Here is a 230,686-nt window from a genome sequence, read left to right as displayed (position 1 = left end):
CGCGGCCTGCGACTCGCCGCCGCCGGCCGCACCGAGCAGCGCCGCGAACCGGGCGAAGGCCTGCGCGTCGGACCGCGGGTCGGCCCCTTCGGGCAGGTCGGCCAGGCCGCCCCACGACTGCGGTACCTCGAGGGCGGCGACCTGCCCCAGCCCCCACACCTGGGCCTGCGCGGGCGCGCTCACCCGGTCGTCGCCGGTCGCCTGCACGGCGCCCCGGGTCAGCGTCCACACCGGCGCCTCGAACGGCGCCCCGGCGAGCGCCTGGAGCAGCAGCGCCGTGGCGGCCAGCCCGGGAGCGGTGGCCGCGACCGGCCGCCCCGCCCCACCCGCGGAGCCGTCCGCGGCACCGCCCGCAAGGCCGGCCGCGACACCGTCCGCGGAGCCGTCCGCGGCGCCACCCACGGGTCCGGCCGTGAACGTGCTCGGGACCGCCTGCCGGTCCGCCTGCCGGTCCGTCGGGCCGTCCAGCGCGAGCAGCGACACGATTCCGGCGACCGGCCGTCCGTCGGCCGCCGTGCCCAGCAGGTGGGCCAGTTCGGCGCGGCCCGCCGACCGGTCCACGGCCACGGCCAGCGGCTCGCCGCCCGCCTGCCGGACCGCGGTGCCCAGCGCCGCGGCCTCCGCGTCCGCGCTGCCGTCCGCCGGCCGCAGGAGCAGCCAGCGGCCGGACAGGACGGCCGGGGCGGGCTCGGCGACCGGCCGCCACTCCACGCGGTAGCGCCACGCGTCGACGGCGCCGATCTCCTTGCTGTCGCGCCGCCACGAGGCCAGCGACGGCAGCAGCTCGGCGAGCGCGGCCGTGTCCGTCAGCCGCAGCGAGGCCGCGAGCCCGGGCAGGTCGGCCCGCTCGACCGCGTCCCAGAACGCGCCGTCCAGCGCGCCGGGAGCGTCCGCAGCGGCCGCCGCGCCCCGGGTGTCCGTCGGGTCCACCCAGTAGCGGCGGCGCTGGAACGCGTACGTCGGCAGCTCGACCGCCGTGCGGCCCGGCCCGAACACGGCCTGCCAGTCGGCCGCGCGACCGGCCGCGTACGCCCCCGCCAGCGAGGTCAGGAACTGCCGCGGGCCCCCGTTGCCGCGCCGCAGGGTGCCGGTGACCAGCACGTCCGCACCCGCGTCCTCGGCGGTCTCCTCCACACCGAGCACCAGCACCGGGTGCGCGCTCGACTCGACGAACACGTCGAAGCCGTCGGCGAGCAGCTTGCGGACCACCGGCTCGAAGCTGACCGGGCGCCGGCAGTTCTCGAACCAGTAGGCGGCGGTGAGTTCCGGCCCCTCCAGGACCTCGCCCGTCACCGTCGAGTACAGCGGGATCCGTCCCTTGCGGGGCGTCACGAACTCCAGGAGTTCCGCGATGCGTTCGCGCAGCGGATCGACCTGAGCGCAGTGCGAGGCCACGGTCGCCGGCACCACCCGGGCCCGGATCCGGCGCGCCGCGAGCGACGCCACCAGCTCCTCCAGGGCCTGCGGCTCACCGGCCACGGTCACCAGCCGCGGGCTGTTGACCCCGGCGATGGCCAGCCGGTCCCCGTACGGCGCGAGGAGCTGCTCCATCTCGTGGCGGGGCAGGGCGATGGACGCGACCGCGCCCCGGCCCATCAGTTCGTCGGCGAACAGCTGCGAACGCAGCACCACGATCCGGGCCGCGTCCTCCAGCGTCAGCGCGCCGGACACGCAGGCCGCCGCGATCTCGCCCTGCGAGTGCCCGACGACCGCGTCCGGTTCGACGCCGTGCCGGCGCCACAGCTCGGCCAGCGACACCATCACCGAGAACAGCACCGGCTGCACGACCTCGATGAGGTCCAACGAGGGCGCCCCCGCGCGCTGCCGCAGCACGTCCTCCACCGACCAGTCGACGTGCGCGCCGACCGCCGCGTCACACGCGCGCAGCCGCTCCGCGAACACGGGGGCGCTGTCGAGGAGTTCCAGTGCCATACCGGCCCACTGCGAGCCCTGCCCGGGGAACACGAACACGGTGCGGCCGCGCTCCGCCGCCACGCCCGTCACCACGTGCGGGGACGCCTCGCCCAGCGACAGCGCTTCCAGGCCGCGCGCGGCCTCGTCCGGATCGCCGGCCAGCACCACCGCCCGGTGGTCGAGCGCCGACCGGGTCACGGCGAGGGAATGCCCCACGTCGGCTGGCGGCAGCCCGGGCCGGGCCTGCAGGTGTGCCCGCAGCCGTGCGGCCTGCTCCCGCAGCGCGGGCTCGCTCCGCGCCGACAGCAGATACGGCACCACCGGCGGCCCGGCCTCGCCGGACCGCCCGGACTGTTCGGCCGGGGCGGCCGTGACGGCCGGGGCGTCGAGCCCGGCCGGTGTGGAGGGCGCGCCCGGTGTGGAGAGGTCGGCCGCCAACGGGCCCTGCTCCAGGACCACATGGGCGTTGGTCCCGCTCATTCCGAACGCGGAGACGCCTGCCCGACGGGCCCGGCCCGTCTCCGGCCAGGCCTGCTCCTCGGTCAGCAACTCGACGTCACCGGCCGCCCAGTCCACGAACGGCGACGCCTCGTCCGCGTGCAGCGTGCGCGGCAGCACTCCGTGGCGCATCGCCTCTACCATCTTGATCACGCCCACCACCCCGGCGGCGGCCAGCGTGTGCCCGATGTTGGACTTCACCGACCCCAGCCACAGAGGCTGCCCGGCCGCACGCTGCTCCCCGTACGTGGCGACGAGGGCCTGCGCCTCGATCGGGTCGCCGAGCCGGGTCCCGGTGCCGTGCGCCTCCACGGCGTCGACGTCGGCCGGGCCGAGACCGGCCGCGTCGAGCGCGGCGCGGATGACCCGCTGCTGGGACGGCCCGTTGGGGGCGGTCAGGCCGTTGCTGGCGCCGTCCTGGTTGACGGCGCTGCCGCGGACGACCGCGAGGACGTCGTGCCCGTTGGCGAGCGCGTCGGACAGCCGCTCCACCACCAGTACGCCCACGCCCTCGGCGAATCCCGTACCGTCCGCGCCCGCCCCGAACGCCTTGCAGCGGCCGTCCGGGGCGAAGCCGCGCTGCCGGCTGAAGTCCACGAACCCGGTCGGCGTGGCCATCACCGTCACACCGCCGACCAGCGCCAGCGAGCACTCCTCACGACGCAGCGCCTGCGCGGCCAGGTGCAGCGCCACCAGCGAGGACGAGCACGCCGAGTCGATCGTGACCGCCGGGCCCTCCAGGCCGTACAGGTACGAGACGCGGCCCGAGAGCACGCTCGTCGCCGAACCCGTCATCCGGTACGCCTCGATCTCCTCGGGCGCCGACGTGAGGAGCACCTGGTAGTCGGAGGTGACGCAGCCCGCGTACACGCCGGTGCTGCTGCCCCGCAGGGTGGCCGGATCGATGCCGGACCGCTCCAGCGCCTCCCAGGACGCCTCCAGGAACAGCCGCTGCTGCGGGTCCATGGCGAGCGCCTCACGGGGCGAGATGCCGAAGAACTCGGCGTCGAAGTCGGCCGCGTCGTAAAGGAATCCGCCGTGCCGGGTGTACGACTTGCCCGGCTGGTCGGGCTCCGGGTCGTAGAGCCCTTCGACGTCCCAGCCGCGGTCGGCCGGGAATCCGGAGATGGCGTCCGTGCCGGACTGCACGAGCTTCCACAGGTCCTCGGGGGAGCGCACGCCGCCGGGCAGCCGGCAGCTCATCCCGACGATCGCGACCGGCTCGGTCCGCGCGTACTCGGCCTCCTCGAACTTCAGCCGGGTTTCGCGCAGTTCGACCGTGACCCGCTTGAGGTAGTCCCGCAACTTCGTTTCGTCAGACATGCTCTTCCTTGCTGGTGTGCAGGCAGTGGGGGGTGTTCGTCCGGGTCAGGACGAGCCGAGTTCGGAGTCGATGAGGTCGAACAGGTCGTCGTCGTCCGCGTCGTGGAGCAGACCGGCCAGCTCGCCGGCCGACCCTTCGGCCGCGGCCGCAGGGGCGCCGAGTCCGGCCAGCAGCTCCTGGAGCCGGGCCGCGGCCCGCTCCCGCGCCTCGCCGTCGGCCGCCGTCAGCACGTCGCCGAGCCGGTCCAGCTCGTCGTCCACGGAACCCGGGGGCGACGACAGCGGCCCCGCGGCCGCCGAGGGCACTTCCGGAGCGAGCGCCGCCGCGACGTACACGGCCAGGGCCACCGGCGTCGGGTGGTCGTAGACGAGGGTCGCGGGCAGTGCCAGACCGGTCGCGGCGTTGAGCCGGTTCCGCAGCGCCACCGCGGCCAAGGAGTCGAAGCCGAGCTCCTTCAGCGACCGCCGCGGCTCCACCGCCTCCTTGCCCGGGTACTGGAGCGCCGCCGCGATCTCCGTCCGTACGAGATCCAGTACGCGGCGCTCCCGCTCCGGGGCGGACGCGCCGGCCAGCTCGCGGGCCAGGGCCGCGGCCGGATCGGTGGCGGCAGGTGCGGCGGCCCCGTCCTCGTGCCGCGACGTTGTGGTCCCGGCCGGTGCGCCGGAGGCATCCGCCGCGGCTTCGCCGGCGGACCGGCGGCGCCAGGAGGACAGGACGGACAGCGCGTCGCCGAGCGCGGCGGCCTCCGGGCCGAGCTGCGCGGCGAGGGCCTCCAGGTCCTCGCGCTCCACCGCGTCCCAGAACCGGGCCTCCACCGATCCCACGGCCGGTGCGCCCGCCGTGGTGGCGAGGGCCTTCGGGTCCGGGTCGGCCTCCATCCAGAACCGTCGCCGCTGGAAGGGATACGTGGGCAGTTCCACCCGGCTCGCACCCGAACCGGCGTACACGGCACGCCAGTCGACGTCGGCGCCGCGGACGAAGGCCTCGGCGGCCGCGGCCGCGAAGGTGACCGCCTCCGGCCGGCCCCGGCGCAGCGCGGGCGCCGCCGAGACGGCCGGGCCCGGACCGGCGGGGCCGTCCAGGGCGGACTGGGCGAGCGCGGTGAGCACGGCATCGGGGCCCAGCTCGACGAACGTGGTCACGCCCGCCTCGACGAGCGAGGTCAGACCGTCGTGGAAGCGGACGGCCTCGCGGACGTGCCGCACCCAGTAGTCGGGCGAGGTGAGTTCCTCGGCGGTGGCGGCGCGGCCGGTCAGGTTCGAGGTGACCGGGATCTGCGGCTCCTGGAACGACAGCCCCGCGACCACGTCCCGGAACTCCGCGAGCATCGGGTCCATGTGGGGGGAGTGGAAGGCGTGGCTGACCCGCAGTCGACGGGTCTTGAACCCGGCCTCGCCGAACAGCGCGTCCAGCTCGGCGACGACCTCCGCGTCGCCCGAAATCACGGTGGACGCCGGCCCGTTGACGGCCGCGACCGACACCTGCGCTTCGCGCCCGGCCAGCGCCGCCGTGACCTGGTCCTCCGTGGCGAGCACGGAGAGCATGGCACCACCGGACGGCAGTGCCTGCATGAGCCGGCCGCGGGCGGCGACCAGCGTGCAGGCGTCGGCGAGCGACAGCACTCCGGAGACGTGGGCGGCGGCCAGCTCTCCGATGGAGTGACCCATCAGCGCGTCGGGCCGCAGGCCCCACGACTCGGCCAGCCGGAACAGGGCCACCTCGACCGCGAACAACGCGGCCTGCGTGTACGCCGTCTCGTTGAGCAGCGCCGCCTCCGGCGAGCCCTCCGCCGCGAACACCAGGTCCAGCAGCGGCCGGTCGAGGTGGCGGTCGAAGGTCGCCGCGACGGCGTCCAGCGCCTCGGCGAACACCGGCTGGGATGCGTACAGTTCGCGGCCCATGCCGGGTCGCTGGCTGCCCTGGCCGGTGAACAGGAACGCCAGTTTCGAAACGCTCCCGTCCGCGGCCAGCGGTCCGCGCACCAGCGTCGGCGCGGAGCCGCCGGATGCGAGTGCGGCGAGCCCTGCCCGCACCCCGTCGTCGTCGGCCGCGACCACGACCGCCCGCCGGTCCAGCGCCGCACGCGTGGTGGCCAGCGAGAAACCGAGGTCGGGCGCGCCGGCGGACAGCCGCGCGAGGAGCCGCTCTCCCTGCCCGGCGAGAGCACCCTCGGAGCGGGCGGACAGGGGCAGCACGGTGACGGGAAGCGGCTGCGGGTTCTCGTCGCCTTCGGGGGCCGGTTCGGTGGCCGCTTCGGTGGTGGGTTCGGTGTCGGGGGCTTGTTCGAGGATGACGTGGGCGTTGGTGCCGCTGATGCCGAAGGAGGAGACGGCGGTGCGGCGGGGGCGTCCGGTGTCGGGCCAGGTCTGTTCTTCGTTGAGGAGGGCGACGGTGCCGTCTTCCCAGTCGATGAAGGGGGAGGGTTCGTCGGAGTGGAGGGTGCGGGGGAGGATCCCGTGTTCCATTGCCTTGATCATTTTGATGACGCCGCCGACGCCGGCGGCGGCTTGTGTGTGTCCGATGTTGGACTTCAGGGAGCCGAGCCACAGTGGCCGGCTGCTTTCGCGGCCCTTGCCGTAGGTGTTGATGAGGGCGGTGGCTTCGATGGGGTCGCCGAGGCGGGTGCCGGTGCCGTGTGCCTCGACGGCGTCGATGTCGGAAGCGGCGAGTCCGGCGTTGGCGAGTGCGGCGTGGATGACGCGTTGTTGGGAGGGTCCGTTGGGTGCGGTGAGTCCGTTGCTGGCGCCGTCTTGGTTGATGGCGCTGCCTCGGACGACGGCGTGGATGTGGTGGCCGTTGCGTCGGGCGTCGGAGAGGCGTTCGAGTACGAGGACGCCGACGCCTTCTGACCAGCCGGTGCCGTCGGCTTGGGCGGAGAAGGGTTTGCAGCGGCCGTCGGGTGCGAGTCCTCGTTGGCGGCTGAATTCGATGAAGGTGGAGGGGGAGGACATGACGGTGACGCCGCCTGCGAGGGCGAGGGAGACTTCGCCCTGGCGGAGGGCTTGTGCTGCCATGTGGAGGGCGACGAGGGAGGACGAGCAGGCGGTGTCGACCGTGACCGCAGGACCTTCCAGGCCGAAGGTGTAGGAGATCCGGCCGGTGCTGACGCTGCCGGTGTTTCCGGTCCCCACATACCCTTCGAGGTCGCCGGGCACGGCCGTCAGACGGCTCGCGTAGTCGTGGTACATGACACCCGCGTACACGCCGGTGTCGGATCCCCGCAGGGTGGTGGGGTCGATGCCGGCCCGTTCGAAGGCTTCCCAGGAGGCCTCCAGCAGCAGCCGCTGCTGCGGGTCCATGGCGAGGGCCTCGCGCGGCGAGATGCCGAAGAACTCGGCGTCGAAGTCGGCGGCCTCGTGCAGGAACCCGCCCTCGCGTACGTACGAGGTGCCGGGCGCGTCCGGGTTCGGGTCGTACAGCGCGTCCAGGTCCCAGCCGCGGTCCACCGGGAAACCGGAGATCGCGTCGCCGCCCGAGGCGACCAGCTCCCACAGCGCCTCGGGCGAGTCGATGCCGCCCGGGAACCGGCTGCTCATGCCCACGATCACCACCGGATCGTCCGCACCGGCCGCAGTGGCCGCTGCGGCCCGGGCGGTGGCGCCGCCGGGCGCGGCAGCGACGTCGTGTCCGGCCACCGCGCCGCCGAGCTCGGACAGCAGCAGAGCGGCTACGGCGTGGGGGCTGGGGTAGTCGAAGACGAGGGTGGCGGGGAGGCGGAGTCCGGTGGTCTTGTTGAGGCGGTTGCGGAGTTCGACGGCGGTGAGGGAGTCGATGCCGAGTTCCTTGAACCCGCGCCGGCCGTCCACCGCTTCGGGACCGGCGTAGTTCAGGGCAGCCGCGACCTCACCCCGTACCAGGTCCAGCAGGAACTCCTCGCGCTGCTCCGGCGCGATACCCGCCAGCCGCTGCGCCACCGAGTCGGCGGACACGCCGGGCCCGGCCTGAGCGGTACGCCGGGCAGCGGGCCGGACCAGGCCGCGCAGCAGGCGCGGCACCTCGCCGCCCTGCGCCCGGAGACCGGCCGCGTCGAGGGCCATCGGCACCACGTGCGGCAGATCGAGCGCCAGGGCCGCGTCGAAGGCGGCCAGGCCGTCCGAGGGGTCCAGCTCACCGATGCCGGTACGCGCCAGCCGCGCGAGATCCGCCTCGCTCAGCGACGAAGCCATGCCGCCGTCTGCCCAGGCACCCCAGCCCAGCGAGATGGCGGGCAGGCCGAGCGATCGGCGGTGCAGGGCGAGCGCGTCGAGCGAAGCGTTGGCCGCCGCGTAACTCGCCTGGCCGGCCGTGCCGTACGTACCGGCGACGGACGAGAAGAGGATGAAGGTGGTGAGGGTGGTGATGTGTTGGGTGGCGTGGTGGAGGTGGTGTGCTGCGGTGGTTTTGGGGTTGAGGACGGTGGTGGTGCGGTGGGGGGTGAGGGAGGTGAAGATGCCGTCGTCGAGGGTGCCGGCGGCGTGGATGATGCCGGTGAGGGGGTGTTGGGTGGGGATGGTGTTGAGGATTTGTTCGATTTCGGTGGGGTTGGTGATGTCGGCGGCGGTGATGGTGATGTGGGCGCCGAGTGCGGTGAGTTGGTTGTGGAGTTGGGTGGCTCCGGGGGCTTGGGGTCCGCGTCGGCTGATGAGGTGGAGGTGGCGGACGTTGTGGTGGGTGATGAGGTGGTGGGCGAAGAGTCCGCCGAGTGCGCCGGTGGCTCCGGTGATGAGGACGGTGCCGTCGGGTGTGAAGTGGGGGGTGGTGGGTGTGTGGTTGCTGGTGGTGGTGGTGCGGGTGAGGTGGGGGGTGTGGAGGGTGTTGTTGCGGTGGGCGAGTTGGGGTTCGCCGGTGGTGAGGGCGGTGGTGAGGAGGGGTGTGAGGGTGTGGGGGTCGTCGGGGTTGGTGTGGGGGTCGAGGTCGAGGAGGATGATGCGGTCGGGGTTCTCGGTCTGAGCCGACCGCAACAGACCGTGAGCCGCGGCCGTCGCGATGTCGGGGACCTCGTCCGGCGTCGTGGCCACGGCCCCCTGCGTCAGGACGACCAGGCGTTCGCGCTCGGGCCGGTCCTCCGCGAGCCACTCCTGGGTCCGGACGAGTGCCTCGTGGACCGTGTCATGGACGGAGGCACCGGCGGTCAGCCGCAGCACGGTGGCGTCGGCGACATCGACCGCCGAGACCGCCGACGCTGCTGAGCCGTGGGTCCCGGCGGCGGGCACCGGCGACCACTCCACCTGGAACAGGAACTCGTGCCGCGCCGAACGGCTCGCGCCGCGCAGCTGCTCCTCGGAGACGGCCCGCAGCGACAGGGCGTCCACCTCCGCGACCGGCTGACCTGTCGCATCCGCGAGCAGCAGCGACACCGTGTCGGGCCCTGCCTGCGTCAGACGTACCCGGGCGGTCGTGGCGCCGGAGGCGTGCAGCCGTACACCGCTCCACGCGAACGGCAGCCGGAGCCCACCGGTGCCGGGCAGTACGCCCAGCTCGATGGCGTGCAGCGCCGAATCCAGCAGCGCGGGGTGCAGACCGTACGCGCCGGCCGCCTCCGCGAGCTCCTCCGGCAGGACGACCTCCGCGAAGACCTCGCCGCCGCGCCGCCAGACCTTGCGCAGCCCCTGGAAGGCGGGCCCGTAACCGAAGCCCTTCGCGGCCAGCGTCCCGTACCAGTCGGAGAGGTCGACCGGCTGCGCGTCGCGCGGCGGCCACTCGGCAAGCGAATCCAGGCCGTCAACAAAACGTCGGACGCCGGTGGTTGAGCCGGGGTCGCCCGAAGCGAGTACGCCCGTGCCGTGCCGCAGCCACTGGCCGTCCTCCGAGGCGTCCTCCGCCCGGGAGTGGACGCTGAAGGTGCAGCGCCCCGACCCGTCCGGTGCGCCCACGGCCACCTGCACCTGGACGCCACCGGAGGCGGGAAGCACCAGCGGTGACTCCAGCGTCAGCTCTTCGACGACCTGGGAGCCCGTCAGATCGCCCGCACGGAAGGCGAGTTCGACGAGAGCCGTGCCCGGGAACAGCACCGTGTCCAGCACGGCGTGATCGGTCAGCCACGGATGCTCGTCCAGCGACAGCCGCGTGGTCAGCACCAGCCCCTCCGCGTCGGCCAGCGAGACCGTCGCGCCGAGCAGCGGATGCCCGGCAGGCCCGAGCCCGAGCCCCGCCGCCGAGGTGTCGGCACTGCGCGACGCGTCATGGCGCAGCCAGTAGCGCTTGCGCTGGAAGGGGTAGGTGGGGAGGTGGTGGGGGTGGGTGGGGTGGTCGCCGAGGAGGGCGTGCCAGTCGGGGGTGATGCCTCGGGTCCAGAGGTGGGCGACCGCGGTGGTGAAGGACTGCGGTTCGGGGCGGTCCCGTCGCAGGGCCGGGAGGAACTCGGGCTCGGCGCCGGCGGCAGAGGCGGTGCCGGCGCTGCCGCCGGCGGGGTCCGAGGAGTCGGGGATGCAGGCGCGCCCCATGGAGCTGAGCGTGCCGTCGGGTCCGAGCTCGAGGTAGGTGGTGACGCCGTGCTCGTGGAGGGTGGTGATGCCGTCGTGGAAGCGGACGGCCTCGCGGACGTGGCGCACCCAGTAGTCGGGGGAGGTGAGTTCCTCGGTGGTCGCGATGTCGCCGGTGAGATTGGAGACGACCGGGATCCGCGGCGCGTGGTAGGTGAGCCCGGCGGCGACCTCCCGGAACTCCGCGAGCATCGGGTCCATGTGGGGGGAGTGGAAGGCGTGGCTGACCCGCAGCCGACGGGTCTTGACACCCCGCTCGGTCAAGGCCGCCTCGAACTCGGCCACCACTGCCGCGTCACCCGAAACGACCGTGGAGGTGGGCCCGTTGACGGCGGCGACGGCGATCTGTCCGTCGCGCCCGGCGAGCAGCGGAACGACGTCCTCTTCCGAGGCCCTTACGGACAGCATGGCGCCGTGGCCGGAGGGGAGGGCCTGCATGAGTCGGCCGCGGGCGGCGACCAGTGTGGCGGCGTCGGCGAGCGAGAGGACTCCGGCGACGTGGGCCGCAGCCAGTTCGCCGATGGAGTGTCCGGCGACGAACTTGGGTCGCAGACCCAGGTGTTCGGTCAGCCGGAACAGTGCGACTTCGAGGGCGAACAGCGAAGTCTGTGTGTAGAGGGTCCGGTCCAGCGTGCCCTCGTCGTCGGCGGCGAACATGACGTCCCGCAACGGCTGCCCGAGGTGGGTGTCGAGGTGCTTGCACACCTCGTCCAGGGCCTGGGCGAACACCGGCTGGGATGCGTACAGTTCGCGGCCCATGCCGGGTCGCTGACTGCCCTGGCCCGTGAACAGGAAGGCGAGATCGCCACCGGCCGGTTCGCCGCGCACCAGGCGCGGAGAGGTCCCGTCTTCGGCGAGCGCGGCCAGGTCGGCGAGGAGTTCCGTACGGTCCGCGGCGACGACGACGGCACGCCGGTCCAGCGCGGCACGGTGGACGGCCAGCGACAGAGCGGTGTCGGTGAGGGAAGCGGCCGGGTCCTCGAAGGCGGCGGCGAGCTGCCGGGCCTGGGCGCGCAGTGCCTCCGGGGACTTCGCGGACAGCGCCACCGGCACGACGGCCGGGGCGGGGGAGAGGGCAGTGGTGACGGTCCCGGCGTCGTCCTGCGGGTTCTCGTCGCCTTCGGGGGCCGGTTCGGTGGCCGCTTCGGTGGTGGGTTCGGTTTCGGGGGCTTGTTCGAGGATGACGTGGGCGTTGGTGCCGCTGATGCCGAAGGAGGAGACGGCGGTGCGGCGGGGGCGTCCGGTGTCGGGCCAGGTCTGCTCTTCGTTGAGGAGGGCGACGGTGCCGTCTTCCCAGTCGATGAACGGGGACGGCTCATCCGAGTGGAGGGTGCGCGGGAGGACCCCGTGCTCCATCGCCTTGATCATTTTGATGACGCCGCCGACGCCGGCGGCGGCTTGTGTGTGTCCGATGTTGGACTTCAGGGAGCCGAGCCACAGTGGCCGGCTGCTTTCGCGGCCCTTGCCGTAGGTGTTGATGAGGGCGGTGGCTTCGATGGGGTCGCCGAGGCGGGTGCCGGTGCCGTGGGCCTCGACGGCGTCGATGTCGGAAGCGGCGAGTCCGGCGTTGGCGAGTGCGGCGTGGATGACGCGCTGCTGGGAAGGCCCGTTCGGGGCGGTCAGTCCGTTGCTGGCGCCGTCCTGGTTCACCGCGCTGCCCCGCACCACGGCGAGGATGTGGTGGCCGTTGCGTCGGGCGTCGGAGAGGCGCTCCAGCACCAGGACGCCGACGCCCTCCGACCAGCCCGTGCCGTCGGCCGCAGCCGAGAAGGACTTGCACCGTCCGTCCGGCGACAGCCCCTTCTGCCGGCTGAACTCCACGAAGGTGCCCGGCGAGGACATGACGGTCACCCCGCCCGCCAGAGCGAGCGAGACCTCGCCCTGGCGCAGCGACTGCACCGCCATGTGGAGCGTGACGAGCGACGACGAGCAGGCCGTGTCGACCGTGACGGCCGGGCCCTCCAGGCCGAAGGTGTACGAGACCCGGCCCGACAGCACGCTGCCCGCGCCGCCGGTCAGCCGGTGCCCGTCCGCGCCCTCGACGGGCTCGAAGAGGTACGGGCCGTAGTCGTGGTACATGATCCCCGCGTACACGCCCGTCTTGCTGCCCCGCAGGGTGGTGGGGTCGATGCCGGCCCGTTCGAAGGCCTCCCAGGAGGCCTCCAGCAGCAGCCGCTGCTGCGGGTCCATGGCGAGGGCCTCGCGCGGCGAGATGCCGAAGAACTCGGCGTCGAAGTCGGCGGCCTCGTGCAGGAACCCGCCCTCCCGCGTGTACGACGTACCCGGCCTGTCGGGGTCCGTGTCGTGCAGTCGGGCCAGGTCCCAGCCCCGGTCCACCGGGAACGGGGACACGGCGTCCGTGCTCTGCTCCAGCAGCTCCCACAGGCCCTCGGGCGAGGACACGCCACCGGGGTAGCGGCAGCTCATTCCGACGATGGCGATCGGCTCGCGGGACGCGGCGATCAGCTCCTGGTTCTGCTGGCGCAGCCGGCCCGTCTCCTTGAGGGAGTCCCGCAGTGCCGCCACGACCGCTTCGGACGAGGTGTTGTTCATGCTGTTCGTGTCTCCAGGACTCTTCAGGATCCGAGGCTCTCGCGAGCCATCCGGACGAGGGCGTCCACGTCCAGGGCGTCGATGTCGATGTCGATGTCGGGACCGGCATCCGGGCCGACCGGTCCGGCGGCGCCGTTGCCGCCGGTCGTGCCGCCCGCGGTGGGTGCCGCCGGGCCGGCCAGCTTCAGCAGCTCGTCCAGCAGGCCCGAACCGCGCAGCCGGTCGATGGACAAGGTGGTGAGCATCTGGCGGATGTCGCCGTCGTCGACTCCACCGCCGATCGCCTCTTCCTCCGCCGTGCCCGCCCCGGCCGCGGGGGCCAGCTCGGTGCGCAGGTGCTCGGCTACGGCGTGGGGGCTGGGGTAGTCGAAGACGAGGGTGGCGGGGAGGCGGAGTCCGGTGGTCTTGTTGAGGCGGTTGCGGAGTTCGACGGCGGTGAGGGAGTCGATGCCGAGTTCCTTGAACCCGCGCCGGCCGTCCACCGCGTCCGCACTGCCGTAATCGAGGGTCGCGGCCACTTCGCCGCGCACCAGATCGAGCAGCAGCTCCTCCTGGGCCTCACCGGTGAGACCGGTCAGCCGCTGGGCGAGCGAGGGGCCGGACGCGACGGCACCACCCGCGCCGCGGGCCGTCGCCGCAACCGCCCTGCGCGCCGGGGTGCGCACCAGCCCCCGCAACAGCGGCGGCAGTTCGGACCCCCGGGCCCTCAGCGCGGCCGCGTCGAGCGGCAGCGGAACGGCGCCGGACACACCGAGCGAGAGCGCGGTGTCGAACAGCTCCAGACCCTGCGCCGGATCGATCGGCAGCATGCCGGTCCGGGCGAACCGGTTCCGGTCGGCCTCGCTCAGCTCGGCCGCCATACCACCCTCGGCCCACGGGCCCCACGCCAACGACAGGGCGGGGAGACCGAGATGGCGCCGGTGCTGGGCGAGCGCGTCCAGATAGCTGTTGGCAGCCGCGTAGTTGGCCTGGCCGGCGCCTCCCACGAGCCCCTGAATCGACGAGAAGAGGATGAAGGTGGTGAGGGTGGTGATGTGTTGGGTGGCGTGGTGGAGGTGGTGTGCTGCGGTGGTTTTGGGGTTGAGGACGGTGGTGGTGCGGTGGGGGGTGAGGGAGGTGAAGATGCCGTCGTCGAGGGTGCCGGCGGCGTGGATGATGCCGGTGAGGGGGTGTTGGGTGGGGATGGTGTTGAGGATTTGTTCGATTTCGGTGGGGTTGGTGATGTCGGCGGCGGTGATGGTGATGTGGGCGCCGAGTGCGGTGAGTTGGTTGTGGAGTTGGGTGGCTCCGGGGGCTTGGGGTCCGCGTCGGCTGATGAGGTGGAGGTGGCGGACGTTGTGGTGGGTGATGAGGTGGTGGGCGAAGAGTCCGCCGAGTGCGCCGGTGGCTCCGGTGATGAGGACGGTGCCGTCGGGTGTGAAGTGGGGGGTGGTGGGTGTGTGGTTGCTGGTGGTGGTGGTGCGGGTGAGGTGGGGGGTGTGGAGGGTGTTGTTGCGGTGGGCGAGTTGGGGTTCGCCGGTGGTGAGGGCGGTGGTGAGGAGGGGTGTGAGGGTGTGGGGGTCGTCGGGGTTGGTGTGGGGGTCGAGGTCGAGGAGGATGATGCGGTCGGGGTTCTCGGTCTGAGCCGACCGCAACAGACCGTGAGCCGCGGCTCCCGGCAGGTCCACGACGTCGTCCTCGGCGCCCACCGCGACCGCGCCGCTGGTGACCAGTACCAGGCGTTCGCGCTCGGGACGGTCCTCCGCGAGCCACTCCTGGGTCCGGACGAGTGCCTCGTGGACCGTGTCATGGACGGAGGCGCCGGCGGTCAGCCGCAGCACGGTGGCGTCGGTGACATCGACCGCCGAGGCAGCCGACGTCGCCGAGCCGTGCGTGGCGCCGGGGATCAGCGGCTTCCACTCCACGCGGAACAGGGAATCGTGGCTCCGGCCGCCGCCCGCCGCGTCGAGCTGCTCGGCCGATACCGCGCGTGAGGCGAGCGACGCCACCGTGGCCACCGGGGCCCCGGCCGGGTCGTAGACCTCGATCGTCACCGCGTCCGTGCCCGCCGGAGCGAGCCTGACCCGGGCGGCCGTGGCCCCCGCCGCGTGCAGCCGTACACCGCTCCACGCGAACGGCAGCCGCGGCTCGCCGGTGCCGGGCAGTACGCCCAGCTCGATGGCGTGCAGCGCCGAATCCAGCAGTGCAGGGTGCAGGCCGAAGGCCCCAGCGTTCTCCAACTGGTCTTCTGTGAGGGAGAGTTCCGCGAAGACTTCGGTTCCGCGCCGCCAGACCGTACGCAGACCCTGGAAGGCGGGCCCGTAGTCGAAGCCCTGCTCGGCCAGGTCCTCGTACCGGCCGGCGAGGTCCACCGGCTCGGCGCCGGTCGGCGGCCATGCCGTGAGTCCCGGTCCGGCGGGCGGCTCCTCGGACGCCAGTACGCCCTCGGCGTGCCGGGTCCACTCCTCCGCGAAGTCGGTGTTCTCCGGGCGGGAGTGCACGGTCACCGGCCGCCGGCCGGACTCGTCCGGGACGCCCACGGCCACCTGGAACTGCACGGCCCCCTTGCCCGCCAGGATCAGCGGTGCCTCGAGGGTCAACTCCTCGAGGTGGCCCGCCCGCGCCTCGGCCCCGGCCTGGAGCACCAGCTCCACGAAGGCGGTGCCCGGCAGCAGCACCCGGCCACGCACCGCGTGGTCGGCGAGCCAGGGGTGGGTGCGCAGCGACAGCCGGCCCGTCAGCAGCAGTTCGTCGCTTTCGGCCCGTGTGACGACGGCGCCGGCCAGCGGGTGGGCCGACTCGCCAAGTCCGATGGACGCAGCGTCCGTTGCCGCGGCGGGGGCCACTTGCTGCCAGTAGGTCTTGTGCTGGAAGGGGTAGGTGGGGAGGTGGTGGGGGTGGGTGGGGTGGTCGCCGAGGAGGGCGTGCCAGTCGGGGGTGATGCCGCGGGTCCAGAGGTGGGCGACCGCGGTGGTGAAGGACTGCGGTTCGGGGCGGTCCCGTCGCAGGGCCGCGAGGAACTCGGGCTCGGTCGTCGTGCCGCTGTCCGCGGAGTCGGGGATGCAGGCGCGTCCCATCGCGGTCAGCACGCCGTCGGGGCCGAGTTCGAGGTAGGTGGTGACGCCGTGTTCGTGGAGGGTGGTGATGCCGTCGTGGAAGCGGACGGCCTCGCGGACGTGGCGCACCCAGTAGTCGGGGGAGGTGAGTTCCTCGGTGGTCGCGATGTCGCCGGTGAGATTGGAGACGACCGGGATCCGCGGCGCGTGGTAGGTGAGCCCGGCGGCGACCTCCCGGAACTTCTCCAGCATCGGGTCCATGTGGGGCGAGTGGAAGGCGTGGCTGACCTGGAGCCGGCGGGTCTTGAAGCCCTGCTCCTCAAGTCGCTTCGCCACGGCCAGAACGGTCAGCAGGTCACCGGAAATCACGGTGGAAGCGGGCCCGTTGACGGCGGCGACGGCCACCTCGTCCGCACATTCCGCAAGCTCGGCGGCCACCTGCTCCTCCGTCGCCCGCACGGACACCATCGCGCCGTTCTGCGGCACGCCCTGCATGAGGCGGCCGCGGGCGGCGACCAGCGTGCAGGCGTCGGCGAGCGACAGCACTCCGGAGACGTGGGCGGCGGCCAGCTCTCCGATGGAGTGACCGGCCACGAAGTCAGGGCGCAGTCCGAGGTGTTCGGCGAGCCGGAAGAGGGCGACCTCGAGGGCGAACAGCGAAGTCTGCGTGTAGACCGTCTGGTTCAGCAGCTCGGCATCCCAGCCGTCGACCGTCTCGTCCGTGCCGAACATGACGTCCCGCAAGGACTGTCCGAGGTGGGTGTCGAGGTGCTTGCACACCTCGTCGAGGGCCTGGGCGAACACCGGCTGGGATGCGTACAGTTCGCGGCCCATGCCGGGTCGCTGGCTGCCCTGACCCGTGAACAGGAACGCCAGCCCTCCGGCCACCGCCGAACCCTGGACGACGCGCTGCCCGGAACCGCCCTCGGCCGCCACCGTCAGATCGGCCAGGAGTCCTCCGCGGTCCTCCGCCACGACGACCGTACGGTGCTCCAGCGCGGCCCTGGACGTACCGAGGGCCAGTGCGACCGCGGCGATGTCCGCGTCCCGGTCCTGTTGGAGGTGGACGCGCACCTGCTCGGCCTGGGCGCGGAGCGCCTCCGGCGTCTTGGCCGAGAGCGGCACGGTCACGACAGCCGGGTTCGCGGGCGCTGTGGGATGCAACTCCGCTACGACAGGGGCTTGTTCGAGGATGACGTGGGCGTTGGTGCCGCTGATGCCGAAGGAGGAGACGGCGGTGCGGCGGGGGCGTCCGGTGTCGGGCCAGGTCTGTTCTTCGTTGAGGAGGGCGACGGTGCCGTCTTCCCAGTCGATGAAGGGGGAGGGTTCGTCGGAGTGGAGGGTGCGGGGGAGGATCCCGTGTTCCATTGCCTTGATCATTTTGATGACGCCGCCGACGCCGGCCGCGGCCTGCGTGTGTCCGATGTTGGACTTCAGGGAGCCGAGCCACAGTGGCCGGCTGCTTTCGCGGCCCTTGCCGTAGGTGTTGATGAGGGCGGTGGCTTCGATGGGGTCGCCGAGGCGGGTGCCGGTGCCGTGTGCCTCGACGGCGTCGATGTCGGAAGCGGCGAGTCCGGCGTTGGCGAGTGCGGCGTGGATGACGCGTTGTTGGGAGGGTCCGTTGGGTGCGGTGAGGCCGTTGCTGGCGCCGTCTTGGTTGATGGCGCTGCCTCGGACGACGGCGTGGATGTGGTGGCCGTTGCGTCGGGCGTCGGAGAGGCGTTCGAGTACGAGGACGCCGACGCCTTCTGACCAGCCGGTGCCGTCGGCTTGGGCGGAGAAGGGTTTGCAGCGGCCGTCGGGTGCGAGTCCTCGTTGGCGGCTGAATTCGATGAAGGTGGAGGGGGAGGACATGACGGTGACGCCGCCTGCGAGGGCGAGGGAGACTTCGCCCTGGCGGAGGGCTTGTGCTGCCATGTGGAGGGCGACGAGTGAGGACGAGCAGGCGGTGTCGACGGTGACCGCAGGACCTTCCAGCCCGAACGAGTACGAGATACGGCCGGACAGCACACTCGCCGCCGAGCCCGTCATCCGCTGGCCCTCGGCACCCGCGGGCGCGCCACCGTCGTAATCGCGGAACATGAACGTGCCCGCGTACACGCCGGTGTCGGATCCCCGCAGGGTGGTGGGGTCGATGCCGGCCCGCTCGAAGGCTTCCCAGGAGGCCTCCAGCAGCAGCCGCTGCTGCGGGTCCATGGCGAGGGCCTCGCGCGGCGAGATGCCGAAGAACTCGGCGTCGAAATCACCCGCGGCGGCCAGGAAGCCGCCGTGCCGCGTGTACGACGTACCCGCCGACTCGCTGTCCGGGTCGTACAGGGCGTCCAGGTCCCAGCCGCGGTCCTCCGGGAAACCGGAGATCGCGTCGCCGCCCGAGGCGACCAGCTCCCACAGTGCCTCGGGGGAGCCGATGCCGCCCGGCAGTCGGGTGCTCATGCCGACGATCACCACCGGATCGTCGTCACCGGCCGCCGCGACTGTGGCGGCCGTCCGCGGTGCGGGCGCCTGTGCGTCCTGAAGCTCGGTGAGCAGCAGACGGATGACCGCGTCGCCGGTCGGGTGGTCGAAGACGAGGGTGGCGGGCAGCCGTACGCCTGCGGCCTTGCCGAGCCGGTTGCGGAACTCGACCCCGGTGAGCGAATCGAAGCCCAGCTCCTTGAAGGTGCGCGCCGTATCGACGGCCGCGCCCGAAGCATGCTCCAGGACTGCCGCGATCTGCGCCGCCACGAGGTCGCCGACGGCGCGCTCGCGCTCGGACTCCGGGAGTTCCGCGAGCCGCCGGGCGAACCCGGACCGCGCCCCGGACCGCGCCCCGGAGGGGCCGTCGGAGCGGGCTCCGGTGGCCTCGGCCTGGCCGTAGGCCTCTCCGTGCGCCTCCCCGCCCGGCTCGCCGGTGGCCCGTTCCGCGGCCGCCCGGCGGGGGTTCCGGGCCGGTCGCACCAGCCCGGACAGCATCCCGAGGGGCTCTGCGCCGCTCTCCCCGCCGTGGGTGTAGGCGCCGGTCAGGACGGCCGGTACCAGCGCGGCCTCGTCCATCGACCGGGCCGTGCCGAGCAGCATGGTCACCTCGCCCGCGGACAGCGCCGGCGGGCCGTCGACGCCGCCCGTCGAGTCCGTACCGTCCGCGGCCCACGGTCCCCAGGCCAGGGACACGCCGGGCAGCCCCAGTGCGCGGCGGTGGTGTGCGAGCGCGTCGAGGAAGGAAGCCGTACCGGCCACGACCCGGTCCGCGCCGCCGATCGTCCCTGCGACCGAGGAGAACAGCACGAACTCCGACAGCTTCAGGTGCCGGGTCAGTTCGTGCAGGTGCAGGGCCGTGTCGGCGCCGGCCGCCGGACCGGCGGCGTGCACGACGGCCGTCAGCGGGCGCTCGGCCGGCACCCCGGCCAGCAGGGCGGCCAGGGCCCGGCGGTCACCCGTGTCGCAGGCGGCGAACGTGACCTCGGCTCCGGCCGCGCGCAGTTCGGCGGCGAGCGCGGCCGCGCCGGGCGCGTCCGTGCCGTCGGGCGCGGCCAGGAGCAGGTGGCCTACGCCCTGCTCGCGGGCGAGGTGGCGGGCCACCAGTGCGGCGGCCGTACCGGCGCCACCGGTGATCAGCACCGTGCCCTTGGACTCCCAGACCGCAGCACGGCCGACCGCGGGCACGGCACGCTCCAGGCGCGGTACGAACAACAACCCGCCGCGCACCGCCACTTCGGGCTCGCCCGAAGCGAGGACGGCGGGCAGCGCCGCAGCCGACTCCGGCTGCCCGTCGAGGTCCACCAGGCCGAACCGGCCCGGGTGCGCGGCCAGCGCCGACCGTACGAGACCGGTGGCCGCCGCATGGGCCAGGTCGGGCACCGTGTCGCCGGCCCGGACGGCCACGGCGCCGCCGGTCACGACGACCAGCCGGGACCCGGCGAACCGCACGTCCGCGGCCCAGGCCTCCAACAGCTCCCCGAGCTCCGGATCCGCAGCCCCCCGCCCGGCCACCGGCACGAGCACCACGGCGGGCATGGCGGATCCGGCGGCATCGGGCGCAGAGGACGAGGGCGCCGCGGCATCCGCACCGGCACCGGGCACGGCATCCGTTCCGGCCACGGAGTCCAGGTCCGGGAAGAGCCGCGGTGCCTGCACGATGACGGCGGCCGTCGCAGCCGTCGTAGCCGTCGTAGCCGTCGTCGCCGCGGCGCCCGCGGGTGCCTCGGTGCCGCCCAGGACGGCCCAGGACGTGTCGAAGGCCGGTTCGCGGTCCGGCGCGGTGGGCGTCAACTCCTGCCACTTCAGGCGGAACAGCGCGTCGTGACGGAGCGGCCGGGCCAGCGCGGCCCGCAGCTCATCGGCCGGTACGTCGAGCAGGCGCAGCGCGCCGACGGTGACCACGGGCAGGCCGGCGATGTCGTCGGCCCGCAGGCCGAACCCGCCGTCGGCACCGGCCGTCAGCCGCAGCCGGAGCTGCGCCGCGCCCACCGCGTGCACCTCCACGTCCTGCCACTCCACCGTCCGCCCGGCACCCGCGGCTGCCGCGGTGCCGAGTACGGCGTCCAGCACCTCGGGTGCCAGCAGCGCCGGGTGCAGCGCGTACCCGCCGGACACGGAACCCTCGGCTCCCGTGCCGGATGCGGCCGGTGCCGAGGCGGACGGCGCCACCCCGGCGGCGTCGACCTCCGCGAAGACGTCGTCGCCGCGCCGCCACAGCCGGTTCAGACCCAGCTCCGCAGCGGCCGGGCCGACGGGCAGCGCGTACGCCCCGGCCGGCGGCCACTCGGCGGGCGCGGCGAGTGCCGGACCGTCGGCGGGAGCCGCCGGCAGCAGCTCACCCTCGGCGTGCCGGGTCCAGGACCCGTCCGGGCCGGCGCCCTCCGGCCGCGCGTACACGGCGAGCGTCCGGCGCCCGTCCGGGTCGGCGGCGCCCACCGCCACCTGCACCTGTACGGCGACTTCGGCCGCTTCGTCCGCACCGGAAGCCCCGCCCGCGGGCGCCACCGCGAGCGGGGCGAGCGGCGTCAGCCGCCCGACCCGCGGCGAGCCCGCCTCCAGGCCCGCCCGCACGGCGAGTTCGAGGAACGCGGACGCCGGCAGGAGCAGTGCGCCGGCGTCCGCAAGCAGCCCGTCCGGGACGTTCCTGTCGGCGAGCCACGCGAGGTCCGGGGCGGAGATCCGTCCGGTGAGGATCACCTCGCCGGAGTCCGCGCGCCGGACGACCGCGCCCAGCAGCGGATGCCGTGCGGCGGCCAGGCCGGCCGCGCCCACGTCCGCGGAGCGCGCAGGGGCCTGCAGCCAGTACCGCTCGCGCTGGAACGCGTACGTCGGCAGGGCGATCCGGTGCCCACCGCCCCGCTCGACGACCTGCTGCCAGGCCACCGGCGTCCCCTGCACGTGGAGTCGGGCGAGCGCGGAGTGGAGGGTGGGGACCTCCGCCCGGGCGGCGCGCGCCGTCGGCACGAAGAGCGACCCGTCCCCGGTGACGCAGTCGCGGCCCATCGCGGTGAGCACGGCATCCGGCCCGACCTCGACGAACGTGTGCGCGCCCAGCTCCTCCAGGGCCCCCATGCCCGCGTGGAAGCGGACGCCCTCGCGGGCGTGCCGGACCCAGTGAGCGGGGGTGGCGATCTCCTCGGCGGTCACGGCGCGCCCGGTCAGGTTGGAGACGACCGTGAGCCGCGGCGCGTGGTAGGTCAGGCCCTCCGCGACCGCGCGGAACCCGTCGAGCATCGCGTCCATGTGCGGCGAGTGGAAGGCATGGCTGACCTGGAGCCGCTTGGTCTTGCGTCCGCGCTCGCGCCACTGCCCGGCGACGTCCAGGACCGCGTCCTCGTCGCCCGCGATCACCGTCGACAGCGGGCCGTTGACGGCGGCGACCGCCACCGAGTGCTCCCGGCCCGCGAGGGTGGCGAGGACCTCTTCCTCGGAAGCCTGCACGGCGACCATCGCACCGCCCTCGGGCAGCGCCTGCATCAGCCGGCCGCGGGCGGCGACCAGGGTGCACGCGTCGGCCAGCGACAGCACGCCCGCCACGTGGGCGGCGGCGAGTTCACCGACGGAGTGGCCGAGGACCATGGCCGGGGCGACACCCCAGTGCGCCAACAGCCGGTGGAGGGCCACCTCGAACGCGAAGATCGCGACCTGCGTGTAGCCGGTCCGGTGGATCAGGGCCGCGTCGTCCGTGCCCTCCTCGGCGAACATGACCGTACGCAAAGGCCGTTCGAGCATGCCGTCGACGTGCGCGCACACCTCGTCCAGCGCCCGGGCGAACACCGGGTGGGCGGCGTACAGTTCACGCCCCATCCCGGACCGCTGGCTGCCCTGCCCCGTGAACAGGAACGCCAGGCCGGCCGCCCCGCCCCCGTCGACCGCGGTGGTCGCATCGTCGGCGGCTGCCGCGGCCGTCACCTTGCCGAGCCGGACGTCCGCCCGCTCGACCCCCGCGGCGAGATCCGCGAGCGCGCCGAGCAGCGCCTCACGGTCCGGTACGAGGACGGCCGCGCGGTGTGCGAAGTGCGTACGGGTCGTGGCGAGCGAATGCACCACGTCCCGCAGCGGGGCCTGCCCGCCCGGCCCGGTGAGGTGCTCCGACAGCCGGGCGGCCTGAGCGCGCAGGGCGTCCGCGGTCCGCCCCGACAGCAGTGCCGGAGCCACCACGGCCGAAGCCACCACCGCCGGCCCGTCGCCCGGACGGTCGGCCGGGTCCTGCCCGGGCTCCCCGGCCGGCTGCCAATCGGACAGCACCAGATGGCAGTTGGTGCCGCCCATCCCGAAGGAACTGACCCCCGCGAAGACCGGCGCGCCGGCCTCGCCGCTCCCGCCACTTCCGTCGCTCCGGCCGCGCAGCGGCCGTGCCAGAGTGTTGACCTCGATGCGCAGCTCGTCCAGCGGGATCGCCGGGTTCGGGCGGACGAAGTTCAGGCTCGGCGCGAGCACCCCCTCGTGCAGGCACAGCACCGTCTTGATCAGCCCGGCGATGCCCGCCGCGCCTTCCAGGTGGCCGATGTTGGGCTTCACCGAGCCGACCAGCAGCGGCGCGTCCGCCGGCCGGTCCGCCCCGAGCGCGGCGCCGAGCGCGGCCGCCTCGATCGGGTCGCCGACCGGCGTCCCGGTGCCGTGCAGCTCCACGAACCGCACCTCGGCCGGCGCCACGCCCGCCTGGGCGCAGGCCTTGCGCACGAGGTCCTGCTGCGCCGAGCCGCGCGGTGTCGTCAGCGCGGCGCCGCCGCCGTCGTTGTTCACGGCGCCGCCGCGGATGACTGCGTACACGGTGTCCCCGTCGGCGACCGCCTGCCGCAGCGGCTTGAGGACGACGACCCCGCCGCCCTCACCGCGCACGTAGCCGTTGGCGCGGTCGTCGAAGGTGTAGGTGGTGCCCTCGGGGGACAGCGCGCCGAAGCGGTCGGCGACCGTGAACCCCTCCGGTACGAGGTTCAGGCTGACTCCGCCGGCCAGCGCGACGGAGCTCTCGCCCGAGCGCAGGCTCTCGCACGCCAGCTGCACGGCGACCAGCGAGGAGGACTGCCCGGTGTCGACGACCAGGCTCGGGCCCTGCAGTCCCAGCACGTACGACACACGGTTGGCGATGATGCTGCGGCTGGTGCCGGTGATCGAGCGGTGGGTCACGGCGTCGGCGCCGTGGCCGTGCGCGAGCTTGGCGTAGTCGTCCCAGATCGCGCCGATGAACACGCCCGCCGCGCTGTCCCGCAGGTCCGCGGGGAGGATCCCGGCGTGCTCCAGGGACTCCCAGGCGAGTTCGAGGACGAGCCGCTGCTGCGGGTCCATCACGGCCGCCTCGCGCGGCGAGATGCCGAAGAACTCCGGGTCGAACGTGTCGATCCGGCCCAGATGGCCGGCCGGCCTGGCGACGGCGTCGGCGCTCAGGCCGGGCCGCCCGTCGGGGACCGGCCCGACCGCACTCGCGCCCTCGGCCAGCAGCCGCCAGAAGGCGGCGGGACCGGGCGCGCCGGGGAAGCGGCAGGAAAGTCCGACGACGGCAATGGAATCGTCCGGCACGGGGGACCCGGGACGGATGGCCATGTTCTTCGCTCCCTATCGGGGAAACAGCGCGCGGAAGGACGCCCTTCACGCGCGGAGAAGTGCTGGATGCTCTGACAGTTCGTGAGAGGTGGGGGGTGGGGAGGTGGGGGGAGGGCTCGGACCGCGGGCACACGGGCACACGGGCGCAGCGGGAGACGGGGAGCGGGCTCGTGGTCAGCGTTCGTCGACGCCCGGGGGCACACCGCCGCCCCCATCGGAACGGCCGTGTGCCCGCCGGTCCTGCTAGCGGTACGCGTGGAAGCCGCGCCCGGACTTCTTGCCGAGCAGGCCGCTCTCGACCATCCGGCGCAGCAGCGCGGGCGGCGCGTACAGGGGCTCCTTGAACTCCTCGTACAGCGCCTCGGAGATCGAGACGGTCGTGTCGAGGCCGATCAGGTCGGCCAGCGCCAGCGGCCCGAGGGGGTGCGAACAGCCCATCGTCATGCCCCGGTCGATGACCTCAGCGGTGGCGTGGCCGGACTCGACCATGCGGATCGCCGACAACAGGTACGGGAACAGAAGGGCGTTGACGACGAAGCCCGCCCGGTCCGGCGACCGCAGGACCGTCTTGCCGAGCGCGTTCGCCACGAACCACTCGGCCCTGTCCGTCGTCTGAGGGTCGGTCAGAAGCGTGCCGACGATCTCGACCAGGGGCAGCACCGGCACCGGGTTGAAGAAGTGGATGCCCACCACCCGTTCCGGCCGTGCGGTGGCGCGGGCGAGGCGCGCGATCGACAGCGACGACGTGTTGGAGGCGAGGACCGCGTCCGGCGCTGCCACGATCTTGTCCAGGGCGGCGAAGACGTCCAGCTTGAGGTCCTCGTCCTCCTTCACGGCCTCGATCACCAGCTGCCGGTCGTGGAGTTCGCCCAGGTCTCGGGTGAAGGTGATGCGGCCCAGCGCCTCGTCGCGCTGCGCGGCGGTGAGCTTGCCCCGGGACACGGCCCGCTCCAGGGAGGCCGCCACCCGCGCCGGACCGGCCGCCAGTGAGCGGTCCGAGGACACGGCGACGGTCACCTCGCGGCCCGCCTTCGCGCACAGTTCCGCGATGCCGGCCCCCATGATGCCGCTGCCGACCACGCCGACCCGCAGGATCTCCGCGGTGCTCATGCGGACACCCCCCAGCGCAGCAGCGACGCACCGATCGACATGCCGCCGCCGAAGCCGGCCAGCAGCACCAGGTCGCCGGGCGCGAGCGCACCCGAGCGGTTCGCGTCGTCGAGCGCGACCGGTACCGAGGCGCTGCCCACGTTCCCGTACTTCTGCAGGGTGCGGTGGGTCGTGGCCCGCGTCAGTCCGGCCAGTTCGACCACCTCGCCCAGCATCACGCCGTTGGCCTGGTGCGGCACGAAGTGGTCCACCTCGTCGAGGCGTACGCCCACCCGGTCCGCGAGCGCGGTGAGCGCGGGCGGCACGTGCTCGGAGACGAAGTCCCGGACCCCGCGGCCGTTCATCCGGAAGTAGTGCCCGCCCTCGGCGACCGTGGCCGCCGACGCCGGGTTGCGGCTGCCGCCCGCCTCGACCCGGATCAGGTCGTGGGCGTCGCCGCGACTCGCCAGGTCGATGCCGACGATCCCGTACGGCTCGGCCACCGGGCCGACGATCGCGGCGCCCGCCCCGTCGGCGAACAGCACGGCCGTCCGCGGGTCCGAGAAGTCCAGGATCCGCGAGTAGAGGTCGGCGCCGATCACCAGGACGTGCGCACCGGGCCGCCGGCCGGCCAGCGCGTGCGCCAGCTCCAGCGCGTACACGAAGCCGCTGCACACCACGTTGACGTCGAAGCACGCCGCGCCGTACGCGCCGAGGGCGTCCTGCACCAGGTAGGAGGTCGGCGGCTGCGGGAAGTCGCCCGTGGACGTGGACACGATCAGGTAGTCGATCCGGTCCGCGGTCAGGCCGGCCTGCCGCAGCGCCTGCTCCGCGGCGCGCACCGCCAGGTCGGAGGTGGCCTCGTCCGGCGCGGCGTAACGGCGCGACACGATCTGGGTCTTGCGCTCGATCCACTCGGCCGTGACGCCGACCCGCGCCGCGACCTCCTCGTTGCCGACCTCGTCCTTGGGCAGGTAGGAGCCGGTGGAAATGATGCCGATAGGCGTGTCCGTCGTGTCCGTCGTGTCCGTCGTGCCCGTCGTGCCCGTCGTGCCGGTGGTGCTCGTCGTGCCGGTCATCGCCTCACGCCACCTTTTCCACGGCCCGTAGGGGATTCAGCCGGTCGGCGCCGATCGCGGCGCGCCGTTCGGGATCGGTGACCCCGAGACCTTCCTCCGGAGCCAGGCACAGCACACCCACCTTTCCGGCATGCCGGTTCTCCTGCACCAGGCGTGCGGCCTCCGCCACGTCGGACAGCGGGAACACCTCCGAGAGGACCGGAGAAATGTGCCCCAGCCCGAACAGCCGGTTGCATTCCCACTGCTCCTGGAGATTCGCGGCATGGCTGCCGATGATCCGCTTCAGATTCATCCACAGATAGCGGTTGTCGAACTGGTGCTGATATCCGGTGCTCGAACCGCACGTGACCACGACACCGCCGCGCCGCACCACGAAAACGGAAATGCCGAAGGTGGCCTGCCCGATGAAATCGAAGACCACGTGCGGATCCTCGCCGACCGCCGCCCGGATGGCACGGCCGAGCCGCTTGCCCAGTTCGATGGTCCGCTCCGGCGTGAGCGCGTCGTCACCGCCGAGCCCGATCTCGTTCCGGTTGATCACCACGTCGCAGCCCAGCCGGCGGAGGATCTCCGCCTTGCGCTCCGAGCTGACCACGCCGACCGCGATCCCGCCCGCGTTCTTGACCATCTGCACGGCGTACGCGCCCAGCCCGCCGGTCGCGCCCCAGATCAGGACGACATCGCCCTGCTTGATGCGGGCGCCCTTGTCGCTGACCAGCATCCGGTACGAGGTGGCGGCCGTCAGCATGACGCTCGCCGACTCCTCCCAGGTCAGGTGCGCCGGCTTGGTGAGCAGCTGGCTGGCGCGGACCACCGCGTAGTGCGCGAGCCCGCCGAAGTTCGTCTCGTAGCCCCAGATCCGCTGGCCCGACCCGAGCATGCCATCCGCGTGGGTGGCCGGCTCCTGGTCGTCGACCTGGACACAGCTGACCACCACGTGGTCGCCCGGCTTCCACTTGCGCACGCCGGCGCCGACGCGCACCACCACGCCGGAGGCGTCCGAACCGATCACGTGGTACGGCACGTCGTGGCGCGCCGCATAACCGCCCTCGCGGCCGAAACGCTTGAGGAATTCGAAGGTGGGGACCGGCTCGAACATCGCGGACCACACCGTGTTGTAGTTGATCGAACTGGCCATGACGGCCACCACGACCTCATCCGGTGCGAGTTCCGGCATCGGGACCTCGCCGACGTGAAGCGATTTCCGCACGTCCTTGTCGGAAACCCCCTCGAACATCCCGAGGTCCTCAGCCCGGAGATGCGCTGCCAGATATGAACCGGGCAGTTCCGTCGCCGCTATCTCCTCCGGGCCGGCTCCTCGCAGAAGGGCCTCGGTCAAAGCATGCATGCCAACCTCTCCTTCAGGAAGGCGGCCACCGAGAACCAGCGGCCGCCACTTCGGCAGGCTATGCAGTGGCGGCACCCCGGCCATACCCTTAAATGACCCCTAGAAGCACCCCAGGAACAGCCCGGACCCGACCCCAACCCGTACGGGTCGCAGCCCGGTTGAACCCCTCACGCCCGGCACCGACCCGGCCGCACACGGGTGGTGACGGGAGCGGGGCCCCGCGGTAAATGCGGTGACGGAACCGGGCCCGGTTCCCTAGAGTCGCTCCCACGCAGCCACGAGCGTGGCATTGCGCCCGCCAGACATTGCTGGCCGTCGAACGAAGGGAGCCGGGCCGTGCGCGACCACACCGCCGTCCGCGCTCCCCGCGCCCGGTACGACGTGATCCCGGTGTCTCCCGCCGCCCGGTGACGGCTGCGCGGCTCTCACCGGAAACCCCTTACGAGACGAACCCCGGCCACCCGGCGGGCTGTTGAGCCTGCCGCGGTGCGCCGTGTTCCGCCGCGGTCCCCGCGATCCGGCACGCCCCGGCGCCCACCCGCGCCGCACGGCCGTGCCCTCGCCGCCCCGCCGCGTCCGTCCGTACATCGCGCCGCCCCGTTGAACCAGCCACGACGAAAGGCCCGGGCCGTGCGTACCAACCAGCCCGCCACACCGACCACTTGCACCACACCCGCCACGTACGTCGACGCACTCGCCGCCGTGCGCAACCTCGGCATCCTCGCGCACGTCGACGCCGGCAAGACCACGCTCACCGAACGCGTCCTCTTCGCCACCGGAACCACCCACAAACGCGGCGAGGTCCACGACGGCACCACCGTCACCGACTACGACCCGCAGGAACGCGACCGGGGGATCACGATCTTCGCGGCCGCGGTCAGCTGCACGTGGGACGCCCACCGCATCAACCTGATCGACACCCCCGGACACGTCGACTTCGCCGACGAGGTCGAACGTTCGCTGCGCGTCCTCGACGGCGCCGTGGCCGTCTTCGACGCCGTCGCGGGCGTCGAACCGCAGAGCGAAGCGGTGTGGCGGCAGGCCGACCGCCACGGTGTGCCGCGCATCGCGTTCGTCAACAAGATGGACCGCGCCGGCGCCGACCTCGACACCGCGGTGACGTCGCTGCGGGACCGGCTGCACGTCGTACCGCTCGTGGTCCAGCTCCCCATCGGACAGGAGGACGGCTTCACCGGCGTCGTCGACCTCGTCCGGATGCGCGCGCTGACCTGGCACGCGGGCCGGGACGCCGTCGAGGAGGGTGCCGTACCCGAGGCGCTCCGCGAGGAGGCGCTGCGGCGCCGGCGCCGGCTCGACGAGCAGGTGGCGGAGCTCCATCCGGCCGCCCTGGAGGAGTACTGCGCCGGGGCGGCACTCTCGGCCGCCACCCTGGCCGCGGCGCTGCGCGACCTGACGCGCAGCGGTGACGGCGTGGTCGTGCTCTGCGGATCCGCGTACCGCAACCGGGGCGTCGAGCCGCTGCTCGACGCGGCCGTCGCCTACCTGCCCGCACCCGTGGACGTGCCACCGGTACGGGGCACCCACGGCACGGCGGTCGTCGAACGGCCCGCCGACCCGGCGGCGCCCTTCGCCGCGCTCGCCTTCAAGGTGAACGCGACGGCCACCGGACGGCTGACCTGCCTGCGCGTGTACGCGGGAACCCTGCGCAAGGGGGACACCGTGCTGGACGCGGGCGCCGGCCGTACCGAACGCGTCGGCCGGATCCTGCGCATGCGGGCCGACCGGCACGTGGAAGTGGAGGAGGCCGTGGCCGGCGACATCGTGGCCGTGGTCGGGCTCAAGACGGCCCGCGCCGGGTCCACGCTGTGCGCGCCGGACGCGCCGCTGGTGCTGGAACCGCCGACGGCCGCCGTGCCGGTGGTGTCCGTCGCGGTGGAGGCGGGCGGCAGCGCCGATGCCGGACGGCTGTCGTCGGCGCTGGCCCGGCTGGTCGAGGAGGACCCGTCGCTCGCGGTGCGGACGGACCCCGAGACCGGCCAGACGGTCCTGTCGGGGATGGGCGAACTGCACCTGGAGGTGGCGGTGGAGAAGATCCGGCGCAGCCACGGCCTGCACGTCGCCGTGGGCCGGCCGCGGGTCTCCTACCGGGAGACGGTCGCCCGCGGCGTGAGCGGGCTGGTGTACCGGCACGTCAAGCAGGACGGCGGCGCCGGCCAGTTCGCGCACATCGTCCTCGACGTCGAGCCGCCGGACACGGACACCGGCACCGGCACCGGCGCGGGCACGGAGACCGGCGGCGGGTTCGTGTTCCGCTCCACCGTCACCGGCGGCCGGGTGCCGCAGGAGTACGTGCGGGCCGTGGAGGCGGGCTGCCGGGACGCGCTCGCCGAGGGTCCCCTCGGCGGGCACCCGGTGACCGGGCTCCGCGTCACCCTCACCGACGGGGCCACCCACCCCAAGGACTCCTCGGAGATGGCGTTCCGGGCCGCGGGTCGCTTCGCCCTGCGCGAGGCGCTGCGCCGCTGCCGGATGGAACTGCTGGAACCGGTGGCCGAGGTCGTCGTCACCGTGCCCGACGACGGCGTCGGCGCGGTGCTCGGCGACCTCGCGGCCCGGCGCGGACGCGTCGCGGGATCGACCGCGCGCGCCGGGACCACGGCCGTCACCGCGGTCGTGCCCCTGGCCGAGCTGTTCGGCTACGCGTCCCGGCTGCGCAGCCGTACCCAGGGCCGCGGCACCTTCACCACCCGCCCCACCGGCTACGCCCCGGTCCCGGCGGCGGTGTCCGCCACGGTCCTCGCAGGCTGAGGGCCGCGCCGGCCCGCTCCCGGCCCCCGTCGGCCTCGCCCGCGTCCCGGGGCGCATGATCCGGCCACGCCGGCGAGGCTGAAGGGGGGCGTAGAATCCCGGGGTGAACGAGTCTGCTCTGCCCCCCTGCCCCGAGTGCTCCGGCGCCTACACCTACGAGATGGGCGCGCTCCTGGTCTGCCCCGAGTGCGGCCACGAGTGGTCGCCCGGCACCTCCTCGGAGCCCGCAGCGGGCTCCGAGGAGCGGGTGGTCAAGGACGCCGTCGGCAACGTGCTGGCCGACGGGGACACCGTGACCGTGATCAAGGGCCTGAAGGTCAAGGGCAGCACCTCGGGCATCAAGGCGGGCACGAAGGTGCGCAACATCCGTCTCGTGGACGGCGTGGACGGCCACGACATCGACTGCAAGGTCGAGGGCTTCGGCCCCATGCAGCTCAAGTCGAGCGTGGTCCGCAAGGGCTGATGCAAGAACGCCGGTGTAAGGCCTGACCCGTACACCTGCCGGTATGCCGGAGCCCGGGTGCGGACGTCCGCACCCGGGCTCCGGCACACCGGGAGCGGGCTCCCGCGCGTCGGCTCAGGCGTCCGCCACCGCGCGGGTCCGGAGCTCGTCGGCGAAGTCCCGCACGGTGAGCCGCGCCCGGCCCATGTCGAAGACGGCCAGGTGGAAGGCGGCGTGGGAGGTCACCCGGACCACCGCACCGGAGTCCGGCCCGGTCACCTCCACGGTGACGATCTGCGCGAAGCCGCGGTTGGCCGGCGCCCGCCGCACCGCCCGCAGCCGCCCGCCCGCACGGTCCTCCCGGCGGACCTGCGTGCCGGGGAGCGCCTTGAGCGCGCTGCGCGCGGCGCGGAACGCCGTCTGCGGGTCCACGTCCAGCCGGACCTTCGCGCCGTGCCCGGGGGCGACCGTGGAGCGGTCCACCGGTATCCCCGCCGCGCGCAGCGCCCGCAGGTGCAGCAGGCCGGAGACCAGGAAGATCAGGAACAGCATCGTGATCACGATGCCGGCCGCCGCTCCGGCGGCGAGCAGCGTGTCCGACACCGGCCGCTGCGGATCGTCGCCGGTCGCGTGCGTGGACAGGATCAGCAGGGACGCCAGGACCAGCCCGGCGCCGGCCGCGAAGGCGAGGGCCCTGGTGACGATGTAGAGACGGACGGCGGGCATGGTCGTTCTCCTCGGTGCGAGCGGGGCGTGCTGTGCCGGATACGGCGGAGGTGGGGGTGTCCTCGTCGGGCCGACAAGAGCACCCCCACCTTAATCAGGGAAACGGAAGGTTAGAGTCCGGCTGCGTCCAGACCCCAGCGCACGTAGTCCCAGGCCTGACGGCCGAGGTACCTGAGGATCGGCCGCCGCAGCATGTACACCCAGCCGCGGATGGTGCCTCCCCAGCGCCTGCGGATGTAGTACCAGCCGCCTGCTATGCCGGAGCCCGATACGAAGCCCCAGGCGAACTTCGAGCCCGCGGTGCCCCAGCTCCAGCACCGGCCCGCGCAGCGGTAGGCGTACTGGGCCAGCGCCATCGTGCCGCCGACCAGGCCCTCGCAGAGGACGGCCCACCAGCCGCTCATCCGGCAGACGATGTTGCCGAGGGCGAACTCCAGCGCCCAGAAGGTCTGCTCGCACCACCAGTTGCAGCCGCGCGCGGAGGCGCGCCCGTCCAGGTCGAACGAGTTGACCGGGTCACCGGGGTAGACGTACGCGTTCGCGTTGCCGCCGTACACCGGGTCGGGGGAGAGGAAGCGGCCGGTCTGCGCGTTGTACAGGCGGACGCCCATCAGCGTGAGACCGGACAGCGTCTCGGCGGAGCGCTGCTTGGCGCCCAGCCACCCGTAGCGGGTCGCCGCCTGGCCCGCGCGCGGGTTGCCGAACTCGTCGGCGTCGATGGCCACCGGCGCCTTGGAGACGTCCAGCGGGAGCTGGAGCGCCACGTCGCCGTGGATGGTGGTCATCTGGAGCGTGGTGTCGCCGGTCTTGCTCGTGGTGGCGCTGAGCGCGCTGCCCGCGGACGCGATGCTGCGGGTCAGGGTGCCCGCCGTGGCGTCCTCCACGATCCAGCGCGGGCTGTCCCCGTCCGCGTCGAAGTGGTTGACCTTCGAGGCGGTCGTGGTCCAGGTCGAGCCGGAGCCGGTCTCCTTCTTCCACGAGCGGAAGCGCAGCGTGGGGTCGAGCGACCAGGTCTGGCGCTCACCGCCCGCGGTCTGCTGGTGCACCAGGTCGTTGACGTAGTAGCCGATCGACCCGTGGCCCGGCAGCGACGTGGTGCGGCCGAAGGCGTCGTACACGTAGCCGGCGTCGACCAGGCGGTCGGCGCTGTCGTACGAGGACGTGGTGACGGTGCCCCCGGTGGCCGGGCAGTCGGCACCCGGGGTGCCCGTCGCCGTGGTCAGCGAGGTGCGGTTGGAGCGCGCGTCGAAGGCGTAGCCGCGCCGCGTGCAGACCGTGTCAGCGGTGTCCTCGACCGAGGAGAGCCGGCCCGACTTGTCGTACCGGTACGACTGGGCGGACCAGCCGGTGTGCGAGGCGACCTGCCCGTGCACCGACTGGGTGACGGTGTCCGAGTAGACCAGCGCCGCGTCGCTGTCACGCGTGTACACGCGCGAGGTGACGGCGCCCACGGTGTTGGACGACTGCCGCAGCGTGTAGCCGCCGGGCAGCTTCTCGCTGACGAGCTGGCCGTCGGCGTCGTAGCCCGCCTCGAAGGCGCCGGCCACCGAGTCGGTGGTCCGGACCGCGAAGCCGCGCGGCTCGACCGCGTGGTCGTAGGTGTACGTCACGGTGGACGGCACCGAGTCGCTCGACTTCACCGGACGGCCGAGCAGGTCGTACTCGGTCGTCGTACGGCCGCCGTCGGCGTCCGTGTACGCCACGGGACGGCCGAGCTTGTCGTACTCGCGGGTGACGGTGCCCGCCGTCGGGGAGGTCGTACGGACGACCGCTCCCGAAGCCGGGTCGTACTCGGTGGCCGTGTCGGGCATGGCCTGGCCGAGGCCGCCGGTGGTCTTCACCGAGTTGACGCGGCCGGCCGCGTCGTGGCCGATGGTGGTGGTGCGGGTGCTGCCGTTGGCGGTCTCGGTGACCTTGGCCGCATTGCCCCAGCGGTCGTACTCGGTGGTCTTGACGGGCATCTGCGAGGGCTGAGAGCCGCCGCCGGTGATGGCGCCGCCCGGACCCGTGGAGCAGACCATGCCGGCCCACTCCGGACGGCCCTGGCAGGTGCCGGTGCCCGTGGCCGACCAGTAGGTCGTCACGCGGGTCGCCGCGTCGGCGCCGTTGGCGCCGGGCAGCAGCTGCTTGACGATCCGGCCCTCCGCGTCGGTCTCCGTGGAGGTGGTGACCGCGAGGCCGGAGGGGTCCACGACGGACTTCAGGGGGATGCCCTTGGTCCAGTCGAACACCGTCTGGGTCTCGGTGGTCTCGCCGAGGACGGTCGGGTGCTCACGCACCTGCGCGCCGGCGGTCACCTTGGTGACCTGGCCCTTGATCTTCGCGGAGCCGTCGGTGGGGCGGCCCGCGTCGTACTCGTTGACGGTCCAGGCGCGGGCCGTCACCGAGGTGCCGGAGCCGACCAGGACGGTGGCGCCGGACTTGAGGTCGGAGGTCAGCTCGACCCGCCGCAGCGGCCCGAACTGCTCCAGCTCACGGCTGCCGTCCTCGCTGTACACGGTGCGGGAGGACAGCAGCTCGGCCCGGTCGGCGCTGCTCAGCTGGGCGATGCCCAGGTCGGCCTGGACGGCCCGGTCGGCGGCGGTGAGGCCGAGCGCGACGGCGCGGTTGCCGGCGGTCAGCTCACGGACGGCGTTGCCGAAGTGGTCGTTCTCGCCGGTGGTGATGTGGCCGCCGGGGGCCGCGGAGTTCACCGCGCGCGCCGATGCGCCCAGGTAGGACACGGTGGCGCGGGCGTAGTCGCCGGCCGTCAGCGCGTCGCCGGAGTTCGAGGCGGGCACGGAGTCCGCCTGGAAGACGGCGGTGGCGTCGGTCGGGGCGTCGGTCTGGCCCCACGCCTTCACGTCGGCGGCGCCCATCGCGTACGGCGCCTTGGCACCGGTCAGCGGGACGTCGTAGACGACGGTCGTGGTGGCGGTGCCCTCCTGGACGTCGGTCGTGCCCTGCTTCAGTCCGGCGCGGGACGCCTTCAGGAGCATGCCGTCACCGGCGGCGGAGCTGTTGCCGGCCTTGCCGTAGGTGAACGTCCACGGCAGCTGGCCCGGCACGTCGTACCAGTTCACCCGCCCGGCGCTGTCGTACGAGTACTGGGTCTGCGCGATCTGGCCCAGCCGCGGGTCCCAGCTCTGCCGGAGCCGGCCGGACAGGTCGTAGCGGAAGGTGGAGACGGCGGTCGCCGTGGCGGCGGCCGCTCCCGGGTCGGTCGCCCAGAGCCGGATCTCCTTGACCTGGCCGGCGAAGTCGCCGAAGTCGGCGGACACGGAGTGGCCGGTGGCGGTGGTGGAGGTCGCGTAGACGAACTCCATGACCCGGCAGCCCTTGACGGACGGGTCGGCGGCGCACGTGGCGGCCGACGCGGCGGAGGTCGGGGCGATGACCCGCTTGGGGCGCGCCAGCTTCTTGCCGTCGACCGTGACGGTCTCGGAGACCACGCTGGTCGTCGAGTTGCCGATGCCGGCGGCGAAGCTGCTGGATGCCTGCCACGTGGTGGCCCCGGCGTCCGGCTTGGTGAACTCGGTGACGTTGCCGCTGCTGTCCGCGAGGGTGAAGCTGCCGGTGACGGAGCCGGTGAGGACGAACTCCTCGGAGCCGGCCTCGGGGATCCAGCCGTTCTGCGCCGCGTTGGCGGAGAAGTGGACGGCCGTGCCGTCCGTGAGGACGACGTCGACGGCGGTGCCGGACACCTTGCGGACGTGGCTGTAGTTGGCGTCGGTCAGCTCGGCCGTGGTGCCGGAGACCCACTCCTTGCCGTAGATGGCCGCCTGGCCCTCCGAGACGCCCGCGCCCGGCTGACGGGACGAGGTCGAGCGGGAGGCGGAGAGGCCGAAGGCGGACGCGTCGGACGCCGACAGGGCGAAGTCACCCGTCAGCAGGTTGACCGTACCGGGGCCCACCTGCTCGGAGGCGGCGCCGGAGGCGTTGCGGTCGACGATGACGGACAGCGGCTGGGTGGCGCCGATGGCGGAGTTGGGGCCGGTGAAGTCGGCCTTGATCTGCACGGTGCCGTCGGGGTTGACGGTGTCGGTGGCGTTCCAGACGAGTCCGGCGTTCTTGCCGCCCACGAGCGGGACGGGCCACGCGGTCAGCGGGGTGCCGCCGGAGGTGACGTCACCGGCCGGGATGGCGGTCCAGGCGTCGGCCTCGGAACGGCGCCACGAGAAGGACACCTTGTCGTACTTGCCGCCGTCGGCCTCCGCGGTCAGCGGGAGGCGGCGGGCGGTGCGCTCGCCCTCGGCGGGCTGCACGAAGCCGCCGGGGCCGGCGTGGAAGGTGTACTCGGCGGCCTCGGACCGGTTGTCGGCCTTGTCGACCGCGCGGACCTGGAGGGTGTGGGTGCCGTCCTTGGGCGGGGCGACGGTGATGGCCTTCGCGCCCGCGGCGCCGCCGGTGGCGACCTTGGTCCAGGTGGCGCCGTCGAGGGACCACTCCAGCCAGTTGTGGTCGGTGCCGTTGGGCGTGACGTTGAAGACGCCGTTCTGGCCGGCGCCCTTGACCCACGACGTGGACGGGTAGTCCGTCGAGGTGATGCCCGTGGGTGCGGAGGGGGCGGAGGTGTCGACCGTGAAGGTCTTCCAGGCCGACCAGCCCAGGTTGTAGTGCGTGCCGTCGTAGGAGTTCGTACGGAACTTGTACGTCTTGCCGTTCGTCAGCACCCCGGCGGGCACGGTCACCGAGGCGACCTGCCCGGAGGGCACGAACGGCGAGACCAGCACGTTGCCGACCTGCGTGTCGGTGACCGAGTCGAAGATCTGGAACGTGCCGTCGACCTTGTCGCCGTTGGCGTCGACGAAGGTGTCCCGCAGCGTGGGCGTGGTGGTGTTGACCACGTAGCTGCCGCTGTACGAGAAGAACGGCGGGCCGGCCTCCTGCTTGGTGCCCGTCTTCGGCCGGTAGTTGTACGTGACGGTCAGCTTGGGCGGGTTCGAGGCGGCGTTGGCGGAGTTGACCCGCTTCCACTGCTTCGTGTTGTTCTCGTCGGTGGCGCGCAGGCCCATGCCCGCGTACGCCCACTTGTTGTTCGACCAGTGCTGCACCAGGTTCGTGACGTTGGAGTTGATCCAGCCGTCGGCGGTGCAGGCCGCGTTGCCCTTGGTCTCGGTGGAGGTGGCCATCTTGGTGACCATCGACGGCTGGTTCGTCCAGCGCGAGGCCGTGGACGCGTTGTTCGCGGTCCACGCCTCCCAGGGCTGGGCGGTGCAGTCGGTGTTGCCCGAGTGGAAGTTCCACAGCGACAGCGTCGCGGAGGAGATCAGCGCGTCCGCGACCGGAGCCGTGTTCCACGTGATGAAGGAACGCGCGGTACGGAAGGTGCCGTCGGCGTTCTTCGTGCCCGGGTTGCCCAGGTCCAGCTCGGTGTCGTTCGACCAGTCGACCGTCTCGCCCTGCTGGACGTACGTGTCGAAGAGGTTGCCCAGCGTCGACGTCGACGGGTCGACGGTCACCGGGTACTTCGTGGCGGGGTCCGCGAGGAACTTCGCGTCCGGGGTCAGGACCAGGTCCACGCCGCCCTTGGCCTTGACGACCTTCAGGCCGACCTTCGCCCGGTGGGTGTGCTCACCCGAGACCTTGTCGACGGTCGCGTCCCACATCACGGGGGCGGGCATGACCGCGGACTTCCTGGTCTTCTTGTCCGTGAAGAGCAGGCTGCCGTCCTTCTGCTGGACGACCTTCAGGCCCTTGGTCCGCAGCGGCAGGGTGTACGAGAACCCGGCCGCGGGCTTCGCCTTGACCTGGACGAACTGCTCGAAACCGGTACGGGTGGCCTCGACGACCACGTCCGCGCCGGGCACGGCGTTCTCGTAGGTGGCGCGGGTGCCGTCCAGCTTCGGGGCCGGCAGGGCGCCGCGCCACTGGAGGGTGATCTGCTGGTCGCCCTCGCCGAGGGTGACCAGGTCCGCGGCGGGGGCGGCCTGAGCGGCCTTCAGCGACGCGGCCCGGGAGCCGGATCCGCCCGCGAGCCGCAGCCCGCGCGGGTGGGCCTTGGGCGCGACCGAGCCGTCGGTGCGCCGGGCCAGGCTGACGTCGACGTCACGCCAGTCGTCGCTGAGGCCGTCCTTGTAGCGGATCGGGCCGGCCGACAGCTCGGTGGTGAGCGACCCGTCCTTGTTGACCCACGTCGTCGAGGTCTCCGTGCGCTCGGAAAGCGCTTCGACCCGCTTGCCCGACAGCCGCGCGGCCACGCGCGCGGACGCGATGTCGCGGGCCGAGTCCGGCGTCTGGACCTTCGGCTTCGCCTTGGCCGTGCGGTTGGGCGGTGCGGCGACGGCGGCCTCGGCTCCGTAGAGCGTCGACAGCGACATCACCAGTGCGAGGCCGGTCGCGGTGGCACGGATGCCACCCGGTCCGCCTCTCAGTGAACGGGTACGCCGAAGAGGCGCACCCGCAAAACGGGATCGCAAAATTACCCCACGATTTGATCAAGAAACAGAGAGGTCGCGTGCATCACACGAGCGACCGAACTGGAACCTAATGTTCCGTTCGAGATCAAAAAAGGAGCGAAGTGGGGCCGATGCGGACATCATCGGGCACAGCCGTTATGCGATCTTCATCTCGCAGGGCGTGGCGAAGGGTTGAGGAGCCGCACGCGGACGGCGGGGGCAGGCGAATCCGCCCGCCCCCGCCGTCCCGCGCGCCGCACGACCGGCCTGCCGGTTACCGCACTAGACCGTCCGCTCCCGCCCGAGCCGTACGGGCAGGGTGAGGGGGCCGTTCATGATGAAGGACGGCATCGGCACCAACTCGTCGTCCGACACGGCGATCGCCAGGTCGGGGAACCGGTTGAAGAGCGCGGGCAGCGCGACCGCGGCCTCCATCCGGGCCAGCGGCGCGCCCATGCAGAAGTGCGCTCCGTGCCCCAGCGACAGGTGCGTCTTGTTGGGGCGGGTGATGTCGAAGCGGTCGGCGTCCTCGCCGTGCAGCTGCGGGTCGCGGCCCGTCGCGGCGAAGCCCATCAGGACCGGGTCGCCCTTGCGGATCGTCACCCCGCCGAGCTCCACGTCCTCGGTCGCGAACCGGAACGGCAGCTGGTTGATCGGCGACTGCACCCGCATGACCTCTTCGGCGACCTCTTCCCAGGCCACCTCGCCGCTCAGCGCCAGCTTCAGCTGGTCGGGGTTGGCGAGGAGGTTCTTCACCGCGTGACACAGGAGGTTCATCACGGTCTCGGAGCCCGCGCCGAGCATCAGGAACAGGGTGCCGACCAGCTCCTCGTGCGTCAGCCGCTGACCCTCGGACGCCGCTTCGATCAGCACGCTGGTCAGGTCGTCGCCCGGCTCGCGGCGCTTCGCGTCGACGAGGTCGCCCAGCGCCTGGTGCCAGTGCGCGACGTTGGCGGCCGCCTCCTCCTCCGTGAGCGAGGTGCTGGTGGTCACCTCGCCGCCGCGCAGGACCTCGGCGCGGGACTCGGCGGGTACGCCGAACAGGTCGCAGATCACCGCGGCGGGCAGCGCGTACGCGAACTTTCCCTTCAGGTCGACGACTTCGCCCTCCGGCACGGCCGCCAGTCTGTCGAGGAGCTCGGTGGTGATGGCCTCGACCATCGGCCGGGTCGCGGCGACCCGGCGCGGGGTGAAGGCCTGTGAGACGAGCCTGCGCAGCCGGCTGTGGTCGGCGCCGTCGTGGGTCGTCATGTTGTCCATCACGACCCAGCTGATGAGCGGCCAGTCCGAGGGGATCTCGCCGGCCGCGAAGGCGGGCCACGCCTGTGGGTTCTTCACGAACCGCGCGTCGTTCAGCACCTTCTTGGCCAGGGCGTGGTCCACCACGGTCCATGCCGAGACGCCGCCAGGGAGCTCCACCGAAGCCACCGGCCCCTGCGAGCGCAAGAGCGCGTTCTCAGCATGTACGTCCGTGCCGTTGCGGTCGAGCGCGTAAGGGCAAGCAGTCGCCATCGGGATGCCTCCAGAGAGTCGAGGCTTCGACCCTAGAAACCACGCCGCCCCCGGACATCTTCAGGATTGCTCTCGCCCCCTCCCACCTGCCCGAGTAGCCCCGACCCGGCCGCTAGGCGGCGCCCGTGAAGCGGTTGGCGAAGGTGGAGACGGTGTACGTGCCGATGCCGAGGACGACTTCCAGAGCGTTGCGGCGGGTGTAGCCGTGGGCCTGGAAGGCGGCGAGTTCCTCCTCGCTCACGGCGCCCGAGGAGGCGAGCACCTGGAGGGTGAACCGGCGTACCGCGTCGAGGCGTTCGGGCTCCGGGGCCGGGCCGAGCGCGCCGAGCTTGGCCTCGTGCATGTCGACGCACAGGTGGCACTGGTTGCGCGCGGCGACGGTGAGGATGACGGTCTCGCGGGAGTGTGCGTCCAGGGTCGTGGACTCGAACATCTCGCTGAGCTTGAGGAAGCCGTCGAGGGTCTGCGGGGACTCCTTGAGCAGCGCGACGGCGCGGGCGGTGCGGGCGGACAGGTCGGACGGATCGGCGGTCATGCATCGTCTCCCGGAGAGGTGTGCGTCGAGTGGGACGCGCTAGAATCGACAACATGGTTGACCATGCTGATGAGGAAAAAGTAAACCAGGTTGTCGATTCGGGCAAGGGGATTGACGACACTCCCGGCTTCGAGCTGCCCCTGCTGCTCTTCGGCGGCTTCCGCACCCTCATCGACCGCCTGCACGTCCGGCTCGCCGAGGAGGGCCACCCCGGCCTGCGCCCCGCGTACGGCTTCGCCCTCCAGGCCATCGGCGGCCACGGCGCGACCGCCAGCGACATCGGCCGCCGTCTGGGCGTGTCCAAGCAGGCCGCCGGCAAGACCGTCGACCGGCTGCTCGGCCTCGGCTACGCGGAGCGCGCCGACGACCCCGCGGACGCGCGCCGCAAGCTCGTACGCCTCACCCCGCGCGGCCGCGACGCCCTCATGCGCTCCGCGGCCGTGTTCGACGAACTGCGCGCCGAGTGGGCGGCCGCGCTGGGCGCCGGGCGCCTGCGGGACGTCGAAGCCGCCCTGCGCACCGTCGTCCCGGCCGAGACCGCGTTCCGCCTCGACGCCGGCAGCTGGCTCGGCGGCGCCTGAGGCCCGGACGTCGGAGGGTCGCACGAGTGCCGTCGGGGGCCGCCGTAGCGCGGGGCGGCTGCCGGCGTGGGGCCTGCCTGATTTCGCGCGCTCTGTCAACACCCAAGCGTAGAAGGGAAGTTGCGTGCGTGATATGCCGCTGGCGCCCTTGCCTCACCGCGGGTGTGCAGCCACTCTTGCGGGCGAGGGGCCGCAGGGGGCCCCAGGGGGGAGTACTCCATGTACGCCACAACGAATTCGCGGCGCAGGCCGCTCGGCGTGGTCGCGCTCGCCGCGGCCACGCTGCTGTCCGGGGCCATCGCCGCCCCGGCCGCGGCCGGCCCGCCGCCCGAGGGCGTCGTCGCCAACGCGGACGCGCCCGGCACCGTGCCGGGCAGCTACATCGTCATCCTCAACACCGCCCGCGCGAAGTCCCAGTCGTCCGCGGGCCGTTCGGTCGTGGAGCGGTACGCCGGGAAGATCCGTCGGACCTACGACACGGCGCTCAACGGCTACGCGGCCGAACTCAGCGCGCAGCAGGCCCGCCGACTGGCCGCCGACCCGGCCGTGGCCCAGGTCGTCCAGGACAGCGTGGTCCACGCCGACACCACCCAGCCGAATCCGCCCTCCTGGGGGCTCGACCGCATCGACCGGCGCCGCAAGCCCGGCCTGGACAAGAAGTACATCCACCCGACCGCCGCGAACGGCGGAGCGGGCGTGACCGCGTACATCATCGACACCGGAGTCAGCCTCAGTCACCACGACTTCGGCGGGCGCGCCCGGTCCGGGTACGACGCGGTGAACCCGGGGACCCCGGCGGAGGACGAGCAGGGCCACGGCACCCACGTGGCGGGCACCGTCGCCGGCACCACCTTCGGCGTGGCCAAGAAGGCGAAGATCGTCGCCGTGCGCGTGCTCGACGCGAACGGCTCCGGCACCACCGCACAGGTCGTCGCGGGCATCGATTGGGTGACCCGGAACGCCGTCAAGCCGGCCGTCGCCAACATGAGCCTGGGCGGCTCCGCGAACACCGCCCTCGACACGGCCGTCCGCAACTCCATCGCGAAGGGCATCACCTACGCCGTCGCCGCCGGCAACGAGAACAAGGACGCCTCGACCAAGTCGCCCGCCCGGGTGACCGCCGCCCTCACCGTCGGCTCCACGCAGACCGACGACCGGCGCTCGGACTTCTCCAACTACGGCGCCTCGGTGGACCTGTTCGCACCCGGTTCGGACATCACCTCGGCCGCCTGGTGGGACGACGACTCCTCGACCACGCTGTCCGGGACGTCGATGGCCGCGCCGCACGTCGCGGGAGCCGCCGCCCTCTACCTCGCCACCCACCGCACGGCCTCCCCGGCCACCGTGGCCGCCGCCGTGAAGGCGAACGCGACGACCGACGGGGTCTGGGACCGCGGCGCCAACTCGCCCAACCGGCTGCTGTACGTCGGCACCACGGCGCAGAAGCCGGTCGGTCCGCGCTTCACCAACACCGCCAACTACGCGTTCACGGGGGAGCGCGCCGCCCACTCGCCCGTCACCGTCACCGGCGTCGCGGGCAGGGCGCCGAAGAACCTGGAGGTCGCCCTCCACGTCAAGTTCCCCGCGTGGGGCTTCCCCGACCTCGCCCTGATCGCCCCGGACGGGACCGCCTACCCGCTCAGCGTGGCCGAAACCAGCTGGTACATGGCGGACCTGGGCGGTGTATGGACCGTCAACGCCTCCGCGGAGGTGGCGAACGGGAAGTGGAAGCTGCGCGCCCGCGAGTACCCGGGTGCGGGCCACTCGGGCTACATCAACAGCTGGACCCTGCGCTTCTGACCGCCCCCGCCGCCCCGGCCCGCCCCTCCCGCCGGCGACCGCACGTCGCCGGCGGGAGGGGCACCCGCGGTTCGAACTAGAGTCCCCATGTGCATGTACTGCTGGTGGAAGACGACGAGCCGGTCGCGGAATCACTGCGCCGGGGCCTGCTGCGCTACGGGTTCGAGGTGGAGTGGGTCACCACGGGAACGGCGGCGCTCGCCGTCGCCACCCCGTACGACCTCGTGCTCCTCGACCTCGGACTGCCCGACACGGACGGCCTGGACGTCTGCCGCGCGCTGCGCAGCCGCGGCGACGTCCCGATCATCGTGATCAGCGCGCGCAGCGACGAGACCGACCGGGTCGTCGGACTGGAGATCGGCGCGGACGACTACGTCTCCAAGCCGTTCGGGCTCCGCGAGGTGATCGCCCGGATCCGCGCGGTCATGCGGCGGGCCCGGCCGGCCGCCGAACAGCAGGGGCCCAGCCGGTACGGCGCCCGCCTGACCGTGGACCGAAAGGCGGCGCGGGTCCGGGTGGACGGCACCGAAATCGCCCTGACCCCCAAGGAGTACGACCTGCTCGCCTTCCTCACCGAGGAGCCGGGCGCCCTGATGTCCCGAGAGCAGATCATGGAGGCCGTCTGGGACGCCAACTGGTTCGGCCCCACCAAGACCCTCGACGTGCACGTCGCGGCGCTGCGCCGCAAACTCGCCGGGGCGGTGGCCATCGAGGCGGTACGGGGCGTGGGCTTCCGGCTGGTCCTGGCGCCGTGACCGCCAGGGTTCACCGCCTCACGGCGCCCGCCACGGCACCTCGCCGGGTCGTAGGACCGCGCGAGTACGTCCGGTACGGGGCCCGCACGTGATCAAGCGGCTGATCGTCAGCTATGTCCTCCTGGTCGGCGTGGCGCTGGCCGCGTTCACCGTGCCCGTCGCCTTCACGCTGACCGCCCAACTGCGCGGCGACACCGAGGAGTCCGTACGCCGCGAGGCGACCACCATGGCGCTGCTCCTCGGCAACGGCAACGGCGACGAGCCGGCCCGCCAGGCCCTGGCCAGGATGGCCGGCGCGTACGCCGACGAGACCCCCGGGACCGTCGAGGCGGTGACCTCCGGCCGCACCGCCGTACCACCGCTGCCCCTGCCGCGGCACCCGGCCGACCCGGCCTTCCGCGCGGCACTGCGCCAGGGGAAGACCACCGTCGACTGGGGCGCCCGGTGGGTCTGGGGGCCGGAACTGGTGGTCACCGTCCCCGCGCACGTCCGCGATCCGGCGGACGGGCAGGACCGCGTCGCCGGCGCCGTGCGCATCCGCTACGAGACCGCCACGCTCACCGACCGGCTCTGGCGGATCTGGGGATTCCGGGCGGTCCTCGCGGTCGCCGTGCTGGCTGTCGCGGCCGGGCTCGGCGCCATCGTGGCCCGGCTGCTGACCAAGCCGCTGCGCCAGCTCAACGACATGGCCAGCCGGTTCAGCGACGGTGACCTGACCGCGCGTTCCCCCGTCACCGGACCGCACGAGACACAGACCCTGGCCCGGACCCTCAACCAGGGCGCCGAACGCCTCGACACCCTCGTCGCCTCGCAGCGGATCTTCGTGGCCGACGCCTCGCACCAGCTGCGCACCCCGCTGACCGCGCTGCGGCTGTCTCTGGACAACATCGCGGACGGGGTGGACGACCCGTTCGTCCGCGAGGACGTGGAGCAGGCCACCGCCGAGGTGGTGCGGATGAGCCGCCTGGTCAGCGGCCTGCTGGTGCTGGCCCGCGCCGAGGCCAAGGTCTCCGCGCCCGAGCCGCTGGCGCTGCGCGAGCTGCTGGAGCAGCGGCTCGGCGTGTGGCGGCCGGCCGCCGACGAACGCAAGGTGACCATCGTGCTCACCGGCGACGCCGACGACCGGCTGCGGGTCCTGGCGGGCCCGGGCAACCTCGACCAGGTGCTCGACAACGTGCTGTCCAACGCCCTGGAGGTGTCACCCGACCGGAGCACCATCACCGTGCGCGTGGAAGGGGGAAGCGCGGAGGAGACGGTGCTGGAGGTCGCCGACCAGGGGCCCGGCATGTCCGCCGCCGAACAGTCCCGCGCCTTCGACCGCTTCTGGCGGGGCCAGGGGCTGACCGGGCGGACCGGCTCCGGGCTGGGGCTGGCCGTCGTCCGGCAGCTCGTGACGGACGACGGCGGCAGCGTGTCCCTGCGGGACGCCCCCGGCGGCGGACTGTGCGTACGGATCACGCTGCGGACCAGTCCGCGGACCGGGCCGCGTCCGGTGTCCGAGGGCCCCCGCCGGCTCAGCCCTCGGCCGGCAGCACCGAGGAGTGGTGGTTGACGATCAGCCACCGGCCGTCGCGCTTCTCGTACTCGTACGTGTAGCGCGCGTCGACGGTCGTCTTCGCACCGGTCTTCGGGTCGGTCAGGTGGAAGCGGTACAGGCCCGCGTCGATCGCCGAGTTCCGGTCCAGGATGTTGATCACCGACCGGATCTTCTGGCCCTTGGGCTTCTTCTGCAGGAAGTGCTCGAAGTAGTCGACGATCTCCGCGCGGGTGGTGCGTATCCTCGGCGAGGCGGTCGGCAGCAGGACCGCGTCGCGGGCGTAGCGGTCGGCCACCTTCCGGGCGTCGCCGCTCTGCAGCGCTGCGTTCCACCGGTCGAACAGTGCGGCGACCTCGCGCTCGGTGGGCCGGTCGGGCGTGCCGTCCGTCTCGCCCGCCCGGGCCACGCCGACTCCTACGGTGACGGTGCCGACGGCCACCAGCGCGGCTGCGGCGATACCGGCGCGGGTGCGGTGGGTGCGCTTCATCGGAACTCCTGCTCCATGTCGACCACGGTCGAACGCAGTTGCGTTCGCCGGGTCCCACCCTCCCCTTCCGTTGGTTAGCCCCCGTGCAGCGGACGGCAAAGAGGGGCACAAGGCTCGGCCAAGCCGGGCCTACGGCGGCGTGAGGAAGTGGAAGCCGGGCCGCGGGTGCATCAGGAAGTCGTGGTGCGAGATGTTCCAGGCGTACGCGCCCGCGAGGGCGAAGGCGACCCGGTCGCCGACGCGCAGCCCGGGCGCGGGCACGTGCCGGGACAGCAGGTCCTTGGGGGTGCACAGCTGGCCGGCCAGGGTGACCCGCCCGCCGCCGCCGGCGGCGGGCCGCGGCCAGGGGTGCGGCCACGCGTCCACGGGGAGCACGGTGCAGGGCTGGTCGTGGCCCTTCGTCGCCGGCGTGCGCAGGTGGTGGGTGCCGCCGCGGACCACCGCGAACTCCTCCCCGTGGCTGCGCTTCACGTCGAGCACCTCGGTTGCGTACCAGCCGCAGTACGCGGTCACCGCGCGCCCCGGCTCGATCCGCAGCGTGAGGTCCGGGTGCGCGTCCGCGAGCCGGCCCAGACCCGCCCCGTACGCCGTCCAGTCGAAACGGCGCTCCGGGGCCGCGTAGTCGACGCCCATGCCGCCGCCCACGTTGACCTCGGCGAGCCGGGTCCGGTGGCGGGCCGCGAGATCGGCGGCCCAGCCGACGACCGACGCGGCCACCGCGAGCTGCTCCGGGGCGTCGAGGCCGCTGGCGAGGTGAGCGTGCACGCCCAGCAGCCGCAGCTGCGGGCAACTGCCGTCGGTGAGAAGCCGGATGGCGGTGTCCGCGTCGGCCGGGTCGAGCCCGAAGGGCGTCGGACGGCCTCCCATGGCCAGCGAACTCCCTGCCAGCGAGGCGGCGGCGAGGGGGAGGTTGAAGCGGAGCAGCACCCCGGCGCGGGGGGCGTCCCGGCGGCCGCCCGCCGCGGGGGCGGTGCGGGCGGCGAGCGCGGCGAGTACGCGCAGCTCGTGCAGGCTCTCGACGTGGAACCGCGGCACGCCGAGTTCGAGGGCGGCGGCGAGCTCGGCGGGCGTCTTGCCCGGCCCGCTGAAGGCGAGCGGGCGACCCGGAACGGCCTCGGCCACGTGGGCGAGTTCGCCGCCGGAGGAGACGTCGTAGCCGTCGACGTACGGGCTCAGCGCGGTCAGGATCTCCGGCTCCGGGTTGGCCTTCGCCGCGTAGTACAGCTCGACCCGCCCGGGGAGGGCGGCCCGTACGGCGGCCGCGTGCCGCCGAAGGGCCGTCAGATCGTAGAGGTAGGCGGGTAGTTCGGTGGCGTCGAGGGCGAGCAGCCGGTCGCGCACCGCGGGGGTGGGGGCGGCGGGGTGGGTCATCGGGCGCTCCGGGGGTCGTGGTGGCCGTGGGCGAGGGGCGGGCGGTGCCCGGCGAGCGGGGAGTCGAGCCGGACGTAGCCGGCGTGGCGGTCGGCCTTGCGCTCCCAGCGGGTGAGCAGGTTCGCCTTGGCGGGCAGCGGCGCCCCCGCCAGGAGGGCGGCCAGCGGCGGCGGGCAGCCGTGCCGGTCGGCGTACGCCTGGAGGGTGGCGCGGACCAGCGCCCACAGGGCGTCCTCGGACGCCGGGTGCAGGTCGGCGAGGGCGGCGAGCACCTCGGCGACATGGTTGACGAGCAGGCAGTACACGACCCGGTCCCAGCCGCGCCGGGCGTCGTACGCCATCGGCTCCGCGACCTCGGCCGGCAGCGCGGCGAGGCGGTCCGCGTGCCGCTCCGGGACCAGCTTGGTGCCCTCCAGGTCGCGGAAGATCACCTGGACCGGCCGGCCGTCCCCGTCGACGCAGACGACGACGTTCTGCAGGTGCGGCTCCAGGACCACCCCGTGGTCGAAGTACGCGGCCAGGACGGGCGGGACGAGCAGGCCCAGATAGGCCGCGCACCAGTCGAGCGCGGCCGGCGCGGAGGCGGCCGCCGGCAGCCGGGAGACGTGCCCGGGGCCCGTGGGGTACTCGTCGGCGACGGCCGCGGCGAGCAGCGCGGTGGTGCCGGGCAGCTGCCGGGCGGGCAGGCCCTCCCGCACGATCACGCCCAGGCCTTCGAGGAGGGAGCGGTCCGGGGAGCCGTCGGCGCCGGGCAGGGCGACGCTGCGGTAGGCGGGCTCGCGGAGCATCGCGGTGCCGGGGAAGCGGGCCTCCAGGTCGGCGAGGACCGGGCCCAGCAGGCGGGTCAGGGCGACCGCGCCGGAGAGTTCGTAACTCGCGTTCTTCCGCAGGCAGTTGGTGATGCGGATGTTGAGGCTGAACTTCAGGAAGGTGGCTCCGTCGTACAGTGTGCGCACCGAGGCGGTGGCGGCGAAGGGGCGTCCGCCGAGCCCGAGGTCCAGGATGTCGCCGCGGTCGAACGCCGCCCGCAGGAGCGGGTGTCGGGACAGCATGTCGAACTGCCACGGGTGCGCGGGCAGCAGCCGGTACCCCTCGGGCACGTCGGCGCCGGCCGCCCGGTCGAGCGCCCCGGCCGCCCCCTCGGCGGCGGTCTCCTGGGCGATCAGGTGCTCGCGGACGGCGAGGTGGCGCAGCCGGAAGCAGGAGCCGGTCTCCGGCGCGTACGCGAGCCACGAAGCGGTGTCGCCGGTGCGGGCCTTGGGCGTGGGGTGGAAGCGGTGCCCGAACACCAGCGACTGCTCGGACTCCAGGTACGCGGCGAGCGCGTCACCGTCCCCCGGGCCGCGTGTGCCGGCTGCCGCGCGTGCGGCGCGTACGGAGAGTGCGGCCGCCACGGCCCGGTGGCTGGAGGCGACCTGCTCCGGGAACTCCTCGTTGTGCACCCCGGTCCGCAGGGCCAGTTCGTCGTGCACGTACCCGGCCAGCCGGCGCCAGCCGACCTCGGCCCAGCCGTCGCCCCGCCGTTCCCGCACCGGCCCGGTGAACCGGTGCGAGCCCAGCAGGGACGTACGGCGCAGCCCGGCACGCAGCAGCACCCCGCGGCGGGGCAGGCGCAGCAGTACGTGTCCGTCGGCCACGGCGGTCTGCTGCTCCGGTCCGGACAGCTCGCGCAGCAGGCAGTTCAGCAGGGTGTGGGTGACCGCCTCGTCGGCGGTGGGCAGCCCGGCCGGTGCGGCTGACGGGGCGGCGCCCGGCCGCGCGCCGCCGCGCCGCGCTGCCGCTGCGGCGGTGCCGGTGACGGTTGTGGTGGTACCGGTCGTGGTGGCGGCGGTGGTCGTCGTGCCGATTGCGTCGGTCAGGGACATCAGCGGCTCCAGCGGGTGCGGAGTGAGCGGAGGAGGCAGGGAGAGGGAAGGCCCGGTCCGGGGCCGCGCACGCGCGCGCTCATTGCGGACCCGGCGCTCTCAGCAGGTAGTTGGGGCCCGTGGTGTAGTGCTTGTTGATGTCGGCGGCGCCCGAACGCTCCTTGCTGAGCAGGGTTCCGGCGCTGACCATCGCCTTCACGGGCAGGTGCGGGGCGTCCAGGACGCGGGCGCGCAGGACGGCCCCGGGCTCGCCCGGCCCGGTGCCGAGCCGTTCGACGGCCTCCGCGAGCCGGTCGCGTACGAGGCCCAGGAGCGTGCTCGCCGCCGCGCGGCCGTGACGGGCCAGCCCGAAGGCGTACGAACCGGCGCACAGGTGCAGGGTGATCGTGGTGAACACGTCGGTGAGCGGCCGGTCGTCGTCGCAGAGGATGCGGGCGTCGTCGAAGCCGAGCGGGGCGTGGGAGCCGAGCGTGGCGCGCACCCTGGCCGGGTGGACGCGCGGGCTGTCGTTGTCCTTGAGCAGCAGCCGCATGCGGGTGCGGCCGTCGGGGCCGCGGTCGAGGACGAGCGAGATGTTCTGCTGGTGCGACTCCAGGGCGATGCCGTGGCCGAACAAGGTCGTCTGCCAGTCGAAGAGCAGCCGCAACTGGGCGTCGAGCAGGGCGAGCGGGTCGCCGCCGTAGAACCGGTCGGCGAGGTGGTCGATCACCAGCCGCCCGCCGGGGGCCTCGGCGAGCAGCGCGGCGAGCGGGGTGACGACGGCGTCGTCGAGGCCGGCCGGGTGCCGGCGGCAGAGCACGGCGAGGAGCTCGTGGCCCGCATGGGCGTGGACGGTCTCGTCGGCGTGCAGGACGGCGTCCCGGAAGCGCGGTTCGCGGGCGATGACGGCCTCCAGCAGGCGCTGGCCCGCGACCCCGTCCTTCAGGAATCCTGGCCGGATCGTCCGGCGGTTGCGCAGCCCCAGGGTGGCGGTGGCCATCGGGACCTTGAGGTGCAGGGTGGGGTCGCCGGTGACGGCGACCGTACGCATCGACAGGGTCGGGACGACGTCCAGGTACGGGCGCTCCGCGAGGACCGCCCGGCCGGCCAGGCCCGCGGCGTCGAGCGCCTCGCGCAGGGGTGCGCCGACGGTGAGCGGGTGGACGGGCAGGGCGAGGTGGCTGCGGTCGAGCGCGGGCAGGCCGAGCGCGGCGGGGGTGGGCCACGCGGCGGGCAGCGCGTCCGGCCCGCCGGCCACGGTGAGCTCCCGGTGCGGCACGGCGATCCAGCGTAGCCGGAAGCCCGGGTGGAACTCGGGTGCGTAGGCCTGTAGTTGCCCCTCGGTGAGGCCGGAGCGGCCGCGCGCGGTGGGATACACCGGGTGGTCGAGGCGGGCGGCGAGAGCGTCGTGGGCGAGCCCGCCCGCCAGGCCGGTCCAGTGGGCCGGGTCGGGGCCGTGGGCGGCGGTCAGGGCGGCGGCCGCCTCGTCCCGGGTGCGGGCGTGCAGGCGCACGGTCGCCAGGGTCTGGCCGCATTCCTCCGCGAAGGCGTCGAAGCCGCCCCGGTCGGCGGGGTCCGCGAGCGCGCGCAGGGCGCCGAGGATCTCGTCGTGCGTGGCGAGTTCGCGGCCGTCCGACTCCCGTACGAGCAGCGGAAGTCGGGCCGTGTAGGCGCCCTGGTAGCCGTCCTCGACGACGGGGAGGAGCCAGGCGTCGCCGCCGCGTCCGCCGCCTCCGCCGTCTTCGGGTTCTTCCCCGCCGCCGGTGTCGCCGATCTCGCCCGTGGGGTCGGTGGGGTCAGTGGGGTCGGTGGGGTCGGTGGGGCCGGTGGAGCGGGTGCCGCCGAGAGCGCCCGGCCGTCCGTCCGTCGGCAGTCGCAGCCAGCGGCCGTCGGCGCGGTCGACCGCGGTGGTGCGGGTGCGCAGCCCCGCGACGTCCTCCCGCAGCAGCGCGCCGAGCACGCGCAGCAGCAACTCCGCCCCGGCGGTGTCGGCGCGGGCGGCCTTCGTGGCGGCCCGGTGGGCGCCGCTCACGGGGTGATCTCCCAGCGCTGGGCCGCGAGGTAGCCGGCGGCGACCCGTTCGACGGTCGCCCGGTCCGTGTCCCTTCCGACCGCGCGCAGGATGCCGAGGTAGTCGCGGTTGGTGTGGTGCAGCGGGTGGCGTTCCCCCACGGCGCGCAGCGGCCGGTACGTCAACTCGACGCCGTCCACCCGGAGATCGGCCGGGCCTGGCGCGGCGGTGAGCGTGCCGGCCCGCCGGGCGTACGGGTAGTCGACGAGCGCGGCGCCGCCCCGGCGCATCCCGAGGTCGGCGGGCAGCGGCTCGCCCAGATGGGTCCGCAGGACGTGCTCGAACAGCGGGATGTCCAGCAGTCGGGCGAGCATCAGGTCGATCTGGTCCCCGGCCGCACGGTAGTTGACCTCGACGAGCCGTGCCCGGCCGTCCGCCACCACGAACTCGGTGTGGCAGATGCCGAATCCGACGCCGAGGGCGTCGAGTTGGGCGAGGACCTGCCCGGTGACCGGTTCGGGGTGCGCGTCCACGAAGGTGCAGCGCTCCTCGACGAAGTGCGGGAGCGCCGACACCCGGGTGCGGAAGCCGCCGAGGACGTGGCGGCCCCGGCCGTCGCCGAGCGTCTCCAGGGTGCACAGCTCACCGGCCAGATACTCCTCGACCACCAGCGCCGAGCCGGGCCGCCGGGCCTGTATCTCCTTGCACTGCAGGACGAGTCGGTCCGGCCCTTCGACCAGTACGACGTCCTCGCTGGCCACGCCCTCACGCGGCTTGACCACGCACGGGTACGGCACGTCGAGGGAAGCGAGCCCGGACGGGTCCGCCCCCGCGGGCAGCTCCGCCGACCACACCGCGTCGAGCCCGCTCGCGGCGAGCCGGCGGCGCATCTGCGCCTTGTCCTTGGCGTGCAGCGCCGCCCGCCAGTCCTTGGCAGGAAGGCCGAAGTAGTCGGCCGCCAGGGCCGCCTGGGTCTGGAGGTGGTCGCTGTTCGTGAACACCGCGTCCGGCGGGCGGTGGGCCGATATCCCGGTGATGACCGCGCGGAAGTCGCGTACGTCGCACTCCAGGACCTCGATGTCCGGGGCCGACCGGCGGTGCGCCCCGGGCTGGTCGGTGAGCACGGTCACGTCGAGGCCGAGCCGGGCCGCGGCGGGGAGGAACCCCTCGGTGACCGAGTCGGTGGGGTTGAGTGCGAGCAGGTACAACCGCATGGGCCGAGCCCCTTTTCCATCCTGAGCTGTGATGAGCGGCCGACGGCGAGGATCGGCTTCGGTGAGTCAGCCCTTGGCCTCAACTCCTGTCCGAGACATGAGGGCTGACGTGCAGTCGTGATCATAATCGGTGCGTTAAGGTAAGGCTTACCTACTCTCCTCGTACCGGAGTCCTCGTGCCGCACCTGATCGAGAACCGATGACCGCGGTCCCCGGCCTCGCGCCGCCCCGACACCCCGCCCTGGACGCTGCCGCCACGCTCGCACGGACCTACGGCCGCCTCGCCGCCGTTTGCGAAGCCCTGGAGGTCCGGGTCGCCACGACCGGGGCGCCGCGCCCCGGACACTGGATCGACGGCGCCCGGCTGAGCAGACCGGCGGCTCCGGCGGCTCCGCACGCCCGGCACGCCCTGGACGCCTTCATCGCCGCCGAAGCCGCCCGCATCCGGGCGGCACACGGGCACGAACCCCGCCCCGACGTCGCCGCGTCGCGCGCGCTGCACGACTACCTCTGGTCCGTCAGCCTCCTGATGAGCGGCGCCTGGTACCTGGAGCGGCGCGTCCCGCGCATCCGCCCGCGCGAGGTGCGCGTCGACCTCGCCACCGCCGCGTACGAGATCGTCCCGGGCAACGGCTTCGCGTGCCTGCCCGGCGACCCGTCCGCGCACCTCCCGGGTGCCCGCGTGGTGTCCGGCGAGGAGGCGCTGCGCGCCGAGCTGCGGGCGGCCGTCGCCGATCACGTACGGCCCCTGCTGGCCGCCGCCGGGCCGCGGGTCCGGCGCCGGGACCGCGCCCTGTGGGGCATGGTCGCCGACGACCTGGTCTCCGGGATCTGGTACCTCGGCCGGGCCCTCGGACAGGAGGAGCACGCGGTACGGGAGGCGACCGACCTGCTGCCGACCGCCATGGCGCCGTTCCCCGGAGGGGCCGACTTCCGGCGCCTCCAGGACCGCGCCGGGCGCCTGCACCCGACCCGTACCCGCCTCGGCTGCTGCATGTACTACACCCTGGAGGCGGCCCGCGCCTGCGCCACCTGCCCCCGAACCTGCGACGCGGAACGCCTGCGGCGCATCGAGAACCCCGCCTGACCGCGGGCGCCCGTCCGCCCTGGCCGCCCGTCCGTGGGGCCTCGGCAGGCGGCTTGAAGCTGCCCACCGGATGAGAACACCCGTCCCGGGCAGGTGGCGGGGCTACCGTGGAGGTGTGGACGGGATCACCCGTGGCGACCCGGGAACGCCGGGCGTCTTCGAGGTCGGGGCCACGCCGCGGACCGCCGTCGCGTGGCTTCCGCCGGCGGAGCTCTGGCCGGCCATCCAGTCCATCCGCGAGGAGCACGATCCGCAGATCCGGCGGTGGCCGCCCCACGTGAACCTGCTGTTCGGCTTCGTCCCCGAACCGGACTTCGAGGCGGCCGCCCCGCTGCTGGCGGCCGCGGCGGCCGAGTGCGCGCCCTTCACCGCCCGGCTCGGCGGGGTGCACAGCTTCCGGCACCGCGACTACGCGACCGTGTGGCTCGACCCCGCCGCGGCCGGTCCGGCCCCCTGGACCGGCCTCCGGGACGCGCTGGTGGAGCGCTTCCCCCGCTGCCGCGGCCGCTCCGACCGCTTCACCCCGCACCTCTCCCTCGGCCGGACCCGCGACCCGCACGGCCTGGCCGCGGAGTGCGCCGCGCGGCTGGGCAGCACGTCGGTGCGGGTGGCGGAGGTGGTCGTGCTCTCACGCCGCGGCGCCGGGCCGATGCGTGCGCGCGCCACGATCGCCCTCGGCACGGGCACGCTGCACTGGCAGCCGCCCCCGCGGACGCCGGCGCCCCCCGTCGGACCCGCCAGCCCCTCCGGCGATTGAGGAGCGGGTCCGGGCTGCCCGGTGCCCGGCGTCAGCCGGGTTGCTCGGGGCTCCGCACCAAACCCCGCGCATCAAACGCCGGAGAGGCCGAAGGCAGCGCCGGGGCGGCGGGGTCAGCGGAAGATGGCCATGGCCTGGACCTCCAGGACGCCCTCGTCAGGGTTCCACTCCTGGACCTTGCCCAGACAGCGCGCCGAGAACGCCCCCCGGGGAACCTGCGTGCGCAGCCCCTCCGTGACGCAGGTGACGCGGACACGCGGACCGCGGGAGGGGTCGGCCGGGTCGCCGTACGGGGCGAGGAAGGCGGTCGAGCCGGCTCCCGCGGCACCCTCGCCCGTCGTGCGGAACCGGCCCCGGATCAGGACGAAGCCCTCGACGTCCCGCAGCCGGACGGTGCTCCGCACGTCGGATGCCGTCCGCAGCAGCGCGGTGCTGCGGGTGACGGACCGGCTCGGGAGGTCGACGTGCACGATGACGCGCTTCTCCTCCAGCACCTTCATGATCAGCCCGATCACCGAGATCGGTTCCGCGACCTCCAGATAGCGGCTGACGATCTCGGTGTTCTCCTTGCGGCCGCCGTCCGCGCCGACGCCGAAGACCTTTGCGCGGACCGTGCCGTCCTTGCTGTCACTGGTGCGCTGTTCCACCTCCTTGCGCAGGGCGGCCGTATAGCCGCGCATCTGGTAGTGGTCCATGACCGTCCTGTCGTGCAGGTAGAAGCAGATGCCGTCCGTGATGTCCTGCGCGGCGGCCCGCCGCGCCCGGCCCAGCCGTACCGACGCCACCGTCAGGAGCGCCGCGAGGCCCGCCCCGGTGGCCGCCCACAGCAGCATCCAGGGCCACCAGACGGCCCACCACGCTTCACTCGTGACACCCACGGATCTCCTTGAACGCATCGAGAAGGGACTGCCCGGTCGCGTCCGCCATGTGCCCGCCGGTGGCCCGGGCCGCCCGGTCGAGCTCCCGCGGGTCGGCCCCGCCGTAGCGGACGGTGTACGTACGGACCGCGCGGGCGGCCGGCGGCAGGGCGGCGTACCGGGCGAGGAACGCGTCGAGGTTCATCCCGGCGTTGCTCTCGCCGTCGGTCATGAGCACGATCGACACGCGCCGCCCGGGGTCCTTCGCCACCGCGTCGGCCGCCGTCCGGTAGCCGTGGTCGAGGGCCGACCACACGGCGGTCCCCGCGTCGAAGCGGTCCTCGGCGACCATGCCGCGCAGCCGCGCCAGATCGGGCGCTCCCGTGTACGTCACGCTCCGCTCGTCCAGCACGCGGCCGCCGAAGCGCACCACGGTGATGGTCTCGCCCCGGTGGAACCGGACGAACTTGCCGGAGCTGGAGTCGTCCGCGCCGCCGAGCCCGTCCATCGTCGCGCGCAGGCCCGCGATCCGGTCGCCGCGCATGGACGTGGAGAAGTCGAGCAGGAAGATCACCCGGGGCGCGCGGCCGCTCCGCGCACTGCCGTAGTCGGCCAGCAGCCGCTCGACGACCTCCTGACTGTCGGGGAAGTACAGGGCGTTGCCCAGCGGAGCGCGCAGCACGGGTACGCGGGTGATGTCGGGGTCGACCGGCCGGCGCAGCGTACGGTCCATGATCTTCTGCTGTACCGGTCCGCTCCGCAGCCACGACGTCAGCCGGTCGTACGCGTCCCGCTTGGCGGGGTCGAGCAGCATCAGCGGGTAGTCGGACAGCACGATGCCGTCCTTCGGATAGACGATCTCCAGCGGCGTGCGCAGGGTGCCCGCGCGGTTCAGCGCGAGCAGCTCGGATTCGTACGTGATCAGCGCGTCGAGGCGGGCCGCGTTCCGTACGTACCCGTCGGCGAGACGGCCGGAGGAGTCCTCGGTCAGCGCGTGGCCGGAGAAGAAGCCGCGCAGCCGGTCGCAGGAGACGTCCTGCGGGCGCAGCGCGCTGCCGGTGCCCGCGGCGGCGGTCGCCACGCCCACCAGGGCGGCGAGCCCGCTGTTGGACCTGCGGGGGTCGGCCATCGCGTACTTCAGCGTGCCGTCCGCCGCCGCGTCCGCCACGTCCGCCCACGACAGCTGCCCGTCGGGGGTCGCCCGCCGCAGCCGCTGCGCCACCTCGGGCTTCATGCCCACGACGACGGGGGAGCGCATGATGCTCGTCGACAGCGGGGCGTCCGCCTGGCGCCCGCCCTCCTTCAGCAGGAGCTGGAAGGGGCGGGAGGAGGAGAGCCAGGCCAGGTCGTGCCGGTAGCGGCCGGAGGCTAGGGACGCGGCGGCCTCGACGGTGCCCTGGTACTCCATCGCCAGCGTGATGCCGGTGTCCCGGCGAAGGTCTTCGAACAGGGGCTGCATGTCGGCGAGTTCGGATCCGGCGAGCACCCGCAGGGTCACCGGTTCGTCCCGGCCCGGCGCGCATGCGGAGAGGGTGGCCAGCACCCACAGGCAGGCCAGCGCGACCGCGACCGCGACCGCGGCCCGGCGGCGCCGGCCGGCCGGGTGACCAGGGGTCAGGGGGGAGCCGGGAGCATCGGCGGTTCCGGGGGCGCCCGGTACGCCCGGGGGACCGGGCGCCGTCACGGCGCCCCCTCCGGGAGCTCCGCGGGCGGGCAGCCGCCCACGACCGAGATCATCTCCTCCAGGTAGCGGATCCGGGGTACCGGAGCGCGCGTGTTGTCGCGGCGCAGGGCCGGTACCGGGATGCTCCGCTCGGTCAGGAAACGTGACAGCCGGTCGCCGGCGACCTCGCCGGCCGGGTCCAGGATCCGGAAGCCCAGCTCCGTCGCACGCCGGCGCAACTCCGGGTCGGTGTCCATGAGTTCGCCGAGCCGCTCGCCCTTGCCGTTCAGGGCGATGAGCTGGGGCTGGGTGACGAACTGGCTGGAGGGGTACAGCAGTACCCGTTCCGTGTCGAGCCGGTCCTTCTCGGCGCGGTGCCGGACCTGATAGGTCAGGTACTGGTGCTCGTACGCCACGACCACCGGGGCGATCCCCTTGCCCTCCGGTGACACGTACGTCTTGAACACGTCGGCCGCGGGCAGGCCCTGCTCCATGAGGTGCTGGACGGACTGTGCGCGGCTGCGCGCCTCCTGCACGGTGGAGGGTACGTCGGGGCCTTTGCCGCGCCAGGTGAAGGAGACCAGCGCCAGGTAGGTCCCGGCCGAGTTGGAGCCGCACACGTCGGGGCTCTGGGTGACGATCCGGTTGGCGTTGGAGATCCCGTGCCGCTGGATCCGGAGCTCGTTCCAGCGCCGCCCCTCGTGGATTTCGGTGAGGAACTTCTTCATGTCCAGCGAGTAGTAGAGCGGCGGGTCCGAGCCCTCGGCGGGCAGCGGAGCGGCGATGCCGGCGCCGCGCAGGGTCTCGGCGTACTCCCGGTACGTCGCGAGCACGATGGGGCTCACGAACGGGCGGTGCACCTTGGCGTACAGGCCGTCCCTCGCGCGCATCCCGGTGATCAGGTCGCCGGCCGGCTGGCCGGAGGGGAAGACGAAGTCGTAGTCGGCGAGGTCCCGCAGGGCGACCTCGCGCGAGCCCGAGCTGGTGATGTGCACCTCGATGCGGTGCTTCAGCAGGATCCGCCGGACCTCCTCGTCCTCGAAGAAGTCCCGCTTCGAGGCCATCTTCCCTTCGAGCACCACGACGCGCTCGAAGGGCAGCAGCAGGTTGCCCGACACGGCCAGCGTCGCGATCCCCGTCAGCACGGCGGCCAGCCCCGGCAGGAAGAACATCAGCAGATCCCGCCGCGACCACGACCCCGACGGCCGGCGTACGGTCATGCGGGGCTCCTCGACCCCGGGTCTCTCCTCGACAGCCACGTATGCCCCCCAGTCATCCGCGTGCCCCGACCCCTGAGGCGGCACCATGCACCGCCCGCTCGGCCATTCACCCACAGACCGGCAAACCCCGCGTTAACAACTCGCAGGAAAATATGTGGAGTTGGCCGCCAACCGAAGCCTTCCGGCCATCAGGGGCCGGCGGGCCCGGGATGCTGCGCCGCCACGAGGACCTGGCCCGCCGCCGTGCGGTAGTAGAGGACCGAGCGGCCGGCCCGGCGGCGCTCGATGAGGTGGGCTTCGCGCAGGATGCGCAGGTGCCGGCCCACCGAACCAAGGGGCAGGCCGGTGAGGGCCACCAGTTGGGTGGTGGACTTCGGGGTGTCGAGCAGGGTGAGGAGGGCGGCCCGGGCGGGGCCCGCCAGGGCGGCCAGGGCTTTCGGAGCCGGGCGGCGGTCGTCGTCGACGAGGACGCCCGAGCACGGGTAGACCACCGCGTGGCGCCGGGCGGGGTGCGGGACGGTGCGCGGGGCGGGGTGCGGGCTGCGGCCGTCGCCGGGCGGGGGGACGTCCCAGCAGACCCAGCTCTGGCTGAGGGTGACGGGGACGAACATCAGCTCCACGCCGGAGAGTTCCATCGCCGGGCTGTCGCAGACGGTGATCTGCAGGCGGTCCGCCCCGAGCCAGCGCATGCCCGGGCGCATCTCGTTCAGGGTGGTGGCCCAGCCGTGCAGTGCCAGCCGGGCCGTGCGGGCGACGATGTCGGCCTCGATGATCCGCCGGCGCCGCGGCCAGGACGGCAGGACCGTTTCCGTCCACACCCAGTCCAGCAGCTCCGCGGCCCGCCGGGCCAGGTCGTCGCGGTGCAGCAGCAGCGGCGGCAGCGGGCCGTCCGCCGACTCCGCCAGGTCGGCGAGCACGGCGGCGGGCGCGGTACCGCGCACCCGCTCCAGCTCTTCGGCGAACGGGAGGTCGCCGTCGCCCAGCGGTGTCGGGGTGAGGAAGGTCGCGTTCCACCGGCGGCCCAGCGCGGCCCGGACCAGGGCGGCCGTGACGGGGTCACCGGCCAGGCGGTCCCGGTAGTCGCGGAGGTGGGCGTCGAGCCACTGCCGCTCACCGAGGTGGGCCGCCCTGCCGTGGTGCAGCGTCTTGAGCCCGGCGAGTGCCTCGGCCAGTGGAGAGACGACGAACCGCCCCCCGGCGAGCGTGTCCGCGTCGACCTGCCACCAGCTCATTGGTTTCGCCTCCCCGCGAAAGTCTCACGCCCCGTCGATCATGCCGCAGAGACTCGCTCCATGCGTACGTATCGGGAACTGTTCCGTACCAGGGAGTTCACCCCGCTCTTCCTCGCCTCCGCCGGGCAGACCGCGGCGCAGACGGTGAGCGGACTGGCCCTGGGCATCCTGGTGTTCAAGCAGACGGACTCGGCACTGCTGTCCTCGCTCGCCATGTTCGGCCCCGCCCTCGCCCAGATGGTCGGGGCCGCGACCGTGCTGTCGGGGGCGGACCGGCTGCCGCCGCGCGCCGCGATGACGGTCCTGAGCCTGCTCTTCGGCGCCGGCACGGCCTTGCAGGCGATCCCCGGGCTGCCCGTCTGGGTGCTGTTCGTGGTGCTGCTGGGGCTCGGTGTCGTCGGGTCGGTCAGCGGCGGGGTGCGGTACGGGCTGCTCAACGAGGTCCTGACCCGGGACGGCTACCTGCTCGGCCGGTCCGTCCTCAACATGTCGGTCGGGATCATCCAGATCTGCGGCTTCGCGCTCGGCGGCGCGCTGGTCATGCTCTTCTCGGCGCGCGGCACGCTGCTCCTGTCCGCCGGCCTGTACCTGGTGACCGCCGTGGTGGCCCGCTTCGGGCTGAGCAGCCGGCCGCCCCGGGGCGCCGGAAAGACCTCGGTCGCCGAGACCTGGCGCACCAACGCCCGTCTCTGGTCCTCGGTGCCCCGGCGGTACGTCTACCTCGCCCTCTGGGTGCCGAACGGCCTGATCGTCGGAGTGGAGTCGCTGTACGTCCCGTACTCCCCGGGCGACGCCGGCCTGCTCTTCGCCTTCGGCGCCGCGGGCATGCTCGTCGGCGACGTGCTCGCGGGCCGCTTCCTGCCGGCCCGGTTGCGGGACCGGCTGATCGTCCCGCTGTGCGTCCTGCTCGCCGCCCCGTACCTGCTCTTCGCACTCGACCCGGGGCTTCCGGTCGCCCTGGTGGTCGTCACCGTCGCCACGTTCGGATACGCGGCGGGGCTGCTGCTCCAGGACCGCCTGATGGCGCTGACCCCCGACGAACTGAGCGGCCACGCACTGGGTCTGCACAGCTCCGGGATGCTCACCATGCAGGGCGTCGGCGCGGCCGTGGCCGGCACGGTGGCCGAACTGACCTCGCCCGCCACCGGCATGGTGGCCACCGCCGCCGCCTCCCTGGCCGCGACCCTCCTCCTGGCCCCGGGCCTGCGCGGCGGCACGGCGGCGGACGAGGCGAGCAGGGCGGGCGGGGCGGGCGGGGCGGATGCGACCGAGGCGAGTGCGGTCGGGGCGGCGCCGGCCGTGGCGACGGACCCGGAAGGGGACTCGGTGCCCGCCCGGCCGTAGTCCTCCCGCGCGGTGTACGCGGCTTCGACATCGCGTCCACGCGACTTCCACAGGCGCCGCGCAGGCTGACCGGATGGTGACTTCGAGCGATGATCTGTCCCGGTTCTGCGCCTCCCTGTTCGCCTCGATGCCCCGCTCGGACCAGCGCCGCTGGGGTGAGGTGTACGTGCGGGGGCTGGTGGAGGTGCCGGGCAGGAAGTCGGTGCGCCGGATCTCCGAGCGGCTGCTCGGGCGGCGCGCCGACCAGAGCCTCCAGCAGTTCGTCAACCAGAGCTCCTGGGACTGGCGGCCGGTGCGCGAACGCATCGCCCGGACCGCCGGCGCGGAGCTGGCGTCCCGGGCGTGGGTGGTGGACGAGGTCGTGCTGCCGAAGAGCGGGCACAGCTCGGTCGGGGTGGACCAGCAGTTCTCCCAGACCCTGGGCAAGGTGCTCAACTGCCAGCTGGGGCTGGTGGTGACGGCGGCCGGACCCGCCGGCACGCTCCCCGTCAACTGGCGGCTGATGCTGCCGCGTTCCTGGGACACCGACCACGAGCGCCGGGCCCGCAGCCGGGTGCCCGCCGACGAACGTCACTGCTCGCGCTGGCGCCACCTGTTCGACGCCCTGGACGAGATGACCGTCGGTTGGCGGGCGAAGCCGCTGCCCGTGATCGTGGACGCGAGCCGAAGCCCGTCGGCGGACGCGGTGATCCGGGGGCTGGAAGGCCGTGGGCTGAAGTACGTGGTGCGGGTGGGCCGTTCCACACCGCTGGCGCGGCAGGCCTCGGGCGCAGTGGTCACGGTGGGGGAGCTGCTGGCCCGGACGAGGGGTTCCCACGCCCGGGCCCAGTACCGGCCCGGCGTACCGGGCCCGGGATCGCGCTACACCACCGTGCTGATCGACAGCTCCGTGGGAGCGGGCGCGGCACGCGGCGCCGGCGTGCCGCACCGCACCCGGAAGCTGGTGGTGGGGTGGGGCGCCGAACCCGGCGGCGTGGAGTCGGTGTGGCTCACCAACGTCGAGAGCGCCCGGACCTCCGACGTGCTGGAGCTGCTGGCCCTGTGCTCCCGGGCCCGCCACGACCTCCAGCGTCTCGGTGAGCTGTCGGGCCTGCGCCACTTCGAAGGGCGGTCGTTCCGGGGCTGGCACCACCACGTCACGCTGGTCTCCGCCGCACACGCCTACGAGCTGCTCGGGCGGCTGCCCGGTGCCGACGGCCGGCCGCCGGCGTCAGGCCGGGCAACTGCCGACCAGGTCGAGGGTCTGCGGTAGCCCGCCGGCCGGCGAGCGGGGCGGGTCGAGGGCGAGGTCGGCGAGCAGCACGGCATGGTGCAACTGCTGGATGCGACGGGACGGTTCGATGCCCAGTTCCCCGGCGAGCACGGTGCACAGCTGCCGGTAGACCGCGAGGGCCTGGGCCTGCCGTCCCGATCGGTAGAGGGCCAGCATGAGTTGGGCGTTGAGGTTCTCATGGGTGGGGAACTCGGCTGTGAGGCCGGTCAGTTCGCTGATCAGTTCGTGGTGCAGGCCGAGCCTGAGTTCGGCCTCGATGCGCAACTCCAGGCAGTTCAGGCGGCTTTCCTGAAGCAGCGTCACATGGGCCGTGATGGCCGGGCCGGCCTGTACGTCGACCAGGGGTGAGTCCTTCCACAGGTCGAGGGCGTCGCGCAGGGTCCGTGCCCCCCGGGCGTGGTCCCCGCGCATCAGGGCGCGCTTGCCCTCGTCCACCCGGTCGGCGAACCGGAACAGGTCGAGGCCCGTGCGGGCGAGGGACAGCTGGTAGCCGTGCTGCCGGGTGCGCAGAACGCCCTCCGGTGACCCCTCCCCGGCAGTGGCCGCGCGCAGGGCGCGGCGGATCTTCATCACGTGGGTGCGCAGGGTGGTGGCGGCGCTGCGTGGCGGGTCCACCGCCCACAGCTCGTCGATGCAGGCGGCGGTGGTGACGAACTGGTTGGCGTTGAGGGCCAGCAGGGCGAGTAACTGACGCGGTTTCGGTGCGCTGGGTGCGCAGTCCCGGTCGCGTCCGTCGATTCCGACGAAGAGTGGGCCTAGGACTTCGACATGCATGGGGATCGGCCTTCCCGTACCGGCCCATCACTTTGTGAGTCGACAGTTCCGGTACACATCTGGCTGGCAACTGATTGGTCGCTGCAATGATCCCGACCCTAGGCAGCCCGGCCCGCGAAGATCAATGAGAATGGATTCGACGGCCACACTTCACGATGTCGAGGCGAAGAAGGCCTGGATTCGTACGCAGTGGCTGATTACGGGGGTATGGGCCGCCGCCGGACATCCGGGCCGGGAGGAAATGCCGGCGGGGACGGCCGCGTTGCGGCCGCCCCCGGTGGTGCGAAGGCGTTCGTGGTGCAAAGGCCCTCAGCGGGAGAAGGCGCTCAGGGCGGCGGACGTCGCACGGAGGAAATCCGGCCGATTTCCGCTGAACACTCCATTGGGCCGGGGATGGTTCACCACGACATCGGTGAATCCGAGATCCTGGCACCTCCCCACGATATCCACGAAACGCTCCGGAGATGAGTACGGGAAATCCACAATCCGGCTGACATTGACCAGGCGCCCGATCTCCGAGAAGTCCCGCCCGGTCTCCTCGCAGACTTCCTCGAGCCGTGCCACCTGCCGGGCCAGCACGTCCCAGGCCTCCTCTTCCGGCCGCTCCCCGGGCCGGCCCGCGTCGCCGATGGTGACCCACCACTGCCCGTGCCGGGCCGCGAGCCGCATGCCGCGCGGTCCCGCGGCCGCGATGGCGAACGGCACCCGCGGCAGCTGGACGCACCCCGGCACCATCCGGGCCGCCACGGCGCTGAAGTACGCGCCGCGGTAGGTCGTGGTCCGGTTGCGCAGCAGCTCGTCCGAGAGGCCGACGAACTCGGCGAAGCGGTCCGCCCGCTCACCCGGTGTCAGGTCCCGGCCGCCGAGCAACCCGGCGTCACCGCCCGGCGCACCCGCGCCGATCCCGAACACGAAGCGCCCGTTCGACACCTGGTCGAGGGTCATCACCTGTTTGGCGACCACGGCCGGGTGCCGGAAGTTCGGGGTGGACACCATCGTCCCCAGCCCGATCCGCTCGGTCACGGCGGCCGCCGCGGAGAGCACGCTCAGGGAGTCGTACCAGGGGCTGTCGTGCAGCGTGCGCCAGGAGTGGTGATCGAAGGACCAGGCGTGGTGCAGGCCCACCTGCTCCAGCTCCCGCCAGATCTCCCGGGCCTGCGGCCAGGGGTGCTCGGGCAGTACGACGGCTCCGATCCGCACCCCGTCGGGCCGCGGCGCGGTCACCGTGCCCCCAGCCGGGCGGTGACCAGTTCGCGGCACAGGTAGTTGGGCGGGCCCATCAGGGTGACGGCCCGGGCGTCCTGCGCCAGGCGGTTGAGGGCGTGACCGCGCGAGAACGCGGCGCTCCCCGCCAGCTCCTGGGCGCCGCGGCAGATCGCCTCGGCCGTCTCCGAGGCGAACACCTTCGCCGTCAGCGCGGGGCCGCTGCGGTCCCCGGGGGGTGCGGTGGCCGCCTCCACCACGCCGCGGACGGCCGCGAGGCGCGAGCCCAGCTCGAACACGTGGTGCCGGTAGAGCGGGCTGTCCAGGAGGGAGCGCCGCCGCCCGACCTCGACCGCGATGTCGTGGGCCTCCTCGGCGACGCCCAGCGCGACGGCCCCGAGGGTGAGCCCCACGGTGTGCGGGTGGCCGATGACCGCGGGCGTGTCCCCGGAGCGGATCAGCACGTCCCCGTCTTCGGCCGCGTACCCCTCCAGCCGGATCAGGCCCGTCGCCGAACGGCGCATGCCCGACAGGTCGAGCACCCCGTCGGTCGTGAAGCCGGGCCGGGTGCTGTCCACCAGGAAGATGCCCTGGTCGGTCCGTCCGTAGCTGCCGGAGCCCGAGTCCTGCGCGCCGGTGCGGGCGAGGACCAGATAGAGATCGGCCACCCCCGCGCCGGTGGTGAAGGTCTTCGCGCCGTTGAGCACCCAGCCGCCGTCCGCCTGCCGTTGCGCGGTGGTCGCGATGTTCTGCTTCGCGGCGTCGGAGCCCGGCTCGCTCCAGGAGGAGGCGAGGATCAGGCCGTGGTCGGACACCGCGGTCAGCACCTGCTTGCGCTGCTCCTGCGAGCCGTAGGCGATGATCCGGCTGACCGCCGCGTAGTGCAGGAAGACGATGATCCCCACCGACGCGTCGGTCCGGGCCAGGGTGGTGATCACGCGGTTGGCGTCGTGCCAGCCCGCCCCGAACCCCGCGTACTCGACGGGAACGGGCAGGCGCAGCACACCGCTGGCGCGCAGCGCGTCGAGCGCGCTGTCGCTGGGGCGGCCGGTCGTGTCGTCGTGGGCCTCCGTACGGAGCCTCGCCAGCAGCCCGGTGAGTTCCGGTGCGCCGGGCGCAGTGGGTGGTGACGCGGGGAAATCCATGGTTTCTCTCTCCACAGGAGGGCCTCAGCGGACGATCACGTAGCCGTCGTCTGCGCGGTGGGACCGGGAGCGCCGCAGGTCGGCCAGCGCGAAGGTGCGCTGGACCCAGCGGTCCCGGCCGTCGTAGCGCGGCCGGAACGCCGTACGGCCGTGCAGGCAGACCCGGTTGTCGACGATCGCGAGGTCCCCGGCGCGCAGCCGCACCGTCCGGGCCACGGCGACCAGCGCGTCCGACAGCTCGGCCAATGCCTCCCCGCCGACCGGGGTCAGTGCGCTCGTGGCGGCGAAATCGACCTGGACGTCCGGGTCTTCGGGCGTTCCGGACAGTACGGAGTGCCGGACCGGTCCGCCGTCGGGCGAGCCGAAGGACGGCGGCGGCTGGGTGCTGAAGTCGGGCTGCCACAAGGCCTCGCGGGCCCGGTCCGAGAGTCTCGGCAGCGCCTCCCGGATCGATGCGGTGGACAGACCGGCGACCTCCTCGTGATCGGGCCGCAGGCAGAACAGCAGCACGTAGTCGGGGCGGTGCTCGTGGAAGGCGTTCTCGTTGTGCATCATCAGGTCCACCGAGCCCGCGTTGCCCTGGAAGTACTCCTGGCCGGGCACCGGCACGACGTCCTGGACCAGGGCCCCGGACTTCTCGGGCAGGAAGGCGGCCGGATCACCGAGCCCGCACGCCGTCATGACGAGGAACGCGGCCGGGACGGTGGCCGTGCGCTGCACCGAGCCGCCCACCGTCGGGGTGACCGGCAGGTCCCGCTCGTCCACCGGGAGCCCGCGCAGCACGAGGGCGCCGGCGGGCCCCGAGTTCCGGCGGAAGGCGCTGATCTCGCGGCGGTACACGGACGGCAGTTCCGCCCAGGCGGCCCGGGCGGCCGCGACCCAGCCGGAGTCGTCGACCAGGCCGGCCGCCGATGCGAGCCGCCGGCCGGCGGCGGCCATCTCCGCGGCCGCAGCCGCGGGAATGGTGTGGACGGCCTCGGCGAGCGTGGCCTGTGCTGTGTTGGACATGCTTCCTCTCCTCCGCAATAGTCCGGAGCGATAGTCCGGGAAACGAGCGGCCCTCAGGCCCGTGGCGGGCGCAGTCTGTCCGCGATCACCGCACCGATCCGCTCCGCGGCGCGCCGGTGCATCATCGCGCCGTGCACACAGCCGACCGGGTGGACCTCCAGGTCCCCGGACACGAAGCCGCGCCAGGCCTGCGGGTCCCCCGCGTCGGGGTCGTCGGCCGCCTGGAAGAACAGGGCGCCGCCGCGCAGCACCCCGGGCCGATGGGCGCGTCCGAGAGCCGCGTGGTGGACGAACGTCCGGGCCATGGCGGAGATGGTCTCCTCGTCCAGACCGGCGAGCGGGCCGTCCCCCCGGCCGGTCAGCCGGACGAAGTCGGCCAGGCTCAGCCGTTCGCCGGGGCCCTCGGGCGTCGACTGCCCGAGCGAATGCAGGAGTTCGGCCAGCGGATCGCGCTCGGCGGCCGGCCCGGACGCCGCGGGTTCCGGCTCGGGCGGGTAGCCGTCGAGGAGCGCGAGCAGCTCGACCTCCTCGCCCTGCGCCTGGAGTTCGACCGCCATGGCGTGTGCGACGACGGCGCCGAACGACCAGCCGAGCAGCCGGTACGGACCGGCCGGCCGGACCTCCCGGACCAGCCGTACGTAGCCGGCGGCCAGTTCGGCGACGCTCGCGGGCGACGCCTCCCCGGGCCGCAGCGTGGGCGCCTGCAGCGCGTGCACGGGCTGGTCCGGGCCGAGTCGGTCGAGCAGCGCCGCGTACACCCAGCCGATGCCGGCGCCCGGATGGACGCAGAACAGGGGGGACGCCTGCTCGGGGCGGCCGGCGCGCAGCGTCAGCAGGGGTGCCAGGGAGTCCTGGTGGACGCCCGCCTCTTGGCGGGCCGCCAGCGCCGCCACCGACGGCGCGGCGAACAGGTCCTGGACGCCCACCCGCAGGCCCAGCGAGGAGCGGATCAGGGCGACCAGCCGGGCGGCCAGCAGGGAGTGCCCGCCCCGCGCGAAGAAGCCGTCGTCCACACCCACCCGCGGCAGTCCGAGCACCTCGCCGAACAGGTCGCAGAGCGCCTTCTCCAGCTCGGAGCCGGGGGCCCGGCCGGCACCCGCCGGGAGCGGCGCCGGGGCGGGCAGCCGTCCGCGGTCCAGCTTCCCGTTCTTCGTCAGCGGCAGCCGGTCGATCGGTACGTACACCGACGGCACCATGTACGGGGGCAGCAGCCGGGCGACGGCCGCACGCACGGCTTCCGCGTCGAGGCCCTCCGGCGCGGCCGGCACCACATGGGCCACCAGCCGGTCCCCGCCGAGGACGGTCACGGCCGCGGCCGTCACGTCCGGCAGCGTCGAGAGCACCGCCTCGACCTCGCCCAGCTCCACCCGGAAGCCCCGCACCTTCACCTGGTCGTCGACCCGTCCGACGAACTCCGCCCGGCCGTCGCGGCGCCACCGCACCAGGTCGCCGCTCCGGTACATCCGGGCGCCCGGCTCGCCGTACGGGTCGGGGAGGAAGCGGTCCGCCGTCAGATCGGGCTGGTTCAGGTAGCCGCGGGCCAGCAGCCCGCCGCCGATGTGGAGTTCGCCGACCACGCCCGCCGGCACGGGGGACAGCGCCTCGTCCAGCACGTACCACCGGGTGTTCCAGATCGGGTGGCCGATCGTGACGCCGCCGGCCGGTACGGGGTCGCCCGGCTCGATGCGGTACTCGGCGCAGCCCACCGTGGTCTCGGTCGGTCCGTACTCGTTGACCACGGTCACCCCGGGGTGCTCGGCGCGCCACTCGTCCAGTGCCGCGCCCAGCAGCAGCTCGCCGCCGAGGACGAGCTGCCCGGTGGGTGCGTACGCCTGCGGCAGGATCCGGAACAGCCCGAGGTGCGAGGGGGTCGCCTTCACGAAGGTCGGCGGTTCCACCGCCGCCGGTTCGCTGTCGTCGAGTGTCACGAGGTGGAGGGAGCCGCCGCAGGTCAGGGGCCCCCACAGGCCGGTGACGGTGAGGTCGAAGGCGACCGGGGAGTGCACCAGCGCCCGCCCCGCCATCGCCGGGTAGGCCTGCCGGGCCCACGCCAGGTACAGGTTGAGCGACCGGTGCTCGATCACCACGCCCTTGGGTTCGCCGGTCGACCCGGAGGTGTAGATGACGTAGGCGGTGGTCGCCGGGGTCGGCTCAGCGGTGCGTTCGCCCGGTGCCAGGTCGCCGGCCGGCTGCCGGTCCACGGCGGCCGCCGTGTCCGGCTCGTCCAGGAGCAGCCGCGGCAGCGCGGGCAGCCGGTCCGTGAGCGCGGTGGTGGTGACGGCCAGCGCGGGAGCCGCCGACGTGACGATGCGGGCCAGCCGCTCGGGCGGCTGCTCCGGGTCGAGCGGCAGGTAGCCCGCCCCCGCCTTGAGCACGCCCAGCAGCACCGCCACCAGCTCCGGGGTGCGCGGCAGCGCCACCGCGACGAGAGACTCGGGTCCGATGCCCAGGCCCGCCAGGTGGCGGGCGAAACGGTTGGCCCGTGCGTTGAGCGCGGCGTAGTCGAGGACGGCGGCGCCGGCGCGCACGGCGACGGCGTCCGGGGTCTGCCGCGCGAACCGCTCGAACAGCTCGGGCACGTTCTCCTCGGACACGTCCGCGGCGGTGTCGTTCCAGTCGACGAGCATGCGGTGGCGCTCTTCGTCCGTGAGCAGGTCGACCGAGCCGATCCGCCGGTCCGGGTCGGCCGCCAGCCGCTCCAGCAGCCGGTGCAGCCGGCCCGCCAGGGCCTCGGCGGTGTCCGCGTCGAACAGGGCGCGCGCGTACTCCAGGACACCGTGCAGCCCCGCCGGCGCCCCGCCGCCGTCGGTCCGGGCGGCCAGGGCGACCCGCAGGTCGAACTTGGACACCTCGAAGGGCACCGGCTCCTCGGCGGCTTCCAGACCGGCGAGCGCCAGGCCGTCGGTCACGCTCTCGTCCAGTTGGAGGACCACCTGGAACAGCGGGTGGCGGGCCAGTGAGCGGTCCGGGTTGACCGCCTCGACCACCCGCTCGAACGGCAGGTCGGCGTGCTCGTACGCGGCCAGGTCCTCGTCCCGCACCCGGGCCAGCAGCTCGGCGAAGGTGGGGTCGCCGGAGACGTCGGTGCGCAGCACGAGGGTGTTGACGAAAACACCGACCAGGTCGTCCAGGGCCTCGTCGCCGCGGCCCGCCGCGGGTACCCCGATCGGGATGTCGGTGCCGGCCCCGAGCCGCGACAGCAGCGCGGCGAGGGCGGCCTGGAGGACCATCAGCAGCGTGCAGCCGTGGGCTCCGGCCAGCCGCAGCAGCCGGGCGTGCAGCTCGCCGTCCAACGTCAGCGGCACGGTGGCGCCGGAGTTGTCCGCCGTGTCGGGCCGGGGACGGTCGTAGGGCAGCTCCAGCTCGACCGGCAGGCCGGCCAACCGCTCCCGCCAGAACGACAGCTGCCGGGCGGCCGCGGAGTCCGGATCGTGCTCCTCGGCCAGCAGGCCGAGCTGCCACAGCGCGAAGTCCGCGTACTGCACCGGCAGTTCCGGCAGTTCCGGGGCTTCGCCGACGCCCCGTGCGGTGTAGGCGGCGGAGAGGTCGCGCAGGAGCACGCCCAGGGACCAGCCGTCGGTGGCGATGTGGTGCACCACCAGGGCCAGGACGTGTTCCCCGGGGCCGGTCCGGTACAGCGCCGCACGCAGCGGGGGCTCCACGGCCAGGTCGAACTCCCGCGCGGCGAAGGCGGCGAGGACCGGGGCGAGCCCGTCGGGCGGGCACTCGGCGCGCGCCAGCAGCGCAGGTACGGAGCCGGGCGGCAGGATCTGCTGGTGCGGATCGGCGGCGTCGTCGGGGAAGACGGTCCGCAGCGCCTCGTGCCGGTCGACGACGTCGGCGAGGGCGGCGGCGAGCGCGTCGGCGTCGAGCCGGCCGCGCAGCCGCAGCGCGAACGGCGAGTTGTAGTCCGCGCTCTGGCCGGTCCGGCTGAGGAACCAGATCCGCCGCTGAGCCGCGGACAGCGGCAGCACGACGGGCCGTTCGGCCGCGCGGAGGGCCGGCCGGGAAGGCCGCGAGGCGTCCAGCAGGTCTACCAGCCCGGCGACGCTCGGCGCCCGGAACAGGTCGCGGATCGCGAGCTCGACCCCGAAGGCGGAACGGATCCGGGCGATCAGACGAGTCGCCAGCAGCGAGTGCCCGCCGAGCGCGAAGAAGTCGTCCTCGGCGCCGACCCGCGGCAGTGCCAGGACCTCGGCGAACAGTCCCGCGAGGATCTCCTCCCGCGGGCCGCGCGGCGCCCGGGAGACGCCCTCGGCGCCCTGCCCCGGGGCGGGCAGCTCCGTGCGCAGCAGCACCTCGCGGTCCAGCTTGCCGGTGGCGGTGAGCGGGAGGCGGGGCACGGTGACGAAGTGGGAGGGGACCAGGTAGTCCGGGAGGGACTGCGCCAGCAGGGCCCGCAGCCGGGCCGGCACGAGCCGGGAGCCGCCGTCCGCGGTGAGGTAGGCCACCAGCCGGCGGTCTCCGGGAGCGACCTCGACGGGCAGCACCGCGGCCTCGGCGACCTGCGGAAGCTCCCGCAGACGGGCCTCCACCTCGGCGGGCTCGACCCGGTATCCGCGGATCTTCACCTGGTCGTCCGCCCGGCCGAGGAATTCCACGGTGCCGTCGGGGAGCCAGCGGACCAGGTCGCCGGTGCGGTACATCAGCTGCCCGGGCTCGCCGGCGTACGGGGAGGGCAGGAACCGTTCGGCGGTGAGCTCCGGCCGGCCGACGTAGCCGCGGGCGAGCCAGGGCCGGGTCACGTACAGCTCGCCGGGCATCCCCACCGGCACCGGCCGCATGCGGTCGTCCAGAACGTGGATGCGGGTGTTGGCGATCGGCCGGCCGATCGGGGGGCGCTCGGGCCAGTCCTCGGGCGGGCCGGTCATCAGGTGGGCGACGACGGCGTGCGTCTCGGTGGGGCCGCACTGGTTCTCCAGGACGATCCCGGGCATCCGGGCCAGGAAGGCGCGTACCTCCTTGCCGAGGGAGAGCCGTTCGCCCGCCGTGACGATCTCCCGCAGCGGCAGCGGCGCCACCGCTTCGGCGGCGTCCTGGACGGCGAGCTGCTCCAGCACCATCGGCGGGCAGAACAGCCGCCGGACGCCGTGGGAGCGGATCGCGTGCAGCACCCGGCGGGGGTCGCGGCGCTCGTCCTCGCCGATCAGCACCAGCGAGCCGCCGGTGAGGAAGGTGGTGAACAGCTCCTGGAACGAGGCGTCGAAGTGCAGGGAGGAGAACTGGAGGGTGGGACCGGCGACGGTGGTCCGGTCGGCCTGCCACCGGATCAGGTTGAGCAGCGGCGCGTGGGCCATCGCGACGCCCTTCGGACGTCCGGTGGAGCCCGAGGTGTAGATCACGTAGCAGAGGTTGCCGCCCGTGGCGAGCCGCGCCGGGTCGGTTTCCGGGCGCTGCCCGAAGCCGTCCGGTTCCAGCAGCACGCCGGCGGCGCCGTCCGGCAGCAGGCCGGCGAGCCGGCGGTCGGTGACGACCGTCCCGGCCCGGGCGTCGGCCAGCTGGTAGGCGATGCGGTCCGCCGGGTGCGCGGGGTCGAGCGGCAGGTAGCCGCCCCCGGCCTTGAGCACGGCGAGCAGCGCCACCACGAAGTCCGTGCCGCGCGGCAGCAGCAGGCCGACCGTCCGCTCCGGGCCGACGCCGCGGGCCCGCAGTTCGTGCGCGAGCCGGTTGGCACGGGCGTTGAGCTCGCCGTACGTCAGCCGGCGGTCGCCCTCGATCAGGGCGGTGGCACCGGGGGTCCGGCCGACCTGGCGCTCGAAGCCGTCCGTGACCGTGCCCTCGGGGAGGGGGCGTGCGGTGTCGTTCCAGGCGTCGAGCAGCCCGGACAGCCGGTCGGCGTCGGCCGGCGGCAGCTCCGCCACCGGGCGGTCCGGATGCCGGGCGGCCTGGTCGAGCAGGTGGACGTACTGCTCGGCGATCGAGCGGGCGGTGGCCTCGTCGAAGAGGTCGGTGGCGTAGACGAGTTCGCCGGTCAGCGGACCCGACCCGGGGTCCGTGAGGTGCAGCGCGAGGTCGAAGTTGGTCGAGGGGTCGCGCGGCCGTACGGGCTCCGCCGCGACGCCGTCGAGCCGGAGGCCGGCGCCCGGGGCGGACAGGTCGAACCAGACCTGGACCAGCGGGTTGTGGCTGAAGTCCCGCGGCGGGGCGAGTTCCTCGACGAGGCGCTGGAACGGCACGTCCTGGTGGGCGAAGGCCTCCAGGGTGGCCGAACGCGCCCGGTCGACCAGGGCGCGCACGCTCGGGTCGCCGGTGAGGTCCGCCCGGATGGGCACGGTGTTCACGAAGAAGCCGATCAGCTCCTCGACTTCGGGCCGGGTGCGGCCCGCGGACGGGCAGCCGACGAGGAAGTCGCTGCTGTGCGTGTGGCGGCCCAGCAGGACCTGGTACACGGCCAGCGCCGTCATGAACAGCGTCGCGCCCTGCTCACGGGACAGGGCGCGCAGCCGGTCGGCCGTCACCTCGCCCACGGTGAAGGCGGCCACGGCGCCCCGGTACCCGGGCGCCGCCGGGCGCGGACGGTCGGTGGGCAGCTGCAGGGAGGTGGGCGCGCCGCTGAGGGCCTGCCGCCACCGGTCCAGCCGGTCCTTCGTCCGGCGGTCCGCCTGCGTCCGGTGCTGCCAGGCCGCGTAGTCGGTGTAGTCGACGGGCAGCGGGGCCCAGTCCGGCTCCCCGCCCGCGCGGGCCGCCCGGTACGCGGTGGCCAGGTCGCGTTCGAAGACCCCGATCGACCAGCCGTCGAAGGCGATGTGGTGGACGACGGCGGCCAGGACGTGGTCGTCCTCGCCGAGCCGCAGCAAGGTGGTGCGCAGCAGTGGTCCGGCGGCGAGGTCGAAGGGCGTGCGCAGCTCCCGCGCGACGTGGTCCGCTGCGTCGGCCGCCGGGTCGGCGCGGCCGGCCAGGTCGACGACGCGCAGGGTGACGCGGTCCGCCGGGCCGACCACCACGTAGGGCTGCCCGGCGTCGTCCGCGAAGTGGGAGCGGAGCGTGGCGTGGCGCTCGGCCACCGACCGCAGGGCCCGGCGCAGGGCGGGCACGTCGAGCGGCCCCCGGATCCGGTAGACCGTGTCGGCGGTGACGTAGGCGATCGAGCCCGGGTGCATCTGCTCCAGGAACCAGAGCCGCTGCTGCGCGAACGACAGGACCGGGCGCTCGTCGCGGGCCCGCCGGATGAGGGCGGCCGGGTCGCTCGCGCGGTCACCGGCCGTGCCGCGCAGGCGGCGGGCCAGCAGCTCGGCCTGGGCGGCGGAGAGCCGCGGTGGGTGCTCGACAGTCATTGCCTCTCCGAACATACGACCGGGACACGGTCTTCGTGGACTGGATACGGCGTCTGGGGCCCGTCTCCGGGGAGCGGCGCCCCGGCCCGGGCGCAGGCGGCCTGGGCGTAGGCGGACCGGGCGCAGGCGGCCTGGGCGTAGGCGGACCGGGCGCAGGACCCCGTGCGCAGGTGGTCCGGACCGGGGCTCGGAGCCGCGCGCCGGGAGCCCGTTCGCCGGAAGCCCCGTGCGCCGGTGCGTCAGGACTCGGCGAGGGCCCGGCGGACGCTCAGCGGGGTGATGTCCGGCCACGCGCCGCGGACGTACTCCAGGCACTCGTCCTTGCTGCCGGCCACGCCGACCTCCGTCCAGCCGGCCGGGGCCTCCCGGTCCGCGGGCCAGATGGAGTGCTGCTCCTCGTGGTTGATCACGACCTTGAACACGGCGTCGTCCTCCGACCGTTGATGGTGTCGGCGCCCGGCCGGACCGGCCGGCGACCTCTGCTCCGAAGGATCATCAGCAGCGCTCCGTCGTACGGGCAAGCGCCTCCCGGCAAGCCCGCGGACACTTCGTTCAGTCCGGCTCCCACCACCCCGGCCACCGTGCCCGGACAGCCTCGAATATCGCAAAGGGCCCCTGACTTCGTTCAGTTGGCGTTGATTCCGGCGCCGCGGGTTGCTGATCCTGAGGCCGCCGACCCCGCCGTGAGTGCGGGAGGACGCAATCCAGCGGGGCGCGATCGCGGACCCCGGGGAGCACCGCCGCACCGGCGACGCCGCATCGGCGACAAGGAGCCGCCTTGGACATCATCGAGCGTTTCGAAGAACGGGCCCGGACCGCACCCGGCAGCCCGGCGATCGTGGCCGGCCGGGAGCAGGTCGGCTACGGCGAGCTGGACACCCGCGCCAATCGGCTCGCGCACTTCCTGCGGAGCCGGGGCGCGGGGCCGGAGACGGTGGTCGGCATCTGCATGAGCCGCCGCCCCGAGGCATTCGTCGCCATGCTCGCGGCCCTGAAGACCGGCGCCGCCTTCCAGCCGCTCGACCCGGGCCACCCCGCGCAGCGGCTCGTGGAGAGCCTCACCGCCTCGGGCGCGCTGCTCCTGCTCACCGAGCGGGCACTGGCCCGGGAGTTCGACGGCGCCCCGCTCCCCGTGCTGCCGTGCGAGGACCTGGCCGCCGGACTCGACGTGTACCCGGCGACCCGGCCCGACCGGCTCCTGCCCGAGCAGGGCCTGCGCTGCGTCATCTTCACGTCCGGGTCCACCGGGCGCCCCAAGGGCATCGGCCTGACCTCGGCGTCGATCGCGAACGTCGCCGACTGGGCGGTCACCCGGCTGCCCGGGCCGCAGGTCTTCCTGCAGTTCACCTCGCTCGGCTTCGACGTCTCGCTCCAGGAGATCTTCGGCGCGCTGCTCAGCGGCGGCTCGCTGGTCCTCGTGGAGGAGCGGCACCGGCAGGACCCGGCGGCCCTGCTCGATCTGATGGCCCGTGAGCGGGTCCAACGGGTCTACCTCTCACCCGCGTTCCTCCGGCAGCTCGCCCGCACCGCCCTCCAGGACCCCGACCTCATCCGGCGGCTGGTACTGACCGAGATCGTCGCGGCCGGTGAACCCCTGCGGCTGACACCCGAGATCCGCCGGTTCCTCGGGGCACTGGACGGCACGGTCCTGGAGAACCAGTACGGCCCTTCCGAGACGCACCAGGCCACCGCCTGCACCCTGACCGGAGGCCTGCCGGCGTGGCCCGACAGCCCACCCCTCGGCCGGACCCTCCCCGGCGTGCGCGGCCACGTCCTGGACGCGGACCTCGCCCCCGTACCGGACGGCGAACCGGGCGAGCTCCACATCGCCGGCACCGGGGTCAACCGGGGGTACCTCGGGCGTCCCGACCTGACGGCGGAGCGGTTCCTCCCCGACCCGTACGGGCCACCGGGCAGCCGGATGTACCGCACCGGCGACCTGGTCCGGCGTGACGCCGACGGCGGCCAGCTGGAGTTCATCGGCCGCATCGACGGCCAGGTGAAGATCCGCGGGCACCGGGTCGAGCCGGCCGAGGTGGACGCCGTCCTCGCCGGCCACCCGGACGTGCAGGAGGCGGCGACCGTCGCCCGGCAGTCCGCCGAGGGCAGCTGGCAGCTGACCGCCTACCTGGTCCCGGCACCCGGCCGTGCGCTGCCCGGCCGGGCCGCCCTGCGCGCCTACGCCGAGCAGCGGCTCCCCTCCTACATGGTGCCCGCCGCGCTGGTCCCGATCGACGCCCTGCCGCTCAACAAGAACGGCAAGCTGGACCGCGCCGCCCTGCCCCGGCCGGACGGCCCCCTCGACCCGGCCGCCGCATCCGTCCCCCCGCAGAACCCCCAGCAGGAGATCATCCACGACATCTGGGCCGAAGCCCTGGAACGCGAACGCATCGGCATCGACGACGCCTTCCTCGACCTGGGCGGCGACTCCCTGCGCGCCATGTGGATCGTCTCCCGCGTCCGCCAGGCCTTCGGCGTGGACCTGGAGGTCCGCGCCCTGTTCGACGCGCCCACCGTGCGCGCCCTCGCCCACACGGTGGAGGAGGCCCTCATCGCGGAGATCACCGCCGCGCCCGCCGCCGACCTCTGAGGCCGCCGGTCTCCGGAGCCGGCGATCCGAGCCGGCGATCCGAGCGACACAGCTACCCGACAGCTACCCGACAGTTTCCCCAAAGGAGTGGATCAGCCATGTCCGAAACGGGCCGTGCGGCCGTCACCGGCCAGGTCGTGCACAACGCGCTCGACCGGTACTTCGAGGAGATCCGTACCGCCGCGCGGAAGGTGACCGCCGAGCGGACCACCGCCGCCGACATCCCCCTCGAACTCGCCGCGAAACACCCGTCCTTCGCGAAGTTCACCGAGGTCACCGACATCGGTCTGACCCAGGTGGACGCGCGCACCCACATCCTCGACCTGATGCGCAACCCGGGCGCGAGGACCACCAAGACCATGGCCTCCCTGCTCATGATCGCCCGCGCGGCCGACCACATCCGCCGCACCGGCGAGCGCGTACTGCTGTTCACCCCGACCTCCGGCAACAAGGGAACGGCCCTGCGCGACGCCGTGGCCCGCGCCCACGCCACCGGGCTGGCCACCCCCGACGAACTGCGCATCGTCATGCTCGCCCCCGAGGCCTCCCGCACCAAGCTGCGCGACTGCGCGCTCACCGCGGACCAGGCGCTGCGCACCGCCAACCCCGTGACCCTGGCCCGGGTCGAGCAGCCGGCCGACGTCAAGCTGCTCAGCAGCGAGGTGGTGCGACGGCACGCCACCGAGATCCTCGACACCACCGGCTTCCGCGTCTGGTACACCCTGGACCTCGACAACTACCGGATCGCCGACGCGGCCCGCGCGTTCGCCGAGGCGGAACTCCTGCCCATCACGGCCGACTCCGCGCCGCGCGTCCACGTGCACTCCGTGTCCAGCGCCTTCGGGCTGCTCGGCTACCACCTCGGGCACCGGCTGCTCACCGAGGGACTGCCCGGGCACGCCGTGCCCGCCCGCCACCCCGGATTCCACCTGGTCCAGCAGCTCGCCACGGCCGACATGGTGACCAGCCTCCTCGGCGCGAAGGTCCCGGACTACACGTACGACGAGGCGGCCGGCGTGTGGCGCCAGGACTCCATGGCGGAGTTCCCCGCCGTCACCGACGACCCCGAAGAGGTGATCGACCCGACCTTCTACACCAAGGAGCCGGCCACCCGCACCCAGCTCAACGAGATCGTCGCCCGCCACGGCGGCGGCGGGATCGTGGTCTCCCGCCGGGAGTGCCTGGAGCACTTCGCCCACGTACGGGAACTGGCCGCCGCCGCGGGCATAGAGATCGCCGCCGACCCGTCCCTCATCCGCGAGTGGTCGCTGGTCAAGGCACTCACCGGGGTACTGATCTCCCGGGAACGCGGCCTCCTGGCACCCGACACCGACGTCGTGGTGCACGGCTCCGGCTACTACAGCGACGCACTGCTCCCCGCGCTGCGCGAGGAGCACCTCACCCGCGTCGCCACCGTCGACGACCTCGCACGGGCCGTCCTCGCGGCCGCGCACGCGTAGCCGCCGGCCCGGAGCAGACCACGATGCCCACCACGACGCTCGTCCCACCCAACTGGCGGTACGCCTGGAACAACAGCGCCGCCCCGCTCGTCGTCCGCGCCCATGCGCTGACGGCCGCGGCCGCCCGCCCGTCCGTCACGGTGTCCCGACCGACCGGCGGCCCGGACGGCGGGAGCCCGACCCTGGCGTACGGCGGACTCGCGCACGGCCTCACCCACGTACTGCCGTTCCTCGAACAGCGCCGCGGAGCCGGCGCGCAGCACAGCCGCCGCCGCACCACCTGGGCGGAACTGGCCGACGGCCGCGCCGCGACCGGCGCGGACCTCCTCGCGGTCGGCCTGCTCCGCCGCGCCGCCCCGCGGACGGCTCCGCGCCACTGCCTGCTGCTGCCCTTCCGGATCAGCCTGTCGGTTCCGGTGGGCCCCGACCCGCAGGAGGTCGTCCAGCGGCTCTCGCGCAAGGCCCGCCAGCAGCACGCCAGGGAGCTCCGCTCCCGCGACCGCACCCTCGAAGTCGCCACCTCCGAAGCCGACTTCCACTCCTTCTACGACGGCATGCACCGGCCGACCATGCGCAACCGGCACCGCGACGCCGCCCGCTCGGAGGAACGGCGCAGCGCCCTCGTCTGCCTCTTCCGGCGCGGCGTGCTGTTCTTCCTGCGCGAGTCGGGCCGCCGGGTGGCGGGGATGCTGTGCCGCCTGGAGGGCGCCACGCTGGTCGTCCGGCTGGCCGGCGTCGAGGCCGGCGGCGAGGAGCCCTACCGCTCCGGCACGTACATGGCGATGTACGTGTTGATCCTCCAGTGGGCCGCCGAGCACGGCCTGACCCGGGTCGACCTCTCGGGCTGCGAGCCCTTCCTGAGCAAGGGCATCTTCCAGTTCAAGCGCAAGATGCACCCCGAAGTCACCCTGCCCGACAACCACTTCCGGGACAAGCGGCTGATGCTGCGCGTCCTGCGCGACACCCCGGAGGTCCGGGACCTCCTCACCGCCAACCCCGTACTGGCGTACGACACCACGGGCGGCGCCCTGGAGGCCGTGTACTTCCACGACGCGGACCGGCCCGCCCGGACGGACCTGCGCTGGCAGTGCCCGGGCGTGAGCGGCCAACGCGCCGTCGACCTGGACGAGTTCCTCGACGGCCTGCCCCGTTCCACCCCGCGGACCCCCGCCGCGCAACCCGCGCGCCCCTGACCCCACACCCGACCCGACCCCGCCCCCAAGGAGGCCACGATGTGCGGCATCGCCGGCTGGATCGACTTCACCCGGGACCTCACCACCGAACGCCCGACGGTGGAGGCCATGACCGCGTCCCTGCACCGGCGCGGGCCCGACGCCGACGGCACCTGGATCGCCCCCCACGCCGCCCTCGGCCACCGGCGCCTGGCCATCGTCGACCTGGAGGGCGGCGTCCAGCCCATGACCGCCCACCGGCGCGGCAGCCGGGCCCCGGTGGTGCTCACCTACAGCGGCGAGCTGTACAACTTCCGCGAACTGCGGGACCAACTCCTCGCCCGCGGCCACCACTTCACCACCGCCTCCGACACCGAGGTCGTCCTGCGCGCCTACCTGGAGTGGGGGACGGGCTTCATCGACCGGCTCTCCGGCATGTTCGCCTTCGCCATCTGGGACGCCGCCCGGGAGGAACTGCTCCTGTACCGCGACCGGCTGGGCGTCAAACCGCTCTACTACCACGCCTACCGGGGCGGAGTCCTGTTCGGCTCCGAACCCAAGGCGGTCCTCGCCAACCCGCTGTTCACCGCACGCACCAGCGAGGACAAACTCCCCATCCTGTTCAACCCGCGGCTCGCCATGCCCTGGGAGACCCCCTACACCGACCTGCGCCAGGTACAGCCCGGACACATGGTCCGGGTCGACCGCTCCGGAGCCCACGAGGCACCCTACTGGCGGCTCGTCAGCCAGGAGCACCTCGACGACGAGGACACCACCGTGCGCCGGGTCCGCGAGATCCTGGAGGACACCGTCGCCCACCAGCTGGTGGCCGACGTCCCGCTGTGCACCCTGCTCTCCGGCGGCCTGGACTCCTCGGCCGTCACCGCCCTGGCCGCCCGGCACCACTCGCCCGGGCTGCGCTCCTTCTCCGTGGACTTCGAGAACGCCGCCGACGACTTCCGCGCCACGGCGCTGCGCCCGGAGCAGGACACCCCCTTCGCGTGGGCCGCCGCCCGGCACATCGGCGTCGACCACACGTCGATCAGCCTGGACCCGGCGGCGCTGGCCGGCGTCGTCCCGGCCGCACTCGCCGCCCGCGACGCACCCACCCTCGGCCAGTTCGACGCCTCCATGTACCTGCTCTTCCAGGCGATCCGCGAACGCTCCACCGTCGCGCTCTCCGGCGAGGCGGCCGACGAGGTCTTCGGCGGCTACCCCTGGTTCTTCGACCAGGCCACCGTGTGGGGCGACACCTTCCCCTGGCTCGGCAACGCACCCCGGCTGACCGACTGCCTCGCCCCCGACGTCCGGGCCCGGATCCGCCCCGGCGACGACGAACGCGACCGCTACGCCACCCTGCGCGCCAGGGTCCCGCGGCTCACCGGCGAGACCGGCCTGCAGGCCCGGATGCGCGAGGTCCTCTTCCTCAGCCTGCAAGGCCCGCTGCTGTACCTGCTCGACCGCAAGGACCGGATGAGCATGGCCCTCGGGCTGGAAGTGCGGGTGCCGTTCTGCGACCACACCCTCCTGGAGTACGTCTGGAACGTGCCCTGGAAGATGAAGGTGGCCGACGGACGGGAGAAGAGCCTGCTGCGCGCCGCGGTCGCCGACCTGCTCCCGCAGGAGGTGCTGCAACGCCGCAAGAGCGCCTTCCCCGCCACCTTCTCGCCGGCCCACGCCAAGGCCGTCCGCGCCGAGCTCGACCGGGTGCTCGACGACGCCTCCTCACCCCTGGCCCACCTGCTGGACCTGCCCAAGGTGCGCGAACTCGCCGCCGGTCGCACCGAGATGATGACGATGGCCGACAACCTGCACCTGCTGCTGCCGCTCATCGAAGTCGACCGCTGGATGCGTGCCTACGACGTGACGATGACGTCCTGACCGCCACACCGGGGAGACCACTGATGAGCAGCGCAGCAGCCGCTCTGCGCGAGCTGGCCGAAGAGTTCTGGGCATGGCGCGAGGCCACCCAGCCCGACTGCTACGACGACCTCAACCGGGTCGAGAGACCCGACGGCCCGCTTCCGGACTGGTCACCGGAGGCCGTCGCCGAGCGCGGCCGGGTGCTCGCCGGGTTCACCGCCCGCCACCGCACGCTCGACCTCACGGCCGAGCCCGTACGCGTACGGGTCGACGGCGAGCTGATCGGCTCGGCGCTCGCCCGCGTGCACTGGGAACTGCACCTGCTGCGGGACTGGCAGCGCAATCCCGGCTTCTACCTCGACCAGGCCCTGCTGCCGGTCTACCACCACCTGCTGCGGCCGGACGCCGCCGGTGAACCGAGGGCGCGGGCGGTGGCGGCCCGGCTCGCCGGTGTGCCCGGGATCCTCGCCCAGGGCCGGACCAACCTGGCCGGGCACGCCGCCGCGCCGCTCGCCGCGTACACGCTGCGGCTGCTCGACACCGCCGACGAGGCCCTCGCCACAGCGGTCGCCGCGCTCGCCGCACCGCTCCCGACGGCCCTGGCGGCCGAACTGGACACCGCGTCCGGCACGGCGCGCCGGGCCCTGACCGCGTACCGGCAGTGGCTCGCTGAGCTACTGCCCTCCTGCACCGGGCCGTTCAGCCCGGGCCCCGAAGCGTTCCGCTTCTTCCTCCACCGGGTCGCGCTCCTGCCCTGGACGGTGGAGCAACTGCGCGACATGGGCCGCCGCGAGTACGCCCGCGCCGCCGCCGCGGAGCTGGTGCTGAGCCGGCACGGGGAGCCGGACGCCCCGCCGCTGCTCCCCGGCATCGAGGCGCAGCTCGCCCGGCAGTGGACGGACGAGCTGGACGTCCGGGCGTTCCTGCGCAAGGAGCGCCTGGTCGACCTGCCGGACGACCTGCGGCACTACCGCAACCTGCCGGTCCCGCCGTACCTGGCGCCACTGACCTGGCTCGGCGTCCAGCACTACACGGCCGCCGGGGCGGGCCGGGACGAGGACGCGGTGCGCTACATCCCCGAACCCCGCCCGGACCTCCCGTACTTCCAGCTCGCCGAGGCGCGGGACCCGCGCGTGGGCATCGTCCACGAAGGGGTCCACGCCTGGCAGCTCGCGCTCTCCGCGCGGCACGAGAACCCGGTGCGGCGCCACTACTACGACTCGGCGGCGAACGAGGGCGTGGCCTTCCACACCGAGGAACTCGCCCTGCTCGCCGGCCTTTTCGACGAGGCCCCGGCCAGCCGGCGGTTCGTGGTGAACGCGATGCGGCTGCGCGCCCTGCGGGTGGAGATCGACCTGGGACTCGCGCTGGGCGAACTGACCCTCGACGAGGCGGCCGACCGGTTGGCGGACCTGGTCCCGATGGACCGCCGGACGGCGTGGGAGGAGACCGCCTTCTACGCGGGCCGCCCCGGGCTGGGCCTCAGCTACCTCGCGGGCAAGGCCCAGGTGCTCGACCTGCTGACCGCCTGCGCGCGGCGCGCGGGGACGGACTTCAGCCTCGCCGCCTTCCACGAACGGCTGTGGCGGGAGGGGAACGTGCCGCTGGCGCTCCAGCGGTGGGAACTCCTCGGGACCAGCGACCACCTGGACGAGGCGCGACGGCTGGGCGGCCCGGCGGACGGACGGCCCGGCACCGGCACGACCGACACGTGACCAACCAGAAGGAGACCCACATGCCCACCCAGACACTCCAGGCCGTGCGACCGGCCACCGCGGAGGCCGCCGCGTACGAGGCGCTGACGGCGAACGGCTTCGGCCCGTATTTCGGGACCCCGTGCGGCGTCCTCGCCCCCCTGCTCTCCCTGCTGGAGGCGGGCGCCGACTACCACGTCGTGGCGCGCGAGGACAACGCCGTCGGCGTCGCCGCCGGGGCGGGCCTGGCCGGCGCCACGCCGGTCGTGCTGATGCAGAACTCCGGCTTCGGGCAGTCCGTCAACGCGCTCGCCTCACTGGTCGTGCCGTACCGCATCCCCATGCTGCTGGTGGTCAGCATGCGGGGGACGGCGCCGGACACGACGTCCGAGAACCTCGCCATGGGGCGGCTCACCGAGCCCGTCCTGGAGGGCCTCGGCATCGACTACGCGTACCTGACCGGTGAGGACGCCGACCGGCAGCTGGAACACGCCGCCACCGTGGTGCGCGAGAAGCGCCTGCCCTACGCGCTCCTGGTCCGCCCGGACGAATTCGCCTGGAAGGTGTGACCCCATGACCACGACCATGACCTTGCCCCTGACCAAGTCCGAAGCCGTGGCGGTCGCGCTGGAGGCCGCCCCCGACGTGCCGACGGTGTTCACCACCGGCTACATCGCCCGCATCGGCGCCGCGGCCGACCGCCGCAACCACTTCTACATGACGGGATCGATGGGGCTGGCCCTGTCGCTCGGCACCGGCATCGCCCTGCGCTCGCGCCGCACCACGCTGGTGGTGGACGGCGACGGGAGCCTCCTGATGAACCCCGTCGGGCTGGTCGCGGCGGCCGAGGACCCCGACCTGCCGCTGATCCAGCTCGTCCTCGACGACGGGGTCTACGCGTCGACCGGAGGCCAGCGCGCCCCCGGCAGCCTGGTGGACCTGCCCGGGTGGGCCCGCGCCTGCGGATTCGCCCGCATCCACGCCGTGGACTCGGCGCAGGCGCTGGCGGAAGCCCTGCGCGGTGAACTCCTGAACCCGCCCGCGCCCGTCTTCATCCACTGCACGGTGACGGCCGACACCACGCCGCCTCCGCCCCGCGTGACCGACCACCTGGAGGGCATCACCGCCCGCTTCTCGGACTTCCTCCAGCCCCAGGGCTGACCCTCCCGCTCCGCGGCGGGCGGGGGGCACGGCACCGGCGGCCCACAGGCCGGTGCCGCCCCCCGCCCGCCGCGGAGCGGGCGCCGCGACGACCGGTTCGCAGACGAAGGCGACCAGTTCGTCGTCCGGCCCCGTCGTGTTGTCGGGGTCCGGGTCAGCAAGTGGTCGGCGTCGGTCCCGAATTTGCACGCGGGGAGTCCGTGGCTTCCGCCGGGTGCTCGGCACCCTCGTCGGACTGCTGATCGCGACCCAGTTGCAGCGCGCCCTGCGCCGGAGGCCTGGGCGGGCCGGCGCACGCCGGGCCAGGACCGCCTCCGTCCTCAGCCCGAGACGGCCTTGGCCCAGCCGCGGTTGACGGTCTCCCTCGCCTTCTCCGTCTGCGCCTCCGTCGGAAACGTCGGGGTGCCCTCGACCGTCGGCAGTTTCTCCGCGGCGGCCTTGTCGAGCGTGCCGTCCTTCTTCATCGCTTCCATGAGGACGGGGCGTGCGTAGGCGCCGAGCCGGAGGTTCTGGCCCTCCGGGCTGAAGACGTACTCCTGCCACAGACGTGCCGCCGCCGGGTGCGGGGCGTCCTTGTTCACTCCGTTCGCGTAGTACTCGGCGAAGCCGCCGTCGAAGGGGATGACGGTCCGCCAGTCGACGTCCGCGCCCTTCTCGCGGAATGCGTCGGCGTATCCGAGGTTGAGGAAGTCCCAGTCGATGCTGATCGGGGTCTGGCCCTTCGCGATCGTCGCCGGAGTGGATTCGACCGGGATGAAGTTTCCGTTCTTGCTGAGCTCGGCGAAGAAGTCGATACCGGGCTGGATGTCGTCGAAGGACCCCCCGTTCGCCAGGGCCGCCGCATAGACACCGGCGAAGGCGGAGCCGGACTTGGTGGGGTCGCCGTTGAGCGTGACCTGGCCCTTGTACTCGGGCTTGCGCAGGTCGGCGAAAGTCGCTGGGCAGGTCTTGACGCGCTGGGCGTCACAGCCGATCGAGACGTAGCCCCCGTAGTTGTTGTACCAGCGGGCCCGCGGGTCCTTCTGCTCTTCGGGGATCTGGTCGTAGGCGGCGACCTCGTACGGCGCGAGCAGGCCCTGCCGGGCCGCGGACTGCGCGAACGAGCCCCCCACGTCGATCACGTCGGGGGCGCGGCCCTCGCCCCTGTGCTCCTTCAGGGCGTTGACCTCGTCCTGGCTCGTCCCCTCCGGGTTCTCCGTCGTGACCTTGATCCCGTATTTCCGCTCGAAGCCGTCGATCAATGCGCCGTAGCCGGCCCAGTCCCTCGGGAGCGCGATCGTGTTCAGCGTGCCCTCCTTCTTGGCCGCTGCGGTCAGTGCCGCCATGCCGCCGGCGTCCACCGCGGAGGTGGCCACCGCGGGTGCTCTCGGTGGGGCGGGAGGCTCGTCGCTGCAGCCACCGAGGGCCGCCGCCGCGAGGGCCAGGCAGGCGGCGACGGAGACTGTCCGGACACGAGGTGCGGGCACGAAGGCTCCATAACGGGCGGTCGCGTACTGGTCGAGGCCAGCGTACGTTCGGCGGCCCCGGCGACGCAGTCCCGGACGGTGGTGTCCGCCGTCTTCCCTTCGGCTGCCCTACCGGCGCGCTCTCAGCCCCCCTCGTCGTCCCACCCGGCCAGGAGAGCCTCGCCCAGATCCACCCCGGGAGGGGCGGCCCCGCCGTGGAGGGCCTGCTCACTCCAGATGATCTTTCCGCGGGCGGTGTAGCGGGTGCCCCAGCGCTCGGCGAACTGCGCGACGAGGAACAGGCCGCGGCCGCCCTCGTCGGTAGCCTCGGCCCGGCGTAGGTGCGGGGAGGTGCTGGACCCGTCGGAGACCTCGCAGACCAGGCTGCGGTCGTACAGCAGCCTCACCCTGATGGGCTCGGTGCCGTAGCGGATGGCATTGGTGATCAGCTCGCTGAGGATGAGTTCCGTGGTGAAGGCGATGTCCTCCAGGCCCCAGTCCGACAGCCGGCGGGCGCAGGCGTTGCGCACCGGGGACACCGCCGCCGGGTCGGGGGGCACGTCCCACTCGGCGATCCGCGCGGGATCCAGCCGGCGGGTGCGGGCCACCAGCAGTGCGACGTCGTCGCTGGGCCTGGTGGGCAGCATCGCGTTGATCACCACGGTGCAGGTTTCCTCGGGGGTGCGGGCGGGCCCCGCCAGGGCGGCGCGCAGCGCTGCGAGGCCCGCGTCCGGATCGCGGTCGCGGCTCTCGATCAGCCCGTCGGTGAAGAGTGCCAGCCGGGAGCCTTCGGGCAGTGTGACCGTGATGCTTTCCATGGGCAGGCCCGCGCCCAGGCCCAGCGGCGGGGAGACCGGCACCTCGGGGAAGGACACGGTCCCGTCGGGGCCGACCAGGGCGGGGCCCGGATGCCCGGCGGTGGCGGCGGTCACCTGCCCCGAGACGGGATCGTAGATGGCGCACAGGCAGGTGGCTCCGGTGATCCCCTGCCACTCCTGTTCGTCGGTGTCGATGTGGGCGACCAGCTCGTCCAGGTGGCTCAGGAGTTCGTCCGGGGGCAGGTCGAGGGTGGAGAAGTTGTACACGGCGGTGCGCAGGCGGCCCATGGTGGCGGCGGCGTGCAGACCGTGGCCGACGACGTCGCCGACGACCAGGGCCACCCGGGTGCCGGGCAGCGGGATGACGTCGAACCAGTCACCGCCCACCCCGGCCTGGGCTGCCAGATAACGGTGCGCGACCTCGACGGCGGACTGCTCCGGTACGCCCCGGGGCAGCAGGCTGCGCTGCAGGGTGACGGCCATGGTGTGCTCGCGGGTGTAGCGGCGGGCGTTGTCGACGGACAGTGCCGCCCTGGCGGTCAGCTCCTCGGCGAAGGACACGTCCTCCTCGTCGAACGGCGGGGAGTCCTTCCCCCGCCAGTAGCCGGCCATCCCCAGTACCACGCCCCTTGCCCGCAGGGGCACGACGATCAGGGAGTGGATGCCGCGGTCCAGGATCTGCAGGGCGTTGGCCTGGTCCTGGGACCTCCAGCGGTGGGTGGCGCGCAGGTCCGCCTCCAGGACCGCATGGCCGCCGGCCAGCCCGGCGGCCATGGGACCGGTGGGAGCGAACCGGATCAGCTCGCCGACGGGGGAGAGCGGGTGGTCGCCCTGAAGGCCGACGACGGCGGTGCGGCGCATCTCGGTGTTCGCTTCGGGTGGCTCCTCGCCGCGCAGCACCGGGTCCAGCAGGTCGACAGTGACCACGTCGGCGAACCGCGGGACCGCCGCCTCCGCCAGTTCCTCCGCGGTGCGCTCCACGTTCAGCGTCGTTCCGACCTGCACCCCCGCGTCGTAGAGCAGCTTCAGCCGCTCGCGGGCCACCTCGGCCCTGCCGGTGAGTGCCCGCAGCTCGGTGGTGTCCCGCAGCGTGACTGCGGTGCCCGCCTGCCCGTAGGGGGTGGTGGGCCGGATGTTCACCGCCAGCAGCCGATCGGCCGACATGTGCAGCTCGTCGGTCGCGGAACGGCCCGATGCGATCTGCTCGGCGATCGCTTCCTCCAGACCCAGGTCCGTGACGGGGCGCCCCTCCGCGTCCACGGGCAGGTCCAGCAGCCGGCGCGCCTCGTCGTTGGCGAGCAGCAGCCGTCCGTCGCCGCCGACGATCAGTACGCCCTCTCGCACCGCGTGCAGGACCGCGTCGTGGTGCTCGTACATCCTCGTCATCTCGGCCGGGCCCAGGCCATGGGTCCGGCGCAGCAGCCGACGGCTCACCAGGGCCGTCCCACCCGCGGACAGGGCGAGCACCGCGGCGGCGCTGCCGAGGACGACCGGCAGCTGCCGGTTGACCATGGTCTGGACGTTCTGGATGGTGACCGGGGAGGAGACTATGGCGATGACGGTGCCGTGGGAGTCCTTGACGGGCACCACGGAGACCACGGACCGCCCCAGGGACCCTTCGAACGTCTCGGTGAAGGACTTGCCGGCCGCAGCCCCGGCGAAGGGGCCGACGACGCGTTTCCCGATCTGCTGCGGGTCGCTGTGGGCGACGGTGACCCCGCCGAGCGTGTACACGTTGATGCCGTCGACCCCGGCGATGTCGCTGGCCGCCCGGGCGCTCGGCTGCAGCACGGAGCTGGGATGGGGGCTGCGCAGGGCCGCGACGATTCCCGGAGATTCCGCGAACGTTCCGGCGGCGGCGAGTGTGCGGTGCCGGGCGTCCAGCATCGCGTCGCGCCGCGCCTGCACCACGAGGGCCACCACCGCGGCGGCCACGAGAAGCACCACGACGGCCAGCTGCAGGAGGAACACCTCCCCAGCCATGCTGCGCACGCTCAGCAAGGAGGACAGACGCTGCGGCCGCGCCATTGCCGTCGGGGGCCGGCCGCGCTCCTGATGGTGTCCTGAGCGGGGACGCCGAGGGGGAGAGGAAGACTGCGTGGTGGAGCGGAGCAGCCAACGCCGGAAGGGTCCCAGGACGTTGCTCATAGTCCATTCTCTAACCTCTGTGGGCCATCGGCAGCGGGGGCGACGATCGCCGAGCGGCTGCGATCCCGAGACCGCTTCTGCCCCCCCGGAGAGCGAGCCGACGGGAATCGCTCAGGGTGACCATCGGTGTGAGGCTCCGGTTGTCCTGGTCGGAGGCAGGCCGTATCCGCTCCTGCCTGCCGTCGGTATGCGCCGCCATTCGCAGCCGCGCGCCGTCCTGGTTCTGCGAACTCCTGCTTGCCGGTGAGAGCGGCGTTGCGGCAGTGGCCCGGGTTGACCACTGTGCATGATGTGCGCGGTGCGCGTTACACCCAGTGAGTTTCCCGAGGCAGTGGGACGAAGGGATGCAATCAGCGATGACCGAGGGAGGGCGGAAGCCGACCACGTTCAGGGTGGACCGGTCCGAGGGGTTCGGTGAGCGGTTGCTGGGTGTGCTGCTGGACCGGGCGCACGAGATGCCGCCGCAGTTGATCGCCCCGCTCGTTGCGGAGGAGGTGGCCAGGGTCGGCGGCCGGGACCTCTCGATCCTCTTGCAGGACTACGAACAGATGCTGCTGGTGCCGCTGCCGGGCCGGCGGTTGGTGGTCGGCGACCCCGAACCGATCGAGGACTCCCCGGCCGGAGAGTCGTTCCTGCGCCGCAAGACGGTAGAGGTGACACGGGATGGCAGTGTGCGGATGTACCTGCCGCTGCTGGACGGCAGTGACCAGGTCGGGGTCATGGCCGTCACCCTGGACAGCGTCGATGACGACGACCGGCGGCTGCTGCGCAGACTCGCCGGTCTGGTCGCCGACATGATCGTCACCAAGGACGCCTACACCGATCTGTTCTTCCAAGCCCGCCGCCGCGCCCCGATGAGCGTGGCCGCCGAGATCCAGTGGTCGCTGCTGCCTCCGCTCTCGATGACCGTTCCGCAGGTTGAGGTAGCCGGAATCCTGGAGCCTGCGTACAAGGCGGCCGGAGACAGTTTCGACTATGCCCTCAACGGCGACATCCTGCACGTGGCCATGATCGACGCGATGGGCCACGGCCTGGACGCGGCGACCATGGCGACGGTGGCCATCGGCGCCTATCGCCACTCGAGACGGGCCGACACCGGTCTGTCCCAGGTGTATGCGTTCATGGACCGGGCCATCAACGAACAGTTCGGCCACGAACACTTCGTCACCGCGCAGATGATGCGTCTGAACATCGCCACGGGTCGGCTGCATTGGGTCAATGCAGGTCACCCGGCACCGCTGCTGATCCGTGACCGCGCCGTGGTGGAGCGCCTGGTGAGCCCGACCACTTTGCCGGTCGGCTTCGGCGGCGAGCAGCCGGAAGTCAGTGAGCGGATGCTGCAACCCGGAGACCGGTTGCTGTGTTTCACCGACGGCCTGATCGAGGAGCACCAAGCCGGCGGGGAGCAGTTCGGCGAGGAGCAACTCATCGAATGGACCAACCGTGTCGTCCGTGACCACACCGGGGTCCGGCCGGTGGTGCGGGCTCTCTCCCACGCGCTGAAACAGGAACGGGGCGGCATCACCAGCGACGACGCGACCATCTTCCTCATCGAGTGGCGCGGGGGCGACGCCGACCATCTCGCCGCTTTTGACTGAGCCGATAGCCTCCCGCCCCCCCGCCGGAGACTTGGGTCGTGCGCTGATGGTGGCTGGGCACGCGGCCGAGGGCGCCCCCACGGACGCCTCCGTGGTCTCCTCCACCCGCGCCTACCTGGCCGTCTCGAGAAGGAGCCGGCCGGCGCCGATCTTGGTCGCTCTCGGCGGAGCAGTGGGCGGCTTGAATCGGTCTCCACCAGGATTGATGGAGCGTCAGGGAAGTCGGCGAGCGGTCAGTGTGAGTCCTGAAACACTTGAGGCCAGCTGACCGAACATGCGAATCGTTGTAGTCTCCGGAGACCGCCCTTGACCTGCGCAAAGCAGGCAGGGAGCAGCCGAACCGGGAGTTGTCTCATGCTTCGTACCATGTTCAAGTCCAAGATCCACCGGGCCACCGTCACGCAGGCCGACCTGCACTACGTCGGGTCCGTGACCGTGGATGCCGCCCTCATGGAGGCGGCCGATCTGCTGCCCGGGGAGCTCGTGCACATTGTCGACATAGACAACGGGGCACGGCTGGAGACCTACGTGATCGAGGGCGAGCGCGGGTCCGGGGTCATCGGGATCAACGGGGCCGCCGCGCACCTCGTGCACCCCGGCGACCTGGTCATTCTGATCAGCTACGCACAGGTCGAGGACGCCGAGGCGCGTGCGCTCACCCCTCGCGTCGTGCACGTGGACGCGGACAACCGGATCATCGAACTGGGGGCGGACCCCTCCGCGCCGGTGCCCGGCAGCGACCAGGAGCGCAGCCCGCACGCCGTGTCCGCCTGAGTCCTTCCCCTCCCGTGCACTGCCGTCCGAGTCCGTCCGCCGAGGGAGTGGCGTCGCCGATGGGTGTCGAGATCAGGGACGAGCGGGCCGCGGGACGGCTCGAAGCGTACGAGGACGGGGTGGCCGCCGGCTTCGTCGCGTACTTCGTGCTCGCCCAGCCGACCGGGGACCCTGCCGCGCTGGTGGCCGTCCACACCGTGGTCGAGCCCGGCCGCGAGGGCCGCGGGATCGGCGGTGACCTCGTACGCGCCCTCTACGGGATGGCGGCCGCGGAGGAGGTGGCCGTGGTGCCGCTGTGCCCGTACGCGGCGGCCTGGGCCCGCAAGCACCCCGACGCGGCCCCGGCGGCGCCCGCGGCGCTCGTCGAGGCCGCGCAGGCGCAGCTCGAAGCGGATCCGTCACTGTGGTGACGACGCCGGCCGGGCAGTCGGGTGTCCCGGTGCTGCGGGTGGACCGGCCGACGGCCGAGCGGGCGGTCGCGTACGGGCCGCCGCCGACCTCACGGTGAGTGGAAGCCGACCTCCGGCGCGTCGGCCACCGGGCCGTCCAGGATCGGCTGCGGCCGCCCCTTGAGGTGCTGGTCGAAGAAGGCCGTCACGTAGCGTCGGGTCAGCTCGACCGACCGCGCGCCGGGCAGCGGGGCGTCGGGATCCGGCAGCCCCAGCTGGTCGGCGAGGGCCGGGAAGTCGGTGAACGTGAAGTGCGCGGAGCCCGCGAAGGTGATCCAGCGCTTCCAGCCGTCGAGCAGCGGCCAGTCACGGTCCCAGCTGACGTCGTCCCCGGGCTTCGTGTTCGCGGCGCCCAGCAGCAGGAACGGGCGGCCGCCCAGACCGGTCGCGGGCACCGGCGTCATCAGTGAGCCGTCCATGTCCACCCCGGCCCGCACCCGCCGGTCCACGGCCATCGTCGCGGCTGCCGAGGCGCCGCCGATGGAGTGCCCGGCCATCGCGATCCGCCGCCGGTCGATCAGCTCGGCGTGCCGCCAGGCCGGCCGGTGGCCGGTGAGACGGTCCAGGAGGAAGGACACGTCCTTGGCGCGGCCGTCGCTCACCGGCCGGTAGTCGCCGGTCTGCTCGGTCTTCTCGCAGGCCAGGCAGGGCAGCATGCGGCCACCGGGGAAGGTGGCGGCGGAGGCCTCGTACGCGTGGTCCACCGCGGCCACGACGTAGCCGCGCGAGGCCAGCTCCTCGGCGAGGGCGGTGAGGGTGGCGCGGGGCACGCCGAAGCCGGGCGAGAGCACGACCAGCGGGTACCGGCCGTGGCGCGGCCGGGCGCCCTCGCGGGCGTACACCGCGGTGCCCGCCAGGGTCTCGGGGGAGATCACCTGGTCCAGGTCCCGATCGGCCAGCAGCCGGTGGGCCTCCTCGGTGCGGAGGTAGCGGGCGGGGGTGCCGGAACCCGGGCGGGCGGGGTAGCGCATGGTCACCATGAGCTCGCGCGGACCGGATCCCGCCCACGGGTCGACGCGGCTGCGGTCGGTCAGGTGCAGGACCTCCTGGCCGACCGGGAACCGGCCGGTGGGGCGCGGGAGTTCGAGCGCCACCTGTCGGCGGTCGGCGGTCAGTCCGACGGCGGGGTCCGCGGCGAAGACGGAGGCGGCGGCGGGTGCGGAGGCGGTGGCGGCGGCGGGTACGGCCGCCCCGGCGGAGCCCGCGGCGGCGAGTGGGAAGGGGAGGAGCAGGGCAAGTAACGTGGCGGCGGCTGCCGTTCGGTTGCGGGTCATGATCGGAAACCTATGCGCCGGGAGCGGGGCGGTCTTCAACTCGCAGGAGGAGCGACCCGTCAGACCCGAGGCGAGGTCGGGTCGTCCTGACGGAGGAGACGGCCGCCCCCCGCCGTACTCCTCCGTGCGGACGCCGCGCGTGTGAGTCGGCCTCGGTCGCCGGCCCCGGGCGTCGTTCGCCGCCCCCGGGCGTACGTCTGTCTGCCACACGTACGGCCGACCCGTACGACCCGTACGCCTGCGGTCGTATCCCCGGCCCCTCCGAACGGCGGGCGTCCGGAGGCGGGCGGTCCGGTGGCGCGGCACAGTGGGAGGTATGGGACCCATGCACGCAGACACCCAGCCTCCCCCGCCCGATCCGGCGCCGATGCCCCAGCCGGAGCCGGCGCCCCGGCCCACCCCGGTGCCGCCGCCGGTACCGCCGGTGCCCGGGCCGATCCCGGAGCCCGACCCCGTACCGGCGCCCCCGGGCCCGGCCCCCATCCCGCAGCCCGGCCCCCTGGGCTGACACCCGTCGCGAGCAGGCGCGCGCGCACGCGCCGCGCGCGCCCCTCGCGCGCCCCCCGATGTGCGGCACAGCGCCCCGTCGGGGCTTTGTGCTGATCGGGCGTCCGCGGCGGAGTGGAACGGCAACTGCCACTTGCATGTGCGCCGTTGAGCCCCCGGCGATCCTCTTGTCACACCCTGGTCACCCCGTTAGGTTGCGAGGTTCCTGATGTCTTCAAGGGGGCTCCCATGGGTGTACGGGGCCGGCACCGCCGGTACCAGCCGAGCAGCATCAACCGGGCCTCGCTCACGGTCACCGCGGGCGGTGCCGGGATCATGCTCCCCCTGATCGGCGCGGGGACGGCGCACGCCGCCTCCGTCGACACCTGGAACAAGGTCGCGGCCTGCGAATCCAGCGGGAACTGGCAGATCAACACGGGCAACGGCTACTACGGCGGCCTGCAGTTCAGCCGGAGCACGTGGCGCGAATTCGGCGGCACGGTCTACGCCCAGCGGGCCGACCTCGCCTCCAAGGGTCAGCAGATCACCATCGCAGAGAAGGTGCTCGACGGGCAGGGGCCGGGCGCCTGGCCCGCCTGCGGACCCGCGGCGGGCCTGACCCGCGGCGGCCCCGCCCCCGACGACGACGGCGGCGCCCCGACGAAGCCCCGGCAGACCAGGACCGTCCCGAAGCAGGCCGCCGCGCCCGCCCCGGTCAAGACGGCGGCGCTGCCGAAGACCGCGCGTCCCGCGATGGGTTCCCCGTACACGGTGGTGCCGGGCGACTCGCTCTCGGGGATCGCGGACGAACACCACGTGCGCGGCGGTTGGCAGGCCGTGTACGAGGCGAACCGCACGGTCATCGGCGGCGACCCCGACATGATCTACCCCGGGCAGCGGCTGAGCCTGACCGTCACCGGGCATCCGCGCACGCTCCCCGCGCCCGCGCCCTCCCCGGAGAAGCCGCCGCGGACCGCGAAGCCCGTACCGGCCAAGCCCGCGAAGGTGACCAAGCCGCCGAAGGAGACCGCGCGCGGCGGCTGGTTCGCACCCGTCGAGGCGAGCATCGGCACCCCGTACCACCAGTCCGGATCGTCCTGGTCCAGCGGCTACCACACGGGCGTCGACTTCCAGGTCCCCACCGGGACGTCCGTCAAGGCCGTCGCCGCGGGCGAAGTGGTCTCGGCCGGCTGGGGCGGCGCGTACGGCTACCAGGTGGTGATCCGGCACACGGACGGGAAGTACTCCCAGTACGCGCACCTGTCAGCGGTCGGCGTCCGGGCGGGGCAGCAGATCAACGGAGGACAGCGGATAGGCCGTTCCGGCTCCACCGGCAACAGCACCGGCCCGCACCTTCACTTCGAGATGCGCACGGGATCCGGCTACGGCTCGGACATCGACCCGCTCGCGTACCTGCGCGGCCGGGGCGTTTCGATCTGACCTCGGCAGCACGGTCCCCGGCCGCTCCGGCGCCGGGGACCGCGGCGAAGCCGACGCGGTCGACCGGTCCGACCGGGCGGGAGCCGCGGCCCGACGGGCCGGAGCCACGGGCCGCCGGGCCGATGACAGCCGCTCGGCGGTCAGCAGGACGATGCCGGCCGCCGCGACCGCGCCGCTCAGCAGCGCCGCGGCCGTGCCAAGCGCCCCGTACCGGAAGCTCTCGCCGAACAGGGTCAGGCCGACCGTCGCGGCGACCACCGGATTGACCACGGTCACCGTCGCGAGCGGGGCGGTCAGCCCCGCGCCCCGGTACGAGGCCTGGGACAGCAGCAGCCCGGTGGACGCGAGCACGGCGATGACCGCCATGCCGGGGAGCTCGGCGAACGGCGCTCCGGAGGTCCACGACTCGGCCACGGACTTGGTGAACACCGACGCGATGCCGAACGCCACACCGGCGGCCGCGGCGAGCAGCACACTCCGGCTGACCGCCCGGTGCACCGCACGGGCCAGCAGGAACAGCACGACGACGGCGCCGGCCGTGACCGCGATCAGCAGCCCGCGCTCGCCGCCTGCCAGCGGCTCCGAGCCCGACCCTCCGGTGAGGGCGAGCAGCCCCGCCAGCCCGACGGTGGCCAGGACCGCGCCGCGCCAGGCGGTGCGCCCGGCCCGCCGGCGCACGAACAGCGCGGCCAGCGGCAGGGCGAAGACTATGGTGAGGGCGCCGAGCGGCTGCACCAGGCTGAGCGGCCCGTAGGCGAGGGCCGCGACGTGCAGCAGTGCACCGAGCCCGTTCAGACCGACCGCCACCCACCAGCCCGCGCGCCGCAGCGGAGCGTAAGGCTGGCCGGACGTGCTGACCGCCACCTGCTCCTGGACGATGGCACCGCCCGCGTACGCGACCGCCGACACCAGTGACAGCAGCACCGCCAGTGCCAGCGCACTCATGGGAATCTCCGGGTCGGTGCATCCATGCTCACCACAATGCCGCGCGCGACTCGAGTATTCCTCGTGCTACGGGTGGGAACAGCGGCTACTGCGTCCGCAGTACGGGTGTAGGACGCAGGGGGTAGGGGACGGCGGTCGGGCGGGGTACGGGGCCGCGGCCGGGCCGGCCGCGGGCGGCGCGGGGGCGGGGCTGTCGTGACCGCCCGGTCACGTCGCGTGAGCGGGTTTGAGACAAGGGGCGGCCATCCGTAAGGTTCTCCTTTTGGGACTTCTCCGTAGCAAGCGATCGAGGAACGGCAGCGGCCATGACGGTGACTGAAGACAACCAGGTGTACGGGCCGGGAATCGACCCGGAGCGCCTGGCCGTCTGCCTCGGCGTGCTCGAAGAGCTCGACAAGCTCGACGTCGACCACCCGGACGCGATCCTCGTCCGGCGCGCCACGGCCGGCATCTACCGGACCGTCAAGCAGCGCCGCCGCCAGGACCGCCGCGCCGCGAAGACCGCGAACGACAAGGCCGTCACCGAGGCCACCGCCACCGGCTCCGCCGAGCGCATCGACGACGAGACCCAGGGCAACGCGCTCACCGCGGCGACCAAGGGCCCGATCGCCGGGATACTCCAGCGCCCGCGCTCCTGCTACGTCTGCAAGACGCGCTACGTCGAGGTCGACGCGTTCTACCACCAGCTGTGCCAGGACTGCGCCGCCTTCAACCGGGCCCGCCGCGACGCGCGCACCGACCTGAGCGGCCGCCGCGCCCTGCTCACCGGAGGCCGCGCCAAGATCGGCATGTACATCGCGCTGCGGCTGCTGCGCGACGGTGCGCACACCACCATCACCACGCGCTTCCCCAACGACGCGATCCGCCGCTTCAAGGCGATGCCCGACAGCTCCGAGTGGCTGCACCGCCTGAAGATCGTGGGCATCGACCTGCGCGACCCGGCCCAGGTCGTGGCGCTCGCCGACTCGGTCGCCGCCGAGGGCCCGCTCGACATCCTGATCAACAACGCCGCGCAGACGGTCCGCCGCTCCCCGCAGGCGTACAGCGAGCTCGTCGCCGCCGAGAACGCGCCGCTGCCCGCCGGTGAGCTGCCGACGGCCGAGGTCATCGGGACGTTCGGCAGCGGCACCGTGGACCGGGTCGCCGCCCTGCCCTCCGGCCGGGGCGACAAGCTCAGCGCCCAGGACGTCACCGAGCTGGCCCTGGTGTCGGGCTCCGCCTCCCTGGAGCGGATCGCGGCCGGTACCGCCATCGACGCCGGCGGCCTGGTCCCGGACCTGCACGACACCAACAGCTGGATCCAGACCGTCTCCGAGGTCGACCCGATCGAGCTGCTCGAAGTGCAGCTGTGCAACTCCACGGCGCCGTTCATCCTGATCAGCAAGCTGCGCGCGGCCATGACCGCGTCCGCGGCGCCGTTCAAGTACGTGGTGAACGTCTCCGCGATGGAGGGCGTCTTCAGCCGCGGCTACAAGGGCGCCGGCCACCCGCACACGAACATGGCCAAGGCCGCGCTGAACATGCTGACCCGCACCAGCGCGCAGGAGATGTTCCAGGCGGACAAGATCCTGATGACCGCCGTGGACACCGGCTGGATCACCGACGAGCGCCCGCACCCGGACAAGGTCCGGCTGGCCGAGGAGGGCTTCCACGCGCCGCTCGACCTGGTCGACGGGGCGGCGCGGGTCTACGACCCGATCGTGCGCGGTGAAGCGGGCGAAGAGCTCTACGGCGTCTTCCTGAAGGACTACGCCCCCGCCAACTGGTAGGGGCGCAACTCCAGCCTCGCCGGCGCTTGAGGCGCGGGGTTTGGGGCGGAGCCCCAAGCAACCCGGCTCCGCCGGGTACCGGGCTCCGCCCGGACCCGCGCCTCAAACGCCGGCGAGGCTGGTAATGCGCCGGACACCGGCGAGGCTGGGGATTGCCCGCCGAGGCAGGGTGCGGGTGCCCGTCAGGGCGCGTGGTCGTGGCGGCCGGCCGCGACGAGTTCCAGGACCGGACGCCAGTCCTCCATGACGCCCGCGTCCAGCCCGACCACCTTGCCCGCATCATCCGCCTGCCGCAGTATCACCGCCCCCGCCGCCTCCGGGTCGCCCGCGAACGCACGGGCCTCCGCCGCGCTCATCACGCCACCTTGGGCGCGCAGCGTGAGTGCGCTCTGCGGCGAGAGCGCCCGCTGCGGCTCCACGGCGGCCAGGTACCGCTTGGCCGGAACGTGCAGCCGCACCAGCCGGGCCACCCGCGCCCCGAGCAGCGTCCGCACCGCGTCCGCCGCGTGCTCGGCGTGGCCCGCGTCGTCCCCCGGCAGCAGCAGGTGCCCCAGGTCGTGCACCAGGCCCGCGACCTGGAGTTCCTTGTCGAACGGGTGAGAGCGGCGGAGCAGCGCCGCAGTCTGCAGGGCGTGGTCGTGCAGGTCGACCGGGTCGCCACTGCCGTCCGGTGTGTCCCAGGCGCCCCTGCACCGGTGCAGCAGCTCCATCAGTTCACCCACGTCACGGATTCCCTGCACCGTCCCTGCCATCACAGCTCCCTCCCCGCGCCGCCGCATGCCCGCCGAGCAGAACACGCCTCGGTGAACGGCACGCCGGACGGGGTGCTGAACAGAGGGCGAAGGTCAGGGCACAGGCCGGAACCGGACCCCCTATCGAGCGCAACCGCGCTCATATGTGTACTCTGAGGCTCACGGAAGGCCCCACCAAGGCCCGCTCCGCACCAGAACAACGGCGCCACCGCGACCGGACTGTCCTTTACATTCCCCTGCCCCGACGGATGGCCACAGCGGCCGGCAGCGACCGGCGCGGACCGCCCGACGGGTTATGCGACACAAAGGAGTGCGCGGTGACACCAGAGTTGACGCAGCACGAGCAGAGCCTGACGGAACGACCCGTCCGGGCCACCCGTTCCGACGAGCTCGGCAGCCTGGAGGTGTGGGCCAGGTCCGCCCCGATCCGGCTGGCCGGCTACGAGGACGACCTCGCGGAGCCGCACATCCTGCCGGGCATCGACTGACCCCGAGGGAACACGCCGGACGGCGCCGGCCCCCCACGGCCGGCGCCGGACCCCGGCCCGGACCCTGCGGACCGGCGCTGTGGATCCGGACCCTGCGCATCCGTACCGCCCCCGCGACGCACCGTTGCGGGGGCGGTTCCCGTTTCCGGCGCCGTCCTGCGGTTTTCGCGCTCAGCGTGTTCCGTCCGCTCTGGGCGATCTTGCCTTTCTGCGGTCGCAAGCCCCGGGCAGGCTGGCGCCCATGAAACTCCTGATGCTCGGCGGGACCGAATTCGTCGGCCGCGCGATCACCGAGGACGCCCTCGCCCGCGGCTGGGAGGTCACGGTGTTCCACCGCGGCCACCACGCGCCGCCGCCCGGTGTCACCTCCCTGCACGGCGACCGGCTGACCCCCGACGGGCTCGCCGCCCTCGCCGAGGGGGAGTGGGACGTCGTCGTCGACACCTGGGGTGCCGCTCCCACCGCCGTCCGCGACAGCGCGCGGCTACTGTCCGGCCGGGTCGGCCGGTACGTGTACGTCTCCAGCCGGTCCGTCTACACCTACCCGGCGCCGGCCGGCCACACCGAGGACGGCCCGCTCGTCGAGGGTTCCCCCGACGCCGGTGCCAAGGCGTACGCGGAGGACAAGCGCGGCGCCGAGCTGGCCGTGCTCGACGCCTTCGGAGACCGCGCGCTGCTCGTACGGCCCGGCCTGATCCTCGGCCGGTACGAGAACGTCGGCCGACTGCCCTGGTGGCTGAACCGGGCCGCGCGCGGCGGCGACATGATCGCCCCCGGCCCGCGCGAGCTCTCGCTCCAGTACATCGACGTACGCGACCTCGCAGCCTGGTCCCTGGACGCGGCCGTCCGCGGGCTGGGCGGCCCGTACGACATCGTTTGCCCGACCGGCCACGCCACCCTGGGCGACTTCCTGGAGGCGTGTGCCGAGGTCACCGGCGGCGGCGCCCGGCTGCGCTGGACGGATCCCGCCGCCGTGCTCGCGGCCGGGGTGGAGCCGTGGACCGAGCTGCCGGTGTGGGTGCCCGAGGGGGAGATGCACGACTACATGTACGGCGGGGACGTCTCCAAGGCGCTCGGCGCCGGACTCGTCTGCCGGCCCGTCGCCGACACCGTCGCCGACACCTGGCGGTGGCTGCAGGAGCTCGGCGGCGTGGCCCCGCAGCGCCCGGACCGGCCCGCCCCCGGGCTGGACGCGGCCCGCGAGGCCGCGCTGCTCGCAGGCTGAGCGGCCCTCCCGCACGCACCGCCGGGCCGGGCGCGGTGGCGGCCCTCAGCCGCCCGCCCGGCCCCGGCGCGCCTCCTCGCCCTCCGCACCGGCCCCGCCCTCCTCGCCGGCTCCGCGCTCGGCGGCCAGCCGGGTCGGCGGCATGAACTCGCGCAGCAGGGTGCGGTGCCACCAGGCGCCCGTGCTGCGCAGTTCGCGCAGGCCCGTGAACCGGTACCGGTACAGCCGGGCGCGCACGAACAGCGGCGGCGCGTCCGGGAACGGATTGCGGCGCAGCAGCCGCAGCGTGTCCCGGTCGTTCTCCAGCAGCCGGGTCACGAACGGCCCGAACCAGTCGCGGGCGTAGCCGGGGTTGAGCGCGGCGAACCACATCAGCCAGTCCAGCCGCAGGTGGTACGGGGCGTACTGGCGGGGCATCCGCCGCACGTCGCCGGGCTTCCCCTTGAAGTCGTACTCCCGCCACTCGCCGCCGTCCCGGCGCGGTGACGCGGCGAGGGTGCCCTCCACCACCACCTCGTCGCGGATCCGGCCGACCGTGCCGAACGCCCCGTAGCTGTTGACCAGGTGCAGCGGGTCGAAGGACCGGTTCATCACCTGGCGGCGCGAGACCATGTTGAGCACCGGACCGCGGCTGAGGAACAGCACCAGCGCCGCGACCGCGCAGACGAGCACGACGTACCAGAGCGGCGCCGCGGGCTGGGCGCGGGACGGGCCGCCGAAGGCCGTGACGTCGACCGCGGACAGGGCGAGCGCGATCGTCACCCAGTTCAGCCAGGCGAAGTTGCCGGACAACACCAGCCACAGCTGGGTCACCGCGATGATCCCGGCGGCCACCGAGGCCACCGGCTGCGGGGTGAACAGCAGCACTGGCACCGCGAGTTGGGTGACGTGGTTGGCCGCGCACTCCACCCGGTGCAGCGGCCTCGGCAGCCGGTGGAAGAACCAGCTCAGCGGTCCCGGCATCGGCTGCGTCTCGTGGTGGTAGTACAGGCAGGTGAGCTTGCGCCAGCAGGCGTCGCCGCGCATCTTGATCAGCCCGGCGCCGAACTCCACCCGGAACACCACCCAGCGCAGCAGCCACAGCACGAGCACCGGCGGCCCGACCCGGTCGTTGCCGAGGAAGACCGCGAGGAACCCGGCCTCCAGCAGCAGCGACTCCCAGCCGAAGGCGTACCAGGTCTGGCCGACGTTGACGATCGACAGGTACGCGGCCCACAGCGCCGCCCACATCGCCATCGCCGCGCCGAGCGGCACCTCGTCCGCCGCGCCCGCGGCCAGCGCCGCCGACAGGGCCGCGCCCGCCCACGCGCAGGTGGCGAAGAGCCGGTCGGAGTAGCGGAGTTGGAACAGGCTCGGGGCGCGCCGGAACGGCACGTACCGCACGTACTCGGGGACCGGCAGCATGCCGCGCTCGCCGATCAGGGCGCGGAACTGGAGGGCCGCGCCGAGGAACGCGGCGAGGTACACGAGGGCCAGGGTCCGCTGGAAGACCAGCCGGCTCAGCCAGTACTCGGGTGCCGTGAACCACTCCATCGCCGCTCGCCCTCGACGTGCCGCCGGAGCCCCCCGGGACCTCCAGTATCCGCCGGGGCGCGGTCAGCCGCCCGCGGCGAGGCGGCGCAGGGTGCGCCCGCAGTGCCGGGCGTAGCGCATCTGGAGGAAGGGGACCAGGGGGCCGGCGAGCCGGGTGTACCAGCGGCCCGGGCGGCTGAAGGCGGTCACGTCGAACCAGACGGTGCCGTCCTCGCCCAGCTCGACCAGGAACGACTCCTCGCCGAGTTCCGGGTGCCCGTGCCGGGTGCCGTACGCGAAGCCGGTCAGGCTGGGCCCGTACGCCGTCCAGATGACCTCGCACGGGGCGGTGATCCGGGCGGGGCCGATGCCGATCGCGCACTCGACCAGGCCGCCGGTCTCGGCGCGCTCGCGGTCGGCGCGGACCCGGACGCCGGCCGCGCGGTGCATGCGGAAGGTGGTGACGGCCGTCCCGGCGCGCTTGAACACCTCGCGGCCGTGGCCGATGGGGACGCGGTGGTGCAGGTGGTGGTAGCCGGTGGGGAGCGGCCGGTGCCGGGTGGCGCCGCGCTCCACGTAGTTGACGGTGTCCCGGTGGAGGCTGGTGATGCGGGTCATCGTGCGATCTCCTTCATCCGGTGCCAGGCGAGCACGGCGCACAGTGCGAAGCCGAGGGCGTTTCCGAGGCCGTGGGTGGCGGCCATCCAGGTCAGGGTGGGGTGGGGGACGTGGGCGGCCTCGCCCAGCGCCCACCACAGGGCGAGCAGCATGGTGGCCGCGAGCACGGCGGCCGAGACGGCGAACAGGGCGCGGGTGAGAGGGTCCCGGGCGCGGGTGCGGGGCTCGCGCCAGGTGTGGACGGCCACCGCCCACATCCCGGCGGTGAGCACGACCGCACCGGCCAGCTCCACCCAATCGCCGGTGAAGTAGCCGCCGAGCACCAGCAGGGTGCCGGCGGGCACGCTGTACCCGGCGAAGCGGGCCGTGCCGGAGCCCGAGGTCCGGCAGACCAGCCCGGCGACCAGGGCTGCGGTGAAGCCCGCGAAGTGGAAGTGCGGGACGGTCAGCGCCAGGATGTCGAGGTCGAAACCGAACAGCCGCCGTCCCGCGCGCTCCGCGGCCAGAGCGGTCGCCGCCACGGCGGGCGAGACCAGTGCGGTCAGCACGGCGGCCTCGGCGGCCGCGAGCGAGCGGGTGCGGGCCAGCCGCAGCGGCGCCTGGAGCGCGAGGACGAGGGTGCCCAGGGCGTAGACCGCGGCGAGCGCGGTGGCCGGGCCGCCGCGCGGCAGCCACAGCGCTACCGCACCGGGTACGGCGCACAGCGGCCACAGGCGGCGCAGGGTGGCGAGCCCGTCCCGGTCCACGAGCGCGAGCCCGGCCGGGACGATCGCCAGCATGCCGAGCGTGACCACGGGATTCACCAGGACTGCCAGCGCGGACACGACGAACCCCCCCGAACGATTCCGGATCCCTTGAACGTGTTCAAGTTCCTTCCCGCCGAACGATACGAGGTTTGTTGAACGCGTTCAAGAGCGGGGTGGAGGGGAGGTACGGGCGGTGCGCGGGAGGCGGTGCGCACGGATGCGCAAGGGGACGGGGAAGGGGGTGCGGGCGGGCCGCGCGGCCCGTACTCCACGCGGCGGAACCCGGCGTACGGCCCGTGCACCGGGCGGCCGATCACCGCTTGCGGGCCGTCGGGATGTGCGGCACACCTGGAAGAGCAATCCGGGCCGAAGAGGCGTGAAAAGGCGTGCCGAAGAGGCGTGGGAAGGTGCGAAGAGGCGGGAGATCACACGTGCACGGACCGGTACGTCGCTATGCCCTGGCCTGTACGGCCGCCGTCGGCCTGTTCGCCGTTGCGGGCTGCGGCAGCGAAGCCGAGCCGACGAAGGCCGTCACCGGCCAGGAGGTGCTGCTGCAGTCCGTCGTGGCGGCCGGCCCCGACCCGTTCACGGCCTCCACCGCCACCTCCCTGGCCGCCCTGCCGCCGCCCGCCCACCAGGGGACCGGGCAGCAGGGCCGCCCCGGCCCCGGCGCCGCCGGCAGCGGACCGGCCGCGGCACTGCGCGCCGTCACCGGCTCCACCCCCGGCCTGTACGGCGGCACGCACAAACGAGGCAGCTGCGACGTGGAACAGCAGGTCCGCTTCTACGCCGCCGACCGCAACCGCGCCCGCGCCTTCGCGGCCGCCGCCGGCGTCGAATCCGCCCGGATCGCGGAATTCCTGCGCGGCCTCACCCCCGTGGTGCTGCGCGCCGACACCCGCGTCACCAGCCACGGCTTCCGCGGCGGCCGGGCCGCCGCCTACCAGGCCGTCCTCCAGGCCGGCACCGCCGTACTCGTCGACGACTACGGGCTGCCCCGGGTGCGGTGCGCCTGCGGCAACCCGCTGATGCCACCCGTCGAAGGCGGCGCCAGCAGCAACACGGGCACCCCGTGGCCCGGCTTCCAGCCCGCCCAGGTCGTCGTGATCAAGCCGACCGACGCGATCGTCGACAACCTCGTCATCGTGAACATCAGCAACAACACCTGGATCGAACGCCGGTCCGGGGACGACGGCGCACAGGACAAGGTGCCCGCCGAACCGCCGCCCTTCGACCCGAGCGGCCCGGTCCCCAGCGGCCCCGCCGCCGACGCCGCCCCGGCCGTCCCGCACGACCCCTGCACCGGCTCCGGCAACAGCCTGGCCCGCACCGCTCCGCCGCAGTCCGGGGGCAGCGCGCCGGCCGGGTCCGGCGACCGGCCGGCCCCGTGCACCTCCGCCTCCACCCGGCCCGCGCTGCCCGACGTACCCACCGCACCCGGCGACCGGGACCGGCCCGCCGACGTGCCGGGCGACTCCTCGAGCCGCTCGGACGGCCTGTCGTCGGACGAGCTGGCGGACGGCTTCTCGGACGGCTTCTCGGACGGGCTGTCGGACGACTTCTCGGACGGGTCCCGGTCGGACGGCCTGCTGCCCGACGAGTCGGACCTGCCCGCCTGGCCGGACGAGCCCGTCGCTCCCGATCCGCTCGACGACCGGCTGGACCGGCTCCCGCCCGTCCACCCCGAGGACCTCTACGATCTCCCGGACGGCGGCGTGTCCGGCGACCCCGCCACCGACCGCGGCTCGCAGCTGGAGAGCGCCTGAACCACTCGTCCTCCTGTCGAGGAATCCGGCGAACAGTGTCATGGTGGATCGGTGCCGACCACCGTATCGCTGCCCGACGACTGGCCCGCACACCCGGACCAGAGCCTCGCGCTGAACCGCATGGGCAGCTTCGACTGGGACCTCGTCGCGGGTCTCATGCACCTGGACCCGCCGGCGCTCGACGTCTTCGACACGGTCGCCGACGACTACGACGGCCGGCCCGAGTCGCTGTCGCCCCGGGTGCCGCCGGCCGAGTCGGTACGCCTGGACGCACTCGTCTCCAGCGCCCTCAAGAGCGGCGTCGACAGCTACGGCGCGTACTTCCGCATCCGCTGCCGCGACGGCCGGCTGCGCTGGACCCACACCCAGGGCCGGGTGCTGCGCGACGACGACGGGCGCCCGTACCGGATCATCGGGATCGTCCGCGACGCCACCGAGGAACTCAGCCACTCCGCCGAACGCCTCGGCCTCGACGAGGAGCGCCGCCGTCAGACCAGCGTCGTCGAGGGCACCACGGCCGCACTCGCGCACGCCCGCACCGTGCAGGACGTCATCGACGCGCTGAGCGACAACCACGGCCTGGAACGGCTCGGCTCCATGGGCATGGTGATGGGCCTGGTCGAGGCCGGCCGCATCCACCTCGTCGCCGAGGGCCCGTCCGGCAGCTACGTGCCCGGCACCCGCTACACCCGCATCGACGAGCAGTACCCGATGAGCGAGGTGGTCCGCTCCCTCCAGCCCCGGTTCATCGACTCCCAGGAGGAGTTCGCGACCGGCTACCCCGGGCTCTGGTCCAAGATCTCGTCCATGCGGATCTCCGCCGCCGCCTACCTGCCCCTCATCGCGCAGGCGCGCCCCATCGGCGCCATCGGACTGCTCTACCAGGACAAGGACGGCTTCACCCAGGAGGAACGCAACCTCCTCGTCGCCCTCGGCAGCAGCATCGCGCAGAGCCTCCAGCGCGCCATGCTCCTCGAACAGGAACACGACCTCGCCGAAGGCCTCCAGCAGGCCATGCTGCCCCGCCGGATCCCGGCCGTCCCCGGCGCCGAGATCGCCGTGCGCTACCGCTCCGCCCGCATGGGCCGGGACATCGGCGGCGACTGGTACGACGTCATCCCGCTGCCCGGCGGCCGCGTCGGCGCCGTCATCGGCGACGTCCAGGGCCACGACACGCACGCCGCCGCCGTCATGGGGCAACTGCGCATCGTGCTGCGCGCGTACGCCGCCGAAGGCCACGCGCCCGCCACCGTCATGGCCCGCGCCTCCGGCTTCCTCCACGAACTCGACACCGACCGCTTCGCCACCTGCGCCTACGCCGAGGCCGACCTGTCGACCGGCGTCGTCCAGCTGGTCCGCGCCGGGCACATCGACCCGCTGCTGCGCTCCCGGCACGGCGACGTCCGGCGGCTGCCCGTCACCGGCGGCATGCCCCTCGGCCTGTCCGCCGAGTTCGGCCACCTCGAATACCCCGTCACCACCGTCGAACTCGACCCGGGCGAAACCCTGCTCATGTGCACCGACGGCCTCGTCGAACAGCCCGGAGCCGACCTCGACGACGGCATACAGCTGCTCACCTCCCTCATCCACAGCGGCCCCGCCGACCTCCAACAGCTCGCCGACCGGCTGTGCGAAGTCGTCGACGAACGCGGCGGCGACGACGACATGGCCCTCCTGCTGCTGCGCCGCCGCATCGAAGACGCCCCGCAGGCCGGCGGCCGCCTCCAGCAGCACGTGGCCCAGGGCGACCCCGAAGCGCTGGCCTCCGCCCGGCACATGATCGGCGCGGCGGTCCGCGCCTGGGGCGCGCGCGAACGCTCCGACGAGATCGAACTCGTCGCCGACGAACTCGTCACCAACGCCCTCATGCACACCGACGGCCCGGCCATCGTCACCCTCCGCGTCCTCCCCGGCCCCCAACGCCGCCTGCGCGTAGAGGTGGAGGACCGCTCCAGCGCCCTCCCACGCCGCCGCGAAGCCGGCGAATCCGGGGTATCGGGCCGTGGCCTGATGCTGGTCGACCGCCTGGCCGACGTCTGGGGCGTCGAATCCCGCGGCAGCGGCAAATGCGTCTGGTGCGAATTCGTCATGGGCTGACGGCGGCACCGCCAGCGGACCACGAGGGGAAGCGCAGGACGGCATAGCAGACGGGAAAACCGGTGGCCCAGCGTATTTGTGCTGGTCGAGAGTGGGCGGTGATGAACACCGGATGAGAACCGCCGTCCTGCCGAGGAGCCGAGAGCCATGTCGACGCTGCGCGTCACCGCCGAAACCCTGACCGTCCACGAGCATCCGCGCGCCGACGCGCTGGAGTTGGCCCAGGTGGGCCTCTACCGCGCCGTCGTCGCCAAGGGCCACTACCGCACCGGGGACTTCGCGCTCTACATCCCCGAACAGGCCGTGCTCCCCGCGGATCTCATCGCGGAACTGGGGCTCACCGGGCGGCTCGCGGGCAGCGCTGCCGACCGGGTCAAGGCGGTACGGCTGCGCGGCGAGCTGTCGCAGGGGCTCGTCTGCCGGCCGCGCGCCCTCGACGGGGTGGACCTCGCGGCGGCCGCCGCCGACGGCACCGACTTCGCCGGCCTCCTCGGCATCACCAAGTGGGTGCCACCGGTCCCCACGACCATGAACGGCGAGGTGGAGGCCGCCCCCGACCTGCTGCCCTGGACGGACATCGAGAACCTGCAGCGCTACCCGGACATCTTCGAGCCCGGCGAGCCCGTCGTCCTCACCGAGAAGCTGCACGGCACCGCCTGCCTGGTCACCCACATCGCCGCCGAGGACCGCGTCCTGGTCTCCTCCAAGGGCTTCGGGGCCAAGAGCCTCGCCCTGAAGGAGGAGGAGCGCAACGTCTACTGGCGGGCCGTACGCACCCACGGCGTACCCGCCGTCGCGGCCCGCCTGGCCGCCCGCCTCGGAGCCACCCGGGTCGGGATCTTCGGCGAGGTGTACGGGGCCGGCGTCCAGGACCTCGTCTACGGCGCGGACGCGCGGACCACCGGACCGGGCTTCGCCGTGTTCGACGTATCGGTCGAGACCGACGGACGGGTCCGCTGGCTGGACCCCGCGGAGACGGTCGAGGCCCTGGCCGGTGAGCTGGAGCTGGTGCCGACGCTGTACGAGGGCCCGTACGACCTGGACCGGGTGGTGGCGCTGGCCGACGGCCGGGAGACCGTGTCGGGCAAGGCGCTGCACCTGCGCGAGGGCGTCGTCATCCGCGCTGCCACCGGCCGGTACAGCCCGGTGACCGGCGGCCGGGCCATCGCGAAGGCCGTCAGCCCCGCGTACCTGACGCGCAAGGGCGGCACGGAGTACGAGTGACCCCGGCGGGCCGAGGCCCGGGCCGCGCCCGCTCCGTCGTGCCCAGCCGGGGCCGGTGGGGCAGGCTGGGGGTATGCCCGAATTGCCCGAGGTCGAAGCGCTCCGGGAGTTCCTCGACGAGCGGCTCGCCGGGCGGGTCGTCGCTGCCGTGCGGCCCGTCGCCGTCAGCGTGCTCAAGACCTACGATCCGCCGCTGACGGCCCTGGAGGGGCGGACCCTCGCCGGGACCACCCGGCACGGCAAGTTCCTCGCCGTGTCCGCCGGCGGGCTGTACTTCGTCACCCACCTGGCCCGGGCCGGCTGGCTGCGCTGGCAGGACACCCTGCCCGAGGCGCCGCCCCGGCCCGGCAAGGGCCCGCTCGCGCTGCGGTTCGCCCTCCAGGACGGCGGCGGCTTCGACCTCACCGAGGCGGGGCACCAAAAGCGCCTCGCCGTGTACGTCGTCCACGACCCCGCCGAGGTCCCCGGCATCGCCCGGCTCGGCCCCGACCCCCTCGCCCCGGAGTTCGACGAAGCCGCCTTCGCCGCCCTCCTGGCGGGCGAGCGCCGCCAGATCAAGGGAGTGCTGCGCGACCAGAGCGTCATCGCAGGTGTGGGGAACGCCTACAGCGACGAAGTCCTCCACGCGGCCAAGCTGTCACCCTTCGCGCTCGCCGCGAACCTCGACGCCGAGAAGACGGCCCGCCTCTACGCCGCCCTCCAGACGACCCTGCGCGAGGCCGTCGCCCGCAACCACGGCCTGGCCGCGGGCCTCCTCAAGGCCGAGAAGAAGAGCGGGCTGCGCGTCCACGGCCGTACCGGCGAGCCCTGCCCGGTGTGCGGGGACACCGTCCGCGAGGTCTCGTTCGCCGATTCCTCCCTCCAGTACTGCCCCACCTGCCAGACCGGCGGCAAACCCCTGGCCGACCGCAGGCTCTCCCGCCTGCTCAAATAGCCGCTCTAGACTCCGGGCATGCTGCGCGTACTGGCCGTTGACGACGAGAAGCCCGCACTCGAAGAGCTGCTGTACCTGCTGCGGGCCGACCCGCGGGTGCGCAGCGCGGAGGGGGCCGCCGACGCCACCGCGGCGCTGCGGCGCATCGGGCGGGCGGTGGAGGCCGGGCCCGGCAGTGCGGACGCCGTCGACGTGGTCTTCCTCGACATCCACATGCCGGGGCTGACCGGTCTCGACGTGGCCCGGCTGCTGTCCGGCTTCGCCCGGCCCCCGCACCTGGTGTTCGTCACCGCGCACGAGGGTTTCGCCGTCCAGGCCTTCGACCTCAAGGCCGTGGACTACGTCCTCAAACCGGTCCGCCGCGAACGGCTGGCGGAGGCGGTGCGCCGGGTCTGCGACCAGGCGGCCGCGGCACCACACCCGCCCGGGCCGGCCGCCGCGCCCGTACCCGCCCCGACCCCCGCGCCCGTCCCCGTCCCGGCGCCCGCGCCCGAGCAGATAGCCGTCGAACTCGGCGGCGTGACCCGCTTCGTCCCCGTCGACGAGATCACGTACGCCGAGGCGCAGGGCGACTACGCCCGGCTGCACACCCCCGGCGGCAGCCACCTCGTACGGATCGCGCTGTCCACGCTGGAGGAACGCTGGGCGGCCCGCGGCTTCGTCCGGATCCACCGCCGCCACCTGGTCGCCCTCGGCCGCATCGACGAACTCCGGGTCGACGCCGGGGTCACCACCGTGCGCATCGGCGCCGCCGAACTCGCCGTCAGCCGCCGCCACGCCCGCGAGCTGCGGGAACTGCTGCTGCGCCGGGCCCGCGGCTGATGCCCGAAGAGATGACCGGAGAGGCGACCGGAGCGACGACCGGAGGCACGAGGCCGACCGCCGGACCGGCGGGCGCCGCGCCGCGCCGCGAGACCGTCACCGGGGTGCCGCTCACCGCCCGCCGCCGACCGCCCGGGCACACCCCGGCCCGCTCCGAGATCAGCGAGCAGACCAGCCTCGGCGCCACGTACGTCCGCGCGCTCATGCGCAGTCAGCTGCGAGCCGCGCTGTCTGCCCTGGCCACCCTGGTGCTGCTGGTCGGCAGTCTCCCGCTGCTGTTCGCACTGCCGGCCGGCGCGGGCGGCGGCCCGGCCTCCCCCCTGCTGGTCTGGGCGTGCATCGGCCTGGCCGTGTACCCGGTCCTGTGGTTCACCGCCCGCCGCTACGTCCACCGCGCCGAGCGCAACGAACGCGACTTCACGGGCCTGATCACCGGCCCCCCGGAGCCGGACCCGGCCCCCGCCCCCGCCCCCGCCCCCGCCTCCGGCCCGGTCCCGAGCCCCGGCCCGGTCCTGAGCTCCGGCCCGGTCCTGAGCTCCGGCCCGGTCCCGAGCTCCGGCCCGGTCCCGAGCCCCGGCCCGGACGCGGGCCTCCGCCCGAACGCGGGCCCCCGCCCGGAGGCCGCCCGGTGAATCCCGCCTACGCGATACCCGCCGTCACCCTCGTGGTCCTGGGCACGCTCCTGATCGGCGCCCTCGGCCTGCGCATCTCCCGGACCACCTCCGACTTCTACGTGGCCTCCCGCACCGTCGGCCCGGGCCTCAACGCCGCCGCCATCAGCGGCGAATACCTGTCCGCCGCCTCGTTCCTCGGCATCGCCGGACTCGTCCTCCTCCAGGGCCCCGAGATGCTCTGGTATCCGGTCGGCTACACCGCCGGCTACCTCGTCCTGCTCGTGCTCGTCGCCGCCCCGCTGCGCCGCTCCGGCGCGTACACCCTCTCCGACTTCGCCGAGGCCCGGCTGGAGTCCCGGGCCGTGCGCCGCCTCGCGAGCCTGTTCGTCGTTGGGATCGGCTGGCTGTACCTGCTGCCCCAACTCCAGGGCGCCGGGCTGACCCTGCACATCCTGACCGGCGCGCCGGACTGGGCGGGCGCGCTCGTCGTCGGGATCGTCGTCACCGGCGCGGTGGCCGCGGGCGGCATGCGCAGCATCACCTTCGTCCAGGCCTTCCAGTACTGGCTCAAGCTCACCGCGCTGCTGGTGCCCGCCCTGTTCCTGGTGCTCGCGTGGCTCGGCGACGACGCCCCGGGCGCCCGCTTCACCGAGCCGCCGGCCTTCCGCGAGCAGACCGCGGTCAAGGTCGCCGACACCGTACGGGTCCGGCTGGAGAGCCCGCTGCGGATCACCGTCACCGGCCGGGTCGACGGCCGCACCCACCACGGGAGCCCGGTCACCCTGGCCGCCGGCCCGCACCGCTTCGAGGCCGGCACCGAACTCCGCTTCCCGGCCGGGGCGCAGGTGCCCGAACGGGCCGTGCGCGAGAGCGGCTCCCGCTGGTCGCAGCCGCAGTCCGGCAGCCGCGAGGAACACCCGCTGTACGCCACGTACGGCCTGATCCTCGCCACCTTCCTCGGCACGATGGGCCTGCCGCACGTCGCCGTCCGCTTCTACACCAGCCCGCACGGCGCGGCCGCCCGCCGCACCACCCTCGCCGTGCTCTCCCTGGTCGGCGCCTTCTACCTGCTGCCCCCGCTGTACGGCGCCCTCGGCCGGATCTACGCCCCCGAACTCGCGCTCACCGGAACCGCCGACGCGGCCGTCCTCGTACTGCCCGAACGGATGATCGGCGGGGTCGCCGGCGACCTGCTGGGCGCCCTGCTCGCCGGCGGCGCCTTCGCCGCGTTCCTGTCGACCGCCTCCGGCGTGACGATGGCGGTGGCCGGAGTGCTCACCCAGGACGCGCTGCCCTCCCGCGGCGGCGTACGGCACTTCCGGCTCGCCACCGTGGCGGCCATGGCGGTCCCGCTCGCGGCCAGCGCCTTCGTCACGAGCGTGCCGGTCGCCGACGCGGTGGGACTGGCCTTCGCCGTGTCGGCCTCGTCCTTCTGCCCGCTGCTGGTGCTGGGCATCTGGTGGCGCGGCCTCACCCCGCCCGGCGCCGTCGGCGGGCTGCTCGTCGGCGGCGGTTCCGCGCTGACCGCGGTACTGGCCACCCGGGCGGGACTGCCCGGCAGCGGCTGGCCGCACACGCTGCTGGCCTGGCCGGCCGTCTGGTCGGTGCCGCTGGGCTTCCTCACGATGGTTCTGGTCTCGCTGGCCACCCGGCACCGGATACCGGCCGGGACCGCGGCCACCCTGACCCGGCTGCACCTGCCCGAGGAACTCGCCAGGGAGGCCCGTACGTGACCGCGCAGACCCTGACCGCCCTGGTGCCCGCCGGGCTCGCGCTGTTCGCCGCGGGCGTCGGCGGCGGGGTGCTGCTCGGCCGGCTCCGGGGCGGCGCGCGACGCGGCGAGCGCTCCGACCTCGACCTCGGCACCCCGGTGGAGCGGGCCACCTTCCACACCCTGCACACGGCCTCGCTGGCCGCGCCGCCGCTGCGCGCCGGGCTCACCGAGGACACCGCGCGCCGGGCGGTGCGCGGCCTGCGCCCGCTGCTCGGCACGGAGGCGCTGTGCCTGGCGGACCGCGGCCGGGTGCTCGCCTGGGACGGGCCCGGCGGCGGGCACCACGAGCACCGGGTGATGGCCAGGGTGGACGCCCTCCTGGACTCGGGGCGCAGCCAGAGCTTCCGTACCGAGTGCGAGCACCCCGGCTGCCCGCTGCGCTGGGCGGTGATCGCCCCGCTGACGGGGGAGGAGGGCGTGCTCGGTGCGCTCGTCGCGTACGGATCGCGCGAGTCGGCGGTCCTGGTGCGGGCCGCCACGGAGGTGGCGCGCTGGGTGTCGGTCCAGTTGGAATTGGCCGAACTCGACCGGTCGCGGACCCGGTTGATCGAGGCGGAGATCCGCGCGCTGCGGGCCCAGATCTCCCCGCACTTCATCTACAACTCGCTCGCCGCGATCGCCTCGTTCGTGCGCACCGATCCCGAGCGGGCCCGCGAACTGCTGCTGGAGTTCGCCGACTTCACACGCTATTCCTTCCGCCGGCACGGCGAGTTCACCCAGCTCGCGGACGAACTGCGGTCCATCGAGCAGTACTTGGCGCTCGCTGGGGCCCGCTTCGGGGACCGGCTGAAGGTGACGCTGCAGGTGGCCCCCGAGGTGCTGCCGGTGGCGCTGCCGTTCCTGTGCCTGCAGCCCCTGGTGGAGAACGCGGTCAAGCACGGCCTGGAGGACTCCGGGACCGAGTGCCGCATCACCATCGCGGCCCGCGACGCGGGAGCCGAGGCGGTGGTGAGCGTCGAGGACAACGGCGTCGGCATGGACCCCGGCCTGCTGCGCGCCCTGCTCGCCGGGCGCGGCCCGGCCTCCTCCGGGATCGGGCTGCGCAACGTGGACGAGCGGCTGCGTCAGGTGTACGGGGACGCGTACGGGCTGGTGATCGAGACGGGGGTCGGGGCGGGCATGAAGGTGATCGTGCGGGTGCCCAAGTACCAGGCGGGCGTGCACCCCGGAGGCGGGCCGCGGGTCCACCCGTGAGGGCCGCCCGCCCCGGTCCGGGGCGGGCGCGGCGGCGCGTTGCGGGAGAGGGCCGCCGCCCTCAGAACAGGTGCATCGCCAGGTGGCCGAGGGGCAGGCCGAGTTGCCAGGCGGGCGTCCACACCCGGGCGCTCTCGTCGACCGCGGCCGGGAACTCCTCGGGCCCGGAGAGCCGGCCCGGGTCGAGGTTGGTCGCGTACAGCTCGGTGCGGTCGAGCCAGCTCCAGGCGGCCCGGGCCAGCTCCAGGTCGGCGTGCTCGCCGCCGCGCTCGCGGGCCTCCTCGCCGAGTTCGAGGAACCGGGTGTGCACCCAGTCCCGCCAGGGATGCCCGTACGCGGTGAGCGAGAGCCACTCGTCGAGCTGGGAGACCACCCGGATCCCCGAGAGCTCACCCGCCGCGTCCGAGAGGTAGATCGTGAGGGCCAGCGTGTCGCGTCCGGCGCGGAACTCCAGCGTGCTGACCGGGATCAGGCGGCCCGTGCGCAGCAGCTCGTCCGCGATGTACTCCGCGTAGAGCCATGCCATGGGGACCGCGAGCCCACCGTCGCTGGTGCCGTTCGTACCCTCGGGCTGCACCGTGCCACCTTCTCCCGTGCGTCGAGCTTCCGGCCGTCGGGGACGAGCCTTCACTCCCGGGCTCGTCGGACGGGGGACGTTTACTCAACTTGAACGGTCTGATGGCGAATTCGATGCGCCCATTGCGCACACTGTTCACCAAATCGGCCAGATCCGGTCAGGCCGGGCGGATCATGGCCGGAGAAGGCCCTGCCCGGAGAGCCTCCCGCTGACCCCTCGTCCGCAGGGCCCCCGCCCGGCGAGCCCCGGGCGGGCGGGCGCGCTCAGCCGAGTCCGTAGCCGGCCAGCCCCTGCCGCAGCGCCCGCAGGGCGTAGTGCGTACGGGACTTGACGGTGCCGGCGGGAATGCCGAGCCGCCGGGCGGCCTCCGTGACGGAGCGGTCGCGGAAGTAGACCTCCACGAGGACCTCGCGGTGTTCGGGGCCCAGGGAGCTGACCGCGCGGCGGACGTCGATCGCGGTCACCGCGCCGGTCACGCGGTCCTCGACGGCGGCGGTGAGTTCCAGGGATTCGGCCTCCACCTCCTGCGGCCGGGAGAGCCGGGCCCGGCGGGCGTCGATCGCGAGCCGCCTGCCGACCGTGAACAGCCAGGGCCGCATCGAGGCGTGCGAGGTGTGCCAGGCCTCGGGGTGCTGCCAGGCCCGCACCAGGGTCTCCTGGACGAGGTCCTCGGCGCGCTGCGCGTCCCCGTGCGTGAGCCCGAGGAGGAAACCGAACAGGGCCCGGCCGTGGTCCCGCTGGAGGGCGGCCAGGTCGACGAGACCGCTCAGCCGGTCCAGGCCCTCCGGCCCTCCGGGCCCTCCCGGGACGGTGGGGCCGTCGGGGACGGTGGGGCCGGCGTGGTGTGTGGCGCCCGTGCGCCGAAGGGTCGTCGTGCTGCTCACCGGTGGGCTCCCTTCCGTGGGCCGCGGGGATCCGGTGCACCCACCCTGACCTGCGGGTGGCGGTGCGGGAACCGCCCTGTCGCGGCCGGGCGCCCAACCGTCCGCCGGGTCCGGCGGACGGCCCCAGCGCGCGACGAACGGTCGTCCGGTGCGCCGAACGGCACCGCGGGCGGCCCGGCGGGCGGCCCGGCGTGACAGGGCCCCCGGCCCCCGCCCCTGACCCTTGCCGCGCCCCGCCGAGGGGTCCGTTCAGCCGCCGGGTCCGTTCCGGTGACGTCCGCGGCCGTGCTCCTTGACTTCGGGTCGCTTCCCCGCTGGATTCGAAAGAGCGGAAGATCGGATAGTCCTACGAATGAGAGCTGGGCAGATGACCAAGCAACGCGCGCCTCGGACCGCGGCTGTCCTCTCGGCCGTCCTGCTGGCAGCCGTCGCCGGATGCACGGCGAACGGCCCGGCTCAGGCCCGGCTGGCCGCTCCGCAGAGCAGTACGCCCGCCGCCGCCCCCGGCTCCGCGGCCGCCGACGGCCGCGGATTCACCCTCGTGGCCAGCGGTGACGTCCTCCCGCACGACTCGGTCATCCGGCAGGCCGCCGCCGACGCGGACGGCGAAGGCCACGACTTCAAGCCGATGTTCGCCGCCGTGAAACCGCTGGTGTCGGCCGCCGACCTGGCCCTGTGCCACATGGAGACCGTCTACGGCCCGGAGGACGGCCCCTTCGCCGGCTACCCCGCCTTCGTCTCGCCGCCGCAGATCGCCGAAGCCCTCAAGGCCACCGGCTACGACGGCTGCTCCACGGCCTCCAACCACACCCTCGACGACGGTGCCGACGGGCTGCGCCGCACCCTGGACGCCTTCGACCGACAGGGCCTGGGCCACGCGGGCTCGGCGCGCACCGCCGCCGAGGCGGCCCGGCCGCAGATCTACCGCGCCGGGACGGCCAAGATCGCCCATCTGGCCTACACGTACGACACCAATGGCTACCCGCTGCCGGACGGGCAGCCCTGGGCGGTCAACCTGATGGACGAGAAGAAGATCGTCGCCGACTCCCGGGCCGCCCGGCGGGCCGGCGCCGACGTGGTCCTGGTCAGCCTGCACTGGGGCACCGAATGGCAGACCGCGCCCGACGAGGTCCAGCTGACGCTCGGCAAGGCGCTCACCGCCTCCCGGACGGCCGGCCGCCCCGACATCGACCTGATCCTGGGCACGCACGCCCACATCCCTCAGGCCTACGAGAAGGTCAACGGGTCCTGGGTCGTCTACGGCATGGGGGACCAGATCGCCGGAAAGATGTTCAACGACGAGGGCCACCACGATCCCCGCGGCAACTACGGCTCGATCGGCCGGTTCCGCTTCGAACCCCCGGCGCGGGCGGGGGAGCGCTGGCGGGTCACCCGGGCCGAGTTCGTCCCCCAGTGGATGGACACCGACGCGGGCCGGCTGGTGAACCTGCCCGCCGCCCTGGCCGAGCACCCGGACCGGGACGACTACCGGACCGCCCAGGACGCCATCAGCGAAGCCGTACTCGGGCGCGGCGCGGCCCGCGACGGTCTCACCATGGCCCGCTGACCGCGCCGCGCGCGCCGGTGGCCGGTCACGGCACCACCGTGACCGGCCACCGGCCCGCCTTGACCAGCCGGACCGCCACCGATCCCACGAGCCGGTGCCCGGCGCGCTCCGAGGCCCCGACCACCACCGCGTCCGCCGTCAGCTCTTCGGCCGCGCGCACCAGCCCGCTGAACGCGTCACCGCGGAACGTGTGGAACTCCCAGCGGACCTCGAAGATCCCCCTGAGGCGTTCCGCGGAGGCCCGGATCTCCGCCACCAGCTCGTCCGCGATCTCCCGCGTGGTCTCGCCGACCGGCACGCCGAGCGCAGCCCCCGCGGGCAGCACCGGCTGTACGTACACCACCGCCAGCAGCGCGTTCTGCCGTCGGGCCAGGCCCGCCGCGTAGGCCACCGCCCGCAGCGAGGAGTCGGACCCGTCCACGCCCGCCAGGATGACCTTCGGGCCGTCGGTGCCGCGTTCGAACCGGGTGTCTGCGCGCTCCGTCACCCCACCGAGGCTAACCGGAGCAGCAGCTTCTCCCCGACCGGAGCGGGCGCTTCCCCACCGCGCGGACCCGCCCGGCGCTCCCTACAGTGCCAGTCATGAGTGTGCGCGCGGACGACACGCAGGGAGCACCCGGGGCGGCGGCGGGGAAGGCCGCCGCGAAGACGCCCCGAAACGCGCCCGGGAACGTCCCCGGGACCGGCCACCGCTTCCTGAACCGCGTCCCCGACGGATTCGGCGCGTTCTTCGGCACCCTCGGACTGCTGTGCGCGCTGCTCTCGCTCTCCCCGGGACTGCGGCGGCTGCTGCGCCCCGTCGTGCGCTTCCTCGACGCGATCGTCGTACCGGTCAGCGCCAACCTCGCGTACGCCGTCTTCCTCTTCCTCCTCGCGGCCGCCCTCGGCGCCCGCAAGAAGGTCGCCTGGTGGATCGTCATCGGCTACCTGACCCTGCTCATCCTGGTCGACCTGGTGTCCTTCACCGAGGCCGACTACGCCGTCGCCACCTCCTCCTTCGCCCTCGCGGTGGCGGCCATGGTGCTGCTGGTCCTGGCCCGCTCGGAGTTCTACGCGGCCTCCCGGACGGCCGCGTTCTGGCGGGCCCTGCTCGTCCTCGGGCTCGGCCTGTTCGCCGCCGTGCTCGTCGGCTGGGGCCTGGTCGCCCTGTGGCCCGGCACCCTGCCCCGCGGCCAGTGGCTCGACTGGGCCGCCAAGCAGGTCTTCGGCGGGCTCTTCTCCGCCCGCCAGTTCGACGGCAGGCCGCCGCGCCCGCTGTACTTCGTCCTGGGCCTGCTCGGTGCGCTGGCCCTGCTGAACGCCGCCTCGACCCTGTTCCGCTCCCAGCGCCTGACGGCCGCCCTGCACGGCGACGAGGAGCCGCGGATCCGGGCCCTGCTCGGCGCGTACGGGCGCAACGACTCCCTCGGCTACTTCGCCACCCGCCGCGACAAGGCCGTGGTCTTCGCCCCGAACGGCAAGGCCGCCGTCACCTACCGGGTCGAGGCCGGCGTCTGCCTGGCCAGCGGCGACCCGGTCGGCGACCCCGGGGCCTGGAGCCCCGCCATCGACGCCTGGCTGGCCGTGGCCCGCAAGCACGGCTGGGCCCCCGCCGTCATGGGCGCATCCGAGGACGGCGCGACCGCGTACGCCCGCTCCGGCCTCGGCGCGCTCCAGCTCGGCGACGAGGCGATCCTGCACGTGGCCCAGTTCGACCTCGACGGGCGTGACATGCGGGTCACCCGGCAGGCCGTCAACCGGGTCCGGCGGGCCGGCTGCACCACGCAGATCCGGCGCCACTCCGCCCTCACCGACGAGGAGATGAGCAGGATCGTCGACCGCGCCGACACCTGGCGCGACACGGAGACCGAGCGCGGCTTCTCGATGGCACTGGACCGGCTCGGCGACCCCGCCGACGGCGACTGCCTGCTGGTCGAGGCCTTCGACGCCGACGGCAGCCTGATCGCCCTGCTGTCCTTCGTCCCCTGGGGCAGGGACGGCATCTCGCTCGACCTGATGCGCCGCGACCGCAAGGCGCCCAACGGGGTCATGGAGTTCATGGTCGCCGAGCTCTGCGCCGCCTCGCCCAAACTCGGCATCCGGAGGATTTCCCTCAACTTCGCCGTCTTCCGTTCCGTCTTCGAGGAGGGCGCCCGGATCGGCGCCGGCCCGGTGCTGCGCCTGTGGCGCCGGCTGCTGCTGTTCTTCTCCAAGTGGTGGCAGCTGGAGGCCCTCTACCGGTCCAACGTCAAGTACGGCCCCGAGTGGTACCCGCGGATGCTCTGCTACGCCGACGCCGGCTCCCTCGCCCGGATCAGCCTCGCCTCCGGCATCGCCGAGGGCTTCGTCTCCGTACCGCGCCTGCGCAAGCTGTGGGGCAACGGCCACCCCACCGGGGCCGCCGCGCCCGCCACCACCGAAGGCCTGCCCTCCATCGCCTCCCTCGGACTGGCCGAGGCGGACGCTGGCCCCGCGGACGCCGCGGCCGACCTGCCCGACCAGGTGCGCGTACGCCACCGCAAGCTGGACCGGCTACGGGCCGCGGGCACCGACCCCTACCCCGTGGGCATCCCGCAGCGCACCCACACCCTCGCCGAGCTGCGCCGCGCCCACTCTGGCCTCGCCCCCGGCGCCCGTACCGGCGAGACGGTCACCGTGGCGGGCCGGGTGATGGTCGTGCGGGACCTCGGCGGGGTGGTCTTCGCCGTCCTGCGGGACTGGTCCGGGGACCTCCAGCTGATGTTCACCCGCGACGGCTCCGGAACCGGCCCGCTCGGCTCGTTCACCTCCGACGTGGACTTCGGCGACCACGTGGTGGCCACCGGCGAGATCGGCGCCAGCCGGACCGGCGAGCTGTCCGTGATCGCGAGCTCCTGGCAGCTCACCGGCAAGTGCCTGCGCCCGCTGCCCGACAAGCGCAAGGGGCTCGCCGACCCCGAGGCGCGGGTGCGCCGCCGCTACCTCGACCTGGTGGCGAGCCCCGAGGCCCGCGACGTGGTCCGGGCCCGCTCCAGCGCCGTGCAGGCGCTGCGCCAGGGCCTGCTGGACCGCGGCTACCTGGAGGTCGAGACCCCGATGCTCCAGCAGATCCACGGCGGCGCCAACGCCCGGCCCTTCACCACCCACATCAACGCCTACGACCTCGACCTGTACCTGCGCATCGCACCCGAGCTGTACCTCAAGCGGCTCTGCGTCGGCGGCATGGAGAAGGTCTTCGAGATGGGCCGGACCTTCCGCAACGAAGGCGTCTCGTACAAGCACAACCCCGAGTTCACGATGCTGGAGGCCTACCAGGCCTTCGCCGACTACGACGTGATGCTCGACCTGACGCGCGAGCTCATCCAGGGCGCCGCGACCGCCGCCTTCGGCTCGCCCGTCGCCCACAAGGCGGGCCCGGACGGAAAGCTCGTCGTCCACGACATCTCCGGGCCCTGGCCGGTCAAGACGATGTACGGGGCGATCAGCGAGGCCCTCGGCGAGGACGTCGACGCCGACACCGAGGAACACGCCCTGCGCGTGCTCTGCGACCGGGCCGGGGTCCCGCACACCCCGGAGAACACCCGCGGCGACGTGGTCCTGGAGATGTACGAGCGGCTGGTCGAGGAGCGGACCCAACTGCCGACCTTCTACAAGGACTTCCCCACCGACGTGTCGCCGCTGACCCGGCAGCACCGCGAGGACCCGCGGCTCGCCGAGCGCTGGGACCTGGTGGCGTTCGGCACCGAACTCGGCACCGCGTACTCGGAGCTGACCGACCCGGTCGAACAGCGGCGCCGGCTCACCGCGCAGTCCCTGCTGGCCGCGGGCGGCGACCCCGAGGCGATGGAACTCGACAACGACTTCCTCGACGCCCTGGAGTACGCGATGCCGCCGACCGGCGGACTGGGCATCGGGGTGGACCGGCTGGTCATGTTCCTCACGGGCCTCACGATCCGGGAGACGCTGCCGTTCCCCCTGGTGCGCCGGTCCTGATGCCGGCGGGGGCGATTACCGGCCCCGTGTACACGATTTCGGCCAGGCGGCGGGCGAGCTGGTCCCATCGGGTGCAATAACCCCCTTGACCAGTGTTGATAAGGGCTTCAGGCTGTCTGCCGTGCGAGCTATTGGTAATGAAATCTGAAGAGCTGACTCCGGGGCGTAGGGTGCTGCTGCGGCGCACCGCCGTATTCCTCGGAGCTGCCGTCGCCTCCGGAATTCTGACCGGGGGAGAGGCCGGCACCGGCCGGCACACTGCCGCCGCCCCCGCCGGGGCGGGCGGGCCACAGCCGCACGGTGCGGGGACCCCGGCCGCCCCGCCGCCCGCCGCGGGACCGCCGCAGGCCGGCCGACCGCAGCTCCCCTCCACGTACCGGCTCAGCCCCATGACCGACGAGCGGCCGCGCCGCCGCCCGCCCGCCACACCGCCGGTCCGCACCCGGCCGCTGCTCGACATGCCCGCCGACGGCCACAACATGGTGCTCACCTTCGACGACGGGCCCGACCCCCGCTACACCCCCGGCATCCTCGACACGCTGGCCCGGCACGACGTGCGGGCCGTGTTCTTCGTGTGCGGGGAGATGGCCACCGACAACCGCGACCTGCTGCGGCGGATGGTGGCCGAAGGGCACGTGATCGGCAACCACACGTGGAGCCACCCGCTGATCCCCAAGCTCGGCCGCCCTGCCCTGGCCCGGGAGATCGGCCAGACCAGCCGGCTCGTCGAACGGGTCACCGGCACCGCGCCCGTCTGGTTCCGGGCGCCCTACGGGGCGTGGAACCGTGCGGCGTTCGAGATCGGCGCCGAACTCGGCATGGAGCCGCTGGCCTGGACCGTGGACACCCTCGACTGGCAGGAGCCGGGCACCTCCACCATCGTCGGCCGGGTGCTGCGCGGCGCCGGGCCCGGCGTGGTCGTGCTCTCCCACGACGCCGGCGGCGACCGGGCGCAGAGCGTCGCCGCCCTGCGCACGTACCTGCCCCGCCTGCTCGACCGCGGCTACCGCATGACCCTGCCTCAGCTCCCGCCCCGGCTCTGACCCTCACTCCGGCTTCGACCCTCACCCCTGCCCTGACCTCCGCGCCTGCCCTGACCTCCGCGCCTGCCTTGACCTCCGCACCGGCCCTGACCTCCGCACCGGACCGGAGCGGTCCCCGGCGCCGGCCCTGATCAGTCCCGGTCCGGCCGTTCCCACAGTCGGATCAGGTGGCCGTGGAGGACGTCCTGCGCCTGCTGCGGGGTGAGGTGGCCGATCAGGACGTGCGCGGTGAGCCCGTCGGCAAGGGCGAGCAGGGTGCGCGCCGCACGCTCCGCCTCCACGCGGAGATCCGCATCGGCGTCCGTGTCCGGGTCCGGGTGCGTGCCCGCATCCGTGTGCGTGTCCGTGGCGGTGTCCGCAGGGGCGTCCGCTTCCCCGGGGCGGCCGGTGTCCGCGCGGGCCCGCGTGACGAGCCGGGTGAAAACCTCCTGCAGCGCCGCGTAGTTGGCCCGCAGCGGTACGGCGAGCGTGTCGCTGACGGCCGCCCGGGCGATGAAGGCGAGCCAGATCCGGGCCTCGGCGCGATGCTCCGCGTCGAGGAGCGAGACCTCCGCGGCCGCGTGCCCCAGGGCGGTGGCGGCCGACTGCGCCGGGCTCGCGGTCAGCCGCGCCCGCACCCGCTCGCCGATCCGCTCCCCGATGTGCCCGAGCGCGAAGACGAGCATCTCCTCCTTGGTGGCGAAGCACCGCTGGACGGCCCCCATCGACACTCCGGCGCGCGCGGCCACGTCGCGCAGGGTCACGCCCTCCACGCCGTGCTCGTCCGTGAGGCGGCAGACGGCCTCGGCGATGACGCGGCGCCGGCCCGCGTGGTCCACGTGCCTGGGCATGCCCGGTCGCCTCCCTGGGTGCGGCGCATCTTTTTCCGATGCGTTCGTATCGGTTCTCAGGGTACCGTTCCGATGCAAGCGCATCGAAACGATTCCCCGAAACGATTCCCGGAGGTACGGATCATGGACGAGGCCCTGTGGAGGCTGCCCGCCGTCGCCCAGGCGGCGGCGGTGCGCGGCGGGGAGGTGTCGGCCGCCGAGCTCGTCGACGCCCACCTGCTGAGGATCGCCGAGGTCAACCCACGGCTGAACGCGGTCACCCAACTGCTCGCCGAGCGGGCGCGGGAGGACGCGGCGCGCACCGACCGGCGGCGGGCTGCCGGCGAGGAGCTGGGCCCGCTCGCGGGCGTGCCGTTCACGGTGAAGGAGTCCACCGCCGTCGAGGGCGTGCCCACCACGTTCGGCAGCCCCCGCTTCCGGGACCTGGTGGCGCCCGCCGACGCCCTCCCGGTGGCCCGGCTGCGCGCGGCCGGGGCCGTCCCCGTCGGCCACACGAACATGCCGACGCTGATCCTGGCGGGGATGCACACGCGCAGCGAACTCTTCGGCGACACGGTCAACCCGTGGGATCCCGGCCGGACCCCGGGCGGCACCAGTGGCGGCGACGCGGTGGCCGTCGCCACCGGCATGGCGGCGCTCGGTCTCGGCAACGACTCCGGGGGATCGGTGCGCATCCCGGCCCAGTTCTGCGGAGTGGCGGCGCTGAAGCCGACGGCCGGCCGGTTCCCCGCGGACCAGCGCGTGCTGGGCCCCGACGACCCGGGCCCGGCCTCCCAACTGCTCGTCACCGACGGCCCGCTGGCCCGGCGGGTGGCCGACCTGCGGGCCGCGTACGAGGTGCTGGCCGGGACGGATCCCCGGGACCCGCGGGCGGTGCCGGTGCCGCTGTACGGCGCGCCGCTGCCCGGGCCGGTGCCGGTCGCGGTCGTGGCCGACCCCGGCGGTCTCGGTGTGCACCCCGCGGTCCGCGCGGCCGTCGAGGACGCGGCGGACGCGCTGCGCGACGCCGGATACGACGTGCGCGAGGTACCGGACGTACCGCGGCTCGCCGAGGCCCTCGACGTGTACCACCGGCTCGCCGTCACCGAGTTCGCGCCGTCCTGGCCGGTCGTGCGCACCCTGCTGGGCCCGGGCGGGGACCGCTACATCGCGATGATGATGGAGCGGACCCCGCCCGCCGCCGCGGACGAGCTGGTGCGCCTGATGGGTACCTGGATGGGCATCCGCCGGTCGTGGGCGGAGTTCCTCGACCGGTACCCGCTGGTGCTCGGCCCGGTCTTCACCGAGCCGCCGGTCGAGCCGGGGCTGGAATCGCGCGACGGGGCGGGCCACGAACGGGTCGGCACGGCCATGCGCCTGTGCTCCGTGACCAGCTTCGTCGGCGTGCCCGCCGTGGCGCTGCCGACCGGCACGGCGGGCGGGCTGCCCACCGGAGTCCAGATCGTGGGCCGGGCGTTCCGGGAAGACCTGTGCCTGACCGCCGCCCAGGCCGTCGAGGACCGGCTCGGTGTCCTCACCCCCGTCGACCCGCGGCCCGGAGGAGCCGGCGGGCCCCTCTCGTCGCAGCGCTAGCATCGCGGGATGCACCGCATGGACAGCCGAGACGTCGACCGGGCCGTGGCCGAGATGCTGCGGGTGCTCGGCCCGCACGACACCGAGGACTGGGCGGTGCCGGCGGGTCCGCTGGAGTGGAGCTGCCGGACGACGGCCGCCCACGTCGCGCACGACCTGCTGGCGTACGCCGGGCAGGTCGCGGGTCGGCCTGCCGACGCCTACCTGCCCTTCGACCTCGTGGTCCGCCCGGACGCCTCTCCACGAGAGGTGCTCCAGGTGGTCACCGCCTGCGCAGGGCTGCTCGGCAGTGCGCTGACCGCGGCCGGCCCGGAAGCGCGGGCCTGGCACTGGGGGCCGTGCGACCCGGCGGGGTTCGCGGCGATGGGCGTCGCCGAGGTCCTCCTGCACACCAGCGACATCACGCAGGGGCTGGGGGTGCCGTGGCTGCCCCCGGCGCCGCTCTGCGCGGCGGTGCTCCGCCGTCTGTTCCCCGACGCCCCGCCCGGCGACCCGGCGCAGGTCCTCCTCTGGTGCACCGGCAGGGGAGAGCTGGACGGCCGCCCCCGCCGCACCGCGTGGACGTGGCAGGCGGCGGTCTCCGACTGAGCGGCCTTCCCGGACGGGCCGAACGAGACGGAACGCGGACGCGGGGAATGGTTCGGCCCGCTAGCGGGTCTCCACCATGCGGGCGAAGACGACCACGTTGCCGTCGTAGCCGCGGGACTTGGAGTAGCCGCCGCCGCAGGTGATCACCCGGAGCTCGGGGTGGCCGGTGTCCCCGTACACCAGCGCGCCGGGGAAGTCGTTCTTGGAGAACACCTCGACCCCGTAGACCTCGAACACGGCGGTGCGTCCGTCGTACCGCGTCACCTCGATGTCGTCGCCCTTGCGCACCGAGCCGAGGCCGTAGAAGACCGCCGGGCCCTTCTCGTTGTCGACGTGGCCCACGATGACCGCCGAGCCGCGCTGCCCCGGGGAGATGCCGTTCAGGTACCAGCCGGCCAGGTTCGGGTCCTGCGGCGGCGGCGCGTCGATCCAGCCCTCCGCGTCGAGGCCGACCGTCATCGTCGGCGCGTCCACGTTGATGGAGGGGATGCGGATCCGCTCCACCGTGGCGTGCTCCAGCACCTGCATGCCGGCCGGCGGAGTGGGCGCGGCCGTGCCGAGCGCCTTCTGCTGGACGCGGACGCTGGCGGCCGCGGCCGGCTGCGGCGGCCCCGACTCCACATCGGCTCCGTTGCGGATCATGGCGAGGCCGGTGAGCATGACCAGAGCCAGCACCCCCCACGGGGAGCGCCGTCTGCGGTCCTGCTCGATCTCGTCCTCGGTCATGTCTCTCCCTTCCCGACGCGGGGTCCCGTCCCGCGTTCTCTTCCCCCCTTGCCTCCGCACGTTAGGTCTGCGCCGCCGGACCGGCGACCGGGGAGACGGCGAACGAGTGGTCCCACAGGGGGTCCGGACCAGGACGGGTGCAGCCATCCGAGTAAGAGTCATATAAAACGTCTGACGGTGTGTGACCTGCGGCTCCGTCAGATCCGCTCGGCGTGTCGCCTCAGCCGGGCGGCGCAAGCCCAACATGCGCGGAATCAAAGACTCCGTGAGTGTTCCAGTGGAAGGCGTTCTCGTCGATCAGCCGGTGGCCACAGCCCCGGGGCGCTTTCCTCTGGAGGTTCCACCATGCGTGTTGCACGTATTTCCCTGGCGGCCGCCGCGGCGGTCGCCGTCATTGGCCTGGCGTCGCCGTTCGCCGCGGCGGGGGGCGCGCCCGGGGGCGGCGACGGCCGGGACGGCCGGGACGGCCGCGGCGGCAACGGAGGCGGCATCGGCGGCGGCGACGGCAACGTGCCGCGGGACATCACCGTCAACCCTCTGAGTGTCCATCAGGGCGCCCTCATGGACGTCAGCGCCAGCGGCTGCCGCAACGGCGGCACCGTCTTCTCCCGAGGTCAGTTCGAGGAGACCACGCTCTCGGCGGGCCGCATCGGGTTCGCCACCGTCCGCATCTTCGACGACGCGACTCCCGGCCGGCACACCCTCAACGTCCGCTGCCACGGGAGCAGTGCCCTGGGCACCCACGAGTTCCGCGTCCTGCGCGGCCGAGGTGCCGAGGGTGGCCTCGGCGGTTCGTTCGGGCCGTCCGCCGCCGAGACCGCGATCGGTGCCGGGCTCGTGGGCGCTTCGGCCCTCGGCGCGGGCGTGCACGTGGTGCGTCGACGCTCTTCCCGCAGCCGCGCCTGACCGGGACCCGCCCCCTGGTCGAAGCGCAACCGCCCGGAGCCCCGAGTCCGTGTTCGGACTCGGGGCTCCGGGCGGTTGCGGGCCGTGAGCGGCAGGGCCGCCGCCCGGTGTGGCGGGGGTGGCGGTCGTCAGTGGCGTCGGGCCGCCGTCCGGCGGCGCACCGCGTACGTGGTCCCCGCGGCGGCGACGAGGAACAGCGCCGCGCCCGCGGCGATCTCGGCGGGTTCGGCCCCGGACACGCTGCCGCCCAGTCCGCCGCGCACCCCGCGGGAGGCAGCGGTGGAACTGGTCGTGGGGGTGCTCGCGGTGGCGATCGTCAGGTCCGCAGAACCGGTCTCCCCGTTGCAGGTGAAGGAGACCCCGTAGCGGGCGCCGCGGCGGGCGTCCCGGTCCACGGTGACCCGTACGGGCCGGCCCTGCGGGATGCTGACGGTGTCGAAGACGCCCGAGGAGGCGGTCGCGAAGGCGGCGGCGCAGCCGGTGACGGTGAGCGTCACCTGTCCGCCGGGCGCGACCGTGGACGGGGTGATGGCGAAGCCGAACGAGGTGATGGGCTGGGCGCCGGCCGCGGTGGCGGCGGGCGCGGCGAAGGCGAGCGCCGCGGCCGTGGCGCCCGCCGCGATCAGATGGCTGGAAGCGGTGCGTATCGCACGCATGTGAGTCCTCCGGTCCCCGAGGAGCAACGGCGGAAACCTGTTCCACGTGAGGGGTCGTGCACCTCGATGACCGCCACGCTAGGTGCGCGCAAGGTGACCCGCGATCAGGGTCAGGCGAACGGGGTAGCCGCGTGCTCCTTGTGGGGGAAGCCGGGGCGTTCCGGGGGTGCCCCGGGAGGTCGGGGGGCGTCCCCCGGAGGTCCGGGGGGACTGGGGGCGTCCTGCGGAGGTCCGGGGTCGGGCCGGACCTCCCGGCGGGTCAGCCGCGCAGGTGCGGGAACTGGTGCAGGAAGGGTTCGGCGGTGGCGGAGATGCCCCGGCCGAAGGGCGCGTCGAAGTCCCAGATGAGGAACAGCAGGAAGGCGATCAGCGCGCTGAACAGGCCCGCGAGCAGCATTTCCCGGAACGAGCGGCGGATCTGCAGGGTGAAGATCAGACCGATCGTCACCGCCGCCCCGACGACGAGCCCGAACCAGACCACCCCGGGCATGGTCGCGCTCGCCCCGGAGGCGCGGGCGCTGCGCGCGTCGTCGACGGCGGCGACGTGGTCCACCAGCGGCTGGTAGGCCTGCCCCTCCTGATCGGTCTTCGGCTCGTAGTCCGTCACGTCACGCCGGATCCGCTCCAGCAGCCGCGCGCCCTCGTCGGTCACCTCGCCGCGGTCCGCCATCGCCTTCCACTCGGTGTCGACGACGTACGCGGCGTACGCGTTCACGTCGGTGCGGATCCTGGCCCGCACGGGCACCGGATAGACCTCCGCGCGGACGCTCACCTCGTGCAGGGCCTGGGCCTCCTGGCGCACGTACTCCTGGGCGGCGCCGCGGGCCTCCCACACGCCGGCGATCGCCAGGCCCAGCACGATCGCGTAGATCACGCCGATCATCATCGTCATGTACTCGATGACGTCGGGGGTTTCGGAGGGATCGTCGTCGTCGCCGATCCGCCGGTGGTTGAGGAAGGCGATGGAGAGCACCACGGCGCACGCCGCGGCCATCGCGAGGGACAGGACGAGCCATTCCGACAAGGTCTTCTCCGGGTGACGAGGTGCGGTCGGGTCGGCGGCCGGCGCGTCAGCGGGGCCGCAGCGCGGCGATGGCGAGCACCGCGGGAGCCGTGGTGAGCAGGGTGAAGGTCACCGGCGAGATGTGGTGCTCGGGCAGCTTCCGGGCCGGGGCGCGGTACGCGGGCCTGGGGACCGGGGTGCGCGAGGGTGCCGGGGTGGGCCGCACGGTGGGGGTGGGCCGCGGTGGCGGCGGCTTCGGCGCGGGCACGGCGCGGACCACGGGCGGCGGGGTCGGCCGTGCGGGGACCGGGCGCGGCACGACGGGCGGTTCGGTGACCGGCCGGGGGCGGGGCGGTGGCGTCCGGGTCGGCGCGGGCGTCGGCTTCGCCGTGGGCTTGGGGGTCGGTTTCGGGGTCGGGGTCGGCTTGGGCGTGGGCGTCGGGGTGGGTTCCGGCGTCGGAGTCGGCTTCGGGGTGGGCGTGGGCGTCGGCTTCGGGGGACAGGGGCAGTGGCACCGGCAGTGACCGTGCCGCGGGCACGGGTGGTGGCAGCCGCGACCGTGGCAGCGGCCCTTCCCGTGCCCTCTCCCGTGCCCCTTGCCGTGTCCCTTCCCGTGCCCGTCGCCGCGGTCCTCGCCGCGCCACTCGTCACTGTGACGGTCGCCACGGTCCGGTAATCCGGCGCCGCCCGCGACGGCGTACGCCGTCACCGAACCGCCCGCCGAATCGACCGTCGCGCAGGCGCAGCTATCAGCCAAGGCAGGGGTGGCGGCGAGGGCGGCCCACAGCAGGACCGAGACCGCCGCAAGCCTTCGGGCTCTGGGTCTGTTCACCCGGGGAGCATGGGCGGGCGGCCCCCGGAGCACGCGGCAGCACCTGAGGATTCGCCTGATCGGGCGGAGTTTCGACCAGAGAGGTTTAAGCCAAAGACGGTGGCTACCCGGTCAGGTGTCGTTAAAACCCAAAAGGGATTTGTCGGCTTCGATCAATGGGGTGCAGCGGACGGGCACGTGCCTTTGGTGTGTGACGAAGAACGGATCGCCAATTTCCGCTTTGGCTCGCCCGGTTGGGCAATGATCAGTAGATTCGGCTCGGACAGCCGTCGGACTACGTCTTGGAGACCGTGATGGAGCGCCCGGACTGGGCACCGCCAGGCATCGACATATCGGTGCCCAGCGTGTCCCGTATCTACGATTACTACTTGGGCGGCTCCCACAATTTCGAGGTCGACAGGCAGACCGCCCGCCGGGCCATGGAATTCCTCCCGGGGCTGCCCAAGATCATGCAGGCCAACCGCGCGTTCATGCGCCGGGCCGTGCGCCACGCGGTGTCCGAGGGCATCACCCAGTTCCTCGACATCGGCTCCGGCATCCCCACCTTCGGCAACGTCCACGAGGTCGCCCAGGCCGCCACCCCCGAGGCCCGCGTCGTGTACGTGGACCACGACCCGGTGGCCGTCGCGCACAGCCGCGCCGTCCTGGCCGACGACGACCGCAGCGACATCGTCGCCGCCGACCTGCGCAAGCCGGCCGAGATCCTGCACAGCCCGTACACCACCTCCCTCCTCGACTTCGACCGGCCGGTGGCCCTGATGCTGGTCGCGGTGCTGCACTTCCTGGAGGACCACGACCAGCCCTACGAGGCGGTCGCCGAGCTGCGCGACGCCCTCGCGCCCGGCAGCATGCTGATCCTCACCCACGCCTCGTACGAGGGCATTCCGCTCCCCAGAGAGGTCGCCGGCGGCGCCGTCACCGTCTACCGGGACGCCCGCAACCCCCTGGTGATGCGCAGCCGCGAGGAAGTGACCGGCTTCTTCGACGGGTTCGAGATCCTCGACCCCGGCATCGTGCCGATGCCGCGCTGGCGCCCGGAGCCCGACCCGGCCCTCGAGGTGTCCGGCAGCGGAGCCGGCATCCCCGAAGGCCCCGACGAGGACGAGGAGCCGTTCACCTTCGCGGGCTTCGCCGGCGTGGGACGCAAGGCGTGAGAATCCCCGTACAGCCGGGGGAGCCGACCGTCCTCGCCGACAGCCCGGAAGACCGGATCTCCCGCTTCGCGAGGATCTGGAGCCGGGCCATCTTCCCCGTCACCGCCACCTCCCTCACCCGTGTGGAATTCGAGGGACACCTCCTCCCCTTGGCCCGCACCCTCTCCCACGCCCTGCACGCACAGCCCTTCGACCCGGCACCCGCCCAGCAGGTCGGCGCCGACCTGGTCGCCGCGCACTGCACCGACCCCGACGCGCTGTCCGGGACCCTCGGGGTCGTCGAGTCGTACCTCGTCCTCTACTGCGGCCCCGACAGCCGCGAGGACGCCGAGGAGTACCGGGCCCGCTGCGCCCGCCTCCAGCACGCCCTGGCCGCGGGCTACGCCCGTGCCCTGCGGGAACGCACCCTCAGCGAGCAGGAGGCCATCGCCCGCTCCGCGTTCAGCGCCAGGACCGACGCCCAGCAGGCCCTGCACGCGAGCGAGGCCCGCTTCCGCGCCGTCTTCGAGGGCGCGGCCGTAGGCATCGGCATCGCCGACCTCGACGGCAACGTCCTCGAGGTCAACGAGGCCCTGACCCGCATGTTCGGCGGCATGGACGGCCACGTCCGCGGCCGCAACGTCTGCGACTGGGGCCACCCCGAGGACGCGCCGCACGTGTGGCGCATGTACGGCGAGCTGGTACGCGGCGAGCGCGAGTCCTACCACGTGGAGAAGCCCTACTACCGGCACGACGGAACCGTGCTGTGGACCAACCTGACGGTCTCGCTGCTCCGCGACGCCGACGGCAAGCCCCAGTACCAGCTGGCCCTCATGGAGGACACCACCGAGCGCCGGCTGCTCACCCTGCGGCTGCGCTACGAGGCCACCCACGACGCGCTGACCGGACTCCCCAACCGGACACTGTTCTTCGAACGCCTGGAGAAGGCGCTCGCGGGCAAGGACACCCACTTCGGCCTCTGCTACCTGGACCTCGACGGTTTCAAGGCCGTCAACGACAGCCTCGGCCACGCGGCGGGAGACCGGCTGCTGGTGGAAGTGGCGGACCGGCTGCAGAGCTGCGCGACCGGCCCGGGCGAGATGGTCGCCCGGCTCGGTGGCGACGAGTTCGTGGCCCTCACCACCTCCGCATCCGGACCGGAGGACGTGACCGACCTCGCGATGCGGATCCTCACCACCCTCTCGGCGCCGGTCCGCCTGGAGGGCCGCGAGCTGACGGTCCGCGGCAGCATCGGCATCGTGGAGGGCCCGGCCGGGGAACGCGGCCCGGCGGAGGTCCTGCGCAGCGCCGACATCACCATGTACCGGGCCAAGGGCGCCGGCGGCAACCGCTTCGAACTCGCCGACGCCGAGGCCGACGCCCGCGCCATCACCCGGCACGGACTCACCAACGCGCTCCCCGCCGCTCTGGAGCGCGGCGAGTTCTTCATCGAGTACCAGCCGCTGGTCCACCTCCACGACGGCACCGTGCACGGCGCCGAGGCCCTGGTCCGCTGGTCGCACCCGCAGCACGGCGTCCTCGGCCCCGACCGCTTCATCCCGCTCGCCGAACGCACCGGCCTGATCGTGCCCCTCGGCCGATGGGTGCTCGAAGAATCGGTCCGTCAGGCCCGTACCTGGCAGCGGGAGCACGGCGGCTCGCTGCGGATCAACGTCAACCTCTCGCCGACCCAGCTCCACCACCCGGGCCTGGTCGCCGACACGGTGGCCGTCCTGGAGGAATCCGGCCTCGCGCCCGGCGCCCTGTGCCTGGAGGTCACCGAATCGGCCCTGATAGGCGCCGACGACCAACTGCTGGAACCCCTGCGGCGGCTGGCCGCACTCGGTGTGGACATCGCCCTCGACGACTTCGGCACCGGCTACTCCAACCTCGCCAACCTGCGCCGGCTCCCCGTCAGCGTGCTGAAGCTGGACCGCTCCTTCACGCAGAGCATGCAACAGCTGCCCGCGGACCCGGTGGACGTGAAGATCGTGGAGGGCATCGTCGCGCTGGCCCACAGCCTCGAACTCGCGGTCACCGTCGAGGGAGTGGAGACCGGCGCCCAGGCGGCGCAGCTCCGTGCGCTCGGCTGCGACACCGCGCAGGGCTGGTACTACGCCCGGCCCGGGGCCCCGGACCGGATCCACACCCTTTCCCTGGCGGACGCCGTGCCGTGAGGGCGACCCCCGGCCGCCGGTCAGTCGAGGCCGGCCTCGATTCCCCGCCCGGGTGTGCGGACCGCCTCGACCACGCGCTCCATGCGGGCGGTGGTGTCGGCCAGCACGTGGGCGGCGACCGGGAGGCGTTCCGCCTCGTAGCCGTCGAGGTCCGCCGCCCCGCCCAGCGCCCGCCCCAGTGCGGCGGCGTCCTCGATCCCGGTGTTCATTCCGAAGCCGCCGGCTATCGGATGGACGTGCGCCGCGTCCCCGGCCAGAAAGGCGCGGCCCTCGCGCATCCGGTCCGCCCTGCGGACATTGACCCGCCAGGTGGAAAGCCAGGTGGGATCGGCCGGCCGGACGCCCGGCATCCGGGCGTGCCGGTCGAACAGGCGTCGGAAGCCCTCCGCCGACGGGGGCAGCGCGCCGCCCTCGGCGTCCCTCTCGGGTGAGGCCTGGAGCTGGAACGTGTCGGTGCCCGGCATCGGACACAGCAGCATGGCGCCGCCGTCCGAGGTGAACCACTGGTGCCAGTAGTCGCGGCTCAGGCCCGGGGCCCGGACATCGCCCACCACCATCGCCTGCTCGCTGTCGCCGTGCCCCTGGAAGGCGATCCCCAGCAGCTTGCGCACCGCGCTGCGCCCGCCGTCGCAGCCGGCGAGGTAGCCGGCCCGGACCGAGCGACCGTCGGCCAGCTCCGCGCGAACCGCATCGGCGTCCTGGGTCACGCCGGTGACCCGGGCGCCGAATTCGACGTGCACTCCGAGCCCGGCCAGCCGGTCGCGCAGCACGTCCTCGATCTGCCACTGGCCGATCAGGCACAGCCCCTCGACGGCCGTGTCGCCGGCGTGGACGCCGTCGAAGTACTTGCGGAGGACGAGGCTCGACCGCCCGAGGGCGGTGATCCGGTCCGCGATGCCGAACCGCTCGAACACCTTCAGGCCGCCCGGTCGCAGGGTCTTGCCGCGGGATTCGCGGTGCGGCTCCTCCCGCCGGTCCACGATCCGGACGGCGGCGCCGCGCAGGGCGAGGTCACAGGCGAGCGTCAGGCCGGTCGGTCCTGCGCCCACGATCAGTACATCGGTCATCGTCGGTCCCCCCGAGGTCCCGTCCGCGGCCGTCCGCCGCGGCGATGACTCCAGTGAAGCGCCTTCCCGCCAGAAATGCAACCTGGTTAAAAAAATAACTCGGTCAGTTTTCCGTGCTAGGCTCCCGCCATGGAGAACAACGACACCCCCGGCCTCCGGGAGACGAAGAAGCTGCGCACCCGTCACCACCTGGCGGCCACCGCGCTGGAGCTGTTCCTGGAGCGCGGCTTCGACGCCGTCTCGGTGGCCGACGTGGCGGCCGCCGCGGAGGTCTCCAAGCCGACGCTGTTCCGGTACTTCCCGAGCAAGGAGGACCTGGTCCTGGACCGGTTCGCCGACCATCAGGACGAGGCCGCCCGCATCGTGCGGGACCGCCCGGCCGGACAGGGGCCGGTGGCCGCGCTGCACGCCCACTTCACGCTCGCGCTCGCCGATCGCGACCCGATCACGGGGCTGTCCGACATCCCGGACATCGTCGCCTTCATGCGGCTGCTGTACTCCACGGACAGCCTCAGCAGTCGCATCTCCCACTACGCCGAACGTGAGGTCGACCTGCTCGCGGCCGTCCTGGAAGGCGAGGGGGTGCCCTCGCTCACCGCGCGGCTGTCCGCGCAGCACCTGGTGGCTGTTCGCCATGAGCTGGGGCGGGTCAACTGGCAGCGGCTGGCGGCGGGGTTGACGGCCGGTGAGGCGTATGCGGACGCCGTCGCCGATGCGGATGGCGCCTTTGGGGCGCTGGGGGGTGGGCTGGACGCGGTGCTGCCTGTGCGGGGGGCGGGTGGGGCGGTGGCGGCGTCCTGACGGAAGGGGGTCGACCTGGGGCTCCGCCCCAGACCCCGCGCCTCAAACGCCGGCGGGGCTGGTTCTTGGCCGAGGTTGGTTGAGGAGTACGCGCATCAGTTCGCGGGCTGCGCGGGTGGGGGCCACGTCGGTTCGGTGGGCCAGGGCGATGGTGCGGCGTAGGGGGGAGTCGGCCAGGGGGGTGGTTCGCAGGGTGGGGTGGGAGCGGTCGGCCACCATGGCCGGGACCACCGCGATGCCCAGGCCCGCCCGGACGAAGCCGAGCACCGCGTCCATCTCGCCGCCCTCCACCACGAAGGAGGGCTCGAAGCCCGCCGCCCGGCAGGCCGTCACCGTCAGCTCCCGCAGGTCGTAGCCGTGCCGGAACATCACCAGCGGCTCGTCGCGCAGCGCCGCGACCGGAAGCGGCCCGCCGCCGCCCGGCGCCGGCCGGTCCGGCGAGGACACCACGACCAGGTCCTCCGTCAACAGCTCCACCGTGGTCAGGGCGGGCGCCGAAGGGGGCAGCGGCAGTGCGATCAGCGCCAGGTCCAGCGCGCCGCGCGCGAGTTCCCGTACCAGGTCCAGGGACCCGTTCTCCTCGACCAGCAGCTGGATCCCCGGGTGGGCGGAGTGGAAGGCCAGCAGTACCTCGGGCAGCAGGCCCGTGATCACGCTCGGGGTCGCCCCCAGCCGCACCCGGCCGCGGCGCAGCTGCGCCAGTTCCTGGACCTCCAGGCGTGCGGTGTCCGCGTCGGCCAGGATCCGCCTGGCCAGCGGCAGCAGGGCCTCGCCCGCGTCCGTCAGCGCGATGTTGCCCCGCGCCCGGCTGAACAGCGCCGCGCCCAGCTCCCGTTCCAGGGCCTTGATCTGCTGGGAGAGGGAGGGCTGCGCGACGTGCACCCGCTCGGCGGCCCGGGTGAAGTGCCGGGTCTCGGCGACGGCCACGAAATACACCAGCTGCTGGAATTGCATAGGCCCAGACTATGAAGATGAGCCACATCATGTCTTGGACCTTTCAGGTCCTTGTTCCCTAGCGTCGACGTCATGGCTCTGGCATCGCGGACGGGCCCACAGCCGTCCACCACCCCGCGTTCCCCGCGCACCCCCCGAAGCTCGCGCACCCCGGCAGGCCCACGCCCGCGCCGCACCCCGGCCGGCGGGTTCTGGGGCTCGACCCTCGGCAAGAAGGCCGTCATGGCGGTGTCCGGGCTGATCATGCTCGGCTACCTGCTGGTCCACATGCTCGGCAACCTCAAGATCTTCTTCGGGCCGGACGAATTCAACGCCTACGGCCGCTGGCTGCGGCACATGGGCGAACCGTTCCTCCACAGCCACTGGGGCCTGTGGGCCGCCCGCGTGGTGCTCCTCGCGGCCGTCGCCGCGCACGCCGTCTCCGCCTACCAGCTCAGCCGCCGCGACCTCAGGGCCCGCCCGGTCGGATACGCCCACCGACGGCGCCGGGCGAGCTACGCCACCCGCACCATGCGCTGGGGCGGGGTGATCCTCGGCCTGTTCATCGTCTGGCACCTCCTCGACCTGACCACCCTGACCGTCAACGAACACGCCCAGGAGGGGCACCCGTACGAGAACGTCGTCGCCACCTTCTCCACCTGGTACGGCAACGCCGTCTACCTCACGGCGATGCTCGCGCTCGGCCTGCACATCCGGCACGGCTTCTGGAGCGCCGCCCAGACCCTCGGCGCCGGCAGCGCCCGCCGCGACCGCGCGCTGAAGGCCGTGGCGAACCTCCTCGCCCTCGTCATCACCGCGGGCTTCGTCTCCGTACCCGTCGCCGTCATGACCGGACTGGTGAACTGACCATGAGCACCCACCCCGACTACGCGCACTACCGCACCGGCGACCCGATCGCCGACACCAGCGCCCCCGACGGCCCGATCGCCGAGCGCTGGGACCGGCGCCGGTTCGATGCCAAGCTCGTCAACCCGGCCAATCGGAGGGCACGTACCGTCATCGTCGTCGGCACCGGGCTCGCGGGCGGCTCCGCCGGCGCCACCCTCGCCGAACAGGGCTACCGCGTCGTCCAGTTCTGCTACTCAGACTCCCCGCGCCGGGCCCATTCCATCGCCGCGCAGGGCGGCATCAACGCCGCCAAGAACTACCGCAACGACGGCGACTCGGTGCACCGGCTCTTCTACGACACCGTCAAGGGCGGCGACTTCCGCGCCCGGGAGTCCAACGTCCACCGCCTCGCCCAGGTCTCGGTCGAGATCATCGACCAGTGCGTGGCCCAGGGCGTCCCCTTCGCCCGCGAGTACGGCGGCCTCCTCGACACCCGGTCCTTCGGCGGCGTCCAGGTCTCCCGTACGTTCTACGCCCGCGGCCAGACCGGCCAGCAGCTGCTGCTCGGCGCGTACCAGGCGCTGTCCCGGCAGATCGCGGCCGGGAACGTGGAGATGCACGCCCGCACCGAGATGCTCGACCTGATCGTGTCCGGCGGGCGGGCCCGCGGGATCGTGGCCCGGGACCTGGTCACCGGCGAGATATCCAGCCACTTCGCCGACGCGGTCGTCCTCGCCACCGGCGGCTACGGCAACGTCTTCTACCTGTCCACCAACGCCATGAACTCCAACGCGACCGCCGTCTGGCGGGCGCACCGGCGCGGCGCGTACTTCGCCAACCCCTGCTTCACCCAGATCCACCCCACCTGCATCCCGCGCACCGGCGACCACCAGTCGAAGCTGACCCTGATGAGCGAGTCCCTGCGCAACGACGGCCGGATCTGGGTCCCCCGCGCCAAGGGCGACACCCGCCCCGCGCACGAGATCCCCGAGCCGGAACGCGACTACTACCTGGAGCGCATCTACCCCGCCTTCGGCAACCTCGTGCCCCGTGACATCGCCTCCCGCGCCGCCAAGAACGTCTGCGACGAGGGCCGCGGCGTCGGCCCCGGCGGCCAGGGCGTGTACCTCGACTTCGCCGACGCCATCCGGCGGCTGGGCCGCGAGAAGGTGGCCGAGAAGTACGGCAACCTCTTCGATATGTACGAGCGGATCACCGCGGAGGACCCGTACGAGGTCCCCATGCGGATCTATCCCGCCGTGCACTACACGATGGGCGGCCTGTGGGTGGACTACGACCTCCAGACCACCGTGCCGGGCCTGTTCGCGATCGGCGAGGCCAACTTCTCCGACCACGGGGCCAACCGGCTCGGCGCCTCCGCGCTCATGCAGGGGCTGGCCGACGGCTACTTCGTGCTGCCGGCCACCCTCAACGACTACCTGGCCCGGACCACCCCCGGCACGGCCGCCGCCGCGGGTGGGGGCGAGGGCGAGGACACGGGCGGGGAGCCGATGGGCCCGGACCATCCGGACGCGGTGGCCGCGGTACGCGAGACCCGGGAGCGGATCGACCGGCTGCTCGCCGTGGACGGCGACCGCACCGCCGACTCCTTCCACCGCGAGATCGGCGAACTCATGTGGGAGCACTGCGGAATGGCCCGCACCGCGGAGGGGCTGCGCACGGCGCTCGCCCGCATCCCCGCGATCCGCGAGGAATTCTGGCGGCGCGTCAAGGTCCCCGGCCGCGGCACGGAGTTCAACCAGTCGCTGGAGAAGGCCAACCGCGTCGTCGACTACCTGGAGCTGGCCGAGCTGATGTGCCTCGACGCGCTGCACCGGGAGGAGTCCTGCGGCGGCCACTTCCGCGAGGAGTCCCAGACCTCCGACGGCGAGGCCGCCCGCCGCGACGACGCCTTCTCCTACGCGGCGGCCTGGGAGTTCACCGGCCCGGGCGCCGCCCCCGTCCTGCACCGCGAAGACCTCGCCTTCGAGTACGTCCACCCCACCCAGCGGAGCTACGCATGAAGCTCAACCTGCGCGTCTGGCGCCAGCAGAACCCCGGTACCCCCGGCGCGATGGTCACGTACGAGGTCGGGGGCGTCTCCCGCGACATGTCGTTCCTGGAGATGCTCGACACCCTCAACGAGGACCTCATCCTGCGCGGCGAGGAGCCGGTGGCCTTCGATCACGACTGCCGCGAGGGCATCTGCGGGGCGTGCAGCCTCGTGATCAACGGCGACGCCCACGGTCCCGAACGCACCACCGCCTGCCAGCTGCACATGCGGTCCTTCGACGACGGCGACACCATCGACGTCGAGCCGTGGCGGGCCGCGGCCTTCCCGGTGATCAAGGACCTGGTCGTGGACCGGGGGGCCTTCGACCGGATCATCCAGGCCGGCGGCTACATCACCGTGCCCACCGGATCCGCGCCCGAGGCGCACGCCACCGCGGTCCCCAAGGCGGACGCCGACCACGCCTTCGAGCACGCCGAGTGCATCGGGTGCGGCGCGTGCGTGGCAGCCTGCCCCAACGGCTCGGCGATGCTCTTCACCGCCGCCAAGGTCAACCACCTGGGGGTGCTGCCGCAGGGCTCGCCCGAGCGGGAGACGCGGGTGCTGGACATGGTCGCGCAGATGGACGCCGAGGGCTTCGGCGGCTGCACCCTGACCGGCGAATGCGCCACCGCCTGCCCCAAGGGCATCCCGCTGCCCTCCATCGCCGCCATGAACAAGGAATGGCTGCGGGCGAACCGCAAGGTGCGGCGCTGAGCGCGGTCCGGTGCCGGTCCCGGCCCGCTCCGGTCCCGCCCGGGGCCAGCCCCGCTCAGCCCGTCCCGCCCGGTCCGGCCCGGCTCAGCCCGTCCCGCCCCGGCGGGTGGCCGTGCCCGCTGCGGCGGTGGTGCGCCGATCGGCTGACGGTCCGGTGGCCGGCCGTGCCGCGGCCCGGCCGGGTCCGGGCCATGGCGGACAGTGGCCCCATGGCAGAAGGAGTACGGCGCAGAAGCGTGCTGGCCGCCCTCGCCCCGCTGGCGGCCGGTTGCTCGGCCGGGGCCGAGACGCCGGCGGGGCCCGCGCCCGGCCCGCAGGCCGCCGGGGACGCCCTGGTCATGGTGATCCGCCACGCGGAGCGGCCGTACGCGGGGGACAGCGGGGAGGACGACGACGGTGAGCCGGACCCCGGTTCACTCTCGGGCCGCGGCCACCGCCGTGCGGAGGCGCTGCCGCTGCTCTTCGGGCCGACCCGGGGCGCCCGGCTGCCCCGGCCGGCCGCACTGTTCGCGACGGGCGGCGCGGTGGCCCGGTCCCGGCAGACCGTGGCCGCGCTGGCCCTGCACGCGGCCACCCCGGCCCGTACGACGTACGCACTGGGGCAGGAAGAGGCGCTCGCGAAGGCCGCGCTGGCGGCCACGATGCCCGTGCTGATCTGCTGGGAGCACACCGGCATCCCGCGGCTGGTACGGGCTCTGGGCGCGGACGGCGTGCTCGGCGTCCCGGCGGGCTGGCCGGACCGGTACGACCTGTTGTGGGCCTTCACCCGCCGGTCCGGCCGCTGGGAGTTCAGCGAGCTGCCGCAGCACCTGCTCCCGGGCGACGCGTAGCCGGTTGCGGTCCGGCGGCTCCGGCTGCTCCGGCGGCTTCGACGGTCGTGGCGGGTCCGGCCGCTCCGACGGCTTCCGCGGCTCCGGGCCGTCGGCCCACCTCACCCGGATGCCAGCACCGCGGCGAGCATGCGCCGGGTGACCGAGGTCAGTTCGGTGAGGTCCGGCGCCGGGCGGGAGCGGGCCATCGCCCCGGCCAGGCGGTCGTACAGGAGGCCGTCGGCCCAGGCCGCCATGAGTTCCGCGGCCTCCCGGGGGCGTTCCGCGCCGAGCGCGCCGAGGAGCACGGCCGCCCGGTCCCGCGCTCCGAGCCCGGCCCGGTGGAGGTCGGCTTCCAGATCCGGGTTGCGCGCGGCCTCCAGGCTGAGTTCGAACCGTACGAGCTGCCGCTCGCGTCCCGTGGTGAGCCAGCGGTACAGCAGCCCCGCCAACGCGCCCGCCACCGCCTCCCGGGCCGCGGCCGCGTCCCCGGGCGCGAGGGTCGGCCCCCCGCCGGCCGGGAGGGGGCCGGTGTCGGTCTCGATGTCGGCCAGGTCCAGCACGGCGAGCCGTGCGTAGCAGGCTCCGATGAGGGCCGTACGGGTGCGGAAGTAGTACGAGGTGCTGCCGGCGGGCAGGTTCGCGGCGGCGTCGACGGCACGGTGGGTCAGCCCCCGCAGCCCGGCGGCGGCCACCAGCGAGATCGCGGTGTCGGCGATGAGGGTGCGGCGGTCAGGGGTGGACATACGGTCACTCTACGGCTGTAGAGATGGCGGAGGGGTGCGCGCGGGCCTTTCGCCGGGGCAGGCTTGGGGCATGACTGCGTCCTCGTTCGCGCTCGCCCTTCCGCTGGCTGCGGTCCTCCTGGCGGCCACCGCGTGCACCCCGGCGCCGGCGCACTCCGCCGGCCCGCACCCCGCCGGCCCGCACCCCGCCGGCCCGCACGCGGCCGGCCCGCACGCGGCCTCCGCGCAGGCCGCCGGTCCCTGGCGGAGCGCCTGGTCGGCCTCGCTGCAAGCGCCCGCCCACACCACCTGGTTCGAGAACTGGTCCGAGGGCGGCTTCGACCGCCACACGCTGCGCCAGGTGGTACGGGCCGGCGCCGAAGGGCAGGCGCTGCGCGTCCGGCTGTCCAACGCGTACGGCGCCAGGCCGCTGCGGATCGCCGGCGCGGCCGTCGCGCGCAGCGCCGGCGGCGCCGCGGTGGCGGAGGATTCGGTGCGCACCGTGCGGTTCGGCGGGGCGGCCGGCTTCACCGTGCACGCGGGCAGGCAACTGCTGAGCGACCCGGTGGCGCTGCCCGTCAAGGCCGGCGAACAGCTCGCCGTCACGCTCTGGTTCGCGGCGCCGACGGGCCCGGCGACCTTCCACAACCTCGCGCTGACCACCTCCTACCGGGCGGCCGGGAACCACGTAGGCGATCCGGCGGCCACCGCGTTCACGCAGACCAGCCGCTCCTGGTACTACGTCGCCGGCGTCGACGTGCAGGAGCGGGCCGGGGGCGCCGGACGACCCCGGACGGTCGTCGCGTTCGGGGACTCGCTCACGGACGGACTCGGCGCGACCTTCGGCGCCGACCGCCGCTACCCCGACCGGCTGGCGGGCCGGCTCGCCGCGGCCGGCCGGCCGCTCGCCGTGCTGAACGAGGGCATCAGCGGCAACAAGGTGCTGAACGACTCGGTCTGTTACGGCGAGCGCGGGACCGCCCGCTTCCGGCGCGACGTGCTCGGCCATCCGGACGTCCGGACCGTCATCGTCCTGGAGGGCACCAACGACATCATCCAGGCCGAGCGGCAGCCCGCCCGCTGTACGACGCCCAGCCCCAAGGTGGGCGCGGCCGAGATCATCGCCGGGCACCGCGAGTTCGTCCGGCAGGCCCGTGCGCGCGGCGTACGGATCCTCGGCGCCACCATCCCGCCCTACCGGGGGTACCCGGACTGGACCCCGCGCGGCGAGGGCGTGCGGAACGCGGTCAACGACTGGATCCGCACCGGTGGCGCGTACGACGGTGTCGTGGACTTCGACCGCGCGCTCGCCGACCCGGCCGACCCCGGGGTGCTCCGCGAGGAGTTCCGCTCCGGCGACCGTCTCCACCTCAACGACGCCGGGAACGCAGCCATGGCCGCCGCCGTCGACCTCAACGCCCTCTAGTGCTGTGACCGGCACGGTCGCCCCGGGGGTGTCCGGCGGAGATCCGTCAGACACCCCCGAGGGCCCGGGCGAGGTAGCCGGCCGTGCGGCCCGCGCCGGCGGCGGCCACCTCGCGCGGCGGGCCGCAGGCCACCACCCGGCCGCCCGCCTCGCCGCCGCCGGGACCGAGGTCCACGACCCAGTCCGCGCCGGCCACCACCGCCATGTCGTGCTCGACCACCACCACCGAATGGCCCGCGTCGACCAGCTCGTGCAACTGCCGCATGAGCACTTCCACATCGGCCGGGTGCAGGCCGGTGGTGGGCTCGTCGAGCAGGTACAGGGTGTGCTCGCGGCGGGCGCCGCCCCCGGCGCCGCCCGCGGCGCCGCCCGCGGGCGCGACCCCGCGCAGCTCGGTGGCCAGCTTGATGCGCTGCGCCTCGCCGCCCGACAGCTCGGTGGCCGGCTGCCCCAGTCGTAGGTAGCCGAGGCCGACGTCCTGAAGGGCCCGCAGGCAGCGGGCCGCGGCCGGCACCCCGGCGAAGGACTCCGCGGCCGCGTCCACGGTCAGCTCCAGCACCTCGGCGATGTTCCGGCCCTCGTGGCGCACCTCCAGCGTCGCCGCGTTGTACCGGGCGCCGGCGCATTCCGGGCAGGGCGCGTACGTACTCGGCAGGAACAGCAGCTCCACCGAGACGAAACCCTCGCCCTGGCAGGTCTCGCAGCGCCCGCCGGGCACGTTGAAGGAGAACCGGCCCGCGCGGTAGCCGCGCGCCCTGGCCTCCGCGGTGCCCGCGAAGATCTTCCGGACGACGTCGAACAGGCCGGTGTACGTGGCCAGGTTGGAGCGCGGGGTCCGGCCGATCGGCTTCTGGTCCACCTCCACCAGCCGCGAAACCGGTGCCGGTGCGGACGCGGGCGGCGACGTCGACGCCGATGCGGCCGCCGACCCCGACGCGGTCGCCGACCCGGATGCAGCCGTCGGGCCGGCCCCGGACGTGGCCGTCGGGGTGGATGCGGACGCGGCGATCCGTCCGGCGACCTCCTCCGCGAGGACCCGGCCGACCAGGGTGGACTTCCCCGAGCCGGACACCCCAGTGACCGCGGTGAGCACGCCCAGCGGGAAGTCCACGTCCAGTTCCCGCAGGTTGTTGCGGTTCACCCCGGCCAGCCGCAGCGTGCCGGACGGTGTCCGTACCGGCCGGGGCGGCGCCGCCGGGCGGTCGAAGAGGAAGCGCCGGGTCGCCGACTCCGGCACCCGCGCCAGGCCCTCCGGCGGCCCGCTGTGCAGCACCCGGCCGCCGTGCTCCCCGGCTCGTGGGCCCACGTCCACCAGCCAGTCCGCGTGCCGCACCACGTCGAGGTGGTGCTCGACGACGAACACCGTGTTCCCGGCCTCCTTGAGCCGGTCCAGCACCCCGAGCAGCGCCTCCGTGTCCGCCGGGTGCAGACCTGCCGACGGCTCGTCCAGGACGTACACCACGCCGAACAGCCCGGACCGCAGCTGTGTCGCCAGCCGCAGCCGCTGGAGCTCACCCGCCGAGAGGGTGGGCGCCGTGCGGTCCATGCTCAGGTATCCCAGGCCGAGTTCGGTGACCGGCCCGATCCGGGCGAGCAGGTCCTCGGCCAGCACCCGCGCCGCCTCGCCCGACCTGTCCGCGCCGGCCCTCCCTCCCGCCCCGTCCCCGACATCCGCCCCGGCGTCGGCGCCGCCGGTCGTCTCCGTCAGCATCCCGGCCAGTGCCGTCAGCGGCAGTGCCGCGAGCTCCGCGATGGTCCGCCCGGCGAACGTGACCGCCAGGGCCTCGGGCCGCAGCCGGCTGCCGCCGCAGTCCGGACACGGCGCACTCGCCAGGAAGCGTTCCGCCTTGGCCCGCAGGGTGGCGCTCTTCGTGTCCGAAAACGTCTTCATCACGTAGCGTTCGGCGCTCATGTACGTGCCCTGGTAAGGACGCTGGATCCGATCCGCCTCGCGCACCGGATGCACCGTGACCACCGGCTGCTCCTCGGTGAACAGGATCCACTCGCGCTCCCGCGGCGACAGCTCCCGCCACGGCCGGTCCACGTCGTACCCGAGGGTGTGCAGGATGTCGCGCAGGTTCTTGCCCTGCCAGGCGCCCGGCCAGGCCGCCACCGCCCCGTCGCGGATGCTCAGCGACGGGTCCGGGACCAGCAGCTCCTCGGTGGTCCGGTGGATCCGGCCGAGTCCGTGGCAGCCGGGACAGGCGCCGGCCACCGTGTTGGGGGAGAAGGCGTCCGAATCCAGCCGCGGCGCGCCCGGCGGGTAGTCGCCGGCCCGAGAGAACAGCATCCGCAGGGAGTTGGACAGCATCGTCACCGTGCCGACCGAGGACCGCGACCCCGGCGCGCCGCGCCGCTGCTCCAGCGAGACGGCGGGCGGCAGCCCGGTGATCTCCCCGACCTTCGGCGCGCCGACCTGGTGGATCAGCCGCCGCGCGTACGGCGCCACCGACTCGAAGTAGCGCCGCTGCGCCTCGGCGAAGAGGGTGCCGAAGGCCAGGGAGGACTTGCCGGACCCGGACACCCCCGTGAACACGGTGAGCGCGTCCCGCGGGATGTCGACGTCCACGCCCCGCAGGTTGTGCTCCCGCGCGTCACGGACCCGTACGTACGGATCCACGCCGCGGGGCGAGCGGGCGGGAGCGGCGGTGGCTTCGGAAGGGGGCCCGGAAGGGGGCCCGGAGGGGGATCCCGACGGGGAGCCGGAAGGGGCTTCGGAAGGGGCTTCGGAGGCGGGGTCGGGCGCGTGCATCCCGCAGATCCTACGGGCCGCCCGGCCCGCCACGCGGTACGGAAACCGGCGCAACCGGAAGCAATCCATCCGGAGTCGGCCAATGGCCGGTATCCGTCTCATACTTGACGGTTCCTCCGATCATCCTCGAGGAGGAGAAGCCATGTCCCGTGGGCTGATTCGCCGGGACCGGCGGCATACCAGGGTGGGCACGTCCTGCTCCACCACCGAAAGGAACCGGCTCTCGTGCGCATGCGCAGAATCGCGTCGCTGCTGGCCCTGGGTCTGACCGCCACTCTGGTACAGGGCCTCGCGCCCGCCCAGGCCGCCCCCACTCCCTCGGCCGACGGGTACCTCCGCCAGACGCCCACCTGGAAGCGCTGTGACGCGCAAGCGCCCGCAGCCTTCCAGTGCGCGACCGTCAAGGTGCCCCTGGACTACCGCAAGCCCGCCGGCCGGAAGATCGACATAGCGATCTCCCGGATCAAGAGCACCAACCCGGCCAAGCGCCGCGGCGTGCTGCTCTTCAACCCGGGAGGACCCGGCGGCGAGGGGCTCAGCCTGCCGCTCATGGGCCGCCAGATGCTGGCCAAGCCGGTGCGCGAGAGCTACGACCTCATCGGTTTCGACCCGCGCGGTGTCGGCCGCAGCACGCCGATCACCTGCGGACTGACCGCGGACGAGCAGCGCTTCCCGCGCGTGTACAAGAAGGAGACGTATCCGCGGGACGTCGCCTGGGCGCGCACCGTGGCGGACAAGTGCCGGGCCAAGTCCGGTGCACTGCTGCCCTTCATCACGACCCGCAACACCGCCCGCGACATGGACGTCATCCGTACCGTCCTCGGCGAGCGCAAGATCTCCTACCTGGGCTACTCGTACGGCACCTACCTGGGCGCCGTCTACACCCAGATGTTCCCCGCGCGCACCGACCGCTTCGTGCTCGACAGCAGCGTCGACCCGAAGCGCGTGTGGCGCGGCATGATCCAGGTGTGGGCCGAGGGCGCCGAGCCGGCGTTCGCCCGCTGGACCCGCTGGAGCGCCGAGCGCGACGGCCAGTACCACCTCGGCCGCACCCCGGCCGCGGTCTCCAAGACCTTCTGGGACCTGGTCAAGCGTGCCGACCGCACGCCGATCGTCATCGACGGCCAGAAGGTCAACGGTGACGACATCCGCTCCGCGCGCGGGGTCTTCTTCAGCGTGAAGGAGGCCTCCGAGTTCGTCGTCCTCATCAAGAACGCCGCCGCGGGCCGCCCCGCCCACCTGCCGGCCGCCCTCAAGGCCGCGGGCACGGTGCGCACCCCGGCCGCCGCCCAGGCCCCGGAGGACAACGGCACCGCCGTCTTCCTCGCCGTCATCTGCTCGGACACCGCCAACTGGCCGCGCAACCCGGAGCAGTACCGCCGCGACGCCGTCCGCGACAAGATCCGCTACCCGCTGTACGGCGACTTCGGCTCCAACATCATGCCGTGCGCCTTCTGGAAGAAGGGCATCGAGCCGGCCACGCCGATCGCCAACAAGACCGGTGTCCTCGCCGTCCAGAACGAATGGGACTCCCAGACCCCGCTCGCCAGCGGTCTCGGCCTGCACCGCGCCATGAAGGGCTCGCGCCTGATCACGGTCAACGAGGGCGAGGGCCACGGCGTGTACCTCTTCGCCGCGAACAAGTGCGTGGACTCCAAGGTGGACGCGTACCTCCTCGGCGGCAAGCTGCCGGCGCGCGACCTGACCTGCCAGGCCGTCCCGGCCGCCGAGCGCCAGGAACTTCCGCAGTCCGGTCCGGGACGCTTCCCGGTGGCGGCCGGCCGCTTCTGAGCCGAGCCGGCGCTTCCGGCCGGACCTCGGCGGCTGTGTCAGGACATCCGGTGTGATGTCCGTGACGGTGTCCGCCGCGGTGTCCGGCCGGCGGTTCCACCCGTGAGGGGTTCGTGTCCCGATCGCGGCCCGAGCTTGACATTCCGTATGCCGTTGTCGCTTCGAGACTGATTCGCAACCCCTCCGACGGCTCCCACCGGCCCCCTCGAACGTCACATTCACCACAGGTGTCGACGTCAGAGGGGGCCGAAGTGGATCCGTACACAAGGCAGTTCGCACGTCACTACTCCAGAGGGTGCGCGAGTCCGGACGCCCGCCCGCACGCGCGGCGGTACGCGCGCCTCGTCGCCGCGCTCGTCGCCGGAGGGCTGCTGCTCACCGGCTGCGGGCGCGGCGAGGGTTCCGCCACCGACCGCGGCGGCCGCCCCGCCCCGGGGCCCGAGTACGTCCTGCCCGACGGCGGCGGGTCCGGCGGCTCCACCGGGGCGAGCACCGGCGGGACCGAGCGCCCGGTCGACGGCGTGCGGGAGGGCGAGGGCGAGGACGACGGGCTCAGGCACTCCGCGCCGCCCGCCGACTACCTGTCGACCTTCGCCCTGGACGTGGACACCGCCGGTTACGGATTCGCCCGCCGCACCCTCGCCGAGGGGCGGCTGCCCGACCCGGCCGCGGTGCGCCCCGAGGAGTTCGTCAACAGCTTCCGCCAGGACTACCGGCAGCCCGACGGCAACGGCTTCTCGGTCACCGTGGACGGCGCCCGCACCACCGGCGACTGGTCGCTGGTGCGGGTCGGCCTCACCACCCGGGCCGCCGCGGCCGATGCCCGTCGGCGTCCGGCCGCCCTCACCTTCGTCGTCGACATCTCCGGCTCGATGGCCGAGCCGGGCCGTCTGGACCTGGTCCGCACGGCCATGGACCTGATGACCGACCGGCTGCGCGACGACGACTCGGTGGCCGTGGTCGCCTTCAGCGACGAGGCCGAGACCCGGCTGCCGATGACCCGCCTGGCCGAGAACCGCAAGCGGGTCCACGAGGTGATCGACGGGCTGCGGCCGAGCGAGTCCACCAATGTGGAGGCCGGGGTGACGCGCGGCTACCGGGAGGCCGTGGCCGGCCACCGGCCCGAGGCCACCAACCGCGTGGTGCTGTTGTCCGACGCCCTCGCCAACACGGGAGCCACCTCCGCCGACACCATCCTCGGCCGGATCGACGACGCCCGCCGCAGCCACGGCATCACCCTGTCCGGGGTGGGTGTGGGCGCGGACTACGGCGACGCCCTGATGGAGCAGCTCGCCGACCACGGCGACGGCCACACCACGTACGTGTCCGACGAGGCGGACGCCCGACGCGTGTTCTGCGAGGAGCTGCCCGCCCAGATCGAGCTCCGCGCCCGCGACGCCAAGGCCCAGGTGTCCTTCGACCCGCAGACCGTGGAACGCTTCCGGCTGATCGGCTACGACAACCGCAAGGTCGCCGACGGGGACTTCCGCAACGACGCCGTGGACGGCGGCGAGGTCGGGCCCGGCCACACCGTCACGGCGCTGTACGCCGTACGCATCCGGCCCGGCGCGGCGGGCCATCTGGCCACGGCGACCGTCCGGTGGCTAGACCCGCGGACCCGGACCCCGCACGAGGAGTCCGGCGGGGTCGAGGCCGCGGACCTGAGCGAGGGGCTGTGGACGCCGCAGACGCCGGCGCGGCTGCAGGTGTCGGCGGTGGCGGCGTACTTCGCCTCGGCGCTGCGCGAGACCTCCGGCACCTGGGAGCCGCTGCCCGGCGCACTCCCGCTCGGGGGGCTGGCCGAGCGGGCCGCGCTACTGGCCGACCGTACGGAGGACCCGGACGTGGAACGGCTGGCCGAGGCCGTACGGCAGGCTTCGGGGCTCCGGCGCTGAGGCGGGTCTGGGGCGGGCCGTGCCCGGGGCTGGCCGCGGCTCGGGGGCCGGGCTCAGACGGCCCGGCTTTCGGCGGCCTCCGGCACGGCGGCTTAGGGGTGGGAGGAGTGCGAGGCGTACGGGCGCAGCGCCGACGGGGCGGGCGGGGCCAGTGGGCCGCGGTCCCGGCGGCGCAGGCGCACCGCCACCGCCAGCACGGTGATCAGCGTGACGGTGAGGGAGAAGCTGAGGAAGAAGATCGCGGCCGGGACGGCCCAGTCCATACCCATGATCACGCCTCTCGGTGGTCGAAACGGTAGTAATCGACCGTAGAACCTCAAAAGGCGCGACAAGGGACATGCAGGTGAACGGCTGTCGACGGGGGCGGGAAGGGTCCGCCCCCGTCGGCGGGGGGTGCGCGACGGCGGGGGTGTGTCTACGCTCGTGGGAAAGAACTTCTGCTCGACACCGAATGAGGTGGACCGCCATGAAGGATGCGCCGGAGGACCAGAAGAAGACGTCACGGCCGAGCCGGCTGTTCAGCGGTGGGGAGCGGCCGTACGACCCCGAGGACCTGGTCATGGCCTCGGGCCGTGACGTCACCCCGGAGAGCGTGGAGCGGGCCAAGAAGATGATCGAGGAGATGGGGCCGGCGGCGGTCGAGCGCTACCTCCCCTGACCGGGTTCGCCCCGAATCCGAACCCGAACCCGAACCCCGATTCCTAACCCGGCCCCGACGCTGCCCCCGGTCCCGGTCCCGATTCCGATTCCGATCCCGATCCCGGGTCCCGGTTTAGGGCCGGTCCGGCCGCCGCCGCCAGTGCGACGGCGGCCAGCAGCACGAAGGCGGGCGCGAGTGCGGCGGCGGCGCCGTGGCGGAGCTGGAGCAGCCCGCCCGCCAGGGCTCCGCAGAACATCGCCGCGATCGACACCGCCCGGCGGAGCGCCGCGGGCCCGGACGGGTCCGCGGCGAGGCCGGTCAGGGTGCGCGTGAGCACGGTCGTGGTGAGGTCCGGCACGGCCAGCCGCTGCACCACCGCGTTCTGCAGGCCCATGCCCACCGCGAGCAGCGCGATCACCGGATAGGCTGCGGCCCCGCCCAGCCCGGCCCCCAGCGCGGCGGCCACCAGGACGGCGTGCCCGCCGACGAGGGCCGCGAACATGACCATCGGATCCTTGATCCGCGGGGCCGCGAACCTGCCCCCGGCCAGCGCTCCGGCGAAGAAGGCCGAGACGGCCAGCAGCGAGGCCGCCGCGGACAGCCGGGTGTCACCGGCGAGCGCGAAGCCGACAAAGACCACGTTGCCGGTCATGTTCGCGACGAAGACCCGGTCGAGGCCGAGATAGCTGACGGCGTCGACCAGCCCGGTCACGAAGGTCAGCACGACGAGCAGCGGAGGCAGGATCCCGTGCCGCCCGCGCCGCCCTTGCTGGTTTTCGTGCGCGGGGAACAGCCGGGCCGCCAGTCGGTCCAGCAGGGCGGAGACGGACAGTGGCAGGCTCATCTTTCCTTCCTCGGCACAACCGTGGCCCGGCCCGAGTCCTCTCCGGGCCGGGCCCCGCGGCCGGACGCCCGCCGCTCAGCCCAGGACGGGCACCGGCCTGACGCCCAGGGTCACCGGAATGCCGCCGACGGCCGCGGACAGCTCGGCGCGGAACGCCGCCGACGCGGCTCCGGCGGCGGTGCTGGTGACGGACAGCCCGGACGCGTCCGCGGCCGGACCCCAGGTGTGCAGGGGGAACGAGAACGCCTTCGGATCGCGGGGGAGCCGGTCCCCCGCCGCCATGAGGGCGCGCAGGGTGTAGCGGCTCGTGTACAGGTCGGCGCGCGCCGGGTCCACGGCCGGGTCGGCCTTCTTCGCGGCGGCCAGCAGCTCCCGCCCGCGCGCCAGGTCCGTGACGCAGAGCGCGACCCGGCCCGCCGGGTGGTCGTTGATCACGGCCCCGAACGCGTCCCCGAACGGCCCGTGCTCCGCCCCCGCGGAAGACCCCTCGGCCACCTTCGCGATGGCGTTGGCGAGGGCCGTCGCCTCGGGCGTGTTGGCGGGCGTCTCCTCGATCGTGGTGGGCGCGGGGCCGGGCACCCACTCCGCGGGCTTCGGGCACTCCCGGCCGCCCGGGGCGTCAGCCAGCACCTTGGCGGGCGGCCGTTCGTCGGCCGGCGGTGTCGCAGCCGGGCCGGACGAACCGCAGCCCGCCCCGAACGCGAGCACCGCGGCCGCCGCGACGGTCCGTAACGCCAGAGCGGATCCACGCATGTTTCCCTCGATTCCTCGTTGCCCGGCCTGCGGAACCGGTCCTGATACCGACCGGCTTCCGGCCCTCGGACGTGCGGGGCAGCCCCGCGGTTCCGTACCCCGGGCCCGGGGGCATCCGGCCCGGCGGGCAGCCGGAGCGGTCGGCGGACCGGGCGGGCGTGCCCGAGCCGGAAGTCCGAACAGGTGGGCGGGCGGCGACTGTTACCGACCCAGGACCCGCCGGGGACTGACGGCTGTCAGAGCGCGCTGACATCATCGAAGGATGACGCAGGAATCAGCAACCGGACGCCCCGGCCAGGCCGGTGATGAACTCACCACCGTCACAGCACAGTTCGAGTACTGGGCCGCGCGGACGCCCGGCGCCACGGCGGTCGCCGGCAGCGGACTCCATCTGATCTACGGTCAGATCAACACGGACGCCAACAGGTTGGCCCGGCACCTGCTGGCCGCCGGACTTCCCGAGGGCGCGGTGGTGGCCGTGGACCTGCCGGTCGACTCGCTCATGACCGGCGTGCTCGCCGTACTCAAAGCGGGCGGGACCTACGCGATCCTGGCCCGGGACACCCCGCGGCTGGCCCGGCAACAGCTCGCCCTGCTGGGCCCGTTCGCCGTCCTCACCGACTCCGCGCGCACCGCACAGCTCGACGACGGCCGCGGACTGCGGATGATCTGCCCGGACGCGGCCGAGCAGGTCGAGGCCATCGCGGCCCAGCCCCCGCTGCCGCCGGACCGGCCGGCCGCCGGGACCGCCGCCCTCGTCTGCACCGACGGGCCGCGCGCCGTGCCGGTGAGCCGCGAGCGGCTCGCGGCAGCCGTCGTGGCGTGGGCCGAGGCCGGGCACCTGATCCCCCACGACCGCCACCTGTTCACCGCACCGGCCGACACCGCCGCCTTCGCCACCGGATGGCCGCGGGCGCTGTGCACCGGCGGCACCCTGATCCTGCCCGCGGCGTCGACGTACCGCGACCGCGGGCCCGACGGGCTGGTCTCCGACGAGGCCGTCACCGTCGTGTACACCGACCCGGCCGGCCTCACCCGGCTGCTCGGCGCGACCGGCCCCGAGGCGCCCGCGGCGCCCGCCCCAGGCATCGCCCGGCCCCAGCGGAACTGGCCGGTCCGGCTCCTCGCCGTCACCGGCGGCCGCCTGTACCTCGACGAGCAGTCCGCCGCCCAGAGCCGGCTGAGCCCCGGTGTCCGGCTGGTCAACGCGTACGGAACCGCCGAGACCGCGGGCGCCGGCACCTGGTTCGAACTGCCCCAGCTGTCCGGCCCGGTGATCGCCCCCGACAGGCTCTCCCTGCTCGGCACCCCGCACCCCGGATACCGGGCGGAACTGCGCGACACCGCCGCCGACGGCACCGGGGAGATCCTGCTGGCCGCCCCCGGCGGCGGCCCCGCCGTGCCCACCGGCGACCTGGGGCGGCTGCGCCCGGACGGCCTCCTGGAGTACGCGGGCCGGATCCGGGACCGCATCACCGCCGACGGCCGCAGCACCGACCCGCACCGGGCCGAGTCCCTCCTGCGCACCCACCCGCAGCTGTCCGCGGTGGCCATCACCCGGGTGCCGGACCTCGCCACGCCCGACAAGCTCGTGGCGTACGTCGTCCCCGCCCCGGGAGTGCACAGCCTGGAGGTGCCCGGCCCGTACACGCTCCGCCGCCACCTGGCCGCGGCCGTCCCCGACGCCGACGTCCCCACCACCGTGGTGCCCGTACGGGCGCTGCCGCGCGGCCGGTCGGGCCAGGAGGACCGGGCCGCCCTGCCGCTGCCCGCACAGCCGGCGAAGGCAGGGTCGGGCAGCGGGAAGTACGGCGGCTTCGTGGGCGCGGGCGGCCCGGCCCGCCGGCCGTCCGGGGTCCCGCACGCGCCGAACCCGGCGGCGACCCCGGCGGCGGCCGGCTGCTCGGTGGTCCTGGCCGTGATCGCGCTGCTGTTCACCGGGGTGTTCTGGCCGGGATCCACCGACCTCACCGGCGTGCCCGCGCCCTGGTCGCTGCTGTTCCGCGGGCTGTACCTCGCCGAATGCCTGGCGTTCGGCGCCGGCGTGCTGTTCCTCGTCACCGGCCGCCGGTGGATGCGCCGGGCCGGCCGTCCCAGCCGCCTCACCGCCGCCGCGCACCTCGCCGTGGTGTGGCTGCTGGTGTCCTGGTGGCCGCAGGACAACTTCTACCGGCTCGCCGCCAAGAACGACTGGCCCCGCCAGGCCGCCCTCGTCTACGTCTTCAACATCCCCCTGATGGTCGCGGCGGCCGTCGTCGCCCTGTACGTCACCCGGAAGCCGGACGATCCGCTGGGCTTCGACGAGCGCTGACCCCGGCGAACAGGCCGCCCAGCGCCAGCGAGTCCGCCCGGACCCGGTCCTCCGCCGCGGCCAGGTCCGCCGGATCGGCCGCCGCCAGCACCACGCCCAGCCACGGCTCGGCCTCGAAGGCCGCGGTGGGGATCGCGGGCAGGAACACCGCGCCCAGCTCGGCACACCGCCGGGCCAGCGCCGACAGGTGGTCCGCCAGCTGAGGCTCCGGCAGCCGGGCGCCGAGCTCCAGCCGGTCGACGACCCGCACCAGGTGCCGGCCGCCGCGCAGTTCGTCGAGCCGGGCCTGCACCATGAACGCCACCGACGGGCCGGTGAGCCGCAAGTTCGTCTCGGTCGGCGCCAGCCGGCCGTCGGCGTCGGTGACGAAGTCCACGTCGAACCACCCCCGGTAGCCGTCCGCGGCGAGCGCCCGCCCGACCGCGTCCCCGAACGCGCACGCCGCGTCGTCGAGCGCCGCCGGCACCAGACCCGGGCCCACGGTGGCCCCCCGGTAGCCGGTGCCGGCCACCTCCATCACCGCGGTCCCGACCCGGTGCGCGTGCCCGTCCTCCGTCACGAACCCGTCGTACGTGAGGTCCCGGCAGGGTCCGGCCCCCGCCACGTACTCCTCGGCCAGCAGCGGTCCGCGCGGCAGCCGGCGCAGCACCGCCCGGGCGCCGCCGGCCGCGCGCAGCAGCTCCGGCGTCACCACCGTGGTGCCGGAACCTCCCACGCCGTGCGCCGACTTGAGGACCGTGGTCGCACCGGCACGGGCCCGCGACGCCAGCAGCCGGGCGGCCGTCCACCGGGAGCCGGCCGGCCACTGCCGCGGCACGGCTATCCCCGGGTGCCCGCCTTCCGCCGCCAGCCGCCGGAACAGCGCGTTCGCGTCGGCCTTGGACTCGTACCGCAGCGCGCCGTCGGGCAGCGGCCGGCCGGACAGCCGTGCGAACTGCGGGGTCCAGCCCCACGGGACGAACGGCACCCCCAGGGCGCGCAGCCGGGCCGCCAGCGCGGGGCGCGCCGTCACGGCCGCCGACAGGGCCGGTTCCGACCGCGGGCCGGGCTCCGGCACGGGATCCGCAGCGCCGGCTCGGGACCGGCCGGTCTCCGCGGCGCCCGGACCCTCGTACAACTCCACGTCGTACCAGTGCAGTTGGCGGGACAGCAAGGGCAGCCAGCACTCCGGTACGGGGCGGGGCAGGACCAGGGCGGCCGGGTGCGGGGTGTGGAAGGCGGCCAGGCAGGAATAGTGGTGCGCGGCGTCCGGAGTCAGCCCGGCGAGCGACGGGTCCGCGAACTGCCGGTTGTACTCCGCGACATTGCCCAGGTGGACGGCTCGCACGCCACCGGTCCACGCGTCCACCCAGGCCGGGCTGGGCGCCAACTCGACCTCGAAGTGCGGCAGTTCACGTCCCGTGACCGATCCCGAGGGGATGGCGCCGCTGCGCCGGGCGCCCATCTGCCGGTAGAACCGCGCCGCGTGCGGATCCGCCGCGATGGCCATCCGGGCGAAGCCGCGGTCCCGGGCCAGCCCCACCATGTGCCCGTACAACCGGCTGCCCACCCCGCGGCCGATCGCCGCCGGGTCGACGAACAGCAGCTCCAGCTCCGCCTCCGGCGGCCGGCCCGTCAGCGCAGCCACCCCCAGCAGCCCGCCGGCGTCCTCCGCGACGTAGACGCCGCCCGCCTCGATGTCCGAGGCGTGGATGCGCAGTTCGTCCGCGCAGGCCGCCATGAACGCCTCGTCGTAGCCCCAGTACGCCTTGGAGCGCAGTACCAACTCCGTCAGCTCCGCCGCCTCCGCGGGCCGCGCCCCCCGGATCCGCATCACAGCGACCCCGCCACCGGGAACTCCGGACCGCTTCCACGCGGCCGCCGGCCGTCCAAGACTTCATCCATGCAGCCAGGCTACGGCGGCTACGGGCAGAGCCGGTCCGCGCCCGCCACGTGCTGTCGTCTGTCCGCCGTTCCCGCCATCCGTGCGGGCTGGCGGCCTATTCCTACGGCTGAGGAGGGTGGGGCGGCGGGGCCGTGAGGCCGGGGAGCCGGACCGGGGGTGGGTCGGGTTGGGGGGTGGGGTGGCTTGATCTGGGCGGTGGCGTGGGGCTGGTGGGGGACGAGTTCCCGAATTCCTCTTCGAATACGGCCGGTTGGCCCTACGCTCGCTGCCGCACCTCCCGCCCGTCATCGACGCGGCGCACTGAATGCTGCCCACGCACGTGAACGCTTCAGCGAGAGGACCCCCTTGACTCAGCTTGCGAGCGGCCCTGCCCCGAGCCCCGGTACGGCAGCCGAGGCCGCCCGGCAGCCATCCCGGACACCCTCGTTCCTCTTCAACGGCCACGCCCCGCGCAGGAGGGCCCTGGTCCTGCTGGCCGGCGCCCTGTTCGGTTTCGTCCTCACGGTGGTCTGGTCGGCCGAGTTCGTCGACAAGACCATCGGCGGCAACGTCGCCGGCACCCTCCTCGGCCACCCCGCCAAGGACGCTCCGATCACCGGCGCCCTGGCCGGTATCGCCTTCGCCCTCGCCACCGGTGTCGCGGGCACCTTCACCGCCTGCAACATCGCCGTCTTCAGCGCCATGGCCCCGCTCGCCGGCCAGGTGCAGACCCGGCGCGGCCGCATGGCGCAGATGGTCAAGCCGTTGGGCTGGCTGGCCGTCGGCGCGGTCGCCGTGTCCGCCGCCTACGGTGTCGTCGCCGCCCTGGTCGGCACGGCCATGCCGCAGTTCGAGGAGTCCACCGGCGGGTCCGGCGGCTTCTCGCCGCGCCTGGTCCAGGCGATGGTGGTCTACGGCCTGCTCGGCCTGATCATGACCTACCTCGGCCTGGCCGCCGCCGGAGTGGCCCGCGATCCGCTCGCCGGGCTCACCGCGCGCTTCCCGAACGCGCCGATGGTCTTCATGGGCGCGCTCATCGGCGCCTTCCAACTGGGCCGCCCGTTCGGCCTGTTCCGCCAGCTGTTCCGAGACGCCGCCGAGAGCCACAACGTGCTGTACGGGGCCGCCGCCTTCGGCCTCCAGGCCGTCGGCAACATCGTGATCGTCGCGCTGCTCTTCCTGCTCGTCGCCGGACTGTTCGGCGAGCGCATGCAGCGCTGGCTCACCGCGAAGCCGAGCCGGATGTCCGCCCTGATGGCCGCCGCCTTCATCGCCGCGGGCGTCTTCATGCTCCTCTACTGGGACGTCCGCATCCTGGCCCGCCGCGACCTCATCTGGTACCCCATGGCCCCCTGGGCCGGCTGACCCCGACCACGGCACCGGCAGGCGGGGAGCGGTCGCGCGGCCCGTACCCTTCTCCCCGCCTGCCGGGAATCCGCGGTCGGCGGTGCGGGATCGTCGCCGCAGGAGTGTCATGGAAGGGTGAGCATTCGGCGGCCACGGCCCCCTGCACGACACCGGCCGGCTGGGCGTTCAGGTGCTCGACGCGCTGCCCCGCACGGCAGACCAGCGCGACGCGGACCTGTCCGGCGTGATGCTGAGCGGCGCTGACCTGGCCGGCGTGTTCCGATAGTGGCGCCGCGCACCGCCGTGCCGTCCGCTACTTCGCGACGCCCAGCACGTGGCCGACGGTGGACGGGTCTTCGATGCTGGTCAGGAGGGCGTCCGCGACGTCCGCGCGGGCGATGGTCTTGCCGCCCGCGACGTTGGCGTCCAGTGCCCGGCGGTAGCGGCCGGTGTGCGGGCGGTCGAGGAGCATGGGCGGCCGGACGACGGTCCATTCGGTGGCGCTGGCCCGGATCGCCTCCTCCATGCCCGCCAGGTCCGCGTACAGATCGCGCAGCAGCCGGCGCAGTATCGGGAAGACGACGGTCCGGGTCAGCGCGCTGTCGCCGTCCGGCACCGGGCCGACCGGTGCCGCGCTGACCGCGGCCAGCCTGCGCACGCCGGCCGCCTCCATGGCCTTCACGATCGCGCGCAGGGCGGGCTCGGCGATCGGTGAGGCCTTCGCCTGCTTGTTGCCGGCCGCCCCCAGGGCCGAGATCACGGCGTCATGGCCGGCCACGACGTGGAACAGCGGGCCGGGGTCGGTGACGTCGCGGACGGTGGCGACGTGCAGACGCGGGTGGGCCGGAACCGGCAGCCGGGCCGGGTCGCGCACCACCGCGGTGACCTCGTGGCCCGCGTCGAGGGCCTGGCGGACGACGAGACGGCCCACGCCGCCGGTGGCGCCGAACACGGTGATCTTCACAGGAGTGCCTTCCGGATGTGAGGTGCGGCCGGCCGGTGGGGCCGAAGGGTGCAGCGACAGAAGGGGCTGAGAGGAGGGGCCCGAGAGGACGGGTGGGTGAGCGCTCACTCACCCGTCCTCTCGGCTAGAGTGAGTGAATGCTCACCCCGACGTCAAGCCGTCCCACTCCGGAGCGTCTGCTCGACGCGGCGGAGATGCTCATGCGCACGTCCGGCCTGGCCCATACGACGACGAAGGCGATCGCCCGCGAGGCCGGCTGCTCGGAGGCGGCGCTCTACAAGCACTTCGCGAACAAGGAGGAGCTGTTCGTACGGGTCCTCACCGAGCGCTCGCCCAACGCCGCACCGCTGATGCGCGCCCTCACGGCAGACCTGGCGGCTGACCCGGTGGAGCCGGGAGTACCGGGCGAGCGCACGGTGCAGGGGGCGCTGACCGAGATCGCCCGGCACGCCTCGCTCTTCTACGCCGACGCGATGCCGATGGCGGCCTCCCTCTTCGCCGAGCCGGCACTGCTCAACCGGCACCGCGAGGGCATCCAGCGGATCGGTACGGGCCCGCACAAGGTGCTCGAGGAGCTCACCCGGACCCTGGTCCGGGAGCGCGAGCGCGGTCGGATCCGCCCCGACGGGGACCCGTACGCGGCCGCGGCCCTGCTGCTCGGCGCCTGTTTCCAGCGGGCGTTCTTCCTGCACTTCTCGGGTGCGGACGCGGTGCAGCCGGTCGACGAGTTCGCCCCCGCGATCGCCCGTACGGTCTGCGCCGCCCTGACGTAACGACACCGCGGGGCGGGGGGAGCACCGTACCGGCGGTGTCCCGCCCGTACCGGCGCTGTCCGGACCGGCGCCGCACCCACCGCCGGCCGGGCCGTCGTTCGCGCCCACGCCTGCGCCTCCATGTCTGCGCTACGCCGGCCGTTCCACCCGCCGCCGCTGGTGCCGCCGTCCCGTCCAGCCCAGCAGCAGCACCGAGGCGACCGCGGCGAAGGCGCACCACGTGGACACGAACTCCAGCCGCCACACCGCCGCGCAGACCACCGCCCCGGCCGCCACCACACCTCCCAGCAGCCGCAGCCACCGGTCCCCGGAGAGCAGCAGCGCGCCCACCGTCGCGAACAGGTAGGCCGCGATCACCAGCGGCGCGTACGGCACGTCGAGGCCGTAGCCCACGGTGTGCCCGCGCACGTCCGCCGACACCGGCCGCACGGTCATCCGGTACGCGAGCACCCCTGCGGTCGCCAGTCCCACCAAGGCCGGCGCCCACAGCCGGCGCGGGGCGGGCGGCGGAGCGGCGGACCACACCGCGGCCGGCACCCACACCGCCGCCAGCGGGAAGGCGATGACCGCCCAGGCGGTGACCGCGGGCCCGGTGCCGCCGCCGGCCCGCCACACGGCGGCCTCCACGATCTGGTGGACGCCCAGGAGCAGCGGCAGCGCGGCGAGCGGCAGCTCCCGCAGCCGGCCCGCCCGTACCACCCGTGCCACGCAGACCACGCCGACCGCGGTGACAGCCGCGCCCGCCACCAGGTCCGCCGTCGCGCTCCAGCACATACGCCCCACTGTCACCGCGGCTCCGCCCCCGCGCCACACCGGACACCGGGCCGCGGCCCTCCGGCGCCGCGGCTACCGGGGCCCGGGAGCGTCCGGGGATCCTGCCCCTGACCCGGGCGTCGGCTCCAGTGGTGGGGCCGTCACCGTGCAATAGGTGTGGCACTGCGGATGGCAGGCCTCGGTGCGCGGCTTCCGTACGGTCGTCCAGGCCAGCAGCGAGCCCAGCGCCAGCAGCCCGGCGCACCAGAACATCGCCAGCCGGAAGGACGCGTCGAACTCCGCCGCCGAGCGGTACGCGTCCGGGCCCATGCCGGCGAGCAGCGGCAGCGCGGCCACCGCCAGCAGGCCCGCCACCCGGGCCGCCGCGTTGTTGATCCCGCTCGCCAGCCCCGCCCGGGCGGTCGGCACCGAGGCCAGCACCGTCGCCGTCAGCGGCGCCACCAGCGTCACCATGCCCAGCCCCAGCACCAGCATCGCCGGCAGCACATCGGCGAGATACGAGGCGCCCGGCCCGGCCCGCACCATCAGCAGCATGCCCGCCGCGCACAGCAGCGGGCCCACGGTCAGCGGGATCCGCGGCCCGATGCGCTCACCGAGCGCACCCGAACGCGCCGACAGCAGCAGCATCAGCACGGTCGTCGGCAGCAGCGCCGCGCCGGCGCCCAGCGCCGACCAGCCGACCACCACCTGGAGCTGGAGCACGGACAGGAAGAAGAAGCCGCCGAACGCCGCGTACACGCACAGGGTCACCAGGTTGACGGCCGTGAACTGCCGGGAGGCGAAGATGTCCGGCGGCACCATCGGATCCCGGCGCCGCCTCTCCACCACCACGAACACGCCCGCCAGCACCACACCGGCCGCCCCGGCCGCCCACCCGGCGGCCGACCCCGCCTCGATCAGCGCGTACGTCAGCAGTGCCAGCGACACCGCGCCGAGCGCCGCGCCCGCGACGTCGAACCGGCCGTGCGCCTGCGGATCGCGCGACTCCGGTACGTGCCGCAGGGCCACCGGCACGCACAGCGCGGCGAGCGGCACGTTGAGCAGGAACACCCACCGCCAGCCCGGCCCGTCCACCAGCCAGCCGCCCACGAACGGCCCGACGGCCGCGCCGACACCGCCCAGCCCCGACCACAGCCCCACCGCCCGCGCCCGGTCCTCCGCGACCAGCGAGGACTGGATCAGGGCCAGCGAGCCGGGGGTCAGCAGCGCGCCGCCGATGCCCTGCAGGGCCCGGGCCGCGATCAGGACCCCGGCGTTCGGCGCGATCCCGCAGAGCAGCGAACCCACCGCGAACCAGACCACTCCGAGTACGAAGATCCGCCGTCGGCCGAAGCGGTCGCCGAGCGCGCCGCCGACCAGGATCAGGCCGGCGAGCGTGAGCATGTACGCGTTGACGGTCCACTGGAGGGTCGCGAGGCTCGCGCCGAGGTCCTCGCCGATCCGGGGGAGCGCCACGTTGACCACGGTCGAGTCGAGCAGGGCCATGCTCGATCCGAGCACCGTCGTGAACAGCACCCAGCGGCCCTGGGCGGTGCCGAGCCGGACGCCGCCGGCCGGTTCCTCCTGCTGCCCCTGCGTCGCAGGTGTCCGCGCGGATTCCATGGGTTCAGGCTGCCCGCATCCCGCCCGTACGGCCAGCCCGCGGCGCAGGCCCCGCGCCCCGCGCCCCGCGCCCCGCGCCCCGGGGCCCGGGGCCTGCGCCGCCGGTGGTGCGGTGGCGGTGTGGTGCGTTCCGGTCGCGGTGCGTTCCGGGTGCGTGCGGCCGGGGCGGGTGCGGTCGCCGGGCTCGGGAGGGACGATGGCGGCATGCTGCTGGCCGAGGTCGCGCGGGTGTCCCGGGAGGTGGCCGAGGCGTCCGCCCGGTCCGCCAAGACCGCCTTGCTGGCCGGACTCTTCGCGGCCGCGCCACCGCAGGAGGTGGACCTGGTCATCGCCTACCTCGCGGGCCGGCCGCCGCAGGGGCGGATCGGGGTGGGCTGGCGGCTGCTGAGCGAGCCGGTGCCGGCGGCGGAGCGGCCGGTCCTCACGGTCACCGCGACCGACGACGCCCTCAGCGCGCTCGCGGCGGTGTCCGGCACCGGGGCGCAGGCCGCGCGCCGCGCCCTACTGGTCGAGCTCCTCGGCGCCGCGACCGCCCCCGAACAGGAGTTCCTGCGGCGGCTGATCGCGGGCGAGGTCCGGCAGGGGGCGCTGGAGGCACTCGCCCTGGAAGGGGTGGCCGCGGCCGCCGGGGTGCCGGCCGCCGCACTGCGCCGGGCCGTGATGCATGCCGGGGCGCTGCCGCCGGTGGCCCGTGCGGTCCTCGCGGACGGGCCGGGCGCGCTGGACGGGTTCACCGTACGGGTGGGGCGGCCGGTGCAGCCGATGCTGGCGCACACCGCGAAGTCGGTGGCCGAGGCGGTACGGGCGCTCGGCCCGTGCAGTGTCGAGGAGAAGCTCGACGGGATCCGGGTACAGGTGCACCGGAGCGCGTCCGGCGTCCGCGTGTACACCCGCTCGCTGGAGGAGATCACCGGGCGGCTCCCCGAGGTCACGGCCCTGGCCGAGGGGCTGCCGGGTGGCGAGTTCATCCTCGACGGAGAGGTGATCGCGCTCGGTACGGACGGGCGGCCGGTGGCGTTCCAGGAGGTCGCGAGCCGCGTGGGTTCACGGCTGGACGTCCGGGCGGCGCACGCGGCGCTGCCGCTCAGCCCGGCCTTCTTCGACGTACTCGCCGCCGACGGCCGGGAACTGCTCGACCTGCCGCTGCGGGAACGGCACGCCGTACTCGACCGGCTGGTGCCGGAGGCGGCCCGGGTCCGCCGCCTGCTGGTCGACGCCCCGGCCGCGGTCCCGGCGGCGGACGTGGACGTGGACGCGGCCGGGGACGTGGATGGGGACGTGGATGGGGACGGTGGACCGGACGGCGGGCTGCGCGCGGCCGAGGAGTTCTGGGAGGCCGCTCTCGCGCGCGGCCACGAGGGGGTCGTCGTCAAGGCGCTGGACTCGCCGTATTCGGCGGGCCGGCGCGGCAGGCTGTGGCTGAAGGTCAAGCCCGTGCACACCCTGGACCTGGTGGTCCTGGCCGCCGAGTGGGGCCACGGGCGGCGCGCCGGCTTCCTGTCCAACCTGCACCTCGGGGCCCGGGCGGCCGACGGCGGCTTCGTGATGCTCGGCAAGACCTTCAAGGGGCTCACCGACGCGATGCTGCGCGATCAGACCCGGCTGCTGCGCGAGCTGGCGGTGTCCGACGACGGCTTCACCGTGCGGGTGCGGCCGGAGTTCGTCGTGGAGATCGCCTACGACGGCCTCCAGCGGTCGACCCGCTACCCGGCCGGGGTCACGCTCCGCTTCGCCCGGGTGGTGCGCCACCGCCCCGACAAGACGGCGGCGGAGGCGGACACCGTCGAAACGGTGATCGCCTCCGCCTGAACCGTCCCGGGCGGCCGGTACCGGTGGTCCCGGGGCCAGGGAGCCCCCCGTCCTACGGGAAGCGCCCGGTACTACCGGAAGCACCCGGTTCGCCGGAGCTCGCCGGAGCTCCCCGGGACTACTCGACGACGAGCTCGACCGGGATGTTGCCGCGGGTGGCCCGGGAGTAGGGGCAGACCTCGTGGGCCTGCTTGACCAGGAGCTGACCGGTCTCGCCCATCAGCGCCTCGGGGAGCTCGACGCGCAGGGTGACGGCCAGGCCGAAGCCGCCCGTGGCGTCCTTGCCGATGGAGGCCTCCGCGGTGACGGACACGTCGCCGGTGTCGACCTTCGCCTGGCGGCCGACCAGGCCCAGGGCGCTGGCGAAGCAGGCCGCGTAACCGGCGGCGAAGAGCTGCTCGGGGTTGGTGCCCTGCCCGTTGCCGCCCAGGGCCGGCGGCATCGCCAGGGGCAGGTCGATCTGGCCGTCGTTGCTGACGGCGCGGCCCTCGCGGCCGTTGGCGGTGGCGACAGCGGTGTACAGCGCGTCCATCGGAAGGGTTCCTCTCGGTTGGGCTGGCTCGGCACCCCCCGGTGCCGCCCCATTAATGAAGCACACAATTCAGTTGTGCACAACTCAATGACCCGCGAGGTAAGCTGTCCGCATGACCGAGCGACCCGGGGGGACCGCCCCCGACCAGGACCAGGACCAGGACCAGAAGCAAGAGCTGGGCCCGGATCTGGACCTGCTGCGCCTGGACGGCCAGATCTGCTTCTCCCTCAACGCGGCCTCCCGCGCCTTCGGCGGCCTCTACCGGGTCGTCCTCAAGGACCTCGGGCTCACGTACCCCCAGTACCTCGTGATGATGGTGCTGTGGGAGCAGGGCGCCCTGCCGGTCAAGGAGCTGGGCCGGAGCCTGCGGCTGGACTCGGGCACGCTGTCGCCGCTGCTCAAGCGCCTGGAGGCGGCGGGCCTGGTGCACCGAGAGCGCAGCGCCGAGGACGAGCGCTCCGTACGCATCTCGCCGACCGATGCGGGCACCGCGCTGCGCGAACGGGCCGCCGAGGTGCCGCGCAGGATCGCGGTCGCCACGGGCTTCGGGCTTGCCGAGGCGCGCGACCTCCAGGCCCGCCTGGACCGGCTCACCGAGGCCCTCGACGCGGCGGCGCTCGCCGAAGGCGGCTGACGGACCGTCAACGCCGCCAACGCCGCCAACGCCGCCAAGTCCGCGAAGTCGTCCGGAAACCCGGCCCGGCGCGGCCCGCAACGGGCCCTGGAAGGCCTTCCACGGGGGCGTGGGGGCTTCGGCCCGGTGCGGTACGAGGGTCGCCCCACCCGTCGGCGCGCACGGGCCGCCGGCGCCCGCCTGCGCCCTCGCCGCACCGCCGCGCACCGCCTCTGAGCTGGGCTTTCGTGTCCATCGGCCGTAGCGTTTGCCCCTGGTGAAAGGGGACTTGATGGACCGGAACATACGCTCGGTCGAGGACGTGCTGAAGCTGCTGGACGGCCTGTTCGCGGCAGAGGCCGACCGCTGGACGGAGGGCGCGGCCCCCTGGTGGGACGCCTTCTACGCGGACCGCTCCAAGGACGTGCCGTTCTTCGTGGCCGCACCGGACGAAAACCTGGTGTCCTACCTCGACCGCGGCCTCATCGCACCCGGCCGCGCGCTCGACCTGGGATGCGGGCCGGGCCGCAACGCCCTGTACCTGGACGCCCGCGGCTTCGACGTCGACGCGGTGGACCTCTCTCCGGCCGCCCTCGGCTGGGCCGAAGAGCGGGCCCGCGAGGCCGGGGCCGGCGTCCGCTTCCACTGCGGCGACGCCTTCGCGCTCACCGAGGCCGAACTCGCCGGCCCGTACGACCTGGTGTACGACTCGGGCTGCTTCCACCACCTGCCGCCGCACCGGCGCGTCAGCTACCTGGCCATGCTCGACCGGGTCCTCGCGCCCGGCGGACACTTCGTCCTCACCTGCTTCGCCGCCGGCGGGATGGGATCCGAACTCCCGGACACGGACTTCTACCGCCAGTCCGCGCTGCACGGCGGACTCGCCTACACGGACGAGTCGTTGCGTTGGATCTTCTCCGACCTCGAGGAGGTCGAACTGCGCCGCATGACGGACGAGCCGGCCGGGTCGCCGCGCTTCGGTGAAGCCTTCCTGTGGACGGCCCTGTTCCGCCGCGCGGTCTGACCGGTCTGACCGGTCTGAGCGGCCTGTCCGCCTGACCGGCGGAGCAGCCGACCGCCCCGTCGTGTGTGCGACGGGGCGGTCGGCCTTGCCGTACGGTCCACGCGGTCGGCCCCTCAGTCCAGTTCGGCCAGGTGCTTCAGCGCCTCGTCCACCGAGCTCCGCCCGGCGGGCAGCAGCGGCAGCCGGACGTCCGCGGTCGGAATGCGGCCCTGCGCGTGCAGCACGCCCTTGACGACGGTCGGGTTCGGCTCCGCGAAGGCCGCGGCGGACAGCCGGGCCAGCCGGTGGCCGAGCTCGCGGGCCCGGCCGGTCTCGCCCGCCCGCCAGGTGTCCGCGAGTTCCACGAACCGGGCGGTCGCGAGGTGCGCCGACGCGAGGATGCCGCCCGCCGCGCCGAGCGCCAGCAGCGGGGACACGAACACGTCGTCCCCGGCCAGCACCGAGAATCCGTCCGGCAGGTCGCCGAGCAGCCGCACGGTCTGATCGTCCAGACCCGCCGCGTACTTGATCCCCGCGACCCCGGGCAGCGCCCCGATCGTGCGCAGCGTGGCCGCGTCCAGGGTCAGCCCGGTGCGGTACGGGATGTGGTAGACGACCAGCGGCACCGGGCTCGCCGCGGCGAGCCGCGTGAAATGCGCGATCACCCCGGCCGGCGAGGGGCGGGTGAAGGCGGGCACGAGCACCAGCGCGCCCGAGGCCTCCGGCCGACGGGCGAGTCCGGCCAGGTCGGCCTCGGCGGCCCGGGTGTCGTTGCCGCCGGCGCCGATCAGCAGGAGGGCGCCCCGCTCCCGGCAGACCCGGGCGCACACATCGGCGATCGCGTCGCGCTCCGCCGCGTCGAGGGTGGCGACCTCGGCGGTGGTGCCGAGGGCCACGATCCCGGCCGCCCCCGCGTCGAGCACCTCGTGCGCGAGTGCCTCCAGCGCTTCGTAGGCGACCTCCCCGGTCGCCGTGAAGGGGGTGACGAGCGGTACGTGGATCCCGTGCAGGGAGATCTGGTGAGTCATGCGTACGAGGGTGGCCGGGCCAGAACACTCAGGTCCAGTTCGCATTTCTGTTCCCGAGCGTAAGGTGAGCTGATGCTCGATGTCCGACGTCTGCGCCTGTTGCGCGAACTCGCCCTGCGCGGCACGATCGCCGCCGTCGCCGAAGCGCTCGCCTTCACTCCTTCGGCGGTGTCCCAGCAACTCAGCGCCCTCGAACGCGAGGCGGGCCTGCCCCTCCTGGAACGCACCGGACGGCGGGTCCGCCTGACCCCCGCCGGCGAGAACCTGGTCCGGCACGCCGACGCCGTGCTCGAACGCCTGGAGCAAGCCGCCGCCGAACTCGCCGGGGCCCGGCACGGGCCGGCCGGCCCGATGCGCATCGGCGCCTTCCCCACCGCGACCCGGGCCATCGTGCCCGCCGCGCTGGTGGCCCTGGCCGAGCGGTACCCGCGGCTGGAACCGATGGTCTCCGAGACCGACCCGGCGGCCGTCGCGCACGCCCTGCGGGCCGGGGAGCTCGACGTGGCGCTGGTGCACGCCTACGACTTCGTGCCGTTTCCCGCCGAGGCGGGGGTGGCGACGCTCGACCTGTTCAGCGAGTCGATGTACCTGGCCTCGCCGGCCGGGGCCCGGCTGCTGCCCGTGCCCGTGCCCGTGCCCGAGCCCGAGCCCGAGCCCGTGCCGGGGGGTGGCCCGGCGGGTGGCCCGGCCGAGCTCGCCCGCTGGCGGGACGCCCCGTGGATCACCGCTACGTCCGGCACGCTGTGCCACACCATGGCCCTACGGGCCTGCCAGGCGGCCGGGTTCACGCCGCGGGTCCGGCACCAGGTCGACGAGTTCGCGACCGTGCTGGCGCTGGTCGCGGCGGGGCAGGGGGTCGCCGTCGTGCCGCAGCTGGGGGTGGCCGGGCCGGATGCGGCGGTCAGTCTGGTGCGGTTGGCCATGCAGCGGCGCACGCAGATCGCGTTCCGCAGTGGCGCGGCATCCCACCCGGCGGTAGCCGCCGTCACCCACGCCCTGCGCGCCGCCATCCCCCCACACCTGACCACCCCTTGACCCCCGGCGTCCTTCGACCGCCCGCGGCCCGGCATCCCCGCACCCCCGCCGGGCCCGGGTGGCCACCCCCAGCCTCACCGGCTGCCCGAGGGGCAACTTCCAGCCGCGGCGGCAACATCCAGCCTCGTCGACGCCTGGGTGGCCACCCTCAGCCTCGCCGACTGCCCGAGGTCCGACATCCAGCCTCGCCGGCCTTTGAGGCGCGGGTCCGGGCGGGGCCCGGCGACCCCGCGCACCTTCAGCCCCTCCGGCGTTTGAGGAGCGGGTCCGGGCGGAGCCCGGTGCCCGGCGTCAGCCGGGTTGTCTTGGGGCTCCGCCCCAAACCCCGCGCCTCAAACGCCGGCGAGGCTGGATGTGGCGCCGTGTTGCGTCGGCGGAGCCGGTTGCGCCCGAGGCCGCGCCCCAAACGCCGGCAGGGGTGAAGTCGGCCCGCTCAGGCTGAGGTCCGCCTCAAACGCCGGCGAGGCTGAAGTCGCCACTTGGGCGCCGGCGAGGGTGGGGGTTGCGCCCCGCGGCGTCGGCGGGGCTGGGGTCAAGCGGGTGGTCAGAGCAGGGGGGCCAGTTCGGCGGCCGCTGCGAGCAGGGCGGGGGCGTAGGTGACGAGCACCGCGCGCGGGACGAGGAAGGTGACAGTGGTGACGCTCACCCCGCCGACGGGCCGCCCGGCCGCGTCCACGACGGCCGCGCCGATGCACCGGATGCTCGGCTCGTTCTCCTCGTCGTCCAGCGCATAACCCCGCGCACGCACCGCGTCCAGGTCGGCGAGCAACGCCGCGCGGTCGGTCAGCGAACCGGGGGTGCGCCCGGCCAGACCGGTGGCGGAGATCAGCGCGTCCACCTCCGCGGCGGGCAGCCGGGCCAGGATGCTCTTGCCGATCGCCGTGGTGTGCAGCGGCATCCGCATGCCGGTCCGCGAGGCCGTGCGGAAGGGCTGCCCGCCGCCTTCCAGTTTGCGGATGTACGTGATCGTCTCCCCGCTGTGCAGCGCGAGGTGCACGGTCTCCCCGGTGGCCTGCTGGAGCCGCCCCAGGATCCGCCCGATGCTCGCCGGCTCGCTCCCGGCGACCTCCGCGGCGAGGGTGCGCAGCCGCGGACCCGCCGCGTAGCGCACCTCGTCGACGGTGCGTACGTAGCCCTGCCCGACGAGCGCGGCGAGGATCCGGTACGTACTCGACTTGGGCACGGCCGCGGCCAGCGCCACGTCGGTGAGCCGGTGCGGCCCGCCGGGCGCCGCCACCGCCTCCAGGATGCGCAGCGACTTCTCCAGCGCGGTGCCGGCCGCCGAGGCCCGCCCGCCCCGTGCGCCGGGCCGCGTGCCGTCCTCCGCACGGTCCGCCGCACCGCCCTCGGCCGCGCCCGCGGCCTCTTCCCGCGCTGCCACCCGGTCCACCGCCAGTGTGTAGAGTCCCGACCAGAAGTTCCGGTACACGATACCGCGTTCCACTACGTGGAACAAAATGGGAGGGGTTCCATGACCATGTCCTGCCACCCGTACGCGGTGCTCGCCGCGCAACGGCTGCTGCCCGTGCTGCGCAGCACCGACGCGGACGCGGCCGTCCACCGCACCACCGCGCTCCTCGCCGCCGGCTGCCGGGCCGTCGAGCTCACCACCTCCGTGCCCGGCTGGGCCGACGCCGTCAGCCGGACCGCCGGACTCACCGACTCCGCGGGCCGCCCCGCGCTCATCGGCGTAGGCACCGTCACCACCGCCGCCCAGGCCGAGTCGGCACTGGACGCCGGCGCGGCCTTCCTCGTGTCGCCGTACCCCGCGCCCGAGGTGCGCGTCGTCGCCGACCGGCGGGGCGCCGCGTTCGTCGAAGGCGGGTTCACGCCCGGCGAGATCGCGGCCGCCGCCCGGCACGGCGCCGCGAAGGTGTTCCCCGCCCACGCCCTGGGGCCCGCGTACGTACGATCGCTGCGGGCCGTGCTCCCGCAGGCCCTGATCATCCCGACCGGCGGCATCTCGCCCGCCGGGGTGGGCGACTGGCTGGACGCGGGCGCCGACGCGGTCGGCATCGGCTCCGGTCTGCCGGCCGAACCCGCCGAACTGGCCGCCGTCTTCACCGCCCTGGCCCGCCCGTGCGCCTGCTGCGGCGACGCCCGGTGAACGGGCCGGGCGGCGGCGCGACCGGATACGGATGCAGAAACGGGTACGGGGCCGGGGCCGGGGTCGGATCCGGGGTAGGCGGCGGGTACGACGTGCTGGTCATGGGCGAGGTGCTCGTCGAGGTCCACGCCGATGCCCCGCTGGGGGAGGCCGGCGCGGGCACGGCGGCCCGGCTGTCCTTCTCGGGTGACGCGCTCAACGCGGCCGCGGCCGCCGCGGCGGCCGGCGCCCGTACCGCCCTGCTCGCGGTGGTCAGCGACGACGAGCTGAGCCGGCCGCTGCTGGCCCGCGCGGCCGCGCTGGGCATCGACACGTCCTGGGTGCGTACCGCACCGCGCCCCAACGGGGCGTATCTGCTGGCAGCCGACACCGAGGGCGACCGGGAGTTCGTCTACTGGCGTGCGCAGAGCGCCGGTTCCACCCTGTCGACCGCCCACGTCGAGTCCTGGCGCCCGCTGCTGACCGGCGGCGCGGCGCTCGTCACCAGCGGCATCACGGGGGCGCTGTCCGAGGACAGCCGGGCGGCGGTGCTGGCCGCCGCCCGGACCGTGCACGCCGCGGGCGGCCACCTCACGTACGACGCCAACTTCCGCTCCCGGCTGACCTCCCGGCCGGCCGCCGGCGAGCTGCTGGCCCATCTCGCCCCGCTCGCCGGCCTGGTGAAGCTCTCCTGTCCGGCCGACGCGCGGGCCCTGCTGGGCACCGACGACCCGGCGACCGCCGCGGCCCGGGTCCGGGCGCTGGGCGCGGCGGCCGTCGCGGTCACCGCCGGGGCGGACCGGCTGCTCCTCGACGACGGCGCCGCGGCCGTGCTGCTGCCCGTGCCCCGCAACCCGGACCCGGTCGACGCGACCGGCGCGGGGGACTGCTTCACCGGCACCGCCACCGCCCGGCTGGCCCTCGGCGACAGCCTCGCGGACGCCGTGGCCCACGGCGTGGCCGCCGCCTCCCTGTCCGTGTCCGGGCGCGGCGGCACCGGCCGGATCCCGGCCTTCACGGAAACGGCGGCCCTCGCCGCGGCCCAGCGCGGGTCAGGCGGTCGGCTGCCGGATCAGCCGGGGAAGGAGTTCCGCCAGGGCTCGTAGTACGGGTTGTCCCGGCACTCCGCCATGATCTCGACCTTCTTCACCTTGTCGACCGGGCACACCCCGACGATGAACGACCGCGCGATACCGCCGGGGAAGGCCACCTCGACCTGCGAGGCCCACTTGTGGGTGTCCCCGATGGTCTGGTTGACGTCGACTCCGCCAGGGGCGTCGACGTAGTAGTTCCAACCGCTCTTCCACCACGTCTTGTAGAGGTCGTGGTCGTACGTCGTCGAGACGAACGGGGAGGGCTGGTTGACGAGGACGTACTGCTCCAGGTCGTACTGCCCGTTGACGGTGTCCCGCGGGTGGAAGCCGGACTCGAAGACGACCTCCGGCGGCCGGCTGTCGGCGCGGTAGAGCTGCTTGCAGTTGATGCGCCACGACGGCGACGGGGTGATGCGCTCGACCTCGGCCCGCAGGTCGGCGGCGGCGAAGAGGTGATCGGTCACGCGCGGGCAGGAGTTGGCCGGGGCCGCGGCACGGAACGGGCCGGCGAGCGGGGCGGCGCCCGGTGCCGGGGCCGCACCCCGGACGGGAGCGGGGGAGGGGGCGGAGTGGGCGGCCGCGGCCGGCAGCAGGGCGGCGACGAGAACGGAGGCGACGGCGACGGCTCGGCGTCGCAAACCAAAGGTGATCATGGCCGCCACCTTGTCGGCCCCTTCACCCGGACGCCCGTACCGTCACCCGAAGGTGGGCGTGTCCCCCGCCCCCACGTGCGCTGCCCCCTGCCGCTACGGCGTTTCGCGCCCGCCCGGGCCGCTCGCCCCGCGCGGGCCGCTCGCCCCGCGCGGGCCGCTCGCCCCGCGCGGGCCGCTTGCCCCGCGCGGGCCGTTCACGTCGCTCGTCCGGTCCGTCCCGTCCCCGTCCGCCCCAACGCCCAGTGCCCGCAAGGCGATCAGCGCGCGGGCGGCGACTTCGGCGGGCGGGCCGGTCACCGGGACCGCGACGCCCGCCTCGTCCGGCATCAGCGGTTCGAGCACGGCGAACTGCGAGTCGAGCAGCGACACCGGCATGAAGTGGCCGGTGCGCCCGGCCATCCGGGACTCGATCAGCCCCCGGTCGCCGGTGAGGTGGACGAACACGGTCCCGGGCGCGGCGGCGCGGAGCCGGTCCCGGTAAGCCCGCCGCAGCGCGGACGCGGCGACCACACCACCACGGCCCGCCCGGCCGTGCGCCCACCGGCCGACCGCGTCCAGCCACGGCATCCGGTCCTCGTCGTCCAGCGCCGTGCCGGCCGCCATCTTCGCGACGTTCGCCGGGGGGTGGAAGTCGTCGCCCTCCGCGTACGGCACGCCCAGCGCGTCCGCCAGCAGCCGCCCCACCGTGGACTTGCCGGTGCCGGCCACGCCCATCACCACCACGACGGGCCGGGCGCCCATCAGTGCTCCCGCGACCCGGCCGGCCCGGACAGGCCGGCGGGTCCGGACAGGCCGGCGGGTCCGGAGGGGTCGGAGGGTCCGGAGGATCCGGACAGGCCAGGCCCGAAGGGATCGGCCGGTTCGGTCGGACCGGCGGGTCCGGACGGATGGGCCGGGCGGGAGAGGTCGGCCGGGCGGGAGAGTCCGGTCGGCTCGGACGCGTCGGCCGCGTCGGCTGGGCCGGTGGCCACCGGGAGCGCCGAGGGCAGGCCCCATTCGCTCCAGGAACCGTCGTACACGGCGAGCCGGCCGTACCCCGCCAGCTCGGCGCCCAGGGCCAGCACGCAGGCGGTGACCCCCGAACCGCAGCTGAACACCAGCCGCTCGCGCTCCCCGGCCGCCTCCTCGAAGACGGTCCGCAGCACGCCCGGCGGCAGCATCCGGCCTTCCTCGTCCTGGAGTTCACCGAAGGGCAGGCTGACCGCACCCGGCATGTGCCCGCCCCGCAGCCCCGGTCGCGGCTCGGGAGCCGTTCCCGCGAACCGGCCGCGGGTACGGGCGTCGAGCACGGCCGATCCGGGGTCGGCGAGCGCCTCCGTCACCTCGGCGCTGCCCACGACCAGCCCGGCCCGCGGCCGCGCGGTGAAGTCCCCGCGCGGGCCCGCGTACGCAGGCCGTCCGCTCTCCGTCGGCAGGCCCGCCGCCACCCACCCGGGCAGCCCGCCGTCGAGGACCGCGGCCCGGTCGAAACCCATCGCGCGCAGCATCCACCAGGCGCGGGCGCTGGAGTAGATCCCGGCGGCGTCGTACACGACCACCGTGTCGGCATCGGTCACGCCGAGGTCGCGCATCGCCGCGGTGAACCGCTCCGGGGAGGGCATCATGTGCGGGACTGCCGACGTGTGGTCGGACAGGGCGCCGTCGATGTCGAACGGCCGCGCTCCCGGGATGCGGCGCCCCGCTTCCCGCTGCGCCCCGACCGACGCGTCCAGGACCACGACCCCCGGCTCCCCGAGCCGGGCCGCGAGCCACCCGGCCCCGACCAGCGGCCCCGGCAGCGCCCCGCCGGACGCCCCGCCCGAGGACCCCCCGGCCGTGGTGCCCGGCTGCGGAATCCTGTCGTCCATCGGAGGTCACCCTTCGTCGAGGTCCACGGCGTGCGCGCAAGGCGTCACGGTCCCAAGATCGTATCCGCAGGCCCTCCGACCCCCGCCGCCCCATTGCCCGGATTTCCCCCCGGCGCCCGCCCGGCCGGGCGTAACATCGGCCCGGTTGGGGGGTCTTGTGAGACACGCGCATCGAACAGCAGGCGCTCTCGCGTGCGCGCTGGCGGCCTGGGCGGCGCTGTCCGGCTGCTCGGAGAGCGCCTCGCGCAGTGCCGACGGGGCCACGCCCGGCGGCCGCTCCGGCGCCGGCGTCACCGCACCGGGGCCCTCACGGCCGCCGGGCTCCGCCGCCCCCACGGCCGCTCCCACCGCGAGCCCCACCCCGCTCGTCTCGATGCCGCCGGTCGACGAGGCGCGGATGCCGCGGAGCCCCGCCCAGGCCCGCGCGCTGCTCGGCCGGGTGATCGCGGACAGCAGCCTGATCGGACCCGGAGTGGTGCCCGCCACCCCGTACGAGAGCGACCCCTCGGCGGCGCCCTACCTCGACGGGAAGTGCGTCTGGCAGACCGGTCCGCTGCCCGCCGACGTCCTGGCCACCCGTACCCGCTACTTCCACGTCCCGGCCCGCGAAGGCCGCGGCCGCATCCAGATCAACGCCACCGTGACGGTGCACCACTCGCGCGAGGAGTCCGGCTGGGAGGTCGCCCGCGCCATGGAGGAGGTCATGCGCTGCCCCGACCAGCAGCTACGGGGCGACCAGCGGCTCAAGGGCCTGCTCGGCACCACCCTCTACTACGGCGAGTACACCAACAACTGGACCGAGGACGCCTTCAACGAGTACGGCGAGTACTACGGCACCGAGGAGGGCGGCCCCCACCTCTACTACTGGTACCAGGGCCAGTACGGCCCCCTCGTCATGGCCGTGTCGGCCAAGGGGGCGCAGGGCGTGACGAAGGAGGAGCTCTCCCCGCTCCTCACCCAGGGCATGGCGTGGATGATGCAGCGCGCCAAGAACGAACTGGGGAAGGCGGGCTGATGGACCCCCTGCGGCACACCGATCCGTCCCGCATCGCCGGATACCGGCTGCTCGGCCGGCTGGGCTCCGGCGGCATGGGCACCGTCTACCTCGGCCGGACCGAGGAGGGCGCGCTCGCCGCGGTCAAGGTGATCCGGGCGGACTTCGCCGACGAGTCCGACTTCCGGGCCCGCTTCCGCCGCGAGGCCGCCACCGCCGCCCGGGTGCGCAGCCCCTGGGTCGTGGAGGTGATGGGCGCCGACCCCGACGCGGCCGAGCCCTGGCTCGCCACCGCCTTCGTGCCCGGCCCCTCCCTCGCCGAGGCCGTGGCCGCCCACGGGCCGCTGCCGCCGCGCAGCGTACGGATCCTCGGCGCGGCGCTCGCCAAGGCCCTGACCGTGCTGCACGCACGCGACCTCGTGCACCGGGACGTCAAGCCCGCCAACGTGCTCCTCGGCGTGGACGGGCCGCGGCTCATCGACTTCGGCATCGCCCGCGGCGGCGAGGACACCGCCCTCACCTCGGCCGACGTGATCATCGGCACGCCCGGGTTCCTGTCGCCCGAGCAGGCCGCCGGCAGGCCCTCGGGGGCGCCCGGCGACGTCTTCTCGCTCGGCTGCCTCCTCGCGTACGCGGCCACCGGGCTGCCGCCCTTCGGCACCGGCGCCGTGGACGCGCTGCTCTACCGGACCGTGCACGACGAGCCGTCGTTCGGCCCGGACGGCATCGCCGACGCCGGGCTCGCCGACCTGCTGCGGTCCTGCCTGGCCAAGGACCCGCAGGAGCGGCCCACCGCCGAGGAACTCGACCGGCGGCTCGCCGAGGACGTACCCGGATCCGCGGACTGGCTGCCCGACCCGGTCGTCGCCACGATCGCCGAACGCGCCGCCCTGCTGCTGGCCCTCCCCGGCATCGAGGAGACCCTCGCCGACCCGGCGGCGGACCCGGCGGCCGCGGGGAAGGGCAGCCGTCGCCGCTTCCTCGCGGTGGCCTCCGGCGCCGCGCTGCTCGCCGCGGGCGGCGGCGCGGCGGCCTGGTTCACCGCCCGCGACGAGGACCCGCCGCGGGCGAAGGGCCCGGCGCCGCGGCGCTGGGTGATCGGCGTGCAGGCGGACCTCTCCGGCCCGGGCCGGGAGGCGGGCCGGGCCCAGGAGCGCGGTGTCCGGCTGGCCGTCGCCGCCTTCAACTCCCGCAAGGACAAGCCGTTCACGCTGTCGGTGCGGACCGCGGACGACGGTGGAGAACCCGCCCGCGCCCCGCGCGCCGCAGGCACCCTGATCGGCGACCGCGACGTCCTCGCCGTCATCGGCCCCACCACCAACACCGCGCTGGTCCCCGTGCTGGAGGTGTACGACGCCGCGTCCGTGCCCCTCCTGACGGTCTCCGCGGCGGGCAGCGTCTTCGGGAACGCCGACCGCCGTTCCTTCTTCCAGGCCTGCCCGCCCTCCGCCACGCACATCGGCGCGGTCAACGTGCAGCTCGTGGTGCGGCAGAAGGTCCGCACCCTCGGCGTGCTGTGCGACCGGGACGGGGACACCGACGCCTGGCAGACGGCCTACCTCGTCGACCGGACGGTCGGCGCGTACGTCGCGCAGGCCGCCGCATACCCCCGCGTCGTCCCGCGCGGCACCGCCGATCTGGCCCCCGTCGTCAAGGACATGCTCGACCACGGGGTGGACGGTTTCTTCTACACCGGCACCGCGCAGGGCGCCGCGGACACCGCGCGGCTGCTGGCCGCGGCCGGCTTCCGGGGGCCGCGCGCCGCCGACTACCCCGTGGCGGGAGCCGAGTTCCTGGCCCGCGCCGGAACGGCCGCCGAGGGCTGGCAGTTCCTCGCCCCGTACACCGGACCCGAGGCCGCCCCGGCCGCCGCGGTCGCGCGGGCCCACCGCACGGCGTACGGGACGGCCCCGGCGGCCTGGACGGTGGAGTCCTACGACCTGGCCCTGCTGGTCGCCGACCGGCTGGCCGCCCTCTCGCCGGGCGGTCGCCGGCCCGCCCGCACCGACCTGCTCGCCGCCCTGGCGAAGGGCAGCTACCGCGGCCTGGTCAAGACGTACGCCTTCGACGCGGAGCACCGGATCAAGGGCGTGGTCTCCTTCCTGCACAAAGTCGAACGGGGCCGGCTCCGCTACGTGGGCCAGGTGCCCCAGGCGCCGGCCGGATAGACCGTGCGGCCGCTGACCTCCGCCGACCCGTCGTCGATCGGCGGGCACCGGCTGCTCGGACGGCTCGGAACCGGCGGCATGGGCACCGTCTACCTGGGCCGGTCCCCGACCGGAAACCTGGTCGCCCTCAAGGTGATCCGGGCCGAGTACGCCGCCGACCCGGGGTTCCGGGCCCGTTTCCGGCGGGAGGCGGCCATCGCCGCACGGGTCCGCAGCCCCTGGGTGGTGGAGGTGACGGGCGCCGACCCGGACGCGCGCGAACCCTGGCTCGCCACCCCGTTCGTGCCCGCGCCCTCGCTGGCCGAAGCGGTCGCCCTGCACGGCCCCCTGCCCGTGCCGACCGTACGGGTCCTCGGCGCGCGGCTCGCCGAGGCGCTGACGGCGGTCCACGCGGCGGGCCTGATCCACCGGGACGTCAAGCCCGGCAACATCCTGCTGGCCCTGGACGGGCCCCGGCTGATCGACTTCGGCATCGCCCGGCTGGCCGGGGCGACGGCGCTGACCGCCACCGACGCGGTGGTGGGCACCCCCGGCTACCTCGCGCCCGAGCAGGCCCGGGCGGCCGACCCCGGGCCGGGGCCCGCCGCCGACGTGTTCGCGCTCGGCTGCGTGCTCTGCTTCGCGGCCACCGGCAGCGGTCCGTTCGGCACCGGGCACCCGGCGGCCGTCGTCTTCCGCACCGTCCACGAGGAACCGGACCTCGACGCCGTACCCGCCCCCCTGGCCGCCCTCGTCACCGCCTGCCTCACCAAGGACCCCGGCCTGCGCCCCACCGCCGAACAGGTCCGCCACACCCTGGCGCCACCCGCCGCGGCAGAACCCGGCCCGAGCCGCCGCGCAGCGCGCGCCGAAGTCCCTGCCCCTGCCCCCGGCCCTGACCCCGATCCCGACCCTGCCCCTGCCCCTGACCCGAGCTTGGCCCCGGGCGCAGACCCCGGCGCAGGCCGCTCCGCGCACCCGGGGTCGCCCCCTGTCGCAGACCCCGCCGAAGTCCGCGCTGCGGACCCTGGCTCAGGCCCCGCCGAAGTCCCTGCCGCGGACCCCGGATCGGAGTGGCTGCCGCCCGCGCTGCCCCGGCTCATCGCCGAGCGGTCCGCCCGGGCGCTGGACCTTCCCGCCCCCGGGACCACCCGCGTCGACACCGGCGCCGGCGGCCGCCGCGGGCCGCTCGGCCGGCGCGGCCTGCTGGCCGCGGGCGCGCTCGTCGCGGTCGGCGCCCCCGCCCTGTGGTTCGCCACCCGCCCCGCCAGCAGCAAGGACCCCGCCGCACAGCCGCCCGTGCCGCTGCGCACGCTCGGCCTGCAGGCGGACCTGACCGGGCCCGGCCGGGCCACCGGCATCGCGCACCGGCGCGGCGCCCAGCTCGCGGTGGACCGTCACAACGCACGCACGGACAAGGCCTTCCGGCTGGCCCTGCGCGTCGCCGACGACCGGGGCACGGCCGCCGGAGCCGAGCAGGCGACCCGGGAGCTCCTCGCGGACCCCGCGGTGCTCGCCGTGCTCGGCCCGACCTGGGAGGCGGCCGCGAAACCGCTCGCCGTTGCCTGCTCCCGGGCCCGCCTGCCGCTTGTCATGGTGTCCGTGGGCGACGGCACGGTGGAGCCGACCGACCAGCGGACCGCCTGTCGGACCCGGCTGGGCGACGGGCTCCTCGTCATCCCGCTGATCCACTACCTGAGTTCGGTACGCCCCACCCGACGGCTGACCGTCATCGTCGACCGCGAGGGCGGCGATCCGGCGTGGAAGCTGAGCAACGACCTCCAGCAGGCGCGGCCCGCCGGGAGCACCGTCACCCCCCGTGAACTCGGCCCGGGAGACTCCGGTTTCGCCGCCGCCGCACGGGCGGTGCTCGACGGCGGGGCCGACGCGGTCGTCTACGCGGGGGCCTCACCGGCCCGGGCCGCCCGGCTGGCCCGCGCCCTTGCCGACGCCCGGTTCGGTGGCACGCGCGCCACCACCCAGCAGGTCATGGAGCCCGCCTTCCTCGACCGGGCCGGTCCGGCCGCCGAGGGCTGGGTGTTCGGCGCCGCGTTCAGCGACCCCGTCGCCGAGCCCGCCGCCCGCGCGTTCACCGCCGCGCACCGGGCCGCGTACCGGACGGCACCGGACCGCTGGGCCGCCGAGACCTACGACGCGGTCGGCCTCCTCGCCGGCGCCCTCGGCAGCCTGTCGGCCGATGCTGCGGACCGGGCCGCACTGGCCGTGCGCCTGTTCCGCACCCCGTACCAGGGGATCGTCAAGCGGCTGGAGTTCAACGAGATCCACATGCTGTCGCACCCGGGCAGCGCCTTCCTGTACCGCGTCACCTCCGGCCGCTACCGCTTCCTGGGCCGCTACGACGCGGTCCGCCCACAGACCTAGTGCTGTGACCGCACCAGCTCGGCGGAGGCGGCCCCGCGGACGTAGCCGGCCAGAGGTACCCCGCAGACCTACCCCGGCAGACGTAACCCCGCAGACCTACCCCGGCAGACGTAACCCCGCAGACGTAACCCCGCCGATCCAGCCCGGCCAGGGACGCTGCCGGCCCACCCCGCACCCGATGCGCACGGACACACGGCGCGGCGCGATCATGAGACGGCCTGGTCCACCTCGTGAGGAAGAGAACCGACATGACCCTGCGCTGTGCCGTCCTCGACGACTTCCAGCGGGCCGCCGCCGATTCCGCCGACTGGAGTCCGCTCGCCGGCCGGGTCGACGTGGAGTGCTTCACCGGCCACTTCGCCACCGAGGACGAGCTCGCGGCGGCACTCGCCGGGTTCGACATCGTCGTCACCCTCCGCGAACGCGTCCCGTTCCCCGCCTCGCTGCTGGCCCGGCTGCCCCGCCTCCGGCTGCTCGTCGCCTCCGGCATGCGCAACTCCGTCATCGACTACGAGGCCGCCGCCCGGCACGGCGTCACCGTGTGCGGCACCCAGAGCTCCTCCGCCCCGCCCGTCGAGCTGACCTGGGCGCTGCTGCTCGGCCTGGCCCGCGGCCTCGTCGAGGAGGCCACCGCGCTGCGCACCGGCGGTCCCTGGCAGCAGACCGTGGGCGCCGACCTGTACGGGCAGCGGCTCGGCCTGCTCGGCCTCGGCAAGATCGGCGGCCGGGTCGCACAGATCGCCCTGGCCTTCGGCATGGAGGTGACGGCCTGGAGCCCGAACCTCACCGCGGAACGGGCCGCGGCGGCGGGCGTGACCCTGGCCGCCTCCAAGGAGGAACTGCTCGCCGGCTGCGACTTCGTCTCGGTCCACCTGGCACTGGGCGAGCGCAGCCGCGGTCTGCTGGGGGCCGCCGAGCTGGCCCTGATGAAGCCCACCGCGTACCTCGTGAACACCTCGCGCGCGGCGATCGTCGACCAGGACGCGCTGCTGGCCGCCCTCGCCGAAGGCCGGATCGCGGGCGCCGGGGTCGACGTGTTCGACATCGAGCCGCTGCCGGCCGGGCACCCGATGCGGACGGCGCCGCGGCTGCTGGCGACCCCGCACCTGGGCTACGTGTCGCGTGCGAACTACCGTACGTACTTCGGGCAGGCCGTCGAGGACATCGAGGCCTTCCTGGCCGGGGAGCCGGTCCGGCAGCTGCCCTGAGCGCCCTCCGGACCCCGTGCGCGTCGCGCCCGCGCCCGCGCCCGCGCCGGTGTCGGTGTCGGTGTCGCTTCGGAGTCATATCGGATTGACATCCGATTGTGTATCCGGTGCGCCAAACGGCCCGTGCCGGTGTCCGATCGAACATATTCTGCGCCCGTAACCATGGCTGTTCCGTCCCATTCCGGCCATCGTGGCCATTCTCAGCGGGCTTCGGCCCTGGGGGGCTCATGCGTGGATCAAGAGGGCTGGCGGCTGCCCTCGCCCTGTCTCTGACCGCCGCCGGCACCGGCTTCCTGCTCGCACCGCAGGCCGCGGCGATCACCCCGCCGGTCGCGTTCACCGCCGACGAGCTGCCGACCTGGCAGACCAACGGGGTCGTCTGGGCGCTGGCGCAGACCGGCGGCACCGTGTTCGCCGGCGGCACCTTCTCCGCGGTCCGCCCGCCGGACGGCGCCGGCGGCACCGAGCAGCAGGCCGTCAATTTCGTCGCCTTCGACGCCGCCACCGGCGCGCCGACCTCCTGCAAGCTCTCCTTCACCGTGGCCGGCGGCACCGCCACCGTCCGCGCCCTCGCCCTCTCGCCCGACCAGAAGACCCTGTACGCGGGCGGCTACTTCGGCGCGGTCAACGGCACGCCCGTCAGCAGCGTCGCCGCGATCGACGTGGCCACCTGCGCGCCCAGGCCGACGTTCCGGCCGGCCTTCGCGGCGACCGTCCGCGCCCTCGCCGTCACCGCCGACACGGTGTACGCGGGCGGCGACTTCCTCACCGTCTCCGGACAGCCCCGCCAGCGGTTCGCAGCCGTCGCCGCCGACGACGGGGCGCTGCGGCCCTTCACCGCCAACGCCGACGAGCCCGGCCGCGCGGTCGAGGTCACCCCCGACGGGAGGAACGTCCTGCTCGGCGGCGACTTCTTCACCGTCAACGGGACCAACACGCACGCACTGGCCGTCGCCGACGCCACCACCGGCGCCCTCACCAAGGCCTACCCGAGCGGCTACATTCCGACGGCCTCCGTCGTCAAGGACATCGAGACCGACGCGGGCGGCTACTACACCGCCAACGAAGGCACCGGCGGCGGCGTCTTCGACGGCCGGATCGCCCTGAACCTCTCCGACTTCAACCAGCGCTGGCGCGACACCTGCCTGGGCGCCACCCAGGCCGTCCTCTCGTACGACAGCGTGCTCTACAGCGCCTCCCACGCGCACGACTGCTCCAGCGTCGGCGAGTTCCCCGACGGGCAGCGCCACCACCTGCTGGCCCAGCCCACCGGCGGCACCGGCAAGCTCGGCTGGGCGCCCGACACCAACGACGGCATCGGCGAGGGCATCGGCCCGCGCGTGCTGACCGTCGGATCCAAAGCCGGTGTGCGGTACCTGTGGGTCGGCGGCGAGTTCACCACCGTCAACAGCCGCGGCCAGCAGGGCCTGACCCGCTTCGCCTCCACCGGTGACACCGGCGCCCCGAGCACACCGACCGCGAGCGCCGCGAGCGTGCGGCCCGGCGAGGTGCAGGTCCGCTGGCGCACCAGCCTGGACCTCGACGACGGCACCCTCACCTACCGGGTCCACCGCAACGGCGCGGCCACGCCGGTCGCCACCGTCGCCGCCGACTCGCTGTTCTTCCGGCGCCCGCAGGCCTCCTGGACCGACACCTCCGTCACGGCCGGCCAGACCTACACCTACCGGGTCACCGCCACCGACGCGGCGGGCAACACCAGCGCCCAGTCCGCCACCGCCACGGTGACCGTGCCCACCACCGTCCAGGCCTACCCGGACCGGGTGCGCGCCGACGGCGCCACGCTGTACTGGCGCTACGACGACACCGTCCTGCCGTACGCGGCCGACTCCTCGGTCGCCGGGAACACCAGCGGGGTGCACGTCTACTCCCCGGCCCTGCGCCAGTCGCCGGGAGCGGTGACCGGCCCGAGCACCGCCATCGGCCTCAACGGCACCGACACCCAGGTGCACAGCGACCGCCGGACCACGGTCGGCGCGGCCTACAGCCTGGAGACCTGGTTCAGGACCGGCACCACCCGCGGCGGCAAGCTCCTCGGTTTCGGCAACAACACCACCCGGAACAGCAGCCAGTACGACAAACACCTCTACATGACGAACGACGGCCGGCTCGTCTTCGGCGTGTACGCCGGCTCCACCCGCACCGTCACCACCCCCGCGGGCGAGGCGTACAACGACAACACCTGGCACCACGTCGTCGCGACCCAGGGACCGGCCGGCATGGTCCTCTATGTCGACGGCCGGAACAAGGGCACCCTGGGCGTCACCACCCACCAGAACTACGCCGGCTACTGGCACGCCGGCTCCGACAACCTCGCCAACTGGCCGAACCGCCCCACCAGCACCTTCTTCGCCGGGCAGCTCGACGAGACGGCCGTCTACCCGAGCGTGCTCAGCCAGGCCCAGGTGCAGAACCACCACAGCCTGGCCACCGCCCCGGCCGACTCCGTCGTGACGGTCACCGCCGCCGAGGACACGTACGCCAACGCGGGCGCCCCCGACACCAACTACGGGACCTCCAGCTCGCTCGCCGTCCGCGGCAGCTCGCCCTACCAGAGCTACCTGCGCTTCGGCCTCCCCGCCGCCCCGGCCGGGACCGTGCTGAAATCGGCCACCCTCCGCGTCAAGACCAGCACCATGAGCGGGGCCGGAACCGCGGACACCGTCTCCGTGGTGCCGGTCACCGGCGCCTGGACCGAGACGGGCACCACCTACACCACCCGGCCCGCGCTCGGCGGCCCCGCGCTGGGCGGCTTCGCCGGGATCCCCGACGGCTCCGCCGTCCACACCACCGCGCTCGACACGGCGACCGTCGCCGCAGCCCTGGGCAGCCCGTACGGCCTCGCGCTCACCGGCGCCGGGAGCGACGCCCTGTGGCTGTGGTCCTCCGAGGCCACCGCCGCGGAGGGCACCCCGCAACTGGTCCTCACCTTCGGCCCGCAGTAGGCACCGGCACCCGCCCCCGCAACCTCGTCCGCCGTCCGCCCCCGTCGCCCCCGGCGCCGGGGGCGGACCCGCGAGGACGGGGAATCCGCCGCAGCGCGCGGTGCCCGCAGCTGCGCAGCTCCGCGCGCGACACCCGGGCCCGCTGCCCGCCGCTGGTGATCAGCGCGTTCACCGGCGCCATCGGATCCGTGGCCATCGTCCTGGCCAGCAGCACGCCGACCACCACCGGCAGCAGGGCGGTCGCCAGGGCGGTGCCGGCCACGGTCACGTGACGGACGCGGGGGCTGCGGGGGCCGCGGAGGCCGGGCGGGGCGTCGGGAAGCATGCCGCCATTCGACCAGCCGCCCGGCCGCCGGCCATCGGAGCGGATACTCAGCCCGGGCCCGCGCCGCTACTCAGACGCCGGCCGCGGTGATGCGGATCCGGCCGCACCGGGCGGCGCGTGGTTCCCGGCGGCCGGGGGAGCGGCCGATGCTGGCCCGAGCGGACACGGCGTCCGCGCCGAAAGGGGAGCGGCTCCGGATGACAGCCGAGCAGAACGGTCACGACGTACGGCAGGCCCCGCGCGGCGGGGGCGGGATGACCGCTTTCGACGAGATCTACGACCGGCCCGATCCGCGCGCGTTCTTCACCGCGCTCGGCCGCTGGGACTACCAGACCCCGCACCACGCCCAGGCGGTCTTCAGGAGCCTGGTGGCCGCCCGCCGGGCGGCCGGCCTCCCCGACGACCGCCCGGTGCTCGACCTGTGCTGCTCGTACGGCATCAACGCGGCCCTGCTCAACCACGACGTCACCCTCGACGAGCTGTACGCGCACTACACCTCCCCGGACGCGGCCGCGCTGTCCACCGCGGAACTGGCCGCCCGGGACCGGGCGTTCTACACCGCCCGGCGCCGCGCGGACGCCGTCCCCGTGATCGGTCTGGACGTGGCGGCCAACGCCCTCGCGTACGCCCGCTCGGTGGGCCTGCTCGACGCGGGCTTCGCCGAAAACCTGGAGACCTCCCCGCCGTCGCCGGAGCTGCTGCGGGCCGTCCGGGAGACCGGACTGATCACGGTCACCGGCGGTGTCAGCTTCCTGTCCGGCCGTACCTTCCGCGCCCTCCTGGACGCCGCCGGCAGTCCCGTGTGGGTGGCGTCGTTCGTCCTGCGCACCGGCTCGTACGAGGACGTGGCGCGGGCCCTGGCCGGATACGGGCTCGTCACCCGGAGCGCGGCCGAACCCACCTTCCGCCAGCGCCGGTTCACCGACGAGGCGGAGCGCGGCCACGCCGTCGCGGCGGTCGCCGCGCTCGGCCTGGACCCGCGCGGCAAGGAGGCGGACGGCTGGTTCCACACCGCCCTCCACCTGTCCCGCCCGGCGGCCGCCCCGCGCCCCTGACCCCGGGCCCGGGCCCGGCGGCCACGCGTCACGGCGACCGCTTAGGGTGGGCCGTGCCCAGGGCCGAGTTTCCGTGGCCCGGGCCGCTCCGGTGTCGCGCACGCCCTCTGGGCCACAGCTGTCGTGCAGCGGCCGGACAGGCCGGCCCCGTGGTCAGGCCGCCGTCGCGGAGCGCCGCGCGGCGGGCGCGCGCCCCGGCCCGGGGCGAGGACACCGCACCCCTCAAGGAAGCCTTCGTGACCAGCAGTTACCGTCAGCCCGGCGTGGTTCTCACCGACCGCCGATTCCACGTCCCCCTCGACCACGGGGCACCGGGCGGGGAGCAGATCGAGCTCTACGCGCGGGAGGCGGTGGCCGCGGGCAAGGATCCCGCCGGGCTGCCCTGGCTGGTCTACCTGGAAGGCGGCCCCGGCTGCGGCGCCCGCCGCTTCATCGGCGGGCAGGCCTGGCTGGGGCGGGCCGTGCAGGACTACCGGGTGCTCCTGCTCGACCAGCGCGGCACCGGGAACTCGACCCCCGCCACCCGCCAGACCCTGCCGCTGCGCGGCGGACCCGCCGAGCAGGCCGCCTACCTCGCGCACTTCCGGGCCGACTCGATCGTCCGCGACTGCGAGGCCGTACGGGCCGAACTGACCGGCGGCGCGCCCTGGACCGTACTGGGCCAGAGCTTCGGCGGCTTCTGCACCACGCACTACCTCTCCACCGCGCCCGAGGGCCTGCGGGCCGCCCTGATCACCGGCGGCCTGCCCTCCCTCGGCGCCACCGCCGACGAGGTCTACCGGGCCGCGTACCCGCGCATGGAGCGCAAGAACCTCGCTCACTACCGGCGCTACCCGATGGACGTCGAGCGGGCCCGCCGGATCGCCGCCCACCTCGCCGAACGGCCCGCGACCCTCGCGGGCGGCCACCGGCTCACCACCGAGGGCTTCCAGTCCCTCGGCGCGCTCCTCGGCTCCGGCGACGGCAGCCACCAGCTGCACTACCTGCTGGAGGACGCCTTCGTACGGACCCCCGCCGGGCACGAGCTCTCCGACGCCTTCCTCGAAGCCGTGCAAGGACACCTCTCGTACGCCGGGCACCCCCTGTACGCCGTCCTGCACGAAGCCATCTACGCGCAGGACCCCGAGCAGCCCACCGGCTGGGCCGCCGAACGGGTCCGCGCCGCGTTCCCGCGCTTCGACGCCGCCCGGACCCTCGCCGGGGACGAGCCGCTGCTCTTCACCGGCGAGACCGTGCACCCCTGGCATTTCGACACCGACCCGGCGCTCGCCCCGCTCCGCGAGACCGCCCACCTGCTCGCCGAACGCACCGGCTGGCAGCCCCTGTACGACCGCGACCGGCTCGCCGCCAACGACGTACCGGTGGCCGCCGCCGTCTACCACGACGACCTGTACGTGGACACCGCGCACTCCCTGGAGACCGCACGGGCCATCCGCGGCCTGCGGACCTGGGTCACCGACGAATTCGAGCACGACGGTGTCCGCGCGGGCGGCCCCCGCGTCCTGGACCGCCTGCTGTCCCTGGTCCGCGACGAGGTGTGACGCGTTGCCGGCCCGGGGCCTCCCACCGCGGGACGCGCCCCGGGCCCGGCCGCTCGGCGCTACGGGGCCACGAAGGCGCGGGTCAGGTGGGCCGTGGCCAGGACGGTGCGGCGGGCCGCGGCCCGCGCCAGGAGGGTCTCCCGGGTCCGGCGCGCCAGCTCGGGGTCGTCCTCGTACACGTAGCCGACCGCCGGGTTCACCCACTGCACCGCGTGCACCAGCACGTCGCCGGTGACCACGGTCTCGCGCGCCCCGTGCATGACGAGCACCGACTGGTGACCGGGCGTGTGCCCGGGCGTCGGCAGCAGGGCCACCGTACGGTCCAGCCGGAACTCGCCCGCCACCTCGTGGAGCACGCCGGCCCGGCGCAGCGGCGCCACCACCCGGGTCAGGGCCGATGAGCCGGGGGCGAGCGCGGCCGTCTCCGCCCGCTGGACCACGTACGACGCGTCCGGGAAGAACGGGCTGCCGTCCGGGCCGACCGCCCAGCCGACGTGGTCGCTGTGCAGGTGCGTCAGCACCACCGAGTCGATGTCGGCCACCGCGATGCCGGCCTCCGCCAGGGCCTGCGGGAGCCGGCCCGGCACCGGGGCCCAGCTCGCGGCGGCGCTGTCCGGCCCGCCGACGCCCGCGTCCACCAGCGTCACCCCGCCACCGGGCCGGCGCACCGCGAAGCACCGGAAGTCCAGCCGCCAGGCCCCGTCCGGACCGAAAGCCCCCGGGTCCGCGCGCGCGGCAGCCGCCCAGTCCGCCTCCGACGCACCGGGAAACGCCTCCCGGGCCGGCTCCGGGAAGGTCCCGGACGCGTCCAGCAGGGCGATGACCTCGGGGAGCGCGCCGGCTCCGGGTGACTGCGACACCATGTGACCTCCAGGCAAGGGCGGTTCGGCGCCGCGGCCGGCTCCTTCGCCTATTGTGCCGATCATGACCGACCAGCTGGAACCCATGCCCGCCGACTGGCAGCGAGCCCTCGCCGTCGTCGCCCACCCCGACGACCTCGAATACGGCTGCGCCGCGGCCATCGCCGACTGGACCGACGCCGGCCGCGAGGTCGTCTACGTCCTGGCCACCCGCGGCGAGGCCGGCATCGACACGATCGACCCCGACGCCTGCGCCCCGCTGCGCGAGGAGGAGCAGCGGGCGAGCGCGGCCGTGGCCGGCGTCGGCACCGTCGAATTCCTCGACCACCGGGACGGTGTCATCGAGTACGGGCTGGACCTGCGCCGCGACATCGCCGCCGCGATCCGCCGGCACCGCCCCGAGCTGGTCGTCACCCTCAACCACCGTGACACCTGGGGGCCCGGCCCCGGCGGCGGCTGGAACACCCCCGACCACCGGGCCGTGGGCCGGGCCACCCTCGACGCCGCAGGCGACGCGGGCAACCGCTGGATCTTCCCCGAGCTGACGGAGCGGGGCCTGGAGCCCTGGAACGGCGTGCGCTGGGTCGCCATCGCCAACTCGCCCACACCGACGCACGCTTCCGAGGTCACCGCCGGCGGCCTGGACCGCGCGGTGCAGTCCCTGCTGGCGCACCGGGCGTACATCGAGGTGCTCACCGACCAGGATCCGGAGGAGTACTGCCGCACCTTCCTGACCGGCAACGTGGAGCGGACCGCGGCCCGGTTCGGCGGCCGGCCCGCGGTCCCCTTCGAGCTCTTCCCCCGCTGAGCCGGCCCCTCTATTCTGACGCTCCATCAGAAATGGGGGGTGTGCGGTGATCGACACGATCGGCACGGAGATCGCCGAGGGTGAGGAGCGGATCCGCCTCGACGTCGAGGAGGGCGGCATCGCGGTCCTCACCCTCTGCCGCCCCGACAAGCTCAACGGCTGGAGCTGGGAGTCGACCCGGCAGCTCGGCCTGCTGGCGGACCGCATCCGCTTCGACCCGGCGGTACGGGCGGTCCTGCTGCGCGCCGAGGGGCGGGCGTTCTGTGCCGGCATCGACGTGACCGCGCCCGGCGGCGCGATCACCGGGGACTCGCCCGCGGCCCGCACCCGGAACTACTACGAGGGCATCCGCTGGGTCCACGAGCGGTTCGCCGTCCTCGCCCGGCTGCCGCAGCCGGTGGTCGCGGCCGTCCAGGGGTACTGCCTCGGTTTCGGCTTCGAGCTGGCGCTCATGGCCGACATCCGGGTGGCCGCCGAAGACGCCGTGTTCGCCCTGCCCGAAGCCCAGTTGGGAGTGGCCGTGGATGCGGGCGGCGACCTGCGGATCGCCCGGGAGGCGGGCGCGGGTTGGGCGAAGCTGCTCGCGCTCACCGGACGCCGCATCGACGCGGCCGCCGCGCACCGCCTGAACCTGGTGCAGCTGCTGGTCCCCGCCGCCGAACTGGACGCCACCGCGCGGGCGGTGGCCGTCGAGACGGCCCGGAACGCGCCGCTCGCCGTGCAGGGCATCAAGCGCTCGGTGGACGCCTTCGCCGACGCCCAGCTCGCGTCCGCACTCGAACGGACCGCCATGAACGCCGCGTTGACGCTGGCCTCCGAGGACTGCGGCGAGGGCTACCGGGCCAAGGCGGCCCGCCGCCCGCCCCGCTTCGAGGGCCGCTGACCCCGCCGCCCGTGCCGAGCCCCGGGCGACCCGGCCGGCGCCGGGCACCGGGCTCTGCCCGGACCCGCGCCGCATTCGCCCGCGAGGCCGGCTCTGCCCTGGCGCCTTCGCCGGGCCTCAGTCGGTGAACGGGCCGCGCCCCAGCTGCTCCCGTACGGGAACCGTCGGCGGGCCGACCAGCGCGCGGCGCTGCCAGTTGGCGCCGTCCACGACCAGAGTGTGGCCGGTGATGAACCGGGCGTAGGGGGAGGCCAGGAAGGTGGCCGCCCAGCCGAGTTCGCGCGGCAGCCCGACCCGCAGCGCGGGCTGCCGGGACCCGGCGGGGTCGGGTCCGGCCCGGTCCAGGCCCGCGCGGATGTCCCCGGTCATGTCGGCGTGCGGGAACAGGCCCGGCACCAGCCCGTTGACCTGGATGCCGTACGGGCCCCATTCCACGGCGAGGGTCTCGACCAGGTTCTTCACCCCGGCCTTGGCGGCCGCGCTGTGGGCGAAGCCGGGCCCGCCGGTCCAGGCGTAGGAGGCGCCGATGCTGACGATCGAGCCGGGGGTGCCGGCGGCCAGGTGCCGGCGGCCGAACTCGCGGGTGGTGAACCAGGTGCCGGTCAGGGTGATGTCGACGACGGCCCGCCAGGCGTTGGGCGACAAGTCCTCCGCGGGGGAGGGGAAGTTGGCGGCCGCGTTGTTGACGAGTACGTCCGGCAGCCCGCAGGCGGCCTCGGCGGCGTCGAAGACCTCCGCGATCCGCTCCGGGTCGCGGATGTCGCAGACAGCGGCCGCCACCCGGCCGCAGCCCTCGATCGCGGAGAGTTCCTCGCGGGCGGCGGCCAGCCGTTCGGCCGTCCGCCCGGCCAGCACCAGATGGGCGCCGAGCCGGGCGAACTCGGCGGCGATGGCCTTGCCGAGGCCGGTGCCGCCGCCGGTGACCAGCACCACCTGCCCCGCGTACGTGCCGGGGGGCAGGGCGCTGGTCCCGAGCGGCGGCGGCGCGGCCAGCCCGGGCAGGGCGGGCCGGGTCGGGGCGCCTGTTTCGGTCTGCTCGTCCATGGGGGCATCGATAGCGTGCGGCGCTTCAGATCGCCATGCCCGCGGCGCCCCCGCCGGTCACTGCGGGAGGGACGCCTGGCGGCTCGCGCAGGTCCACACGACCGGCTTGCGGACGCCCTTGGCGTTCACCGCGGACCCGCCGACCCGGTCGCTGTCGGAGACGGCCTCGGCCGCGGAAGCGCCGTTCGGGGACAGCCGCGGGAGCCCCAGCACCGGGCCGAAGCCCGGCCAGTACTGGGCCTGGTCCGGCAGGACGGTCACCTCCGGGTGGTACTTGGCCGTGCCGACGCTGACGTTGGTGGTCGGGCTGATCGCCTCGAACGTGCCGTAGGGGAAGGCGCCGAGCCGGCCCGGGTCGATGCCCGGCTTGGACTGGTCCGCCTGGTAGGACGGCCGGTACTCGTGCCAGGGGCCGTGCCAGTCGTAGCCGACGACGCGGCCGCTGTTGTCGATGTCCTGGACCTCCTGGGTCCAGTAGTGGCCACCGGCGCTGTCCGGCAGCGCCTTCGCGGGCTTGCCGCCGGCGGGCCACAGCACCGGGTACGTCCGCCAGATGCGCTGGCCGGTCTCCGGCACCTCGTGGTCCTGCTCGGCCACGCCGACGATGTCGCCGCGCTTGTTGAGGGCGACGGTCGTCACGAGGCGGGTGTCGGGACCGGTGTCCGCGGGCAGGGCCAGCCGGCGGGCCTCCTTGCCGTTCTTCCAGACGAAGCCGACGCCGTCGGCCCCCGTCATCACGATGGTGCCGGCGTCGTTGACGTCGATGGCGTCGCGCTGCCAGTACATCTCGGGCAGGACCTTCACGGCCGGGTCGCCGGCCTTGTAGCTGAAGCCCCGGACCTTCGCGTCGACCCCGGACCGGAACTGGCCGACCATCAGGTTCTTGGTGTTCACGGCCAGGACCGCGCCGGTGTCCGCGGGGTGCGGCAGCGGCACCTTGTGGACGGTGGTGCCGGTCCAGTAGACGGGCAGGTTCGCCGAGCGGCCCGCCGCGAACTTCGGTGCGCCGAGCGCCAGTACGGAGTCGTTGTCGTGGGCGGACGGCTCCTTGGACGCCACCGTGCCCAGTGCCTTCAGCGACGGGGTGCAGGCGGCAGCGGTGCCGGCGGGGGCCCCGGCCGCACCGGCCGGGGCGGCGGCCGTGACGATCCCGGCCAGTACGGCGGCGGCTGCGGCTACGGACATGCTCTTCTTCACGCGTGTTCCCCCCATGATTCACAACAGGTGCGTCGAACATATTGCCTGCCGTTCGATCGAAAGGGGCCGGAATATGCCCCCCCTCTTGGGCGGTCCCGCAGGACGTGTTCCGCCATGGCCAAGCGACCGCTTAGTATGCGCCCTGGTACGGTCCCTCGACGGCGGCTGGAGGCCCCGGATGCAGGCTTGGCGAGTACACACCCACGGCGAACCCGGCACGGCGATGCGCCTCGAAACGGTCGCCGCACCGGAACCCGGCGCCGGCGAGGTCCTCCTCAAGGTCCTCGCCGCCAACATCAACTTCCCCGACGTCCTCATGTGCCGCGGCCAGTACCAGATCCGGCCGCCCCTGCCCTTCACCCCCGGCGTGGAGATCTGCGGCGAGACCGAGGACGGCCGCCGCGTGATCGCCAACCCCCGCCTGCCGCACGGCGGCTTCGCCGAGTACGCCGTCGCCGACGCGGCCGCCCTGCTGCCCGCACCCGACCCGCTCGACGACGCCGCTGCCGCCGCCCTGCACATCGGCTACCAGACCGGCTGGTTCGGACTGCACCGGCGGGCCCGGCTGCAGGCCGGCGAGACCCTCCTCGTGCACGCCGCCGCGGGGGGCGTCGGCAGCGCCGCCGTCCAGCTCGGCAAGGCCGCCGGAGCCACCGTCATCGGCGTCACCGGCGGCAAGGACAAGGCGCGCGTCGCCGAGGAGCTCGGCTGCGACCTGGTCGTGGACCGCACGAGCGAGGACGTCGTCGCCCGCGTCAAGGAGTTCACCGGAGGTCGCGGCGCCGACGTGGTCTACGACCCCGTCGGCGGCGACGCGTACGCGGCCTCCGCCAAGTGCGTCGCCTTCGAGGGCCGCATCCTGGTCGTCGGCTTCGCGGGCGGCACCGTACCCGCACCGGCCCTCAACCACGCCCTCGTCAAGAACTACTCCATCGTCGGCCTGCACTGGGGCCTGTACGCGACCCACGACCCGGCCGCGATCCGCGCCTGCCACGAGGAACTCACCCGCCTCGCCGCCGCGGGCGCCATCCGCCCCCTGGTCAGCGAACGCGTCCCCCTCGACGGCGCGGCCGACGCCGTCCAGCGCCTCGCCGACGGCGCCACCACCGGCCGCCTGGTCGTCGTCCCGGCGGGCGCCGCCCGATGAGCGCCCGCCCGACCGGCCCCGCCGCCGGAAGCCACGGCCCCGACGCGACGGCCGCAGCCGCTTCCGCATCCCCCGCCGAACTGCGCCGCCGCACCGAGGAGTTCCTCGCCGCGCACCCGCCCGCCGACACCGGCCGCACCGACTTCCTGCGGGCCCGCTTCGACGCCGGACTCGCCTGGGTGCACTACCCCGAAGGCCTCGGCGGCCTCGGCGCCCCCCGCGCCCTCCAGGCCGTCGTCGACACCGCGCTGGAGGCCGCCGGCGCCCCCGACAACGACCCCCGCCGGATCGGCATCGGCCTCGGCATGGCCGCGCCGACCCTCCTCGCGTACGGCACCGAGGAACAGAAGCGCCGCTTCCTGCGCCCGCTGTGGGTGGGGGAGGAGGTCTGGTGCCAGTTGTTCAGCGAACCGGGCGCCGGCTCCGACCTCGCCGCCCTCGGCACCCGCGCGGTGCGCGAGGAGGCCACCGGAGACTGGATCGTCGACGGCCAGAAGGTGTGGACATCCAGCGCCCACGTCGCCCGCTGGGCCATCCTCGTCGCCCGCACCGACCCCGCCCTGCCCAAACACCAGGGCATCACGTACTTCCTCTGCGACATGACCGACCCCGGCGTCGAGGTGCGCCCGCTGCGCCAGATCACCGGCGAGGCCGAGTTCAACGAGGTCTTCCTGACCGGCGTACGGATCCCCGACGCGCACCGGCTCGGCGCCGTCGGCCAGGGCTGGGAGGTCGCCCGCACCACCCTGATGAACGAGCGGGTGTCCATCGGCGGCATGCGGCTGCCCCGCGAGGGCGGCATGATCGCGCCGGTCGCCGCCCTCTGGCGGGAGCGCCCCGAACTGCGCACCCACGCACTCCACGAGCGGCTGCTGGAGCTGTGGGTGGACGCCGAGGTCGCCCGCCTCACCGCCGAGCGCCTGCGCCAGCAGCTCGCCGCCGGCCGCCCCGGCCCGGAGGGTTCCGGAATGAAGCTGTCCTTCGCCCGCCTCAACCAGGAGATCAGCGGCCTGGAAGTGGAACTCCGCGGAGAGGAAGGACTGTTGTACGACGACTGGACGATGCGCCGCCCCGACCTCGTCGACTTCACCGGACGCGGCGCCGGATACCGCTACCTGCGCTCGAAGGGCAACTCCATCGAGGGCGGCACCAGCGAAATCCTGCTCAACATCGTCGCCGAACGGGTCCTGGGGCTGCCCGCCGAACCCCGCGACGACAAGGACCTCCCCTGGAAGGACCTCGCCCGATGACGCCCGACCCCACCACGCCAGCCGCTCCCGCCGCCGCTCCCGACCTGCTCTACACCGCGGCCGAGGACGAACTCCGCGCCGCCGTACGCGCGTTGCTCGACGACCGTGCGTCCGACCACGCCGCCGCCCTCGCCCGCGCCGAGGCGGGCGGCCCCCACGACCCGGCGCTCTGGCGGACCCTGGCCGCCGGCATCGGCGCGGCCGGACTGCTGGTCCCCGAGAAGCTCGGCGGGCAGGGCGCGAGCCACCGCGAGGCCGCGGTGGTGCTCGAGGAACTCGGCCGCTCGGTCACCCGGCTGCCGTACCTGACGAGTTCGGTGCTGGCCACCGAAGCCCTCCTCGGCTGCGACACCGACCGGCCCGCGGTGGCCGCCCTGCTCGGCTCCCTCGCCGCGGGCACCGCCGTCGCCGTGCTCGCCGTACCGCTCACCCTCGGCCCGGGATCACCCCCGCCCGCCGCCGTCCGCGACACCGGCGGCGCACTCGACGGCAGCGTCACGGCGGTCGCCGACGCGGCCGGCGCCGACGTCCTGCTCGTCCCCGCCGACACCGGCCTGTACGCCGTACCCGCCGCCGCGGTCACCATCACCCCGCAGACCCCCCTCGACCTGACCCGACCGCTCGCCCGCGTCACCTTCCGCGAGGCGTACGGGGAACTCCTCGCAGGACCCGCAACCGCGCCCGCCGTCCTCGAACGGGCGCTGCGCACGGGCGCCGGACTCCTCGCTTCCGAGCAGCTCGGGCTGGCCGAATGGTGCCTCGCCGAGACCGTCCGCCACGTCCGCGGCCGCCACCAGTTCAACCGGCCGATCGGCTCCTTCCAGGCGCTCAAACACCGGCTCGCCCAGCTTTGGCTGGAGATCGCCGGCGCCCGGGCCGCCGCCCGCAACGCCGCCGACGCGCTGGCCACCGGCGCGCCCGACACCGACCTCGCGGTGGCCGTGGCCCAGGCCGCCTGCTCCCGGGCCGCCGTGCACGCGGCCGAGGAATGCGTCCAGTTGCACGGCGGCATCGGCATGACCTGGGAGCATCCCGCCCACCTCTACCTCAAGCGCGCGAAGGCCGACGCGCTGGCCCTCGGCACGGCCGGCCACCACCGCACCCGCGTCGCCGCCCTCGCCGGACTGCCCGGCCCGCAGGCCTGACCCCGGCACCGGGCCGCGTCGGCGCGCGGCCCGGTGACCTCGGCTCCACCGGAGCGTTAGACCGCCTGAGCCGGTTGACGACGCGATCCGAGGGAGAACACATGAACCAGCACCCGAGCCGGTGGACCCCCCGCGGCGCGATCCCCCGCAGAGCGGCCCTGCGCACCGCCTTCACCCTGGCCGTGGCCTCCGCCACCGCGGCGGCGCTCGCCCCGGTACTGCGCGCCCGCCGCGCCCCGGCCGCAGCCGCTCCCGTCCCGCGCCCGGCGCCCGGCGCTCCGGAGACGCTGTTCGAGGAGATGTACCGTGGCCGGCACATCAGCGCCTTCCGCGGTACGGGCGGCGGTCGGCCCCGCGTCGACGTGCTGATCGACGGCCGCCGGCTGCACGTCATGCGCCGCGCCGACGGCAGCTACCTCAGCGGCGTCAACCACTTCGAGTCCTTCGACAACCCGCTGGACCTCGCCCGCGCCGCGGTCGACGAGATCGGCACCGTCCGACTGGCCGCGGCGCCCGCCCACCACGGCTGACCGCCGATGCCCCCACACCCCACGGCCGGAAGGGGAACCGCCCGCGTGTACACCCGCCAGAACCAGAAGAACCTCACGAGCGCCCAGCGCAAGCGCTTCGTCGCCGCCGTCCTGGAACTCAAGCGCAACGGCACCTACGACGAGTTCGTCCGCACCCACGACCGGTACTTCGTGCCGGACGACGACGACGGGCTGCGCGTGGGGCACATGTCGCCGTCCTTCTTCCCCTGGCACCGCCGCTACCTGCTGGAGTTCGAACGCGCGCTGCGGGCCCTGGACCCCGGGGTGTCCGTCCCCTACTGGGACTGGACCACCGACCGCAGCCCCGCCTCCTCCCTGTGGTCGGAGGACTTCATGGGCGGCACCGGCCGGGAGTCCGACCGACGGGTCACCACCGGCCCGTTCGCCCACGACAAGGGCAACTGGGAGATCAGGGTCGGCGTGACCGAGGCCCCGTACCTCACCCGCAACCTCGGACGCCCGCACAAGCCGATCACCCTGCCGACCGCCCGGGAACTCCAGTGGGCCCTCGACGACCCGGTGTACGACACCGCCCCCTGGGACTCGACCGCGGCCGGCGGAGGGTTCCGCAACAAGCTGGAGGGCTGGGCGGCGCCGCGCAGCGAACGCTGGCGCAACCACAACAAGGTCCACCAGTGGATCGGCGGCCACATGACCGGCGGCACGGCCCCCAACGACCCCGTCTTCTGGCTGCACCACGCCTTCGTGGACCTGCTGTGGGACCGCTGGCAGGCCCGCCACCCGCGCTCCGGCTACCTGCCGGCCGCACCGCTCGGCCGGACCGACCGGCAGCGAGGCCGGGTCCTGACGCGCGACGACCCGATGCCCCCGTGGGACGTCACCCCCGCCCAACTCCTCAGCCACAAGGGCATCTACCGCTACGAGACCTGACCGGCCGCACTGCCGGACCGCCCGGCCCCGGCGGAAAAGCGGAACCGGCGGTGCACGGAAACGGCCCCCCACCGCGGCTGCGGTGGGGGGCCGATCACGTCAACCGGGCAGTGGCCGGGTATCAGTGGCCGTACGCGTTCTTCTCGTCGTGGCCCGAGGCGTTCACGCAGGTGTTGCCGAACGCCGGGTTCAGGAGGCCGATCACGCTGACGGAGTTGCCGCACACGTTGACCGGGATGTGAACCGGAACCTGCAGGAGGTTGCCCGACGCGACGCCGGGAGAACCGATCGCAGCGCCGTGCGCTCCGGCATCGGCAACGGCCATACCGGCGCCGGCGGCCAGAACACTGCCGGCCGCAGCGGTGATGGCTGCTGCCTTCGCGATACGCGACATCGAAATCTCCTTGGGATGTGAAGTGCCGCGGGGTAGCCGCGGCGGTGACATGGCATACAACGCGGCCGCCGCCTCATGGTCACGGCCGCTGGGCCTACCCGGTGACCCGGAAGTCCACCGAACCGAAGTACGGGCCGACCGGGACGGCCGCCCCGTCGGCGATCCGCGCCACCGGCGCGCCGCTGCAATCGGGCGTCGCGTACAGCCTGGCCTCGCGGCCCGTCCGGTTCACGACACCCTGCGCGCCGCCCCCCGACGCCGGGTGGCAGCCGTCCGTCCCGTGGACGGCGTGGACCTTGTCGTCGCTGCCCACGTACTGGAAGTCCGTCCCGGCGGCGTGGGCCGTGCCCGCGCCGCCCGCGGCCGCCGCGGCCAGGAGGAGGGTGCCGTAGAAACGCATGAGAGCCTCGCGGTGTCGGTGGAATCGGCGCTGCCGATGGCGGCTGTTGCAATCCCGGCCGCCGTGGGCTCAACCACCCGTCCGGCCCCGGGTCACGCCAAGTCACCCGTTGGGGCAGGTGGCGGTCCGGGCCCGGGAATGCTGGGATGGGCGGGCAGGAGCCACGCGGAACGGAAGCGGGAGAGCGATGGGATACGCGCAGGCGCAGGCCACGACCCGGTACGGCACGGTCCGCGGCCGGATCGAGGACGGTGTCGCCGTGTTCCGCGGCATCCCGTACGCGGCGCCCCCGTTCGGCGCGCTGCGGTTCGCCGCGCCGGCGCCCCCCGAGCCGTGGGACGGGGTGCGCGAGGCCGTCGCGTACGGACCGACCGCGCCGAAGGTGCCGTACCCCCAGCCGTTCGCCGCGCTGCTGCCCGACCCCGACGTGCCCGGGGACGACTGCCTCAACCTGAACGTCTGGACCCCCGACCCGGGCCGCGCCGCGCGCCTGCCGGTGCTGGTGTGGATCCACGGCGGAGCGCTCACCCGCGGCTCGTCCGCGGTGCCGGTGTACGACGGGCGGGCCTTCGCCCGCGACGGGGTCGTCCTGGTGTCGCTGAACTACCGGCTCGGCGTCGAGGGCTTCGGGGTGTTCCCCGACGCGCCGCAGAACCGCGGCCTGCGCGACCAGATCGCCGCCCTCACCTGGGTCCGCGACAACATCGAGGCCTTCGGCGGCGACCCCGCCCGCGTCACCGTGTGCGGCGAGTCCGCCGGGGCGATCAGCATCGGCGCCCTGCTGGCCTCCCCCCTGGCCGAAGGCCTGTTCGCGCGGGCGGTCCTGCAGAGCGGCGCCCCCGAGGCGCTGCCCCGGGACCGGGTGCGGGCCATGGTGCGCCGGATGGCGGCCGCGCTCAAGGTGCCGGCCACGGCCGCCGCCTTCGCCGCCGTGGACCGCCGGACGCTGCTCGACGCGCAGGGCGCCGTCCTGCGCCGCTCCAGCCCGCTGCTGGGCGGGCCGGCCTTCGGCATCGTCACCGACGGCGACGTCGTCCCCGAGGACCCGCGGGCCGCGCTCACGGCCGGCCGGGCGGCCCGCGACGTGCCGCTGCTGCTGGGCTGGACCGCCGAGGAGTACCGGCTGTGGCTGGCGCCCACCGGCATGCTGCCCCGCCTGGACCGGCTGGGCCCGCTGGCGCTCGCGGCCGGCATGCTGCGCACCGGGCGGAGCCTGGCGGAGGTGCGGACCCGGTGGGCGGCGCTGCCGGGGGCCGGCGCCGGACAGGTGCTGGGGGAGCTTCTCACCGACCACCTCTTGCGCGATCCGCTGCGCGAACTGGCCCGTTCCGCACGGCGTACCGCGCCTTGCCACGTGTACGAGTTCGCCTGGTGCTCGGGCGTCGAAGGGATGGGCGCGTGCCACGCGCTGGAACTCGGCTTCGTGTTCGACACGCTGCACGTGCCGGAGTCCGAGTGGCTGGCCGGGCCGGGAGCGCCGCAGGCGCTCGCCGACGAGATGCACGCGGCGTGGGTCCGCTTCGCCGTGGCCGGCGAGCCGGGCTGGCCCGCCTGGACCCCGACCCGGCCCCCGCACCGCTTCGGCGCCCCGCTCCCCGCCGAAGCGGTCCCCGATGCCGGCACCACGCCCCCCGACGACCAGGGGTCCCCCACCCTCACCGGCTGACCCGGACGCCCTCGGGGGCAACACCCAGCCCCGCCGGTCGCCCAGCCTTCCCGCCCGCCCGTGGGGCCAACCTCCCGCCTTGGCGGCAGCCTCCCGCCTGGCGGCGGCCTCCTACCTCGGCGGCAACCTCCAGCCTCGCCGGCGTTTGAGGCGCGGGTCCGGGCGGAGCCCGGTGCCCGGCGGAGCCGGGTTGCAGTCTTGGGGCTCCGCCCCAAACCCCGCGCCTCAAACGCCGGCGAGGCTGGAAGTTGCACCCCAGGGCGCCGGCGAGGCTGGAAGTTGCACCCCAGGGCGCCGGCGAGGCTGGAAGTTGCACCCCAGGGCACCGGCGACGCCGGAAGTTGCACCCCGCGGCGTCGGCCCGGCCGGAGGTCGCACCCCAGGGCACTGGCGAGGCTGGATGTTGCGCTCCAGGGCACCGGTGAGGTTGGAGGTCGCACCCCCCCCGGGCGTCGGTGAGGTTGGAGGTCGCACCCCCGGGCGTCGGCGAGGTTGGGTGTTGCCCGTCAGGGCGTCAGCGGGTCAGGAGACCGGGCCGGTCATGTGTTCGCTGATCCACTGAATGGTGCCTTCACCCATCGCCGGCACGTACGTCTTCGCGTTGTGCCGACCCCCCTGGATCACCTTCAGGTTGGTGTGGATCGGCCCCCGGCCGTAATCGGCGATGAACTTCTTCACGTTCGGCAGCGTCTGCGCGTTGCTCTCGTTCGTGCCGACCTGGAACGCGAGGTAGACGTCCGGCCCCTTGCGGCCGATGAGGTCCCGGGCGAGCCGCGCGGGGTCGTTGGCGGCCTTCTCCTGGTCGTGGCCCTTCCACAGCACGGAGTCCGGCGCGATGTCCGGGCCGGAGGCGATGACGGCCTTGAACTTGTCCGGGTGCTTGAGCACCGCCTTCAGGCCCGCGAAGCCACCGGTGGAGGACCCCATGAAGGCCCAGCCGTCGCGCGAGTTGACGGTCCGGAAGTTCTCCCTCATCAGGTCCGGGACGTCCTCGGTGAGCCAGGTGCCCATCTTGGGCTGGCCGGGGATGTCGGATCCGTCCCAGTACAGCCCGTTGTCGTCCGGGGCCGGGTTGAGCACCGGCATGGCCAGCAGGAAGGGCTTGCTCTTGCCCTCCTGGTACCACTTGCTGATGCTCGTCTGGAGGCCGAGGTCCGTGCCCATCCAGTAGTTGTTCGGGAACCCGGGGCCGCCCGGCAGCGCGATCATGACGGGGAAGCCGCTGTTCTCGAACTGCTTCTCGTTGTACTCCTTGGGGGCCCAGACCCAGACCTTGCCCTTGAAGCCGGACTTCTTGCCGTCGAAGGTGGTGACGGCCACGTGCGTGCCGTCCTCCAGGGTCATGGAGTTCTTGAAGTCGGCCGCGGGCCCGGTCGGCATCAGCATCCTGGACGCCTTGGCGGGCTTCTGCGTGCCGCCGCCGGACTGCCCGGCCGTGCCGGCGTCCGTACCGGCCCGGCCCTTCGGAGCGCCGAACGAGACCGGGTCGCCCTTGTCGGTGAACGGCGGTATCTCGTAGTGCGCCATGACCTGCCAGGCGACCAGCCCGAGCGCGGCCACGGAGGCCCCGGCGATCACCCAGCTGCGGGCGCGGCGGGTGCGGCGGTGGTGGCCCTCGGGCTGCGGCTCGTGGGGTGCGTACGACATCTTCTGACTGCTCCGGACTGTGCTGCTGCCCCTGAGGGCGTGTTCTGTTTCCGCTTCCGTCCTCAAGATGACAATCCGGCGTCTGAGGTTGCTCGTTTTTACTTCTCTTGGGTTGGCGCAGGGCAGACGCTTGCCAAGCGGTCGACCGGCGAGGGGCCGGTCGGCGGCATCCCCGACGGCCTGCGCCCTCGACCCGGGCGGCGAATTCCGGACAGGGAGGCAGACCGCGTGCACGGCTATGGCCCGTGCACGCGGTCCCGGGTACGGTGCCCGCGGCGCGCGGCCGCCCGGCCGGCACCACCCGACCCGGACGGGCGCCCCGCCACCCCCGCCCTTCCCCACCGGAGGTCATGCCGTGCTCGGCACACCGCTGTCCCGGCCCCGCCGCGACCACGCCCGACACCAGCTCGCCGACCACTCCACGGGCCGCCCCACGGGCCCGGCCGCGCGCCCGGGCGACGCCGCCGCGCCCCGGGACACCACGGGGATCCGGGCCGCCTGACCATGTACGTTGCGGACAGCCGCGGCACGCCCGCGCCGACCGGGACACCGGCCCCGGCCGCCGCCCCGGGCGCCCGCCCGGGCCGTCGCGCCGCCGTCGCGCCCACGGTCCTCGCCCTCGGCACGGTCTCCCTCGTCACCGACATCTCCTCCGAGATGGTGACCGCCGTGCTGCCGCTCTACCTCGTCGCCGGACTCGGCCTCACCCCCCTCGGCTTCGGCCTGCTCGACGGCCTGTACAACGGGGTCAGTGCCCTGGTCAGGCTCACCGGAGGCCACCTCGGCGACCGCACCGGCCGCCACAAGGCCGTCGCCGGAGTCGGCTACGGGCTCTCAGCCCTCGGCAAGCCGCTGCTGCTGCTCGCGCACAGCGTGCCCGCCGTCGGCGCCGTCCTGGCCCTCGACCGCACCGGCAAGGGCCTGCGCACCGCGCCCCGCGACGCGCTGATCTCCCTGTCGACGCCGCCCGAACAGCGCGGCCGGGCCTTCGGCGTGCACCGGGCCATGGACACCGCCGGCGCCCTCATCGGGCCGCTCCTCGCCTTCCTGATCCTGGGGTACGCGGCGGACGGCTACGACGCCGTCTTCACCGTCAGCGCCTGCGTGGCCGCACTCGGCGTCGTCGTCCTCGCCCTGTTCGTCCCCGGCCACCGCACCGCCCCCCGGCCGAAACCGTCGCCCCGGCCCCGGCCGAGAGCGTCCCTCCGGCCCGCGCCCGCCGCGCCGCAGGCAGATGCCGGCGACGGGACGGCCGGGGACCCCGGGGGGACGGCCCGCGCGCCCGACGGGCGGATCTCGCTGCGGGCCTCCCTCGTCCTGCTGCGACGCCCGGACATGCGCCGCATCACCGTCTGCGCGCTGCTCCTGGGCCTGTGCACGGTCAGCGACGCCTTCGTCTTCCTGCTCCTCCAGCACCGCACCGGCCTCGCGGACCGCTGGTTCGCCCTGCTGCCGATCGGCACCGCCGCCGCGTTCCTGCTGCTCGCCCTCCCGCTCGGCCGGCTCGCCGACCGGATCGGCCGGTGGCGGGTCTTCGTCGGCGGCCACCTCGCCCTGCTCCTCGGCTACGGCCTGCTGCTGAGCCCCTGGCACGGACCCGCCCTGCCGTACGCCGTCCTCCTGCTGCACGGCGCGTTCTACGCCGCGACCGATGGGGTGCTGATGGCCGCCGCGGCCGGCGTGGTTCCCGAGGCGCTGCGCGGCGGCGGCCTGGCCGTGGTGCAGACCGGCCAGGCGCTCGCCCGGTTCGCCGCCTCCCTCGGCTTCGGCGCCGCCTGGACGGCCTGGGGCGAGCGCCCGGCCCTCGCCGTCGCCGCCGTCGCCCTCGCCGCGGCCGCCGCCCTCTCCGTACGCCTGCGCCCCGCCGACGCCTAGTGCCGGCAAACCTTCCCGGTCACAGCGCTGGCGCCGCCACACCGGCCACCACCCGGCGACCGCCCCACCGGCACCCGAGCGTCCCGTCCGCCGCACGACCCGAAAGGACCCGCATGAGCTCCCGCCTCCGGCTGCTGGCCCTGCTCGCCGCCGTCCTCGTCCTGGCCGCGGTGGCCGGCGTCGCCGTCCTGCGGGCCGCGGACCGCGCCGAGGAGAAGAACCGCACGCAGGCGGGCGGCCCGCGGGTCGCCCGCGGGCCGGTGTCACTGGCGGCCGACGGCGGCGGCCGCCGGATCGTGTTCCGCAACATGGCCTGGGGGCCGCACCGCGACGAGCTCGCCACGGTCCCGGCCGCCGCCCCGGGCGGCGCCCGTACCGCCTCCGGCGTGCACTGCCTGCGCTTCCACTCGGCCGCCGGCACCGGCGTCTGCCTGCAGTCCGTCAAGAGCGCCGTCCAGGACGGCTACCGGGCGGTCGTCCTCGACGCCGGGCTCAAGGAACGCTCCCGCCACCCCCTCGCCGGCATCCCGACCCGCGCCCGCGTCTCGCCGAGCGGCCGGTTCGCGGCATGGACGGTCTTCGTCGGCGGCGACTCGTACGCGGGCACCGACTTCTCGACCCGCACCTCGGTCCTCGACACCCGCACCGGCCGTCTCACCGCCAGCCTGGAGTCGTACGCGATCCTGCGCGACGGCGCGCCGTACCGGTCCGCGGACGCCAACTTCTGGGGTGTCACCTTCTCCGCCGACGACCGGCACTTCTACGCCACCCTCGGCACGAAGAAGAAGACCTACCTGGTGCGCGGAGACATGGCGCGGCGCACCGTGACCACCCTCGCCGAGAACGTCGAATGCCCGTCGCTGTCGCCCGACGAGCGGCGGATCGCCTACAAGAAGCGGGTGCCGGGCCTGCCCGCCGACGCCCCCTGGCGGCTGTACGTCCTCGACCTCGCCGACCTGACCGGGCACCCGGTGGCCGAACGGCGGACCATCGACGACCAGGCCGTGTGGCGCGGCAACGACACCGTCGTCTACTCCCTGCCCGGCGACTTCGGGGCCGACCTGTACGCCGTACCCGCCGACGGCGGCGGCAGCGCCCGCCGGCTCATGGACTCGGCACTGGCCCCCGCCTTCCTCGACTGAACGCGCGCGCCGCGCCCGCGCATATCACCTGACGGTGTGCGGAGCCGCACGTAGGGTGATCGCATGAACTCCTTTACCGCCAACGGCGCCACCCTCCGCTACGACGACCTCGGACCGGCCGACGGCCTGCCCGTGCTGCTCGTGCACGGGCACCCCTTCAACCGCAGCCTGTGGGCCCCGCAGGCGGCGGCCCTCACGGCCGCCGGACACCGGGTGATCCTCCCCGACCTGCGCGGGTACGGCGAGAGCGAGGTCGTCCCCGGAAAGACCCTGCTCGCCGAGTTCGCCGCCGATCTCGCCGCGCTCCTCGACCACTTGGGCGTACCGCGGGCCGTGGTCGGCGGGGTGTCCATGGGCGGGCAGATCGCCATGGAGTTCCATCTCGCCCACCCCGAGCGGGTGTTGGCCCTCGTCCTGTCGGACACCTCGCCGGTGGCCGAGACCCCCGAGGGCAAGGCCTTCCGCGCCGCCCTCGCCGAACGCCTGCTCGCCGAGGGCATGGACGGCTACGCGGACGAGGTCATCGGCAAGATGATCGCCCCCTACCACGTCACCGGACAGCCCGAAGTCGCCGCGCACGTACTCGGCATGATGAAGAGCACCGCGCCCGAGGGGGCGGCCGCGGCCCTGCGCGGCCGAGCCGAACGCCCGGACTACCGGGCCTCGTTGGCGCTCCTGAAGGCGCCGGCGCTGATCGTGGTCGGGGCCGACGACGCGTACACCCCGGTCACCGAGGCCCGCGCGCTGCACGAACTCGTCCCGCAGGCCGCCCTCGTGGTCATCGAGGAAGCGGGCCATCTGCCGGGCGCCGAACAGCCGGCCCGGTTCAACGAGGCGCTGCTGGCGTTCCTGGAGACCGTACCGGCGGGCTGAACCCGTCCGCGGCGCCGGCCGGCGTGCGGGCAGAGGGGTCCGGAGCCTGGGACGGGGGCATATTCGGCCATGTGGTCCACGCGGTCCGCGCGCCCGTCCGGCCGGAACGCACCAGGTCCCGACCGAAGTCCTGACCGAAAGGAACCCGCATGTCCGGATCCCGCATCACCTTCGTCCAGGGCCAGGCCGAGCAGGGCGCCGCCCTCGAGCGCATCGCCGGCCGGGTCCGCCGCTCGCTCGCCGACCCCGCCATGGACCGCCTGAGGACCGTCCGCCGCCCGCTGTTCACGGGCATCGGAGCCTCGTACGCGGCCCTCGCCCTGCCGGTCCAGCAGTTGCGCGACCGCGGTGTGGTCAGCCAACGCGTGCTGTCCAGCGAGATCGAGGACGGCGCGAAGGGCTTCGACACCGACGCCCTGATCGCCATCTCGCAGGGCGGCCGCAGCTCCGAGACCCTCGCCGCCTTCCGCCACGCGCCCGGCGTGATGAAGACCGCCGTGCTCAACGTGCTGCCGTCGCCGCTCGGGAAACTCGCCGACCTCGCCGTCGACCTCGGCAACGAACCCGACTCGCACGCCTCGACCATCGGCTACACGGGCACGCTGGTGGCGCTCGACCTGATCACCGGCGCCCTCACCGGCCGGCCCGCGCAGGACGACCCCTGGCGGGGCATCGCCGGGCGGGCCAGGGCGGTCCGCCGGCAGGCCGCCGAGGCCATCGGGGCGATGCGGGCCGCTGCCGCCTGCTGCTTCGCCGCCGACGTCGTCGCCTCCGGCGCCTCCCGGGCCGCCGCCGAGGAAGGCGCTCTGCTGCTGCGCGAGGTGGTCCGCATGACCGCGGCGGCCTCCGCCACCCGGAACTACCTGCACGGCGAGATGGAATCCGCGGGCAACACCCTGCACGTGGTGATCGGCGCGGGTCGCGAGATCCAGCTCGCCCGCGCCCTGTCCGGGGCCGGCCACTGCACCCTGCTCGTCAGCACCGCCGCGGTGGCGCCCGCCGAGCACCTGTTCCCCGTCCGGCTGCCCACGTGCGCCGAGGCGACGCGCGTGGTCCTGGAGACCGTGGTCCTCCAGGAGCTGGCCGCGCAGCTCAGCGCCGAGCGCGGGGTGCCGGTCGAGTCGTTCGTGTTCATCAACGACGACACCAAGGAACGGGGGGCCGACTCCGCCGACCTCCTGGTCGCGTCGCGCGTCACGGTCTGACCCGCCTCAGGACTCCCCGGCGAGCCGGGCGAGCAGGTCCGGCAGCGCCGTCCCGATCGGCTCCCGGACCACCTCCGCCGCCCGGTCGTCGTACGGAGTCGGGTCGGCGTTCACGATGATCAGCCGCGCCCCGTGGTCCGCCGCCAGCCCCGCGAGCGAGGCGGCGGGCTGCACCTGGAGGGTCGTACCCACCGCGATGAAGACCTGGCAGCCCTTCGCCACGGCCATCGCCCGGCCCAGCACCTCGGGATCCAGCCGCTCGCCGAACATGACGGTCGCGGACTTCAGCACCCCGCCGCACGCGAGGCACGCCGGATCGGCCTCGCCCGCGGCCACCCGGTCCAGTGCCTCTCCCATCGGGGACCGCACGTGGCAGCGGGTGCAGGTCACGGCGCGGGCCGTGCCGTGCAGCTCCAGGACCTTGCGCGCGGACAGGCCGGCGAGCTGGTGCAGGCCGTCCACGTTCTGGGTGAGCACCCGCACCGGGACCCCGGCACGCTCCAGCCCGGCCACGGCCAGGTGCGCCGCGTTGGGCCGGGCCGCGAGCGCGTCCACCTCGCGGCGCATCTGCCAGGAGGCGCGGCGCACCGCGGGATCGGCCATGTACGCGTCGTACGTGACCAGCTTCTCGGCGCCCGGCTCACGCCGCCACAGCCCGTTCGGCCCGCGGTAGTCGGGGATTCCGGAGTCGGTCGAGATGCCGGCGCCGCTGAGGATCGCGACAAGAGGTCTGCCCATGCCGCGAGCGTACGGACCCCGCCCCGGCCGGGCGAAAGGGTTTTCCAGCGCTGTGACCGGCAAGGTTCACCGGCCCCCGGCAAACCCTGCCGGCCGGCACTAGCGGTCGGCGGGCCAGTCGTCCGTACGCCACTCGCGGGCCTCGCCCGCCGGCTCGCCGTGCCGGGCGAGCGCGGCCGCGAGGTCGCCGTGCACGGGAATCGGCGGGTGGGAGCCGTCCTGCGGCACGTGGGCCCCGTCGGACGGGACCGCTGCCAGCTCCAGCGCCCGGCCGCCGTCCGCGAGCCGCCGGGCGGCCTCGGCCACCGCCGTCCGGCCGCCCGCGGACCAGCCCCGCAGCTCGGTCAGGTCGAGCACGACGGGCCCGGTGCCGCGTGCGAGAGCCCAGCCCACCGCCCCGGTGAACCGTGCCGTGGCATCGGGGCCGAGATATCCGGCCAGCGAGAGGACTCCCAGCCCCTGCTGGGTCGTGTAACGCCACTCGATGGTCATGCGTCGTTTCCTCGTTCCTGCGGTGCGGGATGGTGCGAGGCCGTGCGGGGCCGTCCTACGGGTGCGCTGCGATGAGGCTGTGGAGGGGTGGGAGCGGCGGGGCCGGTTACCCCGTGTACTCCGTGAGGTCGATGCCGTGGACCCAGAGCGGGTGTCCGTACCGGGGGTGGACGGTCTCGCGCTCCAGCGTCATGCCGAGCTTGCGCGCGACGTTCCCGGACGCGGTGTCCTGTGGCCGGAAGACGCTGATCACGTGCTCCAGGCCACGGTCCTGGAGGGCGAACTCCAGCGAGGCCTGCGCGGCCTCGGAGGCGTACCCCTGGCCCCAGAAGGGCCGGCCGAGCCGCCAGCGGAGGTCCACCTCGTGGCTGAACTCGGGGAGGTGGTGCGGCACCGAAAGCCCGGTCAGCCCGGCCAGCTCGCCCGAGCCGAGGAGCTCGACGGCGAACAGCCCGAAGCCCTCGTCGTCCCACTCCTCCTCCCACCGTTCGATCGCCTCGGCGGTCTCCTCCAGATCCCGCACCGAGCCGTCGCCGACCCACTGCATGACCTCGGGGTCGGCATCGATCTCGGCCATGGCGACCAGGTCCTCCTCGCGCCAGCGGCGGAGCAGAAGACGGGGGGTGTAGATCTCGGTCATGGCCCCATCCTCTCCAACGCGGGCCCTGGCCGGAAATCGACCTCCTCAGCGGAGCGGACTGTCCGCTATCCGTGCCGCCGGACAGAGGGCGGCACGCCCCGCCGGGCGACCGGTGCCGGGCGGATTCATGAGCCATCCGAGGGGGCCGCCGATGAGTTTCCGCCACCCGGCCGTTCTCTGCCTGTATGACCGCACCTGCCGACCGCGTACGCATGACCGGTGCGGCGGCCCGAACGCGAGGAGGCAGTCATGTCCACCGAGAATTCCACCGGCGGTTTCACCACGTACCTGTGGTTCGACACGCAGGCCGAAGAGGCCGCACGCCACTACGTGTCGGTCTTCGGGAATTCCGCCCTCGGCCGGACCGTCCGCTACACCGACGCGGGTCCCGGCCCGGCCGGATCCGTCGTGACGGTGGAATTCACGATCAACGGCCAGGATTTCGTCGCCCTCAACGGCGGACCCCAGTTCACCTTCAACGAGGCCGTCTCCTTCCAGATCCACTGCGCGGACCAGGAGGAGATCGACCGCTACTGGGACGCGCTCACCGCGGACGGCGGGCAGGAGCTCGCCTGCGGATGGCTGAAGGACAGGTACGGGGTCTGCTGGCAGGTCGTGCCCCGCGCGCTCATCGACATGATCGCGGACGAGGACCAGGAGCGGGCCGCCCGTGCGACGGCGGCCATGCTGAAGATGAAGAAGCTCGATATCTCCGCGCTGCAGAAGGCGTATGACGGGGCATAGGGAAACCCGCGCGGAACGCGCCGCGCGCGACCGGCCCGGCGGAAGTCCGTGTTGACAGCGCGCGGCGCGGTGGTTGTAATGGGGGCGATGCCGCGTGGCGTCGGCCGGAAAGTAATGGGCAGGCCGACCGCCGGGCGAGCATCCTTCACAAAGGGGCGATGTCATGAGTTCACACTCCGCTTTGCGCGTCTGACCCGAGCGCCTCCGTGCGCCGCCCCTGTTCCCTTCCTGCGTGAGCGCTCCCGCGTGTTCCGGCCCGCTCCGGGCCGTGTTCGTCGCGCCGTGACGGTCTTTGCCGACCGTGCGCAGGGATTCGCCGTTTTCTGTTCCCGGCAGGGGCTCGCGCATTCCGGCGCGCCTTCACGCATTCCGCCATGACGCATTCGGCGTCACGCGTTTCCGCGTTTTCCCACACCTGCCCGGAGAGTTTCACAGCCATGCCTTCTTCCGAATCCACCCCTGCCGGCTCCGACACGTTCGCCGCGTTCAATCAGGGCGTCATCGACGAATTCCGCGCCCGTGGCGGCCGGGTCGGCGGCCCCTTCGAGGGCGGCGACCTGCTGCTCCTGACCACCGTCGGCGCCCGCTCGGGTGACGAGCGCACGGTCCCCCTCGGATACGTCCGCATCGGCGGACTGCTGACCGTCATCGGGTCGGCGGGCGGCGCGCCCCGGCACCCCGCCTGGTACCACAACCTCCTCGCCCACCCGATGGTCCGCGTGGAGCTGGGCACCGAGGAGTTCGAAGCCGTCGCCGTGCCCGCCGAGGGGGAGCGCCGCGACCGGCTGTTCCGGCAGGTCGTAGAAGCCCAGCCCGGCTACGGCGACTACCAGCGGCAGACCACCCGCACCCTGCCCGTCGTCGTGCTGGAGCGCACCGGCCCGCCGCCCGGCGAAGCGCCCGCCGCGCCGTCGAACATGGCCGAGAAGCTGATCGAGATCCACTCCTGGCTGCGGGCCCAGCTCGGCCACGTACGCGAGGAGGCCGCGGCCCACTTCGCCGAACGGGCCGCCCACCGGGGCGAGGGGCACGTGCCGGGGCCCGGCCTCGGGCTCCAGCTGCGCCAGCACTGCCTGGCGTTCTGCGAATCGCTGGGCTTCCACCACACCGCCGAGGACGCCCACGTGTTCCCCGCCCTCGCGGCGGAGCATCCGCACCTCGCCGGGCCGCTGGCGCGGCTGCGGGAGGAGCACCGGACGGTGGCCCGGATCAGGACCGACCTGCTCGACCTGCTCGGCCGCGTCACCACCGCCGACCCCGGCCGTTTCCTCGCGGACCTCGACCGGATGTCAGGGGAACTGCGCGCGCACCTCGACTACGAGGAGGAGTCCCTGATCCCGGTCCTGGCCGCGATCCCGTACCCGCCGGCCCCGCCCGCCGCCGCTCCGCCCGCCGGGACGCCCACGCCGCCCGGGGCCGGGGTGCCCGCCGCCGGCTGACGGACACCGGCGCACGCCGTCACTGTTCGCGGACGCCCCACGGGGATCCGTACGCGGTGAGCAGGTCCAGGAAGGGGCGGGGCGGGAGGGCCTCCGGGCCGAGGACACCGGCCCCGTCCCAGCCGCCGTTCGCGAGCAGCTCCAGCGCGACCACCGGGTTCACGGCCGTCTGCCAGACGACGGCCTGGGAGCCGTACTCGCGCATCGACCACTGGTTGTCGACCACGTGGTAGAGGTACACCTCGCGCGGGCGGCCGTCCTTGACGCCCTTCACCCAGGTGCCGGCGCACGTCTTGCCGGTCATCCGGTCGCCCAGCGTGGCCGGGTCCGGGAGCGCCGCCGCGACCACGTCGCGCGGCGACACCCGGGCCGGGCCCCCGTCGGTCCGCACGGTGACCGGCTCGGTGCGGTCCAGGCCCAGGGCGTGCAGGGTCTTCAGCTTGTCGATGAAGTCGGCGCCCAGACCGTACTTGAACGTCACCCGCTTGGCGTCCACCCAGCGGGGGACCAGCAGCACCTCCTCGTGCTCGACGTTCACGCACTCGACCGGGCCGATGCCCTCGGGGAAGTCGAAGACCTCGGGCTCGCTGAACGGCTCCGTCGTGAACCAGCCGCGGTCCGCCTCGTAGACCACCGGCGGGTTCAGACACTCCTCGATGGTGGTCCAGATGTTGAAGGAGGGGGCGAAGTCGTAGCCCTCGACGGTCAGGTTCGCGCCGTCGCGGATGCCGACCTCCTCGATCTCGTCGAACAGCTCGTCCGCCGCGTAGCGGGCGAAGACGTCGGAGAGGCCCGGCTCCACGCCCATGCCGCACAGCGCGAGGCGCCCGGACTTCTCCCACTGGGCGGCCAGCTCGAACTGCGCGTCGCCCAGCTTGACGCCGGTGAGCTCGTACGGGCGCTCCGGGTGCGGGTACGACAGGGACATCGCCATGTCGAGGTAGTGGGTGCCGGCCGCCAGCGCGGCGCGGAACAGCGGCAGTACGAACCGCGGATCGGTGCCGTTGACCAGGACGTCGTACCGGCCCCCGGTGAGGAACGCGGTCACGGCCGCCTCGTCGGACGCGTCGAGGCGGCACGCGTCGAAGCGGGTGTCCGCCGCCCCGGGGCCGCCGGCCGAGGCCGCGGCGGCCTCGGCGCGCGACAGCTCGTAGTCGGCGACCGTGAAGCGGGTGAAGAACGACCGGCGGGCCGCGATCCGGGTGATCGCGGTGCCGACGCCGCCGGCACCGATCAGGAGGACGCGCATGGCAGAACCCTCTTCCGTGGAGACAGGGAGGAGACGGGGGGACGGGCGCCCGGATCGCCCGGGGCCCTGCCAGGCGATGAAACCCGCGCCGCCGAGATAACGTCAATGGTGTTGGCATAAGCTCGCCCGGTCGGCGGACCGCCGGCGGACCCCAGGCGGAGGAGGCGCGAACATGGCCAAGCAGGTGGTGCCCGAGGAGGCGCGCAGGCGGCGCCGTCCCACGCGCGGCGGGACCGTGCTCTCCGAGGCCCTGATCGTCGAGACCGCGCTGCGGATGCTGCGCGAGCACGGCAGCGCGGGCCTCAGCGCCCGGCGGCTGGGCGCGGCCCTCGGCGCCGACCCGAGCACCCTCTACCGCTACTTCGCGGGCATGGACGAGCTGACCCGAGCCATCGGGGCGGAGCTGACCGGGCGGGCCCTCGACGGCTGGACGGCCACCGGCGACTGGCGCCGCGACCTGCGCGACCTGGGTCTGCGCATCCACCGCGCCTACCTCGCCCACCCCCAGGCGGCCGTCCTCACCGCCAGCCGCGTCACCGGGCGGCCCCGGGAGATCGCCGCGGACGAGGCGGTCCTCGGAGTGCTGCGCACCGCGGGCTTCCCCGACCCGGCCGCGGTGCGGATCTACCACGCCTTCATCGACCAGAGCCTGGCCTTCGCGGCCCTGGACGCGGGCGCCCTGGCCCTGGCGGCGGAGGCGCGCGCCGCCGACGAGGAGATGTGGGAGACCACCTACGCCCGGCTGCCCGCCGAGACCTACCCGCACATCGCGGCCACCGCCCCGCTGCTCGCCGCGCGCATGAAGGACAGCGCCTATCCGGTGGTCCTGGAGATGCTCCTGGACAGTGCCCGGGCGCAGCTGGACGGGTAGGACCCGGGAGGGGCCGGGGAGGGGCCCGGGGGCGGGGGCGATACTGGCGCGGTGGAAGAGATCATGAGCGAACTGGCGGCCGTCGGCCCGTTCTTCACCGCCGACCCGCAGGCCCCGGCCGAGGGAGATGCCGGGCCCGGCGGGTTCCGGCCGCTGAGCGAGCTGTACGGCGCCGGACTCGGCGGGTACGTCGCGGAGGTCGGCCGGCGCATCGGCACCGGGCCGGACCGGGTCGCCGCCTCCACCGCCCAGCTCGGCATCGCCTCCCGGCTGTGGTCGCTGGCCCTCGGCGCCGCCGCGCTCGGCGGCCGGGTCCCGGACCTGGCACCCGACCGGGTGCGGTGGCGGCTGCCGCGCGGCGGCTCGCTCCAGCTGGCCCTGCCCGCGCCGCGGGCGGTGCCCGGCCCGGCGGCAGCCGGTTTCGACGCCCTGATCGAAGGCAACCTGCGGGTCCTCGACGCGTCCGTGCGGGCCGGCTACGGGCTCTCCCCGAAGGTGCTGCGCGGCAATTCGGCGTCCGCGCTGGTGGGCGCCCTGCGGGTGCTGACCGGTCGGCTGCCGCGGACCCCGTACCCGCCGGTGCCGCTGGTCGCCGCCCTGCTGGAGGCCGGACCGCTCGCCGGGTCCGGCACGTTCGTCCACGAGGAGGGCCTCGGCTTCGCCTTCGTACGCAACAGCTGCTGCCTGTACTACCGGGTGGAGGGCGCCGGCCTCTGCGGGGACTGCGTGCTGCGGACGAAGCGGAAGGCGTAGGCGGGGCCCGACGGCGCAGGCGGGGGGCGCTGGCCGGGCGGAAGGCGTAGGCCGGGGAAGGGTGTTCGCCCGGTCCCCGCCACGCCTCGCGGGGACCCGGCGGCCGGTGTGGTTGGCTGGTCGCCGCGAGTCAGACACCAGGGCACAGGAGGCCGGGAATCATGTCCGAGGACACCATGCGGGCCATGGCGTACGCGTCGTACGGTGAGAACGGCGTACTCGAGGAGACCCGGCTGCCGCGCCCGAAGTACGGCCCCGGGGAACTGCTCGTCAAGGTCCGGCGGGCGGCCGTCAACCCGGTCGACTGGAAGATCATGGGCGGCCACCTCGACGGGCTGATGGACGTGGTGTTCCCGGTCGTCCCCGGCTGGGACGTGGCCGGCACCGTCGAGGCCAACGGCATCGACACCCCCGAGTTCTCGGTGGGCGACGAGGTCTTCGCTTACGCGCGCAAGGACTACGTGCACGGCGGCACCTTCGCCGAGTACGTCACCGTCCCCGTCCGCTCGCTCGCCCACAAGCCCGCCTCGCTGAGCTGGGACCAGGCCGCCGGCCTGCCGCTCGCCGGACTCACCGCCTACCAGCTGCTCACCCGCCTGGGCGTCGGCGAGGACGACACGGTGCTCGTGCACGGCGCGGCCGGCGGAGTGGGCTCGCTCGGCGTGCAGATCGCCCGCGCCCTCGGCGCCCGGGTGATCGGCACCGCCTCCCCGCGCAACCACGACCGGGTGCGCGAACTCGGCGCCGAACCCGTGCAGTACGGAGAAGGCCTCACCGACCGGGTGCGTGAACTCGTCCCCGAGGGCGTCGGCGTCGTCGCCGACTTCGTCGGCGGGGTCCTCGACGTCACCCTCGCAGTGCTCCGCGACGGCGGCCGGCACGCCTCCATCGCCGACCACACCGTGCTCGGCGCGGGCGGCCAGTGGATGTGGGTGCGCCCGGTCGGCAGCGACCTGGAAGAGCTCGGCCGGCTCGCCGACCAGGGGCAGCTGACCGTCCCCGTGGCCCGCACCTTCCCGCTGGCCGAACTCGCCGACGCGTTCGAACTCAGCCAGACCGGCCACGCCGCCGGAAAGATCATCATCGAGATCTGAGCCGGCGGGGCCCGCGGACCTGCGTCGACCGGTCCCGGGCGGTCGGCAATGATCGTGACCGGTCACCGAACGGTCAGCTCAGGCGGGCGGAAGATCTTCTTCCGGCCGCCTGCCGCTGTTTTTCGGCATGTTCCGATGGAATGTGCCCGAACACACTTCCTCCCCACAGATGTTGAGTAGCGTGCTGTGTCGTCGCCGTCACGCGTACCGCGTACTCGCACGGTCGGCAGGGAGGGGAGCCCGCGTGCCCGGGATCGATGAATGCCTGTCCGAGGCCATGGCGGTGCCCGGCGCCCTCGGTGCCGCACTGGTGGACTGGAGCAGCGGCCTGGCGCTCGGCACGGCCGGAGAATCGCCCGTCGGCGACCACGAGACCACCGCCGCCGAAACCGCCGAACTGGCCCGTGCCGCGGCCGAATACGAATCCTTCGCACCCGGGCCCGCCACTGCGCCCGGCACGTCCGCCACGGACCCCGACGCCCCGCCCGGCCCCCAGGGCCCGCCCCTCGAAGACGTCATCGTCACCACCCGCACCGGCTACCACGTCCTGCGCTTCGTGGAGACCAGCTTCGACAGCAGCGTCTTCCTCCACCTCTGGCTCGACCGCACCGAGGGAAACCTCGCGCTCGCCCGCATCCGCCTGCGCGACCTCGCCGGGGAGCTGGTCCTGGGATGAGCGTCCACACGGCGGTCGCCGTCTCCCCGATGCTGCTCAGACTCGCGGAGGAACGCGCCACCGGAGCCCTGCTGCGCGACCACGGCACCCTCTTCCTGGAGAACGGCCGGGTCGTGCACGCCGAAAGCCCCGCGACCCCCGGCCTCGACGTCCTCCTCACCGCCGGCGGACGGCTGCCGCTCGCCGGCTGGCAGGAGGCCGTCGACCGGGCCGGAGCCCGCCGCCAGGTCGGCCGGTTCCTCGTCGAGAGCGGCCGGGTCGGCGGCGGCGAACTGGAGATCTGCCACCTCGGCGCGGTCTTCGACGCCGCCTTCTTCGCCCTCGCACCGGGCAGCGGCCCCACCCGGTTCCGCCGCGGCGCCACCCACTGGATCGGCTCCCTGCGCTCCGTGTCGGCCGACGCCGTCGAACGCGAGACGATACGCAGGCGCGAACTCCTCGACACGGTCTGGCCCTACCCGGCGCTCGACGCCGCCCCCGTCGTGCCCCGCCGGGCGGCCCCCGGCCAGACCGTCACCCCGCGCCAGCGCGCCCTGCTGCGCAAGGCCGACGGGGTGCGCACGCCGGCGGCCCTCGCCTGGGAGCTGGGCCGCTCCGCGTTCCACACGTTGCTGGAAGTACGCCGGCTCGCCGCCACCGGCCTGGTCGAGACGCCTCACGACCCCACCCCCGTACCACCGTCCGCCCTGCCCGGCTGGGTAACGCAGGTCGCCTCCCCGGACATCGCCCTGCTCCGTCGGCTCCGTGACGCCTTGGAGGCAACCCTGTGACCCTGCTCTTCCCCCGTTCCACCGGCCGGGCCCCGCGTAGACCGTCATGAGGCTCCCGATGCGCCAGCGCACCGGGAGGCCGGCGAACCGGAGCCACAACGAAAGGAGACAGCTGATGACGGCAGAGCCTGAAGTGCTCGGTGAGCTCCGCCGCTTAAGAGCACGGCTGCCGCAACTGACCGGCGCACTCGCCGCCAGCGTGGACGGCCTGGTCCTTGCGCGCGAGACCCCGGCCGGCGAGGCCGAGAGCGTCGCCGCGCTGACCGCCTCCGCGCTCGGCGTCGCCCAGCGCCTGACCGACATAACCGGGCAGGGCGGCTTCCGCGAGCTGCTGGTCCGCGGCGACCACGGATACGTGGCGACCTACGCCGCCGGCAGCTCCGCCGTGCTGACCCTGCTGGCCGAACCGCGCATCAACGTCGGCCGCCTCCACCTGGAGGCCCGCCGCTCCAGCGTCCGCATCGGCGAACTCGTGGACGAGGCACTCGCCCGCCGCGCGACCTGACCCGGACCACGCGCACCGACCGCGACCGCACCGGCCGCGACCACACGACCGAAGGCGCCTTCGCGCTTCGCACGACGCGACACCAGAAAAGGACGAAACCCCTCATGGCGAACACCGAAACCGCTCTCAAAGAAGCGATGACCACCATCGAAGGCACGCTCGGTGCCGCCCTCGTCGACTACACCAGCGGCATGGCCCTCGGCATGGTCGGCGGCGGCAAGGAACTCGACCTCAACCTCGCCGCCGCGGGCAACACCGACGTGGTGCGCGCCAAGGTCCGCACCATGGAGATGCTCAAGCTCAACGACGAGATCGAGGACATCCTGATCACCCTCGGCAGCCAGTACCACCTGATCCGGCTGCTCAAGGGCCGCAGCGCCAACGGCCTCTTCCTCTACCTCGCCCTGGACAAGGGACGCGCCAACCTTGCGATGGCCCGCCACCAGCTGAAGGCCATCGAAGCCCAGCTGGAGGTCTGACACCGGCCCCGCCGCTGCGGGACGGGCCGCGCCGGCCCGGTCCCGCGGGCGGCCCCGTCAGCGCGCGCCGAAGGCCTGCGTCCACCAGGGGCCGCCCGACCCCTGGTGGATGCCCACGCCGATCTCCTTGAACGAACAGTTGAGGATGTTCGCGCGGTGGCCCGAGCTGTTCATCCACGAGTTCATGACGTCCGAAGCGGTCTGCTGTCCCCGCGCGATGTTCTCGCCGTACGTCGACCAGCGGTAGCCCGCGGCCGTGATGCGCTCGCCGGGCCCGTCACCGTCCGGGTTCGTGTGGTCGAAGTAGTCGCGGGCCGCCATGTCGTCCGAATGCCCCTGAGCGGCCGCCGCGAGCTTCGAGTTCGAGGTCAGCGGGCCGCAGCCGGCCGCCGCCCGCTCCTTGTTGACCAGGGCGACGACCTGCCCGGCGGTGCCGGACGCGCCCCCGCTGCCGCCGGTCGCACGGGTGGCCGACGGTCTCGGCTTCGGCGCCGCCTTCGTGGGCTTCGGCGTCGGCGTCGGCTTGCGGGTCGTCGCCGACGGGCTGGGCGACCGGGTCACGCTCGGCGAAGGTGAAGCGGACGGCTTCGCCGACGCGGACGGCGAGGCGGACGCGCTGGGCGAGGGTGACTGCGACAGGGTCGCCGCGGGCGAGGCCGGAGCGGCGAGCGGCCGGGCCCGGTCCGCGCCGTCGCCGCCGTCCCCGCCGAACAGGTAGAAGGCGCCGCCCGACACCGCGACCACCGCGACCGCCCCGGCCGCGACCGCACGGCGACGGCCGTGCCGCTGCCGGCTCCGGCGCCGCGCCACCCGGGATCCCCCCGCGAGCCCGCCGCCCGCCGGAGCGGGAGTCCCGTACGCCACCGAGGTCAGGCCCGCGGCGGCCGACTCGCGGGTCGCGGCGAGCAGCGCGGCCGTCGGAGCCAGCAGCGCCAGACCCGCCAGCAGACCCTCGGCCGGGTACATGCCGCTCCACAGCCCCGAACAGCGGACGCAGTCCCGGGCGTGCCGGGCTATTCGCTTGCGCCACAGCGCGCTCGGGGCGCCGTCCCAGGTCTCCAGGCCCGTGTGCAGCGCCTGGCACGGCGGCTGCGCCTGCACGGCCCGTACCACCACCCGCGCCGACTCCAGCTGCGCCTTCATCCGCTGCACCCGCACCGCGGCGTGCTGCGGGGACAGCTCCAGCGCCGCCGCCACCTCCTGCCGGGTCAGCTCGCCGGCGCACTCCAGCCACCACAGGGACAGCAGCGCCTGGTCCTCGGGCTCCAGCCAGCGGGTGGCCTCGGCCGTCTCCAGCCGCTGGCCGGACAGGTTCAGCCGGACCGCGGTCAGGTCCACGAAGTCCGCGCCCGGGTCGGCGACGTCGTACGCGGTGTCCAGCGGGGCCGCGCCGGTGGCCGCCTGGCGGGCCTGGCGGTCCTGCCAGTGGGCCCGTACCCGGTTCATGGCGATGGCCACGAGCCAGGACCGGAAGCTCTCCGGGGTCCGCAGGCCGCCCAGGCCGTCCAGGGCCCGCAGCATGGTGTCCTGCACCACGTCGTCGGTGTCGGCATGCCCGTTCAGGGCCCGCCCGACCACGTTGTAGACCAGCGGAAGGTAGGAGGCGACGAGCGCGTCCTGTGCCCGCATGTCGCCGCTCTGCGCGGCCACGACCAGTGCCGTTCCCTGCTGCGTACCCATGTTCCGATCAACCCTGCCTGTCCGGACGACGATGTTGCCCAACACCTGGGAGACCCCAGGGCGCCCGCCCGATAACAGAAAACCGCCGCACTTTTCGCATGCGGATCCGTCGCATCCTCTTCCGGGCGTCGCACACGCTAGCGGGCCGCCGGTGCGGCCCGGATGGCCGGGCCCGTACCGGAGGGACAGACTTGGAGCGGGGAGACGGATCCCGGGAGGAGTCGGCGATGCCCGCCCACTACGAAGGCGTACCACCGGAAGAGCTCGCGGAGGACCGGTTGATCAAGGAGCTGGAGGCGATCCACCGGACCCGGCACGAGACCCTGCTGCACGGCTCCGACGAGGCTCTGGAGACCCACAGCCGGCGGATGGCCGTGCTGGAGGAGGAGTACCTGCGCAGGCACCCGAGACGGGCGCCGTCCGCGGGCCGCACCCGCGCCGGCGCGCGCGCCCGGCCGGGCGCCTGAGGCGGCACCCGGCTGGGCGGGGTGGGGGCGGACGGGTGGGAGAGGGCTCGGAGCCGTGAGCCGTCGGACCCAGGAGCGGTCGGCCTCAGGGCGGTCGGACTCCGGAGCCGCCGGTCTCGGCAGCCCCCGGTCTCAGGAGGAGGCGGCGTCAGCGGCAGCGGGGAAGATCGCGCAGGTCGTGGTGGCGTGCGCGTAAAGCTTGCCGTCCTCGATGCCGATCAGCTGGGCCTCGGCGATGCCGATCGTGCGGCCCACGTGGATCGAGGTGCCGATGGCCCGGAGCTTGCCCGTCGCGGCGGTGGCCGGGCGGATCAGGTTCACGTTGAGCTGGGCCGTCGTGTAGCCCGTGCCCGCGGGCAGCCGGGAGAGGACCGCGCAGCCGAGCGCCGAGTCCAGGAGCGTGGCGAAGTATCCGCCGTGCACGGTCCCCATCGGGTTGTAGAGGTATTCGCCGGTCTCGCCCTCGAAGACCGCCGTGCCGGGTTCGGCGGAAACCAGTCGGAAGCCGAGCGTGTGCGACATCGGGGGCTGCGGGATCCGGCCCTCGATGATGGCGCGGAGCAGTTCCAGGCCGCCGAGCCGGACGGTGTCGTTGCTGCTATTCATGACACGAGGCTAGGCGAACCCGGCCGCCGCCCGCGCCCGGCCGGCCCCCAACCCCGGGGTGGGGACCGTGAGATGACCGATTCCGCCGCCTCCGTCACCCCTGAGGCCCACCGCTCCCGACCGAAGTACCAGGCCGTCCGCTGCTGCGTACGGCGGGCGGGGCGGCCTCCGTCGGCGCACGTGGGGAGATCGACCGCCCGTGCAAAGACACCGCCCCCGGGACCCGGCCGACAAGGGCGGGTACCAGGGGCGGTGCTGTGGGGGGTGTGCGGTGCGGCCTGTGGGGGGCGGACCTGACCTAGAAGGTCAGGTTCCAGGCGTCGATCTTGCCGGTGTCCTGCGAGGCGATGTCCTGGACGCGCAGCTTCCACGTGCCGTTGGCGACCTCGGAGGAGGCGTTCACGGTGTACGTCTTGGCCACGTTGTCCGCGCTGTCGCTGTTGGCGAAGTCCTCCAGCAGGTACACGGAGCCGTCCGGGGCGACCAGCGAGACCACCAGGTCACCGCGGTAGGTGTGCTTGATGTCCACGCCCACCTTGAGGGTGGCCGGGGCGTTGCCCGTGACACCGGTGACCGCGATCGGGCTCTCGACCGTGGCGTTGTCCGCGACGGTCACGTCCGTGGTCGTCTCGAAGTACTTGCCGGGGGGCGGGGTGCTGCCGCCGACCGCCTTCAGCGCGTCGGTCTGGCCCTCGCCGAAGAAGCCGTTCTTCGTCGTGGTGCCCTTGCAGCGGGTGTCGGACGGGCACGCGGTGTCGTTGGCCTGGGTGCCCAGGGCCGCACGGATGTCCGCCGGGGTGAACGTCGGGTTCACGCTGGCGATGAGCGCGGCGACACCGGCGACGTGCGGGGACGCCATCGAGGTGCCGTTCATGTTGCCGTACTTGCCGCCCGGGAGGGTGGAGTAGACACCGGAGGCGCCGTCGCCGCCGGGGGCCGCGATGTCGATGACCCCGTTGCCGTAGTTCGAGTACGAGGCCTTCACGTTGCCGTTGCCCATGGCGGCGACCGTCACGACGCCGGGCAGCTCGGTCGGGATGTCGAGGCAGGCGTTGGTGATGGTGCGGGTGACCGGGGTCGAGTCGTTGGGGGACTCGGTGTCCGTGGTCTTGTTCGCCAGGTCGAGGTTGCTGTTGCCGGCGGCGGCGACCTGGAGCGAGCCCTTGCCCTCGGCGTACGCCTGGGCGCGGCGGACACCCTCGATGATGGCGGCCTGGTCCACGTTGTCCGGGCAGTTGAACTGCCACGGGTCGGTGTAGTAGCTGTTGTTGGTGACCTTGAAGCCGTGGTCACCGGCCCACATGAAGCCGCAGACGGTGTTCTCGGCGAAGAAGAGGCTGCTGCCCGGCTCGGCGATGCGGACCGAGGAGATCTTCACGCCGGGCGCGACACCGATGACGCCCTTGCCGTTCTTGGAGGCGGCGACGGTGCCCGCGACGTGCGTGCCGTGGGTGCCGACGTCACGCCAGGCGCCCGCGCGGGTGTCCGCCTTGCCGTAGGCGCAGGACGCCGAGTCGGCCGCGTTGAAGTTCGGGGCGATGTCCTGGTGCTGGTCGTCCACGCCCGTGTCGAGGATGCCGACCTTGACCGAGGCGGAACCGGTGGTCACGGCCCAGGCCTGGTCGGCCTTGATCTGGGTCATGTCCCAGCGGTTGGACTCGGTGAGGGTGGTCGCCGACTGCGCGGGGTTCGCCGGCAGCGCCGGGTTGTACGCGTCCGCCGGGACGTCGGAGGTACGGGTCGCGCCGACCTGCTGCACACCGCTGACGCCGCGCAGCGTGGCCGCGAAGCCCGCGGACGCGGAGTGGGCGACGATCACGCCGATCGCGTCGTAGCTCGCGAAGACCGTGCCGCTGTTGTTCGTGATCGCGGTACGGACGGCCGTGGTGTCACCGGGGGCGGTGATGACCAGGTAGGCGCGGGTGCCGGCGGCCCAGCCGGCCGTGGGCGCCGCGGCGGAACGGGCCATCGGCGCGGCCGCGGCCGGGGCCAGCGGGGCGGTGTCCGCGAACGCGGCGGGGTTCGCGAGGGCCAGCGAGGCGCCCAGGGCGGTGACCGCCACGGCAGAGGTTCGAAGCCGACTGAATATGTGGGGTATCAATGCGTCCTCCGAAAGCCCGGGGGTGCCGAGACGCCGCCGGGCCGTGTGAATAAAGGGGTGAACGCAAGATGTCAGACCGGTGCCGGGGATGGGAAGCAGGGAAAACCCTTGCCGTGCAGGTCACTTGGGCGGAATCGGCCATTCCCGGACGTGTCGGTCCGGACCGCCGCCCGCCCACCCCCGTGGGGCGGGCAGCGGTCCCGTCAGGCCGGCGCGCTCGCGCCGGTGACCACCATGCGCCCGCCGCCGGCCCCCGCACAGCCCCCTTAAGCCTGGGCTGAATCCCCCGTAGACGGGCGCGCTCCGGGGCCTCACACTCAGGGATCAAGAACCCACGGGGAGACCAGGGTGATACGGATCCATTTCACGGCGGAGGACCTGTCCCGCACCCGGGTCGGCACCACCGCGGGCGCCGCCGCCGAGACCTACCACGGCCTGGCCATGCTCGGGTGCCCCGACCGCGCCGTGCCGTTCCACCCCTGGCGCGCCTCGGTGGTGCGCAAGCTCGGCGCGGAGGTCCGCCCGCTGCTGGCACTGATGCCGCAGGCGAGCCCCGGGCTGGACTTCTTCACGCTCGCCGGGGACACCGAAGACATCGACGAGGCCGTGGACAACCTGATGGCCGTGCCCGCCGAGCGGATGCGCAAGGAACTCGAAGACGTCCGCTTCGCCCCGCGGCACGCCGCCTGGGCGCGCCGGTTCGCCGACGGTGAGCGCGAGGTGCGGGAGCAGGTCGCCCACGCCCTCAAGGCCTGCCACGGCACCACCGTCGCCCCCTACTGGAGCCGGGCGGGCGCCCACCTGGACGCCGTACGCTCCGACTTCGCCCGCACCCTCCTCGACGGCGGCGTCGAACGGGTGCTGGAGACCCTGTGCGTACCGCTGGCGCGCTGGCGGCCGCCGGTCCTGGAGGTGGCCTTCCCGCGGGACGCCGACGTGCACCTGGGCGGGCGCGGCCTGCTCCTCGTACCGACGGTGTTCACGTGGCGCGAAGTCCAACTGCTCCAGGACCCCTTCGACGAGCAGGCCACCCCCGTCCTGCTCGTCCCGACCGTCACCGACCCGGCGTCCGCGGCCCGGCTGTGGGACGCCGGCGGGCCGCCCGAGCAGGCACTCGGCGCCCTCCTCGGCCGCACCCGCGCGGCCGCGCTGCGCGCCACCGTGCACGGCTGCAACACCACCGAACTGGCCCGCCGGCTCGGGGTCACCCCGGCCGCCGCGAGCCAGCACGCGACCGTGCTGCGCAACGCCAACCTGATCACCACCAACCGGCGCGGCGGAGCGGTCCTGCACACCATCACCCCGCTCGGCAGCGTGCTGCTGGGATCCGTGCCGGGCGGCTGATTTCCGCACGGGGCAACAGCGTGATCCCGGCTGTGTGACGAACGGGATCCGGCCGTTCTCCATCGAGTTCCGGGCACGCTACGTTTGCGCCGACTCATCACGGAGGAGACGGAACATGGCTCACAGACGCACCCTTGCCGCCGCCCTGGCCCTGTGCGGCGCCCTCGCGCTCACCGCCTGCGACAACGGCGAGGACAACGCCCAGCCGCCCGCCGGACCCGGCGCTCCCGGCGCCGGGACCGCCACCACCGCCCCGGCCACGCCCGGCACGCCCGCCACGCCCGCCACCGCTTCCGCCAAGGCGACGCCGGGGCCCGCGAAGACGCCGGCGAAGAAGCCCGCGCCGTCCGCCCCCAAGCCGGCCGAGACGAAGGCCCCCGCCCCCGGCGCGACCTGCGACCACAAGATGCCGATCTCGCCGGACGAGATCGCGGTCTACCGCTACACCCCCGAGGGCGGCTTCCTCAGCCTCATCGTCAAGCACGGCAACTGGGGCTGCGGCACCCCCGACTCGGACGGCGCCCCGTTCGAGACGATCGGCGTGGAGACCTTCATCCCGCTCGACCAGGCCGCGCACATCACCGTCACCAACCCGATCGTGACGAGCACCGAGAACCAGAAGATCGGCGTCCAGGAGTTCCTGGACTGGCTGGAGGCCCACCCCAACTCGGGTCTGGTCTTCAAGTACCACCTCGGCGCCGACGCCGCCATCGACACCCTGGACCAGGTGTTCACCCCCTGATCCCGAGCGGTCGGCTCAGTTCAGTCCCGTGAAGACGAAGCCGGCGATCGGGGCGCCCAGCAGGGCTCCCGCGCAGACCTGAGCCGGGGTGTGGTCCCGCAGCACCACCCGGGACCAGCCGATCAAGGCGAGCAGCGGGACCGCGACCAGCGCCCAGGCCCCGAAGGCCACGGCCGCCACCGTGATCGCCCCGGCCGGAACCGCCGTATGGAACGAGATCTTCCATACGGTGGTGACGCCCAGGAAGACCACCAGCGCGACCAGCATCGCGGCGATCAGGGCGACCAGTTCGAAGGGCCCGTCGAGCAGCACGATCAGGCAGATCCCGGCGGCCACCGAGGCCAGGATCCCCGGGAGCACGACCAGCCGGTCCTGGCGCCGTCGCACGTGCCGGTCGCCCCACCAGCCCTTGCGCCGGCCCCAGGCGATCCACAGCGCGGGCAGCACGGCGCAGAACACTCCGGCCACCAGTCCCCAGCCGACCCCGGCCCATCCGTCCGCGTGCCAGCCGATCAGCAGCGTCACCACGATCAGCCAGTTCTTGGGTTCCAGCACGTCGGTGATCCGCACGGCCGCCGTGTTCATACGAGCCCCGCCCGGTCCGCTGCGGCTCCGGCTGCCGTGGCGCCGGCCCCGGCTTCGGCGCCGGGCTCCTCGTGGATTCCGGCGGCGAAGGCCTCGGCGGCCGGCGAGTGGTAGAACGCCGTGAGCTGCCGCAGCCGCGCCACCTCCGCCTCGAAGTCCAGACCGTCCGAGGCCTGGGCGGCGGGCTCCTCGGCCGGGGCGGGCGCCGCGCCGCGGGCCCGGGCCTCGGCCGCGGCGCGCAACCACAGCGCCTGCGCCGCGGTCTCCAGCGCCTCGCCGGCCAGCCCCGTCCGCCGGGCGGCGGCCCGGGCGCGCTCGCGGGTGCCGGCGTCAGCGTACGGGGAGAGCACGAGGGCCGCGTCCCGGATCTCGATCACCACCCGGTGCAGCCGGATCCGCGGGCCGCGCCGCACCCGGGTGCCGAGCACGATGTCCGGCACGGCCGAGGTGAGCGAGGTCCACAGCGGCCGGATCGCCCGCAGGCTGCGCCAGTCGCGTCCGGCGCGCACCAGCGCGCCCAGCGGGGCCAGGGAGTTGCCGATGATGATCAGGAAGATCGCGGCGTACTCGATGGTGTCGGCGGTGTACTGGGCCGTGGCCTCGGCCATCGGGAACGGCAGGTCCAGCAGCCGGGCGGACAGGTGGCTGGTGCGGAACAGGCTGTACACGGTGCCGACCGCGAGGCCGAAGCCGAGGATCTGCAGGCCGGCGCGGAGGAAGCTGCGGCCCGACTTGCGCCCGTAGCCCAGGCAGAGCCACGAGCCGAAGGCGGTGGCCAGGGCCAGATACGCCACGAAGGTCAGGCAGTACCCGGTCGCCGCGTGGGAGGCCGCGTGGCCCTCGTAGAAGTTGTCCACCCGCACCTGCCGCGGCACCTGGAGGAACAGCACGGTCAGCAGGGTCGCCGCGGCGGCGCTGCCGGCCGCGATGAACCGGCGTGACCTGCGCAGCAGATCGGGCCGGGCCATGGCGATGACGAGGTCGAGGACCGCCGCGCAGGCGCCGACCCCGATCACGTTCTTGATCAGCACGCAGAGGTCGTTGATCCCGGTGCCCGTGTCGATGGCCAGGGCGATCGGCGGGATCGCGATGGTGGTCGCGATCGCCAGACCGGTGAACGCCAACCACGTCGAACGCTGTTGGGGCCGCCGGACCGCGGCCGGCAGACGCCAGAACGTCACGATCCACAGCAGGACGGCGATGACGAGTTTGAAGGTGTTCATTCGTTCCGTACCGGGTGGCCGAAGGTGTCGTTGAGGCGGTTGAGTACTTCTGCGGCGTCGTCGGAGGTGGCCTCGATCTCGCTGCGCCGGCTGGCCCGTTCCAGGATGAGGGTGGCGACGGTCTCGGCCTCCTGCTCCTCGCGGCTGGAGTACTTGGTGCGGCCGAGGAGGTGCACGATCCGGTCGGCGGACAGGCCGAGTTCGGCGTCGGAGGGGCGGGCGGCGGCGGCCGCGGCCCGGATCCGGGCGGACTCGGCCCGTACGATCCCGGCGATCGGGAGGTCGGGGCGGTCCGCGCCGTCGATGGCGCCGTCGGCTCGGGCCAGCAGGCGGCCGAAGTGGGCGGCGGCGGTGTCGAGTTCCTCTTTGGTGGGGTCCTCGGACAGGTCCAGTTCGGGGGCGACGTGCCCGAGCAGCATGTGGGCGATCTCGTGGAGCACGATGTGCACCCGCAGGATGTCCGGCGCGGTGGCGTCGTAGAAGACCAGGTCGGCGGTGTCGAGGCCGAGCCAGACCCCGCACGGCAGGTCCTCGCTGCCGGGCCCCTCCAGGGGAAGCAGCACCAGCGGCCGCCCGCGCTGTTCGGCGATCAGGTCGCAGAACGCGCCGAGGTCGAACGGCTGCGGTATCTCCAGGCCGTTCGCGAGGGCGGCACATGTCCGGCGCCGACGTCCCCACCGCCACATTCCCGCTCTGCCCCATCCCTCCGGCCATCGGCGGGGTGTTCCGCCGCCGCGCAGGCCGAGCTCGGCAGCGCCTGCGACCACACACTAGTCCCCGTGGGGGAGCGTGCCGAGGGCGAGGGGGCGAGGGGCCCGAAATGTCACTCCGGGCGGCGCCGCCGCTTGCGTCCTTCGACCTCGGGAAGCCCCTCGGCCTGCCGGAACCCCTCCACGATGCCCTTGATGCCGCGCAGCGACCGCGCGGACAGTCCGCTCAGGCGGAAGGCGACCGCGCGGACCTCCTGGTCCTCCAGCGCCTTGGCGAGTTCGTCACCGGCGCCGGCGCGCTCGACGCTCTCCTTGATCTCACGGATCCGCTGGTCCACGGCGTCGGAGACGGCGTCGTCGAGGAAGTAGCTCGGCGGCACTCCGAAGAAGGAGGCGAGGGCGCGCAGCGAGTCCACGCTCGGGTTGGTCACCTTCCCGGTCCGGATGGACTGGATGGTGCCGTGCGAGACGGTCGGGTCGCCGTCCCCGGCCCGCTGCCGGATGAGATCGGCGATCTCCTGGTACGTGTACGGGCCGCGGTTCTCGGGATGCAGGGTTTCGATCAGGTGGCCGAGCTTGCGCGCGATGGCGGGCCGGTCGCAGGGAGGTCGCTCGGTCATCGCGGGGTGCCCTCCTCCGTGCGCGGCTGCGGCGGCGGCGGGTCCGCCGTGCCGCGAGCAAATCTACTCGACTAGACGGAACGGAGCGCGGGCGGGGGGTGGCCTGTCTATTGGGCTTGACAACGCTTCAGGGTGCTGGCGTAAGTTTCGGCTGTCCCGTCTAGTTGACTAGATGGAGAGGTGCGGCGGCCGGTTGCGGCCTGCGGCCGCACGCCGTGATGTGTCTCGGCGCCCACGGGGGTGGCGCCCAGACACATCAACGGCCCAGGACCCGCCGCCGGCGGGGGAGACACCCGACTACGAGACCTCCTTCTGGTACTGCCGGTCCCGGTCTGAGTCGTAGACCTGCTTGCCCTGGGCGTCGTATCCGACGATGTGCGGGGTCTTGGTGACCGCGCGCTCCAGGATGCCGGTGGCGGCGAACCAGCCGTGGTCTATCGCGGCGTCGACGGTCGCACCGCCATAGCTCACGGTCACCTTCGCGACCTTCGGATCGACCGTGCCGATGCTGCCCCAGCGGAACGGGAACACCCACGGCTCGCCCGGGGTGAAGCTCTGGAGGAAGAGCTTGCCGCCGTTCATGTCCGGGACGACGGGTCCGCTGTCCGGGGTCGCGTCCGATCCGGTCGAGATGTTGATACCGCTCGGCTTCCCCTCCTTGAGGTGACAGATCAGCCGCGTCTGCTGCGGCTTGTCCTTGACCGCCACGATGTACCGCCCGTCACCGGGCGAGTTGGCATTCCCCGCGCTCCGGTGCGCCAGCAGGATCCGGTACTCGCCCGCCTTGCCGAGGTCGGGCGCCGGCTTCCCGCCGCCCGCGCCCGCCCTGGGGTCGTGAGTCCGCCCGAATCCCAGGCAGCCCTCCAGACCCTTGGCGGCCTGCGCCATCGTGATCCCGTCGGCGAGCTGCCCGGGCGTGGCCGGGCCCGCCGAGCCGGTCGGCGCGGGGCTGGGCTTCGCCGGCGCCGACTGCCGGGGCGCCGCGGCCACCCCGCCCTTCGCCGCCGAGTCCGACGACCCGCCCGCGGCGAACGCGTACGCCGCCGCCGGTACCACGGTCAGCACCATCAGGGCCGCCCCCGTGGCGGCCAGCCGGCGCTGCCGCTCCTGGCGCCCCTGCCGCACGATCGCCGGATACGGCGCCGGTGCGGGCCGCACCTCCGCCGCGTCCTCGGCCAGCAGGTCCCGCAGGTTCGCCTCCAGCCTGCTGAGCTCGGGCCCCGGCGGGCCGCTGCCGTCCCGTCCCGGGGCGTCACCCCCCGCGCCAGGGCGTCCCGCGCCGTGCCGTCCTTCTCCGTACCGCTCGCCCGTGTCCGTCATCGCGAAGCCCCCTGCTCCATCGTCGCCACAGCAGATCCGTCGAGGATCTGGGCCAGCCCGGGGAACACCCGGAGTTTCGCCAGCGCCTTCGACGCCTGGCTCTTCACGGTCCCCGGGGCGCACCCCAGGACCTGCGCGACCTCCCCTTCCGGGAGGTCCTCCCAATACCGCATCACCACCACGGCCCGCTGCCGCGGCGGCAGCGTGGCCAGAGCGGACATCAGGACGTTCCGCTCGTCGATCCACGCCGTTGCCGGATCGCCCGCGCTCGTCTCCGGCGGCGCGGCCGTCAGCCGCTCCTGCACCCGGCGTTTGCGGAACCGGTCGCTGTTGCAGGTCACCAGCATCCGCCGGACATAGGCCTCCGGGCTGTCGCTGCGCCGCACCCGGCGCCAGGACCGGTACGCCTTCGCCAGCGCGGTCTGCGTCAGATCCTCCGCGTCGTGCCGGTCACCCGTCAGCAGATACGCCGTGCGCACCAGATGGCTCCACCGGCCGCTGACGAACTGCTGGAACTCCGCCTCTTCATCGGCTTTCATCTCGCACCCCCTTCGCCCCCTAGACCACGGCCACCGCGCAATCGGTTGCCCGGCCGCGGGCGATAAACCCGAAGGACTGGCGAGCCGGCCACGGTAATGTGCGAAGGCCAGGGACACCCCCTACCCGGAAGGGCCGCACATGACCGAGCTTCCCGATCCGACCACCCCCACCACCCGGCCCGACCCCCTCACGCTTCCCCGCTACGAGGACGTGGTGTCGGCCGCCGCCCGCATCGAGGGGGTCGCGCACCGCACCCCCGTGCTGCGCTCCCGGCTCATCGACGAACAGCTCGGCGTCGAGGTGCTGTTCAAGTGCGAGAACCTCCAGCGCATGGGCGCCTTCAAGTTCCGAGGCGCCTACAACGCGCTGTCCCGGTTCTCGCCCGCGCAGCGCGCCGCCGGCGTCGTGGCCTACTCGTCCGGCAACCACGCCCAGGCCGTCTCCCTGTCCGCGCAGCTGCTCGGCATCCCCGCCACCATCGTGATGCCCCACGACGCCCCCGCCGCGAAGGTGGCCGCGACCCGCGGATACGGCGGCCGGGTCGTCACCTACGACCGCTACACCGAGGACCGCGAGGAGATCGGCCGGGCGCTCGCCGAGAAGGACGGGCTGACCCTGATCCCGCCCTACGACCACCCGCACATCATCGCCGGACAGGGCACCGCGGCCAGGGAACTCTTCGAGGAGGAGGGCGAACTCGACGCGCTCTTCGTCCCGCTCGGCGGTGGCGGGCTGCTCTCCGGAACGGCACTCGCCGCCCGCGCCCTGTCGCCGGGCTGCCGCCTGTACGGAGTGGAACCCGAGGCGGGCGACGACGGCCGGCGGTCGCTGCGCGAAGGCCGCATCGTGCACATCGACACCCCGCAGACCATCGCCGACGGCGCCCAGACCCAGCACCTGGGGGAACTCACCTTCCGGATCCTGCGGGACGCGGCGCCGACCGCGGTCACCGCGACCGACGCCGAACTCGTCGACGCGATGCGGCTGTTCGCCACCTACCTGAAACTGGTCGTGGAACCCACCGGCTGCCTCGGCCTGGCAGCCCTGCGCCGGCACGCCGAAGAGCTGCGCGGCCGCCGCGTCGGAGTCCTCGTCAGCGGCGGAAACATCGACCTGGCCCGCTACGCGGCGCTCCTCGACCCGCACTGAACCCGGCGTCCTGTTGCTCGCCGTCCTCGCCCAGCGGCTGCGCCTGGACACCGACCCCGGCACGCCCCGGCCGTTCACCGGCCTGACCCTCCAGCCGGCCACACCCGTCCGGGCGACGGTCCGCCGCACCGCCGGCTGAGCCCGCGGCGGCCCGCACACCGCGGCCGCTCCGGCGGCCCGGGCCGGCGGCCGGTCCGCGTCGAGACCGGCCGCGGTGCGGCGGCCGGGTCAGTGGCGGGCGCTGCGGCGGCGCAGGGCGATCCAGGTCAGGGCGCCCACCACGGCGAGGGCCGCCGCCGCCCCGCCGGTCAGTGCGAGCGCGCCCGCCCCCGAGGAGTCGGCGGCCGCGCGGGGCCGGGCGCAACCGCGGGGGGTCCCCGCGGTGTCCGCCCGTACCGTCAGCCGGCCCACGACGGGCTTCCCGTCGAACTCGACCGGCTTGCCGAAGGAGACCGCGTACGTGCCCGGCTTCGCGTCGCACCGCACCCGCGCCTTCGCGGCCCAGCTCACCTTCCCGGCGGGCATCAGCCGGACCTCCCCGTCGAACACGGGGGAGACGACCGTGACCCCGTCGTCCCCGTCGGCGTGGTGCAGCAGGTCGGGGTTGAGGGTGTACAGGGACACCCGCTCGCCGCGTTGGACCGACCCGGGGCTCACGTCCAGGCCGCCGGTGCCGGCCTGCGCCGGAGCGGCCGCGAGCACCAGCAGCACCGGGGTGGCCAGGCTCACGCAGCTGCGGCGTATACGTGACATAAGGTGTGATCCTCTGGCTCGTACGGACAGCACCGACCACGCCGTCCACGTGCCGCGATCTTATCCGGGGGGATTTCCGAGCTGCGTCGGCCCGGCCGACCGCTCGCATGCGCCCTTTCCATGGCAGAAAGGCCGTTGTGGGTAGCTCTCGACGGGCGCGAGCCCTTGCCGCGGTGGCAGGCGCCGCCCTGATCACCGTCCCCGCGGCGCCGGCCGCCGCAGCCGCCGCCGCAGCCGCACCACCGGTACCGGCACCGGCCTCGGTCTCGACATCTGTCCCGGCCTCGGCCGCCGACTGGACCAGTGCCGACGCGGCCCGCTTCTGGACCCCCGAGCGGATGGCCACCGCCACCCCCGCCGCGGGAGCCGCCGTACGGTCCGCCCCGCGGCCCGGCAGCGGCCCGGCCCGTGCCCCGTACGCCGGGGTGCCCGCGGCCGCCACGTACGCGGGATCGCCCGCCGTGGGCGTCCTCTACTACGTGGACAGCGCCCTCGCCACGCACAGCTGCACGGCCAGCGTCGTGCAGAGCCCCAAGGGCAACCTGATCGTCACCGCCGCCCACTGCTCCCTCGGCACCAAGACCGCCTTCGTGCCGCAGTACCGCACCGGGGTGGCGGCGGGCGCCCAGCCGTACGGCATCTGGGCCGTCGACCGGGCCTTCCGCGACAACCGGCACACCGCCCAGGGGCCCGGCTCCGACCTGGACTTCGCCTTCGCCACGGTGAAGGCGAACCCGGCCGGCCGGCAGATCCAGCAGCTCACCGGCGGCAACAAGCTGACCCGCACCCCCGGCTACGCCGTCCCCGTCACCGTGATCGGCTACCCGAACAGCCGCAGCGCCCCGGCCGACAAGGCCGTCAAGTGCCGCACCACGACCACCCGCCTGACCGGCTACAAGCAACTGCGCTTCGCCTGCGCCGGCTACTACGGCGGCACCTCCGGCAGCCCGTTCCTGATGAACTACGACGAGCGGACCCGCACCGGCGACCTGGTCGGCAACCTCGGCGGCTGGAACGGCGGCGGCCTCCTGAACAACGACGACGCCGTCTCCTTCAGCCCGCTCTACGACGCCGAGGTCTTCGACCTGTACGACGCCGCCGTCGCGGACCGCGCCCCCACCGTCAAGCCGAAGCTGCCCGACGTGCTGGGCGGCGGCGAGACCTGGGCGCACGCCCGACACCTGGTCTCCGGCGAGTACACCGGCGACGGCAAGGCCGACCTGATCACGGTGTGGACCGACGGCGAAGTCACCCTCTACACCGGCGACGGCCGCGGCGGCTACACCGGCGAAACCCGCCTGGCCGCCCCGAACACCGTCTGGGCCAAGGCCGTCACCCTCACCGGCGGCGAGTTCACCGGTGGCGGTACGGGCGACCTGATCGCCCGCTGGCCCGACGGCTCGGTCACCCTGAACGCCGACGCCGGCGCCGCGAACAAGCTCGGCCGCCAGACCCGGCTCCAGGCGCCCAACGCCACCTGGAAGCACGCCGTCCAGATCGCCGCGGGCCGCTGGAGCGCGGGCGCCCGGCCCGACGACCTCGTGGTGCGCTGGTCCGACGGAGAGGTCAGCCTCTACAGCGACGTCAGCGCGACCGTGCGGTTCAGCCGGGAGAAGATGCTCTACGGGCCCAACCCGACCTGGAAGAACGCCGCCCAGCTCCTCGGCGGCGACTTCACCGGAGCCAACGGCGCGTGGGACCTCATGGTCCGCTGGGCCGACGGCAAGCGCACCGTCCACCCCGACGTCGGCGCCGCCGGAATACGCCCCGGCACCGTCCTCAAGCCCGCCTCGGCCTGGGGCCGGACCGCGATGCTCAACGCCGCCGGCAACCACACGGCCAACGGGCGCCCCGACGACCTGCTGGTGCTGTGGGCGGACGGCCGCCTGTCCTCCTACCCGGAGACCGGCAGCACGCTCGGCGCCGAACGCCTCCTGGTCCCGCCGAAGGTCCGCTGACCCGAACGGTCCGGCCGCGGGCGGGCGTTGCCGAAATTCGGATGCCCGTCCGGCCGGCGCCGCGTAGCCTCCGGTGCCATGACTCCTCCCCGTATCCGGCCGCCGTACACCGCCGACGAGCGCACCCAGCTGACCGGCTGGCTGGAGATGCAGCGGGCCGTCGTGCGGTGGAAGTGCGAGGGCCTCTCCGAGGCCGACGCGCACCGCGCGGTGCTGCCCGGCTCGCCGCTGATGACCGCGGCCGGGCTGCTGGGCCACCTGCGCTGGGTCGAGCACCTGTGGTTCGAGGTGGTGCTCCTCGGCGGCGAGGCCAAGGGGCCGGGCTTCGAGGGTCCCGAGGACTCCGAAATGCACGTCCAGGGGATCCCGCTCGCCCGGCTCGCCGAGGACTACGCGCGGCAGTGCGCCCGTACCGACGAGATCATCGCCGGCCGCTCCCTCGACGAGACCGGCCGGCACCCCGACTTCAAGGACTCGGCGGCGAGCCTGCGCTGGATCCTGTTCCACATGATCGAGGAGACGGCCCGGCACGCCGGACACCTCGACGCGATCCGCGAGTTCATCGACGGCGAGACGGGATACTTCTGACCCCGCTCGGGCCCGCTCAGTGCCCGGCCGGCCTGGGCTCCGGAACCGCCGAGTCCTGACCCGCCGCGTCCGGAGCCACCGTGTCGTGGACCTTCGCGAGCGGGACCCCGGCGTCCGGGGCGACCGCACCGGACCCGGCCGGGTCCGCCGCACCGCCGTGGTCGTCGAGCAGGGTGCGCTCGTCGAACGGCAGCCGGCCGAGCAGCACCTCGGACGCCCGCTCCTTGTCGAACTCCTTGGTCCAGGTCCCGATCAGGACCGTCGCGACCGCGTTGCCCGCGAAGTTCGTCAGCGCCCGCGCCTCGCTCATGAAGCGGTCGATGCCCACGATCAGGCCCACCCCGTCGACCAGTTCGGGCCGGTGCGACTGGAGTCCGCCTGCCAGCGTGGCCAGCCCCGCGCCGGTCACTCCGGCCGCGCCCTTCGAGGCCACGATCATGAACAGCAGCAGCGAGACCTGCTCGCCGAGCGCCAGCGGGTCGCCCATCGCCTCGGCGACGAACAGGGAGGCCATCGTCAGATAGATCGCGGTCCCGTCCAGGTTGAAGGAGTACCCGGTCGGCACCGTGATGCCGGTGACCGGCTTGGAGACGCCCAGGTGCTCCATCTTCGCGATCAGCCGCGGCAGCGCCGACTCCGAGGACGACGTGGACAGGATCAGCAGGAACTCCCGTCCCAGGTACTTCAGCAGTGCGAACACGCTGATGCCGGTGCACACCCGCAGCAGGGTGCCCAGCACCACGAAGACGAAGAGCAGACAGGCCGTGTAGAAGCCGATCATGATGACGGCCAGGGACTTCAGCGCGTCCATGCCGGTCGCGCCGACCACCGCCGCGATCGCCCCGAACGCACCCACCGGCGCCGCCCACATGATCATGGCGAGGATCCGGAAGACCAGCTTCTGTACGTGCCCGACTCCGCGCAGCACCGGCTCGCCCGCCGTCCCGAGCGCCTGCAGGGCGAACCCGCACAGCAGCGCCACCAGCAGCGTCTGGAGCACCTCGCCCCCGGTGAAGGCGGACACCAGCGTGGTCGGCACGATCCCGAGCAGGAAGTCCGCCGTCGACTCGGCCCCGCCGGTCTTGGCCTGCGCCGCGCCCGCCTCCTTGACGGCCTCCGTCAGGTGCAGTCCGCTGCCCGGCTCCAGCAGGTTGCCGACGAGCAGGCCGATCGCCAGCGCGGCCGTGGACATGACCATGAAGTAGCCGAGGGCCAGGCCGCCTACCGCGCCCACCTTGGCCGCCTTGCGGACCGATCCGACGCCCAGCACGATCGTGCAGAAGATCACCGGCGAGATCATCATTTTGATGAGGTTCACGAAGCCGGTGCCGAGCGGCTTCAGCTCCACGGCGACGCCGGGCGCGGCGAACCCGGTGATGATGCCGAGCACCACCGCGGCGATCACCGCGAGGTAGAGGTAGTGCGTTCTGTCCCGGCTGGCGCTGCGCTCCCGGCGTGCGGACACGGTGGCTCCCTGAGGTGGAATGTGGAGGAGAGGGGTGGGTCCCGAAGACTGTCCACCAGCCTGTGACCCCGGTCACCCTTGCGTTCATTGAGTTCACGGCACGGTGCACACTGAACGCCATGTTCCGTATCCCCCGTCCGCGCAGCCTGGCCGGTCAGCTCTTCGCGATGCAGGCCGTGCTGGTCGCGGTGGTCGTCGCGGGCTGCGCCGTGTTCGGCTACGCCGCCGCGCGGGACCAGGCGGTGGAGGCCGCCCAGCGGCAGGCCGGCGCGGTCGCCCGGGCCGTCGCCGACTCCCCGTCCGTACGGGCCGCCGTACGCGGACCCGACCCGTCCGCCGCGCTCCAGCCGTACGCGGAACGGGTGCGGGCCGACGCCGGCGTGGACTTCGTCACGATCATGGATCCGGCGGGGCTCCGCTGGACCCACCCCGACCCGCGCCGCATCGGCGAGCGCTTCCTCGGCAACACCGCGCCCGCGCTGCGCGGCGACACCTTCAGCGAGACGTACACCGGCACCCTCGGCCCCTCGATCCGGGTGGTCACCCCCGTGGTCGACGGCGGCCGCATCACCGCCCTGGTCAGCTCCGGGATCACCGTCCAGGCCGTCAGCGAGCGGCTCGGCGGCCGCCTCGCCACCCTGGCCTGGGTCGCGGCGGGCGCCCTCGCGCTGGGCGGACTCGGCACGTACGTGATCAACGCCCGGCTGCGCCGCCACACCCACGGGATGAACGCCGCCGAGCTGAGCCGCATGCACGACTACCACCAGGCCACCCTGCACGCCGTCCGCGAGGGGGTGCTGATGCTCGACGGCCGGCGCCGGATCTCGCTCGTCAACGACGGCGGCCGCGCGCTGCTCGGCGTCGAGGGCGACCTCCTCGGACGCAACCCCGGGGAACTGGGCCTGCCCGCACCGCTGACCGGGGCGCTGCTCGCGGACGGGCCGCGGGTGGACGAGGTCCACCTGACCGCCGACCGGGTGCTGGTCGTGAACACCTCGCCGGTCGCGGGCGGCGGCCGCCGCGGCACGGTCGTCACCCTGCGCGACCACACCGAACTCCAGGCGCTGACCGGGGAACTGGACCACGAGAGGGGCTTCACGCGGGCGCTGCGCTCGCAGGCCCACGAGGCCGCGAACCGCCTGCACACCGTGGTCTCGCTGATCGAACTCGGGCGCACCGACGAGGCGGTGGAGTTCGCCACCGCCGAACTGGAGCTCGCCCAGGCCCTCACCGACCAGGTGGTGACGGCGGTCGACGAGCCGGTGCTCGCCGCGCTGCTCCTCGGCAAGGCCGCGCAGGCCCACGAGCGGGGGGTGGAGCTCGTGGTCACCCCGGACAGCGCGCTGCCGGCACTGCCCGCGCTGCTTCCCTCCCGCGACCTGGTCACGGTCCTCGGGAACCTCGTGGACAACGCCGTGGACGCGGTCACCGGCAGCCCCGGCGCCCGGGTGGAGGTCACCGCGCGCGGCCGCGGCGACACCCTGGTGCTCACCGTCGCCGACAACGGGCCCGGCCTGCCCGCCGGGGCCGACGTCTTCGCGCGCGGCTGGTCGGGCAAGGGCCCGGGCCGCGGCCTGGGGCTGGCGCTGGTCCGGCAGGCGGCCCACCGGCACGGCGGGACCGTGACGGTGGCCGAACCGGCGGGCGGCGGCGCCGCGTTCACCGTACGCCTGCCGCTGCCGCTGCCGCTGCCGCTGTCGGCGCCGCCGCCTCCGTCGCAGGCGGCGGCGCCCGGGCCCGGGGTGCCGGGTGCGGAGCGGCCGGTATGACCGCCGTCCCGCCCCCGGGCCGCACCCCGCCCCCGGGCCCTGCCCGTACCGCTGACCCGGTACGGGTGCTCGTCGTCGAGGACGACCCGGTCGCGGCCGCCGCGCACGCCCTCTACGTGGGACGGGTGCCCGGTTTCACCGTCGCGGGCACCGCCCACACCGTGGCCGAGGCCCGCCGGGCCCTGGAACGGACCCCCGTCGACCTGCTCCTCCTCGACCTGTACCTGCCCGACGGGCAC

Annotated in this window: 171 protein-coding genes and 5 pseudogenes (2 of these 176 cut by a window edge); 97 read left to right on the top strand and 79 right to left on the bottom strand. The window is 74.0% G+C overall.

The features are described 5' to 3' along the window. From OG764_RS06175 to ccrA, 6 genes and pseudogenes are all read right to left on the bottom strand, one after another. Positions 1-3,735, bottom strand: a pseudogene (locus tag OG764_RS06175) (type I polyketide synthase); its annotated part reaches 2,085 nt to the left of the window's first position; the annotation flags it as partial. A 45-nt stretch (positions 3,736-3,780) separates the two neighbouring features. Next, positions 3,781-12,750: a type I polyketide synthase gene (locus OG764_RS06170; RefSeq protein WP_328967372.1), complete on the bottom strand. Its 8,970-nt coding sequence runs from the start codon at positions 12,748-12,750 to the stop codon at positions 3,781-3,783. Between the two features lie 23 nt (positions 12,751-12,773). Continuing rightward, on the bottom strand, positions 12,774-23,786 hold the full coding sequence (locus OG764_RS06165; protein WP_328967371.1) for an SDR family NAD(P)-dependent oxidoreductase: 11,013 nt from the start codon (positions 23,784-23,786) through the stop codon (positions 12,774-12,776). A gap of 243 nt (positions 23,787-24,029) precedes the next feature. After that, complete coding sequence (locus OG764_RS06160) at positions 24,030-24,896, bottom strand: 3-hydroxybutyryl-CoA dehydrogenase (RefSeq protein ID WP_328967370.1); 867 nt, start codon at positions 24,894-24,896, stop codon at positions 24,030-24,032. Beyond that, positions 24,893-25,954 carry a 3-oxoacyl-ACP synthase III family protein gene (locus tag OG764_RS06155; RefSeq protein WP_328967369.1) on the bottom strand — a complete coding sequence of 354 codons (1,062 nt, stop codon included), beginning with the start codon at positions 25,952-25,954 and terminating at the stop codon, positions 24,893-24,895. Before OG764_RS06155 ends, OG764_RS06160 begins: the two co-directional genes overlap by 4 nt. Before the next feature lie 4 nt (positions 25,955-25,958). After that, positions 25,959-27,302 (bottom strand): crotonyl-CoA carboxylase/reductase, encoded by a 1,344-nt coding sequence (gene ccrA / locus OG764_RS06150; RefSeq protein WP_328972894.1) that lies wholly within the window; start codon positions 27,300-27,302, stop codon positions 25,959-25,961. A gap of 702 nt (positions 27,303-28,004) precedes the next feature. Between ccrA and fusA the strand changes: the two genes are divergently transcribed. Then, positions 28,005-30,071: an elongation factor G gene (gene fusA, locus OG764_RS06145; RefSeq protein ID WP_328972893.1), complete on the top strand. Its 2,067-nt coding sequence runs from the start codon at positions 28,005-28,007 to the stop codon at positions 30,069-30,071. 103 nt (positions 30,072-30,174) lie between these two features. After that, complete coding sequence (locus OG764_RS06140; protein ID WP_328967368.1) at positions 30,175-30,534, top strand: zinc ribbon domain-containing protein YjdM; 360 nt, start codon at positions 30,175-30,177, stop codon at positions 30,532-30,534. A gap of 114 nt (positions 30,535-30,648) precedes the next feature. On the opposite strand, the gene OG764_RS06135 is transcribed toward OG764_RS06140, so the two are convergent. The 4 genes from OG764_RS06135 to OG764_RS06120 form a co-directional block, all read right to left on the bottom strand. Continuing rightward, positions 30,649-31,239, bottom strand: coding sequence for a hypothetical protein (locus tag OG764_RS06135; RefSeq protein ID WP_328967367.1), 591 nt, complete (start codon positions 31,237-31,239; stop codon positions 30,649-30,651). A 110-nt stretch (positions 31,240-31,349) separates the two neighbouring features. Continuing rightward, positions 31,350-37,538 (bottom strand): DNRLRE domain-containing protein, encoded by a 6,189-nt coding sequence (locus OG764_RS06130; RefSeq protein WP_328967366.1) that lies wholly within the window; start codon positions 37,536-37,538, stop codon positions 31,350-31,352. 360 nt (positions 37,539-37,898) lie between these two features. Further along, positions 37,899-39,128 (bottom strand): cytochrome P450 family protein, encoded by a 1,230-nt coding sequence (locus OG764_RS06125; protein WP_328967365.1) that lies wholly within the window; start codon positions 39,126-39,128, stop codon positions 37,899-37,901. 112 nt (positions 39,129-39,240) lie between these two features. Then, positions 39,241-39,663 (bottom strand): carboxymuconolactone decarboxylase family protein, encoded by a 423-nt coding sequence (locus OG764_RS06120; RefSeq protein WP_328967364.1) that lies wholly within the window; start codon positions 39,661-39,663, stop codon positions 39,241-39,243. Between the two features lie 53 nt (positions 39,664-39,716). Here OG764_RS06120 and OG764_RS06115 point away from each other — a divergent pair, with 53 nt between their 5' ends. The 4 genes from OG764_RS06115 (at position 39,717) to OG764_RS06100 (ending at position 44,351) form a co-directional block, all read left to right on the top strand. Beyond that, a complete protein-coding gene (locus OG764_RS06115) occupies positions 39,717-40,244 on the top strand; it encodes a MarR family winged helix-turn-helix transcriptional regulator (protein ID WP_328967363.1) in 528 nt (175 codons plus the stop codon). 219 nt (positions 40,245-40,463) lie between these two features. Further along, positions 40,464-42,044, top strand: coding sequence for a S8 family peptidase (locus OG764_RS06110; RefSeq protein WP_328967362.1), 1,581 nt, complete (start codon positions 40,464-40,466; stop codon positions 42,042-42,044). A gap of 89 nt (positions 42,045-42,133) precedes the next feature. Further along, on the top strand, positions 42,134-42,799 hold the full coding sequence (locus OG764_RS06105) for a response regulator transcription factor (protein ID WP_328967361.1): 666 nt from the start codon (positions 42,134-42,136) through the stop codon (positions 42,797-42,799). Positions 42,800-42,887: 88 nt separating this feature from the next. Then, on the top strand, positions 42,888-44,351 hold the full coding sequence (locus OG764_RS06100) for a sensor histidine kinase (protein WP_328967360.1): 1,464 nt from the start codon (positions 42,888-42,890) through the stop codon (positions 44,349-44,351). Here the strand turns inward: OG764_RS06100 and OG764_RS06095 are convergent. From OG764_RS06095 to OG764_RS06075, 5 genes are all read right to left on the bottom strand, one after another. Continuing rightward, on the bottom strand, positions 44,314-44,823 hold the full coding sequence (locus OG764_RS06095; RefSeq protein ID WP_328967359.1) for an SgcJ/EcaC family oxidoreductase: 510 nt from the start codon (positions 44,821-44,823) through the stop codon (positions 44,314-44,316). The genes OG764_RS06100 and OG764_RS06095 overlap by 38 nt on opposite strands. 129 nt (positions 44,824-44,952) lie before the next feature. After that, entirely contained in the window at positions 44,953-46,194 is a 1,242-nt protein-coding gene (locus tag OG764_RS06090) for a type III PLP-dependent enzyme (protein WP_328967358.1), read from the bottom strand. Next, complete coding sequence (locus tag OG764_RS06085; protein WP_328967357.1) at positions 46,191-48,059, bottom strand: IucA/IucC family protein; 1,869 nt, start codon at positions 48,057-48,059, stop codon at positions 46,191-46,193. The genes OG764_RS06090 and OG764_RS06085 overlap by 4 nt, the downstream gene beginning before the upstream one ends. A gap of 79 nt (positions 48,060-48,138) precedes the next feature. Continuing rightward, positions 48,139-50,070 carry an IucA/IucC family protein gene (locus OG764_RS06080; RefSeq protein WP_328967356.1) on the bottom strand — a complete coding sequence of 644 codons (1,932 nt, stop codon included), beginning with the start codon at positions 50,068-50,070 and terminating at the stop codon, positions 48,139-48,141. After that, positions 50,067-51,263: an ATP-grasp domain-containing protein gene (locus OG764_RS06075; protein ID WP_328967355.1), complete on the bottom strand. Its 1,197-nt coding sequence runs from the start codon at positions 51,261-51,263 to the stop codon at positions 50,067-50,069. The genes OG764_RS06080 and OG764_RS06075 overlap by 4 nt, the downstream gene beginning before the upstream one ends. A gap of 199 nt (positions 51,264-51,462) precedes the next feature. Here OG764_RS06075 and OG764_RS06070 point away from each other — a divergent pair, with 199 nt between their 5' ends. Continuing rightward, complete coding sequence (locus tag OG764_RS06070; protein WP_328967354.1) at positions 51,463-52,350, top strand: (2Fe-2S)-binding protein; 888 nt, start codon at positions 51,463-51,465, stop codon at positions 52,348-52,350. Between the two features lie 115 nt (positions 52,351-52,465). Continuing rightward, positions 52,466-53,107: a 2'-5' RNA ligase family protein gene (locus tag OG764_RS06065; RefSeq protein ID WP_328967353.1), complete on the top strand. Its 642-nt coding sequence runs from the start codon at positions 52,466-52,468 to the stop codon at positions 53,105-53,107. A 113-nt stretch (positions 53,108-53,220) separates the two neighbouring features. Here the strand turns inward: OG764_RS06065 and OG764_RS06060 are convergent, their stop codons facing one another. From OG764_RS06060 to OG764_RS06045, 4 genes are all read right to left on the bottom strand, one after another. Continuing rightward, complete coding sequence (locus OG764_RS06060; protein WP_328967352.1) at positions 53,221-53,985, bottom strand: hypothetical protein; 765 nt, start codon at positions 53,983-53,985, stop codon at positions 53,221-53,223. Beyond that, positions 53,969-55,648 (bottom strand): vWA domain-containing protein, encoded by a 1,680-nt coding sequence (locus OG764_RS06055; RefSeq protein ID WP_328967351.1) that lies wholly within the window; start codon positions 55,646-55,648, stop codon positions 53,969-53,971. The genes OG764_RS06060 and OG764_RS06055 overlap by 17 nt, the downstream gene beginning before the upstream one ends. Further along, positions 55,645-56,847, bottom strand: coding sequence for a hypothetical protein (locus tag OG764_RS06050; protein WP_328967350.1), 1,203 nt, complete (start codon positions 56,845-56,847; stop codon positions 55,645-55,647). Before OG764_RS06050 ends, OG764_RS06055 begins: the two co-directional genes overlap by 4 nt. 188 nt (positions 56,848-57,035) lie before the next feature. Beyond that, a complete protein-coding gene (locus OG764_RS06045) occupies positions 57,036-58,079 on the bottom strand; it encodes a winged helix-turn-helix domain-containing protein (RefSeq protein ID WP_328967349.1) in 1,044 nt (347 codons plus the stop codon). 60 nt (positions 58,080-58,139) lie between these two features. On the opposite strand from OG764_RS06045, the gene OG764_RS06040 reads away from it, so the two are divergent. Next, positions 58,140-59,423 carry an MFS transporter gene (locus tag OG764_RS06040; RefSeq protein ID WP_328967348.1) on the top strand — a complete coding sequence of 428 codons (1,284 nt, stop codon included), beginning with the start codon at positions 58,140-58,142 and terminating at the stop codon, positions 59,421-59,423. A gap of 73 nt (positions 59,424-59,496) precedes the next feature. Then, positions 59,497-60,675 carry an IS701 family transposase gene (locus OG764_RS06035; RefSeq protein ID WP_328967347.1) on the top strand — a complete coding sequence of 393 codons (1,179 nt, stop codon included), beginning with the start codon at positions 59,497-59,499 and terminating at the stop codon, positions 60,673-60,675. Here OG764_RS06035 and OG764_RS06030 read toward each other — a convergent pair. From OG764_RS06030 to OG764_RS06005, 6 genes are all read right to left on the bottom strand, one after another. Further along, positions 60,634-61,470: an AfsR/SARP family transcriptional regulator gene (locus OG764_RS06030; RefSeq protein WP_328967346.1), complete on the bottom strand. Its 837-nt coding sequence runs from the start codon at positions 61,468-61,470 to the stop codon at positions 60,634-60,636. The two genes, OG764_RS06035 and OG764_RS06030, sit on opposite strands and share 42 nt — an antisense overlap. A gap of 309 nt (positions 61,471-61,779) precedes the next feature. Continuing rightward, positions 61,780-62,694: an LLM class flavin-dependent oxidoreductase gene (locus OG764_RS06025; protein WP_328967345.1), complete on the bottom strand. Its 915-nt coding sequence runs from the start codon at positions 62,692-62,694 to the stop codon at positions 61,780-61,782. Continuing rightward, positions 62,691-63,818, bottom strand: a complete 1,128-nt coding sequence (locus OG764_RS06020; RefSeq protein ID WP_328967344.1) for an acyl-CoA dehydrogenase family protein — start codon at positions 63,816-63,818, stop codon at positions 62,691-62,693. Before OG764_RS06020 ends, OG764_RS06025 begins: the two co-directional genes overlap by 4 nt. A gap of 24 nt (positions 63,819-63,842) precedes the next feature. Beyond that, positions 63,843-64,826: a TauD/TfdA family dioxygenase gene (locus OG764_RS06015; protein WP_443055858.1), complete on the bottom strand. Its 984-nt coding sequence runs from the start codon at positions 64,824-64,826 to the stop codon at positions 63,843-63,845. A gap of 53 nt (positions 64,827-64,879) precedes the next feature. Beyond that, a complete protein-coding gene (locus OG764_RS06010) occupies positions 64,880-72,100 on the bottom strand; it encodes a non-ribosomal peptide synthetase (RefSeq protein ID WP_328967343.1) in 7,221 nt (2,406 codons plus the stop codon). A 239-nt stretch (positions 72,101-72,339) separates the two neighbouring features. Continuing rightward, a complete protein-coding gene (locus OG764_RS06005; RefSeq protein ID WP_328967342.1) occupies positions 72,340-72,846 on the bottom strand; it encodes an MbtH family protein in 507 nt (168 codons plus the stop codon). 32 nt (positions 72,847-72,878) lie between these two features. Between OG764_RS06005 and OG764_RS06000 the strand changes: the two genes are divergently transcribed. From OG764_RS06000 to OG764_RS05970, 7 genes are all read left to right on the top strand, one after another. Continuing rightward, positions 72,879-74,690 (top strand): non-ribosomal peptide synthetase, encoded by a 1,812-nt coding sequence (locus tag OG764_RS06000; RefSeq protein ID WP_328967341.1) that lies wholly within the window; start codon positions 72,879-72,881, stop codon positions 74,688-74,690. Positions 74,691-74,788: 98 nt separating this feature from the next. After that, a complete protein-coding gene (locus OG764_RS05995; RefSeq protein WP_328967340.1) occupies positions 74,789-76,150 on the top strand; it encodes a DUF6002 family protein in 1,362 nt (453 codons plus the stop codon). A 23-nt stretch (positions 76,151-76,173) separates the two neighbouring features. Continuing rightward, on the top strand, positions 76,174-77,343 hold the full coding sequence (locus tag OG764_RS05990; protein ID WP_328967339.1) for a GNAT family N-acetyltransferase: 1,170 nt from the start codon (positions 76,174-76,176) through the stop codon (positions 77,341-77,343). Between the two features lie 39 nt (positions 77,344-77,382). After that, the gene (asnB, locus tag OG764_RS05985) at positions 77,383-79,203 is read left to right on the top strand and encodes an asparagine synthase (glutamine-hydrolyzing) (protein WP_328967338.1); all 1,821 of its coding nucleotides are present in this window, start codon (positions 77,383-77,385) and stop codon (positions 79,201-79,203) included. A 23-nt stretch (positions 79,204-79,226) separates the two neighbouring features. Continuing rightward, the gene (locus tag OG764_RS05980) at positions 79,227-80,900 is read left to right on the top strand and encodes a DUF885 family protein (protein ID WP_328967337.1); all 1,674 of its coding nucleotides are present in this window, start codon (positions 79,227-79,229) and stop codon (positions 80,898-80,900) included. Positions 80,901-80,920: 20 nt separating this feature from the next. Beyond that, the gene (locus tag OG764_RS05975; RefSeq protein WP_328967336.1) at positions 80,921-81,448 is read left to right on the top strand and encodes a thiamine pyrophosphate-binding protein; all 528 of its coding nucleotides are present in this window, start codon (positions 80,921-80,923) and stop codon (positions 81,446-81,448) included. Positions 81,449-81,452: 4 nt separating this feature from the next. Next, a complete protein-coding gene (locus tag OG764_RS05970; RefSeq protein ID WP_328967335.1) occupies positions 81,453-82,040 on the top strand; it encodes a thiamine pyrophosphate-dependent enzyme in 588 nt (195 codons plus the stop codon). 320 nt (positions 82,041-82,360) lie between these two features. Here the strand turns inward: OG764_RS05970 and OG764_RS05965 are convergent, their stop codons facing one another. Next, positions 82,361-83,506 (bottom strand): ABC transporter substrate-binding protein, encoded by a 1,146-nt coding sequence (locus OG764_RS05965; RefSeq protein ID WP_328967334.1) that lies wholly within the window; start codon positions 83,504-83,506, stop codon positions 82,361-82,363. Positions 83,507-83,628: 122 nt separating this feature from the next. Continuing rightward, on the bottom strand, positions 83,629-86,331 hold the full coding sequence (locus OG764_RS05960) for a SpoIIE family protein phosphatase (RefSeq protein WP_443055857.1): 2,703 nt from the start codon (positions 86,329-86,331) through the stop codon (positions 83,629-83,631). A 476-nt stretch (positions 86,332-86,807) separates the two neighbouring features. Here OG764_RS05960 and OG764_RS05955 point away from each other — a divergent pair, with 476 nt between their 5' ends. The 3 genes from OG764_RS05955 (at position 86,808) to OG764_RS05945 (ending at position 89,233) form a co-directional block, all read left to right on the top strand. Beyond that, entirely contained in the window at positions 86,808-88,049 is a 1,242-nt protein-coding gene (locus OG764_RS05955) for a PP2C family protein-serine/threonine phosphatase (protein WP_328967332.1), read from the top strand. Between the two features lie 354 nt (positions 88,050-88,403). After that, positions 88,404-88,823 carry an aspartate 1-decarboxylase gene (gene panD / locus OG764_RS05950; protein WP_328967331.1) on the top strand — a complete coding sequence of 140 codons (420 nt, stop codon included), beginning with the start codon at positions 88,404-88,406 and terminating at the stop codon, positions 88,821-88,823. A gap of 59 nt (positions 88,824-88,882) precedes the next feature. After that, positions 88,883-89,233 carry a GNAT family N-acetyltransferase gene (locus OG764_RS05945; RefSeq protein WP_328967330.1) on the top strand — a complete coding sequence of 117 codons (351 nt, stop codon included), beginning with the start codon at positions 88,883-88,885 and terminating at the stop codon, positions 89,231-89,233. 89 nt (positions 89,234-89,322) lie between these two features. Here OG764_RS05945 and OG764_RS05940 read toward each other — a convergent pair whose 3' ends face one another. After that, a complete protein-coding gene (locus OG764_RS05940; protein WP_328967329.1) occupies positions 89,323-90,546 on the bottom strand; it encodes an alpha/beta hydrolase family protein in 1,224 nt (407 codons plus the stop codon). Between the two features lie 735 nt (positions 90,547-91,281). Here OG764_RS05940 and OG764_RS05935 point away from each other — a divergent pair. After that, the gene (locus OG764_RS05935; RefSeq protein WP_443055856.1) at positions 91,282-92,472 is read left to right on the top strand and encodes a transglycosylase family protein; all 1,191 of its coding nucleotides are present in this window, start codon (positions 91,282-91,284) and stop codon (positions 92,470-92,472) included. A gap of 12 nt (positions 92,473-92,484) precedes the next feature. Here the strand turns inward: OG764_RS05935 and OG764_RS05930 are convergent. Further along, positions 92,485-93,417 (bottom strand): annotated as a pseudogene (locus OG764_RS05930) (DMT family transporter); the annotation flags it as partial. Positions 93,418-93,722: 305 nt separating this feature from the next. Between OG764_RS05930 and OG764_RS05925 the strand changes: the two are divergent. Then, the gene (locus tag OG764_RS05925) at positions 93,723-95,186 is read left to right on the top strand and encodes an SDR family NAD(P)-dependent oxidoreductase (protein ID WP_328967327.1); all 1,464 of its coding nucleotides are present in this window, start codon (positions 93,723-93,725) and stop codon (positions 95,184-95,186) included. A 182-nt stretch (positions 95,187-95,368) separates the two neighbouring features. Here OG764_RS05925 and OG764_RS05920 read toward each other — a convergent pair whose 3' ends face one another. Beyond that, positions 95,369-95,938, bottom strand: coding sequence for an inositol oxygenase family protein (locus OG764_RS05920; protein WP_328967326.1), 570 nt, complete (start codon positions 95,936-95,938; stop codon positions 95,369-95,371). Positions 95,939-96,255: 317 nt separating this feature from the next. Here OG764_RS05920 and OG764_RS05915 point away from each other — a divergent pair, with 317 nt between their 5' ends. Continuing rightward, entirely contained in the window at positions 96,256-96,426 is a 171-nt protein-coding gene (locus OG764_RS05915) for a hypothetical protein (RefSeq protein ID WP_328967325.1), read from the top strand. A gap of 241 nt (positions 96,427-96,667) precedes the next feature. Next, positions 96,668-97,651, top strand: coding sequence for an NAD-dependent epimerase/dehydratase family protein (locus OG764_RS05910; protein WP_328967324.1), 984 nt, complete (start codon positions 96,668-96,670; stop codon positions 97,649-97,651). A 45-nt stretch (positions 97,652-97,696) separates the two neighbouring features. On the opposite strand, the gene OG764_RS05905 is transcribed toward OG764_RS05910, so the two are convergent. From OG764_RS05905 to OG764_RS05895, 3 genes are all read right to left on the bottom strand, one after another. After that, the gene (locus OG764_RS05905; RefSeq protein ID WP_328967323.1) at positions 97,697-99,184 is read right to left on the bottom strand and encodes a lipase maturation factor family protein; all 1,488 of its coding nucleotides are present in this window, start codon (positions 99,182-99,184) and stop codon (positions 97,697-97,699) included. A gap of 63 nt (positions 99,185-99,247) precedes the next feature. Next, positions 99,248-99,781, bottom strand: coding sequence for a DUF1990 family protein (locus OG764_RS05900; protein WP_328967322.1), 534 nt, complete (start codon positions 99,779-99,781; stop codon positions 99,248-99,250). Next, complete coding sequence (locus OG764_RS05895; protein WP_328972891.1) at positions 99,778-100,596, bottom strand: YndJ family protein; 819 nt, start codon at positions 100,594-100,596, stop codon at positions 99,778-99,780. Before OG764_RS05895 ends, OG764_RS05900 begins: the two co-directional genes overlap by 4 nt. A 362-nt stretch (positions 100,597-100,958) precedes the next feature. On the opposite strand from OG764_RS05895, the gene OG764_RS05890 reads away from it, so the two are divergent. The 8 genes and pseudogenes from OG764_RS05890 (at position 100,959) to OG764_RS05855 (ending at position 110,952) form a co-directional block, all read left to right on the top strand. Then, positions 100,959-102,293 (top strand): DUF6777 domain-containing protein, encoded by a 1,335-nt coding sequence (locus tag OG764_RS05890; RefSeq protein WP_328967321.1) that lies wholly within the window; start codon positions 100,959-100,961, stop codon positions 102,291-102,293. Between the two features lie 51 nt (positions 102,294-102,344). After that, complete coding sequence (locus OG764_RS05885) at positions 102,345-104,390, top strand: SpoIIE family protein phosphatase (RefSeq protein WP_328967320.1); 2,046 nt, start codon at positions 102,345-102,347, stop codon at positions 104,388-104,390. Between the two features lie 147 nt (positions 104,391-104,537). Next, positions 104,538-105,614 carry an RNA ligase (ATP) gene (locus OG764_RS05880; protein WP_328967319.1) on the top strand — a complete coding sequence of 359 codons (1,077 nt, stop codon included), beginning with the start codon at positions 104,538-104,540 and terminating at the stop codon, positions 105,612-105,614. A gap of 73 nt (positions 105,615-105,687) precedes the next feature. Further along, positions 105,688-106,548 carry an Fpg/Nei family DNA glycosylase gene (locus OG764_RS05875; RefSeq protein ID WP_328967318.1) on the top strand — a complete coding sequence of 287 codons (861 nt, stop codon included), beginning with the start codon at positions 105,688-105,690 and terminating at the stop codon, positions 106,546-106,548. Between the two features lie 18 nt (positions 106,549-106,566). Next, positions 106,567-107,370 (top strand): LytR/AlgR family response regulator transcription factor, encoded by an 804-nt coding sequence (locus OG764_RS05870; RefSeq protein ID WP_328967317.1) that lies wholly within the window; start codon positions 106,567-106,569, stop codon positions 107,368-107,370. A gap of 11 nt (positions 107,371-107,381) precedes the next feature. Then, a pseudogene (locus tag OG764_RS05865) lies at positions 107,382-107,807 on the top strand (hypothetical protein); the annotation flags it as partial. Between the two features lie 191 nt (positions 107,808-107,998). Beyond that, on the top strand, positions 107,999-109,717 hold the full coding sequence (locus OG764_RS05860; RefSeq protein WP_328967316.1) for a sodium/solute symporter: 1,719 nt from the start codon (positions 107,999-108,001) through the stop codon (positions 109,715-109,717). Beyond that, on the top strand, positions 109,714-110,952 hold the full coding sequence (locus tag OG764_RS05855; protein WP_443055855.1) for a histidine kinase: 1,239 nt from the start codon (positions 109,714-109,716) through the stop codon (positions 110,950-110,952). The genes OG764_RS05860 and OG764_RS05855 overlap by 4 nt, the downstream gene beginning before the upstream one ends. A 61-nt stretch (positions 110,953-111,013) precedes the next feature. On the opposite strand, the gene OG764_RS05850 is transcribed toward OG764_RS05855, so the two are convergent. Further along, complete coding sequence (locus OG764_RS05850; RefSeq protein WP_328972889.1) at positions 111,014-111,478, bottom strand: hypothetical protein; 465 nt, start codon at positions 111,476-111,478, stop codon at positions 111,014-111,016. A 314-nt stretch (positions 111,479-111,792) separates the two neighbouring features. After that, positions 111,793-112,308, bottom strand: coding sequence for a sigma-70 family RNA polymerase sigma factor (locus OG764_RS05845; protein WP_328972888.1), 516 nt, complete (start codon positions 112,306-112,308; stop codon positions 111,793-111,795). 472 nt (positions 112,309-112,780) lie between these two features. Here OG764_RS05845 and OG764_RS05840 point away from each other — a divergent pair, with 472 nt between their 5' ends. After that, positions 112,781-113,980: a CapA family protein gene (locus OG764_RS05840; protein WP_328967315.1), complete on the top strand. Its 1,200-nt coding sequence runs from the start codon at positions 112,781-112,783 to the stop codon at positions 113,978-113,980. Positions 113,981-114,005: 25 nt separating this feature from the next. On the opposite strand, the gene OG764_RS05835 is transcribed toward OG764_RS05840, so the two are convergent. Next, complete coding sequence (locus OG764_RS05835; RefSeq protein WP_328967314.1) at positions 114,006-114,467, bottom strand: universal stress protein; 462 nt, start codon at positions 114,465-114,467, stop codon at positions 114,006-114,008. A gap of 95 nt (positions 114,468-114,562) precedes the next feature. On the opposite strand from OG764_RS05835, the gene lysX reads away from it, so the two are divergent. Both lysX and OG764_RS05825 read left to right on the top strand, forming a co-directional pair. Next, complete coding sequence (gene lysX / locus OG764_RS05830; protein ID WP_328967313.1) at positions 114,563-117,931, top strand: bifunctional lysylphosphatidylglycerol synthetase/lysine--tRNA ligase LysX; 3,369 nt, start codon at positions 114,563-114,565, stop codon at positions 117,929-117,931. Between the two features lie 137 nt (positions 117,932-118,068). Further along, a complete protein-coding gene (locus tag OG764_RS05825) occupies positions 118,069-118,974 on the top strand; it encodes a polysaccharide deacetylase family protein (protein WP_328967312.1) in 906 nt (301 codons plus the stop codon). A 131-nt stretch (positions 118,975-119,105) separates the two neighbouring features. Here OG764_RS05825 and OG764_RS05820 read toward each other — a convergent pair whose 3' ends face one another. Further along, positions 119,106-119,804: a TetR/AcrR family transcriptional regulator gene (locus tag OG764_RS05820; RefSeq protein WP_328967311.1), complete on the bottom strand. Its 699-nt coding sequence runs from the start codon at positions 119,802-119,804 to the stop codon at positions 119,106-119,108. Between the two features lie 123 nt (positions 119,805-119,927). Here OG764_RS05820 and OG764_RS05815 point away from each other — a divergent pair, with 123 nt between their 5' ends. Further along, complete coding sequence (locus OG764_RS05815) at positions 119,928-121,376, top strand: amidase (protein WP_328967310.1); 1,449 nt, start codon at positions 119,928-119,930, stop codon at positions 121,374-121,376. Between the two features lie 18 nt (positions 121,377-121,394). Next, the gene (locus OG764_RS05810; protein WP_328967309.1) at positions 121,395-121,964 is read left to right on the top strand and encodes a maleylpyruvate isomerase N-terminal domain-containing protein; all 570 of its coding nucleotides are present in this window, start codon (positions 121,395-121,397) and stop codon (positions 121,962-121,964) included. A gap of 60 nt (positions 121,965-122,024) precedes the next feature. On the opposite strand, the gene OG764_RS05805 is transcribed toward OG764_RS05810, so the two are convergent. Next, a complete protein-coding gene (locus tag OG764_RS05805; protein WP_328967308.1) occupies positions 122,025-122,690 on the bottom strand; it encodes a class F sortase in 666 nt (221 codons plus the stop codon). Between the two features lie 345 nt (positions 122,691-123,035). Here OG764_RS05805 and OG764_RS05800 point away from each other — a divergent pair, with 345 nt between their 5' ends. Further along, positions 123,036-123,596 (top strand): hypothetical protein, encoded by a 561-nt coding sequence (locus OG764_RS05800; protein ID WP_328967307.1) that lies wholly within the window; start codon positions 123,036-123,038, stop codon positions 123,594-123,596. 128 nt (positions 123,597-123,724) lie between these two features. On the opposite strand, the gene OG764_RS05795 is transcribed toward OG764_RS05800, so the two are convergent. Together OG764_RS05795 and OG764_RS05790 are read right to left on the bottom strand one after the other, a co-directional pair. After that, the gene (locus OG764_RS05795) at positions 123,725-124,252 is read right to left on the bottom strand and encodes a hypothetical protein (RefSeq protein ID WP_328967306.1); all 528 of its coding nucleotides are present in this window, start codon (positions 124,250-124,252) and stop codon (positions 123,725-123,727) included. Positions 124,253-124,511: 259 nt separating this feature from the next. Next, positions 124,512-125,276: a bestrophin-like domain gene (locus OG764_RS05790; RefSeq protein WP_328967305.1), complete on the bottom strand. Its 765-nt coding sequence runs from the start codon at positions 125,274-125,276 to the stop codon at positions 124,512-124,514. Between the two features lie 92 nt (positions 125,277-125,368). On the opposite strand from OG764_RS05790, the gene OG764_RS05785 reads away from it, so the two are divergent. The 3 genes from OG764_RS05785 (at position 125,369) to OG764_RS05775 (ending at position 129,397) form a co-directional block, all read left to right on the top strand. Continuing rightward, entirely contained in the window at positions 125,369-125,779 is a 411-nt protein-coding gene (locus tag OG764_RS05785; protein WP_328967304.1) for a hypothetical protein, read from the top strand. A 601-nt stretch (positions 125,780-126,380) separates the two neighbouring features. Then, positions 126,381-127,241, top strand: coding sequence for an SAM-dependent methyltransferase (locus tag OG764_RS05780; protein WP_328967303.1), 861 nt, complete (start codon positions 126,381-126,383; stop codon positions 127,239-127,241). After that, positions 127,238-129,397 carry a putative bifunctional diguanylate cyclase/phosphodiesterase gene (locus OG764_RS05775; RefSeq protein ID WP_328967302.1) on the top strand — a complete coding sequence of 720 codons (2,160 nt, stop codon included), beginning with the start codon at positions 127,238-127,240 and terminating at the stop codon, positions 129,395-129,397. The genes OG764_RS05780 and OG764_RS05775 overlap by 4 nt, the downstream gene beginning before the upstream one ends. Before the next feature lie 20 nt (positions 129,398-129,417). On the opposite strand, the gene OG764_RS05770 is transcribed toward OG764_RS05775, so the two are convergent. Further along, positions 129,418-130,464, bottom strand: coding sequence for an FAD-dependent oxidoreductase (locus OG764_RS05770; RefSeq protein WP_328967301.1), 1,047 nt, complete (start codon positions 130,462-130,464; stop codon positions 129,418-129,420). A gap of 129 nt (positions 130,465-130,593) precedes the next feature. Between OG764_RS05770 and OG764_RS05765 the strand changes: the two genes are divergently transcribed. Continuing rightward, on the top strand, positions 130,594-131,265 hold the full coding sequence (locus tag OG764_RS05765) for a TetR/AcrR family transcriptional regulator (protein ID WP_328967300.1): 672 nt from the start codon (positions 130,594-130,596) through the stop codon (positions 131,263-131,265). Positions 131,266-131,307: 42 nt separating this feature from the next. On the opposite strand, the gene OG764_RS05760 is transcribed toward OG764_RS05765, so the two are convergent. Further along, positions 131,308-132,219, bottom strand: a complete 912-nt coding sequence (locus OG764_RS05760) for a LysR family transcriptional regulator (RefSeq protein ID WP_328967299.1) — start codon at positions 132,217-132,219, stop codon at positions 131,308-131,310. 72 nt (positions 132,220-132,291) lie between these two features. Between OG764_RS05760 and OG764_RS05755 the strand changes: the two genes are divergently transcribed. The 4 genes from OG764_RS05755 (at position 132,292) to OG764_RS05740 (ending at position 136,644) form a co-directional block, all read left to right on the top strand. Beyond that, entirely contained in the window at positions 132,292-133,065 is a 774-nt protein-coding gene (locus tag OG764_RS05755; protein WP_328967298.1) for a succinate dehydrogenase, read from the top strand. 2 nt (positions 133,066-133,067) lie between these two features. Then, complete coding sequence (locus OG764_RS05750; RefSeq protein WP_328967297.1) at positions 133,068-135,071, top strand: fumarate reductase/succinate dehydrogenase flavoprotein subunit; 2,004 nt, start codon at positions 133,068-133,070, stop codon at positions 135,069-135,071. Beyond that, positions 135,068-135,814 (top strand): succinate dehydrogenase/fumarate reductase iron-sulfur subunit, encoded by a 747-nt coding sequence (locus OG764_RS05745; protein ID WP_328967296.1) that lies wholly within the window; start codon positions 135,068-135,070, stop codon positions 135,812-135,814. The genes OG764_RS05750 and OG764_RS05745 overlap by 4 nt, the downstream gene beginning before the upstream one ends. A 209-nt stretch (positions 135,815-136,023) precedes the next feature. Continuing rightward, on the top strand, positions 136,024-136,644 hold the full coding sequence (locus OG764_RS05740; RefSeq protein ID WP_328967295.1) for a hypothetical protein: 621 nt from the start codon (positions 136,024-136,026) through the stop codon (positions 136,642-136,644). Positions 136,645-136,745: 101 nt separating this feature from the next. Here OG764_RS05740 and OG764_RS05735 read toward each other — a convergent pair whose 3' ends face one another. Continuing rightward, on the bottom strand, positions 136,746-137,369 hold the full coding sequence (locus OG764_RS05735) for a TetR/AcrR family transcriptional regulator (protein WP_328967294.1): 624 nt from the start codon (positions 137,367-137,369) through the stop codon (positions 136,746-136,748). 70 nt (positions 137,370-137,439) lie between these two features. Between OG764_RS05735 and OG764_RS05730 the strand changes: the two genes are divergently transcribed. After that, complete coding sequence (locus OG764_RS05730) at positions 137,440-138,774, top strand: SGNH/GDSL hydrolase family protein (RefSeq protein WP_328967293.1); 1,335 nt, start codon at positions 137,440-137,442, stop codon at positions 138,772-138,774. A gap of 46 nt (positions 138,775-138,820) precedes the next feature. Here OG764_RS05730 and OG764_RS05725 read toward each other — a convergent pair whose 3' ends face one another. Further along, positions 138,821-141,394: an ABC transporter gene (locus OG764_RS05725; RefSeq protein ID WP_443055854.1), complete on the bottom strand. Its 2,574-nt coding sequence runs from the start codon at positions 141,392-141,394 to the stop codon at positions 138,821-138,823. Between the two features lie 363 nt (positions 141,395-141,757). On the opposite strand from OG764_RS05725, the gene OG764_RS05720 reads away from it, so the two are divergent. Further along, positions 141,758-143,317: an alpha/beta hydrolase gene (locus tag OG764_RS05720; protein WP_443056185.1), complete on the top strand. Its 1,560-nt coding sequence runs from the start codon at positions 141,758-141,760 to the stop codon at positions 143,315-143,317. Positions 143,318-143,568: 251 nt separating this feature from the next. Next, a complete protein-coding gene (locus OG764_RS05715) occupies positions 143,569-145,212 on the top strand; it encodes a YfbK domain-containing protein (protein ID WP_443055853.1) in 1,644 nt (547 codons plus the stop codon). 92 nt (positions 145,213-145,304) lie between these two features. On the opposite strand, the gene OG764_RS05710 is transcribed toward OG764_RS05715, so the two are convergent. Next, entirely contained in the window at positions 145,305-145,481 is a 177-nt protein-coding gene (locus OG764_RS05710) for a hypothetical protein (protein WP_328967290.1), read from the bottom strand. Between the two features lie 197 nt (positions 145,482-145,678). Between OG764_RS05710 and OG764_RS05705 the strand changes: the two genes are divergently transcribed. After that, positions 145,679-145,870: a hypothetical protein gene (locus tag OG764_RS05705; RefSeq protein WP_328967289.1), complete on the top strand. Its 192-nt coding sequence runs from the start codon at positions 145,679-145,681 to the stop codon at positions 145,868-145,870. 43 nt (positions 145,871-145,913) lie between these two features. On the opposite strand, the gene OG764_RS05700 is transcribed toward OG764_RS05705, so the two are convergent. Beyond that, positions 145,914-146,696, bottom strand: coding sequence for a YoaK family protein (locus OG764_RS05700; protein ID WP_328967288.1), 783 nt, complete (start codon positions 146,694-146,696; stop codon positions 145,914-145,916). Positions 146,697-146,771: 75 nt separating this feature from the next. After that, positions 146,772-147,449: a hypothetical protein gene (locus OG764_RS05695; protein ID WP_328967287.1), complete on the bottom strand. Its 678-nt coding sequence runs from the start codon at positions 147,447-147,449 to the stop codon at positions 146,772-146,774. Positions 147,450-147,711: 262 nt separating this feature from the next. Here OG764_RS05695 and OG764_RS05690 point away from each other — a divergent pair, with 262 nt between their 5' ends. Then, a complete protein-coding gene (locus tag OG764_RS05690) occupies positions 147,712-149,760 on the top strand; it encodes an AMP-binding protein (RefSeq protein WP_328967286.1) in 2,049 nt (682 codons plus the stop codon). Here OG764_RS05690 and OG764_RS05685 read toward each other — a convergent pair. Next, complete coding sequence (locus OG764_RS05685; protein ID WP_328967285.1) at positions 149,717-151,573, bottom strand: GNAT family N-acetyltransferase; 1,857 nt, start codon at positions 151,571-151,573, stop codon at positions 149,717-149,719. The two genes, OG764_RS05690 and OG764_RS05685, sit on opposite strands and share 44 nt — an antisense overlap. A gap of 417 nt (positions 151,574-151,990) precedes the next feature. On the opposite strand from OG764_RS05685, the gene OG764_RS05680 reads away from it, so the two are divergent. Next, a complete protein-coding gene (locus OG764_RS05680; protein WP_328967284.1) occupies positions 151,991-152,989 on the top strand; it encodes a hypothetical protein in 999 nt (332 codons plus the stop codon). Positions 152,990-153,284: 295 nt separating this feature from the next. Here OG764_RS05680 and OG764_RS05675 read toward each other — a convergent pair whose 3' ends face one another. Then, positions 153,285-153,935 carry an NAD(P)-dependent oxidoreductase gene (locus OG764_RS05675; RefSeq protein ID WP_328967283.1) on the bottom strand — a complete coding sequence of 217 codons (651 nt, stop codon included), beginning with the start codon at positions 153,933-153,935 and terminating at the stop codon, positions 153,285-153,287. A gap of 137 nt (positions 153,936-154,072) precedes the next feature. Between OG764_RS05675 and OG764_RS05670 the strand changes: the two genes are divergently transcribed. Then, positions 154,073-154,708: a TetR/AcrR family transcriptional regulator gene (locus OG764_RS05670; RefSeq protein WP_328967282.1), complete on the top strand. Its 636-nt coding sequence runs from the start codon at positions 154,073-154,075 to the stop codon at positions 154,706-154,708. Positions 154,709-154,837: 129 nt separating this feature from the next. Here OG764_RS05670 and OG764_RS05665 read toward each other — a convergent pair whose 3' ends face one another. Next, on the bottom strand, positions 154,838-155,482 hold the full coding sequence (locus OG764_RS05665; RefSeq protein WP_328967281.1) for a DUF6629 family protein: 645 nt from the start codon (positions 155,480-155,482) through the stop codon (positions 154,838-154,840). A gap of 72 nt (positions 155,483-155,554) precedes the next feature. Beyond that, a complete protein-coding gene (locus OG764_RS05660; protein WP_328967280.1) occupies positions 155,555-157,084 on the bottom strand; it encodes an MFS transporter in 1,530 nt (509 codons plus the stop codon). A gap of 204 nt (positions 157,085-157,288) precedes the next feature. Here OG764_RS05660 and OG764_RS05655 point away from each other — a divergent pair, with 204 nt between their 5' ends. Next, positions 157,289-158,893, top strand: coding sequence for an ATP-dependent DNA ligase (locus OG764_RS05655; RefSeq protein ID WP_328967279.1), 1,605 nt, complete (start codon positions 157,289-157,291; stop codon positions 158,891-158,893). A gap of 118 nt (positions 158,894-159,011) precedes the next feature. On the opposite strand, the gene OG764_RS05650 is transcribed toward OG764_RS05655, so the two are convergent. Further along, entirely contained in the window at positions 159,012-159,425 is a 414-nt protein-coding gene (locus OG764_RS05650) for an organic hydroperoxide resistance protein (RefSeq protein WP_328967278.1), read from the bottom strand. 112 nt (positions 159,426-159,537) lie between these two features. On the opposite strand from OG764_RS05650, the gene OG764_RS05645 reads away from it, so the two are divergent. Both OG764_RS05645 and OG764_RS05640 read left to right on the top strand, forming a co-directional pair. After that, positions 159,538-160,059 (top strand): MarR family winged helix-turn-helix transcriptional regulator, encoded by a 522-nt coding sequence (locus OG764_RS05645; protein ID WP_328967277.1) that lies wholly within the window; start codon positions 159,538-159,540, stop codon positions 160,057-160,059. Between the two features lie 271 nt (positions 160,060-160,330). Next, the gene (locus tag OG764_RS05640) at positions 160,331-161,062 is read left to right on the top strand and encodes a class I SAM-dependent methyltransferase (RefSeq protein WP_328967276.1); all 732 of its coding nucleotides are present in this window, start codon (positions 160,331-160,333) and stop codon (positions 161,060-161,062) included. 113 nt (positions 161,063-161,175) lie between these two features. Here the strand turns inward: OG764_RS05640 and OG764_RS05635 are convergent, their stop codons facing one another. Beyond that, entirely contained in the window at positions 161,176-162,069 is an 894-nt protein-coding gene (locus tag OG764_RS05635) for a dihydrodipicolinate synthase family protein (RefSeq protein WP_328967275.1), read from the bottom strand. A gap of 72 nt (positions 162,070-162,141) precedes the next feature. Here OG764_RS05635 and OG764_RS05630 point away from each other — a divergent pair, with 72 nt between their 5' ends. Then, positions 162,142-163,104: a LysR family transcriptional regulator gene (locus tag OG764_RS05630; RefSeq protein ID WP_328967274.1), complete on the top strand. Its 963-nt coding sequence runs from the start codon at positions 162,142-162,144 to the stop codon at positions 163,102-163,104. Between the two features lie 544 nt (positions 163,105-163,648). Here OG764_RS05630 and OG764_RS05625 read toward each other — a convergent pair. Beyond that, positions 163,649-164,548 carry an IclR family transcriptional regulator gene (locus OG764_RS05625; RefSeq protein WP_328967273.1) on the bottom strand — a complete coding sequence of 300 codons (900 nt, stop codon included), beginning with the start codon at positions 164,546-164,548 and terminating at the stop codon, positions 163,649-163,651. A gap of 27 nt (positions 164,549-164,575) precedes the next feature. On the opposite strand from OG764_RS05625, the gene OG764_RS05620 reads away from it, so the two are divergent. Continuing rightward, entirely contained in the window at positions 164,576-165,211 is a 636-nt protein-coding gene (locus tag OG764_RS05620; RefSeq protein WP_328967272.1) for a bifunctional 4-hydroxy-2-oxoglutarate aldolase/2-dehydro-3-deoxy-phosphogluconate aldolase, read from the top strand. 101 nt (positions 165,212-165,312) lie between these two features. Continuing rightward, positions 165,313-166,296 (top strand): PfkB family carbohydrate kinase, encoded by a 984-nt coding sequence (locus OG764_RS05615; protein WP_328967271.1) that lies wholly within the window; start codon positions 165,313-165,315, stop codon positions 166,294-166,296. On the opposite strand, the gene OG764_RS05610 is transcribed toward OG764_RS05615, so the two are convergent. From OG764_RS05610 to OG764_RS05600, 3 genes and pseudogenes are all read right to left on the bottom strand, one after another. Next, positions 166,263-166,937 carry an ADP-ribosyltransferase gene (locus tag OG764_RS05610; protein ID WP_328967270.1) on the bottom strand — a complete coding sequence of 225 codons (675 nt, stop codon included), beginning with the start codon at positions 166,935-166,937 and terminating at the stop codon, positions 166,263-166,265. The two genes, OG764_RS05615 and OG764_RS05610, sit on opposite strands and share 34 nt — an antisense overlap. A 240-nt stretch (positions 166,938-167,177) precedes the next feature. Then, positions 167,178-167,678 (bottom strand): annotated as a pseudogene (locus OG764_RS05605) (gluconokinase); the annotation flags it as partial. Positions 167,679-167,893: 215 nt separating this feature from the next. After that, a pseudogene (locus OG764_RS05600) lies at positions 167,894-168,784 on the bottom strand (sulfurtransferase); the annotation flags it as partial. A 157-nt stretch (positions 168,785-168,941) separates the two neighbouring features. On the opposite strand from OG764_RS05600, the gene OG764_RS05595 reads away from it, so the two are divergent. From OG764_RS05595 to OG764_RS05575, 5 genes are all read left to right on the top strand, one after another. Beyond that, on the top strand, positions 168,942-169,799 hold the full coding sequence (locus OG764_RS05595; protein ID WP_328967269.1) for a hypothetical protein: 858 nt from the start codon (positions 168,942-168,944) through the stop codon (positions 169,797-169,799). After that, positions 169,799-171,946 (top strand): bifunctional serine/threonine-protein kinase/ABC transporter substrate-binding protein, encoded by a 2,148-nt coding sequence (locus tag OG764_RS05590; RefSeq protein ID WP_328967268.1) that lies wholly within the window; start codon positions 169,799-169,801, stop codon positions 171,944-171,946. The genes OG764_RS05595 and OG764_RS05590 overlap by 1 nt, the downstream gene beginning before the upstream one ends. Positions 171,947-171,949: 3 nt before the next feature. Then, on the top strand, positions 171,950-174,307 hold the full coding sequence (locus OG764_RS05585) for a protein kinase domain-containing protein (RefSeq protein WP_328967267.1): 2,358 nt from the start codon (positions 171,950-171,952) through the stop codon (positions 174,305-174,307). A gap of 248 nt (positions 174,308-174,555) precedes the next feature. Then, positions 174,556-175,515 (top strand): D-2-hydroxyacid dehydrogenase family protein, encoded by a 960-nt coding sequence (locus OG764_RS05580; protein ID WP_328967266.1) that lies wholly within the window; start codon positions 174,556-174,558, stop codon positions 175,513-175,515. Between the two features lie 227 nt (positions 175,516-175,742). Next, entirely contained in the window at positions 175,743-178,478 is a 2,736-nt protein-coding gene (locus tag OG764_RS05575) for a DNRLRE domain-containing protein (RefSeq protein ID WP_328967265.1), read from the top strand. Here the strand turns inward: OG764_RS05575 and OG764_RS05570 are convergent. Beyond that, the gene (locus OG764_RS05570) at positions 178,459-178,803 is read right to left on the bottom strand and encodes a hypothetical protein (RefSeq protein ID WP_328967264.1); all 345 of its coding nucleotides are present in this window, start codon (positions 178,801-178,803) and stop codon (positions 178,459-178,461) included. The two genes, OG764_RS05575 and OG764_RS05570, sit on opposite strands and share 20 nt — an antisense overlap. Positions 178,804-179,000: 197 nt before the next feature. On the opposite strand from OG764_RS05570, the gene OG764_RS05565 reads away from it, so the two are divergent. Then, the gene (locus tag OG764_RS05565; RefSeq protein ID WP_328967263.1) at positions 179,001-179,858 is read left to right on the top strand and encodes a hypothetical protein; all 858 of its coding nucleotides are present in this window, start codon (positions 179,001-179,003) and stop codon (positions 179,856-179,858) included. 236 nt (positions 179,859-180,094) lie between these two features. Then, on the top strand, positions 180,095-181,399 hold the full coding sequence (locus tag OG764_RS05560; RefSeq protein ID WP_328967262.1) for an alpha/beta fold hydrolase: 1,305 nt from the start codon (positions 180,095-180,097) through the stop codon (positions 181,397-181,399). 59 nt (positions 181,400-181,458) lie between these two features. Here OG764_RS05560 and OG764_RS05555 read toward each other — a convergent pair whose 3' ends face one another. Next, positions 181,459-182,262 (bottom strand): MBL fold metallo-hydrolase, encoded by an 804-nt coding sequence (locus OG764_RS05555; protein ID WP_328967261.1) that lies wholly within the window; start codon positions 182,260-182,262, stop codon positions 181,459-181,461. 61 nt (positions 182,263-182,323) lie between these two features. Between OG764_RS05555 and OG764_RS05550 the strand changes: the two genes are divergently transcribed. Together OG764_RS05550 and OG764_RS05545 are read left to right on the top strand one after the other, a co-directional pair. Continuing rightward, positions 182,324-183,067, top strand: a complete 744-nt coding sequence (locus OG764_RS05550) for a PIG-L deacetylase family protein (RefSeq protein ID WP_328967260.1) — start codon at positions 182,324-182,326, stop codon at positions 183,065-183,067. 46 nt (positions 183,068-183,113) lie between these two features. Next, a complete protein-coding gene (locus OG764_RS05545; protein WP_328967259.1) occupies positions 183,114-183,950 on the top strand; it encodes an enoyl-CoA hydratase/isomerase family protein in 837 nt (278 codons plus the stop codon). A gap of 117 nt (positions 183,951-184,067) precedes the next feature. Here the strand turns inward: OG764_RS05545 and OG764_RS05540 are convergent, their stop codons facing one another. Together OG764_RS05540 and OG764_RS05535 are read right to left on the bottom strand one after the other, a co-directional pair. Further along, entirely contained in the window at positions 184,068-184,994 is a 927-nt protein-coding gene (locus tag OG764_RS05540) for an SDR family oxidoreductase (RefSeq protein ID WP_328967258.1), read from the bottom strand. Positions 184,995-185,051: 57 nt separating this feature from the next. Further along, entirely contained in the window at positions 185,052-186,179 is a 1,128-nt protein-coding gene (locus OG764_RS05535; RefSeq protein ID WP_328967257.1) for a hypothetical protein, read from the bottom strand. 190 nt (positions 186,180-186,369) lie between these two features. Here OG764_RS05535 and OG764_RS05530 point away from each other — a divergent pair, with 190 nt between their 5' ends. The 5 genes from OG764_RS05530 (at position 186,370) to OG764_RS05510 (ending at position 191,175) form a co-directional block, all read left to right on the top strand. Further along, complete coding sequence (locus tag OG764_RS05530; RefSeq protein WP_328967256.1) at positions 186,370-187,338, top strand: NADPH:quinone oxidoreductase family protein; 969 nt, start codon at positions 186,370-186,372, stop codon at positions 187,336-187,338. Further along, positions 187,335-188,588: an acyl-CoA dehydrogenase family protein gene (locus OG764_RS05525; RefSeq protein WP_328967255.1), complete on the top strand. Its 1,254-nt coding sequence runs from the start codon at positions 187,335-187,337 to the stop codon at positions 188,586-188,588. The genes OG764_RS05530 and OG764_RS05525 overlap by 4 nt, the downstream gene beginning before the upstream one ends. Continuing rightward, the gene (locus OG764_RS05520; protein WP_328967254.1) at positions 188,585-189,733 is read left to right on the top strand and encodes an acyl-CoA dehydrogenase family protein; all 1,149 of its coding nucleotides are present in this window, start codon (positions 188,585-188,587) and stop codon (positions 189,731-189,733) included. The genes OG764_RS05525 and OG764_RS05520 overlap by 4 nt, the downstream gene beginning before the upstream one ends. A gap of 101 nt (positions 189,734-189,834) precedes the next feature. Continuing rightward, a complete protein-coding gene (locus OG764_RS05515) occupies positions 189,835-190,263 on the top strand; it encodes a tyrosinase family oxidase copper chaperone (protein WP_328967253.1) in 429 nt (142 codons plus the stop codon). A 6-nt stretch (positions 190,264-190,269) separates the two neighbouring features. Beyond that, positions 190,270-191,175 (top strand): tyrosinase family protein, encoded by a 906-nt coding sequence (locus OG764_RS05510; RefSeq protein ID WP_328967252.1) that lies wholly within the window; start codon positions 190,270-190,272, stop codon positions 191,173-191,175. Between the two features lie 121 nt (positions 191,176-191,296). On the opposite strand, the gene OG764_RS05505 is transcribed toward OG764_RS05510, so the two are convergent. After that, positions 191,297-191,569 (bottom strand): chaplin, encoded by a 273-nt coding sequence (locus tag OG764_RS05505; protein WP_328967251.1) that lies wholly within the window; start codon positions 191,567-191,569, stop codon positions 191,297-191,299. A gap of 94 nt (positions 191,570-191,663) precedes the next feature. Beyond that, positions 191,664-191,969, bottom strand: a complete 306-nt coding sequence (locus tag OG764_RS05500; protein ID WP_328967250.1) for a hypothetical protein — start codon at positions 191,967-191,969, stop codon at positions 191,664-191,666. Positions 191,970-192,156: 187 nt separating this feature from the next. On the opposite strand from OG764_RS05500, the gene OG764_RS05495 reads away from it, so the two are divergent. Beyond that, positions 192,157-193,635, top strand: a complete 1,479-nt coding sequence (locus OG764_RS05495) for a carboxylesterase/lipase family protein (protein ID WP_328967249.1) — start codon at positions 192,157-192,159, stop codon at positions 193,633-193,635. A 522-nt stretch (positions 193,636-194,157) separates the two neighbouring features. Here OG764_RS05495 and OG764_RS05490 read toward each other — a convergent pair. Then, positions 194,158-195,282 (bottom strand): alpha/beta hydrolase, encoded by a 1,125-nt coding sequence (locus OG764_RS05490; RefSeq protein WP_328967248.1) that lies wholly within the window; start codon positions 195,280-195,282, stop codon positions 194,158-194,160. 355 nt (positions 195,283-195,637) lie between these two features. Between OG764_RS05490 and OG764_RS05485 the strand changes: the two genes are divergently transcribed. The 5 genes from OG764_RS05485 (at position 195,638) to OG764_RS05465 (ending at position 200,377) form a co-directional block, all read left to right on the top strand. After that, entirely contained in the window at positions 195,638-195,784 is a 147-nt protein-coding gene (locus OG764_RS05485; RefSeq protein WP_328967247.1) for a hypothetical protein, read from the top strand. Positions 195,785-195,786: 2 nt separating this feature from the next. Beyond that, a complete protein-coding gene (locus OG764_RS05480; protein WP_328967246.1) occupies positions 195,787-197,157 on the top strand; it encodes an MFS transporter in 1,371 nt (456 codons plus the stop codon). Between the two features lie 113 nt (positions 197,158-197,270). Next, a complete protein-coding gene (locus OG764_RS05475; RefSeq protein ID WP_328967245.1) occupies positions 197,271-198,299 on the top strand; it encodes a TolB family protein in 1,029 nt (342 codons plus the stop codon). Between the two features lie 63 nt (positions 198,300-198,362). Then, a complete protein-coding gene (locus OG764_RS05470) occupies positions 198,363-199,172 on the top strand; it encodes an alpha/beta fold hydrolase (protein ID WP_328967244.1) in 810 nt (269 codons plus the stop codon). Between the two features lie 149 nt (positions 199,173-199,321). Next, the gene (locus OG764_RS05465; RefSeq protein ID WP_328967243.1) at positions 199,322-200,377 is read left to right on the top strand and encodes an SIS domain-containing protein; all 1,056 of its coding nucleotides are present in this window, start codon (positions 199,322-199,324) and stop codon (positions 200,375-200,377) included. A 6-nt stretch (positions 200,378-200,383) separates the two neighbouring features. On the opposite strand, the gene OG764_RS05460 is transcribed toward OG764_RS05465, so the two are convergent. The 3 genes from OG764_RS05460 to OG764_RS05450 form a co-directional block, all read right to left on the bottom strand. After that, a complete protein-coding gene (locus OG764_RS05460) occupies positions 200,384-201,115 on the bottom strand; it encodes an SIR2 family NAD-dependent protein deacylase (protein WP_328967242.1) in 732 nt (243 codons plus the stop codon). A 99-nt stretch (positions 201,116-201,214) separates the two neighbouring features. Further along, positions 201,215-201,607: an STAS domain-containing protein gene (locus OG764_RS05455; protein ID WP_328967241.1), complete on the bottom strand. Its 393-nt coding sequence runs from the start codon at positions 201,605-201,607 to the stop codon at positions 201,215-201,217. A gap of 106 nt (positions 201,608-201,713) precedes the next feature. Continuing rightward, positions 201,714-202,247, bottom strand: a complete 534-nt coding sequence (locus OG764_RS05450; protein WP_328967240.1) for a GNAT family N-acetyltransferase — start codon at positions 202,245-202,247, stop codon at positions 201,714-201,716. 249 nt (positions 202,248-202,496) lie between these two features. On the opposite strand from OG764_RS05450, the gene OG764_RS05445 reads away from it, so the two are divergent. Further along, positions 202,497-202,991 carry a VOC family protein gene (locus tag OG764_RS05445; protein WP_328967239.1) on the top strand — a complete coding sequence of 165 codons (495 nt, stop codon included), beginning with the start codon at positions 202,497-202,499 and terminating at the stop codon, positions 202,989-202,991. 437 nt (positions 202,992-203,428) lie between these two features. Then, on the top strand, positions 203,429-204,430 hold the full coding sequence (locus tag OG764_RS05440) for a nitroreductase/quinone reductase family protein (RefSeq protein WP_328967238.1): 1,002 nt from the start codon (positions 203,429-203,431) through the stop codon (positions 204,428-204,430). Positions 204,431-204,449: 19 nt separating this feature from the next. On the opposite strand, the gene OG764_RS05435 is transcribed toward OG764_RS05440, so the two are convergent. Further along, entirely contained in the window at positions 204,450-205,679 is a 1,230-nt protein-coding gene (locus OG764_RS05435) for a saccharopine dehydrogenase family protein (protein WP_328967237.1), read from the bottom strand. A gap of 172 nt (positions 205,680-205,851) precedes the next feature. On the opposite strand from OG764_RS05435, the gene OG764_RS05430 reads away from it, so the two are divergent. The 7 genes from OG764_RS05430 (at position 205,852) to OG764_RS05400 (ending at position 210,827) form a co-directional block, all read left to right on the top strand. Continuing rightward, positions 205,852-206,550 (top strand): TetR/AcrR family transcriptional regulator, encoded by a 699-nt coding sequence (locus OG764_RS05430; RefSeq protein ID WP_328967236.1) that lies wholly within the window; start codon positions 205,852-205,854, stop codon positions 206,548-206,550. 51 nt (positions 206,551-206,601) lie between these two features. Next, positions 206,602-207,303: a (2Fe-2S)-binding protein gene (locus tag OG764_RS05425; protein ID WP_328967235.1), complete on the top strand. Its 702-nt coding sequence runs from the start codon at positions 206,602-206,604 to the stop codon at positions 207,301-207,303. A 176-nt stretch (positions 207,304-207,479) separates the two neighbouring features. Further along, positions 207,480-208,397, top strand: a complete 918-nt coding sequence (locus OG764_RS05420; RefSeq protein WP_328972886.1) for an NADP-dependent oxidoreductase — start codon at positions 207,480-207,482, stop codon at positions 208,395-208,397. A gap of 244 nt (positions 208,398-208,641) precedes the next feature. Then, positions 208,642-209,073, top strand: coding sequence for a hypothetical protein (locus tag OG764_RS05415; protein ID WP_328967234.1), 432 nt, complete (start codon positions 208,642-208,644; stop codon positions 209,071-209,073). Continuing rightward, positions 209,070-209,843 carry a transcriptional regulator gene (locus OG764_RS05410; RefSeq protein ID WP_328967233.1) on the top strand — a complete coding sequence of 258 codons (774 nt, stop codon included), beginning with the start codon at positions 209,070-209,072 and terminating at the stop codon, positions 209,841-209,843. Before OG764_RS05415 ends, OG764_RS05410 begins: the two co-directional genes overlap by 4 nt. A 115-nt stretch (positions 209,844-209,958) precedes the next feature. Then, positions 209,959-210,348, top strand: a complete 390-nt coding sequence (locus OG764_RS05405; protein ID WP_328967232.1) for a roadblock/LC7 domain-containing protein — start codon at positions 209,959-209,961, stop codon at positions 210,346-210,348. A gap of 104 nt (positions 210,349-210,452) precedes the next feature. Continuing rightward, positions 210,453-210,827: a hypothetical protein gene (locus OG764_RS05400; RefSeq protein ID WP_328967231.1), complete on the top strand. Its 375-nt coding sequence runs from the start codon at positions 210,453-210,455 to the stop codon at positions 210,825-210,827. Between the two features lie 57 nt (positions 210,828-210,884). Here OG764_RS05400 and OG764_RS05395 read toward each other — a convergent pair whose 3' ends face one another. After that, positions 210,885-212,507, bottom strand: a complete 1,623-nt coding sequence (locus OG764_RS05395) for a sigma-70 family RNA polymerase sigma factor (RefSeq protein ID WP_328967230.1) — start codon at positions 212,505-212,507, stop codon at positions 210,885-210,887. A 227-nt stretch (positions 212,508-212,734) separates the two neighbouring features. On the opposite strand from OG764_RS05395, the gene OG764_RS05390 reads away from it, so the two are divergent. Continuing rightward, complete coding sequence (locus OG764_RS05390; protein ID WP_328967229.1) at positions 212,735-212,974, top strand: DUF6158 family protein; 240 nt, start codon at positions 212,735-212,737, stop codon at positions 212,972-212,974. 132 nt (positions 212,975-213,106) lie between these two features. Here OG764_RS05390 and OG764_RS05385 read toward each other — a convergent pair whose 3' ends face one another. After that, a complete protein-coding gene (locus OG764_RS05385; protein WP_328967228.1) occupies positions 213,107-213,580 on the bottom strand; it encodes a PaaI family thioesterase in 474 nt (157 codons plus the stop codon). Positions 213,581-213,878: 298 nt separating this feature from the next. Beyond that, complete coding sequence (locus OG764_RS05380) at positions 213,879-215,642, bottom strand: S8 family peptidase (protein ID WP_328967227.1); 1,764 nt, start codon at positions 215,640-215,642, stop codon at positions 213,879-213,881. A gap of 387 nt (positions 215,643-216,029) precedes the next feature. On the opposite strand from OG764_RS05380, the gene OG764_RS05375 reads away from it, so the two are divergent. Next, positions 216,030-217,025, top strand: a complete 996-nt coding sequence (locus tag OG764_RS05375; protein WP_328967226.1) for an ArsR/SmtB family transcription factor — start codon at positions 216,030-216,032, stop codon at positions 217,023-217,025. A gap of 115 nt (positions 217,026-217,140) precedes the next feature. Then, positions 217,141-217,767 carry an SPOR domain-containing protein gene (locus OG764_RS05370; RefSeq protein WP_328967225.1) on the top strand — a complete coding sequence of 209 codons (627 nt, stop codon included), beginning with the start codon at positions 217,141-217,143 and terminating at the stop codon, positions 217,765-217,767. 15 nt (positions 217,768-217,782) lie between these two features. On the opposite strand, the gene OG764_RS05365 is transcribed toward OG764_RS05370, so the two are convergent. From OG764_RS05365 to OG764_RS05340, 6 genes are all read right to left on the bottom strand, one after another. Next, positions 217,783-218,352 (bottom strand): hypothetical protein, encoded by a 570-nt coding sequence (locus tag OG764_RS05365; RefSeq protein WP_328967224.1) that lies wholly within the window; start codon positions 218,350-218,352, stop codon positions 217,783-217,785. Beyond that, on the bottom strand, positions 218,349-219,575 hold the full coding sequence (locus tag OG764_RS05360) for an MAB_1171c family putative transporter (protein ID WP_328967223.1): 1,227 nt from the start codon (positions 219,573-219,575) through the stop codon (positions 218,349-218,351). The genes OG764_RS05365 and OG764_RS05360 overlap by 4 nt, the downstream gene beginning before the upstream one ends. Then, positions 219,572-220,261 carry a hypothetical protein gene (locus OG764_RS05355; RefSeq protein ID WP_328967222.1) on the bottom strand — a complete coding sequence of 230 codons (690 nt, stop codon included), beginning with the start codon at positions 220,259-220,261 and terminating at the stop codon, positions 219,572-219,574. Before OG764_RS05355 ends, OG764_RS05360 begins: the two co-directional genes overlap by 4 nt. Before the next feature lie 137 nt (positions 220,262-220,398). After that, positions 220,399-220,905, bottom strand: coding sequence for a helix-turn-helix domain-containing protein (locus OG764_RS05350; protein WP_328967221.1), 507 nt, complete (start codon positions 220,903-220,905; stop codon positions 220,399-220,401). A 297-nt stretch (positions 220,906-221,202) separates the two neighbouring features. After that, a complete protein-coding gene (locus tag OG764_RS05345) occupies positions 221,203-222,225 on the bottom strand; it encodes a hypothetical protein (RefSeq protein ID WP_328967220.1) in 1,023 nt (340 codons plus the stop codon). After that, entirely contained in the window at positions 222,222-222,764 is a 543-nt protein-coding gene (locus OG764_RS05340; protein WP_328967219.1) for a SigE family RNA polymerase sigma factor, read from the bottom strand. The genes OG764_RS05345 and OG764_RS05340 overlap by 4 nt, the downstream gene beginning before the upstream one ends. 139 nt (positions 222,765-222,903) lie before the next feature. Between OG764_RS05340 and OG764_RS05335 the strand changes: the two genes are divergently transcribed. Then, positions 222,904-223,914 carry a threo-3-hydroxy-L-aspartate ammonia-lyase gene (locus OG764_RS05335; protein WP_328967218.1) on the top strand — a complete coding sequence of 337 codons (1,011 nt, stop codon included), beginning with the start codon at positions 222,904-222,906 and terminating at the stop codon, positions 223,912-223,914. Positions 223,915-223,927: 13 nt separating this feature from the next. Further along, the gene (locus OG764_RS05330) at positions 223,928-224,053 is read left to right on the top strand and encodes a hypothetical protein (protein ID WP_328967217.1); all 126 of its coding nucleotides are present in this window, start codon (positions 223,928-223,930) and stop codon (positions 224,051-224,053) included. 89 nt (positions 224,054-224,142) lie between these two features. On the opposite strand, the gene OG764_RS05325 is transcribed toward OG764_RS05330, so the two are convergent. Further along, positions 224,143-224,667, bottom strand: a complete 525-nt coding sequence (locus tag OG764_RS05325) for a hypothetical protein (protein ID WP_328967216.1) — start codon at positions 224,665-224,667, stop codon at positions 224,143-224,145. 173 nt (positions 224,668-224,840) lie between these two features. Between OG764_RS05325 and OG764_RS05320 the strand changes: the two genes are divergently transcribed. Both OG764_RS05320 and OG764_RS05315 read left to right on the top strand, forming a co-directional pair. Next, on the top strand, positions 224,841-226,625 hold the full coding sequence (locus OG764_RS05320) for a trypsin-like serine peptidase (protein WP_328967215.1): 1,785 nt from the start codon (positions 224,841-224,843) through the stop codon (positions 226,623-226,625). 78 nt (positions 226,626-226,703) lie between these two features. Beyond that, positions 226,704-227,213, top strand: coding sequence for a DinB family protein (locus OG764_RS05315; protein ID WP_328967214.1), 510 nt, complete (start codon positions 226,704-226,706; stop codon positions 227,211-227,213). 16 nt (positions 227,214-227,229) lie between these two features. On the opposite strand, the gene OG764_RS05310 is transcribed toward OG764_RS05315, so the two are convergent. Continuing rightward, a complete protein-coding gene (locus OG764_RS05310) occupies positions 227,230-228,678 on the bottom strand; it encodes a cation:dicarboxylate symporter family transporter (protein WP_328967213.1) in 1,449 nt (482 codons plus the stop codon). A 119-nt stretch (positions 228,679-228,797) separates the two neighbouring features. Between OG764_RS05310 and OG764_RS05305 the strand changes: the two genes are divergently transcribed. Continuing rightward, positions 228,798-230,447, top strand: a complete 1,650-nt coding sequence (locus OG764_RS05305) for a sensor histidine kinase (protein WP_328967212.1) — start codon at positions 228,798-228,800, stop codon at positions 230,445-230,447. After that, on the top strand, positions 230,444-230,686 hold the 5' portion of the coding sequence (locus OG764_RS05300; RefSeq protein WP_328967211.1) for a response regulator. Its footprint extends 495 nt past the window's final position; 243 of the gene's 738 nt are visible here — the first part of the coding sequence; its start codon is at positions 230,444-230,446; its stop codon lies off the right edge, out of view. Before OG764_RS05305 ends, OG764_RS05300 begins: the two co-directional genes overlap by 4 nt.

This window comes from Streptomyces sp. NBC_00239 (assembly GCF_036194065.1).
Classification (GTDB): Bacteria; Actinomycetota; Actinomycetes; order Streptomycetales; family Streptomycetaceae; genus Streptomyces.
The sequence above is the reverse complement of the archived record's forward strand: the minus strand, read 5'-3'. Positions and strand labels throughout refer to the sequence as shown.

Excerpts from the sequence above, each read along its gene's own strand:
- OG764_RS05305 (WP_328967212.1), top strand. The coding sequence starts at position 228,798 with ATGTTCCGTATCCCCCGTCCGCGCAGCCTGGCCGGTCAGCTCTTCGCG.
- OG764_RS06130 (WP_328967366.1), bottom strand. The coding sequence starts at position 37,538 with ATGTCGCTGTCGACGCTCTACGGAGCCGAGGCCGCCGTCGCCGCACCG.
- OG764_RS05940 (WP_328967329.1), bottom strand. The coding sequence starts at position 90,546 with ATGACCCGCAACCGAACGGCAGCCGCCGCCACGTTACTTGCCCTGCTC.
- OG764_RS05570 (WP_328967264.1), bottom strand. The coding sequence starts at position 178,803 with ATGCTTCCCGACGCCCCGCCCGGCCTCCGCGGCCCCCGCAGCCCCCGC.
- OG764_RS06155 (WP_328967369.1), bottom strand. The coding sequence starts at position 25,954 with ATGACCGGCACGACGAGCACCACCGGCACGACGGGCACGACGGGCACG.
- ccrA (WP_328972894.1), bottom strand. The coding sequence starts at position 27,302 with ATGCATGCTTTGACCGAGGCCCTTCTGCGAGGAGCCGGCCCGGAGGAG.
- OG764_RS05910 (WP_328967324.1), top strand. The coding sequence starts at position 96,668 with ATGAAACTCCTGATGCTCGGCGGGACCGAATTCGTCGGCCGCGCGATC.
- OG764_RS05810 (WP_328967309.1), top strand. The coding sequence starts at position 121,395 with ATGGACAGCCGAGACGTCGACCGGGCCGTGGCCGAGATGCTGCGGGTG.
- OG764_RS06120 (WP_328967364.1), bottom strand. The coding sequence starts at position 39,663 with ATGACCGCCGATCCGTCCGACCTGTCCGCCCGCACCGCCCGCGCCGTC.
- OG764_RS05665 (WP_328967281.1), bottom strand. The coding sequence starts at position 155,482 with ATGTGCTGGAGCGCGACGGCGGACCTGGTGGCGGGCGCGGCTGTCACC.
- OG764_RS05580 (WP_328967266.1), top strand. The coding sequence starts at position 174,556 with ATGACCCTGCGCTGTGCCGTCCTCGACGACTTCCAGCGGGCCGCCGCC.
- OG764_RS05620 (WP_328967272.1), top strand. The coding sequence starts at position 164,576 with ATGACCATGTCCTGCCACCCGTACGCGGTGCTCGCCGCGCAACGGCTG.
- OG764_RS05465 (WP_328967243.1), top strand. The coding sequence starts at position 199,322 with ATGTCCGGATCCCGCATCACCTTCGTCCAGGGCCAGGCCGAGCAGGGC.
- OG764_RS05655 (WP_328967279.1), top strand. The coding sequence starts at position 157,289 with ATGCTGCTGGCCGAGGTCGCGCGGGTGTCCCGGGAGGTGGCCGAGGCG.
- OG764_RS05750 (WP_328967297.1), top strand. The coding sequence starts at position 133,068 with ATGAGCACCCACCCCGACTACGCGCACTACCGCACCGGCGACCCGATC.
- OG764_RS05925 (WP_328967327.1), top strand. The coding sequence starts at position 93,723 with ATGACGGTGACTGAAGACAACCAGGTGTACGGGCCGGGAATCGACCCG.
- OG764_RS06020 (WP_328967344.1), bottom strand. The coding sequence starts at position 63,818 with ATGGATTTCCCCGCGTCACCACCCACTGCGCCCGGCGCACCGGAACTC.
- OG764_RS06045 (WP_328967349.1), bottom strand. The coding sequence starts at position 58,079 with ATGAGCTGGTGGCAGGTCGACGCGGACACGCTCGCCGGGGGGCGGTTC.
- OG764_RS05840 (WP_328967315.1), top strand. The coding sequence starts at position 112,781 with ATGACCAAGCAACGCGCGCCTCGGACCGCGGCTGTCCTCTCGGCCGTC.
- OG764_RS05900 (WP_328967322.1), bottom strand. The coding sequence starts at position 99,781 with ATGACCCGCATCACCAGCCTCCACCGGGACACCGTCAACTACGTGGAG.
- OG764_RS05530 (WP_328967256.1), top strand. The coding sequence starts at position 186,370 with ATGCAGGCTTGGCGAGTACACACCCACGGCGAACCCGGCACGGCGATG.
- OG764_RS05645 (WP_328967277.1), top strand. The coding sequence starts at position 159,538 with ATGACCGAGCGACCCGGGGGGACCGCCCCCGACCAGGACCAGGACCAG.
- OG764_RS06015 (WP_443055858.1), bottom strand. The coding sequence starts at position 64,826 with ATGTCCAACACAGCACAGGCCACGCTCGCCGAGGCCGTCCACACCATT.
- OG764_RS05990 (WP_328967339.1), top strand. The coding sequence starts at position 76,174 with ATGCCCACCACGACGCTCGTCCCACCCAACTGGCGGTACGCCTGGAAC.
- OG764_RS05765 (WP_328967300.1), top strand. The coding sequence starts at position 130,594 with ATGGAGAACAACGACACCCCCGGCCTCCGGGAGACGAAGAAGCTGCGC.
- OG764_RS05875 (WP_328967318.1), top strand. The coding sequence starts at position 105,688 with ATGCCCGAATTGCCCGAGGTCGAAGCGCTCCGGGAGTTCCTCGACGAG.
- OG764_RS05825 (WP_328967312.1), top strand. The coding sequence starts at position 118,069 with ATGAAATCTGAAGAGCTGACTCCGGGGCGTAGGGTGCTGCTGCGGCGC.
- OG764_RS05575 (WP_328967265.1), top strand. The coding sequence starts at position 175,743 with ATGCGTGGATCAAGAGGGCTGGCGGCTGCCCTCGCCCTGTCTCTGACC.
- OG764_RS05340 (WP_328967219.1), bottom strand. The coding sequence starts at position 222,764 with ATGAAAGCCGATGAAGAGGCGGAGTTCCAGCAGTTCGTCAGCGGCCGG.
- OG764_RS05615 (WP_328967271.1), top strand. The coding sequence starts at position 165,313 with ATGGGCGAGGTGCTCGTCGAGGTCCACGCCGATGCCCCGCTGGGGGAG.
- OG764_RS06115 (WP_328967363.1), top strand. The coding sequence starts at position 39,717 with ATGGTTGACCATGCTGATGAGGAAAAAGTAAACCAGGTTGTCGATTCG.
- OG764_RS06010 (WP_328967343.1), bottom strand. The coding sequence starts at position 72,100 with ATGACTGTCGAGCACCCACCGCGGCTCTCCGCCGCCCAGGCCGAGCTG.
- OG764_RS05650 (WP_328967278.1), bottom strand. The coding sequence starts at position 159,425 with ATGGACGCGCTGTACACCGCTGTCGCCACCGCCAACGGCCGCGAGGGC.
- OG764_RS06110 (WP_328967362.1), top strand. The coding sequence starts at position 40,464 with ATGTACGCCACAACGAATTCGCGGCGCAGGCCGCTCGGCGTGGTCGCG.
- OG764_RS05335 (WP_328967218.1), top strand. The coding sequence starts at position 222,904 with ATGACCGAGCTTCCCGATCCGACCACCCCCACCACCCGGCCCGACCCC.
- OG764_RS05325 (WP_328967216.1), bottom strand. The coding sequence starts at position 224,667 with ATGTCACGTATACGCCGCAGCTGCGTGAGCCTGGCCACCCCGGTGCTG.
- OG764_RS05695 (WP_328967287.1), bottom strand. The coding sequence starts at position 147,449 with ATGCGTGGATCCGCTCTGGCGTTACGGACCGTCGCGGCGGCCGCGGTG.
- OG764_RS05635 (WP_328967275.1), bottom strand. The coding sequence starts at position 162,069 with ATGACTCACCAGATCTCCCTGCACGGGATCCACGTACCGCTCGTCACC.
- OG764_RS05980 (WP_328967337.1), top strand. The coding sequence starts at position 79,227 with ATGAGCAGCGCAGCAGCCGCTCTGCGCGAGCTGGCCGAAGAGTTCTGG.
- OG764_RS06075 (WP_328967355.1), bottom strand. The coding sequence starts at position 51,263 with ATGCGGTTGTACCTGCTCGCACTCAACCCCACCGACTCGGTCACCGAG.
- OG764_RS05640 (WP_328967276.1), top strand. The coding sequence starts at position 160,331 with ATGGACCGGAACATACGCTCGGTCGAGGACGTGCTGAAGCTGCTGGAC.
- OG764_RS05460 (WP_328967242.1), bottom strand. The coding sequence starts at position 201,115 with ATGGGCAGACCTCTTGTCGCGATCCTCAGCGGCGCCGGCATCTCGACC.
- OG764_RS06030 (WP_328967346.1), bottom strand. The coding sequence starts at position 61,470 with ATGCATGTCGAAGTCCTAGGCCCACTCTTCGTCGGAATCGACGGACGC.
- OG764_RS05850 (WP_328972889.1), bottom strand. The coding sequence starts at position 111,478 with ATGGCATGGCTCTACGCGGAGTACATCGCGGACGAGCTGCTGCGCACG.
- OG764_RS05700 (WP_328967288.1), bottom strand. The coding sequence starts at position 146,696 with ATGAGCCTGCCACTGTCCGTCTCCGCCCTGCTGGACCGACTGGCGGCC.
- OG764_RS05565 (WP_328967263.1), top strand. The coding sequence starts at position 179,001 with ATGACAGCCGAGCAGAACGGTCACGACGTACGGCAGGCCCCGCGCGGC.
- OG764_RS05720 (WP_443056185.1), top strand. The coding sequence starts at position 141,758 with ATGCGCAGAATCGCGTCGCTGCTGGCCCTGGGTCTGACCGCCACTCTG.
- OG764_RS05315 (WP_328967214.1), top strand. The coding sequence starts at position 226,704 with ATGACTCCTCCCCGTATCCGGCCGCCGTACACCGCCGACGAGCGCACC.
- OG764_RS05630 (WP_328967274.1), top strand. The coding sequence starts at position 162,142 with ATGCTCGATGTCCGACGTCTGCGCCTGTTGCGCGAACTCGCCCTGCGC.
- OG764_RS06095 (WP_328967359.1), bottom strand. The coding sequence starts at position 44,823 with ATGAAGCGCACCCACCGCACCCGCGCCGGTATCGCCGCAGCCGCGCTG.
- OG764_RS05520 (WP_328967254.1), top strand. The coding sequence starts at position 188,585 with ATGACGCCCGACCCCACCACGCCAGCCGCTCCCGCCGCCGCTCCCGAC.
- asnB (WP_328967338.1), top strand. The coding sequence starts at position 77,383 with ATGTGCGGCATCGCCGGCTGGATCGACTTCACCCGGGACCTCACCACC.
- OG764_RS05795 (WP_328967306.1), bottom strand. The coding sequence starts at position 124,252 with ATGCGTGCGATACGCACCGCTTCCAGCCATCTGATCGCGGCGGGCGCC.
- OG764_RS05370 (WP_328967225.1), top strand. The coding sequence starts at position 217,141 with ATGGCTCACAGACGCACCCTTGCCGCCGCCCTGGCCCTGTGCGGCGCC.
- OG764_RS06090 (WP_328967358.1), bottom strand. The coding sequence starts at position 46,194 with ATGACCCACCCCGCCGCCCCCACCCCCGCGGTGCGCGACCGGCTGCTC.
- OG764_RS05365 (WP_328967224.1), bottom strand. The coding sequence starts at position 218,352 with ATGAACACGGCGGCCGTGCGGATCACCGACGTGCTGGAACCCAAGAAC.
- OG764_RS05360 (WP_328967223.1), bottom strand. The coding sequence starts at position 219,575 with ATGAACACCTTCAAACTCGTCATCGCCGTCCTGCTGTGGATCGTGACG.
- OG764_RS06040 (WP_328967348.1), top strand. The coding sequence starts at position 58,140 with ATGCGTACGTATCGGGAACTGTTCCGTACCAGGGAGTTCACCCCGCTC.
- OG764_RS05805 (WP_328967308.1), bottom strand. The coding sequence starts at position 122,690 with ATGACCGAGGACGAGATCGAGCAGGACCGCAGACGGCGCTCCCCGTGG.
- OG764_RS05670 (WP_328967282.1), top strand. The coding sequence starts at position 154,073 with ATGCTCACCCCGACGTCAAGCCGTCCCACTCCGGAGCGTCTGCTCGAC.
- OG764_RS05450 (WP_328967240.1), bottom strand. The coding sequence starts at position 202,247 with ATGACCGAGATCTACACCCCCCGTCTTCTGCTCCGCCGCTGGCGCGAG.
- OG764_RS05960 (WP_443055857.1), bottom strand. The coding sequence starts at position 86,331 with ATGGCGCGGCCGCAGCGTCTGTCCTCCTTGCTGAGCGTGCGCAGCATG.
- OG764_RS06165 (WP_328967371.1), bottom strand. The coding sequence starts at position 23,786 with ATGGCCATCCGTCCCGGGTCCCCCGTGCCGGACGATTCCATTGCCGTC.
- OG764_RS05430 (WP_328967236.1), top strand. The coding sequence starts at position 205,852 with ATGGCCAAGCAGGTGGTGCCCGAGGAGGCGCGCAGGCGGCGCCGTCCC.
- OG764_RS05945 (WP_328967330.1), top strand. The coding sequence starts at position 88,883 with ATGGGTGTCGAGATCAGGGACGAGCGGGCCGCGGGACGGCTCGAAGCG.
- OG764_RS05440 (WP_328967238.1), top strand. The coding sequence starts at position 203,429 with ATGCCTTCTTCCGAATCCACCCCTGCCGGCTCCGACACGTTCGCCGCG.
- OG764_RS05820 (WP_328967311.1), bottom strand. The coding sequence starts at position 119,804 with ATGCCCAGGCACGTGGACCACGCGGGCCGGCGCCGCGTCATCGCCGAG.
- OG764_RS05475 (WP_328967245.1), top strand. The coding sequence starts at position 197,271 with ATGAGCTCCCGCCTCCGGCTGCTGGCCCTGCTCGCCGCCGTCCTCGTC.
- OG764_RS06035 (WP_328967347.1), top strand. The coding sequence starts at position 59,497 with ATGGTGACTTCGAGCGATGATCTGTCCCGGTTCTGCGCCTCCCTGTTC.
- OG764_RS05815 (WP_328967310.1), top strand. The coding sequence starts at position 119,928 with ATGGACGAGGCCCTGTGGAGGCTGCCCGCCGTCGCCCAGGCGGCGGCG.
- OG764_RS05955 (WP_328967332.1), top strand. The coding sequence starts at position 86,808 with ATGACCGAGGGAGGGCGGAAGCCGACCACGTTCAGGGTGGACCGGTCC.
- OG764_RS06160 (WP_328967370.1), bottom strand. The coding sequence starts at position 24,896 with ATGAGCACCGCGGAGATCCTGCGGGTCGGCGTGGTCGGCAGCGGCATC.
- OG764_RS05745 (WP_328967296.1), top strand. The coding sequence starts at position 135,068 with ATGAAGCTCAACCTGCGCGTCTGGCGCCAGCAGAACCCCGGTACCCCC.
- OG764_RS05590 (WP_328967268.1), top strand. The coding sequence starts at position 169,799 with ATGGACCCCCTGCGGCACACCGATCCGTCCCGCATCGCCGGATACCGG.
- lysX (WP_328967313.1), top strand. The coding sequence starts at position 114,563 with ATGAGTGTGCGCGCGGACGACACGCAGGGAGCACCCGGGGCGGCGGCG.
- OG764_RS05540 (WP_328967258.1), bottom strand. The coding sequence starts at position 184,994 with ATGGACGAGCAGACCGAAACAGGCGCCCCGACCCGGCCCGCCCTGCCC.
- OG764_RS05660 (WP_328967280.1), bottom strand. The coding sequence starts at position 157,084 with ATGGAATCCGCGCGGACACCTGCGACGCAGGGGCAGCAGGAGGAACCG.
- OG764_RS05550 (WP_328967260.1), top strand. The coding sequence starts at position 182,324 with ATGACCGACCAGCTGGAACCCATGCCCGCCGACTGGCAGCGAGCCCTC.
- OG764_RS05730 (WP_328967293.1), top strand. The coding sequence starts at position 137,440 with ATGACTGCGTCCTCGTTCGCGCTCGCCCTTCCGCTGGCTGCGGTCCTC.
- OG764_RS05755 (WP_328967298.1), top strand. The coding sequence starts at position 132,292 with ATGGCTCTGGCATCGCGGACGGGCCCACAGCCGTCCACCACCCCGCGT.
- OG764_RS05705 (WP_328967289.1), top strand. The coding sequence starts at position 145,679 with ATGAAGGATGCGCCGGAGGACCAGAAGAAGACGTCACGGCCGAGCCGG.
- OG764_RS05515 (WP_328967253.1), top strand. The coding sequence starts at position 189,835 with ATGAACCAGCACCCGAGCCGGTGGACCCCCCGCGGCGCGATCCCCCGC.
- OG764_RS06135 (WP_328967367.1), bottom strand. The coding sequence starts at position 31,239 with ATGCCCGCCGTCCGTCTCTACATCGTCACCAGGGCCCTCGCCTTCGCG.
- OG764_RS06050 (WP_328967350.1), bottom strand. The coding sequence starts at position 56,847 with ATGACCGTACGCCGGCCGTCGGGGTCGTGGTCGCGGCGGGATCTGCTG.
- OG764_RS05740 (WP_328967295.1), top strand. The coding sequence starts at position 136,024 with ATGGCAGAAGGAGTACGGCGCAGAAGCGTGCTGGCCGCCCTCGCCCCG.
- OG764_RS05350 (WP_328967221.1), bottom strand. The coding sequence starts at position 220,905 with ATGACCGAGCGACCTCCCTGCGACCGGCCCGCCATCGCGCGCAAGCTC.
- OG764_RS06070 (WP_328967354.1), top strand. The coding sequence starts at position 51,463 with ATGACCGCGGTCCCCGGCCTCGCGCCGCCCCGACACCCCGCCCTGGAC.
- OG764_RS05500 (WP_328967250.1), bottom strand. The coding sequence starts at position 191,969 with ATGCGTTTCTACGGCACCCTCCTCCTGGCCGCGGCGGCCGCGGGCGGC.
- OG764_RS05405 (WP_328967232.1), top strand. The coding sequence starts at position 209,959 with ATGACGGCAGAGCCTGAAGTGCTCGGTGAGCTCCGCCGCTTAAGAGCA.
- OG764_RS05355 (WP_328967222.1), bottom strand. The coding sequence starts at position 220,261 with ATGTGGCGGTGGGGACGTCGGCGCCGGACATGTGCCGCCCTCGCGAAC.
- OG764_RS05390 (WP_328967229.1), top strand. The coding sequence starts at position 212,735 with ATGCCCGCCCACTACGAAGGCGTACCACCGGAAGAGCTCGCGGAGGAC.
- OG764_RS05470 (WP_328967244.1), top strand. The coding sequence starts at position 198,363 with ATGAACTCCTTTACCGCCAACGGCGCCACCCTCCGCTACGACGACCTC.
- OG764_RS05935 (WP_443055856.1), top strand. The coding sequence starts at position 91,282 with ATGGGTGTACGGGGCCGGCACCGCCGGTACCAGCCGAGCAGCATCAAC.
- OG764_RS05555 (WP_328967261.1), bottom strand. The coding sequence starts at position 182,262 with ATGGTGTCGCAGTCACCCGGAGCCGGCGCGCTCCCCGAGGTCATCGCC.
- OG764_RS05710 (WP_328967290.1), bottom strand. The coding sequence starts at position 145,481 with ATGGGTATGGACTGGGCCGTCCCGGCCGCGATCTTCTTCCTCAGCTTC.
- OG764_RS05970 (WP_328967335.1), top strand. The coding sequence starts at position 81,453 with ATGACCACGACCATGACCTTGCCCCTGACCAAGTCCGAAGCCGTGGCG.
- OG764_RS05905 (WP_328967323.1), bottom strand. The coding sequence starts at position 99,184 with ATGGAGTGGTTCACGGCACCCGAGTACTGGCTGAGCCGGCTGGTCTTC.
- OG764_RS05610 (WP_328967270.1), bottom strand. The coding sequence starts at position 166,937 with ATGATCACCTTTGGTTTGCGACGCCGAGCCGTCGCCGTCGCCTCCGTT.
- OG764_RS05535 (WP_328967257.1), bottom strand. The coding sequence starts at position 186,179 with ATGTCCGTAGCCGCAGCCGCCGCCGTACTGGCCGGGATCGTCACGGCC.
- OG764_RS05395 (WP_328967230.1), bottom strand. The coding sequence starts at position 212,507 with ATGGGTACGCAGCAGGGAACGGCACTGGTCGTGGCCGCGCAGAGCGGC.
- OG764_RS05420 (WP_328972886.1), top strand. The coding sequence starts at position 207,480 with ATGCGGGCCATGGCGTACGCGTCGTACGGTGAGAACGGCGTACTCGAG.
- OG764_RS05490 (WP_328967248.1), bottom strand. The coding sequence starts at position 195,282 with ATGTCGTACGCACCCCACGAGCCGCAGCCCGAGGGCCACCACCGCCGC.
- OG764_RS05345 (WP_328967220.1), bottom strand. The coding sequence starts at position 222,225 with ATGACGGACACGGGCGAGCGGTACGGAGAAGGACGGCACGGCGCGGGA.
- OG764_RS05480 (WP_328967246.1), top strand. The coding sequence starts at position 195,787 with ATGTACGTTGCGGACAGCCGCGGCACGCCCGCGCCGACCGGGACACCG.
- OG764_RS05975 (WP_328967336.1), top strand. The coding sequence starts at position 80,921 with ATGCCCACCCAGACACTCCAGGCCGTGCGACCGGCCACCGCGGAGGCC.
- OG764_RS05445 (WP_328967239.1), top strand. The coding sequence starts at position 202,497 with ATGTCCACCGAGAATTCCACCGGCGGTTTCACCACGTACCTGTGGTTC.
- OG764_RS05435 (WP_328967237.1), bottom strand. The coding sequence starts at position 205,679 with ATGCGCGTCCTCCTGATCGGTGCCGGCGGCGTCGGCACCGCGATCACC.
- OG764_RS05870 (WP_328967317.1), top strand. The coding sequence starts at position 106,567 with ATGCTGCGCGTACTGGCCGTTGACGACGAGAAGCCCGCACTCGAAGAG.
- OG764_RS05685 (WP_328967285.1), bottom strand. The coding sequence starts at position 151,573 with ATGCGGATCCGGGGGGCGCGGCCCGCGGAGGCGGCGGAGCTGACGGAG.
- OG764_RS05525 (WP_328967255.1), top strand. The coding sequence starts at position 187,335 with ATGAGCGCCCGCCCGACCGGCCCCGCCGCCGGAAGCCACGGCCCCGAC.
- OG764_RS05780 (WP_328967303.1), top strand. The coding sequence starts at position 126,381 with ATGGAGCGCCCGGACTGGGCACCGCCAGGCATCGACATATCGGTGCCC.
- OG764_RS05770 (WP_328967301.1), bottom strand. The coding sequence starts at position 130,464 with ATGACCGATGTACTGATCGTGGGCGCAGGACCGACCGGCCTGACGCTC.
- OG764_RS05505 (WP_328967251.1), bottom strand. The coding sequence starts at position 191,569 with ATGTCGCGTATCGCGAAGGCAGCAGCCATCACCGCTGCGGCCGGCAGT.
- OG764_RS05880 (WP_328967319.1), top strand. The coding sequence starts at position 104,538 with ATGTCGACGCTGCGCGTCACCGCCGAAACCCTGACCGTCCACGAGCAT.
- OG764_RS05510 (WP_328967252.1), top strand. The coding sequence starts at position 190,270 with ATGCCCCCACACCCCACGGCCGGAAGGGGAACCGCCCGCGTGTACACC.
- OG764_RS05735 (WP_328967294.1), bottom strand. The coding sequence starts at position 137,369 with ATGTCCACCCCTGACCGCCGCACCCTCATCGCCGACACCGCGATCTCG.
- OG764_RS06085 (WP_328967357.1), bottom strand. The coding sequence starts at position 48,059 with ATGTCCCTGACCGACGCAATCGGCACGACGACCACCGCCGCCACCACG.
- OG764_RS05495 (WP_328967249.1), top strand. The coding sequence starts at position 192,157 with ATGGGATACGCGCAGGCGCAGGCCACGACCCGGTACGGCACGGTCCGC.
- OG764_RS05410 (WP_328967233.1), top strand. The coding sequence starts at position 209,070 with ATGAGCGTCCACACGGCGGTCGCCGTCTCCCCGATGCTGCTCAGACTC.
- OG764_RS05385 (WP_328967228.1), bottom strand. The coding sequence starts at position 213,580 with ATGAATAGCAGCAACGACACCGTCCGGCTCGGCGGCCTGGAACTGCTC.
- OG764_RS05690 (WP_328967286.1), top strand. The coding sequence starts at position 147,712 with ATGACGCAGGAATCAGCAACCGGACGCCCCGGCCAGGCCGGTGATGAA.
- OG764_RS05800 (WP_328967307.1), top strand. The coding sequence starts at position 123,036 with ATGCGTGTTGCACGTATTTCCCTGGCGGCCGCCGCGGCGGTCGCCGTC.
- OG764_RS05455 (WP_328967241.1), bottom strand. The coding sequence starts at position 201,607 with ATGACCATCGAGTGGCGTTACACGACCCAGCAGGGGCTGGGAGTCCTC.
- OG764_RS05400 (WP_328967231.1), top strand. The coding sequence starts at position 210,453 with ATGGCGAACACCGAAACCGCTCTCAAAGAAGCGATGACCACCATCGAA.
- OG764_RS06170 (WP_328967372.1), bottom strand. The coding sequence starts at position 12,750 with ATGAACAACACCTCGTCCGAAGCGGTCGTGGCGGCACTGCGGGACTCC.
- OG764_RS05760 (WP_328967299.1), bottom strand. The coding sequence starts at position 132,219 with ATGCAATTCCAGCAGCTGGTGTATTTCGTGGCCGTCGCCGAGACCCGG.
- OG764_RS06125 (WP_328967365.1), bottom strand. The coding sequence starts at position 39,128 with ATGGCGACTGCTTGCCCTTACGCGCTCGACCGCAACGGCACGGACGTA.
- OG764_RS05995 (WP_328967340.1), top strand. The coding sequence starts at position 74,789 with ATGTCCGAAACGGGCCGTGCGGCCGTCACCGGCCAGGTCGTGCACAAC.
- OG764_RS05920 (WP_328967326.1), bottom strand. The coding sequence starts at position 95,938 with ATGGCAGGGACGGTGCAGGGAATCCGTGACGTGGGTGAACTGATGGAG.
- panD (WP_328967331.1), top strand. The coding sequence starts at position 88,404 with ATGCTTCGTACCATGTTCAAGTCCAAGATCCACCGGGCCACCGTCACG.